We start from the raw sequence: 228,405 nt of genomic DNA, 5'->3' as shown, positions 1-228,405 counted from the left end.
ATCACATCCTGGTGGACGAAGCGCAAGACACCAGCCCGGCCCAATGGCGCGTGATCGACAATCTGTCACGAGAGTTTACCAGTGGGCTGGGGGCGCGGGACGACGTGAACCGTACCCTCTTTGTCGTCGGCGATCCGAAACAGTCGATCTATTCCTTCCAGGGCGCCAAACCGGACGAGTTTGAGCGGATGCGTGACGCGTTCCGGGATAAATTGGAACAGGTCGGCAAGCCATTTCAAAACCTGCCAATGGAATTTTCCTTCCGCTCATCCCCCGCCATTTTGGGTTTTGTGGATCACGCTTTGCAGGCCAAATCCGGACTGGGCGACTCTTTTGTGCACCGCGCGTTTTTCGACAAACCCGGGCGCGTTGATCTCTGGCCGGTGATTGACCCGGTGAAGTTCGAAGAAGACCGCGACTGGTTTGACCCGATCGACAAGCTAAGCGAAGAGGACCACCGCGTACAACTGGCCCGCAAAGTGGCGCAAGAGATCAAGCGGATCATTGAAACAGAGACTGTTCCAGCAGAAAATGGTGAAACCCGTCGCCCACATGCCGGAGATTTTCTGGTGCTTTTGCGCAAGCGCAGCGAGCTGTTTCACGAGATTATCCGGGCCTGCAAACAGGAAGGCCTACCCATTGCTGGCGCTGACCGTCTGCGCATCGGGGGTGAGCTGGCGGTCAAGGATTTGACCGCACTTCTAGCCTTTCTTGCCACCCCTGAAGATGACCTGTCATTGGCTGCGGTCCTGCGATCACCGCTTGTCGGCTTGACCGAAGACGCCCTGTTTCGACTGGCGCATCCCCGCGGCAAGAACACCTATCTCTGGCGCGCCTTGCGTGACCAGGCCGAGTTGCACGGCCCAATCATTGATATGCTGTCAGAGTTGCGAGACAGCGCCGATTTCCTGCGCCCCTTTGAGCTGATCGAGCAGGTGCTTACCCGGTTCGACGGACGGCGCAAACTGCTGGCGCGCCTTGGGCAGGAAGCCGAAGACGGGATTGACGCGTTTTTGGCCCAGGCCCTGGCATATGAGCGTTTGGAAACCCCCAGTTTGACCGGCTTTGTCACTTGGCTGGCCACGGAAGAGGTGACCATAAAGCGACAAATGGACAGCGTCGGACAACAGATCCGGGTAATGACCATTCACGGCTCAAAGGGGTTGGAAGCCCCTATTGTGATCCTGCCCGATATGGCCCGAAGCCAACCACGCAACCGCGACGAGCTTGTTGAAATCGAAAACGGGCATGTCGTGTGGAAACCCGCCAGCAAGGATCGGACCGACGTTGTGGCACAGGCGCAAGAGCGGGACAAAAAAGCCCAGGAGGAAGAAGCCACTCGGCTATTTTATGTGGCGATGACGCGTGCAGAGCAATGGTTGATCATGGCCGCTGCGGGGACCATCGGGAAAAGTGAACAGGAATGGTACAATATCGCAATCGACGCAATGGAGCGTGCAGGCGGTGTTCAGGTGGAACGGGATGGTTTTTCCTTCCGCAGGTACGAAACCGGAAATTGGGAAAACCCATCCTTTTCCGCTGAAATAGGGACTGAAAGTGGACCAGTCACCGCGGCGCTTCCAGATTGGATCACAACACCTGCTGAACACCCGTTGGAGGAACCGGGTGCGGTCTCGCCATCTGATCTTGGGGGGGCGAAAGCTCTTTTCAATGCTGAATTTGGTGACCAGGACGAAGAGGCGGCGAAACGACGGGGGCGACAAATTCACCTTCTGTTGGAGCATCTTCCGAACTACCCGGTGAGCGATTGGTCAAAACACGCTGAAACGCTGTTGTCCTCCGGCAATGACGCGGCTGACATTGCGGAAATCCCGGCTTTGTTTGAAGAGGCGAAAAAGGTTCTGAGCGCACCGGATCTTGAACACCTCTTCGCAGCCGAACACCTGGCCGAGGTTGAGCTGACCGCCCCTCTGCCGACACATGATCGTATTATGGTTGGGATTGTCGACCGTCTGATTGTGACCAACGACGCCGTGACGGTTGTGGACTTCAAAACCAACCGCGCCGTGCCCGAGCGACCAGAAAGCACACCGGACGGGATTTTGCGCCAAATGGCAGCCTATCGGGTTGCGCTTGCGCAAATCTATCCGGATCGCGCGATACATGCCGCAATCCTTTGGACCCATCACGCAAAACTGATGCCACTTGACCCCACCTTGCTTGACGAAGCTTATCGCCGCCTTGACGTTCGCGGGGCGGGTTCATAGGTTCATCCCAACTCGAGAAATCAGGAGAATATGACATGGCAACTGTCGCCGTAACCGACGCCACATTTGACGCCGAAGTGCGCAATTCCGACATCCCGGTGATCGTGGATTTCTGGGCGGAATGGTGTGGCCCGTGCAAACAGATCGGTCCGGCGCTGGAAGAGCTGTCGGCCGAATATGAAGGCAAGATCAAGATTGCGAAGGTGAACGTGGACGAAAACCCGAATTCGCCGGCCCAAATGGGCGTGCGCGGCATTCCGGCGCTGTTCCTGTTCAAGGACGGTCAGGTTGTGTCCAATAAGGTGGGTGCGGCCCCGAAAGCGGCGCTGCAGTCCTGGATCGACGAGAGCATCTGAACCACCTTCAATCCAAGAAAAAGCCCCGCCAGAAGCGGGGCTTTTTTATTTCACAGTCTACTTTCCGCCTTGATCCACCGACCGTAACTGTCAGAGGTCCGCAGGATCGGCACCGCATAAATCGCCGGTTCATCATAGGAATGATGGCTGCGGATCAAGGTGGCAATCTTGTCGAAATTTCCCTCGAGCGACTTGAAGCTGACCTTCCATTCCGAGGCGTCACAAACCTCGCCCTGCCAACGATAGATGCTGCGGATTTCTTCCACATGCGCGCAGGCCGCAAGACCCTGTTCCACCCCGAAACGGGCGATATCGTCAGCCTCGGATCGGCTGTCACAACAGGTGCTGATGATCATAAGGGGCATTACCCGAGTCCTTAAGCTGTTTGTGCGGCGGCCTCTCGGTTACCCAAATAGATCTGCACCAGCGCCGAGAGGTTCATCATCATCGCATAGAGCAGACCCGGCACCACAAGCGCCGGTTCCCCCAGCAGGCTGCCCGCCACAAACATCGCCACCGCAACATTTTGCAGCGACGCTTCGACCATGATGGCGCGGGTTTGTGCCCAGGGCAAGTTGGCGAATTTGGACGCCATAAGGGCAAAGCAAAGCGCCCCCAGATTCAAGCCAATGACGGCAAGGCCAACCTCGGCCACATTGGCCTGCATCGGCTGCCAGTTTTGCACAAAGGTCGCCAACACCATCGCGGCGAAAATGGCTTTGGCGACAGGCTCCAACACCACCAGCAGTCGATGCTGCCAACGGTGCGAAACCGCCCCGAGCGCCATGCCCAGCAACATGGGCACAATCGACACCGCAAACATAGCGCCGCTCAGCTTGGCAATGCCGGCCGCGCCGCCAAGGTCAGCCACACCAAACAAGGCCAAAACCGCTGGAATAGTGACGGATGCGAGGAGCGTGGTCATCAATGTCATGCCGGTGGACAGGGCCAGGTCGGCGCGGGCCAGATGTGCAATATAGTTGGATGTGACCCCCCCGGGCGCCGCCGCAACCAGAACCAGACCGGCCTGCATCATGGGCGTCAAACCAAGCACGCGGCCCAACAAAAAGGCCAGCACTGGCAAGGTGATCAACTGCACAACCAGACCAACCGCCAACGCCTTGGGGTGGCGAAACACCACCGCGAAATCGCGTGGCTTCAGACGCAATCCCACGACCAACATCAACAGCGCCAGCCCCAGCGGCAGGAGTTTCGCCAAAATATCCGTCATTGCGCCATCCCATCGTGAACATGTTTCGGATCAAGATAAGCTCCTCAAGGGGGCAGACCATGACAAATATCAAGGTGTGCATGCGTTCTTGCGGGTAACCAGAGCAAGAATATGGAGACCCAACATGCATGATCGCCGTTCCTTTCTGATCACCACCGCCCTCGCCAGTATCGGGGCTGCTATGCCCAGCTGGGCCACCGACACCAATCTGGCCGCTGACACCAGCCAGGATGACCAACCCGTTCGCCGTCGATATCTGATGGAAGATACCTACGGAAACATCGTCAAGGACGAGGATCTGCAGGGCAAATTTGTCCTGATTTATTTTGGGTATATGAGCTGCCCGGATGTTTGCCCCACCTCGCTTTCGACCATCGCCAATGTGATGGACAAGCTGAGTGAGGAAGACAATGAAGGGCTGGCCGTTCTGTTTGTCACCGTGGATCCCGAACGGGACACGGCCCAAGCCCTACGCGAATATCTGGGGTTCTTTGATGAACGCATCATCGGCCTGCGTGGGCCAAAGGCCTATACCGATCACATGGTGAAAGCCTTCAACGCCCGATACGAGTTCTATGTGCCCGACCCGGAACACCCCGAGGAGTATGGTGTCGATCACACCGCCTCAATCGCCTTTGTTGCCCCTGACGGAACGCTGATCAAACGCTTCCCGCACGGGATGCACGAAGACAAGATCACCGCCTACATTCAAGCGGCGATGCGGTCGGCCCGGGAAATGCAATGAGGCTGACCCGTCGTCATACGCTGTTCGGGTTGGCGGCATCTGTGGCCACGCCTGCTTGGGCCACTGGGGATGCGGATGATCCGCCCCTGCCCTCGGCCGTGGATCTGGTGCAGGCGGTCGAAAACGGCCCTTCGGCGCTGGGTTTGAAGATCAAGGATGAAGAAAAAGCACCGGTCTCCCTTGAGGGCTGGCTCGGGACCTGGACCCTGCTCAGCCTCTGGGGGCCGTGGTGCATTCAGTGCCGCAATGAAATGCCTTCCGTCGCCCGGATGTCCCGCCAGCTCGACACCAAACGTGTGCGTCTTCTGCCGTTGGCCTTTGACTGGCGCGGACCATATTTCGTGCGCAAGTTCCTGAATGAAATCGAGGTTGCGGATTTCCCGGTTTACATGGGCGATGGTGAAAACCTGGATGCCACGCTGGGCCTGTCGCGTTTGCCCACAACAGCCGTGTTGGGCCCCGAAGGGAAGCATCGGTTCACCATCGCGGGAGAGGCGATTTGGGACGATGAAAAGACCCTATCCTGGCTGAATTCACTGGAGATCTAATAAAGGGGCGCCGAGGCGCCCCTTTTCATCAGACCAGATCTGACCGGCTGAACCGCCAGAACCCAAGGGCCGCAAACCCCAGCCCCAGCAGGGTTGGATAGCTCAGCGCCCAGAGCACATAGCCGTTCACGCCAAAATTGTCCAAGATCACATAGCTCGCCGGTCCAAGCAGGATCAGCTGCGGATCGAACAGGATCATCGACGCCGTGCGGAAGCTTTGCAGCGGGTTGGCGAGCGCGATGCCGATCACAAATTCCGGGATGAACTGCGCCTTGATCAGGATCGACAGGAACAGAAGGTCCAGAAGGGCGACCAGCATCAACCAGATCAGAAGGCTCGCCCCCAGCGCGATTTCCGTCGACCGGGAGACTGCGGACAGCAGAAAGCCAAGCCCAAGGAAACAGGTCGCCAAGGCCGCCGTCAGGCCGGAATAGAGACTGATATGACGCCAGGGGATCTCATGGCCTTTCAAGGCACCAAACACGGCGGCAATCGCCAGCGCCGCAAAAACCGGCACCAGGATCAACGCCAAACGCGCCAGAAACCGGCCCCAGAACCAGGTGCCCAACCCGATGGGAAAAGCGAGCATATACTCGAGGTTCCCCGCCTCGCGATCACCAACCATTGACCGGGCCGTCACGACAATGATGAACAATGGCAGAACCGCCATGGTGATCTGGATATACGTCACCAGCAGGCGTGAAAGACCCGTAAAGCCCAACACGCGGCTTTCCGACACGCCGGTGAAAATCAACAGCAGCATCAGGCCGACGGTCACCGCCGCGTAAAAGTGAAACCAGCGCGAGCGCAGGCTTTCCTGGAGCTCGAGCCGCAGCATCTGCCCCAGTGTCGTACGAATGGCTGTGTTCATTTCAGGGCGACCTCTTCCACCGGCAAACAGCGGCTGGATAGGCCACGACGCATCACCGTGTCCACCATTTCGTCAAACCGCACGGTGCCGGGTTCGGCGGACGGCACGGCGGCAAACCCGTAATCCATCGGGCTGACCGTATCGGGATGATAATAGGCGGTGCGGGCGTCCAGCCAATCCTCGCCATTATTGCTGTCCATCACCCAAAACTCGATATCCGGATCGTTTTTCCAATCCTGCATGTCCAGCCAATGCACCGCATCACCAATGTCGTCAAACTTGACCAGCTTGCGATCCACGCCGCCACGGATTTCCGCACCATAGCGCGGGTCGGAAATGATCATGCCGCAGATCTCACAGGTCTCGCGACCCCAGCGAATCGGCTCTGGCCCTTCTTTCTTCGGCTTGCAGGCGGCGACAACGGGCGTGGCCACGAGCATCGCCAAAACGGCGCGGCGCGAATGGTTATGGGAGCAACGACACATGGTTCAGTCCTCTTAATCGGGCTTCTTAATCGGGCTTCTTATTCGGTTAGATCCGCGTCGGTTTCCAATGACAGGCGATCCACCAGACTTGCGTAGCGACTGAGCAATCCCAGAAAACGCAGCGTGTCACCTGCGGGAACCTGCCCTGTAAACAGGGTGCCATCTTGCGTGACAAACCCCCATTCCTCAAGCGCCGAGGAAAATGTGGGGTGTGGTTCCGACAGGCCGATGCGACAGGAACGGAATTGCCCGGCCTTAAGCCTGTCTACCACGCTGTCGTCCAACACCACTTGACCGCGGTCAAGCTCGATCACCCGATTGACCAGGGGGGCCACTTCTTCCAGCCGGTGCGAGGCAATCAACATCGAGGCATCTTTGCGATCTGCCAGAAGGTCGATGAACACGGCCCGCGCGGCGGGGTCGAGGTTGGCGGCGGGTTCGTCAAAGATCAAAAGGTCAGCAGGGCGGGCCAGCGCGATGGTCACCAAAACTTTCTGCTTTTGCCCGCCGGACAGACGGTAAAACGGGCGCGAAGCGATCTCTTTCAGATCAATGCCCATTTCGCCCGCGATCTTGTCCATCTTTGCGGGATCCGCGCCCGATCCTTTGGCGGAAAAGGCCAACAGCTCGCCCACCGGCATCCGAAGCGGCGGGGGCATCTGCGGCACAAAGGCCACGCGCGACAGCATGTCGAGGTCACGCCGCGCTTTGCCAGCGCCATCAAACCCGACCTCACCGCCAAAGCGGTAATGACCCAGGATGCAGCGAAACAGGGTCGTTTTCCCGGCGCCGTTGGAGCCGATCAGGGCAATCCGGTCACCCGCATTGATCGACAGGGTCAGCTCATCCAGCACGGCACGCTTTTCGAACCGTTTGGTCAGTTTGTTGATGCGGATCATGCCCATGGGGCCACCTCACTAAAGAATGTTATCCAAACCGCGCAGCTTGAAGCTCAGCGCGCCTTGCGGGCAGGCATCGACACAGAGGCCGCACCGGGTGCAATCCGGCGCAATATATTCCTCGGTGTCCTGCGCATAGCCCATTTTCGTGATGTCGAGCACATGGGGCACAAGGCACACCGCCCGGCATTCCCCTTCATGCACACATTTATCCAGATCGTATTTGATCTGGATCGGGGCGGCGGTGCCAATCACGCCATAGGTCAACCCCATCGGGCAGGCATAGCGGCACCAGAAGCGGCGCGAGAAGAAGATCTCGATCGACAACAGAAACGCGACCCAGAGCAACGCGAGCGTCGGGCCGTAAATCAGCGCGCGCGACACGATGCCGACGGGATTTATATATTCAAACACGGTATAGCCTGTGAACAGCGCCAACCCCATGAAAACGAACCATAAAACCACGCGCATTCCGCGGTGGAACGGGTGGTCCTTGACCCATCCGCGCTTGGCCAGAAACAGGTGGATCGCTTCGGCCCATTCGGCCAGAAGGTGATAGGGGCAGGCCCAGGAACAAAAGGCACGGCCGCCAAAGAACCACCAGATGATCACCACGGTTACCGTGCCGATCAGAAGGTTCAGCATCACCTCTTTGAAGGCCAGCATCACCTGCATCGCGGCAGTGGGATCCGCCATGTGGAAGCCCAGGAATCGCGATGCGGTCAGCGCGCCCTCGACCAGTTGCACATCCCACGCAAAGGACACGATGAACATCACGTTGATCACGATGATCGAGGTCCAGCGCGCGTATTTCCATTTGTTGCTTACGACCGGAAAGTCCAGCTCGTGTTGGATGATTTTGCGGCGTTCAATCGTTTGCTCGGGCGTCTTTTGAAACTTTTTCATCTCGCGCGCAGCGTCGGTTTCCTCGTCCTTGGTGGGGCGGCGCGGTTCGGCCCCGAACATCATGGCGAGCTTGTGCAGATACCATTTCACGCTCATGAGACCGCTCCTTTTTGGCGTTCCAAGGCAAGTTCCGTGTCGATCACGATGGCGGGCGGTTCGGTGGGGCACATCATTTCGCACGCGCCGCAGCCCACACATTTGTCGGTGACAATGGGTTGGTGACGCTTTTCATCCGGATCACTCGACAGAGGTTTCAGATAAATTGCCCCTTCGATGGGGCATTCGCGCACGCAAAGGTCGCAAAGCTCCAGATCATAGGGGTGGTCCGCCACCTTGATCGGGGTCCAGCGGTCGATGTCTTCGTAGCGCAGCAAGCCTTCGAAATCCTGGCCGCGTGCGTGGCCCTCAAACCCCAGCCCCTGCATCGCCAGACAGGCCGAGGGGCGGGCGAGGCGGGCAAAGCCGATCGACACCTCTTCCTTGACCGAAATGTCATGCGACAGCGCGCCCGTGGGGCAGGCCAGCACACATTGCACCGCGTCGCAGCTGAAATCACAAGCCTGACCGCGCGCGTCGATATAGGGCACACCCAGCCCATAGCCTTCGTCCCCATCCGCCAGCTTGATCGCCTCCACCGGGCAGACCTGCACGCATTGACCGCATTTGATGCAGGCCGCCAGAAAATCATCCTCCGGGATCGCGCCGGGTGGACGCAGCCGATCAAACACCTGCGCGCGCACCGGATACCAGCCGACAAGCCCCGCTGCGACGGCGGCCACACTCGCGGCACCTGATCGGATCAACATGCGGCGGCGTTCCAATTCGCGGCGGGTTAGTCTCTTTTTCTGCGGGGTCGGCTTTGCCTGGGAGCTTTCCTGGGTCATTGCATCAACATCTCCAAAGCGGATTTTGGTTGTGTCTCTTCTTCAGCCTGCGCCAGCGCCCGGTCAGAGGATTTTTCCATCAACGGCACCTGTTCACGCACCAGCAGTCGGGGTTCGGAAAACGGGGCAAGCCGTTCAACGAAATCGAGCGCGGCCAGCGCAAGACCCCCCCGGAAGAAAGACGCATCGGGCACCTCCATCCAGATCCGGTCGGCGTAATTGTAGATCTCATAGGGGACATCGCCCTTGGCGTCGCTATCCTTGTCAAACCCTGCGTAATCGTCCCAGTAATTGCCTTCCCACCCTTCGCGCAGCGCGGTGCCGCGCCCGCGCACGGACACCTGGGTGAAGTTCGACATCATCGCGTTGCCGCGAAAATGGTTGCCGGTCCAATCGGTGTGGAACTCGATCCCGATGCCGTTATAGGCGATCACGTTGTTGTCGAAATGGTTGTGCAGATCCGGATCCCAGGGCGACGGGTCCAGATAGATGCCGGTGGCGTTGCCAATGATGTTGTTGCCTTCGATGGTCACGCCAGAGCTTTCCTTGAAGCCCACCCCGACACCGGATGCCCCCCAGGCGCGCAGGATCTGGTTACCCCGCACGATGGTGTTGTTGGCGTACATCAGGAAGACACCAACCACACAATCGGAAATCTCGTTATCCTCGACCGTGTTCTTGTGGGCATACATGAAATGGATGCCATAGCGGCTGTCGCTGATCTTGTTGCGACGGAAGGTGTTGCCTTCGCTATACCAGATCACCACGTCGCGGGCATCGCTGATCTGGCTGTCTTCGACCTTGTTATTGTTCGAATAATAAATCCGCATACTGTCGCCACGCAGCCCCATCGACACGTCCTTGGAGCTGATCTTGACGCGGCGGATCACATTGTTGTTGGCTTGGTTCATGTCGATGCCGAACAGGGCATTTTCAATCTCGACATCGCGGATCACGTTGAAGCTGCCATTGATGCGCAGGCCCGCATCGATCTTGTTGTGCAGCCGGCCGGAGTTTTGCAGTTTCAGGTTCTTCAGGGTCACGCCATCGGTGTCGATTGTCACCACGGTGCCCGTCGCATCCGCATCAATCACCACGCCCTCGCGCCCATCAATGGTGATGGGGCGCGTCAGCACGATCTGCTCTTTGTAGACACCCGCAGGGGGCACGATCTCGGCGCCATCATCGGCGGCGTCGATCATGTCCTGCAATGTTTCGGCCACGGCGGGGCCCACCCAGAATGTGTGGGCCACCACCAGAAGCATTGCCATTATGGAACGGATACGTGGCATTGCTTTTGTCCTTGTTGCGGTTACATTTTGGCGGCGTCCGGTCCAGCCAGACGCACCTGTTTCAGGCGAATGAGAGCAGCAAGAAGCAGTAGCGCAGACGATCCCAGCATCAGGAAGAACCCGGTTGCGGGATAGGAGTGGGTGGTGAACTGCGCCACCTTGCCGTCACCAAACACCGTCGGCATGAAGGGCTTCAGGGTGAACGCCCCCATTTCATTCAGGCTGTGACCATACCACCAAAGCCACCCGGCATATTCCGCCAGGAACCCAACCGGCAGGGCCATCGGGGCGATCACCAGCAACCAGTGGAAGATCGAGCGCACTGACCACGCCGCGAAGATCATCAACAGCATGAAGGCCATGACCCCAGCATACAGGATCTGGGCAACCCCATCCATGGTGCGGACCAGGGGATCATTACGTTCAGGTTCGTTGAACCAGCGCCCCAATGATTTGGCATAGTGCCATTTGAACACCTGCATGATCGACCCATTCCATTCTTCGCGTTTGTAGGAAGGGATCTTTTTCTGCTCGGTTTCATAAGCATATTTCAGCGTGGCCACCAGAAGGTCGCGGTCGTTGCCCTCGGCCAATGCGGCGGCCTCGTCCCGTTCGCTTTCTTCCAGCGATTCTTTCAACATCTGCACGATGGGTGGCAGATGAGAGGAGGACGTGCTGTCGCTGGCGTCCTGCCCAAGCGACACGACCATGCCTTCTAGGTAATTGGTTGTCGTCAACCTGATCCCGTTTTCGCCATACATCGCCAGCGTCATCCAGGTCGCAACCGCCCCAAATCCGCCCACGGCCACCACCATACGCGGAATGCGACCGGGGGCGGCAAAGGTCAGGGCCATCACGCCCAACATCGCGAACAGAAAGGGTGAGAACGCCTTTTCCACCGGACCACCCGAGGCGATCGGATACATGCCCACATAGTGGTTGATCGTGTCCATCTCGTGCACACAATCCAGGGCTTCGGTTTCGCGCACCTCCTGGCTGTCGCGAATTTCACAGCCGTTTTGCACCGAGTCCATATGGAACAGAATGCGGATGCCTTGCGGGAAGGTGGCTTCGGGATAGTTCGGGGCGGTCAGCGAGACCCACCAACCGGGCGAGAAAAAAGACGCGCCAATCAATGCGACGGCGAGAACGGTAAGCACGCGGTAGACAATACCACGGCGGTCTTTTTGTTGGGTGTTGGTCATCGGGTTTGTGCCTTTTGGCGTGTCTTCAGGAAGGTTCGGGCGACCCTTGGGCCGCCCGTCCGTTTCACTTACCAGTCAAAGTCCGGGTTGACCCAGTCAGGATCGCCAACCATTTCCGCAGGCGGTTTCAGGCGGCTGACATAGTCCAGAACGGCCTTGGTATCGCGTTCGGTCATCCATTCGATCTGCTTCACCATGTCCGGGTTCGCGTTGCGGCGTTTCCCGTCGCGGATCCATTCATACTGGCGCACAAGATAGTTGTAGTGCTGGCCGTAAATGGCGGGATAGAACTTCTCGTTCGATCCTTCACCGTTTTCGCCGTGACACTTCACGCAGTTTTCTTTGTAAAGCTTTTCGCCGTGCTCCAGATCATCGCCTGCGCCCACACCCGGGTTCGGGTTCATCGGCAGTTTCGAGATATAGGCCGCCACGTCCGCAATCGATTGCGATCCGCCGATTTCCTGCGGCAGGGCGAACGGGTACATGGTCGGGTTGTCACGGTTCAGCGCGCGGATATCCGCAAGCTGTTTGATGATCACGTTCGGGTGCTGGCCCGAGATTTGAGGGAAGGTCCCGTCGGTCAGACCCCAACCATTGAGCTGGTGACAGGCCGAGCAGACCTCGTACACATAAAGACCGTTTTCCAGATCGGGCTCCAGGCCCAGGGCTTCGTCTTGCTCGCCGCCCCCCTGGTTCCAACCATCTGCGGGAGTGTGGCTTTCATCCGCCATTGCGGCCGAGGCGCCCAGCGCCAGGGCGGCGGCGAAAATTGCTGTTACTGCCTTTTTCATGTCGCGCTTCCTTTCAGGGTTATTTTTCCGGGCGGGCGTTCTGGCTCAGCCAGGTCGCGATCGCCTCGATATCTTCGTCACTGGCGCGTTTGATCACGCCGAACATCAGTTTGGATTTGCCGCTGGTGCGGACCTTGTCACGCATTTCGGTCATCTGGCGGATCAGGTAGTCGCGATCCAAAGCGGCAATGATCGGGTAGGCCTTGTTCGAAGCTTTGGTGCCATCCTTGCCGTGGCAGGATTTGCAGCCCAGCTTTTTGAACGCCTTGGCGCCCGCTTCCAAAGTGGCCTCATCCGGGGCTGGATCCAGCACTTCGGGGGCGGCAGGGGGTTGGGCAGCCAGGTACTTGGCGACATTCTTGATGTCATCCTCGCTCAGGAGGTGCATGATGTCGGCCATGCCTTTGATATAGGGGTGTCCGGTGGCCTCATCGATGGTGCCAACACGGCCGCCTTCCTTGATGATCTCGAGCTGCGAGACCAGGTATTTCTCGTTTTGACCGGCCAATGCGGGGTAAGACATGATCGGCTTGGCGCCGTTGCGGCCATGGCAGGCCAGGCATGTCTTGGTCATATAGACCCGTTTACCGGCTTTAAGGGCATCGTCCTGCGCAAGCGCTGGGGCGGCCACGGTCCCGGCAAGGCCAAGAATGAATGCTGAAAGTAGAGCGCGCATAACGGTCTATCCTGATGTTTGTTTGGGGAATTGGGGGCGGCGATACACGCCGCCCCCGTTGCCTAATTTAGGGGTAAAGATCACTCGACCTTCACGGCCCCGTTTTCGTCCAGGAAGTTCTTCGCACGCAGACCGATATCCGCGGCTTTCACCTGGTACTGCCACCACTGGCCGGCCCAGAGGGTCGCGTTCTGCCAGTCTTCGGCTTTGGCCAGTTCTTCGGCCTTGGCTTGTGCTTCAGCAGCGAAGTTCAGCTGGTCGGTGGCGTCTTCTACAAGCGAGACAACTTCCGGGAAGTCCTTGAAGTTGCGGCCGGTGATATAGGCAACCACGCTGTCGATGACGGCTTGGGTTTCCATGTTCACGGCGAACTGCTTGTCATAGTCGGCCTGACCATAGGTCGCGCCTTCCGTCAGCTCTGCGTTCTCTTCAACATAGCCTTCCGGTTTCACAACCAGATAGCCTTGCATTTCAAGGTGCAGGGCCGAACAGAACTCGGTGCAGTAGAAGGAGAACACGCCGGGTTTGTCGGCGGTGATCTTGGCCGTTGCGGTTTTACCCGGCTCCAGCGACAGGTTCACGTCATAGGTCGACACCGAAAACCCGTGGGTTTCGTCTTCGGCGCGTTCCGAGTTGGTGATGATGAACTCAACCGTGTCGCCTTCGTTCACCTCGATGATTTCGGGTGTGAAGTGCGAGCGGATCGCGGTCATGTACACTTTGACGTTGGTGCCGTCACGCTCGATGCGTTCCTGACCCGGACGAACAGCACCTTCGTGCTTGCCGCCGGTGCGGGAGTTGGTGCCGTAGCGGTAGCGGACCAGCGGTTTCAGCTTCTCGGCCGAAATGGCGGTGGCGTAGTGGGGTTCACCCAGCGGCACCGGCATATCATAGAGAAGTTCCATCTTGTCGCCGGAAATGTCGATCAGCTGGTGGTTCTGCGGGTGCAGAGGACCAACCGGGTTGAACCGGTCAATCGCCAGTTTGTTCAGCGAGATCAGGTATTTACCCTTCGGGTTCACCGTTTCACCTTCCATGGCGGTCAGGTGGCCGATGTTGTAGTGGATCGAGATCTTGTCGAGAACTTTACCTTCACAGTAGTCCCACTTGGCAACCTGGCTGTCCACGTAAAGCGAGGTGTAAACCACGCATTCCTTGCTGTCATACTGGGTGTGAAGCGGACCCAGACCCAGCGGAACCTGCACGTGGATCGCGTCTTCCATGGCGATCACAGGGATGCCATAGGGATCAACACCCGAAAACTTCTTGGCGTCGATCGCGGCTTTGATTTTCTCGAACGAGTAAACCGACCCTTGGGTGTCGAGCTTACCGCCAACGATGATGTATTTCCCATCGGGCGACACGTCCACACCGTGCGGCGATTTCGGTTCAGCAACCAGATACACCAGACCTTCGTCGATGGCGGTCTGCATCGAAATGACCGGGTGATCGTTGATCATGGTCACTTTGCCAGCTTCATAAACCTCGGCGGCTTTTTTCCAGTTGATGATGTGCAGGTAATCGGTGTCGGCTTGCGAACAGCCTGCCTCGAACGGCGGGCGACCCGATTCGATCCCACCGACATAACGTTCTGCACAGAACGAGTTGGTGAAGGACCAACCATCAGACACGCCTTTACCGGCATCCGACAAGTCTTGCGAATAGGGCGGCAGCTCAATCGAGAAGGACTTCGATTCGTCGATCCGGCCTGCTTCGCGTCAAACTTCCAATAGGTGACTGCACCGCGGAACTTTTCGTTGAACTCGGAGAGCGGCGCAAAGCCACGGCCCAGCACACCCGGATATTGGGCGGCTTCGATCACATATTCCGAGTTCGGGGTCACGAAGGTGCCGCCATGTTCGGATTGCAGGATCGGGTTCACAACGATCTGTTGGGTTTCAAAGTCATGCAGCGAAATCACACCCACACGCGGGGCGGATTTGTCGTTGATGAACAGGTATTCCCCGTCCACATCACCATTGGTTTCGGTGATCGCGGGGTGGTGGGTGTCGCCCCAGTGAATTTCCCGGCCGTCAATTTTACCGGATTCCAGAATGGCTTTTGATTCTTCGTCAAACCCATAGCCCTGCCAGGGTTCAGGGGTGAACACGGATACGTATTTCAAAATACGCATCGACGGCACTCCATACACCATCACCTGGCCCGACTGACCGCCCGAGGAGAACACGATGAACTCGTCACGCCCCCCGGTCGGCGTATATGTTTTTGCGGCGGCAAGCAGGTCTTTTTGCGAAAGACCCCGGCGTTCCATCACTTCATCAAGACTTTCAGCCGCGGCCGTGTTGGCGCCCATGGCAAGTCCCAAGGTGATGACGCTCGCTGTTGCACCAAAGTGCTTGCGAATATTGCTGATCATTTTGCGTCCTCATGTCCGGGCGGTTGAACGCGTGTAGTCGGCACGCATGGACCCGGCGCCCGGTGGTCCGGTCCGCCTTTGTTTGATCACGAACGCGCGAGCGGTTTCTTGATTAATGTTAAGGGAGAAAAATGAAATACGAATATGATCGTATATATATAACCCGTGAAACAAAGGACCATTTCTGATGGATTTCCGTTCGTTTATCGCCGCCTCTGTTGCGGCGTGTTTTGTGTTTGCAACCCCTGGGATGTCCGAAGAGGTATCAACAGATAATCTTGTGATTTCAGATGGGTTCAGCCGCGCCTCCCCGAAAATGGCCAAGGCCGGGGTCGGCTTCATGACCATCACATCAAAAGGCGACGCGGATCGGTTGGTCGGCTTCACATCCCCTGCCTGCAACCGCCCGGAACTGCACACCCATATTCATGACAATGGCGTCATGCGGATGCGCCAGGTCGACGCGATCGAGGTGCCCGCCGGTGGTGCGGTCAAGCTGGAACCGGGCAGCTTTCACCTGATGTGCATTGACCTGACCGGACAGCTGGTGGAAGGCGAGATGATGGAGGCCACCCTGAGTTTTGAACAGGCGGGCGAGGTCTCTGTGAAACTTCCAATCATGGGCCCCGGCGCCATGAAGGTCATGAACTGATCCGGATCTGACCAATCAGATGGGGGCGGTCAGCCGCAAAGGCTCCGCCCCGCCACAATCGCAACCAAGACCACAATCTGAAACAAGGCGGTGCCGGGGATCAACCGGTTCAGCGCCGCGGATACCGGTGTGGTCAGCATCATGAACGACAGGACCCCGGCTGCGATGGCCACCGGCAAAAGCGCCGCGAGACAAGGCGCAAACGCGTAGACGCCAATCACCGACAAAAACAGCAACCCTGCGTAAAGCATACGTGACGGCATGCGCCCGATCAGGATTGCAAGGGTCTGCCGCCCCGCCCGCGCATCTGTGGTCCGGTCACGGTGATTGTTGATCAACAGGATCGCCGCCGCCGGCAATCCAACCAAAAGCCCCAGCGAGATCACATCCGGGCTGATCCTCTGCCCGTGCAGGTACACCGTGCCCGCCACGGCCACGACACCAAAAAACGCGATCACCAACAGTTCGCCCAACGGAGTGCCAGACAGGGGGCGTGGCCCCATCGAATAGAAAAAGCCCAGTGCCAGGGACACTAAGCCAATTGCAATAATCGGCCATCCCCCAATGGCAACAAGATACAGGCCCAAAAGTGCAGCCAGCCCAAATGCCGCCGCTGCCGCGCGCCGCACTTTGACCGCATCGAGCAATCCAAGCGAGGTTAGCCGTGGGGGGCCAAGCCGTTCTGGCCCGTCCACGCCACTGGCCGCATCCGCGGCGTCATTCCAAAGATTGGTCCCCACCTGAATGGCCGCTGATGCCCCGCCCGCTGCCAGCGCCACATCTGCACGCCATCCGCCGGACAGGGCCGCGATCCAGCTGCCTGCGATCACCGGCACCAAGGACAGGCTGAGCGTTTTCACCCGCGCGGCGATCACCCACAACACGGGGCGCGGCAGGGCCTGAAGCCGCGCCAATGCCGCCTCGCCAGAGGGGGAGTGGGAGGTCATTTCGCCTCCGCGACATGCAGCATGGCAACACCGAACATGAAGGGACGTGTTTCGGTCACGGTGAACCCGGCGGCGTCCAATTCGCGCGAAATGGCACCCGCTTCGGGGAAACGGCGAATCGATTCGACCAGATAGGAATAGGCCCCCTTGTCGCGCGCCACCAACGCCCCCAGCGCGGGGATGATATAGCGCGAATGGATGCCATAAAACGGCGCAAACCAGGCGGCGGGTTTGGAAAACTCCAACAGAGCCAGGCTGCTGCCGGGTTTCAATACCCGCGCACATTCTTCCAGCGCCTGTCGTGGATGGGTCATGTTGCGCAGGCCAAAGGCAAGGGTGATACCGGCCACGGATTGATCCGAAAGGGGCAGCCCCTCGGCGGGGGCATGAAGATAATCCAGCTGCGATCCAGCCCGCTGCCGCGCCTCATTCAACATTCCAGAACTGGCATCCGCAATGATCACATCGCGGGTCGGATCAGCGGTTTTGATCGCGATTGCGATGTCGCCCGTTCCCCCGGCCAGATCAACCAGCGGACCGGCCTTGCCGGCCAGTTTCCGTAAGGCGGTTTTGACCATCACGGCCTTCCACATCCGATGTGTACCAAAGCTCATCAGATCGTTCATCAGGTCATAGCGCGGCGCGATCCGATCGAACAGAGAGGTCACCGCATCGCGGCGCCCTTCTTCTGCAACCTGTTGATCGCCAAAGGTTTCACGAAGATCATCCAGCTTTTCCGCGCGTGCGGGTTTTGCAGTGTTCATCGGTTCACACCTCGTTGTCCGACTGGCTTTCCGCCTCGTCGATCTTGGCGCGGAACCACCGCCCGGTGACCCAGGCAGCGGGCACCCCAAGAATAAGTGAGATCAGGATCGACGGAACGGGCGCAATGACCGTTTCCCACCCTGCGGCCTGACCAATCAGGCTGGCAAAGAAGACATTTGTGGCCACCGCGCCCGCCATGAACGGATAGCTGACAACGGCCAGCAACCACACGGGCCAGCGCCCGTCTTTTTCCGGATTGTCCGCCATGCCTACCCCTTGGGTTTGCGGAAAATCGCATGATGCACAGCATAAAGGGACAAGCCCATGGCAATCACTGCGATCGCCAGCCAAACAGTGGCCCCACCCACGGCGTGGGAATGGCCATCTATGACCGCCTCGCGCAGTGGCGTGTTGTCATGGTGGGCCATGGAAGGCCCGGCCATAGCCAAGAAAATCAGGGGTGTTCGCGCAAATTTCATGACATTCCTCCGTCACATCCTGCGCTGAACCTAGCGCCCACCCCCAACTTTCGGCTTGATCTTCGTCAATGCAGAGAAAATAACCTAATGTGTATTGAGTGCATGGTGAGACGTTTTGACCCAACCGCCAGGAGGCAAGTTTTTGCTTACCCAAGCCGAACTCAAGATGACCAAGCGATCCGTGCTGTTCGCGAACGTGCCGGATGACATGCTGCAGGGCCTTCTGAAGAAGTGCCACAAAACGTCCTGTCCGCGCGGCAACACCTTGTTTGTGCAAGGGGACCCGGCAAACTTCATGTATGTGGTCCTGAAGGGCTGTGTGAAGCTGACCCGGATCACCCCCGGCGGGGACGAGGTGGTTGTGGCGGTCTATCCCGAAGGCAACAGCTTTGGCGAGGCGATCGCGCTGAAGGGCGGAAAATACCCGGTCACGGTCGAAGCGGTGCAGGACAGCATCCTTCTGCAGGTGGAAACGCGGATCGTGTTTGAAACCCTGCGCACCGAACCCGAACTGGCCGTGGCGATGCTCAGCTCGACCTTCAGCCACCTGCACGAACTGGTGATGGAGATCGAGAACCTGAAGGCCCTGACCGGCGCACAGCGTCTGGCGACCTTCCTGATTTCGCTCGCCCCGGTGGAAGAGGGACCGTGTTCCTTCGTGCTGCCCTACGACAAGATCCTGATTGCCAAGCGTCTGGGCATGAAGCCCGAAAGCCTGTCACGCTCCTTTGCCAACCTGCGCGCCCATGGGGTTGAGGTGCAACGCGAGGCCGTTCGCGTGAATGAGATCAGCGAATTGAAGACCTTTGTCTCGGATGACGAAGGGATGCCGGTCCGGGGGCGCCGGTCCTGATCCCTCACGATCCGGCGAGATAGAGACCAAATCCTGTCAGCAGAAACACCACCAGAAACGCATTGAACCCGCGTTGCCATTTGGGTGCGCTGCGCAGGTCGAGGTAATCCATCAGGATCACCCGCGCCTTGAGGCCTGCCAGGATCAAGACCAAAGCGACAAATCCCATCCCCGCTTGCGGGCGCAATTCGGTCAACACGGTCGTGGTCACCGACAGGGCGATAAGGGTCAAAAAAGCGCGTGTCAGGGCGGCTTGGGTCATGTCACCTCACCAAATAGATAATTGGGAAAAGAAGCACCCAGACCAGATCAACCATGTGCCAGAACATCGCCGCCGCCTCGAGATTGCGCGGGTTTCGCCAGCGCATGACCAGGCCGAAGATCACCAGCCCCGCCACCACATGCATCGCGTGAAACCCGGTCAGCAGATAGTAGAAGGTGAAGAACTGGCTGGTTTCAATATCGATCCCCTGCGCGGCCTTGGCGGAATATTCCATCCACTTCACCACAAGAAACACGGCCCCCAACAGCATCGACCCCGATAGCCACAAGCGCATCTTTCCCGGGCTGTGCACCGCGCGCGCCGCACAATACCCGCTGGTGATCAGCACAATGGTATTCACCGCGCCCGCCACACGATTGAGGTGGTCCTGATCGGCGGCAAAGCCCACAGGGTCGGCGATTCGTACACCGAGAAAGGCCATAAGCCCGGCGCCGAACACCAAAAGCTCGCTGACGATCAGCACCCACATCATCAGGTCGCCGGGCAGATCGTCCAGCGGGTGGGGCTGTTCTGAGACTGCAGGGGCGGGGGCTTCGCTCACGCAACACCCCCGGTGATATGGCGATAGATCTCGGGCAGGGCAGCGGTCAGGCGGTTGGCGTCGGGCACAATGGAAAACCCATCCGACCCGAAAATCCGATTGACCCAGGCCTGTCCTTTTTGATCGACCACAACCCCATGCACGGCCTGTCCCAAACGCCGCGCTTCGCGCACCGCCATGCGGCTGTCTTCGATGCCGTGGCGTCCTTCGTAATGGTCCAGATCATTGGGCTTGCCATCAGTGATCACCAACAGGAGTTTGCGCGCGTTCGGCCGCGCGTTTAGCTCTTTCGTGGCATGGCGCATCGCCGCGCCAAGTCGGGTGTAGAAGGCGGGGTTCACACCGGCGATCCGCTGCTCCACCACCGTGCCCATCTTGTCGTCGAACCCCTTGCAGCTTTGCACATACACACGGTCGCGTTTCAGCGAAGAGAATGTGTTGATTGCAAAGTCATCGCCGCAGGCGTCCAACCCCCAGGCAAAAGCCACCAGCGCCTCGCGCTCCACCTCGATCACGGAGCGTTCGCCAATGGCGCTTTCCGTGGACCGCGACACGTCGATCAGCACCGAAATCGCAAGATCGCGATCTTGTGTGCGCGCCGCGCGATAGACGCGATCCGAGGCATGGCCCGTTGCGCGCAATTCGACCTGCGCGGCAATCGCCGCTTCCAGATCCAGCTCGTCGCCTTCCAACTGCCGGGGCAAAATCACCCGTTTCGGACGCAGCGCCTCAAACTGGCGCTTCACGGCGCGAATACGTCGCTGCGCACCGGGGTCGGTGGCAAACTCGGCAGGTTCTTCGCTGATATCCGCCTGGCTGGACAGCACGCGGCAATGATCGGGAAGATAGCTCGATTTGCGATGATCCCATTCCGGGTAAAGATGCGTGCCCGAGATTTTCTCGCGATCCGCGTCTTCCGGTGACAGGTCGAGGTGGAACTTCAACCGGGTCGCGGTCTTTTTCGACAATTGGCCCAGCGCCAGTTCATCCTGATCGTCGGCTGCCCGGCGGGCATTGTCCTCGTCATCGTCTTCGACGCGACGGTTCATATTCAGGCTTTCGACCCAAGAGAAAATCGCTTCGAACTTGTGCAGGATCAGGCTGTCACGGCGTTCGGCTTGGTCGCTTTCCGACCGGCGCGCTTTTTTCATGCCTTCGGGCGCATCCGGCCCGCCGCCTTGTTCTTCCGATTCCGGCATCCGGTCGGCCATGTTGCGCCCGGCCAACGCGCGCAGATCTGGCCACAAAGGCACCGGGCGATAGGGGCGATAGCCATGCGGGGCGGACAGGTCAGACAGATCCGCATCCGGTTGGCGCACATAGGTCAGCAGTTTGAGGCCGGTTTTGCTTTTCGGCTCCGGCCCACCCAACAGGTGCAACACCACCTGCTCCAACGCCTCTTCATAGCGCGGCAGGGAGATCGAGGGGCGCAACGCACGGCAGGCATCAATCAGGGTTTCATAAAACCCCTTGAGGCCGGGACAGTCGCGCAATGTGTCACGTGTCATTGCCACCGAGGCGCGCAACATCTGAATATCCGCGCGCAACGCATCCTCTTCGGCAATCGGATCAGCCGCATGGGCCACCGATGCGGCCAGCCAGAAGTAAAGCGCCGCATTGGCTTCGCGCGCGGGAAAGTCGCTGATCTTTTCCGGAAGGCGCAGCGCCTCGCCATCGAAACTGGGCCGCGCCACGCGTTCCCGCCAGGTGCCCAACATCCGCGAGGTCGACAGGCGGTGTTCGGACACCATGGGGGTCGCGGTTTTGATCTCGACGGCATGACCGCCGCCAAGACCACGAAAGAAGACACCAAGCCGGTTTTCAATCTCTTGCAGGGTGACCGCGGCCTCGTCATGGGCATCCGGTTCCTGCAGGCGGCTCGCATAAGCGTGCCAGATTTTACCGACGGTTTCTTCCGGTTCGAACAGGTCGATTTCTGGGTGAGACATCGACCATTATCCGAATATTGCCGTGACCAGATCAAGCAAGCCTTGCTTCACGTCCTGATCATCGGACAGGGGTTCAATCATCGCGGCATTGATCGCCTGTTCCATCGGCGTGCCGGCCATGATCAGCGTGGCACAATAGATGATCAGACGGGTCGAAACACCTTCTTCCAGATCCTGACCTTTCAGGCCACGCAGCTTGCCGGCAAGGCGCACCAGGTTCTTGGTGCGGTCCTGATCCAGCCCGCTTTCGCGCATCACGATGTCCACTTCGCGATCCGGGGTCGGGAAATCGAAATCAAGCGACAGGAAACGTTGCCGGGTTGATGGCTTCAGGGTCTTCAGGATGTTCTGATAGCCGGGGTTATAAGAGGCCACCAGCATGAAGCCCGGGGCGGCTTCGATCTCTTCGCCGGTTTTGTCGAGGGGCAGAATGCGGCGGTCATCGGTCAGCGGGTGCAAAACGACGGTCACGTCCTTGCGGGCTTCGACCACTTCATCAAGGTAACAGATCGCGCCTTCGCGCACCGCGCGGGTCAGCGGGCCATCCACCCAGACGGTTTCCCCGCCCTTGAGCAGATAACGGCCAACGAGGTCTGCCGCCGACAAGTCATCATGGCAGGCCACGGTGTAAAGCGGGCGGCCCAGGCGGGCGGCCATATGGGCGACAAAACGGGTTTTGCCGCATCCGGTCGGGCCTTTCAGCAGGACCGGCAATTCATTGTTGAACGCCGTTTCGAACAGGTCACATTCCTGTCCGACTGGGGCGTAGAAGGGGGGGGTGGAGGGGGCGTGAGCCCCCTCCGATTTGGTTTGTGGAACGGTAGACATTTATTTTAGTCCTTTGATTTTAGGCTTCTTCGCCAGTACCTTGCGTGATCACTTCACGACGCGGTGCCAGTTGAGCGTAGATGAACAGGATCGCACCAATCACCACAGCCGCACCAGAACCCCAGCGCATGATGTAGAAGAGGTTCAGACCTTCCTGAACATCCATGAAGTTCTCGCCCAGCACACGTTGCATGTGGGTCTGAACCGTACCGGCAAATGTCAGTACGAAGGTCATGAAGGCCATACCGCCGGTCATCAGCCAGAAGCTCACCATATTCAGCACCTGGTTATACGGATCACGACCTTTCAGGATCGGGAACGCATAGCTGAAGATCGCCAGGTTCACGGAGACATAGGCACCGAAGAAGGCCAGGTGACCGTGGGCTGCGGTGATCTGCGTACCATGGGTGTAGTAGTTCACACCGTGCAGCGTATGCAGGAAGCCCCACACACCGGCACCAAAGAAGGCCACGGTGGCTGCACCCAGCGCCCACAGAAGGGCCGCTTTGTTCGGGTGATCACGCTTGCCTTTCCAGACCATCACGAAGCTGAAGGACATCATCGCAAAGAACGGGATGACTTCGAGCGACGAGAAGATCGAACCAATCCACTGCCAGTACCCGGGGGTGCCGATCCAATAGTAGTGGTGACCCGTGCCGAGGATGCCCGAGAAGAGCGCCGTGGCCACGATGATGTAGAGCCATTTTTCAATGATCTCACGGTCAACACCGGTCAGTTTCAGCATCAGGTAGGCCAGGATCGAGGCCATCACCAGTTCCCAGGTCCCTTCCACCCACAGGTGAACGATGTACCACCAGAACATTTTGTCCAGCGCAAGGTTGTGGGGGTTGTAGAAGGCAAACAGGAACAGCAGTGCCAGGCCCCAGAGGCCCAGAAGCAGCACGTTCGTGATCGCGGTCTTACGACCCTTCAGAACCGTCATGGTCACGTTGTAAAGGAACATCAGCGCCGCAACGACAATGCCCAGCTTGACCCAGACCGGCTGTTCGATGAACTCGCGGCCTTCCTTGCCCAGGAACCAGTTGCCGTGGAACAGGTCGAACACATAGGTCACAACCACGCCCAGGGTGCCCACCAGCAGCAAGATCAGCTGCAGATATGCAATCATCGGCGAATGGATTTCGCGTTCAGCTTCTTCCGGAACCAGGAAGTAGGCGGCCCCAAAGAACCCCAACAGCAACCACACAATCAACGAGTTGGTGTGCAGCATCCGGATGGTGCTAAAGGGCAAAAGCTCTGAAAGGAAATTCGGCTGGACATAGATCCAACCAGCGATAAGCCCGCCAGACACCTGTACTGCAAAAAGAATCATCGCAGCCAGGAAATACCAGTAGGCAATTTTCTGTGTTTGATATTTCATGTTCTTTCCTCCGTGCCTCAGCCTGCCTCATTGGGCGGCCAGCCCTGGGCATCAATCCCGTTCACCCAGAGGAAGAAGTCCGCAAGGTTGCGAATTTGTTCTTCGGTCAGGTTGAACTGGGGCATTTGGCGACGGCCTTCGATGCCGCTGGGCTGGGCTTCCATCCAACCTTGCAGCACCTCAAACGCACCTTCAGGGTCGTCCTCGACGCCCCAGCGTGCCATCACGTTTTGCAGTTCAGGCGCAAAATACGCCCCTTCGCCCATCAACGTATGGCAGTTGATGCACGCATTCTCTTCCCAGACACGCTTGCCTTTGGCCACACTCTCTGTCAGCTCCGCATGGGCGGTCGACTTGTTCTTGATATGGCTGACGGACTGGGCCGACAGGATCAGGAACACGACGATAAAGAACAGAGAGCCGCCATAGAACACATTGCGCGCCATGGTCTTTGTCATGACTTCCCGCATTTTAGTCTCCAAACTCAGCTTCTCCCGTCCAAAGTACGGGGCGCGGTCCGAGACAATCTTGACAATTGTTAAGCAAATTGCGGTTTGTTTTACCCTTCAAAAACAAGGGAGTTTATTGGTTTGTAATAAAAAAGCCCCGCCAAAAACGGGCGGGGCTCTCTAGATTTGGTAGCGGCATCAGTCAGATGATCAACACCTGCGTACCCACCTTGGCGCGGCTGAACAATTCCGCGATATGCTCGTTATAAAGCCCGATACAGCCGTTGGATGACCGGCGCCCGATCTTGCGCGTGTCATGCGTGCCGTGGATCCGGTAATAGGTCCAGCTGAGGTAAAGCGCATGGGTTCCCAGCGGGTTGTCCGGGCCAGGGCCGACATATTCCGGCCATTCCGGGTTGCGCTTTTTCATCGACGGCGTCGGGCGCCAGCTGGGCCCTTCCACCTTGCGCACGACCTTGGTGCGCCCTTTGCGCGTCAAATCCTCGGTCAGCGGCACCGATGACGGGTACAGCTTGTAGACCGACTGATCCTCGGACCAGTAATGCAGCGCACGCGAGGTGATATCCACCAGGATCACACCGTTTTTCGTGTTCGAGAAGTAGGGGCGCCAGTCCAGCGACCGAAAACTTGAAATGTTGCGCCGCACCCGTTCGGTGATTTCAGCTTCGATTTCAGTCGTATCATCCCCGGTTTGCGCCAGGGCAGGGGTACCCAACACCGTCGCAGCAGCGGCGGTGCTGCCCAGAAACGAGCGCCTGCTGAGCAGTTTAGAATGCCGGTTGGCCATCATGTCTCTCCAATAAATCTTGGCAATTTGCGCATTATATATGGCGCGAAGGCCGCAGTCGCAAATCAAACAAGCGTTAAGTCGCACAAATTCGCTTGCAGCGTTTGATCCACGCAACAAAGCTCTGTAGATGGATACGACTTCACGATTTCGGATGACTTGAATGAAACGGAAATTTTTACTTGGCGTCGCTGCTGCGCTGGCCTTGGCTGCTTGCACCGGTGAAGGCACCTATCGACGCCCTGATGGCACGGTGGCGAAAATTTATCGCATTGGGCCGGGCCAACAGTCCAAGATCCAGTACAACATGCTGGATTCGGTCAACAGCCTGCGTCAGGCCGCCGGAGCCCCGCCTGTGACACTGAACGCCCAACTGAATGCCGCAGCCGCCACCCATGCGCGCGACATGTCCGTGCAGAACCGCCCCTGGCATTTCGGATCGGATGGGTCTTCCCCCATCGAACGCGTGGCCCGGGTTGGGTATCCCGGCCTGATGCTTGGCGAAGCGATTTCCGAAACATATGAGACCGAGCTGGAAACCCTGTCAGCATGGATGGCGGAACCCGGCACCCGCAATGTCCTGCTCGAACCACGCGCGCGCAATCTGGGCTTCGCCTGGCTGCAGGAACCGGGGGGCAAAATCTGGTGGACCCTGCTGATGGGCAGTTAACCCAGACCCTGCCACTCACTGACAGGAAACAAAAAACCGCGCCCCTTTCGGACGCGGTTTTTTTTGCCTGCAGGCGTCTTTGAGAAGGGGTCAGGGTAGAATGTCAATCGGAGTGCCGGTGTAAACCATCGTCCAAATCTCTTCCATATCCGCGTTCTTCACCGAAATGCACCCCGCCGTCCAATCCGGCCCTTTCGGATCCTTGCGGCGGCGTTCGCCGTGAATAAAGATATCCCCACCCGCTTTTCGGCCAAGCGCGGCCGCATAGGCGCGATCATGTGAATTCGGATAGGATATGCCCAAAGACAGGTGGAACTTGCTGCGCGCATTGCGTTTGTCGACATAGTAGCGCCCTTCAGGTGTCTTTCCGTCACCATAGAATTGCTTCGGCCCATTGGGCGCAAACCCCAGATCAATGTCATAGGTCTTCAGCACCTCTTGGTGATGCAAAAGAAACAGTTTTCGATATTTTTTGGACACCACAATCTGGGTCACTTCCGGACCGGTATACCGTTCCAGTTGTCGGGTTTTCTTACCGCATGACGCGGTTGCCAAAAGGCCGATCATGGCCAAAATCGCGATGAAGATACGCATCTGTCTTGCCTGCTGCCTTTGTTATCTTTTCACTATAGATAGCTGAGAAATTCCAAACGAAGCAAGCCCGCCGCACGCATCACCTTACTTTTGGTCAGTTTCTGCTAAACGACGCTGCCAGTTCCACATGAGGTGACCAGCGGAACTGATCCACCGGCAAAACCCAGTCAAGATGATACCCGCGGGTTGCCAAAACCTGCGCATCGCGCGCGAAGGTCACCGGGTTGCACGACACCATTGCCACCCGCGCCACATCACATTGTGCAATCTCGGCCACTTGCGCCTGGGCACCCGCGCGTGGCGGGTCGATCACAACGGCGTCAAACCGGTTCAACTCGTCCGGCAGCAAGGGTTGGCGGAACAGGTCGCGCGTTTCGGTGGTCACGGTCTTTAGCCCTTGCGCACGACGCCAACCGGCATCCAGCGCCTGCATCATCGCGGAAATCCCTTCCACCGCATGCACATCCGCCTGTTCCGCCAGCGGCAGGCTGAACGTGCCCGCACCGGCAAACAGGTCGACAACGGATTTCGCTGGCCCAATCGCTTCGCGCACCGCCGACACCAACGCCGCTTCCCCTTCGCGCGTGGCCTGAAGGAATGCCCCGGGTGGTGGCGTGACCTGCGCCTTACCAAACGGCTGTGCCGGTGCGGTTTCCGTGGCGATCACCTCGCCGTCCCAGGCCAGACGGGCCAATCCGTATTCCTGCAACACCTGCGCCAAACTGGTCTCTAACTCACGATCAAGCGGCTTGCCGCCCCGCACGGAAACATCCAATCCCGCGGGCGATAGGGTCAGGTTCACCGCCAGCTCCCCTTTGCGCGATCCCCCGGCCACCGTCAGCGCCTCAACCGCGGGAATGGCCGCCAATAACTCGGGCGCAAGCAGCCGACAGCGATCAATGGCGGAAATCACACCGGACCTGCGCCCGTGAAACCCAACCATCACGCCCTTTTTGCCGCGACGCGCCGACAGGGTTGCCCGACGGCGTGAGAAAGCCGGAGAGGTTGCGATGGGGCGAAATTCTGCGTCCAGCCCATGCGCGTCCAGCGCGTGGCGAATAACGTTGGTTTTCCAACCCGCCGTAAACTCATCTGACGCATGCAAAAGCGCGCAGCCACCGCAGCTGTTGTAATGCGGGCAGGGGGCTTTCACACGATCTGGCGATGGCGTCAGAATGCGTGGCGAGTCAATTCGACCATCCACCACGTCACCAGCCACTTCTTCCCCAGGCAGGGCGCGTGGCACAAAGATCGGACCGGCGGCAATCCCGTCCCCCAGATGCCCCAAACGATCGATGAAGTGGGTTTGGCTGCTCAAGACAAAAGCTCCTCGCGGGTCAGGGTAAAGCCAGACGCAACCCAGCGCGCCTCAAGCTCATTCAACTTGGCACCCAATGCGGGGCCGGAAATTTCGGGCATAAGATCGGCGGGCACAATCGGGAACTGCGCGCGGGCGCCTTTGGCAATGTCGTCCATGACCCCCGCCGCCACCTCTTGCCCCATTTGGGCCGCACGCAAAAGCACGATATCACGCGCCATATCAGCGCCGTGCCGATAAGCCAGTTCAGCCGAAGGCGTCATACTGCCCATCCCATTGCGCATTTCCGCCAAACGCTTGGCATCCTTACGCGACATGCGCAAAGCCTCGGCCACACCCTCACCGCCCAGCGCGGCCAGACGGCGAATCGGGTCAGGTGACAGCTCGGCCTCCAGATGAACCAAAACAGGCATAGCCGTGGGATCCGCCCCCGGCAGAAAACGCGCCAAAACCCCACATTGCTCCATAGTGGCCACAGCGGGGGCCGGGTCGGGGGCCGCGAGCAATTTCAAAAGCTCCGAGCCTACGCGCTCTTTCGAAAGCGTCTCTAACCCGTCCAGATTTGCTGATATCGCGGCCAGCGCATCCGGATCAGGGCCCTGCTGTTCATCCCCATACCAGGCGTAAAAACGGAAAAACCGCAGCGTGCGCAGATAATCTTCACGGATGCGTGCGGTGGCATCATCAATGAAACGCACCCGGCGCACATACAGGTCAGGCAGGCCACCAAGTGGGTCGATCACATGGCCTTCCACATCCGCATAAAGCGCGTTCATGGTGAAGTCGCGCCGATGCGCGTCTTCTTCCATCGTGTCGGCAAAGGCCACAACGGCGCGGCGGCCATCGGTTTCCACATCTTTGCGATAGGTGGTGATTTCAAACCCTTCACCATCCACCACTACGGTGATGGTCCCGTGATCAATCCCTGTCGGGACCGGTTTAAACCCCGCCGCAGCGGCCAGCTCCATAACCTGATCGGGGCGGGCATCTGTGGACAGGTCGAGATCGGCGATCGGTTCATCCATCAACGCGTTCCGCACGCAGCCGCCAACAAAGTGAAGCTGATACCCCGACGCGGCAAAGGCATTGGACAAGGCCAAAACCCGGTCTTGTCGGAACCAATCTCCGGTCAGGCGGGTCATTGGGAAAGCCTCGTGGCAAGCGCCCGCAGAATACGCGCCGTGGCGCCCCAAATGTAATAGGGCCCGTAAGGCACCGTTTCATAGTGGCGCATCCGCCCCTGCCAAATTCGACCCTGATGGCTGAATTGCGCTGGGTTAGAGACATGTTCGAACGGGACGGTGAACACTTCCTCGACCTCGCCCAATTCTGGTTGCACATCGAAATCCCGGTCAATCAAGGACACGACCGGTGTGACAGAGTAGGAGGTGACGGTTTCATGCGGCGGCATCATGCCCAAGATTTGTGCCGCATCTCGGGGCAATCCGATCTCTTCCCAAGCTTCGCGCAGGGCAGCGTCTTCCGGACCGGCATCGCCCTGGTCAATCTTACCGCCCGGAAAGGCGATCTGACCTGGATGGTGTTTCAAATGAGACGCCCGCTTGGTGAGGATCAGATGCAGCGCATCTTCACGATAGATCAGCGGCACAAGCACGGCAGCCGGTCGCAACACCCGGCCTTCCGGCAATTTGATATCGGGATTGAGATCAAAATCCGAACTGGCCCCGCCCGGTTGGGTCAGGGCCTGACGAATATTGTCTATCTCAGACACCACCGCCCGCGCCCCCGGCTTCTTTTGTCGCGTCTTTGCCAACCGTGGCTGGATCAAGGTCATAATGCGCCCCGCAGAACTGGCAGTCAGCGGTGACGCGACCGTCATCGGTTGTCATATGACCAATGTCGCGCGCGGAATAAATCGACAGGCTTTCGCGCACGCGATCTTCGGAACAGGTACAGCCAAACCGGATCGCCTGCGGGTCAAACACACGCGGGCTTTCTTCGTGGAACAGACGGGTCAGAAGCTCGGTGGGTGACACGGAGGGGCCAATCAGCTCTAGCTCTTCGACGGAAGACAGCAGAACATTGGCGCGACCCCAGTTTTCCTTATCGTCATCGCTGATCAAGTCCCCAGCCATCAACAAGCCATCGTCGCCCGAACCGCCATCCTTCGCGACATGTTCACCCGCTTTCGGCATGTGCTGCAGCATCACGCCCCCCGCGCGCCAGCTTTCCTCACCACCGGCCCAGGTGGACCGGCCGAAGGTCAGGTGGAAGCGGGTCGGCAGCTGTTCCGACTGGGCAAAATAGGCCTGCGCACAGTCCGACAGCGACTGCCCAGCAAGCGGGGTCATCCCGGTATAGGGCTTGTTCCCATCGCCCTGATCGATCAGAACCGCAAAGAACCCTTTGCCAATCTGCTCAAACGATGGCCCATCTGCCTGTAAACGCTCTTCATCAAAGCTTGCATAGGCGCGGATCTGTGCCGGTTCACCATCGGCGGTGGGCGCATAGTAGTCCGTGGCAATCAAACGGGCGGGGCCATCCCCGCGGATCTGCAGCGACAGTTTCCAACGCAGCTTGATTGTCTGGCCGATCATCGCGGTCAGCATAGCGGCCTCGGCCACCAGGGCCTCGATCGCAGGCGGATAATTATGCTGCGACAGGATATTGTCGAGCACACCATCAAGGCGCAGCACGCGCCCGCGCACATCACTTTTGTCGAGTTGAAATGGGAGGATCGTATCATCCCACGCGATCAGGTTTCCTAAGGTCATCGGCTTTCCACGGCTGTGCTTGCGGCAATTCTTTTGCCATACCGCGTCTATATGGGCGCGGCAACACGTGGGAAAAGGGGCATACGCAGTTTTATTCGCCCTGATCTTCGGCGTGATGGGCCTGTCGACCCTTGTATTCAATCAATGACATCGACAAGTCGTCACCAAATTCCTTATTGCCGCAGAACTTGTCCACCTCCCAGACCAGACCGTCCAGAAACTCCTGCCGCACTAATGACGCGTTATTGGCAATCACATCCTGAAACCCATCTTCGTCCAGCATATTGCCATTTTCATTTTCCGCTTCGGTGAACCCGTCAGAATAAAACATGAGCCGATCACCTGGGTTGAGCGAAACTTCAAATCGCTCATACTTGCTGCCCCGGATCAGGCCAATCGGCAGACCGCCGTCACCCAAATATTCAACCGTACCATCCGCCTTCAACAAGGCCGGATTGGGGTGGCCGCACTGGGTCATCTGAACCTGGCCTGTATTCAGATCTAGATAGGCCAGGATCATGGTAAAGTAATGTTCGGTCGGCATATCTTCGAGCATCATGGTATTGAGAAGATAGGCCACTTCTTCAGGGTCACGTAGCCTGGTTTTGCCGCCAAGCCCGGTGGCAATTGTAATGTTTTGCTCGGGGGATCCGTCCGAAAGATAAGATGCAAGACGGGCGGTCAGCAGGGCTGAGGCAATACCATGACCAGACACATCGATGGAATAGATCGCCACGGTATCGGCATTGGGTTGGAACATCCCCACAAGATCCCCCCCAACATGGCCACAGGGCTGCAACAACAGGTTCACTTCGGCCGTTTGAAAATCGCGGAAACGTTCGCGTACCAACGATTGTTGCATATTGCGCGCTTCGATCAGGTCCCGGTCAATCGAATCATAAATCGCCTGAATCTCGCTCAGCGTGGCGGACACAAGACGGTTCTTTTCATGAAGCTCCCGCTCCATCGACATGATCCGCCCGCCGGCATTAATACGCGCGCGCAGTTCATCTGCATTTACCGGCTTATTTAGAAAATCATCTGCGCCGACATCCAGCCCCTGAGCCACAGCGCCTTTTTCGCTCTTCGATGTCAGAAGGATGAAGTACCCATATTTTTCACGCGGCATCGCACGAAAGGCCCGGCAAAGTTCCAGCCCATCCATGCCGGGCATCATCCAGTCGGACAAAATAAGGTCAATATCTTCACAACCGACCTTTTCAAGCGCCTCTTCGCCGGACCCGGCTTCGACCACAGTAAAGCCTTGTCGTTTCAGCGTCGAAGACACGATCATTCTTTGAGCGCGGCTGTCATCTACCACCAGAATCGTGTTGACAGCCCCATTACCCAACCCTGGTCCTTCCGCACTGGCAGAGACCTCAGGCACCGGATATGCAGCGTGTTGCGTCACGAATTCCCCTTATGGACATGAATGAGTCGCTCAATTTCTCCAAGGGATACGACTCAGGCATTTAACGAGCGATTAAATCTAAAATTTTCAGGGAAATTTGTTTCGCAATAATCAGCTGTTAAGGCTCTGACCTTACAAAACGTATAATGTGTGTAAGTTTGGATCTGAAAGGATCAATATGATCAGTTGGGACCGCGTGAACGAGTTGAAAGACGAAATCGGTGAAGAAGACTTCGCCGAAGTCGCCGAGATGTTCCTGGAAGAAGTGGATGAAGTTATCGAACGACTGCGTACCACACCCGAACCGGCGCAATATGAGCAGGATTTGCATTTTCTGAAAAGCTCATCCCTCAATTTGGGTTTCGAAGCCCTGTCGAAACTATGTGGGGAAGGCGAATTGTTGGCGGCTCAGGGCAAGGCTGAAACCGTAGAGCTGGGACCGGTCTTCGACACCTATGACGCATCAAAACAGGCCTTTTCTGCGCGGTAGACGTTGAAGGGTTTTGGCCCGTATGGATGGATGGTCAGATCACAAATTCGGCCAGCATCTCATCGTCGGTGATGTCGGAATAGGCAAACCCACCCTCTGCAAGCGCATCGAACAAGCGGTCGAAATTGCTCGGCGCACTGGTTTCGATGCCGATCAGCACAGACCCGAAATTGCGCGCGCTCTTCTTCATGTATTCGAACCGCGCGATATTGTCATCGGGTCCGAGGATCTGCAGGAAATCCTTTAGCGCACCGGGGCGTTGGGGCAGGCGCAGGATCAGGTATTTCTTCAGACCGGAAAACCGTTGCGCACGCTCTTTCACTTCGGGCAGGCGTTCGAAATCGAAATTGCCCCCCGAGGTGACGCAGACCACGGTTTTGCCCGCGATCTGATCCCGCAGGTCTTTCAGCGCGTCCACGGAAAGCGCGCCAGCCGGCTCTAACACCACGCCCTCCACATTCAGCATCTCCAGCATGGTGGTGCAGATCCGATCTTCGGGGATCGCATGGACCTGGCTGCGCGGCACCGATTTCAGCACTTCGAACGGCTGCGCGCCAATGCGGGCTACGGCGGCCCCATCTACGAAATTGTCAACCCGATCCAGCGTGGTCGGAGCGCCCGCCGCAATCGCGGCGGCAAGCGACGCGCCACCGGCGGGCTCGATATACTGCAGGGTGGTGTCCGGGGCGACCTCTGCCAGATATTTGGTGACACCAGCCGACAGGCCGCCGCCACCCACGGGCAGCACCACGATATCCGGGTTGCGACCAAGTTGCGCGGTGATTTCCGCCGCGACGCTGGCCTGCCCTTCGATCACATCCTTGTCGTCAAACGGCGACAGAAAATGCCCGCCCACATCGGCACAATAGGTCTGCGCGGCCGCAAGTGTGTCGTCAAAATAGTCACCGACCAAGCGGATCTCGATTGCATCACCGCCAAAAATACGAGTTTTCTGGATTTTCTGTTGCGGTGTGGTGACCGGCATGAAGATCACGCCCTTCACCCCGAAATGCCGCGACACATAGGCCACGCCCTGCGCATGGTTGCCTGCAGAGGCACAGACGAACACGTCCTGATCCGGGTCCGCCGCCAGCGCCTTGCCCATCGCATTCAGCGCCCCGCGGATCTTGTAACTGCGCACCGGCGAGAGATCTTCACGCTTCAACCAGATGTCCGCCCCATACATCGCTGACAGATGATCATTGCGTTGAAGTGGCGTCGCGGGGAAGAGCGCCCGCATCTGCTGTTCTGCCACGCGGGCCTTTTTCAGAAAATCACTCATTCCAAATCTCTGACCCAAGGGCCGGGGCTTGGCAAGGTGGTTTACGCCAGTTTGCCCCCGGAATACGGCAGTTCTCGCCCTTCGATAAAAACGCCGTAGATTGTGGTCATGATGCTGATTTGCAGCAATGTCATCAGCCATATTCCAACGAAATACGCAGGGATCCCCAACCCGGCCAGCAACACCCACAGGTTGGCGGCTGACAAAATTGCGACAAAACTTCCGACCACAATCACGATTCCGATCAAGATCAGAAACAACCAGAAGAACACACCGAAGATCAGTTTGCTGGATCCGCGCGTCGCGCGCCAAGCCTGTTTCAGACTTAGGTTTTGCCCAAGGGAGCGCGAGACCAGAACCGGCGACAGGCGCATCATTGCGATCATCAGGAATGTCACAAAAACGGCTGCAATGACGGAAACAATAAAGGCCATTCCCATATTGGGGGCAGCTTCGGTTTCAATTTGCATGATGACCGGAACAATGGCCGCAAACACCGGGATAAGCGCAACCAGCATCCCAATCGCCATCAAAAAAATCCAAAGCGTGTAAAGCATAACCTCGGACCCATGCCATGACGGCACCCAACCCGTTGGGGTTTCATTCAAAAGCACAAATCGATGCCATGCCACCGCGATCCATGCCCCTATGATCAGACTGATAATGCCAATGAAGAGATCACCAATGGGTCCCAGCGGGGTATAGTTGGCAAATGGATCGGAGCTGAAAGCAGACAGTAATCCCATGACCACTTCGATAAGAATCGTCATGACAAACAACACCACGGAAATCCGCGCAGCCTTTGCCTTGTTGCGCCACACCATTCCCCAGGAATGTTTCAATACATCCAATCCGGACATAACCAACCTCTTCAATCCAAACGTGCAATGTCGCCCACAGATCACGGATGGGTAGGAAAGACAAGGACTGAAACGCCCCGCAATGCTTGCCCCTCAGTCAAAAACCGGATAAGCGCGCGGGGACACGCTCGCGAAAGGGAATATGATGATTTCGTCCAACACTGCACCGCAAAAGGCACCCAAGAAAGTTGTGCTGGCCTATTCCGGTGGTCTCGATACCTCGATCATCCTGAAATGGCTGCAAACCGAGTATGGGTGCGAAGTGATCACCTTCACCGCTGACCTGGGCCAGGGCGAAGAGTTGGAACCGGCCCGCAAAAAGGCAGAGATGCTGGGCATCAAGCCGGAAAACATCCATATCGAGGATCTGCGCGAAGAATTTGTGCGCGATTTCGTCTTCCCGATGTTCCGCGCCAACGCGCAATATGAAGGGCTTTACCTGCTGGGCACTTCGATTGCCCGCCCGCTGATTTCCAAGCGACTGGTTGAAATCGCCGCCGAGCACGGGGCCGACGCGGTGTCGCACGGCGCGACCGGCAAGGGCAACGATCAGGTGCGGTTCGAACTGGCCGCCTATGCCCTGAACCCCGAGATTGTGGTGATCGCCCCCTGGCGTGAATGGGACCTGGGGTCGCGCACCAAATTGCTGGAGTTTGCCGAGCAGCACCAAATCCCGATTGCCAAGGACAAGCGCGGCGAAGCGCCGTTTTCGGTGGATGCGAACCTGCTGCACACTTCGTCGGAAGGCAAGGTTCTGGAAGACCCGGCCGAGGATGCACCGGATTACGTCTATCAGCGCAGCGTGCATCCCGAGGACGCACCGGACACGCCGGAATATATCGAGATCGAGTTTGAAAAAGGTGATCCCGTTGGCATCAACGGCGAGAAAATGTCGCCCGCAACCATCCTGACCGAGCTCAATGAATATGGTCGCAAGCACGGCATTGGCCGTCTTGATCTGGTCGAAGGGCGTTACGTGGGCATGAAGTCGCGCGGGATTTACGAAACCCCCGGCGGCACCATCCTGCTGGACGCGCATCGTGGCATTGAATCGATCACCATGGACCGCGGCGCGATGCATCTGAAAGACGAGCTGATGCCGAAATATGCCGAGCTGATCTATAACGGCTACTGGTATTCGCCCGAGCGTGAAATGCTGCAGGCCGCCATCGACCACAGCCAGGAACATGTCACCGGCACCGTTCGCATGAAACTTTACAAGGGCCTGGCCCGCGTGGTGGGCCGCTGGTCGGATCATTCGCTTTATTCCGAAGAGCACGTGACGTTCGAGGAAGACATGGGCGCTTATGACCAGACCGACGCTGCAGGCTTTATCCAGCTGAACGCGCTGCGCCTGAAACTGATCGCAGATCGCAACCGCCGCGTCGCCAAGTGACCTACGAAGACGACGATTTCGACGATGATGAACTGGACATGTTCATCGAAGCTCAGGACACCGTGTGGAGCGATGTCCTGAGCGAGTTGCAGGCGGGCAAAAAGACCAGCCACTGGATGTGGTTCGTCTTCCCGCAGCTGGCCGAACTGGGCCAGTCGGACATGTCGCAGCTTTACGGTTTGGAGGATCTGGACGAGGCCGCCGCCTATCTGGATCATGACGAGCTGAAGCGCCGTTTGCTGGTGGTGACATCGCTGGTTCTGGAACATGCGGGCACCGATCCGGTCGACATTCTTGGCCATATCGACGCGAAAAAACTGCGCTCCAGCATGACGCTGTTTGCCGCCGTGCCAAATGCACCCCATGCGTTCCGACAAGTGCTGGAGACGTTCTACGCGGGCCAACCTTGCGCGCGCACCATCGAAGCGCTTGCCAAACACTGACCCACAGGCGTGATTGACTGCACGGCGCAATCCGCCGCGAGGTCAATCTTGCCTGCGCTGCTCGTCCCGGCTAACGATCCTGAAACGGGAGGATCACATGCCACTTCAAACCATCGCTGACGGTATTCAATCGGGCCTTGAGGGGCGGAGTTTCAACGGGTCGTTGAAGTTTGATTGCGGTGAAGATGGCGTGATCGTTCTGGCGGACAATGCGGCCAGCACCATGGACCGTGACACCGATTGCACCCTGCGCCTGTCCACCGAGAACCTGCAAAAACTGCTGGCAGGCAAGCTGAACCCGATGACCGCGGTGATGATGGGCAAGATCAAACTGTCCGGCGACATGACCACCGCGATGCAGCTGGCGAAACTGCTGGGTTAACGTGCGGCCAGATACGCGGTCACTTCCTCTGCGGTGGGCATCACACTTGCGGTGCCTTCGCGGGTGACCTGAATGGCAGATGCGGCCGAAGCCCGGCGCAGGGCGTCCGTGAGATCCAGACCCTGATCCAGACCCGCCGCGAAATTGCCAAGGAAACAATCCCCTGCCCCTGTGGTGTCGACGGGTGTAACCTGATGGGCTGCAACAAAGATCTCGTCTCCGGTCTTTTGGTCCCGCCAAACCGCGCCTTGCGACCCCTTGGTGATCAGCACTTCTGGCACATCAATCTGCTCCGCCGTCACACCCAAGGCGTCCGCAAGCTGCGCGGCTTCAACCTCGTTCATCACCAGCAGGTCACAAAACGGCATCACCTCACGCACCGCGTCCGCGTCAAACGGCGCGGCGGAGTAGATCACTTTGGCGCCGCGCGTTTGTGCAAACTCTGCCGCCGCGCGCACCAGGTTAACCTCGTTTTGCAGGATCAGGATGTCCCCGGGGCCGAGCCCATCCAGCGCGCCTTCAACCTTTGCCCAGTCAAAGTAACGGTTTGCACCGGGCATCAGCACAATCATGTTTTCGCCGTGAGCGTCGATGCAGACATTTGCGTGACCCGTCGCCACGTCACGGGTCATCACGTGGGTGATATCAACCCCGGCTTGGGCCATCTCGTCGCGACACCAGGCCCCGTCGGGCCCGACCGCCCCGATGTGCCGCACATCACTGCCCGCACGGCGCACCGCGATCGACTGGTTCGCCCCTTTGCCCCCCAGCGCGGTGGTGTGCCGGTCTGTGCTGATGGTTTCACCGGGGCCGGGCAGCCGCGGCAGATAGTAAAAATTGTCGATATTGATCGACCCGAAATTGAAGATGGTCATGGGGGCTCCTGACCCGGGGTTACGTCACGCGAAAACCCTAGCTTTTGCGGTCATCATCGCAACCAAAAAACGTGCTAACATGCGGGGACCACCCGAATTCATTCACGTTTCCGAATGTCACTTCGCTATTGTATTCCATTGTATACCGTTTATACGGGACAGCAGATTCACAGGCAAAACGGTAAGTCACAAGCAGGGAGTATCCGCCATGACGACCCAAATCGACGCCACCCTGATCCCCGGCGACGGGATCGGCCCCGAAATCACCGAAGCGGTCACCGCGATCCTCGATCACATGGGCGCGCCCTTCAAATGGGACGTGCAACAGGCCGGCATGGCCGGGATCGACGCTGCGGGTGAACCGCTGCCGCAAGCCACAATTGACAGCATCCGCCGCACCAAACTGGCGCTGAAAGGCCCGCTGACCACCCCGGTCGGGGGCGGTTTCAAATCGATCAACCTGCAACTGCGCCAGGCATTCAACCTTTACGCCAACGTCCGCCCCACCAAGACGATCAAGCTGGATGGCCGGTTTGACAATGTCGACATGGTGATCTTCCGCGAGAACCTGGAAGGGTATTACATTTCGGACGAAGGCTATATGGAGCATAATGGCGACCCGGAAGGCAAAGTCTTTTCAACCGGTTACAACACCAAGGAAGGGGCCCAGCGCATCACCCGCGCGGCCTTTGACTATGCCGTGGCCAACGGGCGCAAGAAGGTGTCGATCGTGCACAAGGCCAATATCCTGAAACTGTTGTCCGGCATGTTTTTGGAAGAGGCCCGCAAGGTTGCCCAGGAATATGAAGGCAAGGTGGAATGGGACGAACGTATCGTCGATGCCTGCGCGATGCAGATGGTGATGTACCCCGACGCGTTTGACGTGATCGTCACCACCAACCTGTTTGGCGACATCCTGTCCGACCTTGCCGCCGGTCTGGTCGGCGGTCTAGGCCTGGCGCCCGGTGCCAATATCGGCAAGGACGCTGCGATTTTCGAGGCCGTGCATGGCTCGGCCCCCGACATCGCTGGGCAGCAAAAAGCCAACCCCTGCGCCTTCCTGATGGCGGCGGGTCTGATGCTGGAACATGTGGGCAAAACCGACGACGCCCAGCGCCTGAAACAGGCGGTGATCGGCACCGTTCAGGCCAAAGACCGCGTGACCCCGGATCTGGGCGGCACGGGCAACACCATGTCGATCGCCGAAGCGATCATCGACCGGTTGTAACCCACTCAAAGGCTGCGGCACATGCTGCGGCCTTTTTTCACGGCGCTGATAGCGCCAAACCCCTTTTTTTCTTCACGCAATTTGTGTATGGGAGGGGGGAAATCTCACATCTCACCAGCCTAGGGCAGGCGCCCGGCGGTGATCCTTTCAGCGAAAAAAAGGGGTGTTCTGACATGACCGACACATCGCAGCCTGATATTCTGTATACCATTGTAGACGAAGCGCCCGAGCTGGCCTCCGCTTCCTTCCTGCCGATCATTCGCAAATTCGTTTCCGCCGCCGACATCACCGTGGGCACCCCGGATATTTCGCTGGCCGGTCGGATCATCGCCACCTTCCCGGAAAACCTGACCGACGAACAGCGCCAGTCCGATGACCTGGCCGCCCTGGGAGAACTGGTGAAAACCCCGGATGCGAACGTGATCAAACTGCCGAACATCTCGGCATCGGTGCCGCAGCTGGTGGCCGCCATCGAAGAACTGCAGGCGCAGGGGTACAATCTGCCGGATTACCCGGAAGACCCGAAAACCGACGACGAAAAAGCCATCCGCGCGCGCTATGACGCGATCAAAGGCTCGGCTGTGAACCCGGTTCTGCGCGAAGGCAACTCTGACCGTCGCGCCGCGAAAGCCGTGAAAAACTACGCTCAGAACAACCCGCATTCGATGGGCGAATGGGCGTCGGACAGCAAAACCAAAGTGTCCTCGATGCCCGGCAACGACTTTTATGCCAACGAAGTGTCCGCCACCATCACCGCCGCGCAAGCCGGTGACGCGAAGATCGAATTCGTCGGCAAAGACGGCGACGTGACGGTCCTGAAAGACGGCTGGCCGCTGGAAGAAGGCACCATCGCGGATGCGACCTTCATGTCCGCCAAAGCCCTTGGGGATTTCCTGACCGACGCCATCGAAGACACCAAGAAAGACGGCACCATGTTCTCGCTTCACATGAAAGCGACGATGATGAAAGTGTCGGATCCGATCATCTTTGGCCACGCGGTCAAGGCCTGGCTTGGCCCGGTGTGGGACAAGCACGGCGAGGCCATCATGGCCGCCGGTGGGTCGCCAAACTCGGGCCTTGGCGATGTCCTGACCGCCATCGACAGCATGGACAACGGCGTTGACATCAAGGCCGAGATCGCCGCGCTGGACCGCCCGGCAATGTATATGGTCGACAGTGACAAGGGTGTGACCAACCTGCACGTGCCCTCCGACGTGATCATCGACGCCTCGATGCCCGCCGTGATCCGCGCGGGCGGCAAAGGCTGGGACGCTGAGGGCAAGAAGGGCGACACCAACTGCGTGATCCCCGACCGCTGCTATGCCACCGTCTATGACGAATCGATCAACTTCTTCAAAGCCAATGGTGCCCTGAACCCGGCCACTGCAGGCGCGGTTGCCAACGTGGGTCTGATGGCGCAGAAGGCCGAGGAATATGGCTCGCACCCCACCACGTTCGAAGCCCCCGCTGACGGTACCATTCGCGTGGTGACCGCCAACGGCGACACCCTGCATTCGCATGAGGTCGAGGCCGGTGACATCTGGCGCGCCTGCACCGTGAAAAAAGCCCCGATCGAGAACTGGATCGAGCTGGCCCTGGACCGTCAGCGCCTGACCGGATCGGAAGCGATTTTCTGGCTGGATGCAAATCGCGCCCACGACGCCGAACTGATCAAGTATGTCAAACCGGCTCTGGAAGCTGCTGGAAAATCAGATCTTTTCCAGATCATGGCCCCGCGCGAAGCCACAGCCCAGTCGCTGAAAACCATCACGGCGGGTGACGACAGCATCGCCATCACCGGCAACGTGCTGCGGGATTATCTGACCGACCTGTTCCCGATCCTGGAACTGGGCACCTCGGCCAAGATGCTGTCGATTGTGAAGCTGATGAAAGGCGGCGGTTTGTTTGAAACCGGTGCGGGTGGATCGGCGCCGAAACACGTGCAGCAGCTGGTGGAAGAGAACCACCTGCGCTGGGACAGCATGGGCGAATTCTGCGCCCTGGGCGAAAGCCTGAACTTCCTGGCGGATGTCAAAGGCAACGCCAAGGCAGGTGTGCTGGGCCGCGCTGCCGAAGAGGCCACCCAAGGCATCCTCGACAACAACAAATCGCCCTCGCGCAAAGTGGGTCAGCCCGACAACCGCGACAGCCATTACTGGTTCGCCCGCTACTGGGCCGAAGCCCTTGCGGCACAGGGTGATGACGCCGATCTGGCGGCCGAGTTCGCCCCGATTGCCAAGGCGCTGGCCGACGGTGAAGAGGCGATCCTGGCAGAGCTGGCTGCGGTGCAGGGTCCCGCTGCGGATATCGGTGGCTACTTCCGCCCGTCGGTTGAGCTGAAAGCGAAAGTGATGCGCCCCTCGGCCACGCTGAATGCGATCATCGACTAAGCGCGATCCCATCACATCAACGCAAAACCCCGCCCGATCCGGCGGGGTTTTTCATTTTTGAAAGTTGTAAGTTTTAACAGGTGGCAAACGCAAAACTTGTAACTTTTCCGGCTGCAAATCCGAAAACTTTAAAGTTTTAAGGGCGCAAGATCACGGCGTTTGCGTAAGAATCCCCGCCGCGAAAAGCTCCTCTCGCGTCGGAAACCAAACTTCGGATGGCGGGGTGTCATAGATCTGGGTGACGAAACCCTCCGATACATTCTGCGCGCGAAAGAACGCCCGGTCCCGGGCCTGTTCGGCGCTGATATCAAACCCCGGATGCCATTTGGCGTCGATCAGGGCATAGCTGTGAAACCCAAGCCGGGCACCGTCGTTCAGCGCGCGGGATGTGCCAGCAACAAACACCAGCGTACAGGCGGAACTGCAATCGCGGGTGACCTGTGTCGCAAGCCCATGATCCTTAACCAATCGCGCCAGACCCCGCGCCTCAAAAATATGGCCACCGGGGCTGTCCAGATCTATCCGTCGGATTTCCGGATGGGTTTCGATCAGATCACGCAACCTTTCCGTGGAGCCAATGGAAATCTCGCCCTCAAACCGAAATTGCCCCGCCTCTGCCCGCGCATCATACTGGGCCGCATACAGGCGGGTGCGCATTTCAGCATAGGGTTCGCCCGGCGCGTAAGGATCACTTATCAGCGCCAGGGCCCACCATTGTGAGATCACCACAAACACCCCTACAATCAGCGCGCACATCCCACCCCAAAGCGGCAAAACAGTGCCTAACCCGTGCTGATTTCGCTCTGCCGTGCGAAAATAGCCCACCCCCTGCCAGACCAGCACCGCAAGATCGGCAACCACAATGGCACCAACCAGAACCACCGATAAGGGCGCGGCATGGGCGAGCGACAGAAGCGCCAGATGGATCACCACGCGCAGCGCCACACCGTTGATCCAGAAGGCGCGCCATAGCGGCTGGCGCCCCTGCCAATGGGTGATGAGGTAGGACATGCCCCAGCCTAGGGTGGCCTGCACTCTCAGGTCAATTCAGCGAGTGAACCGATCACGATCATGTGGTCGGGAGACGTCCAGAACCGGGCCTTTTGGGACAATCCTTGTGGGATTGATGGTGTCATGGCTGGCATAATAATGGCGCTTGATGTGATGAAAATCCACGGTCCCGGCCACGCCCGGCACCTGGTAGAGGTCGCGCAGATAGTTGGAAAGGTTGGGATAATCTTCGATCCGGCGCAGGTTGGTTTTGAAATGGCCGTGGTAGACGGCGTCAAACCGAATGAGTGTGGTAAAGAGCCGCCAATCCGCTTCGGTCAAGGTGTTGCCAACCAGATACCGGTGTTGTCCAAGGCGGGTTTCCAGCTGGTCAAGCGCGGAAAACAGCGCATCAAACGCTTCTTCATAAGCGTCTTGCGTGGTGGCAAAGCCGCATTTGTAAACGCCATTGTTGATATTGGAATAGACCAGCGCATTCACCTCGTCGATCTGGTCGCGCAGCGGTTCGGGATAGAAATCCTGCGTGTCGCCGGTGAGGTCGTTGAAGGCCGTGTTGAACATGCGGATGATCTCGGCGCTTTCATTGCTGACAATGCTGTTCTGCGTCTTGTCCCACAGAACCGGAACCGTAACCCGCCCGGAATATTGCGGGTCCGCTGTGGTGTAGATTTGATGCAGGAAGCTGTGGCCAAACAGCGGGTCCGGGTCGATCTCGTCGTGGAATTCCCACCCGTTTGAGAGCATATCGGGCGACACCACGGTCACGTCGATCAGCCCCTCCAGCCCTTTCAGTTTGCGAACGATCAGGGTGCGATGCGCCCAGGGGCAGGCGAGCGAAACATACAGGTGATATCGACCCTGCTCCGCCTTGAAGCCGTCGGTTCCGGTTGGGCCCGCCGTGCCGTCAGCGGTGACCCAATTGCGAAATTGCGACTCCTTGCGTTTGAATTTCCCCCCGGTCGATTTGGTGTCGTACCAGGTGTCTTCCCATTTGCCTTCGACAAGTCGGCCCATCATGCGCTCCTTCACTTTGTTTGCTGAGATATGGGGATCCGGCGTTGGTGGCTCAACGCGTGTGGGTGCAGAGAGGGATTGCAAAAATGCACAGAAAAACCGGCCCCCGATGAGAGGGCCGGTTTGAGCTGAAACAGGGTCTGCGCGGCAGGTCCGTTTTACTTTTCACCCAGACGCGCAGCGGCAAGGACTGCCATGTTCAGGATATCGTTCGAGGTGGAGTTGGTCGAACAGATCTGGATCGGCTTGTCGACGCCCGACAGGATCGGGCCAATCACCGTGGCGCCAGCCAGTTCCTGCATCATCTTGACCGAGATCGACGCGGAATGGCGCGCGGGCACAACCAGGACGTTGGCCGGGCCCGACAGGCGGCAGAACGGGTATTGCGCCATCACTTCTGGGTTCAGGGCCACATCGGCGGTCATCTCGCCATCATATTCGAAATCGACGCCACGCGCGTCCAGAATGGCGGGGGCTTCATGCAGTTTCTGGGCGCGCTCCGAAACTGGGTAACCGAAGGTCGAGAAGCTGACAAAGGCCACGCGGGGGTCCAGACCCAACCCACGCGCCACGGCGGCGGCGCGTTCGGCAATGTCGGCCATATCCTCGGTTTCGGGCCATTCATGCACCAAGGTGTCCGCCATCAGCACAATGCGCCCCTTGTGCAAAAGCGCGGTCACGCCGACCGCCCCATCGCTGGCACGGGCGTCAAACACGTGGTTGATCCGGTCGAGCACATAGGCGGATTTTCGGGTGGCACCGGTGATCAGACCGTCGCCATGACCATGCTGCAACATGAGCGAGGCAAAGACGTGGCGATCACGGGCGGCCAGGCGGTGCACATCGTGGCGATCAAAGCCTTGGCGTTGCAGCCGACCGTAGAGGAAATCTTTGTATTGCTCGAGATGTCCGGTATTGGCGGCATTCACCACGCGCAATTCACGCACGGCATCGCCAAGGCCGGCAGCTTCCAGCTGTTCGCGCACATTTTCCTGGCGGCCGACCACCAGGGCCTGACCATATCCATTGCGCTGATACTGAACGGCCGCGCGCAGCACCTGCGGATCGTCGCCTTCGGCAAAGATCATCGTGGCCTGATGCTGACGCGCGCGGGCGGTGATGCCACGCAGGATCGAGGCGGTCGGATCCATGCGCGATTTCAGGTTCAGCTCGTAGCTTTCCATATCGATGATCGGGCGGCGCGCCACGCCGGTGTCCATGCCCGCCCGCGCAACGGCGGTGGGAATGCGATAGATCAAGCGCGGGTCAAACGGGGTTGGGATGATATAGTCCCGCCCGAAGGAGAGTTTCTTGCCATAGGCCATCGCCACCTCGTCCGGCACGTCTTCGCGGGCCAGTTCGGCAAGTGCCTGGGCGCAGGCGATCTTCATCTCGTCATTGATGGCGCGGGCGTGGATGTCCAGCGCGCCGCGGAAGAGGTAGGGAAAGCCCAGCACGTTGTTCACCTGGTTCGGGTAATCCGACCGGCCGGTGGCGACAATCGCGTCATTGCGCACCTCATGCGCCTCTTCGGGGGTGATTTCAGGATCGGGGTTGGCCATGGCAAAGATGACCGGATTGTCGGCCATGGATTTCACCATGTCCTGCGTCACGGCACCCTTGACCGACACGCCCAGGAACACGTCCGCACCCTCCATCGCGTCTTCCAGCGTGCGCAGATCGGTGGACACGGCGTGGGCCGATTTCCACTGGTTCATGCCCTCGGTCCGGCCCTGATAGATCACGCCTTTGGTGTCACAGACGATGCAGTTTTCATGCCGCGCGCCCATGGATTTCAGAAGTTCGATACAGGCAATGCCCGCCGCCCCTGCCCCGTTCAGCACGATCTTCACATCTTCGATTTTTTTGCCGGAAAGATGCAGCGCGTTCAAAAGCCCTGCCGCGCAGATCACCGCGGTGCCGTGCTGGTCGTCATGGAACACCGGAATGTCCATCACTTCCTTCAGCTTCTGTTCGATGATGAAGCATTCCGGCGCCTTGATATCCTCAAGATTGATGCCGCCAAAGGTTGGCCCCATCAGCTTGACCGCATTGATGAATTCGTCCGCGTCTTCGGTGTCCAGCTCGATATCGATCGAGTTCACATCGGCGAAGCGTTTGAACAACACCGCCTTGCCTTCCATCACTGGTTTCGACCCTAACGCACCCAAATTGCCCAATCCCAGAACCGCCGTCCCGTTGGAAATCACCGCCACCAGGTTGCCCTTATTGGTGTAATCATAGGCGGTCGACGGGTCTGCCGCGATCGCCTCGCATGGCACCGCCACCCCCGGGGAATAGGCCAGCGACAGGTCGCGCTGGGTAGTCATCGGCACGGTGGCCGAGATTTCAAACTTGCCGGGGGTTGGGTCCAGGTGAAAGGCCAGGGCCTCTTCATCGGTAATGCGTTGTTTGGGCATCGGGGTCGGGCCTTCTTATGCAACAGTGTGACCATCCTCCCATACAGGGGGTCACAGATAGGCTCAACCACATTCTGAGTATTTTTCTAACCACCAACACCATAAAATCCGCAATGGATGAAAATATTCCCACGTGTTAGCGCAACAATAGAAAATTCAGAGGCGAAGGTTGGATCGCCATGAAATCCGGGATGCACCGCGCGCCCAATCCTACTATACCTTGTCCAAACTTAAGTGACGAGGAGTGTTCAGGTGGCACAAAAAGTTCTTTTAACGGGCGGCGCAGGTTTCATCGGGTCGCACACCTATGTCGAGCTGATGAAGGCGGGCTTTGACGTGGTGATCCTGGACAATTTCTCTAACGCGCGCCCGGATGTGATTGACCGGCTGGAGGTGATCACCGGCGCGCCGGTCACCTGTTATACCGGCGACGTTCTGGATGATGCCCTGCTGGACCAGATCTTTGCCGACCACAAGATCGACGCGACCATCCATTTTGCCGCACTGAAAGCGGTGGGCGAAAGCGCCGAAATTCCGCTGGACTATATGAACACCAATATCGCCGGGCTTTATTCCCTGCTGCGCGCGATGGAACGGGCGGGTTCAACCCGGCTGGTGTTTTCATCCTCCGCAACCGTCTATGGCCAGCCCGATCAGCTGCCCGTGCCGGAAACTGCCCCGCGCGGGTACACCAACCCCTATGGGTTCACCAAACTTGCCTGCGAGCAATCCCTTGAACAGATCGCCGCATCGGACCAGAAATGGGCGTTTGGCATCCTGCGCTACTTCAACCCGGCCGGCGCCCATGACACGGCGCTGATTGGGGAAGACCCCAATGACATTCCCAACAACCTGATGCCCTATATTGCAAAGGTCGCCACCGGCGAGCTGGCGGAATTGTCTGTGTTTGGCAATGATTACGACACGCCCGACGGCACAGGTGTGCGCGATTATATCCATGTGACAGATCTGGCACGGGGGCATGTACTTTCGGTAAAAGCGTTGCTTGATAGCGGTGAAAGCCACACTGTGAATTTGGGCACCGGCACCGGGTACTCCGTTCTGGATATGCTGCATGCTTATGAAAAAGCTGCGGAAAAATCCCTGCCCCACAAGATTGCACCGCGCCGCGCCGGGGACGTGGCCAGCGTTTACGCCGACCCGTCCAAAGCCCGTGATCTGTTGGGCTTCACCGCAGAACTGGGTCTGGAAGAGATGTGCGCCTCCAGCTGGCAATGGGTGTCTCGGCGGAAAAACACCTGATCCGACCCACAAAACCAGAAAACTAGTTTTCTAGTATTCTGGTTTTCTGGTCTTATCGCCAGCGCAGACACTACACCGCCACCGCAGATCAGAAAGCAGAAGGCATGAGCGACAAAACCGCCAAAGTGACACCGATGATGGCGCAGTTCCTAGAGATCAAGGAAGGCTATCCGGATGCGCTTCTGTTCTATCGGATGGGGGATTTCTACGAGCTGTTTTTTGATGATGCCGTCGCCGCCGCCGAGGCCTTGGACATTGCGCTGACCAAACGCGGCAAACATCTGGGCAAGGATATTCCCATGTGCGGTGTGCCGGTGCATTCCGCCGAAGGATATCTGCTGACCCTGATCCGCAAAGGGTTTCGCGTGGCCGTCTGCGAGCAGATGGAAGACCCGGCCGAGGCCAAGAAGCGCGGGTCGAAATCCGTCGTGCGGCGTGACGTGGTCCGCCTTGTCACTCCTGGCACGCTGACCGAAGAAAGCCTGCTGGATGCGCGCCGTCACAACTTTCTGGCCGCCTTTACCGAGGTGCGTGACGAAGGGGCTTTGGCTTGGGTCGACATTTCCACCGGCGTCTTTCGGGTCATGCCCTGCACGCGGATGCGTCTGTCGCCGGAACTGGCCCGGCTGGCCCCACGCGAAGTGGTTTTACCAGATCAGATCATGATGGATTTAGATGGAATAGTCACTGAATCCGGCGCCTCTCCGACCCCTCTCGGTCAGGCTTCCTTTGACAGTTCCGGGGCCGAGAAGCGCCTGAAAGAACTGTATCAAATCGGGTCTCTTGATGCCTTTGGCACCTTCACCCGCGCCGAGGTGGGCGCGATGGGCGCGATCGTCGGCTATCTTGAGATCACCCAAAAAGGCAAGCTCCCGCTGTTGCGTCCCCCTGTGCGCGAGCTTTCCCACGGCACCATGCAGATCGACGCCGCAACACGGCGCAATCTGGAACTGACTCACGCCATGTCCGGTGGCCGCGAGGGCTCTTTGCTCTCGGTTGTTGATCGCACCGTCACAGCAGGGGGTGGGCGGCTGCTGGAACGGCGCTTGTCCTCCCCGTCCCGCAATCTTGATGAGATCCAGTCCCGCCTTGAAACCGTGTCTTTTCTGGTGGAACAGGGTCGCATGGCAGAGGATTTGCGCGCTGCGCTGCGCAAGACACCCGACATGGATCGGGCCCTGTCCCGGCTTGGGCTGGACCGGGGCGGGCCGCGCGATCTGGCCGCCATTCGCGGCGGGCTGGGTGCAGCGATTGCCTTGTCCGAACAGCTTGCCGATGCCGAAGCCCTGCCCGAACGATTGATGCGCGCGGGTGATCAACTGATTGGCCACGAAGAGCTTCTGACCCTGCTTGATGAGGCGCTGGTCGCCGAGCCACCCCTTCTGGCGCGCGATGGTGGGTTCATTGCGCCAGGATATGACGCCGAACTAGACGAGGCACGACAGTTGCGCGACGAAGGGCGTGGTGTGATTGCCGGGATGCAGGCGGAATATGCGCGGGAAACCGGGATCGGTTCGCTGAAGGTAAAGCACAACAACGTGCTGGGCTACTTCATCGAAACCACTGCGACGCACGCCGACAAGATGCTGAACCCGCCCCTGTCGGAAACCTTTATCCACCGGCAGACCACCGCAAACGCGGTACGCTTTACCACGGTCCCGCTGAGCGAGATGGAAACAAAGATCCACAACGCGGGCAGCCGCGCCCTAGAGATCGAAAAACGTCTCTATTCCTCCCTGACAGGTGCTATCCTAGACCGAGCCGCCCATATTGCCGACACCGCGCGCGCCTTGTCTGAGATTGATCTTTCCGCGGGGTTCGCAGATCTCGCCCGCGCCGAAGGTTGGTGTCTGCCAGACGTGGACAACAGCCGCAAGTTCGAGATTTCCGGCGGGCGTCATCCGGTGGTCGAGGCCGCCCTGCGTAAAACTGGCGAACCCTTCATCGCGAATGACTGCACCTTGTCCAACGGCAATGACCACGCTCATATCTGGCTGCTGACCGGCCCGAACATGGCGGGTAAGTCGACCTTTCTGCGCCAAAACGCGCTGATTGCCCTTCTGGCCCAAACCGGGAGCTTTGTGCCCGCGAAATCCGCCCATATCGGACTGGTGTCACAGCTCTTTAGCCGGGTGGGGGCGTCAGATGACCTGGCCCGAGGTCGGTCAACCTTCATGGTTGAAATGGTTGAAACCGCTGCGATCCTCAATCAGGCCGACGACCGGGCGCTGGTGATCCTGGATGAAATTGGTCGCGGCACCGCCACCTATGACGGCTTGTCAATTGCGTGGGCGACGCTGGAGCATCTGCACGACACCAACCAGAGCCGCGCGCTTTTTGCCACCCATTACCACGAAATGACCCAGCTGGCGGACAAGCTGACCGGCGTGGAAAACGCCACCATCGCGGTGAAGGAATGGGAAGGTGAGGTGATCTTCCTGCATGAGGTGAAGAAAGGCGCGGCAGACCGGTCTTACGGGGTGCAGGTGGCGAAACTGGCCGGCCTGCCAGAGGCCGTGATTGCCCGCGCCAATGTTGTGTTAGAGGCGCTGGAGAAGGGCGAACGTGAGGGCAATGGCGCCAAGGCGATGATCGATGACCTGCCGCTCTTTGCCGCCACACCCCCCGCGCCGCCGCCCGCCAAAACAGAGCCCTCAAAGGTCGAAGACGCATTACGCGACGTGTTGCCGGATAGCCTGACCCCGCGCGACGCACTGAACCTTGTCTACGAGCTGCGGGACCTGCTCAAGAACTGATCTTATTTTCTAATCGGAAATATACGGGGGGTTGCCATGGAAGCGCAATTGGTCCGAGCGACAATGGCGACGGGCAAAGCCCCCAGCTACCAGCTGCCCGACGCCCCACCGCCACTGGAACTGCCCCCACCAAACCCGCCCGACGAGGACGACGACGCGCTTTTGGAGATCTTCGACAGAATGCGCGTGGCGCTCCAGCTTTCGTCACATTGAAAGCAGGTGTAATCGTCCCGCGCCTCGCCGGTGGAGGAGGTGGTGGGTGAGACAAGCGTGGTCGTTTCGGTCTTGAGCGTGTGATATTCGCAGCGCGGGCAGCGCCCGAAGGACGTGAACCAATTGCGGCGACGGATCACATGCGCATGATCGCAGGCCGGGCACAGCCAGACGTCATAATCCACACTTTTCAACCGCTCTTCTTCCAACTGCCCCCGGATCAGATAGGCGTCATCATCCTTTTCGCTGAGCCAGATCATCCATGTTCCGTCATTGGGGCAACGACGCGGGCGGCGACGCAGGATGGCCCGAATACCGCGCAGCAGAAAGAACCCAATGGGCGCGAGGATCGCCAGGGTGACCGGCCAGAACCGTTTGGCCTTTTCCACCCCCTGTTTGGCCAGCACCTCGTAGCGCGAGGCGTCATAATCGCCGGGATAGACGCCGGTCACCTCAAAGATCACCTGATCCACACCGGACAGAATTCCGTTCACATAATCCCCATCGCGAAATTCCGGCAGAATGGTCTGGTCGATCACGCGTTGCATCGGGCCATCAAGGCTGGTCCCATACCCCGATCCGACCTCAATCCGCATCACGCGATCTTCGCGCACGACGAGCATCATCAGCCCGTCATTGCGCGCGGCATCCCCCACGCCCCAGCGGTTGAACAGGCCAGTGGCAAAAGGTTCGATTGGGCCATCATGCCCATGATCCGAGAGGGTCTTCAGCGTGACGACAGTGAACTCGATCCCGCGTTTTTCACGCAACTCCTGCAAAGTGCCACGCAGCCGATCCGCTTCTTGATCATTAAAGATCCCAGCAAGATCATTCACGTAAAGCTCTGAATAGTCTGGGTATTCCTGTGCTGTAGCCAGAGATCCCCATAGGATTAATATGAGCGAAAACAGAATGCGCAAAAGAAAACTCCCGCCTAAAGCGTTCGACCTTCACCTTATATAACATGTGATACGAATGTCCCGAGAATGCGTAGCATGGCAGGGTATTCGTGTCACAAACTATAGGTCGAACGCCAAGTAAGACGGGAGTGTTCTAACGTATTTCGGATCCCCTGTAGAGGGGAAAGCGCTTAGGCCGGGGTCGATGACACGCCCACTTGCGCCGGGCGCAACAGGCGGTCGTGGATCATGAACCCTTCGGCCGTCACCTGAATGATGTCGCCTGCTTTGGTGCCGGGCAGCGGGGCCTCGAACATGGCTTCGTGCACTTCCGGGTCAAACTTGTCGCCCACTTCGGGGGACACCAGGCGGATGCCATGTTTTTCAAAGATCCCCAGAAGCGAGCGCATGGTCAGCTCGATCCCTTCGATCAGCGGTTTCGACGCTTCGTTATCGACCTTTGCCGCCGCCTCGACAGCGCGCTTCATATTGTCAAAGACCGGCAGCATATCACGGGCCAGTTTCGACCCGCCATATTGTTCCGCCTCGCGGCGGTCACGGTCAAACCGCTTGCGCATGTTTTCCGCATCGGCCAGCGCGCGCATGAAGCGGTCTTTGTATTCGTCCCGCTCGGCGGTCAGCGCCAGGATTTCCTCGCTGGGGGGGGCTTCATTGGCCAGATCATCCAGCGACATCGGTTCATCCCCGGCCTGCTCAGTCATCAATTCCTGAATGGCGGCTTCTACATCAGCTGCCGGTGTCTTTTTCTCGTCCGTCATCTTTCATCCTCGATCCGAGATCATCTTGCCGACCAATTGCGCCGTGTAATCCACAACCGGCACGATCCGTCCATAATTCAAACGGGTCGGACCAATCACCCCCACGGCGCCAATGATCTTTCGATCAGCGTTCATATATGGGGAAACCACCAAAGAGCTACCCGAAAGTGAAAAAAGTTTGTTCTCTGAGCCAATAAAAATGCGCACACCGTCGCCCTGGTCCGCCAATTCAAGGAAATCGGCGATATCGCGCTTGCGTTCCAGGTCGTCAAACAGGTCACGGATACGGTCGAGGTCGTCGGTGTTTTCCAGAAGATTCGACCGTCCGCGCACGATCAGGCGTTCATAGGGCGCGCCTTCGTTTTCCCAAAGCGCAGCCCCACTGTCGATCAACTCCTGCGCCAGCGTGTTCAGTTCCTGCCGGTGGCGGCTGATTTCGGCGCCCATCGCGTCGCGCAATTCGGAAATGGTGCGCCCTTCGGCGATGGCGTTGAGGAAATTGGCGGCCTCGCGCAACGACGACGGGGTCTGGCCTGCAGGCGGTGTGAACACGCGATTTTCCACGTGACCATCGGCAAAGACCAGCACCACAAGGGCGCGATCAGGTGCGAGGGACACAAATTCGATATGTTTGATCGGTGCTTCATGTTTGGGCGTCAAAACCAGGCTCGCGCCCGCTGTGATGCCCGACAGCGCCTGGCCCACCCGGTCCATCATCGTGCTGACATCACCGGTGCCGATGGTGGCGTCGATCTTCTGCCGGTCGGATTGATCCAGGTTCGACACTTCCAAAAGCCCATCAACAAACAAGCGCAGACCCAGATCGGTGGGCACCCGTCCGGCGGAAACGTGCGGACTGTCCAACAGCCCCATGAACTCCAGATCCTGCATCACATTGCGGATGGTTGCGGCCGACACTTTTTCCGTCATGGCACGGGTCAGGGTGCGCGATCCAACGGGGTCTCCGGTTTCCAGATAGCTTTCTACCAGATGCCGGAACACCTCGCGCGAGCGGGTATTCATGTCTTTGATCAGGTCAGAACCGTCTTCCATGCGCTAATGCCTTGCCTTTCTGCCGGACCCATGGGTATCACGCCTGTAGACATGAAATAAAGGGGATTGCCATGCGCCCGTCTGGTAGAAATTTAGATCAAATGCGCTCGATTTCAATCGAGACCGGTGTCACGAAACATGCCGAAGGGTCGTGCATGATCCGCGTGGGCGATACCCATGTGCTGTGCACCGCGTCGCTGGAAGAGCGTGTGCCTCCGTTCCTGCGCAATTCGGGCAAGGGTTGGGTGACTGCCGAATACGGCATGCTGCCGCGGTCCACCGGATCGCGGATGCGGCGCGAGGCCGCCAGCGGCAAACAGCAGGGACGCACCGTGGAAATTCAACGCCTTATCGGTCGCTCGCTGCGCGCGGGCATTGATCTGGTGGGTCTGGGCGAACGTCAGATCACCGTGGATTGTGACGTGATCCAGGCCGATGGCGGCACCCGCTGTGCAGCCATCACCGGCGGTTGGGTGGCGCTGCGTTTGGCGGTCAACAAGCTCTTGAAAGCGGGCGACATCACCACCGACCCGTTGATGGATCCGGTCACCGCCGTGTCCTGCGGCATCTACGCGGGCCAACCGGTGCTGGATCTGGATTACCCGGAAGATTCAGAGGCCGGCGTGGATGGCAACTTTGTTATGTCTGGGTCCAAGCTGATCGAAGTGCAAATGTCCGCCGAAGGGTCAACCTTCAACCGCGACCAGATGAACCAACTGATGGATCTGGCGGAAAAAGGCGGTGCAGAACTGGCCGCAGCGGCAATCGAGGCCACCAAGTGACCCGCAAGTTCAACGGACAAGAGCTGGTCATCGCCAGCCACAACAAAGGCAAGCTGCGCGAAATCGCAGCCTTGCTCGACCCCTTTGGTGTCACCGTCACCTCAGCCGGTGATCACGGGTTGGAAGAGCCGGAAGAGACCGAAGACAGTTTCGCCGGGAACGCACGGATCAAGGCGCATTTTGCTGCAAAATCAACGGGTTTGCCTGCCCTGTCCGATGACAGCGGCATTATGGTTGATGCCCTTGATGGCGCCCCCGGCGTCTACACCGCCGACTGGGCCGAGACCGAAAACGGCCGCGATTTTCCCATGGCGATGGAAAAAACCTGGCGCCTTCTGGAAGAGAAAAACGCCCCCCTGCCCCGCACCGCGCGGTTTTGCTGCACGCTGTGCCTCGCTTGGCCCGACGGCCATGACGAGATCTTTGAAGGCACCGTCGAAGGGTCACTGACCTGGCCGATGCGCGGCGATCAGGGATTTGGCTATGACCCGATTTTTGTTCCCGAAGGGTTCGACGTCACCTTTGGCGAAATGGATCCTGCCAAAAAACATGAAATGAGCCATCGCGCGGATGCCTTCGCGAAACTCGTGGCAGGCAGCTTTGCCTGAGAATTGGCAAACGGCCGGGTTCGGGCTTTACGTCCACTGGCCGTTCTGCGCCGCCAAATGCCCCTATTGCGATTTCAACAGCCATGTCTCGGCATCGATTGACCAATCGCAGTGGGCGGCGGGATATCTAAAAGAGCTGGATCGCTACGGGGAAGAGACTCCCGGGCGCATCCTGACTTCGATCTATTTCGGCGGCGGCACACCAAGTTTGATGGCCCCCTCCACCGTCGCTGCGATCATCAACAAAGCGGCGGAGCATTGGAGTTTTGCCAATGACATTGAAATCACGCTGGAGGCCAACCCGACCTCGATTGAGGCGCGGAACTTTGCGGGTTATCGCGATGCAGGCGTTAATCGTGTATCGATGGGATTCCAAGCGCTGAACGATCACGACCTGCGCAAGCTTGGTCGGATGCATTCGGTCGACGAAGGTCTGCGCGCGCTGGAGATCGCACGGCAGCATTTCAACCGTGTGAATTTTGATCTGATTTATGCGCGGCAGGATCAGACCCTTGCGGATTGGCAGGCCGAGCTTGATCGCGCCCTGTCCTTCACCCCCGATCACCTGTCGCTGTACCAGCTGACCATTGAACCCGGCACTGCCTTTGGTGCACGATTTGATGCGGGCAAGCTCGCCGGCCTGCCGGAAGAGGATCTGGCGGTCGACATGTTCTTTCACACGCAAGAGGCCACCGCCGCGGCGGGACTTCCAGCCTATGAGGTTTCCAATCACGCCCGCCCCGGAGAGGAAAGCCGGCACAATCTGATCTATTGGCGGTCGGGTGATTGGGTCGGAATTGGCCCCGGCGCCCACGGTCGTCTGTCATTTGGGGACCAAAGATGGTCTACAGAAACCCCTCTCTCGCCGAGCAAATGGTTGGAGAACGCCCTGGGGGACACTGACAAGCGCGAGAGAGCGCCTTTACCTTTGTCCGAACAGGTAACAGAATACCTTTTAATGGGGTTGCGCACCACCGAAGGCGTGGATCTGGACCGCCTGACTCAGCAGTTTCAAACCACGATTAATCCTAATAAAATCAAAGACTTGTCTGATATGGATTTGATTTCCATCACGCAGAAAACGCTAAGGGCGACCGAGGATGGCCGCCCTGTGTTGAATGCGATTCTTCGAGAGATTTTGCCGGACTGATTTTCGGGTTACGCGCCCAAAATTCCGCAAATATCGTCCAGTTCGTCCAGATTTTGATAGCGGATCGTCACGACGCCGCCTTCGCTGCCCGCTTTGTGGTCAATCGAAACTTTCAGACCCACTGTTGCAGACAGATCCCCTTCCAGGGCTTTGGTATCAGCGTCCTTCTCTGACTTCGGCTTTGGCGCGGACTTGACCGTATCGGTCGGCTTCTTCGCCAGCCGTTCAGCTTCGCGCACGGACAGACCTTTTGCGACAATCTGCTTGGCCAGCGATAGCGGATCTTCTGCGGTCACCAATGTGCGCGCGTGGCCAGCGGTCAGGTCACCATTGCGCACAAATTCCTGAACGTCATCGGGCAGGTTCAGAAGGCGTAGAAGATTTGCGATGTGCGACCGGCTTTTGCCAAGCGCTTCGGACACTTTTTCCTGCGTATGGCCAAAGCGTTTCATCAGATCACGATACCCGGCGGCCTCTTCAATCGCGTTCAGATCGGCCCGCTGGATGTTCTCGATAATGGCAACTTCGAGCGCTTCAGTGTCTGAATAGCTGCGAATGATCACCGGGATTTCATGCAGCTGCGCCATTTGCGAGGCACGCCAGCGGCGTTCCCCGGCGACAATTTCATAGGTGCCATCGCCCTTTGGGTCCGGACGCACGATCAGCGGTTGGATCACACCCTTTTCTTTGACGGATGCGGCCAGATCATCCAGCTGTTCCTGGGTAAAAGTGCGGCGCGGCTGATCCGGGTTTGGATGCACCTTTTCAATCGGCATCATCTGATCAGCCTTGCGCGGCGCAGGCGCGTCGCCCTGCGTGACCGGTTCGGGGGCCACGTCAGCCATCAACGCTGACAAGCCGCGCCCAAGCCCGCGGGGTTTTGTTTTGCTCGCCATGGATGCCTCCTATTTTTTTCCGTCAAGCTCGATCGCTAGGTCCCGGTAGGCCTGACTTCCCTTTGATGTGGGGTCATAGGCCAAAACCGGCAACGCAAAGGACGGTGCTTCGCTGACCCGCACATTGCGCGGGATGATCGTATCAAAGACCAATTCCCCCAGATTGTCACGCGCATCTGCCTCGACCTGACGGGATAGGTTGTTTCTTGCGTCATACATGGTCAAAACCACCCCCTCGATGCGCAGGTCAGGATTTGCGGCCTGCCGCACCTCGCGAATGGTCAACATCAGCTGGGACAGGCCTTCCAGTGCAAAAAATTCGCTTTGCAACGGGACAAGCACACTGTTCGCGGCAACCATCGCATTGACCGTCAGAAGGTTAAGCGAAGGCGGGCAATCGATCAGGACATAGTCAAAATCAGCCGCATCCCCACTTCGGACCGCATCATGCAACAGATGGCTGCGCTTTTCATTGGCCACCAGCTCAATATCCGCGGAGGACAGATCCGTGGTAGCCGGCGCAATCCAAAGCCCATCTATTTGGGTTTCTTTGATAATATTTGCCAGCGGAGCTTCATCCAGGAGAAGGTCATAGGTGGTCAATTGCCGGTCGCCTGGTTCGATCCCCAGACCCGTGGACGCGTTTCCTTGCGGATCCAGGTCGATCAGCAGAACATTCCGACCAACTTCCGCCAGCGCCGCCCCCAGATTGATCGTTGTTGTGGTTTTGCCAACACCACCCTTCTGGTTGGTGACAGCAATGATCTTGGGGCCGCGCGGGCGAATTTCATCATGCACGTTTGATGGCTCCGACAGAAAGGATGACTGCGTCCGGATTGGTGACGCTGGGGATTTTATCCACCTCAAAGCACCAATTTTCAAGTGCTTCGTCAATCTCTTCCTGATGTTTTACCCCTTTCGGAAGCAAACAGATACCATTCGGCGACAGGTGGCGCTCAGCAAAGCCAAGAAGTTTGTTCAGTGAGGCCAGCGCACGGGCAGAAATCACATCCGCGTTTTGTGGCGGTGCTTTTTCAATCCGATCTGAGATGACCGTCGCCTCAACCCCGGTTTCCCGCAGCACAGTGCGCAGAAAGGTGGCTTTGCGGATATCGCTTTCGATGCAAGTGACATGTAGATCCGGGGCAAGCTCTTTTGCCATCAAAGCCACGACAACACCCGGAAAGCCGCCCCCAGTGCCCACATCACACCAATTCCGCGCATTTTCCGGAAGCAGCCCGAAAACCTGCGTGGAATCCAGAAAGTGACGCGTCCACAGGTCGTTAATCGTGGATGGCGCTACCAAATTGATCGCCGGGTTCCACTTTTCAAGAAGGGCTGCGTAGATTTTCAAGCGCTCCAATGTTTCACGTGAAACATTGGCTTCGGAGGTAAACGTCTCGGCTCCTGGAACTTTCATGCGCGCAGCTTCCGTTCGGCTTGGCGAAGTTTGGCAAGAAGCAAGGTGAGTGCGGCAGGGGTCATCCCTTCTACCCGCGCCGCTTGCGCCAGATTTCGCGGGCGCGCCGCGGTCAACTTTGCGGCCAATTCGTTGGAAAGGCCATCTAACCCGGAAAACTCAAAAGAAGCGGGGATCTCCTGCGCCTCATCTCGCCTCAAGGCCTCAACATCTTTTGCCTGACGTTCGATGTAATTGGCGTAGAGCGCATCTTTTTCAATCTGCTCCCGAACCGAAACATCAACATTTTGAAAGTCAGAATGCAGTTTCAGCACGGTATCAAAGTCGATATTGGGAAAAGAGAGAAGTTCAAAGCCCGAGCGCTTCGTCCCATCTTTTCGAACCTCAATCCCAACTTTATCTAGATCTTGTGGAGAAAATCTTTCCCCTGTCAAAATATCGGTTGCCGCCGATAGCGCGTCCATCTTTTTTTCAAACTGATGCCTGCGATCGATACCGACGCAACCAGCCTGAATTCCAACCGGCGTTAGGCGTTGATCTGCGTTGTCAGCACGCAGTGACAGCCGGAACTCAGCCCGCGACGTAAACATCCGATAGGGTTCGGTCACGCCTCGCGTGATCAGGTCATCAACCATAACGCCGATATAAGATGTGGATCTCGAAAAGAGGATCGGGTCTTTCTTCAGCACCTTTGCAGCGGCGTTTAACCCTGCGACCAGCCCCTGTGCGGCCGCTTCTTCATATCCGGTGGTGCCATTGATTTGACCCGCCAGATAGAGACCCGGTACATCTCGTAGCTCCAGCGTTTCTGTCAACGCGCGCGGATCGACATAGTCATATTCAATGGCATAGCCTGGTTGAAGGATCTCTGCCGTCTCAAGCCCGTAAATCGATCGAACGTAATCATGTTGCACCTCAACCGGCAAAGAGGTGCTGATTCCATTAGGGTAAACCGTGTGGTCATCGACACCCTCGGGCTCCAGGAATACCTGATGCTGCTCCTTATCGGCAAAACGAACAATCTTATCTTCGATTGAGGGGCAATATCGCGGGCCGACCCCGTCGATGTGACCACCATACATGGCTGAACGGTCCAAATTTTGCCGAATAATTTCATGCGTCCGAGCATTGGTATGGGTGATGCCACAGGATATTTGCTTGGCAAATGGGGTCTTGTTCAGAAAAGAAAACATGACCGGATCTTCATCCCCGGGTTGGCGATCCAGAAGATCCCACCTAATGGTTCGCCCATCCAGGCGGGGTGGCGTGCCTGTCTTGAGACGCCCCAGAGGCAATCCAAATTGCTCAATCCGCTCCGCCAGCTTGACGGATGGTCGGTCCCCCATCCGCCCGCCTTCTTTCCGGACATCGCCAATGTGGATGATGCCACGAAGAAAGGTCCCGGTTGTCAAAATCACCGAACCCGCGCGGATTTCGGAACCGTCAGCAAGACGCACACCAACAACCGTTTGCCCATCCATGATCAGGTCAGCCACTTCGCTTTCGATGACCGTCAGGTTCGGGGTTGCGGCAATTTCTGCCTGCATCTCGCGCGCATAGATTTTGCGATCCGCCTGCGCACGCGGGCCTTGCACAGCAGGCCCCTTGCGGCGGTTAAGCAGGCGAAATTGGATCCCGGCCTTATCTGCCACGCGCCCCATGAGCCCATCGAGCGCATCAATCTCGCGCACCAAGTGGCCTTTCCCCAACCCGCCGATCGCTGGATTGCAGGACATCACACCAAGATCCGCACGTTTCAGCGTGATCAAAGCAGTGGTCGCGCCCATCCGCGCCGCCGCGTGGGCCGCGTCCGCTCCGGCATGGCCACCGCCCACCACAACAACATTGAACTGTGAATGTTTCACGTGAAACACTCCCTCTTTCAGTACGGCCGTTTGGCCCATCATTTCCCCAGACAAAAGCTCGAGAATATCTCGTCCAGGATCATTTCCACATCAACGCGCCCGACCAAACTGTCCAGGGCGCGCACGGCGCTGCGCAATTCTTCGGCGGCCAGTTCTGCCCGGTCCTGGCCGAACTCTACTTCGATTCGAGCCCGCTCCAAAGCGTCATAGGCGCGTTGCATTTCTTGGCGATGACGTTCGCGTGTGGCGATTCCGACGGATTGCACCCGATCTTCCAGCACCGAGGTAATGCGCCGGATCAATTCATCAACCCCCTGCCCGGTTTTTCCCGAGATCCGAAAGCCCTGCCCTGCGCTGATATCCGCCTTTCCGACCGCGACAATATCATCAGGTTCAGGGTTTAAACGTAGGCCAGCCTTTTCGTCCTCCAACAGGAAAATCCGCAGATCCGCCGTGGTTGCGCGTGCGACCGCGCGGTAGATCCCAATTGCCTCGACCTTATCGTCGCTATCACGAATACCAGCCGTGTCCAACAGCGTCACCGGAAGTCCCGCCAGATCCATCCGCACTTCGATCACGTCGCGGGTGGTTCCTGCCACTTCAGACGTGATCGCGGCATCGCGCCCGGCCAACGCATTCAAAAGGGTAGATTTCCCCGCATTGGGCGGGCCGATGATTGCGATTTCAAACCCGTCGCGGATGCGTTCCGCGATGCGTGTGCCGGCAACTTCGCGCCCCAGGCTGTCCATCACCCGAGACATCAGCGCGTCGACCTCGGGCGAGACATCCTCGGGTACGTCTTCGTCGGCGAAATCAATGGTGGCTTCCAGCAGGGCCGCGGCGCGGATCAGGTCACGGCGCCATGTTTCGGCGACCCGCCCCAAGGCGCCGGACAACACGTTCAACGCCTGTTTGCGCTGCGCTTCGGTTTCGGCATCCAACAGATCGGCCAACCCTTCGACCTGGGCAAGATCCAGACGTTCGTTTTCCAACGCGCGGCGGGTGAACTCGCCGGGGTCGGCCATGCGCAGATCTTCGATCTTTCCAAGTTCTGCCAAAACCGCACGTACCACGGCGGTGGAACCGTGCAATTGCAACTCGACCACCTGTTCGCCCGTGAAACTGGCATCCGCTTCAAAGATCAGAACAAGCGCTTCGTCCAGAAAGGTGCCGTCCAACGCGGTCAGACGGCGCAACCCGGCGCGGCGCGGTGCGGGGAGATTTCCCGCCAGAGAGCGGGCCGCCAAAAATGCCTGTGGCCCGGAAATCCGGACCACAGCCACGCCCGCTTTGCCGCGGGCAGATGCCAATGCAAAGATCGTATCCATATCTAAGCCATTGTTAAGACGTATTTTTTACGCGTTCATCGAGTCGAAGAACTCGCCGTTTGACTTGGTCTGTTTCAGTTTCGAAATCAGGAATTCGATCGCATCTGTGGTGCCCATCGGGTTCAAGATCCGGCGCAGAACATAGGTTTTCTGCAGATCCTTGGCATCGACCAGCAGATCCTCTTTCCGGGTGCCGGATTTCAGGATGTCGATGGCCGGGAACACGCGTTTGTCGGCCACCTTGCGGTCGAGCACGATTTCCGAGTTGCCGGTGCCTTTGAATTCCTCAAAGATCACCTCGTCCATCCGCGATCCGGTGTCGATCAGCGCGGTCGAGATGATGGTCAGTGACCCGCCTTCTTCGATATTACGGGCGGCGCCGAAGAAACGTTTCGGGCGTTGCAGTGCGTTGGCATCCACACCGCCGGTCAGAACCTTGCCCGAAGACGGCACGGTGGTGTTGAACGCGCGGCCCAGGCGCGTGATCGAGTCGAGCAGGATCACCACGTCACGCTTATGTTCAACCAGACGTTTCGCCTTTTCGATCACCATTTCGGCCACGGCCACGTGACGCGACGCGGGTTCGTCGAAGGTCGAGGACACGACTTCGCCCTTTACGGAGCGCTGCATGTCGGTCACCTCTTCCGGGCGTTCATCGATCAACAACACGATCAGGTAGCATTCCGGGTGGTTGGCTTCGATCGAATGAGCGATGTTTTGCAAAAGCACGGTTTTACCGGTGCGCGGCGGCGCCACGATCAGCGACCGCTGGCCTTTGCCGATCGGTGACACCAGGTCGATGATCCGGGCGGAGCGATCTTTGATGGTCGGATCTTCGATCTCCATCTTCAGGCGTTCATCGGGGTAAAGCGGGGTAAGGTTGTCAAACGCCACCTTGTGCTTCGCCTCTTCCGGGTCACCGAAGTTGATCTTCTCAACGGTTGTGATCGCGAAATAGTTCTCGTTTTCACCGGGGGCCTGAATGATCCCTTCAATCGTATCCCCGGTGCGCAGCGAAAACTGACGAATCACATTGGGTGAGACATAGATATCGTCAGGACCGGGCAGATAATTGGCCTCGGGCGAGCGCAGGAAACCAAACCCATCCTGCACCACTTCCAGCACGCCATCACCGCCGATGATCCATTCGTCATCAGCCAGTTCACGCAGGATGGAGAACATCATCTCGCCCTTGCGCATGGTCGAGGCGTTTTCAATCTCCAGCTCTTCGGCCATCGCCACAAGTTCTTTGGGGCTTTTGGCTTTCAGTTCAGCCAGGTTCAAACGGTTTTCGGACATGGGAATACCCTTGGGAAGCGCCACAGAGGCGAGTGTAACGGATTGTGCAGTCGTGAAGATGCAATCGGCCGGATGGCCTGCTTAACCGCCAGTTAAGCGGCCCTGACGGATGAGTCAAGTTTTCCGGGCGTTTCTCAGAATTTAAAGATCACCGAAAACACGATCACCAGCATCAAAAGCGTCGGCAATTCATTCATCATCCGATAGCGCCGCCCGGTCAGCGTGTTCGTACCGGTCATGAATTCCTTGCGCCGCGCCGCAAGCCACATGTGAAACCAGGTCATTGCAATCACCGACGCACCCTTGGTCCACGGCCAGACCATGTCCCAGGCGACCACACCGGGGGTCAGAACCAGGCAAAGGCCAAAAATCCAGGTCGAAATCATTGCCGGGTTCATGATGGCCTTCAAAAGCCGCCGTTCCATGGTTTGAAACAGATCGTCTGTGTCATTGCCTGACCCGACGACCTCCACGTGATAGACGTAAAGGCGTGGCAGATAAAAAAGACCTGCCATCCAGGCGATGACGGATACCACGTGAAGCGATTTCGTCCAGAAATACCAATCGGACAGAATGTCACCCATTCTTAGCCTTCCTTTCTCATGCGCCCCGGTTTTGCTATTCTTAAAATAATAAATATTTAAAAGAAAAGATGATGATTATGTAGGGCCTGTGGATAATGGGGATTAATGATTTGTTCATCCCTTTTTGCACAGGTGGACAACCCTTCACTTTGATCGGGGACAAGTATCGGCTTGCCAAGTTTTCTTAGCCGATTCGAAGGTGCCTGTCTGGGGATAAGTCAGAGGAGAAAAGAAAGCCGGATCGGCCAGATCTCTGCCACGTGGAAAACTTCTTCACAGTGGAAGACGACGGGATTTTCGCGTAGGAAGTGGCGAACTATCCGCAGGTTTGGAGAAGGGCGTGATTTGCCCCCGATCCAACCCCTGAAACACACAGAGTTTTTCCACAGGGTTGTCCCATGGCCACAAAATTCATCCTGGCGTCAGGCTCCGAAATACGCGCAGAGCTCTTGCGCAATGCGGGGCTGACATTTGACGTCATTCCCGCACGTATTGATGAAGATATGATTAAAATGTCTTTGAAAGCCGAAGGGGCGCATTCACGGGATCTGGCTGATGCCTTGGCAGAGTTCAAAGCGCGCAAGATCAGTGAAAAGCACCCGGATGCGCTGGTTTTGGGCTGTGATCAGGTGGCTGATCTGGCGGGGGAAATCCTGTCGAAACCGGCGTCTCCGGACGCGGCAATATCCCAACTATCTGATATGTCTGGGAAAACCCATCGACTTTTGTCGGCGGCTGTGCTGTATCAAGACGGCAAACCGTTGTGGCGCCACGTGGGTGTCGTGCGTATGAAAATGCGCGATCTTAGCGCGGAATATATCGCGGAATATGTCGACCGGAATTGGGACAGCATCCGTCATTCGGTTGGCGCCTATAAACTGGAGGAAGAAGGGGTGCGGCTGTTTTCCAAGGTGGACGGGGATTATTTCAACGTGTTGGGTTTGCCGCTGAGCGAACTCCTGTCATATCTGATTGAACGAGGAGAATTGAAGATATGAGCGAGACCCGCATTCCCCTGGCTGGCGTGATTGGCGACCCGATTGAACATTCCCTATCGCCGCGTTTGCACGGGCATTGGTTGAGGACAATGGGCCTGCCCGGGCATTATGTGCCGTTGCGCGTGGCTGTCGGGGACCTGGAAGAGGTCATTCGCACCCTGCCCAAAGCCGGGTTTGTTGGCTGCAATGTGACCATTCCGCACAAAGAAGACGTGCTGAAACTGGCCGATCTGGTTACGGATCGCGCGGCGCTGATGGGGGCGGCAAATACGCTTATCTTCCGTGAAGATGGAAAGATTCACGCCGATAATACAGATGGTTACGGGTTTATTGAAAACCTGCGTCAAGGTGCCCCTGACTGGGATCCAAAGTCAGGTCCGGCCGCCATTTTGGGGGCTGGGGGGGCGTCGCGTGCGGTGATTGCCTCTCTTCTCGAGGTGGGCGTGCCGGAGATTTTCCTGGCCAATCGCACCCGCACCCGGGCTGACGCGCTGCGCACAGAATTTGGCACCCGGATCAATGTGGTGGAATGGGTGCAGGCCGGAAATATGATTGACGAGGCCAAGACTGTGGTGAACACAACCTCACTTGGCATGGTGGGTAAACCGGAATTGCGCGTGCCGTTGGATGGGTTGAAGCCGGGTCAGGTGGTGACGGACATTGTGTACACCCCCCTGAAAACACCCCTTTTGGAAGCCGCCGAAGCGGCAGGTTGTCAAGTTGTGGATGGGCTCGGCATGTTGTTGCATCAGGCGGTGCCGGGGTTTGAGCGTTGGTTTGGAACGCGGCCCGAGGTGACAGAAGAGTTGCGCAAAGCGGTGCTGGGCCAATGAGCGGCCCATTCATCATCGGCCTGACCGGATCCATTGGCATGGGGAAATCCACCACGGCAAAGATGTTTCACGCCCGTGGCGTGCCGATCTGGGATGCGGATGCCGCGGTGCATCGGATTTATGCCCCCGGTGGTCTGGCGGTGGACCCGATCAAGGCGGTTTGCCCGGACGCCATTATCGATGGCGGCGTGGATCGTGAGGCCTTGAAGGCGTGGATGGGGCGTGATCCGAGCGCCTTAAAACAGCTCGAACAGATTGTGCACCCCTTGGTGGCCGAAGATCGTGCGCGGTTTTTGGCTGAAACAGGGTCTGATATTGTGCTGCTCGACATGCCGTTGTTGTTTGAAATTGGCGCACATGAACATGTGGATTTGGTGGTTGTCGTCTCGGCCCCCGCCGATCTGCAGCGCGCCCGGGTGATGGAGCGGGGCACCATGTCAGAGGCTCAATTCGACACTATTCTGGCCAAACAAGTGCCTGATGCGGAAAAACGCGCGCGCGCCGATGTGATCATTCCGACCGAAACACTTGAAGGGGCCGAGGCCGCGGTGGACGAGGTTATGGCCCATGTGCGGGAGAAGCTGAATGCGTGAGATCGTGCTGGATACGGAAACCACCGGGTTTGATCCGCAATCGGGGGATCGGATTGTGGAAATCGGCTGTCTTGAGCTGATCAACCACATGCCGACCGGGCGGACCTATCACCAGTATATCAACCCGGAACGCGGAATGCCGGACGAGGCGTTCGGCGTGCACGGCATCGGCCCCGACCTGCTGGCCAGCCCTCGCCCCGCCGAACCGGGTGAGGTCCTGTTGAAAGACAAACCGGTGTTTAAAGAGGTCGGGCAGGCGTTCATCGACTTTATCGGTGACGCGAAACTGGTCATTCACAACGCCGCGTTTGATATGAAGTTTCTGAATGCCGAGTTGAAATGGATGGGGTTGGCGGAACTGCCGTGGGAACGCGCGCTGGACACGCTGGCAATCGCGCGCAAGAAATTTCCAGGCGCCCCCGCCTCGCTGGACGCGTTGTGTCGTCGATTTGGCATCGACAACTCAAATCGCACGCTGCACGGCGCGCTTTTGGACAGTGAAATTCTGGCGGAAGTTTATCTGGAGCTGATTGGCGGGCGTCAGCCTGATCTTGTTCTGGCGGGAGGTCCCAGCGCCACAAGCGACACGGATGTGGCCGAAAACTGGCGCCCCACGGCGCGGCCCACCCCCCTACCTTCGCGAATTTCCGACGCGGAGGCGACTGCCCATGCCGAATTTGTCGAAACGCTCGGCGAGGACGCGCTTTGGAAAAAAATGGCGGGGAACTGATCCCCGCCACCGTATCACTCAACTTTTGAACGTGCCTCAGTTCTGCGGCGCGCTTGCGGCTTCTGCGGCGGCGCGACGTTCGATTTCGGCGCGGTAGAGCGCAAGGAAATCAACGGTATCCAGGTTCAACGGCGGGAATCCACCGTCGCGGGTGATGTCCGATACGATGCGGCGCACAAACGGGAAGAGCATCCGCGGGCATTCGATCATCAAAAACGGGTGCAGTTGTTCTTCCGGTACGTTTTCGACCTGGAAGATCCCGCCATATTCCAGCTCCAGCAAAAACAGTTGCTGACCGCCGTTTTTGTTGCGCGACCCAACGGTGTATTTGGTGATGATTTCATACTGATTGTCAGCGGGGCGCTTTTTCGCGTCCAGCGCAACCTCGACGCTGATTTCAGGCTGAACTTCGCCGTCCACGCCTTTTTGGGCGAGGATATTTTCAAAAGACATGTCGCGGATGAATTGGCCCAGGACCTGCATCTTGGGCGGGACGGGGGCTTGTTGTTCCTCGGCCATGAGGTTTCTCCTTGCAAAATATGGTCGGGAAGATGCCTAGCACCTTGACCGGGTGGGCACAACCGATGCGATCACTTGCGCTGTGTGGGCTTTTCCAAACGCGGAAAAATCGGTAAAGGGCGGGCATGAACACGATGATCCCCACCTGGGTGGATGGCACCCTGACCCCGGTCGACAAACTTGAAGCGCACCTGAAGGGGCTGCGCCACGCGGCGATTTCGGTGTTTGTTATTTGCGACGGGAAGGTGCTGCTGCAACAACGCGCTGCGGGGAAATATCACACGCCCGGTCTGTGGGCGAACACCTGTTGCACCCATCCGCATTGGGGCGAGGATCCCAAGGTCTGCGCCACGCGGCGGTTGGATGAAGAGCTTGGCATCACCGGACTGGATCCTGTCTGGGTGGAACAGTTGGAATATCGCGCCGATGTGGGTGGTGGCATGGTGGAACATGAGGTGGTGGATCTTTACGTGATCCACTGTGATCAGCCCCCGAAACTGGGCCTGAACCCCGAAGAGGTTCAGGCCGTGCGCTGGGCAAATTTGGCTGAATTAGAGACTGATATTGCCGAAAACCCCGATCAGTTCACCCCTTGGCTGCGCATTTATCTGCGTGATCACAAGGCTTCTGTGTTCGGAGCTTAATGCTTGGTCCAGCCGGACGGGCCTTTTTCCACCTGATGGGTGGGTTTCTTGTCGGGCGACACATCAGTGAACTCGCCATCAATCACGTCCTCCTCCGTCGGAGGCCGCGTGCGATGGTCCTTATGATGGTCCGTATATGCGGTGCGGCCGTCGCCCATCTGGCCGCCAATGGTGAAGCTTTGCACCTTCACGCGGGACTTGGCCCAGTTGAAAGCGGCGCGGCGCACGGCGGGCACAAGCAGGGCAAACCCCACGAAATCGGTAAAAAACCCCGGGGTCAGCAACAATGCGCCGGAAAACAGGATCATCGCCCCATGGGCCAATGGCTCGGTTGGATCTTGCAGTTGGCCAAAGCTTTTCTGCAGATCGCGCATCGCCAAAGCGCCCTGCGCGCGCATCAATTGCGTGCCGATCACGGCGGTCAGGACCACAACCAACAGGGTTGGCCACAGGCCGATCGCCCCACCGATTTGGATGAACAGGGCGATTTCAATCAGCGGAACCGCGATGAAAAGGGCAAAGAGCCACATAGGATACCTCGTTTTATCGACCAAGCGCAGTAGACTTGTTCCCAAGCAGTACTTACATATGTTTCCGGCAAACGCGTTTCCAGTGCGTCCAGAAAAATGAGGTTCCAATGAGTTCACCCCTGATCCAGCTGTTGGTGCTGGCCGGCATCGCCCTGTTCCTGATCCTGCGTCTGCGTGACGTGTTGGGAACACGGGAAGGGTTTGAAAAACCGCAGGTCACCCGACAAGACCCCAATCGCGCCAAGCGCAGCGATTTCGAAGTGATCGAAGGTGGGCCGGACAGCGACATCACCGACCATGTGGCGGAAGGCAGCGATGCGGCCAAAGCCCTGGTGGCGATGAAAGCGCAGGAACCAAGCTTTTCGGTCAGTGAATTTCTGGGTGGCGCACGCGGTGCTTATGAAATGATCCTGATGGGGTTCGAGGCCGGTGATCTGGCCGAGATCAAACCGTTCCTCTCTGACGAAGTTTATGAAAGCTTTGCCATGGTGGTCGAAAGCCGCCGGGAACAGGGGCTGACCATCGAAGCCAATTTTGTGGGTGTGCGCGAGCTGAAGCTGGTGGATGCAGCGTTTGATCCGGCCACCAATGAAGGCGAAGTGACGGTGCGTTTCGTGGGCGAGCTGACCTCGGTTGTGCGCGACAAGGGTGGCGAGATCATCGAAGGCAACCCGAATGAAGTGAAGCGCCAGAAAGATGTCTGGACCTTCGCCCGCACCATGGGCAGCAACAATCCCAACTGGCAACTGGTGGCCACGGGCGGATGATTTTGCGCGGGCTGGCAATTGCGCTGGCCCTTTTGGGCAGCCCTGCTTTTGCGGGGCTTGGGGATGAGCTGCCCTTTGATGCCCGCGCCAAAGTGCTGGAGTTTTCCGAGCTGAAAGGATGGGCCGAGGACAATCACGACGCAGCCCTTTCCGTTTTTATCGATACCTGTATCGACCTTGATGAACCGCTTTGGGCGCCGCTCTGTGCATTGGCACAGCGGCAAAGATCTGGTCGGGCGTTTTTTGAGCTTTTCTTCCGTCCGGTCCTGATTGAAAACGACGTGGCCCCGTTGTTCACGGCCTATTACGAGCCAGAGATCCTGGGGTCTCGGGTGCAGACGGATACGTTCCGCTATCCCCTGTATCGTAAACCGCCGGAAATCCCTGCGGGGCAAGCGTGGCGGACGCGGCGCGAGATCGAGGAAGGCGGGGCGTTGATCGGGCGCGGGTTGGAAATTGCCTGGCTGTCCGATCCGGTGGACCTACAGTTCCTGCAAATCCAGGGGTCCGGGCGTATTCGTCTGGTCGACGGTGGGGCGATCCGCGTGGGCTATGGCGGCAATAACGGGTATCCGTTCAAATCCCTGGGCAAAGAGCTGGTGCGGCGGGGCGTTTACAACAAACATCAGGTGTCGCAGGCGGTGATCCGCAACTGGGTGCAGCGCAACCCGATGGAAGGGCATGATCTTTTGATGTCGAACCCGTCCTATGTGTTCTTTCGCGAATTGGGGCGGATGCCGAAACACAAGGGGCCTCTTGGGGCGATGAACCGGTCGATCACGGCCCATCGGTCTTTGGCCGTTGACCCGAAATACACACCGCTTGGCGCGCCGGTCTGGATGGAAAAGGCCGGGACAGAACCGTTTAACCGCCTGATGGTCGCGCAGGATACCGGGTCGCGCGTCAAGGGCGCGCAGCGGGCGGATATTTTCTGGGGCACCGGGCAGGACGCCGGCATTGATGCGGGCAAGATCAAGGATGGCGGGCGGATGCTGGTGCTGTTTCCGATCCAGCGCGCCTATGCGCTTGAGGCGGAGGAGTGATCCATGGCGCGACGCCCCCGCGGTTTGAGTGACGAAGAAAAATCCCTTTGGAAGAAAGTGGCGGACAGCACCGAGCGCCTGCATCCTCCAAGACCCAAAACAGACCCCAACACACCCGAAATGCCGCGTCCTTCGCCCAGAATTCCAGAGGTCAAGGCGCCACGGTTTCGTATCGGAGAGGCCGCCAAGCCGCGCACCAGCGGTCATGACCTTGCCCCCTCCATGGCGGATCAAGTGGCCGCACAACGCCTTGCCATGGACAAAAAGACCTTCGGACGCATGAAGAAAGGGCGGCTGTCACCCGAAGCCCGGATCGACCTTCATGGCATGACCATTGCCCAGGCCCATCCGATCCTGACGCGGTTCATTCTGGAGGCGGTGGCCGATCAGCGGCGGCTGGTGCTTGTGATCACCGGGAAGGGCAAGAGCCGCGACGACGGCGGGCCAATCCCGGTGCGTCACGGGGTGCTGCGTCATCAGGTGCCCCATTGGCTGCATATGCCGCCGTTGAAACAGCATGTGTTACAGATTTCCGAAGCCCACCTCAAACATGGTGGTCAGGGCGCCTATTACGTCTACCTGCGCCGGTTTCGATAGCCGATTTTGACAAGGGTCAGGGCCTGCTGGGATTGCCAATCACCAGCTTTGTCGCATTCTGCACCACCAGGACCGTACCGGGCAGAAGACTTGGGCCGCGGGTGTTTCCAACTGTCGTGCTGAGCTCTGGCACTGATTGCACCAGTTTCACGAAACTGGGAGAGGAAAGAGCAACAGTGTGATCCAGCCCGCCATCCGAGAAGGCGGAGATATCAACAAGGGTCACGTCAAGATCCGCCAGCGGGGCGATGTCTTCGGCGTTGCCAAGCCGTGCGGACTGGCCGCTCAGCCCGGCAGACAATTGCAATGCGCGGTCTTTGGTTGAGCTGAAAATATAGAAAGGTTGCGGCAGTTTCCCAATCCGGTTCGATTGCTGGCGGAACAGATCAATATCGATATCCGGCGACAACAGCATCACGCCGCCGATCCGTTTGATCACCGATGTCTTATTGCCGATCGCCAGCTGTCGCAGGCTTTCCATCGTCAGCAGCGCGCCCATGGAATGACCGACCAGGATCACCTCAGTGGCACCGGCGTTTGTGGTGGCTTCGATCAGATTTTCCAATCCGTCGCGGGCAAACAGCATGGAATCACGATCATAGCCATATCCCAGCGGGTGCCCGGCGCTGGGCCAGGTGTAATGCACCGCCACGAAGGGCAGGTCGAAATCCTCGACCATTTGGGCAAAGCGATACAGGCCCTCGGCAAAAGTATTGTTGAACCCATGCACAAAGATCACGGCGGTGCGTGCATCGCCGCGACGGCCGCGCAACTCCTGACGCAATGCGCTTGTAAAGATATCCGCCCCGGCAAAGGAGGCAAAATTGTCGACCAGAAAATGCACCTGAGGATCGGGGTCTTTGCGACCCACATAGGTCACACTGCCCGCTTCCCGTTCTGGCGGGACCGAAACATCCACGCGGCCAAACAGCATGTTTTCACTGCGCGCGCCCGAGGGTTGACCGGTGGCCGGGTTGAGATCGCGGGTCGAGCCCACAAAAATGCGCTGCACTTCGCCCACGTCACCCGCGCCCGCATACAGGGTGATCTCGCCACGCGGGGCGCAGGCGACAAGGGTCAAGGTGGCAATGACAAGGGCAATCAGGCGCACGGGTACAGTCTCACATAATGTTCGCTGCCCCTTCCATAACAGGAACGCAGAAAAAACGCCGCCTCTTTCAGGGCGACGCTTCATTTTCAACCTTTCTGTGTCCGGACTGGCGCAGAAAAGGTCAGAGCACGTAGCGACTGACGTCGGCAGATTTCATCAGGCTGCCCAGGTTGTCATCGACAAAGGCGCGGTCCACGGTGACAATCTCTCCGCCGCGGTCCGGGGCGGAAAAGCTGAGCTCTTCGAACACCCGTTCCAACACGGTGTATAGGCGTCGCGCGCCGATGTTTTCCACGTCTCGGTTCACGTCTGCGGCAATTTTGGCCAGCGCCGCGATGCCGTCATTGGTGAATTCCACTGTCACCTCTTCCGTGCCCATCAGCGCGGAATATTGGCGGGTCAGCGCATTGTCGGTTTCGGTCAGGATGCGCACGAAATCGCCTTCGGTCAGCGCGCGCAGTTCGACCCGGATCGGCAGGCGACCCTGAAGTTCCGGCAACAGGTCGGACGGTTTGGCGATGTGGAACGCGCCCGAGGCGATGAACAGAATATGGTCGGTTTTTACCGCGCCATGTTTGGTGGACACGGTGGTGCCTTCGATCAGAGGCAGCAGGTCGCGCTGCACCCCTTCGCGCGACACATCCCCGCCGCGGGCCTCTTGCCGGGCGCAAACCTTGTCGATTTCATCAAGGAAGACGATGCCGTTTTGCTCCACCGATTCCAGCGCGGCTTTGGTCACGGTTTCATCATCCAGAAGCTTGTCCGCCTCTTCGCCCATCAACACCTGATAACTTTCGCGCACGGTCAGTTTGCGCCGCACGGTGCGCCCGCCAAAGGCTTTGCCGAACATGTCGCCAATGTTCAGCATCCCCATATTCTGACCGGGCTGGCCGGGCATATCGAACATCTGCATCGGGTTGGAGGTATCGGCCACATCCAGTTCAATCTCGGTGTCATCCAGAAGCCCATCACGCAGTTTCTTGCGGAACATTTCGCGGGTGGCGTCGCGGGCATCGCTTCCAGCGATGGCCTCGATCACGCGGTCCTCGGCGTTTTGCTCGGCGCGCGCGCGCACATCCTCGCGCATATGCTCGCGCGTCTGGATAATCGCTGCATCCACCAGATCGCGGATGATCTGCTCCACATCGCGGCCCACATAGCCCACTTCGGTGAATTTGGTCGCCTCGACCTTGATGAACGGCGCGCGAGCCAGTTTGGCCAGGCGGCGCGAGATCTCGGTCTTGCCGACACCGGTCGGGCCGATCATCAGGATGTTCTTCGGATACACCTCGTCGCGCAGATCGGCGTCCAGCTGTTTGCGCCGCCACCGGTTGCGCAGCGCCACGGCCACGGCGCGCTTGGCGTCGTTTTGGCCAATGATGAAACGGTCGAGTTCAGATACGATTTCACGCGGGGTCAGATCGGTCACGTTGGGCCTCTTTTGAAAACTTGTCACAGTAGGTAAGCGCAAATGCGGCAAGCGCAAGCGCTATTGGCTTGAAACTGCCAGTGAGCCGCGCAAAATACCGCCTGAACGTAGATTTGGAAGGATGCGCATATGCCCGCGCCGATATACCCTGTGACCCGATTTGGTGATGTGAGCGTGTTATTTGTGATGGCAGCGGATGCCGAATACGGCCCGCATCTGCAAAAACGCTTTACCCCACTGATCACAGGGGTTGGTCCGGTGGAGGGCGCGGTTGTGACCACAGCGGCGCTGGCTGATATGCGGGCGGCGGGCACCCTGCCCGATCTGGTGATCTCGCTTGGGTCGGCCGGGTCCGCGAAGCTGCGCAAAACCGATGTGTTTCAGATCACCGACGTCGGCTATCGTGACATGGATGCCTCGCCCCTAGGGTTCGAAAAAGGCGTGACGCCGTTTTCCGACATGCCCGCCAAGCTGCCCCTGCCCCTCCGCGTGCCGGGGGTAGCCAAAGCGAGCCTGTCGACCGGGGCCAATATCGTGCATGGCGCGGCTTATGACGTGATTGATGCGGATATGGTGGATATGGAGAGCTTTGCCGTTCTGCGCGCCTGTCATCGCTTTGACCTGCCGCTGATCGCCCTGCGCGGAGTGTCGGATGGCGATGCGGACCTGTCCGACGTGTCGGATTGGACCGAATATCTGCACATCATCGACGAAAAGCTGGCCGAGGTTGTGGACAGGATCGGTGACGCGCTGTCTGGTGGGATCAACTGGCCGGGATATGGGGCGCTGACCGCCCCGATCCAGTTGTAACAGGCTCTAATCCACCTGAAATCAGGCCGATATCTCTTCGACCGTCAGATTGCCGTTGGTGTAGACACAGATCTCAGCGGCAATCGCCATGGCCTTGCGGGCGATGGTTTCGGCATCCTGTTCGCTTTCCATCAGCCCACGGGCAGCGGCGAGCGCAAAATTGCCACCGGACCCAATCGCGGCCACATCATGTTCGGGTTCCAGCACATCCCCGGCCCCGGTGATCACGAACAGATCCGCGCCGTCGGTCACGATCAGCATCGCCTCCAGCTTTTGCAGGTATTTGTCGGTGCGCCAGTCTTTGGCCAGTTCAACCGAGGCGCGGGCCAGTTGGCCCGGCGTGGCCTCAAGCTTTGCTTCCAGCCGTTCCAGCAGCGTGAACGCATCGGCGGTAGATCCGGCAAACCCGGCGACCACATCGAACCCACCGGGCGACAGGCGCCGCACCTTGCGCGCCGTGCCTTTGATCACGGTCTGGCCCAGGCTCACCTGCCCATCACCCGCAATCACAACCTTGCCACCTTTGCGCACGCCGATGATTGTCGTGCCGTGCCAGCCGGGAAATTCACTCTCCGCCATAATGCCTCCAATTTGTTTCATCTCATATGGAGATGGGGGATGGGTCCGACAAGTATCGACCCATCCGCGGGATTAGTCGAGCCAGCCTTGCAGATTGCGTTCCGCCACCCCGACCAGCGCCTTGATATGCGCGTCATCGTCGTTGAGGCAGGGGATATAGGTGAAGCTCTCGCCGCCCGCCTCGACAAAGGCTTCCTGGATCTCTTCCTGAATTTCCTCAAGTGTTTCAATGCAGTCGGCGGAAAATGCGGGGGCAATCACCGCGATGTTTTTCTTGCCGGCTTTGGCCAGACGCGCCACCTCTTCTACCGTATAAGGTTTCAGCCATTCTTCTGGCCCAAACACCGATTGGAAGGTGGTGGTGATGTCATCCTCGCCCCAACCCAGACGCTCTTTCAGCAGGCGGGTGCTTTTCTGGCATTGGCAATGATAGGGGTCGCCTTCGGTCAGATAGCGGATCGGCATGCCGTGGTACGAGACCACCAGCAGATCCGGCCGCTTGTCCAACGCGGCATAGCCCCGTTCAACTGACTGCGCCAGGGCATCCACATAGGCGGGATCGTCGAAATAGGGTTCAATCGTGCGCGCGGCGGGTTGCCATTTCTCTTCCATCAGGGCGCGGAAAAACTGGTCATTGGCCGTGCCCATCGTGGCGCCCGCATATTGCGGGTACAGCGGGAAGAATAAGACCCTATCACAGCCCGCCTTGACCATTTCCGCCACTTTCGACTTGGTGGATGGATTGCCGTACCGCATGCAGAAATCCACCATCACACGGTCACCGTACCGCGCGGACAGCTCAGCGTTCAGCTTGGCGACCTGCTGTTTGGTGATGGTCATGAGCGGGCTTTCTCCCTGCTCTTCATTCCAGATCGACTTATACGCCTCGCCCGAGGATTTCGGACGTTTGGTCAGGATGATCGCCTGCAGGATTGGTTGCCATTTCCAGGCCGGGTAATCGATCACCCGCTTGTCCGAGAGAAATTCATTCAGATAGCGCCGCATCGACCAGTAATCATACCCATCGGGCGTGCCGAGATTGGCAAAAAGAATGCCCACTTTGCGGGGTTTGATCTGCGGGTGATCTGCGGGTTTTTCCATGATCATGGCTGTGGCTCCTGCGCGCTGCTCTGCCCATCAGATAGCGGCTTTTCTTTTTGGGTCAATTGATCCGTGACAATCTGTTCCGTCAATCGGTCAGTTTTGTCTCGCTCGTGTTCAAAACATCCGCCAGTCGCGCCGCGGCGGATCCGGGGCGCAGCGGTTTGGGTTGGCTGTCATCCGGGGCCCATCCGGTCAGGGTGATCAGTTCAAAACTGGCAGATATGCGACCCTGTTCCGCCGGAAAATGCTGTTTGTAGCGGGCATTCGCCTGATCGAAAAAGGATCGGGGCATGGGAGTTGGATTGCGGCTGGCGAGCGCATTACGTTCCCCCATCAAGCGCAGATCGCGCATCAGGGCGTAGATATCCCCATAGGTGACGTCGCGCGCCATACTGTCCGCCACAGGAAGTGCAAACCCGGCGCGTTGAAGCAGCGCCCCCAGGTCGCGGATTTCCCCCATGGGGGCCACGCGGGGGGACAGGCCACCCCTCATTTCCGTCTCTGTTTCTGCCAAAACCGCTCGTAATTCAGCAAGCGTTTGCCCTCCGAAGCAAATCCCAAGCAACAGCCCGTCCGGTTTCAGTGCCAGGCGGCATTGCACAAGTTGCCCCACGGGATCGTTGGCCCAGTGCAACCCCATCGCGTGGATCACGAGGTCATGGGCTTCGCGTCCCAGCGAAAGCGCATCGGAATCCGGGACAATTTTGGCGTTTGGAAACGCTGCGCCCCAGACCTCGGGGAAGCCGGTCACAATCGCGGGTGATGTAAACCTTCTGTTAACCATATTCAGGCGATCATGGATCTCGTCCACCGCCAGGTCTTGAAGGAACATGCCATCAGGTCGCGCGCGGGCGCGGGCTTGGGCCAACTGGTCGGTGTCGGTCAATTTGGGCGGGGTCGGGTTGCGATCGGTCATGATCGCGGACCATAGAAGGAGGGACAGGAAATGCAAACAGCCCTTGGCCTGCTTTATCCGCCGCAATGTGTCAGCTGTGGCGACCCGGTCGAAAGTGATTTCGGCCTGTGTGGATCGTGTTGGCGAGAGACGCCCTTCATCGAGGGGTTGGTTTGTGATCTGTGCGGCAGCCCCCTGCCCGGCGATGAGGGTGAAGATCAGGTGCATTGCGATGATTGCCTGACCACGCCGCGCCCCTGGGATCATGGCCGCTCGGCGCTGTTGTATCGTGACAATGCGCGGCGCATGGTTCTGGCGTTGAAACATGGCGATCGCACGGATCTGGCGCGTCCCGCGGCGGGGTGGATGGCCCGTGCGATCAGGCCGGTGATGCCGCAGGACGCCGCCGTGGTTCCAATCCCCTCCCATTGGACGCGTCTTTTTCAGCGGCGCTACAATCAGGCGGCAGAGCTGGCCAAGGCACTGGCGGGGCGTGAGGGGCTTGATTTCATGCCGGATGTTCTGATCCGCCCCCGTCGAACGCGCACCCATGATGGGCTGACGATGGAAGAGCGTTTTGCCAATATGAAAGACGCGGTGCGCCCGCACCCGAAACGGGGGGTGCAGCTGACCGGGCGCGACGTGATCTTGGTCGATGATGTGATGACATCGGGGGCAACCTTTGCCGCCGCGACCGAGGCCTGCCGTCGCGCGGGGGCCAACAAGGTTGTGATCCTGTCCCTTGCGCGCGTTGCGAAAGACGTTTGATGTCCTATATATCCTTGGCAACAAACCGAGGATCACCATGCAGCCTGTCACCATCTACACCAGCGCCCTTTGCGGCTTTTGCCACGCGGCGAAACGTCTTTTGAAACAGAAAAACGTGGAGTTTGACGAGATTGATGTGGGGTTCGACCCGGATCGTCGTCAGGAAATGATGTCTCGTGCCAACGGCCGCCACACCGTGCCGCAGATCTTTGTTGGCGACATTCATGTGGGTGGCTGTGATGACCTGTATGATATGGAGCGCGCTGGCAAACTGGATACGCTTCTGCAAGGGGCTGCATGATGCGGATCGGGTTGGTGCAAATGACCTCGGGCGAGGATGTGGGTGCCAACCTGATCGCAGCCTTGGCGGGCCTGCGCGAGGCCGCCGAAGGTGGGGCGCAATTCGTGCTGACGCCGGAAGTCACCAATGTTTTGTCCTCATCGCGCCGGGTGCAAGAGGCGCAGATTTCGCATGAGGAAGACTGCGCTTTTCTGACCGCCATACAGGATGAGGCCAAGGCGCTGGGGATCTGGGTGCTCATTGGGTCGCTTGCGGTGAAGACCCATGATCCGGACGGGCGCTTTGCCAACCGGTCCTTTCTGATCTCGCCCTTGGGCGATATCACCGCGCGTTATGACAAGATCCACATGTTTGATGTGGAGATCGACAACCAGGAGAGTTATCGCGAAAGCGCCCATTATCGCCCCGGCGATCGGGCCGTTCTGGCAAAGACGGATTTTGCGCGTATTGGCATGACCATCTGCTATGACCTGCGGTTTCCGCATTTGCACCGGGACCTGGCCCAAAAGGGCGCTGAGATCCTGACCGTGCCGGCCGCCTTTTCCCCCGTGACCGGGGCTGCACATTGGGAAACGCTGCTGCGCGCGCGGGCGATTGAAACCGGCTGTTTTGTGCTGGCCCCGGCGCAATGCGGGCAAAATACACAAAAACGTGCGACACATGGTCATTCACTGGTTGTTGCGCCATGGGGGGAAATTCTGGCAGATGGGGGCAAACTACCCGGCGTTACTCTGGTCGATCTGGACCTGAATGAGGTAAAGCGGGCCCGGGCCCGCGTGCCCGCATTGACCCATGATCGCAAATACGAAGGCCCCTGAATGTCCGAGCAAAACTCAAATCAGAACACGGACAACCTTTCCGTCGCGCTGTTCAGCGAGATGTTCATGGCCGATCAATTGGCCCGGAACCGCCTGTCCAAAGCGCTGCCCAAGGGGATGGAGCTGAGCCATTTTTCCGTGCTCAACCATTTGGCGCGGTCGGGTGAGGAAAAAAGCCCGGCGCAGCTGGCCAAGGCGTTTCACGTGACGCGCGGTGCGATGACCAACACGTTGAACAAGCTGGAATGGGCCGGCCATGTGCATATTCGCCCCGATTGGGACGACGCGCGGCGCAAATTCGTGACCATTTCGCCCGCAGGTCGGTCGGCGCGGGACGCGGCGCTGCAGTCGATTACGCCGATCATCGGCAATATGGTTAAGAAAATCGGCACCGATAAAATCAAACAGGCCTTGCCGGTCTTGCGTGAGATGCGGCAAATCCTCAGCGAACTGGAATGAGGGGCCCGCGCCTTTCCTGTCTGGAATTCGCCAGTGACATGATGGTGCAGCGTGGTCAGACCCACCTGCAAGACCTGCCGGACCGCGTGGTGCAGATCACGCAGGACGAGCCGAATTTCTGGTTTGGCAACAGGGTGATATTTCGTGATCCCCCAAAGGATGCCGCCGCCCTGATCGCGCAATTCCATCATGACGTGCCGGATGCGCGCCATATCTGCCTTGGCTGGGATATCCCGCAGCTGTCGCTGGCAGAGGTGCAAGCGGTTTGTGCTGGCACCGGGTTGATCGTGCAGGAAGGGGACACGTTAACCCTTCCCGGGACGCTGACCCGTGCGCACATGCCCGAGGGGGTCGCGTTTCGTCCTTTTACCTCTGATCAAGACTGGTCCCAAAGCGAGGCGATTGCCGCAGTGGATCTTCGTCTGGACGGCGCACCAGAGGCCGGGATGGACGCGTTCTTGCAATCAAAAACGCAGGCGCGAAAAGCGCAGATCGCCAGGGGATATGGTCAGTGGTTTGGCGCGTTTGAAGGCGATCAATTGCTTGGGGATATGGGCATATTCTTCGATGAAAGCTTGATCCGGTATCAATCTGTTCAGACCCATACAGCACATCGTCGCCGGGGCATCTGTTCCGCCCTGTTGTGCCACGCGCTTGACTGGGCCAGGCCACGTGCGCCCGAGGCGCTGCCAATGATCGTGGCGGATGCGGGCAGTGAAGCCGGGCGGCTGTATCGTCGTTGCGGGTTTGTGCCAACCGAAACAACCATCAGCGCCTATCGGCCACCCCCGGATTGAGGTGTGTTAGGGTCTGTTTCCCTAATCCTTCCCAGCTGCGCGGCGCATCCGACGAATGGAACGGTTCATGATCTTCTGCCGTTCCGAAATCGTCTCATCCAGGCTGCGGCGTTTGCGTTCGATCCGCTCTTCCAGAACCTTAAGTCGCGCCACTTCGTCGTCACTCGCGAAATCGCGCCACGAGCGGTGTTCCTTGATCAGTTTTTCGGACGGGCTGGTCATAGGGCAATCCTGCGGGCAATCCTGCATGGTCTTTGTACAGTGATACCCACTGTACGGCCCAGACGTCAATCATGCCCTATGCCGGCTCAGCCGCCGGGTTTCACACTCGCCGTAACATAGTTCACCGACAGATCCCGGTCCGAGATCGACCATTGCCAGGTGAGCGGATTGAACACAAACCCCTTGCGATCCACCACGCGCAGCAGGCTTTCGGCCAGCATATCCTCCAGCTCGTCCGGGGTGATGAATTTCGACCATTCATGGGTGCCCTTCGGCAACCAGCGCATCACGTGTTCCGCGCCGACAATCGCCACCATGAAGGATTTCGGGTTGCGGTTGATCGTTGAACAAATCAGCAGCCCACCGGGTTTCAAGAGCTTCTGGCACGAGGTCAGAAAGGCCAGCGGATCGGCCACATGTTCGACCACTTCCATGTTCAGCACCACATCGAACCGTTCGCCCGACGCTTCGATGGCTTCGGCGGTGGTGTGCCGATAATCAATCTCCAACCCCATCTCTTCGGCATGGGTTTTGGCGACCGGGATGTTGCGTTCGGTGGCGTCAGCGCCAACCACATCGGCCCCCAGCCGCGCCATCGGTTCCGACAGCAGCCCACCGCCGCAACCGATATCCAGAATGCGCAGCCCCGCAAAGGGTTTGTCATCGGCCAGGTCGCGCCCGAACTCTGCCGCGATCTGGCTGGTGATGTAATCCAGCCGCACCGGGTTCATCATGTGCAGAGGTTTGAACTTGCCGGTCGGGTCCCACCATTCGGCAGCCATCGCCGCGAATTTCTCAACTTCGGATGGGTCGACGGAACTGGTGGCGGAACTCTGGGTCATCTCGCGTCTTTCTGATAGCAGGGGCCTGAGAGGCACTATATAATGTTTCCATGGACAAGGCCGCAGGAAAAAACAGCGCAGCCGGAGGGCTCTATCCCCCGATCGAACCATATGACCGGCATATGCTGGATGTGGGCGACGGTCACAAGATCTATGTTGAACAAAGCGGCAATCCCATGGGCATTCCCGTGGTGGTGTTTCATGGCGGTCCCGGCGGCGGATGTTCGCCGCAGATGCGCCGGTTCTTTGACCCGAATTCCTACCGGATCATCCTGTTTGATCAGCGTGGATGCGGGCGGTCGCGCCCCCATGCAGAGGTAGAAGGGAACACCACCTGGCATCTGATCGCTGATATCGAACATATTCGTCTTACGCTGGGTGTGGATCGTTGGATCATTTTTGGCGGCAGCTGGGGGGCGACCCTTGCGCTGATCTATGCGCAGGCCCATCCGGCGCGGGTGGCCTGGCTGGTGCTGCGCGGCGTGTTTTTGGCGCAGCGGGCTGAACTGGATTGGTTTTATGGCGGGGGCGCTGGGCGGTTCTGGCCGGAACTGTGGGAAGAGTTCACCTCTCTCGTGCCTGAAGATGAGCACGATGATCTGATCGGGGCCTATAACCGGCGGCTCTTTTCCGGCGATTATGGCGAAGAGGTGCGCTTTGCCAAAGCCTGGGCCGGGTGGGAAAACGCGCTTGCGTCGATCCAGAACCGGGGGCATCTGATGGATGCGCCTGCGGATTACGCGCGCGCCTTTGCGCGATTGGAAAACCACTATTTCCACAACAGTGCCTGGCTGGAAGAGGGTCAGATTCTGCGCAATATGCCCAAGATTGCCCATATCCCGGGGACAATTGTGCAAGGTCGGCATGATATGATCTGCCCGCCCGTTGCCGCGCATAGCCTGCACAAACGCTGGCCCAGTTCGACCCTGCGCATGGTGCATTTCGCGGGGCACGCCCTGTCGGAACGTGGTGTGACGGAAGAGCTGACCTATACCATGGACAAGCTGGCCCGCCAGCGCGACACGCTGGGCGCCTGACCGCCAACTGTGCGCCATTGCACGGAAATATGTGCGCCCTGCCCTATTGTGCGAAATCCCTCGGTCGATCAGACTGAACTGACAGCCAATCTGGACGGGAGGAAAGACCATGGCAGATCAGCCAAAAATCGAAGCGCGCGACAATGGCCCGTTGGTGGCCAAGGATGTGACCAGTCTGGAAACCGAAACCGGTCAGGCGGAAGACTGCAAACCCGTCATGGGTCTGTGCCGATGTGGCCAGTCGAAAAACAAACCCTTTTGTGATGGCAGCCATGTGGAGGCCGGGTTTGACAGCAGCCCCGGCACACCCGCGGGGCGCGACCGGTTGATTGCCTATGAAGGGCAAGAGGCCACCGTGTATTACAACCCGATGATCTGCTCGCACGCTGCGGAATGTGGGCGGATCGCAAGCCATGTCTTCAACCCCGCCCAAAAACCATGGGTGCAGCCCGACAAGGGCACGATGGAAGATCTGCGCGCAGTGGTCACCGCCTGCCCGTCTGGCGCGCTGTCCTTCAAAGGGGCGGATGGGGCAGCGGAACATCTGGTTCCCGACGGTCCGCAAATTCGGGTGGAAAAGAACGGGCCCTTGTGGGTGCACGGGGTCGAACCGCCCGTTCTGCCCAAGGGCGAAGGGCAATCGGCACAGAAATATGTGCTCTGCCGATGTGGTCTTTCGGGCAACAAACCCTTCTGCGATGGGACGCACCGCGATGAAGGGTGGAAAAGCGACGACTGACACCCCATCTTCTTGGCAGATTGTGTTGAGGAGACAGAGATGGTTGAGCCCAAAACATTCTGGGATAAGATTGCCGAGAAGTATTCTCGTGATCAGATCAAAGATATGGCGAGCTATGAATACAAGCTGGCCAAGACGCAGGAGTATATGCGGCCAGACATGAAGGTGCTGGAATTTGCTTGCGGCACCGGGTCGACCGCTCTGATCCACGCGCGCCATGTGGCAGAGTATCACGCGGTGGACCTGTCGTCCGAGATGATCCGCATCGCGCGGGCCAAGGACGGGGCGAACAAGATCAGGTTTGAGGTGGGCGATTTCACCACCATGGCGCTGGACCCCGCCAGTGTGGACATGGTGCAGGGCCATTCAATCCTGCATCTGCTGGATGATCCCGCCGCCGCGATCCGCAAAGCCTATGACACGTTGAAACCCGGCGGGGTGTTTGTCACCTCCACCGCCTGCCTGGGCAAACTGTGGTGGCTGAAACTGGCCCTGCCGATTGCGCAGATGCTGGGCAAAGCGCCCTCGGTGACATGGTTCACCGAGGATGACCTGCGCCAGATGATGCGCGATGCGGGATTTGAGATCGTCGAAGACTGGAAACCCGAAGGTGGTATTACTGCTCTGTTTCTGATCGCGAAGAAGCCGGGATAAGCGCTGAAATGGGGGCAGTGTCCCTGCCCCCTTGCATTTCCCGCCAATCCCGCCTATATCCCAATTCAACAGCGGCGCGTCGGGGTCCAAACTCGAAGCTCCACCGGTAAGACGAACGGGCCCGCTGGCCCGTTTTTTTGTTTTTGGGGGATTGGTATCCCGATGACCCCCGATAGGAGAATACAGTGACCGAATTGGTTGCCAAAACCGCAATGGATCAACGCCTCGCCGGCATCGTCGGCCCGGTGATCGAAGGCATGGGGTTTGAGCTTGTGCGCCTGCGTCTGCAGGGTGGCAATACGCCGATGCTGCAGATCATGGCCCAGCGTCCCGATGGCGGGATTGAGGTGGATGAATGTGCCGAGATCTCAACCGCGATCAGCGCCGTGCTCGACGTGGAAGACCCGATTGAGGACAATTATACGCTTGAGGTTGGTTCGCCCGGCATTGACCGCCCGCTGACGCGGCTGAAGGATTTCGACGCCTGGCAGGATTACACCGCCAAGATCGAAACCACCGAACTGATCGACGGGCGCAAGCGCTTTCGGGGCACCCTGATGGGCACCGAAGGCAACGAGGTGCTGATCGAGATTGAGAACAAGGGCGAGATGGTCACCATCGGCCTTGACTTTGACTGGCTGGCAGATGCCAAGCTGGTCATGACAGATGATCTCATCCGGGACGTGCTGCGCGCGCGCAAGGATGCTGGGCAAATTGACGAAGCCCAATTTGACGAAATTCAGGAAATTACCGGTTCCGAGGAGGACTGACCATGGCAATCACGTCTGCCAACCAGCTTGAGCTGCTGCAAACCGCCGAGGCCGTGGCCCGCGAAAAAATGATCGACCCCGGTCTGGTGATCGAGGCGATGGAAGAAAGCCTCGCCCGGGCCGCCAAATCGCGTTACGGCGCGGAAATGGACATCCGCGTGTCGATTGACCGCAAGACCGGCCGCGCCACCTTTACCCGTGTGCGCACCGTGGTCGAGGATGAAGAGCTGGAAAACTACCAGGCTGAGCTCACCGTCGAGCAGGCCAAACAGTACATGGAAAACCCACAGGTCGGGGATGTGTTCAGCGAAGAAGTGCCGCCGGTGGAAATGGGGCGCATCGCGGCCCAATCCGCCAAGCAGGTGATCTTGCAGAAGGTGCGCGAAGCGGAACGTGATCGCCAGTTCGACGAGTTCAAGGACCGCGTGGGCACGATCATCAACGGTCAGGTCAAGCGCGAAGAATATGGCAATGTGATTGTCGACGTGGGCACCGGCGAAGCCATCCTGCGCCGCAACGAAAAAATCGGCCGCGAAAGCTATCGCCCGAACGACCGGATCCGCTGCTACATCAAGGATGTGCGCCGCGAAACCCGTGGCCCGCAGATCTTCCTGTCGCGCACCGCGCCGGAATTCATGGCGGAACTGTTCAAGATGGAAGTGCCGGAAATCTATGACGGCGTGATCGAGATAAAGGCCGTAGCCCGTGATCCGGGCTCGCGCGCCAAAATCGCCGTGATCTCCTATGACAGCGGCATTGACCCGGTGGGGGCCTGTGTTGGTATGCGCGGCTCGCGCGTGCAGGCCGTGGTGAACGAGCTGCAGGGTGAAAAGATCGACATCATCCCGTGGAACGAAGATCAGCCCACCTTCCTTGTGAACGCGCTGCAGCCGGCCGAAGTGTCGAAAGTGGTGCTGGATGAAGAAGCCGGCAAAATCGAAGTTGTGGTTCCCGACGAACAGCTGTCGCTGGCGATTGGCCGCCGCGGTCAGAACGTCCGTCTGGCCAGCCAACTGACCAACCTCGACATCGACATCATGACCGAGGCCGAGGAATCGGAGCGTCGCCAGAAGGAATTCGCCGCGCGCACCGCGCTCTTCATGGAAACGCTGGATCTGGACGAGTTCTTTGCCCAGCTGCTGGTGGCCGAAGGCTTCACCAACCTCGAAGAGGTCGGCTATGTCGAACTGGACGAGCTGTTGGTGATTGACGGTGTGGACGAAGGCACCGCGCAAGAGCTGCAGACCCGGGCGCGCGAGTATCTGGAAGCCCAGGCGGCCAAGGCGCTGGAAAATGCCCGCGCGCTGGGGGCCGAAGACAGCCTGATCGCCTTCGAAGGGCTGACCGCACAGATGGTCGAGGCCCTGGCCGAAGACGGTGTGAAGTCACTGGAAGATTTCGCCACCTGTGCGGACTGGGAACTGGCCGGCGGCTGGACCACCGTGGACGGGCAGCGCATCAAGGATGATGGCTCACTGGAGAAATTCGGTCTGTCGCTGGAGGAAGCGCAAGACATGGTGATGACCGCCCGGATCATGCTGGGCTGGGTTGATCCCGAAGAACTGGTGTCGGACGCCGAAGAGGGTGAAGACGCTGAAACCGCTGCCGAAGCCACAGAGGCAACTGAAGCCTGATTTCGGGCTTCTCGGGGGTCGGCGTATGACGCGCGGTGGATCAAAATCGCGGCCTGAAGAGCCGGAACGCAAGTGCATCGCGACGGGCGAGAGCCAGCCGAAAGCTGGCCTCATCCGCTTTGTCGTGGGGCCGGACGCAATGGTTGTGCCGGATCTTCTGGGCAAGCTGCCCGGGCGTGGCATCTATGTGGCGGCCAACCGCGCGGCCATTGCCACGGCGATCAAGAAAGGCCTGTTTTCGCGCGCGGCGCGCCAACAGGTCACGGTGCCGGATGGGCTCTTGGATCTGCTTGAAAAAGCCTATGCCGATCGGGTGGTTCATCTGATCGCCATGGCGCGCAAAGCGGGTCAGGCGGTGGCCGGATATGAAAAGGTCAAGGACTGGCTGGCGAAGGAAGAAGCCAAGGTTCTGATCCAGGCAATTGACGGGTCCGACCGTCAGAAATCGAAACTGCGCCCCCCACGGGAGCGTGACCGTTACATCAACTGCCTGACCGGGGATGAGCTCGGAATGGCGTTTGGACGGGAAAATGTGATACATGGTGCTCTTGCGGCTGGTGGTTTGGCCTCTCGTGTTGTAGAGGAAGCCAAGAAATTGACAGCCATGCGGGCGCTAGACAGCGGCGGTGACAAGGGTCACCGGAAAGGTACGAAGACCAGATGAGCGAGAATGACGGCAAAAAGACCCTGGGGCTGCGCGGCGGAAGCCGCCCTGGCCAGGTGAAGCAAAGCTTCAGCCACGGGCGCACCAAGAACGTCGTGGTCGAAACGAAACGCAAACGCGTTGTTGTGCCCAAGCCGGGTGCAGCTGCCGGTGGTGCTGCGTCGCCCGCAAAAGGGGATCCCAAGAAGCGCCCGGGCGGCATTTCTGATGCGGAAATGGATCGTCGCCTGAAGGCATTGCAGGCCGCAAAAGCCCGCGAAGCTGACGAAAAAGCCAAGCGCGAAGCCGAAGAAAAGGCCCGCGAGGAAGAACGTCAGCGTCGTCGCGAAGAGGCAGAGGCCAAAGAACGTGCCGAACGTGAACGCGAAGAAGCGCTGAAAGCCAAGGCAGACGAAGAAGCCCGCAAGAAACGGGAAGTCGAAGAAGCGGCCAAACGTCCGAAAGCAGCGGCACCAAAACCGGATCCCGCAGCGGCCCAGGCGGCGGAAGCGCGCACTGCCAAAACACCCTCTGCGACCACGCGGTCGAAAAAGGATGATCGCGGCAACGCCGATGCCAACCGCCAGAACCGTGGCAAAGGCCGTGACGACAACCGTCGGTCCGGCAAGCTGACCGTGAACCAGGCGCTGTCTGGCCGCGAAGGGGGGCGTCAACGCTCGGTCGCGTCGATGCGTCGTCAACAGGAACGCGCCCGTCAGAAAGCCATGGGCAATGTCGAGCGTGAAAAGGTTGTACGCGACGTGCAGGTGCCCGAGGCCATCGTGGTGTCGGAGCTTGCCAACCGTATGGCTGAACGTGTGGCTGACGTGGTCAAGTCGCTCATGAAAATGGGCATGATGGTCACGCAGAACCAATCGATTGACGCGGATACCGCGGAACTGATCATCGAAGAGTTCGGCCACAAGATCGTTCGTGTGTCTGACGCCGACGTGGAAGATGTGATCGATCAGGTTGAGGACAAGGAAGAGGATCTGGAGCCGCGCGCCCCGGTCATCACCATCATGGGTCACGTTGACCACGGTAAAACCTCGCTGCTTGACGCCATTCGCGACGCGAAAGTGACCGCAGGCGAGGCCGGCGGCATCACCCAGCATATCGGCGCCTATCAGGTGCAGACCGATGATGGCGTGACGCTGAGCTTCCTCGACACACCGGGCCACGCGGCCTTTACCTCAATGCGGGCCCGTGGTGCGCAAGTGACTGATATCGTTGTGCTTGTGGTTGCTGCTGATGACAGCGTCATGCCGCAGACGATCGAAGCGATCAACCACGCCAAGGCGGCCGAAGTGCCGATGATCGTGGCGATCAACAAATGCGACAAACCTGCCGCTGACCCGGACAAAGTGCGTGCCGAGCTTCTGCAACATGAAGTGATCGTCGAGAAGATGTCGGGTGAAGTGCAGGATGTGGAAGTGTCCGCCATCACCGGTCAGGGCCTGGACGAGCTTTTGGAAGCGATTGCGCTGCAATCCGAGATCCTGGAGCTGAAGGCCAACCCGACCCGCTCTGCCGCTGGTGCGGTGATCGAGGCGCAGCTGGATGTGGGCCGTGGCCCCGTTGCCACCGTTCTGGTGCAGAACGGTACGCTGAAACAGGGCGACATCTTTGTTGTGGGCGAGCAGTGGGGTAAGGTCCGCGCGCTGGTCAACGACAAGGGCGACCGTGTGAAAGAAGCAGGCCCGTCCGTTCCGGTCGAGGTGCTTGGTCTGAACGGCACGCCCGAAGCGGGTGATGTTCTGAACGTGGTCGACACCGAAGCCCAGGCGCGTGAGATTGCGGAATACCGCGAACAAGCCGCCAAGGACAAACGTGCCGCCGCGGGTGCCGCCACCACGCTGGAACAGATGATGGCCAAGGCGAAGGCGGATCAGAATGTGGCAGAACTGCCCATCCTGGTGAAGGCCGACGTGCAGGGCTCTGCCGAAGCGATTGTTCAGGCGATGGAAAAGATCGGCAATGACGAGGTGCGCGTGCGCGTCCTGCACTATGGTGTGGGCGCGATCACCGAAACCGATATCGGCCTGGCCGAAGCCTCGGGTGCCCCGGTCATCGGGTTCAACGTCCGCGCCAACGCATCTGCCCGCAACAGCGCCAACCAGAAGGGTGTCGAGATCCGCTATTACTCGGTGATCTATGACCTGGTGGATGACGTGAAAGCGGCGGCCTCAGGCCTTTTGTCGGCAGAGGTGCGCGAGAACTTCATCGGCTATGCCGAGATCCGCGAAGTGTTCAAAGTGTCGGGCGTTGGCAAGGTTGCCGGCTGTCTGGTCACCGAAGGCGTCGCCCGCCGGTCCGCCGGTGTGCGCCTGTTGCGCGACAACGTGGTGATCCACGAAGGCACGTTGAAAACGCTGAAGCGCTTCAAGGACGAAGTGAAGGAAGTTCTGTCTGGTCAGGAATGCGGTATGGCGTTCGAAAACTATGACGACATTCGTCCGAATGACGTGATCGAGATCTTTGAACGCGAAGAGATCGCCCGGACGCTCGACTGATCATAGATGCAAGACACAAGAAAGGCGCCCCATTGAGGGCGCCTTTTCTTTATTCCGTGTGGGTTTCTGGATCACGCAGCCTTGGATTGACTTGCTGGCCATCCCGCCATCAAGCGCCCATCGACGCGGATCACAATTCGCCCGTCTTTCAGCGTTTTCACGTAGTGGCCTTGCACCATTACGCAGCTTCCCAGAACAATTGTTCTCATCATGATCAACCCCCAGGTGTTAAAAGATCATGGGGCAGTATCGCATAAATTGGTTAACGATGCGTAGAGTTTTCTTAAAATGAGCGGAAAACTACAACCAATCGCGCAAAATGGGGATCAAAGGGATGTCCGCAGGCGGCATGGGATAGTCGCGCAAAGCTTGTGGACGCACCCATTTCAGCACCTGACCCTCACGTGGATGGGGTTGGCCCTCCCACTTGCGGCAGGCAAAGACGGGCATCAGCAGGTGAAAATCATCGTAGGAATGACTGGCAAAGGTTAATGGCGCAAGGCAGGACGCCCAAGTATCGATGCCCAACTCCTCATGCAGCTCGCGGATCAGGGCGGCCTCCGGTGTTTCCCCGGTTTCGACCTTGCCACCCGGAAATTCCCACAGCCCTGCCATGGATTTGCCCTCAGGTCGCTGCGCGAGCAGCACCCGCCCATCAGCGTCGATCAGGGCCACGGCGGATACAAGAACGGTCTTGATGCTCATCTGAATTCCCAAGCAAGGGTTAACAAAACCAGAATACTAGAAAACTAGTTTTCTGGTTTTGTTGATCAAAGTTTAAGATCGGTAATCGGCGTTGATCTGGATATAGGCGTGGGTCAGGTCGCAGGTCCAGACGGTGCTGGCGCCTTCGCCAAGGTCGAAATCAACGGTGATTGTGATCTCGTCCCCTTTAAAGCAACGTGCCCCATCTTCTTCGCGGTAGGTGGGTGACACCCAGCCCTTCTCCGCGACCAGCACATCGCCAAAGGATATCGACAGTTTGTCCCGTTCCGCATAAGCGCCGGATTTCCCGATCGCGGCGATGATGCGGCCCCAGTTCGGATCTTCTCCGGCCACGGCGGTTTTCACCAGCGGTGAATTGGCAATCGACAACGCGTGGATCTTGGCATCCGCATCGGACTGCGCGCCGGTCACGCGGATTTCCACAAATTTAGTGGCCCCTTCGCCGTCCTTCACCACCTGGTGTGCCAGATCAAGCATCACAGTGTTCAGGGCATCGCGGAAGGCTGCGTTATCCTTGGTGACCGCAACGCCGGATGCGCCGGTTGCGGCCAGCAGCAAACTGTCCGAGGTCGACGTGTCGCTGTCCACGGTGATCGCGTTGAACGTGGTGTCGGTCAGGTCGGACAGCAGTGCCTGCAAATCCTCCTGCGCCACTTTTGCGTCGGTGAAGATGAACACCAGCATCGTGGCCATGTCCGGGGCGATCATGCCGGACCCTTTGGCAAATCCGGCAATCTTGACCGTTTCACCATCAACCATCACTTCGGCCGTGGCACCTTTGGCGAAGGTGTCGGTGGTGCGGATGGCCTCGGCCGCGTCTTTCATCGCGTGGGCGGTCAGCTTGCCCTTCAGCTCGTCGATCTTGGCGACAATCCGATCATGGGGCAAAGGTTCACCGATGACACCAGTTGAGGCGGTATAGACCCTGTTTTGCGGCACGGACAGCGCGTCGGAGACGGCAGAGGTGATGGCCTCGACCGACCCGGTGCCGGCGGCGCCCGTGAAGGCGTTCGAATTGCCCGCATTCACCAAAAACGCCGCACCTGCGCTGGGATCTGTGCCCAGCTTGGCCTGGCAATCCAGAACCGGGGCGGACCGGGTTGAGGATTTGGTGAAGGTGCCGGCGATGGTTGTGCCGGGTTGCAGTTCTGCCAGCATCACGTCCAGACGGTCGGCGTATTTCACGCCAGCCTTCGCCGCAGCAAACCGGGCACCCGCGATCACCGGCAGGTCCGGGAAATGATCCGGGGCCAGGGGCGACACGTCATGCACATGGTTTTTGGCGGCGCGCAGTTCGTCCTCCAGCTGTGCTATTTTCCGTTTCAGATCTTCAACAGTGTCTGTTCCGCTCATCTTTGCCCCTCACTCGTCCAGAAGGGACAGATTGCCGAGCGTGTCGGCATCGATGGTTTCAAGGTTGATCCGGGTAATGGTGGCGTCTTCGAGCAGTTTCTGCACCGCCACGTCGACCGCATCGGTTTCGATCTGCGCCGCTAGCTCTTCACGCACCTCGTCCAGCGGCGGGGCGCCTTTCATGCGCTTTTCGTTCAGCTTCACCACATGCCAGCCGAACTGCGTTTCAACCGGGGCCGACACCGCGCCCGGTTCCAGCGCCAGAACCGCGTCTTCAAACGGTTTCACCATCATGCCGGGGCCGAACCAGCCCAGGTCGCCACCATTGGGGCCGGACGGTCCGGTGGAGAATTCCTTGGCCAGATCGGCAAAATCAGCGCCTTCGTCCAGTTTGCTGATCAGGTCTTTCGCCTCGTCTTCGGTTTTCACCAGAATATGTGCGGCGTGAAACTCTTCGGTGGGTTTGGCGTCGGCATATGTTTTGTCATACGCCGCCTGCAGCGCCTCTTCGGTCACGGCGGATGAAATCACCTCTTCCACCTTCTCGGTGGCAATCATTGACCGACGCTGGTTTTCCAGTTGCAACTCTGCCCGGCGGCTCAACTCTCCCATCGCCTGACCCAACACCGTCTGTTGGATCACCTGCTCCAGCAGACCTTGCAGCAGGACATCGTTTGGCAGGCCCTGATATTGCTGCGGCAACGCCTGGCGGGCGACAATGATGTGCCCAAGCGTGATGTCGTCACCATTGACCGTGGCCAGAACCGTGGCGCCATCGGCATCGATCTTGGCAACTTCCTGCGCGCCTTCCACCGCCGGTTCCGCTGCTGGTGCGGTATCTTCGGCCAGCACGGGAAGCGACATCATTGTGGCCAGGGCAGTTCCCAGCAGGATGGCGTTGCGTTTCAACATGAATTTCTCCCTCAGAGCAGGCCGGATGGCCCGGCGACATTGACTATCTTGCACCTGACGCTTACATCGCTTTGAGGCTTGAGAGCGCTGGTTCTTGAGGTCCTAGATAGGGGGCCTGACGGGGACGGGCAAGAACCCTCTGGTCAGACCAGCGACAAACCGTATTGAGGCACAAGAATATGCTTGGAAAAATCGCCCGCGCCGTCTTTGGCACCCCCAATGACCGCAAGATCAAGTCCACCCGCCCGATCGTTGCAAAGATCAACGCGCTGGAAGAGGAATTTGCCGCCCTGTCCGACGAAGGGATCAAGGCCAAGACGGAAGAGTTCAGGAAACGGGTTGAAGGTGGTGAAAAGCTGGACGCCATTCTGCCAGAAGCGTTTGCCAACTGTCGCGAGGCCGCCAAGCGGGCCCTTGGCCTGCGCGCATTTGACACACAGCTGATGGGCGGGATTTTCCTGCATCAGGGCAATATCTCGGAAATGAAGACCGGCGAGGGGAAAACCCTTGTGGCGACCTTCCCAGCCTATCTGAATGCGCTGGGTGGCAAGGGTGTGCATGTGGTAACGGTGAACGACTACCTGGCCCGCCGCGACGCTGAATGGATGGGCAATGTGTTCGACGCGTTGGGCATGACCACCGGTGTGGTCTACCCGCAGCAGCCCGATGATGAAAAGCGCGCTGCCTATGCTTGTGACGTGACCTATGCCACGAACAATGAGCTGGGCTTTGATTACCTGCGCGACAATATGAAATCCGACCTGAAAGAGATGTCGCAGCGTGGTCACAATTTTGCGATTGTTGACGAGGTGGACTCGATCCTGATTGACGAAGCCCGCACGCCGCTGATCATTTCCGGCCCCTCCGAAGATCGGTCGGAGCTGTATGTCACCATCGACAAGCTGATCCCCGAGCTGACCGAGGAACATTACACGCTTGATGAAAAGGCGCGGTCCGCGACCTTTACCGAAGAGGGCAACGAATTTCTGGAGGAGCTGGTTCACGTCAAAGGCCTGCTGCCGGAAGAACAGTCGCTTTATGACGCGGAAAGCACCACGTTGGTGCATCACCTGAACCAGGGCCTGCGCGCGCATAAACTGTTTGCCCGCGACAAGGATTACATCGTGCGCGATGGCGAGGTGATGCTGATCGACGAGTTTACTGGCCGGATGATGGCCGGGCGGCGCCTGTCGGACGGTTTGCATCAGGCGATCGAGGCCAAGGAAGGCTGTAAAACCCAGCCTGAAAACGTGACCCTCGCCTCGGTCACCTTCCAGAACTACTTCCGCCTCTACAACACCCTGTCCGGCATGACCGGCACGGCGCTGACCGAGGCTGAGGAATTTGACGAAATCTATGGTCTGGGTGTGGTCGAAGTGCCCACCAACCGCCCGATTGCCCGGATTGACGAACATGACGCGGTCTATCGCACCGGGGTCGAGAAATTCAACGCCATCGTCGAAGAGATCAAGAAGGCCAATGAAAAGGGTCAGCCGATCCTGGTCGGCACCACCTCGATCGAAAAGTCGGAATACCTGTCTGATCTGTTGACCAAGGCCGGTGTGAAACATGACGTTCTGAACGCGCGCCAGCACGAACGCGAGGCGCAGATTGTCGCCGATGCCGGGAAACTGGGCGCGGTCACCATCGCCACCAATATGGCGGGCCGCGGCACCGACATCAAACTGGGCGGCAATGTCGAGTTCAAGATCATGGAGGCCATCGAAGCCAACCCAGATGCTGACCCCGCCGACATTCGCGCTCAGGTCGAAGAGGCGCATAAAGCCGATGAGCAGGCGGTGAAAGACGCGGGCGGCCTGTTTGTGCTCGCCACCGAGCGTCACGAAAGCCGCCGGATCGACAACCAGTTGCGCGGCCGGTCGGGCCGTCAGGGGGACCCGGGGCGGTCTGCCTTCTTCCTGTCGCTGGAAGATGACCTGATGCGGATCTTTGGATCAGAGCGTCTGGAAAAAGTGCTTTCGACGCTGGGCATGAAAGAAGGCGAAGCGATCATTCACCCCTGGGTGAACAAATCGCTGGAACGTGCCCAGGCCAAGGTCGAGGGGCGCAACTTCGACATCCGCAAGCAGCTGTTGAAATTTGACGACGTGATGAATGACCAGCGGAAGGCCATCTTTGGTCAGCGCATGGAAATCATGGAAGCCGAAGATCTGTCCGAGATTGTCGGCGATATGCGTCACCAGATGATCGACGATATGGTTGATGGCTATATGCCGCCGAAAACCTATGCCGATCAATGGGATATCGAAGGGCTTTATGCGGCTGTCATCGAAAACCTGAATATGGATCTGCCGGTCATTGATTGGGCGAAAGAAGAAGGTGTGGATGATGATGTGATCCGCGACCGGCTTTGTGATGCGTCAGACGAGATGATGGCGAAGAAGGCGGTCGATTTCGGACCCGAGAATATGCGTTCGATCGAAAAGCAGATCCTGCTGCAGACCATCGACACCAAATGGCGTGAACACCTGCTGACGCTGGATCACCTGCGCGCGGTTGTGGGGTTCCGGGGTTACGCCCAACGTGACCCGCTGAACGAGTATAAAAACGAAGCCTTCCAACTTTTCGAAAGTCTGCTTGACGGGCTGCGGCTGGATGTGACCAAACGCCTGTCGCAAATCCGCCCGATGACCGAGGAAGAGCAGGCCGCGATGATGCAGCAGATGATGCAGCAACAAAAACAGGCGCAGGCCGACGCCATGGCCGCGGCGGACGCGTCAGAGCAGGCGCAGAGCGCAGCAGTCGGGTTCGATGAAAACGACCCATCCACCTGGGGCAACCCTGCGCGCAACGATGCCTGCCCCTGTGGGTCGGGCAAGAAGTTCAAACATTGCCACGGCAAGATCTGAGGGAATCCAGACATGAGTGACACCAAACGTATTGTCCTTTCCAGCGACCACGCCGATATCGCGCTGCGTCAGACCATTGCCAAACATGTTGCGGCAAAGGGGTATGAGGTCGAAGATATCGGGCCGATGACCTCAGACAGCACCCACTATCCGAAGCATGGCGAAGAGGCCGCGCAACGCGTGGCATCCGGTGATTGCCAGTTGGGCATCATCCTTTGCGGCACCGGTCAGGGCATCATGATGGCGGCGAACAAGGTCAAGGGCATCCGCTGCGGCGTGTGTTCCGACACGTTTTCGGCCCGGATGATCCGCGAACATAATGACGCGAACATGCTGTCGATTGGGGCGCGGGTGATCGGGCAGGGTCTGGCGCTCGACATTGTCGACGCTTTCCTGGATGCCGAGTTTGAAGGCGGGCGCCACGCCACGCGGGTCGACATGATCAAAGCCATCGAAGGCTGATCCCAACGACACAAAATCCTTACGCGCCCTCGCCACCCGGTCGGGGCGCGATTTTGTTTCGCCTTGGGCAAAAATGAGGCGGGATTGTTTACATCTCTGAAAATAAATGGAAAACTTAGTGATCCTTTGTCGTTAATTTCCATTCCGGCTCCCAAAATATGGCATATTCCCCCGGCATTGTGAGGCTAAGTTAATCTCACAGGAGGCCGTCATGCGTGACATTCTGGGCCAATTGAAATCCATTGATCTGAAGTCGATCGATCTGAAAGCCATCGATCTGAAATCCGTTGATATCGCGGGTGTTGATAAAAAACGTGTCGGGACCGCCGTGGCCACGCTGGCAATTGCGCTGGGCGCTGGGTTTTACATGCAACAGGAACCGGGCAACACCTCTGGTCCGCAAACCTTGACACCGGTACCGGTTCAGACCGCATCTGTGTTGCCAACCGCTGCGCCGGAAACGCCCACTGATGTCACACCCGGGCAGCCGACCAATGTGGGCGCAGCGGTCGATCTTTCGGTGGACGGCGACATGGCCCCGGATGCCACCCCCACGCCTGCAATCGCAACGGCACCTCAAATCACTGAGGACGTGACGATGGATCAGCCCGCAGCAGCACAAATGGCTGATGTCACTCCGTCTGAACCCCCGGTGGATCTGAGCGCGGATGAAAGCTTTGATCTGGCGGCGCTGGATCTGGTTCCCGTGGCACCAACCCCATCATCGACCGAGGCTCCGATGGCCAGCACCCAATGTGCGCCGACCCTGACTGGGTCAGCGGGCAAAATGGCGATGATTTCCTTAACGGTATCCGCCCCGTGTCACGCCAACCAAGAGATTGAGTTCTCGCATGAAGGGCTGCGATTTACCGAACGTCTGGACGGACAGGGGGGGCTTTCCCTGGATCTTCCCGCCCTGGCCAGCGAGGCGAAAATTGTCGCCCATCTGCAAGACGATACCAGCTCCGTCATTGAGGTCGCGGTGCCGGACGCCGTTCAGTATCGCCGCGTGGCGCTGATCTGGCATGGGGCCACGGGTCTGCAATTGCACGCCTTCGAAGAAGGGGCAGATTACGGTGACACAGGGCATGTCTGGGCCGAACAACCGGGCGACCTGTCCCGGGTCGAAGCCGGGATTGGCGGCTATACCACCATGCTGGGCAGTGTTTCATCCGGATATGCGGCGGATATCTACTCGTTCCCGGCCTATCTGATGCGCTCTTTGTCGGGGCCAGAGATCACCATCGAAGCTCAGGTCATGGAAACCACCTGTGGTAAGGCGCTTGAAGCCACCTATCTGCGGACCAATGGGAAGAAGGTCATAACCCAAACACCCATCGAGATCGCCTCTCCTGGATGTGATGCCGTAGGAGAGTATCTGGTATTGCAAGACCTGCCGGAAACGATGCGCCTGGCGCTGAACTGATCCCTGCCAACCCGTGCAGCCCGGCAACAGACAGCCGATCTGCGCATGCCAAGGCTGTTGCCCCGTTCAGATCTGCTGCATACTTGCGCGGAATTGAACGGTGGCGCAGGGACCAATCATGATCAATCTGCGTGCGGCCATTTGTGCCGCACTTTTTCTTGTCCTGGGGGGTGCTGCGGCACAGGCAAATGATATCTCGCTGACCGCGCGGGACGGATCAATTTCGCTGTCCGGAAATCTTGTGGGATATGACGGCGCTTTCTATCGGATTGACACAGAGTTTGGCATCCTGACCGTGGACGGGTCCGGGGTGGTTTGCGAAGGTCCCGGCTGCCCGAGCCTTGGCCCCTATGTGGCGGATCTGGTCATCTCCGGTGCGCGCGAACTAAGTGCCGTCCTGATGCCTGCCCTTGTCGAAGGGTTTGCGCTGCGTCAGGGATATGCCTTGAAGCGGGAAGAGCAACCGGACGCGAAAGTGCTTTATACGCTTTATGAAGGGGAAAGCGGCCAGGAAGCTGCGCGGATCAGCATTCACTCTACATCCTCCAACGAAGGGATTGCAGATCTGTTGGGTCATCAGGCGGATATCGTGTTGTCGCAGCGCGAAGTTACGTCCGGTGAACGGGTCAAGGCCTACGAAGCCGGGCTCGGCGACCTCAATGCGCGGCGGCAGGAACGGGTGCTGGCGTTGAATGCGTTGGTGCCGATCGTGTCCCCCGGCAACCCGGTGCGGCGAATCTCTATGGCGCAATTGGCGGCGATCTATGCCGGAAAGATCACCAATTGGTCCGCATTGGGCGGCGAAGATGCTCCGATCACAGCCTATCTGCGTGAAGCAGGGACCGGGTTTGCGCCCGTGTTCGAGACAAAGGTCATATCAGCCCAGGGCACGCGCCTGTCCGATGCGGTGGTCCGATTGGCCAGTGACAGGGATTTGTTGGATGCCGTGGCGGGTGACCCGTTTGGCATCGGAATTGCGCCGTTCACGGCAACCGGCAGCAATGAGATTGTGCAACTTTCCGGGCGATGCGGGTTTGGGGTGGATGCAAGCGATCTTGCGATCAAGGCCGAGGATTACCCGCTGACCACGCCGAATTATATGTACCTGCCGGAACGGCGCCTGCCACAGCTGGGGCGCGAATTGCTGACCTATCTGCGCAGCGAGGCCGCCCAGTTGGTCATCCGCCGCGCGGGGTTTGTGGATCAGGCCATGTCCGTGGTGCCCCTGTCGCATCAAGGGGATCGTTTGGCCAACGCCATTGCCATGGCGGGCGATGAGGTTAGCTTGAAAGACCTGCAAGCGCTCTCGGCCTTTGTGACACGCCAAAGCCGCCTGTCACTGACCTTCCGGTTCGAGGGCGGGTCTACTTATCTGGATGCACCATCACGGTCGAACATCGCGCTTTTGGCCCGCGCTCTGGAGGCAGGGCGATTTGACGGCCGGACGATCAGTTTCGTGGGGTTTTCAGACGGGCAGGGGGCGGCGTCCCAAAACCTTACCTTGTCTCGCAAACGGGCCAAGGCCGTGCGGGATGCGGTGTTGGGTGAGGCAGAGAGCCTGGATCCGTCGCGTTTGACCCTGAAAGTCAAAGCCTTTGGCGAGGCTTTGCCCATGGCCTGCGATGAAAGCGCATGGGGGCGGGGTGTGAACCGGCGGGTGGAAATCTGGGTGGATTGATCCGGATTTCGCAGCGGGTCACAGATACCCTTCGGCCCGGAAACTCAGCTCTGCCGATTTCCCGATGACAAGATGATCATGCAGGGTGATCCCCAGCGCTGTTGCGGCCTGTTCCACTTGCCGCGTCATCTGCATGTCACTGTCTGACGGGGTTGGATCCCCGGACGGGTGATTGTGCACGAGGATCAGGGCGGAGGCGTTCAGCTCCAGCGCCCGTTTCACCACCTCGCGCGGGTAAACCGGCACGTGATCCACCGTGCCGCGCGCCTGTTCTTCGTCGGCAACCAGCACATTTTTTGTGTCCAGATACAGCACCCGGAACTGCTCGGTTTCCCGATGTGCCATTGTGGTGTGGCAATAATCCACCAGACTGTCCCAGGAGGAAATCACATGGCGTTGCATCACACGGGAGCGCGCCAGACGATGTGCTGCTGCCTCAATGATCTTCAATTCCTGAATGACCGATGGCCCGACGCCATGGAGTTCCTGCAGGCGGGTGACCGGGGCTGATATCACGCCGTTGAAATCGCCGAACCGGTCGAGCAGACGTCGGGCCAGGGGTTTGACATCCTGGCGTGGAATGGCGCGAAACAGCACCAGTTCCAGCATTTCGTAATCGGGCAGGGCGGCGGCCCCGCCTTTCATGAACCGGTCCCGCAGCCGTTTCCGGTGGTCTTTGATATAGGATGGTAGACGCCCCTTTTCCGTTTTGACCGGAACGGGAAGGGCTTCATCCGTATCAAAGAGGGTTTGTGGCATTTCGCCAAAAGATAAGGGTTGGTGCGTCATACACCAACCCTCGCATGGATTTGGTAAAGCAAAGGTTAATACAGACCTTATGCTTTAGAAGGCCAATGACTTATGACGTCATCCCGTCCCAGAAACTCCGCACCTTAGAGAAGAAGTTGGAACTTTCCGGGTTGTTGTCCTCTGACAGCTTGTCGAATTCCCGCAGAAGTTCTTTCTGTTTCGAGGTCAGGTTCACCGGAGTTTCTACTGAGAGTTCGATATACATGTCACCGGCTGGCCCACCGCGCAGACCGGGCATGCCTTTGCCCCGCAGGCGCATCTGGCGACCCGATTGGCTGCCGGACGGGATTTTCACCCGTGACCGCCCACCGTCGATTGTCGGCACTTCGATGTCACCGCCCAGGGCAGCAGACGCCATTGGTACCGGTATCCGGCAATGCAGGTGGTTGCCTTCGCGATCAAAGATCGCATGCGGGGTCACTTCGATGAAGATGTAAAGATCCCCAGAAGGGCCGCCGCGCAGGCCGGCTTCGCCTTCGCCTGCCAGACGAATGCGCGTGCCGGTTTCGACACCCGCCGGAATATTGACTGACAGCGAGCGTTCCTTTTCCTTGCGACCAGCGCCGCCGCAGGATTTGCACGGGTTCTTGATCATCTGACCCATGCCCTGACAGGTCGGACAGGTGCGTTCGACGGTAAAGAAACCCTGCTGTGCGCGGACCTTGCCCATGCCGGAACAGGTCGGACACATGGTCGGTTCGGCGCCGCTTTCGGCACCGGTCCCGTCACATTCATCGCAGCCGACCGAGGTGGGCACGTTGATGGTCTGTTGTAGGCCGGTATAGGCCTCTTCCAACGAGACGCGCAGGTTGTAGCGCAGGTCGGACCCGCGTTGCGCGCGCGACCGGCCACCGCCGCCGCGCTGGCCACCCATGAAATCGCCAAAAAGATCGTCAAACACATCTGAAAACGCGCTGGCGAAGTCACCTTGCTGGCCACCATAGCCACCACCGGGCCGACCACCGCCCATGCCGCCTTCGAACGCCGCATGACCATAGCGGTCATAGGCCGCCTTCTTGTCGGCATCCTTCAACACGTCATAGGCTTCGTTCACTTCCTTGAACTGGGCCTCTGCGTTCGGATTGTCGGAATTGCGATCCGGGTGCAGCTCTTTCGCCTTTTTGCGATAGGCTTTCTTGAGCTCATCTGCGGACGCACCTTTGGTGGCCCCCAGAACTTCGTAGTAATCACGTTTTGACATAGACTTCTCCCTTGGGGAGGAAGACCGGCCCGCGTGATGCAGGCCGATCTGTTACCTAGAGAGACTTACGAACGTTTGTCGCCGTCGAGATCTTCGAAATCGGCGTCGACGATGTCGTCGTCAGCTGCGCGCGGGCCGTCGGCCTCTTCCGCTTCCTCACCACCTTCAGCTTCGGCTTGCTGCGATTTGTAGATCGCTTCGCCCAGCTTCATGGCGGCTTCGGTCACGTTCTGAACGCCCGATTTCAGTTTCTCGGCTGACACGTCCTCTTTCTCGAGGTCGTCTTTCAGCGCGGCAATCGCCAGTTCGATCGCTTCGATCGTGGTGGGATCCACCTTGTCGGAATGCTCTTCCATCGACTTTTCGGTCGAGTGGATCAGGCTTTCGGCCTGGTTGCGGGCTTCGACAAGCTCTTTACGCTCTTTATCGGCCTCGGCGTTGGCTTCGGCGTCTTTCACCATGGCTTCGATGTCCTCATCCGACAGACCGCCCGAGGCCTGGATGGTGATTTTCTGCTCTTTGCCGGTGCCTTTGTCCTTGGCGCCCACTTCCACGATGCCGTTGGCGTCGATGTCGAAGGTCACCTCGATCTGCGGCAGGCCGCGCGGGGCCGGCGGGATGTCTTCAAGGTTGAACTGGCCGAGGATCTTGTTGTCGGCAGCCATTTCACGTTCACCCTGGAACACGCGCAGGGTCACGGCGTTCTGGTTGTCTTCCGCGGTCGAGAAGATCTGCGACTTCTTGGTCGGGATCGTGGTGTTGCGGTCGATCAGGCGGGTGAACACGCCACCCAGCGTTTCGATGCCCAGCGACAGCGGGGTCACGTCCAGAAGAACAACATCTTTCACGTCGCCCTGCAGAACACCGGCCTGAATGGCGGCACCCATGGCAACCACTTCGTCCGGGTTCACACCTTTGTGGGGCTCCTTGCCGAAGAACTTGGTGACCTCTTCGATCACTTTCGGCATGCGGGTCATACCGCCGACCAGAACCACCTCGTCGATGTCGCCGGTCGACAGGCCAGCGTCTTTCAGGGCGGCCTGACAGGGCTTGATCGAACGTTTGATCAGGTCCGACACCAGGCTTTCCAGCTTGGCGCGGGTCAGCTTCATGACCATGTGCAGCGGCGCACCATCCGAGCCCATCGAGATAAAGGGCTGGTTGATCTCGGTCTGCGAGGCCGACGACAGTTCGATCTTGGCTTTTTCAGCGGCTTCTTTCAGGCGCTGCAGGGCCATCTTGTCTTTCGACAGGTCGACCTGGTTTTCCTTTTTGAACTCATCGACCAGATACTGAACGATGCGCATGTCGAAGTCTTCACCACCCAGGAACGTGTCGCCGTTGGTGGATTTCACTTCGAACAGACCGTCGTCAATTTCCAGGATGGTCACGTCGAAAGTACCACCACCAAGGTCATAGACCGCGATGGTTTGGGTCTCGGCCTTGTCCAGACCGTATGCCAGAGCGGCCGCGGTCGGTTCGTTGATGATGCGCAGCACCTCAAGACCGGCGATCTTGCCGGCGTCTTTGGTGGCCTGACGCTGGGCGTCGTTAAAGTATGCGGGCACGGTGATGACCGCCTGGGTCACCTCTTCGCCAAGATACGATTCAGCGGTTTCTTTCATCTTGCCAAGGATGAAGGCCGAGATTTGCGAGGGCGAATATTTCTGCCCGGCGGCTTCTACCCAGGCATCCCCATTGCCGCCATCCACGATGGCGTAGGGCACCAGCTTTTTGTCTTTTTCGACAGCCGGGTCCGACATGTTGCGGCCGATCAGGCGCTTCACGGCAAAGACCGTGTTGTCCGGGTTGGTGACGGCCTGGCGTTTCGCCGGTTGGCCGACAAGGCGTTCGTCGTCTTTGAAGGCGACAATCGAAGGCGTCGTGCGCGCGCCTTCTGCGTTTTCAATAACTCGCGGTTGCGAGCCGTCCATGATGGCGACACAGGAGTTGGTTGTCCCGAGGTCGATACCGATGACTTTGGCCATGCTCAAAATCCTCTTCTAGGCGATGTTGAAGGAACCGGCCTTGCAAAGCACCGGCCCCTGATCCCAATGTACATGCCGAAAACGGATCACCCGTTTCCAACGTCGAAGCGTATATAAGTAGGCTGAATGGGTGCTGCAAGCGTTCAAACGTGGTGTTTTGCGTAAAAAAGTGACTCATTTTCGGGGATTTGGTAGGGATTACGCAGGAAATGGAAGCAATGGATCTGGGTGGGGCGAAGCTTTTCAAACAGATGCTGGATCGTGATCAGCAAGAAGCAATGATAGGCCGGGTGCGTGAGGTTGTGGCGCGGGCACCACTTTTTCACCCGGAAACCGCCTCTGGCAAAAAAATGTCGGTTCGCATGACATCCTGTGGTCGGGTGGGCTGGGTGACGGATCGCCGCGGGTATCGCTATGAACCGCGCCACCCATCCGGTGTCGAATGGCCCGAAATTCCCAACGAAGTGCTGGCGATCTGGGATCAGGTCGCAGGCTGTGGCGTGCGCCCGGACAGTTGTCTGGTCAACTTCTATGGCGAGGGGGCGAAGATGGGGATGCATCAGGATCGTGACGAAGGGGATTTTGGTTTTCCAGTGGTGTCGATCAGCCTGGGCGATGAGGCGCTGTTTCGGATCGGTTCCACCACCCGGGGTGGCAAGACCCAATCGGCCTGGCTGTCCTCGGGTGATGTGCTGGTTCTGGGTGGCGCGGCGCGGCTGGCCTATCACGGCATTGACCGGCTGCGCTTTGGGTCCAGCGATCTGTTGCGCGACCATGGCCGGATCAACCTGACCATGCGGGTGGTGCGTTAGGCCCTAACGCGGCGTTATCGTACAACAGCCGGACAGGGCATAAGGTCCGTCCTCGTGGTCAATCAGAACATCCAAATCAAGACCATAAGCGCGGTCCGACATGCCGTCATGGCATTCTTCGCGCCGGATGGTCAGCAAGGCCTCTCCGTGCCCGTCTTCGCCGCGGATCCAAAACCGGTCTGAACGTCCAATTACACTGGTGGTCATGGTGATGTGAAAGCGCGACGTGTCTTCATCCATATGCTGCAAAACCAGTTCATTCTCGCCGTCAGTGAACAGATCCCAAAACGGTTCTGTGCCGGAACAGTTCAGCGGCCAGGGCATATGCCCCCAGTCCTGACCCGGGTCGCGGGTCAGATAGCGCATGGAGACCCATCCCGCGCCTTCATCGATATTCACTTGCCCCCATTTGAAGTCATCAGAAAGGGCAACTACTTCGATACCCGCTTGATCAGGGGCAAGGCTGCCAATGATCCCGGCGCTGGCCTGGGGTGCTTCCCGAATGTTCAAAACGTCGTCGGAGGCCACATCAGTGACCGCATAAAGAGCGGGCAGAGGGTGGTGTTGTGCGGCGACTGTCGCGGGCAACAGGCACAGGAGTATTGCAATAAGAAACTTCATCCCCGTGCCCCCCAGCTGATGGAGGCGTGTTTGCGGGTATAGTTTTCGCCCAGCAGACCAATCACCAGCAAGACCAGCGACACGACAAGCGGATAGGTGGTGTTGGAATGATGCGGAAAATAATTCACGAACGTAAAGCCGCGTGCCTGATCAATGATATGGAACAGCGGGTTCCAGGTGAACATCACCAACATGTAGGCAGGCAGGCTGTTGGCCACAAACATCTTGCCCGACGCAAGCATGTTTGCACGGGTGTAAAGCGATGTCGCGATGCTCGAGAATTGCGGGAACCAGGGCTTGAGGGCCAGGAAGATCATTCCGACACAGACCCCGGAGAACCAGGCCAGGAACAGCATGCCCAAGGCGCCGGGCCAGTAGTAAAATTCGACATTGCCGGTCCAGAGTTCATAGACGCTCAGAACCACGGCCACGGACAGGAACTGGAGATACAGTGCCCCAAGCGCGGCGGATGAAATCGAAACAAATGTATTCATCGGCGCGTGTTGCATCATCGAAGAGGTCGGCCCCGCCGCCCCGGCAACCGCCCCCATGGATTTCACATGGGTCATGTAAAGGAAGATCCCCGACATGACATATAAAAGGAAATCCCCCTGGATGCGCGCCCCTTTTCCGAGGATCGTGAACATCAGGTAAAATATGGCAACCAGCATCATTGTCTGCATCATGTTGATAATCAGCCCGATCAGCGCGTTGGAATGCGACTGACGCACCGATCTCACGGTGGCCACGTAAATGACCTCTCCCATATTGATCGCGGCCTGAAGAGAAGACCGGTTCTGTTTGGTGGTCTGAAACATGAAATGACCTTTTTGCCTCGGTTGCTCGTGAATTTAACTGGGAATTCTTGCTGTTCCTTTACCTTGAAACCATAAGAGAGGGCGGAAATTATGGCAACAACGCCGATTTGGTGTGGCAATAAGGAGAAGCCCTTTGGATTTTGACCGTTTGGAACAGGTCATGCGTCGCCTGGCGCTGGAGGCCGGTGACGTGATCATGGAGATTTACAACTCCGATGATTTCGAGGTGAAGTCGAAATCCGATGACAGCCCGGTGACCGCTGCTGACGAAGCCGCCGATGCGCTGATCTCTGCCGGGCTGCGGGCAGCCTTTCCCGATGTGCTTCTTGTGACGGAAGAGCAGGCGGACAGCCACGGGCAACAGGCGGACGCGTTCCTGATTGTTGACCCGCTGGATGGCACCAAGGAGTTCATCCACCGCCGCGGTGATTTCACCGTGAACATCGCCTATGTGAAAGACGGCGCCCCGATCCGCGGTGTGGTCTATGCCCCCGCGCGCGACCGCATGTTCTTTACCCGTGCCGACGGGCAAAGCGTCGAAGAGATGGGGCCGTTCAACAAAGAAGCGCTGGGCGAGGTGAAAGAGATCAATGTCTCGACCCCGGACAACTCGGCCCTGATGGTGGTGGCGTCGAAATCGCATCGCGATCAGGCCACCGATGATTACATCAACAAATACGAGGTCAAAGACAGCAAATCGGCGGGGTCGTCACTGAAATTCTGTCTGGTGGCCACGGGCGAGGCCGATATCTATCCGCGTGTGGGCCGCACGATGGAATGGGACACGGCGGCGGGCCATGCGGTGCTGAACGGGGCCGGCGGCGCGGTGGTGCGCTTTGATGACCACTCCCCGCTCACTTATGGCAAGCCGATCTATGAAAACCCGTTTTTCATCGCCTACGCCAAAGGTGTGGAGCTGAAACCCGCATGAAAACCGTGATCGTCATCCCCGCCCGCTATGCGTCATCCCGCTTTCCGGGCAAGGCGCTGGCCCCACTTACCGGGGCCACGGGGGTGACGAAACCGCTGATCCAACGATCCTGGGAGGCGGCGCAGAAGGTGCAGGATGTGGATCGGGTGGTGGTGGCCACGGATGATCTGCGCATCAAAGAGGTGGCCGAAGGGTTTGGTGCCGAAGTGGTTGTTACGTCGCCGGATTGCCAGAACGGCACCGAACGCTGCGCCGAGGCGCTGGACAAGCTGGGCGAGGATTACGACATCGTGGTGAACTTGCAAGGCGACGCCCCGCTGACACCACCCTGGTTCATCGAGCATCTGATTGCGGGCCTTTCCGCACATCCAACAGCCGAGGTGGCCACACCGGTGTTGCGCTGTGATGGGCGCGCCTTGTCGGGATTTCTGGAAGATCGCCGCGCGGGCCGGGTCGGGGGGACAACAGCCGTGTTTGGGGCCGAAGGCAAAGCGCTTTATTTCTCAAAAGAGGTGATCCCCCATACGGACGGGGTGATCATTGCGCCAGATGCCCCATCCGATGTGTTTCATCATGTGGGGGTATATGCCTATCGCCCCTCGGCGTTGGCGGCCTATCCTCACTGGTCGATGGGTCCGCTGGAGCGTCTGGAAGGGTTGGAGCAGCTGCGATTTCTGGAGCGGGAACGCCCGGTGCTCTGCGTCGAGGTTGACGCCCGGGGGCGTCAGTTCTGGGAGCTCAACAACCCGGAAGATGTGCCGCGGATTGAAGCCATGATGGCGGAAATGGGGGAACCGTGAACTGTTCGGTTGCGGGGATCCACCCGTTTTCAATCCGGGTTCTGCCGAACTGCCACCAAATTGCCGCAGTATCGGCGTTTCCATTTGTGAAACAGCCGAATATAGAGAAAATGAGTGACATTTATGTGCAAAACGATAGCCTTAAACAAAAAACAATCTTGTGCGGTTACCGACAGATCCGGGCCTTAGGGCTGGCTGACTTGCATGGTTTTATATGGTAACAAGCACAGTGAAGGTGGGACAGAAATGAAACGTAAAGTAACCAAAGCCATTTTTCCGGTCGCAGGGCTGGGTACGCGGTTTTTGCCCGCAACCAAATCGATCCCGAAGGAAATCATGACCCTCGTGGACCGTCCGTTGATCCAATATGCAATTGACGAGGCGCGTGCCGCCGGGATCAAGGAGTTTATCTTTGTGACCTCGCGCGGCAAAGGCGCGCTTGAGGACTACTTTGACAACTCTCCTGTGCTGGAACAGGAGCTGCGGAAGAAGAACAAAGATGAGCTGCTTGAGGTGCTGAAAGACACCAATATGGACAGCGGCGCCATTGCTTATATCCGTCAGCACAAGGCGCTGGGCCTGGGTCACGCTGTGTGGTGTGCCCGTCGCCTGATTGCAAACGAACCCTTTGCGGTGATCCTGCCGGACGATGTGATCGCGGCAGAAAAGCCCTGCCTGCAACAGATGGTCGAAGCCTACGAAGAAACCGGCGGCTGCATGGTGGCCGCGATGGAAGTGCCTCCGGAAAAGGCCTCTGCCTACGGGGTGCTCGACGTAAAAGAAGACATGGGATCCATGGTGTCGACCCGCGGCATGGTGGAAAAACCCTCGATCGAGGATGCCCCGTCGAATCTCGCCGTCATTGGCCGCTATATCCTGACCCCGGATGTGCTGCGCAGCCTGAACAAGATCAAATCCGGTGCGGGTGGGGAAATCCAGTTGACCGACGCAATTGCAGAAGAGATCAATCAGGATCGCGAGGTTTATGGCTATCGGTTCCGTGGGCAGCGGTTTGATTGCGGATCCAAGGCGGGTTTCCTGCAGGCCACCGTTTCTTTTGGTCTTGCACGCGAAGAGCTGCGGGATGAGTTCTCGGACTATCTTTCTGATCTGATTGCCCAGCAAAAGGCGGCCGAGTGATCGCTTATGACAGGCGGCGCGTCAGGTCTTTGGGCATCTTATCGGATGCGCCTGAAACGCCGCCGCCTGATCTTTCGCGCGATTCGGTCGCGCCGCCAATTGACTTCGGTTGTGGATCGTACCGCAGAAATCCGTCCGGGACAGATCCTCGCCTTCACCACCCTTCGCAATGAATTGCCGCGACTGCCCCATTTCCTGGCCCATTATCGGGCATTGGGGGTTGGGCATTTCCTGATGGTCGTCAATGACAGCCGGGATGGCAGCGCCGCGTTTCTGGCGGACCAACCTGACGTATCGTTGTGGACCACGGATGCAAGCTATAAGGCTGCGCGTTTTGGTGTGGATTGGCTGACATGGTTGCAATTTCGGTACGGCCATGGCGCCTGGTGCCTGAGCGTGGATGCCGATGAGATCCTGATCTATCCGCATTGGGACCGCCGTGACCTAAAGGCCCTGACGCAGCGGTTGGAACAAACAGGTGCGACGGCGCTGGGCGCCTTGATGCTTGATCTCTACCCGAAAGGGCCGTTGGGGCAGGGGGTGTACCAGCCCGGACAAGACCCAACCGAGCTGCTGGGGTGGTTTGACGCGGCCCCTTACCAGGCCCGACGACAACTCCCGCTGCAGAACCTTTGGCTGCAAGGCGGCGCGCGCGAGCGGGTGTTTTTCCCTGACCACCCGCGCCGGGGGCCGACCCTGAACAAGCTGCCCCTGGTGAACTGGTCACGCCGTTTCGTCTATGCCAATTCCACCCACTCCGCCTTGCCGCCGCGTCTGAACCGGGAATGGGACGGTCCCGCATCCGTTTCGGGTGACACGCGGCTGTCGGGCGCGCTGCTGCACACCAAGTTCCTGCCGGGGGTGATAGAACGGTCTGGGGAAGAAAAACTGCGGCGCGAGCATTTTGGCCAGCCGGACCAGTTTGATGCCTATTATGACGGGGTGGCCGGGGCACCGGATTTGTGGACCACACACTCCACTCGATATGAAAACTGGCAACAGCTTGTGGCGCTGGGCCTGATTTCCGCAGGTGGTTGGGATTAAAGCGATTTAAAACAGTTTACCGTCAGAATTGTCACATGTATGGATGATTCTAAGGTATTGTTCATGAAATGAGACCAATACGAGGCAGGGTTTGCCCTTATCGGAGCGCAACTTGGCAAATGAGCAAGAGCCACCCGGTTAGGTTTGGTTGATCGGTTACGGGATAGACGGGAAACACTTTGGGCGTCTGGACATCATATCGCCTGAGATTACGGCGAAAACATCGCCAGGTCCGCGCGTTTCGCAAACGCCGCGAATTGAGCGAAGTGTCAAATCGGACCCGTGCCATTCGCCCCGATGATATTCTGGTCTTTTCCACCCTGCGCAATGAACGCATCCGCCTGCCCTATTTCCTGAAATATTATCGCGACCTTGGGGTCAGCCATTTTCTGATTGTCGACAACGGATCGGATGATGGCGGGCGCGAATATCTGGCGGGGCAGGATGACGTGTCGCTCTGGAGCACAAACGCAAGTTACAAGCGGTGGCATTTCGGGGTGGATTGGCTGAACTGGCTGCAGCGCAAATATGCCCACGGGCATTGGGCGCTGGTGGTCGACCCGGATGAGTTCCTGGTCTACCCGTTTTGCGACACGCGCCCGCTGCGCGCGCTGACGGATTGGCTCGATGCATCTGGCGTGCGGTCCTTTGGGGCAATGCTGCTGGACATGTATCCGAAAGGCCCGATTGATGCGCAGCCCTATCGCGAAGGGCAGAACCCGTTTGACATTGCCTGCTGGTTCGACAGCGGCAACTACATGATTAAGAAGAACAATTACTACGGCAACCTGTGGATTCAGGGCGGCCCTCGGACCCGGGCCTTTTTCCAGGATGATCCGAAGCGGGCGCCCGCGTTGAACAAGATACCTCTGGTCAAATGGGATAAGGGGTTCACCTATCTCAGCTCCACCCACACGATCCTGCCGCGGGGTCTGAACCTGGTTTATGATGAATGGGGGGGCGAAAAGGCGTCAGGTTGCCTGCTCCATGCCAAGTTCCTCGATACGTTCACCGCCAAGGCGGAGGAGGAGCTGAAACGCAACCAGCATTATGCCGGTGGCCATGAATACCGCGCCTATCATCAGCACCTGAAAGACAACCCGGACCTGTGGTGCAAATGGAGCGAGAAATACATCAACTGGCGCCAGCTTGAGATCCTCGGGATCATGTCAAAGGGGAATTGGGCATGAGCCTGGGTGTGGTCATGTTGGTGCATGATGCACTGGATCGGGCCGAGCAGCTGGTGCGCCACTGGTCTCAGCATGGCTGTCCGGTGGTTCTTCATGTGGACAAACGGGTCAAGCGTCGCCCCTATGCGGCCTTTGTGAATGCATTAAGCGATCTGGACAATGTGCGCTTTTGCGGTCGGCATAAATGCGAATGGGGCACCTGGTCACTGGTCGCCGCCAGCCAGACCGCATCCGAGCTGATGTTGAAAAGCTTCCCCGAGGTGCGCCATGTCTTTTTGGCATCTGGATCCTGCCTACCCCTGCGCCCGGTAAACGAGATGGTCCGCTATCTCGAGGCGCGCCCGCGCACCAATTTCATCGAAAGCGTCACCACCGAAGATGTGCCCTGGACTGTGGGCGGATTGGATCGGGAACGCTTTACGCTGCGCTTTCCGTTTTCATGGAAACGGCATCGGTGGATTTTCGATAAATATGTCCAGCTGCAACGCCGGATGAAATTCAAGCGCAAGATCCCGGATGGATTGGTGCCACATCTGGGCAGTCAATGGTGGTGTTTGACGCGACAAACCTTGTCGACGATCCTGACAGATCCTGACCGCGAGACCTATGATGCGTATTTCAAGAAGGTCTGGATCCCGGATGAAAGCTATTACCAGACCCTCGTGCGCCTGCATTCGACCGAGATCGAAAGCCGGTCCCTGACCCTGTCCAAGTTTGACTATCAGGGCAAACCGCATGTGTTCTATGACGATCACCTGCAGCTTTTGCGCCGGTCTGATTGCTTTGTCGCGCGCAAGATCTGGCCCTCGGCCGACAAGCTTTACGACAGTTTCCTGTCCGACGCCGCAGCCATCATGAGCGGGGCAGAGCCCAACCCCGGCAAGATCGACCGGATCTTTTCCAAGGCGGTCGAGCGGCGCACCAAGGGGCGGTCAGGCCTTTACATGCAAAGCCGCTTTCCCCGCATGGGGTTTGAAAACGGGTTGACCGGCAGTCCCTATGCGATTTTCGAAGGCTTCACCGAGGTGTTTGAAGATTTTGAACCCTGGTTGGAGCGCACCATCGGCGGGCGGGTGCACGGACATCTTTATGCCAAGGATCGGGTTGAATTCGCTGGCGGGCAACGGGATTTCAGCGGCGCGCTGACTGACAGCCCGACACTGCGTGACTATGATCCACGCGGCTTCCTGACCAACCTGATTTGGTCCACCCGTGGTGAACGTCAATCTTTCCAGTTTGGTCCAGCAGACAATCAGGCGATCAGCTGGGATGTGACCAAGGATCCGAACGCCTATATCAGCGTGATTTCTGGTGCTTGGGCGGTCCCTCTTTATCGCTCCACCCGCAATTTCACCGATATTCGGCGCGAAGCGGCGCGGTTGCAAAAGATCGAAAGCGACCATTTGGATATTCTGCGCTCCAGCTATTCGCGGGCAAGGGTGCGGATCTGGACCATGGCGGAAATTGTGCAAAACCCGATGGAGCCACTGCAGCTGATCCTGGATGAAATTGGCGGGCGCATGAATACGCGGCTGACCGAGGCACCAAAGCTTGTTCCCCTGGATGGATTTGGGCAGTTTTTGCAAAACCTCAAGAACCAGGGCATGCAGCCATACCTGATGGGGGATTACCCGTCGGGTGTCGATCCGGTGACCCCACCGCGCGATGCGCTCAAACCTTACTTGATAAAATGACCAGCCGGTCTGAACGGGCAGCCCTATGACACGACAGTTTGATTGCTTCATTATCTTCGCGGAAATGCGGACCGGGTCGAATTTTCTGGAAAGCAATCTGGATCAGTTTCCCGGGCTGAAATGCTATGGCGAGGCGTTTAACCCCTATTTCATGGTCTCTCCGAAGACCAAGGAATTGTTTGGCGTGACCACGCGCGCACGGGACAAGGATCCGATGCATCTGGTTGCGGCGATCAAGGAGGGGACAGAGGAACTCCCGGGGTTCCGGTTTTTCCATGACCACGATCCGCGGGTCTTCGAGGCGCTGATCGACGACCCGTGCTGTGCCAAGGTGGTGCTGACCCGTAACCATCTTGAAAGCTATGTGTCGCGCAAGATTGCCTGGGAAACCGACCAGTGGCAGCTGAATGACGTGCATGACGTGATCAAGAAACAGGCCACGTTTCACGGGTGGGAATTTGAACGCCTGTTTTATCGGATGAAGGCGTTCCAGCTTGAGATTAAGGCACGTCTGCAGCGCAGCGGGCAGACCGCCTTTTACATCGATTACGAAGACGCCCAGGATCTGGATGTGATCAACGGCTTGGCACGATTTTTGGGCGAAAGTCACGAAATTACTGAATTTGCAGGAAAATTCAAAAAGCAGAACCCGGAAACACTGGAAGAGAAAGTGGTTAACTTTGCGGATCTCAAAGACACGGTTGCGCGGATTGACAGCTTTGACCTGCACCGCATTCCCAGTTTTGAAACCTCGCGCCCGGCGGCGGTGACCACCTACGTGATGTCGGATGCCGGTCTGGTATTCATGCCAGTCAAGGGCGGGCCATCACATGGGGTCGAGGCGTGGCTTGCACAATACGGCGAGGTCACGCGGGACTTCACCCAAAAGGAGCTGCGCAAGTGGAAGCGTCAGCACAAGGGTCATCGTAGCTTCACGGTGTTGCGCCACCCGGTTGCCAGGTTGCACGCGGTGTTTTGCAACTATCTGGTCAATCACGGGCCGGACACCTATTGGGACATCAAACATGCGCTGCGCGAGAGCTATGACGTGGCCCTGCCCGAAGGCGAACCCGGCGCGGATTGGACGCTCGCGGCCCATAAGGCGGCGTTCAATCAGTTCATTGATTTTGTCGACAGCAACCTGAAAGGTCAGACCGGGATCCGGGTGGATGCGGGTTGGGCGTCGCAAAGTGCCGTTTTGCAGGGATTTGCCAGCTTTGCCCTGCCCGATCATGTGCTGCGCGAAGATCAGCTGTGGGAAGGGCTTTTGGGGATCACTGGGGAACTGGGGCTTGAGATTGGGGGTGGCCCCGAAGACGCGCCGGAGGACACGCCCTATCCGTTGGCAAAAGTCTATGACACCGGGATCGAGCAGAAGATCCGCAAGCTTTATCAGCGTGATTACATGATGTTTGGTTTCCGCCCCTGGAACCGCTGAGTCGGCGCCGCTTGACCAAAGAAAACCCGCGGCGTGGCGGGCTTGCTCTGATGGGTTGTAAGGCCCTGCTTGCTTGACGTCGCGTCTTGACGCGATTTGCCTGTACCCTGACGGAGGGTAAACCGTATCGCTTTAGGCGGCTTTGTTCGACAGGTTGTCGGTCAAAAGCGCGTGCAGCGTCGCCGAATCACCATTGGCGCGCAGTTTGGAGCAGATGGTTTGATCCCGCAGTGTTCGCGACACCAAAGCCAGGGCCTTGAGGTGTTCAACTCCGCTGTCTTCCGGTGCAAACAGGGCAAAGATCAGGTCCACCGGCTGTTTGTCCACAGCGTCAAAATCAAACGGTTTTTCGACACGAATGAAGCAGCCAACCACGCTGTCCAGACCGTGCAGCCGTGCATGCGGCAAGGCCACGCCGCGGCCAACGCCGGTCGGGCCCAGGGCTTCGCGTTCCTGTAGGGCGGAAAAGGCGGCGGACCCATCGATGTGATAGTTCACCGCTGCAATATCGCCAAGCTCTTGAAACAAGCGCTTTTTAGACGACAAGTTTGCCAGGACCTTGACGGCCGAGGGTTGAAGAATGCTCGAAAGCTCCATCAATAATACTCCCCGCCCGTCAAGTTTGCGGGCGGTTTAGGCGTCGTTTTTCGGGTCGACCCAGCCGATATTGCCGTCATCACGGCGATAGACCACGTTTACCCCTTCGGTTTTCTCGTTGCGGAACACCAGAACCGGCGCGTGGGCCAACTCCATCTGCATGACAGCTTCGCCAACCGAGAGCGACGGGATGCGCGTCTCCATTTCGGCGATGATCATGGGCTCGAGTTGAGCGTTGTCGGCTTCTTCCGGACCTTCCTCTGCCGCTAGGATATAAGAGGCCCCACCGAAAACTTCAACCGGGTCTACACGATCCCGATGGTGGTCTTTCAACCGGCGCTTGTAGCGGCGCAGTTGCTTCTCCATCTTCTCGGTGCATTGATCGAAGGCTGAATAGATTTCGGTGGCATGCGCCTTGGCCTGAGCGGTCAGGCCGGTCGACAGGTGGACCACGGTTTCACACACATATTCATGGGCGCTTTTGGAAAAAACCACCTGGGCGTCGGTCGGACGTTCAGCGTATTTCTGAACCACACTGCCAAGTTCATCTTTCACATGAACCTGAAGGGCGTCACCGATATCGATCTGTTTGCCACTGATTTGGTATTGCATCCTACCTCCTATGGTATTTGCAGGTTACAACGAACCCGGACCCCAAACGGGGCGGGCAGATATTCGTAAATTTTGCAGAAAAAGGGGCGCCGTTTTGCGGTGCCAATCTGGGTGCTTGCCTCGTTTTCAAGGCGGCACGACGAAGAGTCGCGTGGTCTTTCATCCCCTCCATTCGATGACACATCGCCGGGGGTGTCAAGCAGATCGCATGGATTTTGTCGGGAATATCGTCAGGGTGCTGATCAATAGTCCGATCAATTGATCGAAAAATTCTGTCCCAGGTAAACGCGTTTTACGTTTTCGTCCTGAACCACCTCATCGGTGGTGCCGCTCATCAACATGTGGCCATCATGCAGGATATAGGCGCGGTCGACGATCTCCAGCGTTTCACGCACATTGTGGTCGGTGATCAGCACGCCAATGCCACGATCCTTGAGGTCATGCACCAGGGTTCGGATTTCGCCCACGGCGATCGGATCAACACCGGCAAAGGGTTCGTCGAGCAGCAGGTATTTCGGATCTGCCGCTAGAAGACGGGCAATTTCCACCCGCCGCCGTTCCCCGCCTGACAGGGCCAGGGCGGGGGCCTGACGCAGATGCGAAATGGAAAACTCATTGAGCAGTTCTTCCAAACGTTCGCGCCGCTTGTGCCGCCCCTCGGTCGAGATTTCGAGGATCGACATGATGTTGTCTTCGACATTCATGCCACGAAAGATCGACATCTCTTGCGGCAGATAGCCGATGCCATATTTCGCGCGGCGATACATTGGCAACAGGGTCACATCACGCCCGTCAATCAGAACCTGACCGGCTTCGGGTGTGACCAGCCCGGCAATGGAATAAAATGTGGTGGTCTTGCCGCAGCCGTTAGGACCCAAAAGCGCCACAACCTCGCCGCGGTCCAGTTCCAGCGTCACGTCGCGGATCACGGTTTTCTTGCGATAGCTTTTGCGCAGCCCGATGACACGCAGCCCGGTGGCGCTGCCCGCGCCGTCATTATTCACCGCAAGTTCGGGCATCAGTTGCCCCCGGTCTGAATGATGGATTTCACGCGGCCTTCCATCGTGCCGGTGCCCGCGATCAGGTTTACAATCAACTTGTCCGAGGACAGAGCGTTTTGGCCCTGGGTCAAAATCACATCACCGGTCATGACCACCAGCCCACTGTCGATCGTATAGGTTGCTTCGCGCGCTTCGGCCGCTTCCGCGCCGTTCACCAGCGTGACACCCCCCGTGGCATGCAGTTTGGAAATCTCGCCGGTGGTGTTTGTGCCCGTCGCGTATTCCACGCGGACCTTCGCGGCTGACAGGCGCATGGCCCCCTGGCCGATCTTAACATTGCCGTCAAAGATTGCGGTTCCGTCGGCCTGATCAACTGTCAGCGCATCGGCCGAGATTTCCACAGGAAGCGTATTGTCGTGTTTTAATCCTCCAAACGCGACTTGCGCCTGGGCATGGGCCATATTGGCCGTGGCAAATGACGCCACAACCAAGGCAAGTTTGAGCAACTTCAACACTATTCCCCTCCCTTTTGCGGGGGATCATATACCAGTTTCACCCCGTCTTTAAACACCAGAAGATAGGTGCCGGTGTTTGCGGGTTGCTGCGTGATCGTGGCCTGGCCTGCCGACAGGTTGCCCAATGGGCCTTCCGCCGTGACCGCGCCGCTGGATCGAATATGGGTGGCATCCATCGCGGTGGCAAGCCCGGGGGTGCGAATGGTGTAGTTGGTCGACGTGATCAGGGTCACATCACCCGTAAGGTCAATCATGTTTGCCGCCCCGTCGATCATCGCGTCCGAGGCTTGGATATCGACGGTTGCCCCATCCGGGGTTTCGATCCGGGCCTCCATGCCCCTCGCAGAGTAGCGGTTCTTGCCCTCTTCCGGTCGGGCGCTGTCTGCCGAAAAGGTGATTGCGGCGCCGTCTTTGGTGACCGAAGAAAAGGTGGGCCCGGTGATTTTCTGCTCTCGCATCACCGCATCCAGATCGACCCGCGCATAAGTCAGCGATTTTGTCGGGTCGATGGATTTTGAAATCAGAAACATGGTGGACAACAGGCCAAGCGCAATCAGCGGCAGAAGAACTTTCAGCCAGGCGACCATGCGGGAATAGCTGTTGTTGTAGGAGGGCATCACGGGTCCTTTCCCCTCCTATCTAGCGATTTCGGGCCTGATGCCAAGGGCATAGCGCGCAATCGGCACAGCTTTGCCGGGTGCGGTCTGTCTGCATTTGAAGGGTCAGTTTGAAACGTGGATCAAAACAGCCAGGCAATCAGTTTGAAAATACCGATCCAGACAGGCACCGCCAAAAGAACGGCCGGAAGCAGCCACCAACCGGGTTTAAACCTGGCTTGCCCGTCGCGACGGAAGATTTCTTTATCTCGAAACGAATGTGACAAATATTGAGCTTGTGTATGTGCCATAGGGTGACCTGATCGGCTGTGTTAACCATATTCTCCCAAGGCTAGACCTCAAGAGTTAACAAACCCCCAACAGGGTTGCCGGCTGCCCTGAAAATGCGGCACCAACAGGGCGCCGCATTCAAGCTTCGTTGTCAATGGGCAAAAATATCCTGTTCCGGCCAACCAGCCAGATCCAGTTGTGCGCGCATTGGCAGGAAGTCGAAACAGGCCTGCGCCATTTCAGTGCGCCCCTCTCGCGCCAGGCGGGCATCCAGCTCTTCTTTCAGGCGATGCAGATAAAGCACATCCGAGGCCGCATAGTCCAACTGCGCCGTGGTCAGCTCTTCTGCGCCCCAGTCGCTCATCTGTTGTTGTTTGGAAATATCCACTTTCAACAGCTGATCCAGCAGGTTCTTCAACCCATGGCGATCCGTATAGGTGCGGATCAGTTTCGAGGCGATTTTGGTGCAATAAACAGGGGCGGTGACCACGCCAAAGGCGTTCAGCATCGCCGCGATGTCAAAGCGCCCGAAGTGAAAGATCTTCAGCACATTCGGGTCGGTCAACATGCGTTCCAGATTGGGGGCAGAGGTTTGCCCTTTTTCAACCTGCACAAGGTGGGCGTTGCCATCCCCGCCCGACATCTGCACCACACACAGGCGGTCACGGTGCGGGTTCAGGCCCATGGTTTCACAGTCGATGGCCACAACCGGGCCAAGGTCCAGCCCGTCGGGCAGATCACGTTTGTAAAGATGGTTGGTCATTGTTGCCTCACGAAGTTCTGCCCTTTACTAGCGGGTTTTCACCCGTATCCGAAAGGGGAAAGCTGGCAGAGCTGTTGGACGCCATGGAACGGAAACAGAGTTTCCCTGGAACAGAGACAATTCGGCGGGAAACCAACTTTTCTTTCCGTTCTCGGCCATGCTAGTAAAGGTTGAATTTTAAAGACTCAATTTGAGCAGGAATTGGAGGACGGGTCCATGATGTTTGGTGCTTTCTTGGCAATCGGCCTTGCGGGGTGGGGGCTGGTTGAATTGTTTGACGGGTCTGATGAAGCTGATGAAAAGGAAGGTCAGGTCCTGACAGGCACCGACCAAGCCGACCGGCTTGAAGGCGATTCTGGCGACGACACCATCTCGGGTAAAGGCGGCAGTGATACGCTGATCGGGGGAGAAGGTGATGACAGCATCGAAGGTGGTGATCGTCAGGACATCCTTTTTGGTGGAGAGGGTGATGACACACTCTCTGGAGGGCGCGGTGCCGATATTCTTGCTGGGAATGAGGGGAACGACACGCTTGAAGGTGGCAACTGGGACGACATGCTGTTCGGTGGTGCCGGAGAAGACCTTTTGGAAGGTGGGAGTGGCGATGACGTTCTGGTTGGCGGTTTTCTTGATCAAGAGCCAGACGGTGATGCAACGGATATGACGCCGGAACTTTGGGATGCCCTGAAATCGGATTTGACCAGCGGGACGCTGGATTTGTCATCTGCTTTGGGCGGCAGTGCCGACACCGTGGCCGAGTCCATCAACGTGAAAGGTGCCGAAGTGCCCTCCGGGACAGATGGGGCAGATACGCTGATTGGTGGTGAAGGAAACGACACGATTGCATTGAAAAGCGGAGATATCGCCTGGGGTGACGGAGACGGCGTTAAAAGTGGTCAAGATACATTTGTATTGGACGCCCGGTTTGCCGGGGATCAGGCAGTCATCCAGGATTTCGTTAAAGGTGAAGATCAGATTATTGTTGAATATGATAAAAATGGATCCGCTCCAACTTTAACGGTGGAAAAAGAGGGGGCGGGTTACAAGGTTCTGGTGGATGGGCAGGCTGTCGCAATGCTGAACAATCCGCAAGGTGGCGAAGTGAAAGCGGAAGATGTCACTCTGGTTGGGGCAAAATTTGTCTGACCCTGTTGCCCATCAATTCTTGTGCCAATAAGATCTGGATGGGCAGAAAGAGAACACTCACCGCAATCGGCGCGCGTTTCATTGTCCGGAGTTATGGAGTTGTCGCGCTGTTAGGTCACTTCCCATAATAAAGCCCCACAACGTGCCGCGCCTCTGCAAAGAACAGCCAGCGACCGATCACAATGCCAACGAGATGCAGCACCAGCGACGCAGCGCTGACCAGATGCCCAGCCGGCAGGGCAATCAACATCACTGCGGGCAGCGCGCCGATCAGCACCAAAGCCATCATGCGCAGCTTCTCGGCATGTTTGCGACCCACACGGTGGACCATTTCATCCATCACGTAATTGCGGGCGGTGTGCGCGCTTTCATACATGCGCACGGTGCCAATCTCGCCCAGCCCGGTGGCCGTTTCCATCGTGTCTGCATTTTCGGCTTCACACGCATCTCCACGTGTCCACATCATGTACATGACCCCGGTCAGGACCAGCAAAAGCAGCCCCGCCAACATGGACGACCCCGACAGCAACGCGCCCCCGGCAATCGCGTGCAGCAAGAACATCGCAGGCACCCACGGCTGATGCCAGCGCGGAATGGTGCGCAGCTGCGCGTAGATCATCGAGGTGGTGAACACGGTGATCATGGCCAAAACAGAGCCTACTCCACCCATAACCGGCATCTGAGCCCCCAACAAAATCTTGCCCAATGCAACCGGTGCGAAGATCAAAAGCGTAGCAACCGCGGCAATCCCTTCGCGCGACAACCAGGATGTGCGCCACTGGCTGAAGGCGTAAATCGCGTTCTTCCTGTTGCCCAGATGGAAGGTCGAGGCGATCAGCCCGCCCACCGCCATCGCATAAGCCAACACAAAAAAGGCCAGCGCCGTGGTGCCGCGCACAGACGGGATATCCAGCCCGAGAAATGCCAACAGACCGAAGCCAAGACCCGACAGGGTGGTGAAGATTATGACACTTGGTGCGGGATGCATCAGATACGCTCCAAAGCTTTGTCGAGCCAGCCAAGAAACCCCTTGGGTTCTTCTTCGGTCACCGGGGTAAGGGCAGGGGTGTCCAGCCGGTCTTTCAGACGGGGCGGCAGGTATTTATTCACCGGTTTGGTGCCCTGATCCGGCATCAGATCGAACCCACCGCGATCCGCCACCAATTTCGAGACATCGGAATTCGGATCGCCAAGGTCACCGAAATGCCGGGCACCGGCCGGGCAGGTGCGCACGCAGGCCGGTACGCGGTCTTCTTCCGGCAGGTTCTCGTTGTAAATCCGGTCGACACACAGCGTGCATTTCTTCATGATCCCGGCGTCCTGGTCCAGTTCGCGCGCGCCATAGGCGCAGGCCCAGGCACACAGCCCGCAACCGATACACCGATCCTCGTTGACCAGCACAATCCCGTCCTCGGCGCGTTTGTAACTCGCGCCCGTGGGGCAGACGGTGACACAGGGTGCATCTTCACAGTGCAGGCAGCTTTTGGGGAAATGAACGGTTTGTGCCGCGCCTTCTTCTGGCTGCACCTCATAGCTGAACACCCGGTTCAGGAAGGTACCCGACGGATCCGCGCCGTAAGGATCGATGTCGGACAATGGCGCGCCGTAGTTCTGCGTGTTCCACCCCTTGCAGGCGGTCACGCACCCATGGCAGCCAACACATGTATCAAGGTCGATGACCAGACCCAGCTTCTTCTGTGTGGTTTCCGGCAAGCAGGTCATATTTTCCTCGCTACTTTCGCGGGGCCTTTGCCCACAGGGGAGGTGATCGGAGCGTGCGCGGGCTGCGATTGCGCAGGTTCAGGGTCTGCTTTGCGAATTTTCACCCGCAGATCAAACCACGCCGCCTGCCCGGTGATCGGGTCTGAGTTGGCCCACCTCATCCCGTCGCCTTTGGGCGGTTGAAGCTCGTGAATGAGGTGATTGAGCAGGAACCCTTCGGTCGCTTCCGGGGCATCCTCATCCAGCGCCCAGGCCCCTTTGCGCTTGCCGATCGCGTTCCAGGTCCAGACGGTGTTTTCGTTCAGCGCTGCGTGATGGGCCACAGGCACGGTGATTGAGCCGTGAACCGATGAGACCTCGGCATAGTCCCCGTCGGCGAACCCGTTTGCCTCCCAGATTTTAGTGGGCAAATAGAGAAAGTTTTTGCCGGTGATCTGCCGCAGCCACGCATTTTGCGTGCCCCAGGAATGATACATATGCATCGGGCGTTGGGTCAGGGCGTGGATTGGGTATTCGTCCACGTCCACATTGCTGTCTTCAAACGGTTCATACCAGATCGGCAGCGGATCCATGGTCTGGCGCACCCTCTCTCGCAGATGATCCGGCGGCTGGATCTCCCCATGCCCTTCGGCCGCCAGCTGAAACTTGCGCATCGGCTCCACGTAAAGGTTAAAGACATAAGGCGCTTCCGCGTCGAAAATCCCGCGTGCCACAGCCCATTCCTGATAGGCTTTGTTCCAGGGTTTGTAGAAGCTGGCCTCCTCCGGCACATGTGACACCCAGAACCCGCCATTTTCGATATATTTGTCGATTTGGGCGGGATTAGGCTCTCCTCGTCCCTCTCCTTCACCATCTTTCCCGCGGAACCCGGCCAGCGGGCCGATGCCGGGCCGGCGTTCATGGTTCACGATGTAATCGGCGTAATCGTCGAATTTCGCGCTACCGTCCTCGTTCACAAATCCGGGCAGACCAAGCTTTGCGCCTAGCTGGATCAACGCGGTCTGAAACCCGCGCACATCACGATCCGGTTCCACCACCGGCCAACGGATCGCATCGGCGGCCCCATCGGCCTCGCAGATCGGACGATCCAAGAGCGAAATACAGTCATGCCGTTCCAGATAGGTCGTGTCGGGCAGGATCAGATCCGCATAGGCAACCATTTCGGACGAATATGCATCGGAATAAATGATGCGTGGGATCACATAGTCGCCATTTTCGTCCTTATCGGTGAGCATCCGCATCACCTCGGTCGTGTTCATGGTCGAGTTCCACGCCATGTTCGCCATATACATGAACAGCGTATCGATCTTGTAGGGATCCCCCGCATGGGCGTTTGAAATCACCATATGCATCAGCCCATGGGCGGACAGCGGGTTTTCCCAGGTAAACGCCTTGTCGATGCGCTTGGCGGTGCCGTCATCATCCAGCAGCAGATGCTCTGGCCCCAGCGGATAGCCCAGATGCGGCCCATCAAGCGGCTGACCGGGGGTCACGCCGGCATGGGGTTTCGGATGGGCCTCGGGTGGCTTTGGATAGGGCGGCTTGAAGCGGAACCCACCAGGCACCTCAACCGATCCCAACAGGATCTGCAGCATATGCAGTGCGCGACAGGTCTGGAACCCGTTGGAATGGGCCGAGATCCCGCGCATCGCGTGGAAGGCCACCGGGCGACCGATCATCTTGTCATGTTTCTGCCCTTTCCAATCGGTCCAGGGCTGGTCCAGCACAATCTCTTCTTCAAAGGCCACGCGGGCAAGTTCTGCTGCAATAGACTTGATTTTCTGGGTAGGTATGCCCGTGCGACCCGCCACGTTTTCGGGTGCGTAGTCCTCACTCAGATAACGCTCGGCCAAAAGCTGGAACACGGTGCGATGGGTGACGTCGCCCTCCATCATCTGCCCGGCCAGGTTCGGCGTGACACCTGGGCAATCATAATCCATCAGCTTGCCACTGTCGCGATCAATCACCTGCGGCTTGCCGCTGGCCCCACGGATAAACAGACCCTTTTCCGCTGAATTAGGGTCTTCATCCACCACAAACCCCGCATTGGTGTAACGTGCCAAATAGGCCAGATCGACCTTGCCTGCACGCAGCAGCTCGTGCATCAGGGCCATGATGAACAGCCCATCGGTGCCGGGGGTGATGCCGACCCATTCGTCCGCAATCGCGTTATACCCCGACCGGATCGGGTTCACGCCAATCACCTTCGCGCCCCGCTCTTTCAGCTTGCCCAAGCCAATTTTGATCGGGTTGCTGTCGTGATCTTCCGCCACGCCAAACAACATGAACAGCTTGGTGCGGTCCCAATCGGGTTGGCCGAACTCCCAAAACGCACCGCCCATGGTGTAAATCCCGGCGGCGGCCATGTTGACCGAACAGAACCCGCCATGAGCGGCATAGTTCGGCGTCCCGAACCCCTGCGCAAACCAGCTGGTGAAACTCTGCGATTGATCCCGCCCGGTGAAAAACGCCAGTTTTGACGGGTCTTTTTCGCGGATTGGGGCCAACCAGCCCGCCGCGATGTCCAACGCCTCATCCCAGCTAATCTCTTCAAACTCACCTGATCCACGTTCCCCAACCCGCTTCAATGGGGCGCGCAGCCGCGAGGGCGCGTAATGCTGCATAATGCCAGACGAGCCCTTGCCGCACAGGACCCCTTTGTTCACCGGATGATCGCGGTTGCCTTCGATATAGGCGACCTGACCGTCTTTCATATGAACATTGATGCCACAGCGGCAAGCGCACATGTAACAGGTGGTTTTGCGTACCTCGTCGGACACGGGCGGCGAGGTATCAATCTGTATCTCTTCAGGTTTTGGCATCTTGTCCTGTCACTGGCTTTCGGCTTGAGGGTCAGGCGTGGCGGCGAAGCTATTGCACCTGTGAAATTATTCGATCTGTCGGTCTTGAACCCAACCAGCCTGTGCGCGGGGGGTGTAGGGCCAGATAAGATCGGCAATAAGTCCAGTTTTCTGGTGCACCTTGCCCACATTCTGTTCTTCGCGAATTTCCATCAAAACAAACCACGTTCCTTTTTACCCATCATGGGGAAGATGATCCTGTTTGAAAGGGATTAATTGGAAGTTTGTCTTATCACGGGGGCATTTCCTCGCTTTTACTGGAACAGTTTCCATATTTCGGGTCAAACAACCACACCGATCCCGGAGACGCGCCATGGACCACCTGCCTTTGTTTCTTGATGTGAAAGAACGGACCATCCTTGTGGATGGGGGTGGGACTGGCGCGGCGCGACGGGCGGAACGGGCCTTGTCGGCTGGCGCCTGGGTGCGCCTGTTTGATCCCGCGCCGGGGGCAGAGGTTCTGTCCTTGCTGGGACGCGAAAGGTTTACCCATGTGCCGCGTGTCCCACAGCAAGCTGATTTTCAGGATGTGATTGTCGCCTATGGTGCATCAGATGATCCCGATCGAGATGCATTTTTGCATCGTGAAGGCAAGGCCGCGGGGGCTTTGGTCAATGTGGCTGACGTCAAGCCGCTGTGCGACTTTATCACCCCCTCTGTGGTGGAGCGGGATGCTGTGACCGTCGCAATCTCCACCGGGGGCACGGCCCCCGTTATCGGCCGTATTCTCCGCGCGCGGATCGAGGCCATGTTGCCCAGCAACTACGGTCAACTGGCCCGCTTCCTGTCCGGGTTTCGCAAAAAGATCGAAGCCGCCATTCCTGGTGGCCGCGCGCGTCGCCGATTTTGGGAGCAAATGATTGATGGTCCGGTCGCTGATCGTTTTCTTGAAGGGAATGCGGACCATGCCGAAGCGCTGATTCACGAGGATCTGAACCAGGCGGCAACCGACAATCGCGGAGATGTGACGGTCATCGGCTTGGGGTCAGGAGACGCTGATCTTGTCACCTTTCGCGCTTTGCGGGCGATGCAACGCGCGGACCTTGTGATGCATGATCATAGCGTCACATCAGAGGTGTTGGCATTGCTGCGGCGGGATGCCGAGCGGATGAATGTGATCAACGGCGCCCTTCCGGTCGCGGAAAAGGCCGCAAAAGAGGGTCGACGCGTGGTGTGGCTGGTGTCTGGTTCTGCACAGGGTGATCTCCAGACAGAGACTAAACTTGCGCAATTTCGCGTCGCGGGGGTGCGCGCTCGTATCATTCCAGGGGTGGGTCGCGCGCATGGGGAAAATGTGGTGGAATTGCCGCACAGAGATGACCTGGCAGATCACGCACTTGGGCTGGCGCCGCAACGCATGCGGTGACTTGTCAAGGCGGCGCATCAAACATAGCGTCTGGTCATGGACTATGAAACGCTGATCGACGACGAAACCTGGGCCTTCATTCGAAAGACTGAAGACTATTATCCCCCGGATACCACGCACCTGTCCGTTGCAGAGCAACGACAGATCTATGATCGCATGTGCCGCGCGTTTTTCTCCGGTTATCCGGCTGGCATTTCGGTGCGTGATGATCGTGCAGAGGGCATTCCCCTGCGTATCTACGAACCCGCCGATCCGGCCGGCACCGTGGCCTTCTTTCATGGGGGCGGGTTTGTGGTTGGCGGGCTCGACAGTCACGACGATGTCTGTGCGGAAATCTGTCAGCGCACAGGGCTGCGGCTCGTGTCAACGGATTATCGGCTGTGCCCGGAACATCCTCATCCTGCCGCCTTTGAGGATGCGTGGAGCGTGACGCAGTATGTGTCTCTAACCTGGCCCGGAGTGACAGTTTTGGCGGGAGATAGCGCCGGTGGGAACCTGGCCGCAGCGGTGGCCCACAAAGCGCGTGGTCACATCGAGATCGCCGGGCAGGTTCTGATCTATCCCGGCCTGGGTGGTGACATGGGGCAAGGCTCTTACATCCGACATGCCAAAGCGCCGATGCTGACATTAGACGAGGTGAAATTTTACATGTCTATGCGGTATGGCGGGGTGGATGGCCCGGTGGATCCGACCTCTGCACCCCTGTTGGACAGTGATTTTGCGGGCCTGCCGCCCACCGTTGTGATCACCGCGCAATGTGATCCGCTTTCGGATGATGGCGGGGCGTATCGAGATCGGATACGGGCGGCAGGTGGCAAGGCCCATTGGGTCGAAGAACAGGGGCTGGTTCACGGGTATCTGCGGGGGCGAAGCTCTGTCACCCGCGCGCGTCAGAGTTTCGATCGGATCATCCACGCAATCCGTTCTCTTGCCAACGAAAACTGGCCGTTCTGATCTTTCCCCCAATCCTCAGCTGGCCTAGATTGAGGGAAATGAAAGCCTGAGAAGATCGGGCATTGCGGCGGGCTGAGGGCAGGGCATGTTGCCACCGGGAATATATCTGCATCGCTTGATGCATCGCCTGAAAAGGCAAGAGGCCGACGAGGCCGAGATTGTGGATCGTCCGGTCCGGCCTGAGGGTGGCCCGTTGATATGGTGTCATGTGGGATGCGCCGATGATATGAAAGCCCTGATCGGGTTTTTGCGGCAATTGACGCAGACCCGGGATGACTTGTGTTTTCTGATCACTCATCGCAATGGGTGCAAAGATGCGGATATCCCGCAAAACCTCAGCGACCTGATCATATGCCAACGGTTGCCGGAAGACGTGCCGGATCAGGTGCGCCCGTTCCTTGATCACTGGTCACCGGACCTTCTGTTGTGGATGGATCAGCGGTTGGAGATCACCACATTGGCCGAGAGCCATTTGCGGGGGGTTGCGTCGATCTGGATCAATGCGCGTTCACCGATTTCCGATCAACCGGCCTTGCGGTGGACGCCGGGCACGGCGCGCATGATCACCAGTGGATTCGACACTATTCTTGCGGAAAACGAGGGCGCATCGGCGGTGTTGTCCCGTATGGGCGTGCCCGCGCACAAATTGCGCGTTGCCGGGGCCTTGCAAGAACAAACCCAGCCGCCAACGTGCAATCAGGCGGAACGGGATGACATGGCGGGCGTGTTGGGGGCGCGTCCCCTCTGGCTTGCGTTAAATATATCCGAAGCAGAGGATCTGACGGTGCTGGCGGCGCAACGCCAGCTGATGCGCAAATCGCACCGATTGCTGTTGGTCCTGGTGCCTGACGATGTTGATCGCGCCCCCGGTCTGGCTGCGAAATTGGAAGGTGAGGGTTGGGTTGCGGCTTTGCGATCTGATGGGGATGATCCGACCCCGGAAGTGCAGATTTACATTGCCGACCTGCCCGGGGAAGAGGCGTTGTGGATGCATCTGTCGCCAATCACCTTTATGGGGCAAACCCTGCTGGGCGGTGATTGTCTTGCGCCAAATGATCCGGCCTCTTTGGGGTCTGCGGTGTTGTTTGGTCCGCGACAGGACCGATTTGCCGATATGTTCAAGCGACTTGAATCAGCTGGCGCAGCACGCAAGGTGCGTGATGAGGCCAGTCTGGCGCTGGAAGTAGATCACCTGTTGCAGCCCGAGAATGCGGCGGAGATGGCCATAGCCGCCTGGGATATTACCACCAGCGGGGCGGAGTTATCGGGCCTTGTCGAAGGGCTGGTGCTTGAGATGCTGGACAAGCGGGGGATATAGATGAAAACGCCCAGTTTCTGGTTTACCCCACCTGATCAACCTCATTGGCGTGCGCGCCTTCTGGCGCCTCTGGGGTGGCTCTATGGTTTGGGCACGGCCCGTCGGGTGCGCGGATCAGGCTATAAGGCGCGCGTGCCGGTGATCTGTATCGGCAATATCAACGCTGGGGGCACCGGCAAAACCCCCACCACCATCGCATTGGCGCAGATTTTGATGGGGCGTGGCAAGTCGGTCCACATCGTTTCGCGCGGGCATCGCGGGTCGGTCGAAGGGCCGCTTCGGGTGCAAGAGCGTGAACACAGCGCTGCCCAGGTCGGCGACGAGCCGATGTTGATGGCGGCCTTTACGACGGTCTGGGTCGGCAAGGATCGGGTCAAATCAGTGCAAGCCGCCGAGGCGTCGGGGGCGGATGTGATCCTGATGGATGACGGGTTTCAAAACCCGAGCATCGAAAAAGATCTGTCCATCGTTGTGGTGGATGCGGTGAAAGGGTTTGGCAATGCGCGCTGCATTCCGGCCGGCCCTTTGCGAGAGCCGGTAGAGGCGGGGTTGGCGCGTGCCAATCTGCTTTTGTCGATTGGTCCGGGGGGCGCACAGAAGCGTTTTCGGCAGGAATGGTCTCACATCCTGCGCCTGCCACATCTAACCGCGCATCTTGAACCCTTGCAGATGGGGATGGATTTCGAAGGCATGGATGTGCTGGCTTTTGCCGGGATTGGCCACCCGGACAAATTCTTTGCCACGGTGCGTGGTTTGGGGGCAAATCTGCTGCGGGCCGAAGCGCTGGCGGATCATCAGCCCCTGACCGAGGCCTTGATGAAACGTCTGGAACTGGAAGCCGCAGCGCTGGGCGCGCAATTGATCACAACGGAAAAAGACGCGGTGCGATTGCCGCAATCCTTCCGGCGCAAGGTGTTGACAGTTCCGGTGCGGTTAGAGCTGCATGATCAGACGGCACTTGATCAGGCTCTGGTCAAAATCGGGCTGGGATAAAGCCTATTTGGTCATCAGAGAGCAAAAAAGGCGCGCCGAATGTGGCGCGCCTTTGGTGTGATGTCAGAGGTATTATTGCTCCAGCTGCGCGTCGATCGCGGCTGCGAAATCAGCATAGCTCATATTCGACAGCTTTTCGCCATTGATCACAAAGGTCGGCGTGGCGCGGATCTCGTCGGCGGTGGCATTCTGCTGATAGGCGGCGACAAGGCTCTGGGCAAAGCTTTCGTCCGTCAGACAAACTTCCATTTCTTCATTGGTCATACCCGCGGTGCGGCCAATTTTGCGCAGGTTTTCCAGAATGGTCGCCGGGTCGCCCTCGCCAATCCACTCTTTTTGGCCAGAGTAGATCATATCGTTCAGGCCGAAATACCGTTCATCCCCGCCGCAACGGGCAATCATCCCGGCCCACAGACCAAAGCGATCAAAATAGACCTCGCGGTGAATGAACTTCACCTTGCCCGTGTCGATGTAGTCTTTTTTCAACTGTTTAAAGCTGTCCTCATGCCAGTTGGCGCAATGTGGGCAGGTGTAGGATGCGTATTCGATCACGGTGACCGGGGCATTTTCATCCCCCAGCACCATGTCCTTGGCGGGAACCACATCTGCGTCTTGGGCCACGGCCAGCGAAACACCTGGCACGGAGCCCTGATTTTGGCTCATGTAAAAGGCACCGCCAAGGGCGGCGACAGCCGCAACGGCGATCATGGGAAGAATTCGGTTCATTAACTCTCAGCCTCTTTTTGCTGCTTTGTATATACATTCTGCGCCAGCGCTTCGAGCGCCTTACGCAGGGTGTCATCCCCCACATCCGATGTGTCCGCCTTGGCGCGGGTCTGGATCTTGGGGTCGGGTTTCTTTTTGGCCTTCGGGGCCGGTGTGAACTGCGCCTGACCTTCGGCAAAACCGGTGGCGGCGGTCTGGGTGATGCGAATGCGCGAAATGGCGTTATAGCCATAGCAGGCGTTCACCCGATCTTTCAGGGCGTTTTTCTGCATCTCCAGCATCGGTGCCTGGGCCCCTGTGGTCAGCACGGTCAGGGTCGCCCCCATGCCGCCGCGCCCGTAAGACACGTCCACCGGGCGGGCGATCGAGGACATCTCGTGCCCGACAATCTCGGCCCAATGGGTCAACACCCGCGTCACCGCGAAACCGCGTGCCTCGCCCGCCTTGCGGATGCGCGCGGTCAGCAGGCTCGACGTGCGTTCGAACCCGCGCTTGCGGCGCTTCGGAGGGGTGGTTTTGCTCACGGCTGGTAACTTCCTTGTTTGACCGTATTCTAAAGCCTCATACAAGCAATGCCAGAGGAAAGCAGCGAGGGGGAGTCACAGATGTGTGACGGGCAAGAAAAAGCGCAGATTATCCAGCCGGATCCCGACGATTTGTTGGCGTGGTATGATGCCCATGCGCGCGTGCTGCCCTGGCGGGTGGGGCCCGCGGACCGCGCGGCGGGTGTGGTGCCGGATCCTTATGCGGTTTGGCTGTCCGAGATCATGTTGCAACAGACCACTGTTGCCGCGGTGAAATCCTATTTCGAACGTTTCCTGATGCTTTGGCCCCGGGTCGACGATCTGGCCGCAGCGCCGGATGAACAGGTGATGGGGGAATGGGCCGGGCTTGGATATTACGCCCGCGCCCGCAACCTTCTGAAATGCGCCCGTGTGGTGGCCGAACGGGGCGGTTTTCCGCAGGATCGGGCAGGATTAGAGACACTTCCGGGCATTGGCCCCTACACGTCCGCCGCCATATCCGCCATCGCTTTTGATCAGCCGGAAACAGTTGTGGATGGGAATGTCGAACGGGTCATGGCGCGGGTGTTTGAGATCACAACGCCGCTTCCCGATGCCAAGCCACAGATGAAAGCCGCCGCTGCAACGCTGACCCCGATCACCCGACCGGGGGATTATGCACAAGCGGTGATGGATCTGGGGGCCACGATTTGTACGCCGAAATCGCCCGCCTGCGGGATTTGCCCCTGGCGCACCCCTTGCCAGGCGCGCGCATCAGGGGTTGCAGCCGAATTGCCCCGCAAAAGGCCCAAAGCACAAAAGCCCACGCGTCACGGCATCGCCTATCTGGCGCGGCGCGAAGACGGGGCCTGGTTGGTTGAACGACGCCCCGAAAAGGGGCTTCTGGGCGGCATGTTGGGCTGGCCCGGGGCCGCATGGGGCGAGGTGGCGCTCGAAGACCCTCCTCTGTCCGCAAATTGGCAAAATCCCGGGGTCGAAGTGCGACATACCTTCACCCATTTTCACCTGCGCATGTCACTGCGTTTGGCCGAAGTGCCCGTGGGGACCAGTCCGGATCATGGTGAATTCCAAAGGCTCCGCCCGTCCGATCTGCCAACGGTCATGCGCAAGGCCTATGATCTGGCGAAGGATCAGCTGGGGGTATGAGCCTGGTCAACGACCGGTTTGGCGCACCACCACGCCGGCGGTTCTAAGCATAAGCATCAGATCTTTTGGCAGGCTTTGCTGTTCCAGATACATCTGGTCAAAGCGGATCCGATCCAGAAATCCGGTTTCGTTTCGCCCTGACACTTGCCACGGTCCGGTGATGCCCGGCCGCATGTGGAAATACGCTTGCCCGCCGGCATTTTTGTACAGGAATTCCTGCGACGTCATAAAGGGGCGGGGGCCGACAAAGCTCATGTCTCCGATCAGGACGTTGAAGATCTGGGGCAGCTCATCAAGGCTGGTGGCCCGCAGGAACCGACCGATCGGGGTGATGCGCGGGTCATCGGCAAGCTTTTGATTTTTTGCCCATTCCCGGGCGATCAGGGGATCGGTTGCGCAGAGGTCTTCCAGGATCAATTCGGCGTCTTGAACCATGGTGCGCAGCTTCCAGCACTGAAACCGTTTGCCATTCAGCCCCACCCGTTCTTGTGCGTAAAGCCCGGGACCGCCATCGCGTTTGATCATGAGAATGAACAGGCCAATGACCGGGACCAAAAGAGGCAGAAGGAAAATCGCAACGGCAAAGTCGAGCACGCGTTTGCTGAAATCTCGATAAAACCTGAAGGCCGGGCGTGGTTTCGCTGAATCAATCTCTGCGTAAGGTTGGAATTGATATCCAAAATCCTTCATGATTGAGACCCCACCAGATGAATTTGACTGCGAAAACCCCTTAATCAACTGGGTTATACATAAATTGTTTAGTTTAAGTTTACTATAAAAAAATCGTTAAAACTGAAAATTAGACGCAAAATACACGTGAAAGGGTATCTTCCATAAGAAGAGTTGACCGCCAATTCCTCAATCTAAAGATAGGCGATTTCGGTCCGGGAAATGAGGCCACTCTGTCGGCCCCCAATGCCAATCCGGCAGGGCGCGTGACCCGGCCGTGAAAGGACGAAATGCGTTGACCATTGTCCGTCAAGGCTTTCAAACCCATGCCCTGATACCCTCCTGGGGAATGGAATGCATTGAGCCGCTTGCAAATCCAGCGTAAGCCAATTGTAACGGAAAGGAACGTGTCATGGTCCCCGCTCGTCAGATTGCCAGTTTCAGGCAGGCCGCCCCGTTTGGGATATCCATCATCTTGCCGCTGCTGGTCGTGCTGGCCGCCACCAAAGGCGGATGGTATCTTCTATTGCCGCCGCTGGGCACCTGGTGGCTTTACACCGGGCTGGACGCAGTTTTGGGGCGCAACACCGACAATCCAGACCTGGAAACCACAGAAGAACAACTGTTCTGGTATCGCCTGATCACCATGATCTGGGTCCCGATCCAGTTCGGCATGATCTATGGCATGCTGATCTATGTGAGTGACGCAAATCACCTGTCGCTGGGCGAAAAATTCGGCGTGTTCTTTGGGGTGGGCGTGCTGTCGGGCACCATTGGCATTGTCTATAGCCACGAACTGATGCACCAGACCAACCGGTTTGAACGATGGTTGGCGGATCTGTTGCTGGCGACAGTGCTTTACAGCCATTTCCGAACCGAACATCTGTTGGTGCACCACCCGCATGTCGGCACAACACGTGACGCCGTGACCGCCCGTTACAACGAGGGCTTTCACCGGTTCTTTTTCCGCGTTTTGGTCGAAAGCCCGGTCTCGGCCTGGAAAGCGGAAAAGGCGATGCTGGCGCGGCGTGGGTTGTCGGCCTGGGATGGGAAAAACCCGTTCTGGCGCTATTGGGTGCTGCAACTTATGGCCGTCATGCTGGCTGTGCTGATCGGCGGTTGGCTGGGTCTGGCGCTGTTTGCGTTCCAGGCCCTTGTGGCCGTCTGGCAATTGGAGCTGACCAATTATGTCGAACATTACGGGTTGACCCGCCGCCATCTGGGCGAGGGCAAATATGAACCCGTGCGCCCGCATCACTCGTGGAATGCTGACCACAAGGCGACCAATTGGCTCTTTATCAACCTGCAGCGCCATTCGGACCACCATTACAAACCTGCCCGACGTTTCCCGCTGTTGCAGACCTATCCCGATGACGTGGCCCCGCAACTGCCCTTTGGCTATGTGGTGATGACCATGATGGCGATGATCCCACCCCTATGGCGCCGCCGCATGAACCCGCGCGTACGGGCCTGGCGCAAACGCTATTACCCCGATATCGAGGATTGGGGGCCGTATAAGCGTGGCGAACTGCCGCCGCCAACCATCCGCTAACCCCTTATTTTCCTTGTCACAAATATCCTGGGGTGAGCGCGACTGCGCGAGGGGCAAAGCCCCTGATTTTGGTCAAAAAAAAGCCCCGCTCGTGAAAGAGCGGGGCAAGTTGTGTGTGCCGTGGATTTTGCCACAGGCACGGCGGTACACCGTTATCCGGGCGCGCTTGTGACGCGCCCGAGTTGTTCTTGTTGTTCAGAAAGCTTGGTGGCGTGGCTCAGACCATCTCGGCGCGCACTTGCTGGCGCAGCACGTCGATCGGGGTCTTCTTGCCATCCTGCTTGAAGTGCCAATAGGTCCAGCCATTGCAGCTGGGCGCGCTTTCAAGGGCGGCCCCAACCTGGTGGATCGAACCGCGCGCGTCCCCGGAAATCAACGTTCCATCGGCGCGCACTTTGGCGGTTTTGCCGCGCGGGCTGACCAGAACTTCGCCCGGGCGCAACATGCCACGTTCGACCAGTTGGCCAAAGGGCACACGCGGTTCGGCGCGTTTGGATTGGGTGGTTTGCAGGGCTTCTTTGTCGAATTTGCGCACTTTGGAGATGCGTTTTGCGGCCACTTTGCGATAGGCCTCTTCGCGCTCGATCCCAATGAAATCACGACCCAGCATCTTGGCGACCGCACCGGTGGTGCCGGTGCCGAAGAACGGGTCAAGGATCACGTCGCCGGGGTTGGTGGAGCCAACCAGCACGCGATGCAGAAGGCTTTCCGGTTTCTGGGTCGGATGGGCCTTGTCGCCATTTTCATCCTTCAGGCGCTCATGCCCGGTGCAGATCGGCAGCACCCAGTCAGAGCGCATCTGAATGCCTTCGTTCAGGGCTTTCAGCGCTTCGTAATTGAAGGTGTATTTCGCGCCTTCGGATTTTGACGCCCAGATCATCGTTTCATGGGCGTTGGTGAACCGCTTGCCGCGGAAGTTTGGCATCGGGTTTGATTTGCGCCAGACCACATCGTTCAGGATCCAATAGCCCTGGTTTTGCAGCTCGGCCCCCATGCGAAAGACGTTGTGGTAAGATCCGATCACCCAGATCGCCCCGTCGGGCTTCAGGATGCGGCGCGCGGCCTTCAGCCAGGCGCGGGTAAATTGGTCATAGGCTTTGAAACTGTCGAACTGGTCCCAGTGATCATCAACCGCATCCACCTTGGAATTGTCCGGGCGATGCAGCTCGCCTTTCAACTGCAGATTATAGGGGGGATCAGCGAAAATCAGGTCAACGGAATTCTCGGGCAGGCCATTCATCACTTCGATGCAATCACCAGCCAATATCTCATTGAGTGGCAGCTCGAGAGCCGCCTTTCTTTTGGTTTTAGTCGTCATTTCTGCCTCATGTACCGGCGCTATCGCGCTCTTTAGACGGCGCATTTTTGCGCTCATTCATTGTGGATAAAGATGACGGCTTGTGGATAACGGGTCAAATTCTTTTTTGAATCAGCCTGTTACATTTTTCTGTTGATACAAGATATTGTGGATCGGTTTGAACGAGCGTCTATGGTGTGGGGTCACACCCAATTTCACCAGCGCGTCCTTGTGGCTTTTTGACGGATAGCCTGCATTCTTCTCCCATCCATAACCGGGAAACTGTTGCGCCAAATCCACCATGATCCGGTCGCGGGTGATTTTGGCCACAATGGACGCTGCCGCAATTGAGACCGATCGACCATCGCCTTTGACAAGCGTTTCGTTTGAGGTTGTCAGCCCCTTTGGCACCATATTGCCGTCGATCAGAAGGTGATCGGCCGGAACAGAGAGCCCCGCCACCGCGCGTTCCATCGCCAGGTGGCTGGCATACAAGATATTGAGGTTGTCAATCTCGTCGACCGTGGCATGGGCAATCGATACGTCAGCCAGTTCCATGATCTGGTCAAACAAAACCTCGCGCCGTTTCGCGGTCAGTTTCTTGCTGTCATTTAACCCCTCGGGGATGCGCGCCGGGTCAAGCACCACGGCGGCGGCGGTCACGGGGCCGGCCAGTGGGCCACGGCCCACCTCATCCACCCCGGCGATACGGGCAAAGCCGCGCGCGCGGGCGGCCTGTTCGAAACTGTCATCAGGAGCTGTCTGGGTCATGGTTTCGGACTGGCTCAATTGGCGTGGTATCGCAAGTAAAAAAGGCAGAGGCCGAAACCTCTGCCAGTTGAACATGACCGGAAAGGGTGGTCATGCCGGTGCGGCTGAACGGATGGGGTTGCCGCACCGTCTCACGGAACGAGTTCAAAGATCAGTGACGCTTGCGGTAGCCAGCCTCCTTCAGGCAACGCGGGTGAAACACCTTGCGCGGCACCCAGACGCCGTCATTGTTTTTGATGACAACCGTGTCGCGGCAGGCCTTGGGCAGCGACTTCACATGGTCATAGCGCTTGTTCAGGCATCCGCGACCCCAATAGCGTTTCTTGCCAAATTGGGTCTGGAACTTGCGCAGGCATTTGTTCGGAAGCCGATACTTTGAATGACGCTTGGGGGCAGGTTTTACATGACGGCGCGGCTTGGGTTTTGCGCGGTCATCGTCGCGGTCATTGCTTTTCGCGATGATCGTGCCCACAACTGCCAGCCCCAACAGGGCGGCGATCAGGGCCCCCACATCTTCGTTGTCCTTTGATCCCGCCAGGGCAGGCCCCGAGGTCATCGGGTTCAGGCTGAGGGCTGCCACAAGGAACGGCATCATCATACCGCGGGTAAAACTGCGTAAGGAAAGGCGGGTCATGATCAACTCCTGTTTTTTATCTTTCAGGCTGTCACCGGTCGGGCGACGTGATTGGCATGAACCCAGTTTGCGGCGGGTGGGAACAGACAAGCCATATCTGCCCCTTGTTATGGGATATCAGCCCCGCAAACCCCCGAATGTTATTGAATATCCCATCTGCCCCGCGCATGGTTTCGATATGAAACAGATCCTCTATTCCCTCGCCCTCATGGCAATTGCGCTTCCGGCACAGGCGGCGTGCTATGCCGATTACAAAGCCAAGCGGGACGACCCGTTGAAACTGCATTATGGTGTCATGGAGCTGCCAGACACGGCCTGTGGCGACAAGGCCGCAGCCACGCGTCAGGTCACATCGCGCCTCTCCCCGGAAGGGTGGGTGCTTTTGAACATCCTGTCGATTTTCGATGAAAACGGGCTTGAGGAAAGGAAAGAGAGTGCCGGACAATATTTCCTTCGCTTCTGATGCGCGCAAAGGGGCGTCACGGGTGATCGTCATTGGGATGGCGGCGATTGTTGCCATTCTTCTGGTGGCGGCTGTGTTCTTGTTCATCAGCCTGCCGGATGCCAATGCGTTCAACGCGCGGGTCGAGCGGATCTTTGTTGAAAATGACAATCTGACTTCTGGCGCGGAAATCAAGCTGCTTGAGATCCTGGCGCAGTCCGGCACGTCTTTTGCCGACACTCTGACCAGTTATCGAATGGTGATCTTCGTGCTTTTGGTCTTTGCCTCGGCGCTGCTGGTGGCCGCGCTGGTGTTTTTGATCACCATCATTGGTCTAAACCGTCGCATGGGCGAAATTGAACGGGCTGGCATCCAGGTGAACTCGCTTCTGATCAGCCGCGAAGAACGCACCGTCTATCTGAACAATATGGAGCTGAGCCTGACCGAAGCGGCCATTGAAACCCTGTCGGCCCTGGCCGAGGCGCGAATGGATGACGAGGTGCTGACCGGATCTGAACTGGAAGGGTTGATTTCAGGTCGGGATGCATCTGATTGCGAAGAGGCCGCCGGGGCCACGCGGATCAAGCGGTTGCGCGATGCGATGGGCAACCAGTTGATGAGCGAATTGTTGGTGAAAACCATTGCCCGCCGCGGCTATATGCTGTCGATCGACAAGGATGTGATCCGGATGATCTGAGGGCGGGGCGGGCGTTTTGCCCGGCCTCTTCTGACGGTCACAATGTCAGGAAATAGCTGTCCACACGGCGCCAGAAATGCAGAAGGTCTTTTGCCAGAACCGGCGAATGCCCGATGGCTTCTGCTGCGTAAACATCTGCAGCCAAAAGCGCGACCATCTTATAGGTGGCCAATCGCAGATCATCATTGGCGCGGGTCTTGGCCAGGTTGTCTTCCACCATGGATGCGGCATTGGTCAGGGCAAACACCACGGACAGGGCAGGTTCAGACGGCCATTTCTGGCAGATATTGCGAACCATTCCCCGCCTCCGGTCCACATCACCGGAGAGCAGCTCTTCAAGAGCGTATTCTATGATCTGATCAATTGTTGCGCCTGGCATGGCAATGAAACCGATTTACTCATCAACGAAACTCACCACACGAAATTGAAAATCGACGGACCGGCGCGCGGGGATTTAAGCAGCATATCTGTTCTCCTGATTGGATGACATGGGGATGAGATGAGCGCGACCGGAAAAAAACGGTGCAGTCAAATGGCCTGCCACCTTAGCACAAACTGGTGGGCTTGAGGAGAAATCCTTCGATTGGTTGCTTGTTGAAACCGGCATATGGGCGAAGGTTACCCCCGCTATAACCCTATGGGTGAAGTGGGTGCCGGAAAAAATCAATTACAAGGTGATTTGTGATGCTATAAGGGTGTATGGCATACGGTTTGCTCACGTCATGATTGTTTCTGTCCCCTCAATCCTCGGCTGATCGATCTATCTAGGTTCGGTCTGTTGCAGCGCATAGAAGGAGCCCCTCATGCAGATTGTTCCGGTACTGTTATGCGGCGGGTCGGGCACGCGGCTTTGGCCCTTGTCCCGAAAATCCTATCCCAAGCAGTTTTCGCGCCTGATCGGCGAAACCTCTCTGTTGCAGGCCTCGGTCCAGCGCCTGTCGGATGACAGATTTGCCTCCCCTGTGGTCCTGACCAATTCGGATTTTCGTTTCATTGTGACCGAACAATTGGCAGAGGTCGGGGTGGATCCCGGCGCAATCCTGATCGAACCGGAGGGGCGCAACACCGCACCCGCCATTCTGGCCGCGGCCTTCTGGCTGTCGCGCAAGGATCCGGATGCGCTGATGCTGGTGGCCCCGTCCGATCACGTCATCCCCGATGATGATGCGTTCCGTGCTGCGGTGATGCAGGGGGTCGGGGCCGCGAGGGCCGGCAAGCTGGTCACTTTTGGGATCACGCCAACCCACGCGGAAACCGGCTATGGCTATCTGGAACTGGACAACGCCCCGGACGGGACGGCAGAGGTGCTCGACCTGCGCGGCTTTGTGGAAAAGCCGGACGCGAGAAGCGCCGCCGAAATGGTCGATGCAGGGCGGTTCTTGTGGAATGCCGGGATTTTCATGTTCACCGCCTCCGCGATCATCGAGGCCTTTCTGCATTACGCCCCCAACCTGATTGATCCGGTACAGGCGGCGGTGGAAAAGGGCACGCCCGATCTGGGTTTTTTGCGCCTCGCCCCGGCGGCCTGGGCCAAGGCCGAGGATATTTCGATCGATTATGCCGTGATGGAGCGGGCCGAAAATCTTGTCGTCGTACCGTTCTCTGCCGGGTGGAGCGATCTTGGCGGCTGGGATGCGGTGCTGCGCGAAGGCACGCCGGATGACAACGGCGTGGTCACAAATGGCGCGGCCCATGCGATTGATTGCAAAGACAGCCTGCTGCGGTCCGAAGATCGCGGTGTGGAACTGGTTGGTGTCGGGTTGGAAAACATCATTGCCATTGCCATGCCCGATGCGGTTCTGGTGGCGGACACGCGCGCCGGGCAGGATGTGAAAAAGGCGGTATGCCTGTTGAAACAAAAAGGCGCGGTACAGGCCGAACAGTTCCCCAAGGATCACCGCCCGTGGGGCTATTTCGAAAGCCTCGCCACGGGTGACCGGTTCCAGGTGAAGCGGATCGTTGTGCATCCGGGCGCCGCCCTCAGCCTGCAATCGCATCACCACCGGTCGGAACATTGGATTGTGGTGCAGGGCACCGCACGCGTCACGATTGAGGATCAAGAACAACTGGTGACCGAAAACCAGTCGATCTATATCCCGCTGGGCGCCAAGCACCGGATGGAAAACCCCGGCAAGGTTCCGATGACCTTGATCGAGGTGCAGACCGGTGCGTATCTGGGCGAAGACGACATCATCCGCTATGACGATGTCTATGCCCGTGGTCAGGGGGCCAAAGGCTGACCCCCCACAAAACGGACCACGAAGGGACCATGATGACGACCACAGACCTGCTGCCGGCCGCACGCCCCATGACCTGCTTTAAAGCCTACGACATTCGCGGCCGACTTGGGGTCGATCTGGATGAAGGGGTGGCCTTTCGCGTGGCCCGCGCCTTTGCACAGGTGTTGGGCGCGCGTCGCGTGGTGCTGGGGCGTGATCCGCGCGCGTCCTCTGAGGCGTTGTCCAATGCCGTGGCCCGCGGGCTGGTGGCCTCGGGCGTCGAGGTGATCGACCTTGACCTGTGTGGCACCGAAGAGGTGTATTTCGGCACCGAACACTTTGCGGCGGATGGCGGCATCTGCGTGACCGCGTCGCATAATCCGATGGATTATAACGGCATGAAACTGGTGAAAACCGGGGCCGCACCCTTAGACCCGGACACGGAATTTGCGCAGGTCAAAACCCTTGCCGAAGCGGGCAGGTTTGACCCGCAGCAACCGGGTGGGTCGCATGATGTGGGTCGGGCTGCGGAATGTCGTACGGCCTATGTGGACAGGGTTCTTTCCTTCATCGACGTGACGGCGCTCAACCCGATGCGCATCGTGGTCAATGCGGGCAATGGCGCTGCGGGGCCAAGTTTCGATAAGATCGCCGAGGCACTGGGCCGGGCCGGTGCGCCGCTTCATTTCATCCGCCACAACCACCAACCGGACGGGCGTTTTCCAAACGGCATCCCCAACCCGCTTTTGCCGGAGAACCAGCCGCAAACCGCCGAGGTGGTGCGCGCGCATCATGCGGATCTGGGTATCGCCTGGGATGGGGATTTTGACCGTTGTTTCCTGTTTGACCACGACGGGCGCTTTGTGCCAGGCGAATTTGTCGTGGGGCTTCTGGCCGAAAGTTTCCTGACCAAAGATCCAACCGACCCGATTGTGCATGACCCGCGTGTGGTCTGGAACACCCGCGACCTGATTGGTGCGGCGGGCGGGCAGGCCGTGATGGCGCGCACCGGGCATGCTTTCATGAAGCAGGTGATGCGCCAAAGCGGCGCGGTCTATGGCGGCGAAATGTCCGCGCATCACTATTTTCGCGATTTCATGGCCTGCGACAGCGGCATGATCCCGTGGCTTCTGGTGGTCGAACTTCTGTCGCGCAAAAAAGTCTCGCTCGCCGATCTGATCCGGGATCGGCGCGCTAGGTTCCCGTCCTCTGGCGAGATCAATTTCCGCGTGGCGGATGCTGGGGCCTCGGTGGCTAAGGTCGAAGCGGGTTATGCAGATCAGGCGGTGGCGCGCGATGATACGGATGGGATGAGTTTGGATTTCGGCGCCTGGCGGCTCAACCTGCGCCGGTCAAACACCGAACCCCTGTTGCGGCTGAATATCGAAACGCGCGGGGATGCGGATCTCTTGGATCAGAAAGTTGCCGAACTGACAAAAATCCTGTCTGATTGATCCTGTTGGGGCAGAGGTCTTGCTGCCCAAAGATCATTCAGGAGAGCATATTATGAAAATTGCCGTGGCCGGAATTGGATATGTGGGCCTGTCAAACGCGGTGTTGTTGGCACAGCATAATGATGTGACGGCGGTGGATATTTCTGAGGCGCGCGTGGCGCAGTTGTCCGCGCGGCAAAGCCCGATTGTTGATGCCGAACTGGAACGCTTTCTTGCCGAAGAACCCCTGTCGCTGTCGGCCACCACCGATGGGGCGGCGGCGTATCAGGAAGCCGATTTTGTCATTGTCGCCACGCCAACCAATTACGATCCGCAAAGCAATTTCTTCGACACAAGCTCGGTCGAGGCGGTGATCCGCGCGGTGATCGCGGTGAATGACCGGGCGACGATTGTGGTGAAATCCACCATTCCCGTGGGCTTTGTCGAAGATGTGCGCGCCCGGCTGGGCACCGATCAGGTGATCTTTTCGCCCGAGTTCCTGCGCGAAGGCCGCGCGCTTTATGACAACCTGCACCCGTCGCGGATCATTGTCGGGGAACGGTCGGACCGCGCGGAACAATTCGCGGGGCTTTTGCTTCAGGGCGCGATCAAAAAGGACGTGCCGATCCTGTTCACCGACAGTCGCGAGGCCGAGGCGATCAAGCTTTTTTCCAACACCTATCTTGCGATGCGGGTCGCCTATTTCAACGAGCTCGATAGCTATGCCATCGCCGGGGGCATGGACACGCGGCAGATCATCGAAGGGGTGTCGCTGGATCCGCGCATTGGCGGGCATTACAACAACCCGTCGTTTGGCTATGGCGGCTATTGTCTGCCCAAAGATACCAAGCAGCTGTTGGCGAATTACTCGGACGTGCCACAGAACCTGATCCGCGCGATTGTGGATGCAAACCGCACCCGCAAGGATTTTCTGGCCGATCAGATCATCGCACAGGCGCCCAAGGTGGTGGGGATCTATCGCCTGGTGATGAAGGCGGGCAGCGACAATTACCGCAAGTCTTCGGTGCAGGGGATTATGAAGCGGATCAAGGCCAAGGGGATCGAGGTGATCGTTTATGAACCGGTGCTGGACGACGACGCGTTTTTCGGGTCACGGGTTTGCCGTGATCTGGACGCGTTCAAGGCGCAGGCCGACCTTATTCTGGCCAACCGGATCACCGATGATCTAAGGGATGTGGAAGACAAGATTTACACCCGCGACCTGTTCGGAGCTGACTAAGACATGACCACCCAAACCGCGCTTGTGACCGGGGCTGCCGGCTTTATCGGCTCGTTCGTGTGCCGCGCCCTGCTGGATGAAGGGTGGCGCGTGATCGGTGTGGACTGCATGAGCGATTATTACGACGTGTCGCTGAAGGAACGGCGCGAGGCGGGGTTGCTGCAATCGCCCAACTATCGGTCCGTGCATGACAAGGTGGAAACACCGGGTCTGTTGGTGCGGCTTTTTGAAGAGGAGCGCCCGGATGTTGTGATCCACCTCGCCGCCCAGGCGGGGGTGCGCTATTCCATCGACAACCCGCGCGCCTATCTGGAAAGCAACATCATCGGCACGTTTGAGCTGCTCGAAGCCGCGCGTGCGCACCCGCCGCGCCATATGCTGTTGGCCTCGACCTCGTCTGCCTATGGCGCCAACGAAGAGATGCCCTACTCAGAAACGGATCGCGCCGATCATCAGATGTCGTTTTACGCGGCGACCAAAAAATCGACCGAAAGCATGGCGCACAGCTATGCCCATTTGTTTGACCTGCCGGTCACCATGTTCCGGTTTTTCACGGTCTATGGCCCTTGGGGGCGGCCCGACATGGCGCTGTTCAAATTCACCAAGGCGATCCTCCAGGATCGGCCAATTGATGTTTACAACCACGGCAACATGATGCGGGATTTCACCTATATCGACGATCTGGTGCGCGGTATCCGCCTGTTGATCGACGCGGTGCCGGAACGCCCCGAAGGCGGCGCGGTGCCGGCGGGCGACAGCCTGTCGCCGGTGGCGCCTTTCCGGGTGGTGAATATTGGCAACTCCAACGCGGTGCAACTGACCGATTTCATTGACGCGATCGAAACCGCAACGGGCCGCAAGGCCACCCGCAACCTGATGGAGATGCAACCCGGTGACGTGCCCGCCACCTGGGCCAATGCGGATTTGCTGAAATCTCTCACCGGGTACGCGCCGCAAACGGCGGTCTCCGACGGGGTGGCGAAATTTGTGAGTTGGTATCGCGACTATTATCAGGTCTGATCAGCGGCCCGGCGGGATCACCCGGATCGACACCATGCCGATATGCGGGCTGATCCATTGCTTGGATTGCACCACCTGCCCGCTGCTGTCCTCCACCCAATAGAGGTTCTTGAACGCGGTGTCGCCATTGCGGCATTGGCTGATCATCAGGCTGGTTTTGGCCACGTAAGGCCCAAGATCCACATCCCGCGCACCGCGCCTTGTAACTTCACACCGAAAGGCGCTGATTTCCACTTCATCATTGCCGTTGAGATGTGACAGGAAGTGTTCCGAAATGCCCCCCTGCCTGCCGGTGATCAGCGGGGCAATCCGGGTCACATCCGCCGACATCATGTCACCGCCAAAGCCACGGGTGGCGATGATCACCCCGTCTTGCAGTCCAAGCGACAGGTTGTCGCCGGAAATCCAGCTTTCCTCGCCACGTGCATTGGTGCTTTGCCGGGCAAATTGCGCATAGGCCTGATCGCGCGCTTCAATCGACAGGATCAACATTGGTGCGCCGGAATTTGCAAGCGCGACAAACACAGGGTCGGGGCTGCGCGCCTCTTGTGGGCGCAAGGCCTGTTTCACAAGCGCCTGCTGTGCCGGATCCGACGAACAGCCGGTCAGGGCCAGGGCGGCCAGAACTGCTGCAAAAATCAGCTTGTTTACCCTCATCGCCAGAACCGCCCCCACCGGTCTTTCAGCCCGTTCACATGCATGTCCCGTGTCACCTCGTACAGCCGGTTGCGCACGTCCAGCCGCGCCCCACCATCGCGCAGCACCGGGCGGATTGTGGTGCTGAACCCGTCTTTTGACGGCGTTCCCACCAGCCAGTCGATTGGGATGGTAAAGCGGATACCCTTGTCAAAGGACCCCTCGCCAAACTCTTCAAACGGCACATCTGTCAGGGTGAAAAACGCGCCCACCTTGAACCCGTTGTTAAACTCGCGATCCAACGATAGCGTGGCCCCCCAATCCCCGGCCAAATATCGCCCCGCGTCCAGTTGCGCGTGATAGCCATTGCCGAAATCGTAATAGGCCGAGGCATGACCGGTCAGAACCTCGTAATCTCGAAACCCGAATAGTTGGTCAAAATCGCGCTGTTTGACATAGTTCAGCTCTGCCCCAAGGGCCAGTTTGCCAAGGGTGGGTTTCCACAGGATTTCACCGGACACACCGCCATACATGGTTTCCAGATACCCCGCCGTGATTCGCCCATACAGGTTTTTGCCGGGGCGGAAGAAATACTCCGCCGTCAGATGTTTGACCTCAAGATCGGACTGGATGGCGTATTGGGTCACATCGGTGCGCACATGGGGCAAAACGGAATTTGAAGGCCGCGTTGATCCTTCCAGATTGCCCACAAGTGGCTGGCGAATGGCGCCCGACAGCACAAAGCCTCGGGCTGGTTCAATGGACGCCGCCGCTTGTAGGCCAAAATCGGCGCGGATCGGGTTGTCGGGGTCAAACAGTTCGGGTTGCAGATAGGGGGCAAAAGACCAGCTGATCCGCGGGTAAAGATCGGGAACCGGGGGCAGATCACTGCCGGCCGCATCGTCGAACCTGGTGCGCGAAAAACTGCGCCAACTGTTGTCCAGATCGTATTCCAATTCCTCCAGATCAGCACGGCGAAGGGTGCTGCGCGTGATGGGCATGCCGTGGCTGGACAGTTCGATCTCTAGCTGCTCGACGCTGCCGGGCAATGTATTGGCCATCACGCGTGCGGCCCGACCGATGGCTTGCGCGGCGGCGGGGTAGCGGGTGTTTTGAATACGGATGCTGGCTTTGGGACCGCTTCGGTCAAACGCCTCCAACACCAATCCCTGCGCCTTCAGGGCCGTCGCCAGTCGGCTTCGTTGCGTTGCAACCGGGGCCTCGTCCCAGCCAAGGGCGGTCACATGTTGGCGTGGCAAAATGGCGGGCGGCGCGCCTTCGCGTCCACCCGGGATCCGTGCCCTGCGCGGGTCGGTCACAAGGTTCAGCGTGATCCCAAACTCAGACCCGTGCAGGGAATAAGTGGTGAGGTCATTGCCATTACCGAACCGATAGGACAGCCCGAAGTTGAACGGAGAATTATGTTGAAATCCGGTCCGCGCCACCTCATCCACATATGCGTCCGAGGAATATTCCGCCAGGAAGGTCAGCCGCGGTGTAATCTGATAAGACACCCCGCCAAAAAGCGCCGCATCGCCCCGGAACCACTGGTCCGTTTCCAGCCGCCCGACCTCAGAAATATCCTCCGGTCCAGCCCCCCGGGTTTCGAACTTGTCCGACAGGGCGGAAAGCGGGTTCTTAAAGCCATTATGTGACCCTAACCTGCCCCAACCAATGCCGCCGGTCACGGCCAGCCGACCGTCCATCAAGCGTTTGCTTGCGGCCAGATATTCCGAACCATAAAGCCCGGTGCCGCCGAAATCGCGCAAGCCGATCACAACGGACGGGCGCAGGCGCGTTTCCTTGATCAGAAGATAGCCGATGTCGAAACTGCGGTCGAAGCGGGTTTTGCCCACGCCGTCGTAATCCGTGATTGTCGCATAGCGGAAACTGCCAAACAGGCGCGGCGTGATCTGAAAGGTCAAGGTGTGGCGAAATGCGCCGCCATGAAAGCTGGTGGTGTTGTTCAACTGCCCATCCGGCAACATCATGCCCGTGGGCATGTCGATCAATCCGGGTGTGCCGAAACTGGAAACTGTTGGACGAAACGAGGTTGGCGAAGACGGGGTGTTCTGCGCCATAGCACCCGAGGCCACAAATGTGGCGCACAGCATGGCGGACAGGTGCCATTTGCGTCTGATCACGATGATTGCCCCCCGGCGTTTTCACATCGAAAATAGGGGCAAACCCGGCCAAGCTGAACCAAATTGATCATGCGCTGCAATTAAAGCCAATGATTGTGTCATCCGTGCAATCTTCAGCTTTTGGTGGTGGTCTGCAAAAAGACAACCGACCCGTTTTCCACCAGGGCCGCGGTCAGTTTGCCGGTGGCATAAGCCCCCGTGTCGATCGAAATGACACCGTTTTTTGTCACCGGGTCCGCGACCGGGGTATGGCCATGGATCACCCAGATCCCATCGTGTCTAGGCAGATGTCTGAACGCCTTGTGCCCCCATGTCAGGGCCGCCCCGGACTGCCTGTCAATCGGCTGTGTCGGATCAGCCCCCGCATGGACCACCGCCACATTGCCGCTTTGCCAATATCGGGGAAGGGACCGCAACCAACTCAGCTGGGCGTCGGGCAGTGCAGATCGCAAAAGATCGCGAACCTCGGTCAGGCTGCGGGGATCTGCAGGCAATGGAACGCCAAAACTTGCCAGCGTTTGCAGACCACCATAGCGCAACCAGGCTGGTCCATGTCTTGCGGGATCGTCAAGAAACCAGAGCAGCATTTCCTCGTGATTGCCCAGCAGGCAGATCACCTCGGGGCGCTGTTGCGTCAGGGTGAACAGCCGGTCCAGCACCTCTGCACTGTGATCGCCACGGTCAATGAAATCGCCTGCAAAGATCCAGGTTGCATCTGCGGCGTGGCTGTTCAGTTTGCCAAGCAGTGCGTCCAGACAATCCAATCGCCCGTGGATATCCCCGACAACCGCAATCGGGCGCTGCGGATCCATGGGGGCGCCTGCAAATTCTTGCGGGTGTGCCGAACGAGAGATCCTGAGGTATTTCAACAGCCGCTTGATCACGAAAAGGTCCGGGCATTGGGGTGTGGTTCTGCCCGCAACATGAGAGTGTCGGGCAATTTGCTTGAGGGACTGTCTAGCGGCTTACCCTATGCCTTGCAATGGAATGTGCTGACCCCGTCTGCCAATGAAAAAGTGGCCCCGCGCAAAGTGCCGGGGCCACCCGTCGATTACAGCGAACCGGCGTTATAAAGCTTGATCGAACGGATGTGAGAGGCCGCTATGGAGGGCCACCAGCCGGGCGCAATCGATTCTGATGTCAGCGTTGTGATGGCATTTGTGTCATCAGTGACCCTGACATCAAACACACCGGTGTGATTGTCGAGGCCAGCCACATCCGCCGCACGGCTTCCGGCTGAACCGGTTGTGGCAATCTCGCTTGACGCATGTGTCCCCTGTTCGATCTGTGGCATCCAGATAAACAGGACCAGACCGCTGGTGCCAAAGCCGCCCGCCGAGCGTGCATCCAAAAGGAACCGCGTTGTGGAATAAACCGATTTCGTAATGGTGAACCGCTGCCACTCTGTACCCACCGAAATTGGCACATTTGCATAAGAGCTGCTGCCCGGATCACGCAGACCCAAGGTGCAGCTGGTGTTGGCCTTTAACCAGACCGAGACCGTGTGGGTGACGCTCGCCGTTGTGGAAACATCCTGAAAGATATAGCCATCCCCAAGATCCCAACCGGACAGCGATGTTCCATCCGGTGCCGTGGTGGTTTGTGTGCTGGCGGTGAAGGCTGATGTGGTCCAGACGGGCTGGGTGAAATCAGCGTTCCACAACAAGATATTGCTCCGCGCGCTTTCCATCAGCACCCCACGAGGCGCCAATGTGTCAGGGGCGTGATCAAATCGGGCGGCATTCACAGCGGCAAGGGTCTTGTTGCCATTTCCGGCCACGTAATACCCCTCGCTGCTACGCGTGAAGGTGATCCCACCCGGCAAGGTGCCCTGGGTGAAATCATAGCTCGCCACGGGGACGGCCAATGGGGTGGCCCGCCGTGTGAAATAGGATCGGGACAATCCAAGCATCAGGACACCGTAAAGGCATGAATACCCGTGGCGGTGGTCCCGGTGGCCAAAACGCGTACGGCACCTGCAGGCAGGATCGAGAAATCGGCGACGGCGACGGTGCGCTGATGGCCGGCCGGGGTCACGAAGGTCAGGTTGCCGCCGGTTTCAACATAAAGTGCCACAGCCACCTTTGCCAGGTCGGTGGCGTCATCAGGGGTGACCGGAACGATGTCGCGGCTGGGGTCGGACAGGGCGTGCGAACGGCGTTCGAAGGGGTTGGACATGGGGTTCTCCTCTCATTGCAGAAGACGCAAGTGGGGGCACCTGCGCTGGATCACCCAGAGGTCTATGAAAACTTTGTTAAACGCAGAAAACCGGGGCGCACGCTAAGATTTTTGCCATGCAACAGGAAAGGTTTTGCCGGGCAGGCCTGTGTGAAACGGTCCTTAGTCCAGAATCGGCGCCAGGTTCCTTCTGGACAGGGCCTTAACCTCTGGCAGCTTGCTTTGGATGCGATTTTCGAAATTGGTCGACAGCTCAAGCGCTGACAACATCAGGTCCGCCAATCTGTCACCTTCGCAGATCTCATTCAGATCCAGGGCCAGTTCAGGCGTGTCAAACAGGTCATAGAGGCCACGCACCTTGCCCTGATAATCCGTGATCATCGTGGTTTTCCCCGCGCCAAGTCCGGCGATGCCCAGATGCATGCGACCGGTTACAACCAGATCGGACAGGCTGCACAGGCGTTTGATGTCCGAGGGTTGCACCGTTTGCGGGACAAAATGACGTGGAAAATCCCGGTGCAGGATCGCAAGGATTTCCTGCATGAATGTTGCATCTGAAAAGGCGGGGCGATTGTCATGCGTCAAAAACAACAGGGCCGCGCCCGTGCGATGAGCGAAATCGTCCAGCGCCCGTCCAAGCCCCCTCACCACACTCGCACGCGGGAGGTTTGGCAACGCGTTGTGAAAACTGATTGGGTTGGCATTGAAAATGACCACCTTGCGCCCGTCGCGCTTCCAGCGTTGCACATGATCCTCGGCGGCCCCAGCGGCAGGGTGTATGCATCGTGATCCAATTGGCAAAAGGAACGCCAGATCAGATCCATGCGGCACCGGGCGCTGCATCACATTTGACAGCCGCGCCGCAGATTGTGGGTCGCGACAGGCGATCTGAAACCCCTGGCACCGGTCGTGAAACACTTGTCGGATCATCTGCGGAGACCGGTCCGAAAAGCTAAAGCCGATGGCGTGAACCCGTGCCCCCAACCGTTCTGCAGCGATACCTGACAACAGCCGGCGCAGGGTGCCACCGGGCGAATAGACCCCGTCCAGAACATCCGCGCCCGGAAGGATGAAATCGGTGCAGGACAAGGCCAGATCCGCAATCCGCCGCGCGGCTTTTCGACTGGGCAATACGTCAAAAAAACCTTCGATTGACACCGTGTCGACACCAAACTCCCTGAAATAGTCACGATCTGCATCCCGGTGGATCAGGAATGTGATCCGGGCGTCCGGCTGGACATCGCGGATCTGCGACACAATGGAATACCCCATTGCCGCGTCCCCCAGGCTTCCTTCGGACGAGATGTAAAAAACGCCGTAATGCCGGGGTTTGCGCGCGATGGTGCTGTCGTTGGGTTTGAAATACCAGTGCTCAAACCGTCTCAGAAAACGGCTGCCAACGCGTATGAGCGCGATTTTGGTGGCGCGTTTCAGGCCTGCAAATCCGTGTCGCATGGGTGATTTCCTTTTAACCTGTCATTTCGGCTGAACCGTGGCACTTGCAGGCCGCAGAAGGCCGAGAATGGTGGGATCAATGCCCAGATGTCGATAACAGGCGAGGCCGCTCAGAAACGCCAGAACGCCAATCGCTGTAAAACTCGCCATGCCGCAACCCAGCGCGCCAAACCGGGGGATGAGGAAGAGGTTCAAAAGGACTTGGATGAGGATGGCGATCATCAGGTTGCGGCTGGCCAGATGCTCGTGCCCGGAAAGGGACAGTAGGGTGCTGCTTGGTCCCATCAACAAGGATATGAAGACGCCCGCCACAAACAGGCGCAACGCCGGGGCGCCCGCAACAAACTCTGATCCGAAGATGGCCATTGCCGGTTCGGCAAAGACCACAAGCGCCAGTGCAATTGGCGTGCCTGTCGCCAGAAACAGCAGGGTCATGGACCGAATGTGGCGCATTTGCCCGGCCTTATCGCGCGCCCCATGCGCCTCGGCCAGCAGCGGTTTGTATTGCAAAACCACGATCATCCGCATCAATCCGGCCATTTCCGCCACGCGAGATGCGATTCGCACCAGCGCTGCGTCTTCGGGGCTGGACAGGATACCGGTCATCAGCACGTCAACATGCTGTCCCAACACAAACCCAAGCGAGATCAGGGCAAAATGCCCGCCGCTTGTCATCATTGCACGTGGTGTTGGTGCGGGGGGGGCGACGTGGGGCATGTCCGGGCCGGGGCGCAGCAGCACCAGTGTTGGACGCGCAAGGATCAAGGCCACCAGGAAACTGCCAATTCCGGCCGCCGCATAGGTTGCCGTGATGTTGGATGCGGAACTTCCCATTCCCATCCGCCAGACCCAAACGGCCCCAAGGATCATCAGCAACGGATAGGCGATCTGGCTGCCAATGATGGATCGCGCGACCTGTTTGGCCCCAAGGCTGAAACTTTCCAGATATTTTCGCGCAAGCATTACCGGCAACAGAAGTAAGGCGCCGATCAGGGTGACTTGATAGGGTCCACCCAGCGTGGTCAGGACCAAAAGCCCCGTTCCCACAGCGACCACCATCATGGTGACAGGCATCACGACCCTGCGGATCAATTGCCACAGGATTGCCCAACGCCGTGTTGCCGCAACATGCGACACCCCCTCCATAGCGATGTCGCGCATGGCCACCTGATCCAACCCGAATGACAAGATCAGAACCAGCAGTGCCGAAACCGACAAGCCAACCGACAAAAGCCCGAAGACCTCGCCGCCAAAGACACGGGTCAGGGCAATGGTTTGCAGGAAGGTCAACCCGATGGCAAACATGCGCAGGCTCATCAATCTGCCGAGTTGGGCAAGCAGCGCCGTCATGATGGCCCCCCTGACGCGGGATCGGCAACATCGCGGTAGAACTGCACCGTCAGGGCGGCAATGCGTGACCAGTCAAACGGGGTCAGATCCGGGGTTTCCCCACTTTTGCGAAGCGTTTCTGCTGCCGCCAACCCTTGCGCCAGTTGCGAGCCATCCAACGCGCCGTCAATCAGCCTCACCCAACCTTCGCCAATCTGCGCCTGCAGCTCGCGAAAAAGGGCGGTGTCGCTTGCCAAAACCGGGCAACCGACCGACAGGGCAAAAATGGCTGCGCCGGAGTTCAGCACATCCGTGTAGGGAAAAACCACCAGCGTGGCTTCGTCGATTGCGCAGACCAGCTCGTCTTCCTCAAGGAACCGATCCTCAAAACTGATCTCCCCACGCCGCGCGGCAGGCAGCCTGTCGAGTTGCATGAGCAATTCCAGATCCGGCTCCGCCCCGCTCATCTTGCCGCGAATGGCCAGGCCCGCCCTGCCCACGGGCAGATCAAGAAAGGCGCGCAGCACTTTATGCGCCTGTTTGTACCGGGTGATTGCCCCGAAAAACAGGATCCGGGGCGGCGTGGCGGGGGCGGGCCGTTGCCTTTCGGGATCGATCAACGGGCCGTAATGCCCGTGCGGGATAACCACATGCGGTTTTTGCTCAAGGTCGGGGGCCACATCAAACGCGGCCTGCTTCGAGGCCTCTGTCATGAACAATACCGCATCAACGCGGCGCAGGAACCAGGGCCAGAACAGACGCCCCATCCATGAGGAATTGCGTTGCCCCTCGCGCAGCAGGTTATGGGCGGTCCAGACAATGGGGATGCGCCGCAGGGCAGCCAAGGCAAACAGCCCCCGCAAAAGGATGTAGCGCGGCCAGAAACGCCAACCCTTGCCCGCTGCCAAAAAAACATCCGGCCAGTGGATGTGCAGGATGTCTGGCCTGCGGATGCCAAGCAACTGGCGTGGATGAAACTCCTCCACCCGGGCCACGCCCCCGGCCTCTACCGCGTCGTACAGCAGGGCTTGAAACGGATTGAAGGCCGCGTTTTTGCGTTTGGGCCATGCGCTGATGCGCAGCTGTGTTTGGGGCGAGGGGCGGGTGTCACGTGGCATGGCCAGCCCTTTTTGTGGCGTTGAATTGCAAAGGCTGGATTTCCTGCATCTGCTGCGCGGATCTGATCTGTCGATGATGCCGCCGCGCCAGATAGGCCGTGGCCACTGCAAACAGCTCGGCATTGCTGGGCAGGCCAAACCCACCGGCCAACCCGCTGCGGGTGATGAAAATCAGCGGCAACATTGCCATGAGCAGGCAAAGATCCGGGCGCGGTGACCGGCGCAAAAGGCCACGCATTCCCTCTGCACAAATGCCGATGGCGATGACAAACAATGTGGCCGCCAGAACCCCACCAACAATCCCCGTCATCATAAAGCTGGCCAGAAACAGATTGTGCACCGTGTGATCCTGGAAGGTACGCAGGCCGACACCAAAAAGAGGGTTCTCGAAAATCCCCTCTAACGCGCCCGTATACTGATCCAGACGCGTGCTGGCCGACCCGATATCGCTCTCCAGGTTCAAAAGGAAATACTGAAACAAAGGTGGGGCCAGCAAGGCCAGTGCCAACAGCAAGGCGGCAAGGATCCCCCAAAATGACAGGCGCGACATCGGGCTGATCAGCCCACGCACTATTGGCGCAACAAGGGCAAGGATCAGCGCCAGAACGGTTGAAGATGAAAACAGAACAATCAGGAAAAACAGCGAGATAAAGGCAGAGCAGCCCAATCCTGCCCGTTGCAGAAATGTTGTGGGCCGGGCGGCGACGGCCAGGCAGAAGGTGATGAAAAACGTGGCCGACAGGTGATTGAGCAGCCAGCTGTCATATTCCGGCAGCCCCGCCTGTGGTCCGGTGGAAAACGCATTCAGGATGGGCCGCACCGTGCCCAGCAGGAATCCCAACCGATTTTGCGACAGGAAATAGGTCTGGATCCCACCCCACAGGTCAATCCCCCCCACATAGGCACTGCCGATGAAACCGATCACGATGATCGTCTGTGCCAGCAGGGCAATCAACACAAGCCGATCCAGAACGGCCGGGGTGAAGTTGCACAGAACCAAAGACGCCAGCGCCACGGGCAAGGTCAGAATGATCGGGCTGAGGTTGATGGTGCCATGAATGGCCAGACCCGCGCTCAACCAGATCGTCAGGGCGGCGACACACCAGAAGAAAGTGGGAATGACATAGCGGCGCCGGGTGGCCAATTGATAGCCAAGATAGGCGATCAGCGCCAAGGCCAGCGCGTTGTGAATTTCAACGCGAATGGGGCCGATGCTAAGAAGTGGGATCCATTTCAGTCCAGAGCTGCCCAGAAACAGCGCCAGCATGACGGCGGTGATCGTGTCTTTTTGCAGGGTCAGCTTGCGCACCTTCATTCCGAAGCCTCCTGATCAGACTCCGCAGATACCGGATCAATCATATCCATCCAGGCCGCCATCACGGTTTCGATCCGATAGGCCTGTGCCACCTGCGCCTGTTTTTGCACGAGATCCGCAACCGTGTGAGGATGATCCACAAAGCGCTGAAGCTGGGCCAGCACCCCATCCAGATCATCTTCCGCAAACAGCCCGGCACCGCCGCAGGGTTCCAGGATCTGACGCGGCCCAACATGGTCAGTCGCCAGCACCGCCAGCCCGCTGGCAAGGGCTTCGATGATCACAATGCCAAAAAGCTCCTCCCAGGCCTCTGTGCGTTGCGACAACAGCATCAGCACATCTTGTTCCGTCATGAGTTGGGCGAGCGTAGTGCGGTCGCGGATCGGACCAAGGAAAGTGACGTTGTCACCTGCCTGCTGCACCTGCGCCGCCAAGGGCCCCGTCCCAACCACGCTAAGCGTCACCCCCTGACCCTTCAGCATATTCGCGATGTGCAAAAGCTGGCGCAGCCCCTTTTTTTCAGACAGTTCACCCACATAGATCAATCGCAACCTGTCATCTTTCCGATGGTGCAACTCTTTGGATACGTTGAAAAAAAAATCTGGAAGAGAATGCGGGATCACCACGGGCTGAACCCCCGTTTCGGCCGTGACGCTCTGCGCCACTTTGGGCGTGACCGCAATTGCGGCCACATTTGGCTGGTGCAGAAAGCGCAACCATTGCCGCTGCATGTAACGTCGAAACAGGGGCGGTTTGGGCTGGCGCGGGGTCTTGTCGAACCGCCAGTCATGCCAGGATGTTTGATACAGGATGCGATTGTGTCGGGCGAGATGGCGATAGATCAGCAACCGCCAGTCCCAAGGTGCAAACCCGATCACGATCACCTCGCCCCGCACAAATGGCGCGCGCAGGCGAAACAGAAAATCACCCCATGCGTTGCGGCTGCGTTGCCCCAATGGCGTGCGATCTCGCAGCCCGGCGCGCACCCACTCCTTGCCCACGCTGTACCGATGCGCCCCCACCAGATCGACCCGGCCCCGGCGGGCGAGCTCGTAAAGCGCGGGGAAATACTTCTCCGGGTTGGTTTCATGCAAAAGGCGCAGCCTGGGTCGGGTCATGCAAGGCCCTCGCAGATTTGCAGCACCGCTTCGGCCTGACGGCGCCAGGTAAATTTCCTTGCGCGTTCCCGGCCCGCAGCGGATTTCTGCGCCCAAAGCTGTGTGTCTGCCATCACCCTGTCTATGGCATCGTAAATCGTATCGGGTGCGTGCGGATCGCAATACAGCGCGCCCTCGCCACAGCGTTCCCGCAGGCTGGGAATATCTGATGCAATCACCGGGCAGCCAAAGCTCATCGCCTCAATAGGCGGCAGGCCGCTGGATTCGTAGAAGGACGGAAATAGCAAAAACCGGGCCGACGCGAGCGCCTTGTGGATTTCACCTGGGTCGTCCACCTGCCCGCGCAGCTCCAGCCTGTTTTTCACGGTTTCGGGAATGCGGATGTCAAACCCCTCAAACACCGAAGATCCCGCCCCGATGATCACAAACCGCATTTCGGGATGGGTTTCCAGGAACCGGATCGCGGCTTGCAACACCCCGTGGGCATTCTTGCGCTTGCTCAACGACCCCAGATAGAGCCCATACCCCCGCGCGTCTGGCCCGGGCTGCTCGGCATCTGCAATCTTCAGGGCAATGTCATCGGGCAATCCGCCATTGGCCGCCGCATGAAAATGCGCAGCCCCTTTCAAATGTGGATAGTGGCGGGCAATGGCCTTTTTCTCTGTTTCAGAGACCGTCACGATCCCGTCGCTTTTGCGCAGCACCAGTGGCATCAGCGCTGAATAAAAGGTGCGAAATTGCCAACTGTAGGCGCTTGGAAAATACCGGTAGGACAGATCATGCACCATGGTCACAACACGGGTGTTGCGCACCAGCAACGACGCAACCGGGGCGGTATTGCCCAGGCAAAGAACCGTCTGCCCCCTGACGATGCGTGGCAGGTCAAACTGTTCCCACAGATGACCGGTAAAGCGCCCTGTTCTGTGCAAGCTGCAGGCCCTCAGATGAGGGGGGGACACCATCTGACCCTGCGCGGGCATCACCACTTTCGGGGCCTCGATCCTGCCCTGAGACGCCAGTATATCCAACTGCATCAACAGCTCGCGGGCCACGCGCTGTACCCCCGTGATGTTTTGCAACAGAAAGCGTCCGTTGATCAGGATCATCGCTCCACCTTTAATTGACCGATTGTCTCTGGCTGACGTTCACATGTCAGCAGAAACCGGACCGTATCACGCGATAGAATTCACACTTGTCAAATAGATCAACCGGTCGATTGCCCCTGATGAAATAGCTACATCCTTGACGGGTTCGGGTCCAATGAAATCGAGGAAAGTTCCATAATCCAAAGCGAAAACACTCATCGTGTGGTTGTTTGATCTGGGGAACGAGCTACACTGCCTTCAAGCGGAAAGGCGGGATGCATGAGCGGATCGGAACGGATGGCCCAGCAAAAGATCACCACCGGCAATGTGGCGGTGGTGCATGACTGGTTGCCACTGGTCGGCGGGGCCGAACGGGTGGTGCAGCAAATGGTACGCGCCTTTCCCAATTCGACCCTCTACACCCTGTTTGATTTCCTGTCGGATGCGGAACGATCCGAGATCACCAGCGGCGTTCCCATACACACCAGCCGGTTGAACAGCTGGCCGGGCGTGCGACGCTATTACCGCTATCTGATCTTGCAATGTACCCGCGCGATTGAGGAGTTTGACGTCACCGGTCATGACCTGGTCCTCAGCTCCTCTGCAGCACTTGCCAAAGGGGTGCTGACCAGTCCGGATCAGGTACATGTGTCCTATATCCACAGCCCGGTGCGCTATGCCTGGGATCTGACCCATGACTATATCAATTCGATCGACGGGGTCGGGCGGGCGTTGAAGCGGAAAGTCGCGCGCGAGATGATGCATCGGTTGCGCCTTTGGGACATGCGATCGGTGGCGCAGGTGGACCACATGATCGCCAATTCACACTTCATCCGCAAACGGATCTGGAAAACCTATCGACGCGAGGCTGAGGTGATCTATCCCCCGGTCGACACCGACAGGTTTCATATGGCGAACACCCCCCGCGATGACTTCTTTTTCACAGCCTCGCGCATGGTGCCCTACAAGCGGATTGACCTGATTGTCGAAACCTTCACCGCACGGCCGGATTTGAAACTGGTGGTCTGTGGGGACGGGCCGGAAATGGCGCGGATCCGCGCGCTTGCCGGTCAGAATATCGCATTCCTGGGTCACGCGCCCTTTGACGTGATGCGCGACCACATGCAGCGCGCGCGCGGCTTTGTCTTTGCGGCGAAAGAAGATTTCGGCATTGTCCCGGTAGAGGCCCAGGCCTGCGGAACGCCGGTGATCGCCCTTGATCAGGGGGGCACCGCGGAAACCGTGCGGGGGCCAGATGACGGGGCAGCAACCGGGGTGCATTTCTCGGATCAAACGCCGGACGCTCTGGGCCGGGCGCTGCGCGAATTTGAAGAGATCGAGGGGGAGTTTGATGCGGAGATGATCAGCACCCATGCCCGCCGCTTTTCATCAGACCGCTTTGTCGAAGAGCTGCGCAGCTTTGTGGCATCCGTGACCTAAAGCGTTTCGACTTATTGTTGAGACACAATAATGAGGCGAAACGCTTTGGTTGCGCCAATGGGCCTAGCGACAGCGGCGCACCCCCAGACGGATCAGCTCGCTCCCCTTCACGCGGGACACGGAATAGGTCTGGTGCCGGGCCTTCTGCAGATACCAGGTTTTCACCGCTTTTGGGTAATGCACTGCGATCACATTGGACCATTCATTGAACTCTGCCGATGTCAGCCGCGCCCCAAATCGATGTGGGCCGTGAAATCCGAAGGTGGTGTTGGGCGACACGCAAACATTGCGCACGCCCAGATACATCGTGCAGCTCGACATGCAGACCGACCCGCGAATTTCCACCTTCTGCCGCAGCTGATTGATGTTGCGGATTTCATTGAACCGTTTGCGCACACTGCCGCCGTAATCATTTCGAATGACGATGGTGCTGCCCGGTTTCGGGCTGCGTGGTGTCAGGGCGCTTGCGGGTTGGCCAAGCGCCAACACCAGCGAAAGACCCGCGATCACAAGCCGCACCATCACCCTTTGCGCACGGCTATCCCATCCACGTGCGCGCGGCACGTGCGTATATAAATTTGCAGTCATGATATCACCCCATGTGACAAAGCGGCTGGTTTACCGCGCAAAGCCGACCCCCTCGGCTTGGAACATAAGAGCAACAAAGTGTTGAGATTTGGTTTAGCGCCCGCCCGATCTCTTTCGCCTGAATGTCCAGATCAGGGGGCTGAGTGTGAAAAAAATGAAAAAACGCGCCCCGAGAGGCGCGTTTTTGGTATCGATTTTAGCAATCTGAAAATCAGTCTATCGCACCTGCCCCGGCGCTGATCAGGGTGGGCGAGATCTGATCCACGGTCCGGCTCCACCGCGTCACGGGTTGTTCGGCAATAAAGACCACATCATTGGGGCGCAGCTGAAACCGTGTGGCCAGCGTCATATTCACCGCGTTGCGCAGGTCCAACTGCCAGGCGGTCAGCGCGTCAAACGCCATCGGGTCGCTGGATCCGCGCAGCACATAAACATGGCGGGGATCGGCGGTTTTCGTGGAGATCCCCTTGCCGCTGTTGAACAGGGCATCCGCGAGGCTGGCCTGACGCCCAAGGGGCAATTCCATCCGGCCCTGCTGTTTCACTTCCCCTGCCAGATAGACATAGTCCCGCGCGACCGCGTCCAGATCGACCTTCGCGCGGTAATTGTCGCGCGCTTCATTCAGCTCGGCGCGGCGCAGCGCCACTTCGGTCGACAGATCGCGCAGCGCGGCAGAGCGGCTGCCCTGCCGGAAACTGGCAATGTCCATTTGTTGGCGGAAATAGGCCTCGGCCCGGTCCAATGAATAGGTGTCATCCACAAACAGGCTGTCACCCGCCACAAGCGGGATCTGGCCCGCGCGCCCATCTTTGTGAACCTGTTCCAGCGGGATCTGATAAAGCGTGCCGGCGCGGTAAAGCCGCACCAGCGTATGTTCCATATTGCGTGACGCACTGCCGCCGACCTGCGCCAGCGCCTGTTTCAGATCCAGGGGCGCAAGGGTGATTGGCAGCACGCCGGGCTTGGCCACGGCCCCGCCCACGGCGACTTTCTTTGAATTGAACTCGGCGATTTCCAGGCTGAACGTGGGCTCGATCTGCGCTTTGACAAGCCGCTGGAACAAGGTCGCCTCGGCCTCTTCTACCGATTGCCCGGCAATCTCGACCCGGCCCACATCGGGAATGGCGATGCTGCCATCGCTTTGCACCGTATATCCCTGGCGGCTGTTTTGCGCGGCCAGCAGGCCCGACAATTGCTCGACCGAACTGCCCGAAGGCGTGGCCAGAAGCACAACATCCCCCACCCCGATGCGATAAGGCGCAGGCGTGACCGCCGGGGGCAGGCGGGTTTCCAGATGCTGAGGGCGCGACTGCGGATCAAGAGCCGGGGCCGGGATTGCCCCACCGCCACGAAGACCGCCGCCGGTGCCTGCCGTCACATTGAACGCGGCGGGCAGGTCGCGTGGCGTGTACGCATTGCGATTTGCGATCATCACATTTTCAGCAGTGATGGGAAGCACCCGCACTTTGGCGGTGTCGCTGGCCCCCTGAATAACCCGGCTGCTGTGATAGGCCGCCCCGCAGGACGTTAAAAGGCCGACCGCCGTCAGCATTATGGCAAGGCGCAATTTGATTTCCCCCATGACCCCGATTTATGTCCCTGATTGGACCACTGGCGCAGTCTGCGCAATGGATCCTGCGATCCGCCGTATATGCCCCTTGATCACCCCGCGATCCCCTCGCGCGCGTGCCCCCTCTGGCACCGAGTTTCCAACCCGGCATATGGCGGCAGGTCGCAACCGCGTTTTGCCGCGCCCGACCCGTCATATCAATCCGTTGTGGATGTGGTTGTGTTGGGGTTTCCTCCGCCTCCGGCTGCCAGGGCCGCCAGACCCGCCGCACCAACCGCGGGCAGAATGGCGAACAAGATGTTTTGCACATCGCCGGTCGGGGGCAGCGTGACCTGTTCATCGGGCAAACGACCCGGGTCACAGTTTTCCGTTTGCGGATCACAGGGTTGCGGGGTCGTGGTGTTCTGCGCAAACCCGATTTGGGTCGACGCGACAAGAATTGCCAATGGGAGGGCCTTGAAGACTTGCATCGTGATTGCCTCATTTGATCGATCAATTTCCCCATGAAACGGGGACGCGCTGAAGGCGGAAACTTATAACATTTGGCACGCGCCGGGCGTCGTCGATTTTACCGCTTTGAACCAGCCTGCTGGCCCGAAACACCCAGGATTGGTGGCACAATGGCACAATTTTGACGGTACAGCAAGATCGCCCTAAGGGCGAGTTGAGTGGCAATTGTCCAGCGGCGCAAATGGGGATCAGTTGGCGTAATATGTGCCCCCATAGCTGCCATAGGTATCGCCATAACCGTAGTGTTTCATCTGGGTGCCGTCGATCTGGTTCAACACCAACCCGTCCACCTTTTGTCCGGCCACGGAAAACAGGCGCAATGCGTCCGCCACCTGGCGGGTTTTGGTCTTGTCCCATTGCACGGTGAACAGCACCATATCCGTCTTGGGCGCCAGAATGCGGGCATCTGGCACCACCAGGACTGGTGGCGTGTCGATGATGACCACGTCATAGGCGGATTTGGCGGTCTCAAGGAACGCATCAAAACTGTTGGAGGACAGGATATCAGCCGCGTTCACATTGCTGGGGTCACCTGGCAGGACATCACACCCCAGCACCGACGAATGCAGCACCGCGTCGGCCAGGCTCACCTCGTTGGACAAGACAGACAAAAGCCCCTTGCCCGTTTCGGTGTCGAGATATTGGCTGAACACCAACCGCCGAATGTCGCCTTCGACCAACAGCACCTTCTTGCCCATACCCACCAGGTTTTGCGCCAGCGCAAAAGAGATCAACGTCTTGCCTTCATTTGGCACCGATGACGTGGTCATGATCACCCGGGGGGGCGCATCGAGGCGCGACAGAAGGACCGATGTGCGCAGATTACGTATGGCTTCGGCGGCGGCGGACATCGGTTTGTCGGCCAGATAGGTCAGGCTGCCCTGTCGATCCATCGCGGGCAAAAGCGGGATTTGCCCCATCACCGCAATGCCGGTGGCCTCTTCCAGTTCCGCCGCCGTGCGATAGGTGTTCTGCATCGCCTCGCGGGCCAATGCCGTGCCGCTGCCCGCAATCAGGCCCAGAAAGGCGGACAGCACCAGAATCAGCGACTTCCGTGGTTCGGATGGCGCGGTTGGGATGACCGCATGGGACAGGATCCGGCTGTCGGCCTGTTGCAGGCCCTCTTGGGCCGCGTTTTCCTTCAACCGGCTGAGGAAGTATTCATAAAGCAGACGGCTGGCCTCGGCGTCCCGTGACAGGTGCTGCAGCTCGATCAACTCATCGCTTTGTGCGGCGATCTGGGTTTCAAGCGTGGATATGCTGTCGCGCAAAGCCTCCGCCTGGCTTTGGGCCCGGCGTGCCTCCAACTGTGCGCGGTTCAAAAGCATGGTGAACCTTGTGTCAAATTCTGGGGACGCGCCGCTGGTTTTATAGATCTCGGCCAGCCGGCTATCATTTATGCTTTTTGCTTTCACCGCATCGGGGGCGGTGGTCAAACTGGTCAGCCCATTGGCCTTGTCCTGCGCCGCTGTTTTTACCCGTTCGGCCGTGTCCAACCGGCTGCGCAGCTCTTTCAACTGCCGCTCCAGCGCCTGAACGTTTTCCTTGCTGACCACATCCGATTGGGTGGAATAGCTGGCCAGCCGGGCTTCCGCCTGTTCCAGATCCAGTTTCAGATCCGCCACCCGACCACTGAGCCATTGCGATGCGCTTCGGGTGGCTTCGAATTTCACATCCATCTGATAAAGAATGTATTCCTGGGCGACCAAGTCGGCGAGGGCGGCGGATTTGACCGGGTCTTCAGTTTCCAGCGTGATCTGCAACACTTCGGTTTTCGGCAGGTTGCGGGCCGTCAGCGCCTTAATCAGCGCATTGACCACCCGTTCCATTTCTCGCTCGGCTGTGTCGACTGCACCCCCTTCGCCACGCAGCATTCCCATCAGGCGGGCCTTCAGCCCCGGCACGCGCAGAGCGCTGTTGAATTCCGGGTCTTCGGCAAGATTTGCAGCGATGGCCACCCGTTGCAGCAATTCCCGGCTGTGCAGCACCTCCACCTCGGTATTGATGGCGCGCGAATCCGAGCCAAGATTGGGCAGGGAAATGCCCAGATCAACAATTTTCTGCCCGCTCGTGTCCAGCAGCAGCACCGTTGTCGCGCGATATTTGGGTGTGGCGATGACCTGTGCGTAATAGCCGCCCAGCAGAACAAAAACCGCGGTGATCAGGCCGATCAACAGCTTTTGGCGCCACAGCGCGCGCATCAATTCGGTCAGGTCAACCACATCCTCTTGCATCGGGTCCACAGGAGGGGGCGAAGGGCGCGCTGGCATGATTGATCCTGGTCCTGATGTCTTGTGTCGGAAAGGGCACACGAATACCGAAAGTACACACGGGCTTTATCATGCAAGAGTTGTCAGGAATGGCAAGGGGGTCTTCCCCTGTTTCCGGTTCAGGTCCGGGGGCGGGTGTGTTTGGCGGTGAACCGGGCAATCTCGCTTTGGCTGGGGCGTTGACCGGCATAAAACTCGATGTAATGGGGGATGCGGTTGATCCGCTCATCAAGCGGTTCATTGACCAGCATCGAGATATAGCCGATCTGGGTGTAAAGCACCGTCATGCTGCGCACTTCGGCCTGTTCAAAGGAATAGCCAAACCGTTGATACATGGCGCAGATGGCGTCAAACCGTCGCTTGTCTGATCGGGTGACCTTGGCTTGCAGGTCCGGGTTGGTGCGGGCCCAGTTGCGGATGGCCAGGTCCAGTTTGGAATCAAACAGATCGGCATCCAGCCAGCAGTCAAACAGGTTCAGCATCGCTTCGGATATGGTTTCCGCATAGGCCTCGGTGCGACCGATCAGGTTGCCGGTGTTCTTCGCGTCCCAGCGCGCAATCATCGCCTCCAGCAGCGCATCGCGATCTTTGAAATACCAGTAAAACCCAGACCGTGTGACCCCCAGCCGTTTCGCCAGCACCCCCACTTTCACCGCTTCGACCCCGCTTTCGGTCAGGACGTCATAGGCCGCACTCAGCCAGGCGGCCTCTGATCCATGGGGTTTGGGATCGGGTTGGGGGATGACGTCTTTGTTCATGGTGTCTTTCTAAATTTTCTTGACACAAGTGTCAATTTTAATGACACATGTGTTAATTGCGTGCGCAAGGGTGGGGCGACGGGTCCGCATCCGCTCTCACAGCGGGTCCGCGTCTGCCTTTGCGGCGCGATTGGCACACGGCAACCGGCGGGGCCGCCTCGCCAGAAGGGACCCACATGTCCAAAGATCCATTGCTGCAACCCTTTCAGCTGAAACACCTGACGCTGAAAAACCGGATCATGACCACCAGCCATGAACCGGCCTATCCCGAAGACGGGATGCCCAAGGAACGCTATGCCGCCTATCACGCGGAACGGGCCAGGGCCGGGGTTGCGCTCGCGATGACCGCCGGATCGGCCGCCGTGTCAAAGGACAGCCCGCCGGTCTTTAACAATATCCTCGCCTACAAGGACGAGGTGGTGCCGTGGATCCAGAACCTCACCGATGCCTGCCACGACCATGGCTGCGCGGTGATGATTCAGCTGACCCATCTGGGGCGGCGCACCCATTGGGCCAAGGGCGATTGGCTGCCCGCCGTATCGTCGACCAAACACCGCGAACCCGCCCACCGTGCCTTCCCAAAACTGGCCGAAGATTGGGATATCGACCGGATCATCACCGATTTCGCAGATGCTGCTGAGCGGATGAAAGCGGGCGGCATGGATGGGGTTGAGGTCATGACCCACGGCCACCTGCTCGATCAGTTCATCTCGCCCCTCTCAAACGATCTGGACGGCCCATATGGGCGCAAATCCCTCGAAAACCGCCTGCGCCTGACCAATGACATCATCGCCGCCGTGCGCCAGCGGGTTGGCGAAGATTTCATCGTCGGCGTGCGCTTTGCACCGGATGAGGCACAAGCCGGTGGCATTGACGAAGACATGGGGTTGGAGATCGCCCGCCTTTTCGAAGCCAACGGCCATGTGGACTACCTCAATGTCAACCGTGGTCGCATCCATACCGACCCGGCGATGACCGATATGATCCCGGTGCAGGGGATGAAAAACGCCCCGCATCTGGACTTCGCAGGCCGGGTCAAGGCGGCGGTTACCTTGCCGGTGTTCCATGCGTCAAAAATCCCCGATGTGGCCACCGCCCGCCATGCCATCGCCTCGGGCCAACTGGATATGGTGGGCATGACCCGCGCCCATATGGCCGACCCCCACGTGGTGCGCAAAATCATCGAAGGCCGCGAAGAGGACATTCGCCCCTGTGTTGGCGCCACCTATTGCCTCGACCGGATTTATGGCGCGGGCGAAGCGCTGTGCATTCACAACCCCGCCACCGGGCGCGAGCTGACCATGCCGCATGATATCCCCCCGGCGGACGAGAAAAAGCGCGTGGTGATCATCGGCGCCGGTCCCGGTGGTCTGGAAGCGGCACGGGTCGCGGCCGAGCGCGGTCATGAGGTGATTGTGTTCGAAGCCCAACCCGACCCCGGCGGGCAGCTCCGCCTGGCGGCCCTGTCACCCCGTCGACGCGAGATGATTTCGATCATCGACTGGCGCATGGCGCAATGTGCGGCGCGGGATGTGGAGTTTCGCTTCAACACCTGGGCCGAGGCCGAAGATGTGCGGGCGCTGGATCCCGACGTGGTGATCGTCGCCACCGGCGGCCTGCCAAACACCGAGCTGTTCGAAGCAGGCGAGGCACAGCATGTGGTCACCGCATGGGATGTGATCGCGGGCGATGTGAAACCCGCAGACCACGTTCTGATCTATGATGAAAGCGGCGATCACCCGGCGCTGCAGGCCGCTGAAATCGCCGCAGAATCTGGTGCGAAGGTCGAGGTGATGACCCCCGATCGCACCTTTGCCCCGGACGTGATGGCAATGAACCTCGTGCCCTATATGCGCGCGCTGCAGGACAAGGATGTGACCTTCACGGTCGCCCGCCGCCTGTTGGACGTGGCCAAGTCCGGCAACCGGCTGATCGCGACCATTGGCACCGATTACTCCGATCACACCCGCACGGCGGACTATGATCAGGTGGTGGTGAACTATGGCACATTGCCGATGGATGACCTCTATTTCGCCCTGCGCGAGGACAGCACCAACCTTGGTGCGGTGGATCATGATGCGCTGATCGAGGGGCGCCCCCAGACGATCACCCGCAACCCGGATGGGCAGTTTCAGCTCTTCCGCATCGGTGACGCCGTGTCCGCCCGCAACACCCATGCGGCGATCTATGACGCGCTGCGCCTGGTAAAGGACATCTGACCCCATGCGGCGAACCCAAGTGGGAAAAGGCGGCGCACCGCAACTCCCTCTGGTTTCAGCGCAGGAAGGGTGCTAATCCCTGTGCCGATGAATTGACTGCTGAATAGACTGCAAGAGGCGAGAAAACATGCCAGCTTACCGTTCCAGAACGTCGACCCATGGGCGCAACATGGCCGGGGCCCGCGGATTGTGGCGCGCCACCGGGATGAAGGATGACGATTTCGGCAAGCCGATCATCGCCATCGTGAACAGCTTTACCCAATTTGTGCCGGGCCACGTGCACCTGAAGGATCTGGGCCAGATGGTCGCGCGCGAGGTCGAGGCCGCTGGCGGTGTCGCCAAGGAATTCAATACCATCGCCGTGGATGATGGCATCGCAATGGGCCATGACGGGATGCTCTATTCCCTGCCGTCGCGCGAGGTGATCGCGGACAGCGTGGAATATATGGTCAACGCCCATTGTGCCGACGCCATGGTCTGTATCTCGAACTGCGACAAGATCACCCCCGGTATGCTGATGGCCGCGATGCGCCTGAACATCCCGGTGATCTTTGTGTCCGGCGGTCCGATGGAAGCGGGCAAGATCGACATTGCAGACCTCGACATGAACAAGATCGACCTTGTCGACGCGATGGTGGCTGCGGCCGATGACAAATTCACCGACGAGCAGGTCCAGCATATCGAAGAAAACGCCTGCCCGACCTGTGGGTCGTGTTCGGGTATGTTCACCGCCAACTCGATGAACTGTCTGGCCGAGGCGCTGGGCCTCGCGCTGCCGGGCAATGGATCAACCCTTGCCACCCACGCGGACCGCAAAGGCCTGTTCCTTGAGGCCGGTCGCAAGATCGTCGAGATCACCAAGCGTCACTATCAGGACGAAGAAAAAGGCCTGCTGCCGCGCGAAATTGCCACCTTTGAAGCGTTCGAAAACGCCATGTCGCTCGACATTGCCATGGGCGGGTCCACCAATACGGTTCTGCACCTTCTGGCCATCGCGCACGAAGGCGAGGTCAACTTCGACATGACCGACATGGACCGCCTGTCGCGCAAAGTGCCCTGCCTGTGCAAGGTCGCGCCGAACATCCACAATGTCCACATGGAAGACGTGCACCGCGCCGGGGGCATCTTCTCGATCCTTGGCGAACTCAGCCGTGCGGGTCTTTTGCACAATGACGTGCCGACCGTGCATTCCTCCACCATGGGCGAAGCCATTGCCAAATGGGACATCAAGGTCGCCAACAACCCCGAGGCCGAGAGCCTGTTCAAAGCCGCCCCCGGCGGTGTGCGCACCACGCAGGCGTTTTCACAGGCGAACCGGTTCAAGGAGCTCGACACCGACCGCGAAGGTGGCGTGATCCGCTCGGCGGACCATGCGTTCTCGAAAGACGGCGGTCTGGCGGTTCTGTTCGGCAATATCGCGCTGGATGGATGCATCGTGAAAACCGCGGGCGTGGATGAAAGCATCCTGACCTTTACCGGCACTGCGCATGTCTGCGAAAGCCAGGACGCCGCCGTGAACGACATTCTGACCGGCAAGGTCAAGGAAGGCGACGTGGTGGTGATCCGCTACGAAGGGCCGCGCGGTGGGCCGGGGATGCAGGAAATGCTCTACCCAACCAGCTACCTGAAATCGAAGGGCCTGGGCAAAGCCTGCGCGCTTCTGACGGATGGCCGCTTTTCGGGTGGCACCTCGGGTCTGTCGATCGGCCACGCCTCGCCGGAAGCCGCTGAAGGTGGCGCCATCGGGCTTGTGCGGGACGGGGATAAGATTGAGATCGACATCCCGAACCGTTCGATCAACCTCGCCATCTCGGACGCGGAACTGGCCGAGCGTCGCAAGGAACAGGACGCGAAAGGCTGGAAACCCGCTGAACCGCGCAAGCGCAAAGTATCGAAGGCGCTCAAGGCCTACGCGATGCTCGCGTCCTCTGCCGCCAAAGGTGCGGTGCGCGTGATCGACTGATCAAACTTACGACCAAAAACACGCAAGGGTGGGGAAAATTCTCCGCCCTTTTTCTTGTTATAAATATCCCACGGGGGTCTGGGGGTGTGAAACCCCCAGCCTTTTTTTTTTTTTTTTTAATTCGGGGGGGGGGGGGGGGGGGCCCCCCCCCCCCCCCCCCTGACGTCAACCACTATGCCGGTCCGTTACGCGCTCCGCCGCCGGTACAAAGTGTTGGACATCCGGCCCCCCCGATCATCCCCCCTGCTCGCAAATCCGGTAGCCAGTCGACCTTTTTATCACGTCAAGATGCAGGTGGTTTTCATGGGCCGCATTTGACCCCGGCCCAAGCACCGTTGTGAAATCAAGGCAGGCCGAGGCGCGCACGGCATCCTGAAACGCCTCGGCCATCGTGCCGTCGGCTTCGCGCGGTTCAATCGGGATGGCGGCACCGGTTTCAAACGTAAAGCCCATGACGTCAAACCCGCTGCCAAGGGCGTGTTGCGACAGTTTTCGATCCGAGGTGCCGTTGCGGGCGCGGCAGACATAGCCAGATCCGTTTTGAATGGCGACCAATGCGCCGCGGTCCTCAAGGCGGCGCGCCGCAGGCAACACAAAATCCCGTGTCCAACGCGCCAGAGACCGGACCGCATCGCAACGCAGCGTGGCCGCTGGCGTGATCGCAACACCAGTTGTGATTTTGTCTACCACAAGGGGCCGCAGAATACCGCAATCGGGATTGTCATCTGAGGTGATCGGGTCGCCCTCGCGATAGCTCACGCCGAGGGCGTCGAGGTCGGCCAGACATGCCGTGTAATCGGCTTCTGCAAGGGCCGTTACCTTCCATTGGGGCGGCGTGTCTGAGGTATCTGAGTCGGGTTGCGCGTCCGATCCCGGCTCAATCTCGGTCTTTGCCTCATCGCCTGTTGCGGCATCAGCGACAGGGCTGCGTTCAGACGGAGAACGCTCCGCCCCGCTTCCTTTCCCTTCAGCATCCGTTTGGCTCGCTGGGGCAGGTTCCGGAACAGTCGCCGGTCTGGGAACGGGGATCGGCGAGCGGTCCAGATCATCCGCGTTGGCCAGACCCGGCGTAAGGATCAGCAAAAGGACACGCGCGCACCTCATTCGACAAAGGCCACCACTGTGCCTTCGGACACCATATCCGCCAGTTCCATCGCATCCCAGTTCGAGAACCGTACGCAGCCGTGGCTGGCGTTGACGAAAAGCTTCGCGGGCTCCGGTGTGCCGTGCAGCCCATATGTGGGTTCCGACAGGTCGATCCAGACTGACCCCACCGGTCCGTTCGGCCCCGGTGGCAAGGTCAGCTTTTCCTTCACGCCATCGGCTTCGAAATTGAGCTCCGGGTTGTAGCTGTAGGTCGGGTCATATGCCACGGCCGTCACTTCCACATTGCCCTGCGGCGAGGGGGTCTCCTCCGATCCGATCGCCACGGGATAGTCGGAAATCACGCGGCCCTCTGCATCGAATGCCAGCGCGCGCTGGTCGGCTTTGCGGATCTCGATCCGTGCCACCTCTCCGCTGGAAGCGGCGCCCGGATCCGTGACCTTGATCGTGGTCCCCCGTTCGAACGTGCTGTCAGGGTTCAGGGCCTTCAGGAAATCTTCATCCATGTGGAATTTCTCGGCAATGGCCTCGGTCACGCGGGTATAGCCCAGATGATCCATCTCGGCTTTTTCGGCCACATTGTTCGGGATCGCATCGACGAGGCCCTCAAAATCTGCTTCGGCGATGGTATAGTCTTTCACCGCCCCGCAGTGTCGAACTGTTCCAGCGCGGCCCAGACCTCTGCGTCCAGCACACCATCCACCGATAGGCCTGCCCGGCTTTCAAAGCCGCGAATGGCGCTTTCGCTCATCCCGCCTTTGTAGCCGTCGATCACACCCGGGGAAATTCCCGCCCGGTTGAGAAGGACCTGAAGCTTGACCGTCAACGCGGATTGCCCGTCGGGCAGGGGGGCGCCGTCAAACTGCGCGGCGTTGATTGTTTCCGCAGACAGCGGGGGCTGGGGGCTTGGCGGGTTTTCCTCGGCAGGGCTGTTGGCGGCGTCGGTCTCCTCGATCATCGTCTCGGTCGCCTCTGCTCTCTCCTGCAGCTCGGAAGACGGCTCATTTGATGCGGATGATTGCGCCTGATTGGATTGGGCCAAAGCGGGTAGGGCCGGCAGGGCCGTGGCCATGGCGAGACAGGTGATCAGCTTACGCATAGTGGAAACCTCGAAGATTATTTCGAAGTCAACGCTTGAAAGGCCCAATCGGTTGCAACATGGTGTGTTTTTTTAATTTCCCAATGCCCCACCATGGCGCGGAACAGGACCAGCGCCCGTCGATCAGACCTCGCGCGAACGAGCGGATCAAGGTTTGCAACGCCGGGGCCTGGACGTCTGGCGCACTCGCCATCAGCAACAAAAATGGGCGGCGCTGACCGCCGCCCTGTATTCTTAGACCTGTGTTCTTAAATATCGCCCTCGCTCACTCGTCAGGCCGGAAATTCGGCGCGCGTTTCTCGACAAAGGCGGCCATGCCTTCTTTCTGCGCATGGGTCGCGAAAAGCGAGTGGAACACACGGCGTTCCCACAACAGACCTTCATTGAGCGAGAGTTCCTCGGCGCGGTGCACCGCCTCGCGTGCGATCTGCGCGACGGGTTTGGCGTAACCGGCAATGGTCGCCGCCTCTGCCATCACATGCTCCATAATCTCCGCATCGGGAAGAACCTGCGCCACCAGCCCGCACTCCAGCGCCTCGGCCGCATCCATCATCCGGCCGGTCAGGTGCAGTTGCATCGACTTGGCGCGACCGATCAGTTTGGTCATGCGCTGGGTGCCACCGATCCCGGCAATCACGCCCAGTTTGATTTCGGGCTGGCCAAACTTCGCGGTGTCGCTGGCGATGATATAGTCACACATCATGGCCAGTTCGCACCCGCCGCCCAGGGCAAAGCCGCGCACGGCGGCAATTTTGGGCGTGCGGAACTTGGCAAAGATTTCCCACTCGGCAAAGAAATCCATCTCGGCCATCTCGTCATAGCTCTTGTCCGACATTTCCTTGATGTCCGCCCCCGCCGCAAAGGCCTTTTCGCTGCCGGTCAGCACAAAACACCCGACGCTGGGATCGCGATCCAGCGGGGCCAGCTCTTCGATGATTTCGCGCGCCAGGGCCGAGTTCAGAGCGTTCAGTTGTTTGGGACGGTTCAGGGTGACCAGAACCACACGGCCTTCGCGGGTGATGGTGATGTTTTCAGGCATATTCGTCTCTGTCTTCAGGGGTCAGTCGTCAAGAAAGGTCGAGATCAGCGGGCCGACCTCGTTGCGTTTGGTGAACATCAACAGATGCCCCGCCGAATAGATCTGCAGCGTGGCATCCGGGATCATATTGGCCAGTAGCAACTGGTTGGTGATCGGGATCAGCCCGTCATATTTCCCGGCAATGATCAGGGTGGGCTTATCAATGGATCGCAGCCACGGCAGGCTGGTCCAGTTGCACATGGCGCGGACCTGCGTGAAATACCCTTCCGGGCTGGGCGCAATGGCGTGGCGTGAATATTCACGGAAGATTTCCGGATGCAAGATCGCCTCGCCGCCATACATCCAGGGACCGATGAAATTGCCATAGGTCTTGTTCAGGAAGCGCAGCGGGAACATGATTTCCGACAGGGCAATCGGCGTGCCCCACCAACTGCCGATCCCACCTGCGGATGTGATTGCCAGCACCAGATGGCCAATGCGATCGGGGGCCACATGGGTCATCTGCTGCGCCAACGCACCACCCCATGAAATGCCCAGAAGATCGACCTTGTCGATCTCCAGCGCGTTGAGCACCTCAAAGGTGAAGCGGGCATAATCCTGGATTACGGCAATATCCTCGCGCATTTCCGACCGACCCACGCCGGGCATGTCGATGGCGATCAGGGTGCGGGGGCCAAGCTGTTCCATGATCGGCAGCAGCACCTCAATCGACTGCCCCAACCCGTTGCAGATCAAGAGCGGCGGCAGGGATGGATCACCGTCGCGCCGGAAATAGCGCACCCGTGCGCCATCCAGACGCAAGAAATGGAAACACGCGGTATCGGGCGCCGCCATGTGCGCGCCCTCTGGCATATCTTTCATCCCTTACACCTTTTCCAACACATAGGTGCCCGGTGCCGGGGCAAGGGGTTTGTGGGTTCTGTTGCCCCGTTTGGCGGGGGCTTTCACCTTGGTCGAGGGGTTCTGATCCTCGATCCAGGCCAGCCAATGTGGCCACCAGCTGCCGTCGGTCAGCGTGGCCGACCCTTGCCAGTTTTCGGCCGTTTCCGCCGTATCCCCATCCGCCCAGAACTTGCGTCGCGTCTTGGCCGGGTGGTTGATCACGGTGCCGGACACGTGCCCACCGGTGGTCAGCACAAACTCGGTCTCGCCCGACACCAGATCGGTCGCGGTGTAGGACGATGTCCATGGCACGATGTGATCGCCATCAGCGGCCAGGAAATAACACGGCACATCAATGTTGCGCGTGTCCACCGGTCGGCCACACAGCGTCAGCGCACCGGGTTCGCGCAGCTTGTTCTTCATGTACATCTCTTCGATGAAGAATTTGTACCAATTGGCCGGCAGGTTCGACGTGTCGGCGTTCCAGTAAAGCACGTCAAACGGCGCGGGGGATTTGCCCAGCAGATAGTTCGACACGACGAAATTCCAGATCGACTCGTTCACATGCAGCATCGCCATCGCGTTCGCAATGTCCCGCCCGGGGGCCACATTTTCCGTCCCCAGGCGCTGTTTATAAACTTCGTTCTGGGCTTCGTCGATAAAGACCCCAATCTGGCCCGGATCGGAAAAATCAATCAAGGACGACAGGAAGGTCGCGGTGCCCAGCTTGGCTTTCAGATCCTCTGGCAACACGGCCAAAGCGGCGATCAGCATCGTGCCGCCATTGCACCAGCCCATCATGTCCACATTGTCGGATTTGCTGATCTCGGCGGTCACGCGCAGGGCCTCAAAAATCCCGTCACCGACGTAATCATCCCAGCTTCGATCACCCATCTCGCGGCTGGGGTTGCGCCAGGACATCATGAAGACGCTTTGCCCCTGTTCCAGCAAATAGCGCATCATCGATTTCTTTTCATTCAGGTCGAAGATGTAAAACTTGTTCACGCAGGGTGGCACCACCAAAATGGGATTCTTGCGGATCTGCGGCGTCATCGGATCGTATTGAATAAGCTCGATGATATCATTGCGGAACACCACCTGACCGGGCGTGGTGGCCAGGTTCTTGCCCACTTCGAACGCCTCTTCATCCGTGGTCGAGATATAGCCCTTTTGCAGATCCTCCATCAGGTTCTGCATCCCGTCTTTCAGGCTTTCCCCCCCGGTGTCCTGCGCCAGTTTCAGCGCCTCGGGGTTGGTCAGCAGAAAGTTCGAGGGCGCCATGTTGTCGGCGGCCACACGGGTGTAAAAGCTCAGCTTCTCTTGCTGGTCCTCGGGCAGCCCTGCCTCATCGGCCATATCCGCCATCGCTTTGGCGGTGATCTCATAGGACTGACGCAGCAGCGGGAAAATGCCTTCGTTCCAGGCCTCGCCCTTGAACCGGTGGTCGCGCGACGGTTCCGCCTCGCCCCCCTTCTGTGCGGCCTGCATCCAGGCCTGCGCCATATCGTTTTGATATTTCAGCCAGGTGTTGGTCCATTTCGCAAAGGGCGAATTTTCCGTCTGATACATCGCCTCCAGGGTCTTGAAAAAATCCTTGGTCATGGTGGCACCTTTCCTGTTCGCACGGCAGTTGCTTGGTGGTTACATGGATTTTGCAGCGAATTGCTTCAAGAGTTTTGCAAGAATGTGTTTTTGCGACGAAAGGGCGCGGAAATCGCCAGAAAACATGCGATTTCCGCTGAAATGACCTTTGTCAGGGGCGCGTCAGGCCGCGATGCGGGGCCGGCCCGAGGCCTCTGCCGTGACCTCCGCATCCAAAAACACTTCGCGCCCGTCGATGGTGGCGGTCTGGATGTTGCGCTGGGCCGTGACCTGAATACCTTCGGCCCCGGCCTGTTGTGCCTCACGCGCCACCAGATCGCGCAGCACAGCTTCCAGACGCTTCAACGCGTCCTCCGCCGTGGTGAAATCCTCAGGCCCCGCCTCCAGATGCACCCGGAACTTGCCTTCGGATGGGCAAGTGATGGTGCCGCTGTGGCGGATGGTGATCCGTCCCACAACCGCACCTATGGCATTGGCCACATGGGCGTGGGGCGGCAGCTCCATGTCACAGTGCAGCCGCGCACCCACCGCCGGGTAATAGGTGGGCGCCGAGGCCCCCAGCCCGATCACCGGCAGGTTCAGCCCCGCATCCAGCTTGATCAACCCGCGATGTCCATCAAGGCCGCGCTGCATCAGCAAGTGCCGCGCCAGCTCCTCGACCGGCAGATCAAACCCCTCCGCCTCATGGGCAAACCCGGCCTCAAGCAGCGCCAATGCAGTCTGGTGGGTCAGTTGGTCGACAATCATCTGCGCCATCTCGGTCGCATTCTGTGCAAGCACCTTGCCCGCGCCGGTGCGTTGCCGCGCGGCCAGCTCCAACACCATCCGCGCCGCGTCCCGATCCCAGGCATCGGCGTGCCCCAACACATGGCTGGCATCCGAGGGCGTCACGCCCGAGATCTGCACCAACCCCCGTTCGATCAGCCGTTTCAACGCGCTCAGTTCCAGACGCGAGGACAGGATGTCACCCAGCGGGTGGATCTGATCGCCGATCCGATCCAGAAGCGTTTCTTCGCGTGGCTTCAACCCGCCGCGATGCACGCCCGTGACCGCGCGCACAAAGCGGGCGAAATGTTCGTCATTATAGGTGCTGCGCAGTTTCGCCTCGAGGGTTTCATGCACAATATCAGGGGCTTCCGTGGCGATCAGCGACACCGGCAGCACCCGGCGCGGGCCAAGGGTGACGCCGCCTGTCAGGCCCTGCGACCGAAAATGCACCTCGCTGTCACCACCCAACCCGGTGGTGCGCATCGCCACCGCTTCGACCATGGTACGATAGGGACCGACCCGCGCCCCTTCCGGGTCAATTGCCGGGCGCCCGTCGCGCAACACCGCGACATCGGTGGTGGTGCCGCCAATGTCACTGACCAACGCGTCCGTGGCCCCCGTCATCCAGCGCGCGCCCACGATGCTGGCGGCCGGACCGCTGAGGATGGTTTCAATCGGGCGTTCCAGCGCAAATTCTGACGAGATCAGCGCCCCATCGCCGCGCACCACCATCAGGGGCGCATCCACGCCCAACTCCTGCAACCGGGCGTGGGCGCGGGTGATCAACCGGGTGATCATGCCAATCAGCCGCGCGTTCAGAACCGCGGTCAGCGCGCGTTTTGGCCCGTTCAGCTTGGCACTCAGATGGTGCGAACAACTGACCGGTTTGCCGCAAACCTCGTGAATGATCTCAGACACCCGCCGTTCATGGGCGGTGTTGCGGGTGGCAAATTGCGCGCCCACGGCAAAACCCGACAGATCATTCGCATGGGTCGACAGCCAGGTGCGCAGCGCATCTTCATCCAAGGGCGCGGCCTCATTGCCCGCATGGTCATGACCACCAGTCAGGATCACATAAGGATCATCGCCCAGCGCATCGGCCAAGCCGTGACGCTGCATGTCCTTTTCGACAAAGCCGATCAGGATCAACCCAACCCGTTCACCTTGCCCTTCGATCAGGGCGTTGGTGGCCAATGTGGTCGAGAGCGACGCCAAAGTGACCTCGCCCGGATCCACCTGGGCCTCGTGCAACACGGCCTCAACCGCGCGTCCCACACCGACCGCCAGATCATGGCGTGTGGTCAGGGATTTCGCGGCGGCAATCACCGTCGTTTCATCCCGGATCAGCACCGCATCCGTATAGGTGCCGCCCGTGTCCACTCCCAGTGATAGCGCCATGATACCCTCCTGTTTCGCCAAACCGCCATATCAGGCGTGGCCGGGAATTGTCAGACCATTTTCGACGTGATGACGTCGCTTTTTGCCCCCTCTGTTTCAATGCCACAGTCGATCCCTTCTATTTCAAGAACCACAACGTCGCCGCCGTGAAACCGCGAACCTGACTTGGGTGGTTCCGATACGTCCCGTGATTGACTAGTCTGTCGTGCAGGACCGCGCGAAACTTAGCCAGGAGACCACAATGACCAAAGACGTGCCCATCATTGCCGCCAAAACCCCTGAAAAAGTGACTTTGGAGAAGGGGAAAGACTACTTCTGGTGCCGATGCGGGCGCTCACAGTCACAGCCGTTTTGCGATGGGTCTCACGCCGGGACGGGTCTAAAACCCTTGAAGTTTACAGCCGAGAAAGACGGCGACGCGGCGTTGTGTCGGTGTAAATCCACCGCAAACGGTCCATTCTGTGATGGCTCACACACGCGCCTGGGTGATCTTGCGGTGGGGGATGCCGCGCCGGCGCCCAAATCCGACCCCCAGCAGGCAACGCCGACCGCGGAGGAACCCACTGTCGCCCGCATCCACGCCCTGGCCAAAGATGGGCTGAGCAAGCTTGGCCACCACGGAGAAATGGGGGCAATGGGTGTGCCCCGCAAAGACCTGCCGCATTGGGACGATATCCAAATTCTGCCCGCACAGATGGCCCGGAAACCGCTGCTTGACGAGGCACCTGTTGCCACCGGCGTCACCATTGGCCCGCGCGCGGCGAAGCCCCTGCATCTCGACATTCCACTTTTCGTTTCTGACATGAGCTTTGGGGCGTTGTCTGAAGAAGCCAAAACGGCCTTGTCGCGCGGGGCGCAGATGGCCGGGACGGGGATCTGCTCTGGCGAAGGCGGTATGCTGCCCGAGGAGCAAGCCGAAAATGACCGCTATTTCTATGAACTTGCCTCGGCGCGGTTCGGTTGGGATCTGGAGCATGTCACAAAGGTGCAGGCTTTCCATTTCAAAGGTGGCCAGGGGGCCAAGACCGGCACCGGCGGACATCTGCCCGGCGACAAGGTCCAGGGCAAGATCGCCGAGGTGCGCGGGTTGCAGCCGGGGCAACCTGCGATCTCGCCTGCCACCTTCCCGGAGCTGCACACGCCTGCCGATTTCAAGCGCATCGCGGACCAGGTGCGCGACCGCTCTGGCGGTATCCCCATTGGTTTCAAGCTTTCCGCGAACCATATCGAAGACGACATCGACTTCGCGCTTGAGGCCAGCGCCGATTACATCATCCTTGATGGACGAGGGGGCGGTACGGGGGCGGCTCCGCTGATCTTCCGCGACCATATCTCGGTTCCAACAATTCCCGCACTGGCCCGCGCCCGCGCGCATCTTGATGCCAAGACGGGCCGTGAGGTGACGCTGGTGATCACCGGTGGCCTGCGTGTGGCCGAAGATTTCGCCAAGGCGATGGCGCTTGGCGCGGATGCGGTGGCGGTGAGCAATTCGGCGATGCAGGCGGTGGGCTGTATCGCGGCGCGCATGTGTCATTCCAACAACTGCCCTGTTGGCGTGGCGACGCAAAAGCCGGAACTGCGCAAACGTCTGGATGTCCAGGTCGGCGCTGAAAAGCTCGCGCGCTTTTTCGGAGCGAGTGTTGAACTGATGCAGGTTCTTGCCCGCGCCTGTGGTCATGACAGCCTGTCTGGATTTACGCCACGAGACATCACCACATGGAAGCGAGAGATCGCGGATCTGAGCGGCATCCGCTTTGCTGGCGTTCGCTAACGCACACCCACTGTGCGTCGGCAGCTCTGGTCGAGCGGCGCGCGCCTCCCCACCTCTTCCCGGAAAGGAGACGATCGATGCTCGACATTCACACCATTCGTCAGGACGAAATGCCACTTGAGATGCGGTTCCTTCTGGAGAAATATCCCCGGGACAGCTGGGAGGCGCACCCCGGCTTTCAGGAAAAGACCAAACATTGGCTGGGCGCCCACCAAATGTTTCGTCGCGTGGCCGAACGTGTCCGGCTGGATGCCGAAACGCTGCTGGATCGAAACATCGCGCTCGAGGATTACGCTGCGCGTTTGTCCTTTTACGGTGGCAATCTGGTTGGAAATCTGCATGGCCATCACGGCTGGGAAGACCACAGTTACTTTCCGGAACTCTCGGCCGCTGACCCACGTTTTGATGCGGGTCTTGAGGTGCTGGAACAAGACCATGCCGATCTGGACAAGGTGCTGGATGACTTCACAAGAACGGCCAACCGGCTGATCAAACTGTCTGTGCTGGATGCGGCACAAGCCCATGACGAGGCCGGACAGGTTCATCAGACCGCCGCAACAATAGAGGCATTCCTGAAACGTCATCTAAGCGATGAGGAGGACCTGGCGGTGCCGATCATTTTGCATCACCGGCTGAGAGGATAACAGCATGACAGACCGATCAACCGAAGAAGACCAAACCGCCATCAAAGAACGCCGCGCACGAGGTGAATTCGTGCGCGGCAAAAGCGGGTTTCGCCACGCCATCGGGGATCCTGATTTCCCTGCCGAGTCAGGTCGTTATCACCTGTTCGTGGCCCTCAATTGCCCGTGGTGCCACCGCGTGACCCTGGCGCGCAACGTGCTGGGTCTGCAAGATAGCATCACGATGGATGTGGCCTTTCCCAACCGCACCGAAGATGGCGATCCGGAAGGGCCGAACCTATGGGAATTTGCACCGGATCGCATTGCAAGCCTGACCGGTGAGCCATTGCCGGAATGCACCCTTGAAACCGGCACAGGCAAGGGGGTGCGGCTTGCTCAGGACATCTACCGTGCCGAGGGGTCTGAAGAGAAATCTGTGCCCATCCTGTATGACAAGATCGCGGGCCGCATTGTGAACAATGAAAGCGCCGAGATCATCCGAATGCTGGACGCACAGGCGGACGCGCTTGGCAGCCGTATCGCCAAGGCTGAACGAGTCCGGCTTTGCCCCAGTGACACCGCGCTTCGCAAGGAGATCCAGGATCTGAACGAACTGATTTATACCTCGATCAATAACGGTGCCTATAAGGCAGGGTTCTCTGCGGACCAGAATATTTACGGCGCTGCTTTCGACTCTTATTTCAAAGCGCTGGAGACGCTGGAGAACAGGCTGTCGGACGGCAGATCATATCTTACGGGCGCGCAGTTTACCGAGGCCGACCTTCGCCTGTTTCCAACGCTCTACCGCCATGATCCGGTCTATTATGTCAGGATGAAACTCAACGGCGCACGTATTCTGGACTATCCACACCTATGGCGCTGGCTGTGCCGTGTGTATGCCCTGCCCGGTGTCGCCGAGGCAGGATCACTGGTGCATTGTCGCCAAGGGTATTTCGGGCGCAGTTGGAACGGTGTCGTGCCGCACGGACCTCTCAAGCCAATGAGTTATCCCGAAGCCTATCACCATCCTGACCTTGCGGTGACGTAACGGGGTGTCGCCGTTGACCCGAAAACCAAGCCTTCGCGCAGAGAAAGCCAATCCCCGTTCAGGCCTGGTTATGATGCGCGATAAAGGATTTATTCTAATGGTGTTACTGGCGATCCCGGCAGGATTCGAACCTGCAACCTGCCCCTTAGGAGGGGGCTGCTCTATCCAGTTGAGCCACGGGACCGACGGTGTTCGTCTAATTGGCGTCAGCCCGCTTGTCTAGCGGCGTTTCAGCGTCTGACCCGGTTCGATTTTGGGCGCAAGTTCCACCCGCTCCCCCCCCGCCAGACCGTTGTCATTGGCGCGATCCGCGATGATTTTGGCGGCGGCGCGGCCAATTTCCAGCCGACAGGCATCCATTGTGGCCAGTTTGCGCGGCAACCCGTCCAGAAGCTCCACCCCGTTGAACCCCGCCAGCCCCACCTGACCGGGCACGTCGATGCCCTTGTCGAGACAGTAAAGCAGGCCACCCGCCCCGATCATATCGTTGGAGTAATAGAGGAAGTCGATCTCGGGCGAGCGTTCCAGCATCGCCTCGGTCATTTCACGCCCTTTGGCCAGCGCCGATCCGCCCTCGTAAAATTCGCGGTCCATGATCTCGACGCCTTCTTTGGCCAGCGCCTCGGTAAACCCTTCAAACCGTTTGCGGGCGCGGTGATCCAGCGGCATCTTGGTGCCGAGAAAGCCGATATTGCGATAGCCCGCCTTCAGGATCGCCGTGGCCATTTTTCGCCCGGCGCGGCGGTGCGAAATGCCCACGCAGGCGTCAATCGCGGGCCCGTCCGTGTCCATGATCTCCACCACCGGAATGCCCGCGGCGCGCAGCATCGCCTTGGCGTTTTCGCTGTGTTCCAGCCCGGCGATGATCACGCCTGATGGCCGCCATGACAGCATTTCATAAAGGACTTTTTCCTCGCGCTCCGGGTCATATTGGGTCACGCCAAACACCGGTTGCAGCGGCGTTTCATCCAGCACCTGATTGATACCGGTCAGCACCTCGGGGAAGACCATGTTGGACAGCGACGGGATGATCACCGCCACCAGGTTCACCCGTTGCGAGGCCAAGGCGCCCGCGATCTTGTTCGGCACGTATCCCAGCTCTTTCGCCGCGGCCAGAACCTTTTCCCGTGTCGCCTGGCTGACATCCCCGCGGTTGCGCAGCACGCGGCTGACGGTCATCTCGCTGACGCCCGAAGCTTCGGACACGTCGCGCAGGGTCAAAGGGCGGCGATTTTGGGTGGATGCGGCGGGGGTGGACGGCTGATCAGACAATACGGGCACCTCTTTCGAATTCAGTGCCTATAGTGTTAGCGCCTGATATCCGATCCGCAAAGCCTTATTTCCCTGAATGTTAGTTCTAACAAAACCTTACAGGATCTGATCTGTGGTCACAGAAGCCGCGCAACAAGTGCATGATGCACATCCGGGTTGCCCGCAACCAGCCCGTTCACCATCGGGGTTGGGTTGTTGTAGCGCACCAGCCCGGCGCGGCGGTCGCTCACATCACCGCCCGCCTCTTCGACAATCAGGCTGCCCGCCGCGATGTCCCATTCCCAGGTGCCGCGCAGGCTCAGCATCGCGTCAAATCGCCCCTCACCCACCAGGGACAGGCGATAGGCCAATGATGATCGGAAGGTGCGGGTCACCGGTGGTGCCTTGGCCCCTTTCCAGAACCATGGGTCCAGGTTGGGTTTGGCGGCCAGCACCGTGGCCCCGTCGATCTCCCCCCGTGTCGAAACCCTCAGCGGTGCGCCATTCAGCGTCGCCCCCTTGCCACGTTCTGCGGCATAAAGCTTGTTTGCGGCCGGCAGGTACACCACCGCCGCCTGCACAATGCCCCCGGTGGCAATCGCCAGCGAGTGGGACCAGTGATAGGCCCCTTCGATAAAGGCGCGGGTGCCATCTATGGGATCAACGATAAACACGCTGTCCGCATCCAGCCGTGCCAGGGTGTCTTCGGTTTCCTCGGACAGCCAGGCATAGTTGCGCGCGCCCAGAAGCTCGGCGTGCAACATCCTGTCCACGGCCAGATCGGCCTCGGTCACCGGGCCTTGATCGCCCTCTTTGTGCCAGGTCTCCGGGTCGTCCTGAAAGAACCCCATCGAGATCTCGCCCGCCGCGCGTGCGGCATCAATCAGAAGGTCAAGATCGCTCACTTACGCCCCCGCAAGAGTCATGCCATCGACCAGCAGGCTGGGCACCAGACGGCTCAGATGCGCCTCGGCGTCATTGGCCGGGACCAGCGTTTTCAGCATGTCGATCAGGTTGCCCGCAATGGTGCATTCATTGACCGGGTGAACAATCTCGCCATTTTCCACCCAGAAGCCAGACGCCCCGCGCGAATAGTCGCCGGTATTGGGGTTGATGGTCGATCCGATCATCGAGGTGACAATCAGCCCGGTCCCCATCTCGCGGATCAGATCCTCGCGCGATTTGTCACTTTGCGTGAGGCTGACATTGGAAATCGACGGGCCGGGGGGTGAAGACGTGCCGCGCGACGCGCTGGCGGTGCTGTCCATGCCCAGTTTCGCGGCGGTCGCCAGATCCAGCGTCCAACCGGTCAGCACCCCATTTTCGATGATCTTGCGGCGGCGCGTCGCCAACCCTTCGCCATCAAACGGGCGCGATCCGGTGACGCGGGCGCGGTGCGGGTCTTCGATCAGATCCAACCCTTTGGGCAGCACCTCCTGCCCCAACAATTCCCGCGCCCAGCTGGACCCGCGCGCAATCATCGCCCCGTTGGCGGCCGCCAGCAGGTGACCGATCAACGAGGCTGAGACCCGTTCGTCATACAAAACCGGAAAGGCCCCCGTGGGCGGCTTCTTTGCCCCGGCCATGGCAACCGTGCGCTCCCCCGCCTTGGTGCCAATTTCAACCGGGCTGGGCAGATCCGCCTGAAACACCCGCATTTCGCCCGCATAATCGCGCTCCATATGGGCGCCTTCGCCAGTGATCGCCACCACCGAGGTGCCGCGATTGGTGCGCCCGTAGCCGCCTGAAAACCCGTTTGAGGTCGCCAGATGGAACTGATGCCGCCCATAGCCGCCCGACGCGGATGAAACCTGCGTGATGCCCTTGACCGCCAGCGCCGCCGCTTCCGCCTCGGCCGCATCGCGCTCCAGATCCGCCGGGTCGGGTTCGGCAGACGGATCGGCCAGCTCCAACGGGGCAAGATCCCACGATGTGGCAATCTCATCGGCGCGCGCCAGCCGGATATGCGGATCTTCGGGCGCTTCTTTTGCCATCGCCACCGCGCGCTGGGCCATCTCGTCGATGGTCGCCTGTGACGTATCCGACGCCGACACAATCGCCTGCTGCTGGCCAATCAAAACCCGCAGCCCAATATCCACACCCTCCGAGCGCTCCGCATGTTCCAGCTTGCCGCCCAGCACGTCGATTGACACAGATGTCCCATCCACCGCCAGCGCATCCGCCTGATCGGCCCCTGCGCGTTTGGCGGCGTCCAGCAATTGTTCGGTCAGGGTCTGAAGTCGGGATGTCTCGGGCGAGGTCATGGCGGTTCCTTCACTGTGTCCTCTCTCAGGTAAACTGCCCAAACCCGTCCCGCAAGTCTGGCCTAAGCGAAAACCATTCGTTAGGCTAAAGGGAAGGAGGCGCGTAACATGCTGGATATGACGGGAAAAACAGTGCTGATCACCGGGGCAAGCCGCGGAATTGGCGAAGCCGCGGCGCATATTTTTGCAAGCGCTGGCGCAAATGTGGTGCTGACCGCGCGCGGGGCGGCGCAAATCAATGCCATCGCCAAGGCCATCGGCGAGGATCGCGCGCTGGCCGTGCCGTGTGACGTGTCGAAATGGTCGGATGTAAAGGCCGCTGTGGATGCCGGGATGCGCAAGTTTGGTCGTATTGATGTGCTGATCAACAACGCGGGCGTGATCGAACCGATTGGCCCGCTGATCACCAGCGACCCGGAGGAATGGGGCCACGTGATCGATGTGAACCTGAAAGGCGTCTATTACGGGATGCGTGCGGTGATGCCGATCATGGCGGCACAGGGCGGCGGATCTGTCCTGACGATCAGCTCGGGGGCCGCCCATAACGCGCTGGAAGGATGGGCGCATTACTGTGCCTCGAAGGCCGGTGTGCATATGATGACCAAGGCCCTGCACAAGGAAGGCGCGGGCAAGGGCATTCGCGCCATCGGCCTGTCGCCCGGAACCGTGGCGACGCAAATGCAGCGCGAGATCAAGACCTCTGGCATCAACGCCGTGGCGCAGCTCAACTGGGACGATCACATCCCGCCCGAATGGGTGGCGCGCGCGCTGTTGTGGATGTGCGGCCCGGATGCGGACGAGTTCAAAGGCGAAGAAATTTCATTGCGGGATGTCGAGATCCGCAAACGTGCAAAGGTATTTGGATGATCAATCTGACCAAGGAAAATGGCGTCTGGACGGTGTCCATCAACCGCCCGGACAAGGCGAACTCGCTCACCAAAGCGATGCTGGAGGAGCTGGCCCAGATCGCTCAGGATGCCGCAGGCGATGCCCGCGTGCTGATCCTGACCGGCGAGGGCAAGGTGTTTTCCGCAGGCGCCGACCTTGATGAGGCGCGCGCAGGCCTGGCCACCGATGATGTGTGGGAACGGCTGTCGGGCGCCATCGCAAAGGCCCCCTGTCTGACCATTGCGGCGCTCAATGGTACGCTGGCCGGGGGGGCGATGGGCATGGCGCTGGCCTGTGACATCCGCATCGCGGTGCCAACGGCCAAGTTCTTTTATCCCGTGATGAAACTGGGCTTCCTGCCGCAACCTTCAGACCCCGCCCGCATGGCCGCCCTGATCGGCCCCGCACGCGCCAAGATGATCCTGATGGCAGGGCAAAAGATACTCGCCGACGAAGCGCTCTCCTGGGGGCTGATCGACCGCATTGAGGATGGCGACACGCTGATGACCGCCGCCCTCGACCTCGCCGATCACGCCCGTGGCCAAAGCCCGGATCATGTGGCGAGAATGAAGGCGATGGTGCCGGCTTGATTTGCACCCAGCGCGCGTGCGGTCCGCCTGGCGCGCCTCCGGCGGGGAGTTTGAACCTTCTTGGAAATGATCCGGGGGATCATTTCAGGTAGCAAACGGGCGGAGCCCAATGTCTGGAAATAGAAAGAAGAGGAGCACGCCCCTCCCATCTTTGGTCCGGAAGTATCCCGGGGTGAGGCCGACAGGCCGAGGGGCAGCGCCCCTGACCGCGACGCGCAGCGGCGCATATCAACCCTGCCCGAGCGACGCGAGGCCACCAACAGCGCGCCTGAGCGTAAGCAAAGGCGCCCTTGGCATCCGGCGACTCACCGACGCCGTGGTCCTTTCGTCACCGCATAATAGTCCGGCGGGCGCGTCGCGACCCAGCGGATGAACTTCGCCAGGTCGGGATGCGCGCGCAGGGCATCGATGGTGTTATATACCCGCGCCAGCTCTGTCTCTCTTGCCACCAGATGGATCTGGTTGTGGCAGATCTGATGCAACAACACCGTCTCACCGCCCTTTCCCCCACGTAGCCGGGGCACCAGATGGTGCCGACTTTGCCTGACGTCAGGCGGGATCCCCCGCCCACAGAGCGGACAAATCGGATCTCCCCCCTTGTTCTCCACCTCCAACCCCCTATCAACCTGAGCAAATTCATTGCAGATTACGACGAGTATCGTCGCAAGGGGTGTCAGATGGAAGACCAACCGGAAATCGTACAGAAAGCTTGGGAATATATCGAACCGGTCTGGGAACTGGCGCAAAGCTGGCTGCTCTCCCCCGCCGCCTGGTCGCAATTTGCGCTGCTGGTTGTGGCCTATCTGGCCGCGCGCTACGCCAATGGAAAACTGACCCCGCTGATCCTGAAATACCTGACGCCGAAAAAAGGCCGGGGCGACATTTTTGCGAAGATCATGAACTTTGCGCTTCTGTTCCTGCCTCTCATGCTACCGCTGCTGGCCTTTGCCTTCACCGGGATCGGCGAAGCGGTCACGCGCTCTGTTTTCGGATCTGGTGCCGTGATTGCATTCGGGAAACGCATTTTCCTGTTCCTGGCTGTGCGCGCCTTCGCGCGTGAAATCCTGGCGGATCCGTTCCTGAAGCTGCTCGGCAAATACGTGCTGATTCCGGTGGCGGCCCTTTATACAATCGGTCTGTTGGATCCGGCGATGGAATGGCTGGACAATGCGGTTGTGCCGCTCGGCAATATGAGCTTCTCGCTGCTCTTCGCCATCCGCTTTGCCGTGGTGGGTGGGATCATCTTCTGGTTTGGCCGCTGGTCCAACGACCAGTCCGCCCAGCTGATCAAGCAACAACAGGACATGCGCCCGGCCACCCGCGAACTGGCCGCCAAAGCGGCCGAGATCGGTATCTTTGGCGCGGCCTTCCTGGTCTTGATGAATATCATGGGCGTGAACCTCACCTCGCTGGCCGTCCTGGGTGGTGCGATTGGTGTTGGGCTGGGCTTTGGCCTGCAGCAGATCGCGTCAAACTTCATCTCCGGCGTGATCTTGCTGCTCGAAGGGCAGGCCACCGTGGGCGATTACGTGGAACTCGATGGCGGCGAGGCCGGGACCATCGTGAAAATGACCGCGCGCGCCGCCATCCTCGAAACCTTTGATGGGCGCTGGATTGTGGTGCCGAACGAACATTTCATCACCACCCGCGTGGTGAACTACTCGGACGCGGGCAGCGCCAACCGCTACGAGGCACCATTTTCCGTCAGCTATGACAGCGACGTGGAAGAGGTCGCAAGGCTGGTGGAAGAGGCGGTGGGCGCGCTCGACTTCGTGCTGACCGACACACCCGAACACATGCCCGATTGTGAATTGCGCGCCTTTGGCGACAGCGGCATCGATTTTGCGCTCGAATTCTGGGTGGAAGGCATTGATGACGGGCGCAACAAGTTCACCCCGCGCGTGATGGTGCAGATCTGGAAAACGCTGAAGGAAAACAACATCGAAATCCCCTTCCCGCATCGTGTTGTGGAAGTGAAAAACAGGTCGAACAACGAGGCGCTGCCCGCGTGAAAACCGCACTGGTGATAGGGGCGGGGCCGGCGGGCCTGATGGCGGCAAGCGAACTGGCGCGCGCCGGGGTCCGCGTGACCGTGGCCGAGGCCAAACCCTCGCCCGCGCGCAAGTTTCTGATGGCGGGCAAATCCGGGTTGAACCTGACCAAGGATGAACCGCTTGACCCCTTCCTCAGCGCCTATTCCGGCGCCCCCCGGATCCGGGATATCACGGCACAGTTTGGCCCGGACGCGGTCATGGACTGGGCGCGCGCGCTGGGGCAAGAGGTCTTCACCGGCTCATCAGGCCGTGTGTTTCCGACCGCGATGAAGGCCTCGCCGCTCTTGCGGGCCTGGCTGTCAGAGCTGGACGGCCTTGGCGTGACCCTGAAACCCCGCTGGCGCTGGACTGGGTGGCAAGGCGATGCGTTGGTGTTTGACACCCCCGAAGGCCGCATGGTGACGTCCCCAGACGCAACCGTGCTCGCGCTCGGCGGGGCCAGCTGGGCGCGGCTGGGGTCAGATGCGGCCTGGGTGCCGTGGCTTGCGGAGAGGGGTGTGGAGATCGCCCCCTTTCAGCCCAGCAACGCCGGGCTGGTGGTGCAATGGTCTGACCATATGGCCAAGCATTTCGGTTGCCCGATCAAGCCCGCGCGCCTGACCGCAGGCGAGGTGTCCGTGCAAGGAGAATTCGTGATCTCGGCCCGCGGCCTTGAAGGCAGCGCCATTTACGCCATGTCCCGCCCGGTGCGCGAAGGGGCGAAGCTCATGGTGGATCTGGTGCCCGGACGGGATCAAGTCGATGTGGCCGCGCGGCTTGCAAAACCGCGCGGCAAAACCACGCTCACCAACCACCTGCGCAAACAACTGAAACTCGGCCCCGCGCAAATCGCCCTCCTGCAGGAATTTGCCCGCCCCTTGCCGCAGGAAGCGGATGCGTTGGCCGCCCTGATCAAGGCTCTGCCGATCCGCCATGACGGGCTGCGCCCGATCGATGAGGCGATTTCCGTGGCGGGGGGGCTGCGGTTTGACGATCTCAGCGATGGGTTGATGATCCGATCTTTGCCTGGTGTCTTTGCCTGTGGCGAGATGCTCGATTGGGATGCGCCAACCGGAGGCTACCTGCTCACCGCGTGCCTGGCCACCGGACGTCATGCAGGGCGGGCCGCTGTGCATTATCTGAAAGATTAGGGGCGCCTTCGCTTACGCTCAGGCGCGCTTTTGGTGGCTCACTTTGTGAGCCTGAGAAGGGGCGCTGCCCCCGACCTTCGGTCTCCCCCGGGATATTTCTGATTAGAAAATAAGGAATTGTTAACCACGTTTGTGTAGTTTGGACGGGCGGAACAGGCGGGGACGCCGATGGCCGTATTAGGAAATGAGGTCACTCGTTTCGGGGAGGTCTGCGGGCCTCCCTTCATTTTCTAATCAAATATATCCCGGGGTGAGCAAGCTTGTCTTGCGAGGGGCAGCGCCCCTATCTGCGACCGCCCAGCATGGCGAGGCGGATCAGGGTGCGTTCCATCAGGGCCAACTGCGGCGCTTTTTGCGACGACCGCAGCGCAAGATCGGTCTCAATCAGCGTTTCCAGTGCTTTTTCAAGGCGGTGCGTGCCCCAGTTCTGGGCCTGACGCACCATGCGGTCGCGGTTCTTGAAATGCACCGGCGGGCGCAGGCGGTTGATGCCCTGTCCCGGTCCGCCGGGGTCGGAACTGGCGGCGTGCAACGCGCGAAAGTGCCGGGTGGCGCCGATGCACAGCGCCACGGCGGCCGTGCCTTGGGCCTGCAGTTTCGACAGCACCGGGCCGATTTCGCCGGTTTTGCCTTCGGCCACGATATGCAGGAGCGTGTCCAGCTCGGCCTCGGTGGATGCAGGGGCCATGGCCAACACGTCGTCGGGGGTGACCGGGGTTGGGTCAGAGAGTTTGTAAAGCGCGAGCTTTTCAATGGTCTGGCGGAAATCCCCCGGATCAAGGTCGCGCGACAGGCCCATCAGGTCATTCATCGCCTCGCGGTCCACCTCGCCCAAACCTGCGCGTTTGAAATCAGCCTCGATCTCTTCGCGCGTCGGCGGGTCATCATAGATCCCGGCGGCATAGGCGTTTGGGTGGCCCTCAAACAGCTTGCGCAGCTTGCCCTTGGGTTTCAGCGACCCTGCGGTGATCACCACCTGCGCGTCGCCCTCTTGCCAGTCCTCCAGCGCCTTGGTGACAATATCGCCGATCAGATCCGTGGCGTCTTCGACAAAAGCCACACGCGGACCGGGGAAAAAGCTCTGCGCCTTGATGGCATCCGACAGCATCGCCGGATCCTTGCGCAAGTCCCCCGCCGGGATGCGGGTCAGGCGCATTTCTTCTTCGCCCTCGGGGCCAATCAGTGCCGCGATCAGTTCCTGCCGTTTCAGGGCCACGCGCATCGGATCGGTGCCGAAGATCAGCACCCCGGTGCGATGGGCCTCGGGCTTGGTGAAATAGCGCCCGGCGTCACGTGGGCTGAGCTTCATGCCCCCCAGCCCGAGAAGGTTGCCATCAAACGTGTGGTGATCTGATCGGCCAGCGACACCATCAGGCGACGATAGGCATCGCGTTCCACGGTGGCGGTCGATACGGTTGACCCTTCGGAAGAATAGGACGTGAAGTTCGACACCGCGCCTTCATGCACGACCGCGCTCGTGCCAACGGCGATCACCTGGTATTCCACCGCGCCCTGGATCTGGGTGCGGGTGATTTCCTGCGCGGGTGTCACGCCAAGGCCCTGGGTCTTGGTGGTGATCTTGTAGCTCAGCCGATAGGGGGCTGAAAGGTTACGGTCGAGCCGTTCCTCCAGCGCCTTCACAAATTCATAGCTTTCGCTTGTGTCGGGCGCATCCACGGCAACTGAACCACGCAGGCCGTCGCCCGTGCCGCCCGGTGCATAGACCGGGCTAAACCCGCAGGCAGCGAGGGTGATCACACCGCCTGCGAGGAGACTTGTCAGAAATTTACGGCGATCAGACAACCACATTCACAATACGTCCCGGTACAACAATGACCTTTTTGGGCGTCTTACCATCCAGCGCCCGGATCACAGCATCTTCGGCCAGCGCGATTTTTTCAACCTCGGCCTTGTCCATATCTTTGGGCACGCTGATTTCCGCGCGGCGTTTGCCGTTGATCTGAATGGGCAGCGTCACGGTATCTTCGATCAGCATTGCCTCATCGGCCTTGGGCCAGGGGGCCTGGGCCACCAGCCCCACTCCGCCCTGATGGGCCCAGATATCTTCGGCCAGATGCGGGGTCATCGGTGACATCAGCTGTGCCAGCGTCATGATTGCCTGCCGTTTCGCGGCCTTCCCGGCCTTGGATTTCGCCAGCGTATTGGTGAACCCATAGAGCTTGGCAATCGCGGCGTTAAAGCCAAAGCTTTCGATGCCCATGGTCACGTCATGGATGGCCTTGTGCATTTCGCGCAACAGATCCTCATCCCCTTCGCCGGGCGTGTCATCCATGTCGTGGATGCGATCACACAGCGTCCAGACGCGCGACAGGTGCTTGTGCGCGGCTTCTGCCCCCGATGCGGTCCATTCCACGTCGCGCTCGGGCGGGCTGTCGGACAGGACAAACCAGCGCGCGGTGTCGGCGCCGAAGGCCGAAATGATGTTCACCGGGTCGACCACGTTGTTTTTCGATTTCGACATTTTGGCGGAGGGAATCACGTCGACCTTCTCGCCGGTCTCTTTCACCACCATCGCTCCGTCGCGGTCCTCGACCTCTTCGGGGTAGTGGTAAATCGCGCGGCCGTTTTCATCGGTGCGCTCGGCGTTTTTGTAGATCGCGTGGGTCACCATGCCCTGCGTGAACAGCGCGTTGAACGGTTCCTTCGCGCTGTCCGGCAGGTGTCCGCAGATGTTCATCGCGCGGGCAAAAAAGCGCGAATAGAGCAGGTGCAGGATCGCGTGTTCGATGCCGCCGATATACTGGTCGACATTCATCCAATACGCGGCCTCTTCGGCATCCGTGGGCGTCGCCGCACCGGGCGAAGTGAAGCGCGCGTAATACCAGGACGAATCGACAAACGTGTCCATCGTGTCGGTTTCACGCTTGGCGGGCTTGCCGCAGTTCGGGCAGGCGCAATCGCGCCAGGTCGGGTGACGGTCCAGCGGGTTGCCCGGCACGTCAAACGACACATCCTCGGGCAGTTTGACCGGCAGGTTTTCTTTCTTCTCGGCCACCACGCCGCAGTCGTCGCAATGCACCACCGGGATCGGGCAACCCCAGTAACGCTGACGCGACAGGCCCCAGTCGCGCAGGCGGAACTGTTCCACGCCCTTGCCCCAACCGGCCTCTTCGGCAAATTTCACCGTGGCCTCAATCGCTTCTTCGCCGGTGGCTTCATCAAGGCCGGCAAAGTGATCCAGCCATTTCACCTTTTCGGTTTTGCCGGGCACGAAGGCTTCGTTTTCCACCGGTTGCGGATTGTCCAGTGACAGGAACGTGTCTTTCACCGGCAGGTCGTATTTGCGGCAGAAATCCAAATCGCGCTGGTCATGGGCCGGGCAGGCAAAAATCGCGCCGGTGCCGTAATCCATCAGGATGAAATTGGCGATCCAGACCGGCAGTTCCCAATTGGGATCCAACGGGTGTTTCACGCGAATGCCGGTGTCGAGGCCCAGCTTTTCGGCGGTCTCAATCGCCTCTTCGGTGGTGCCACCCTTGCGCATTTCGGCAATCTTCGCGGCCACTTCAGGGTCACGCGCTTCCAATTCCTTGGCAATCGGGTGATCGGGTGAAATGCCGACAAATGACGCGCCCATCAGCGTGTCGGGGCGGGTGGTGTAAACCTCGATCCCGTCGCCGCCATCCACGCGCTCGAACGAGAATTGCAGACCCTGGCTGCGGCCAATCCAGTTGGCCTGCATGGTGCGCACCTTCTCGGGCCAGTTCTCCAGCCCGTCCAGCGCGTCCAGCAACTCGCCCGAATAATCCGAGATCTTGAAGAACCATTGCGTCAGGTCGCGGCGTTCCACCGGCGCACCCGAACGCCAGCCGCAACCATCAATCACCTGTTCGTTCGCCAGCACGGTCATATCCACCGGGTCCCAGTTCACGGTCGCGTTCTTGCGGTACACCAGACCACGTTCCATGAAATCGATGAACATCGCCTGCTGCTGGCCGTAATACTCCGGATCACAGGTGGCAAATTCGCGCGACCAGTCGATCGACAGGCCCAGCGGTTTCATCTGGCCTTTCATCGTCTTGATATTGTCATAGGTCCAGGTGCCGGGGTGGCCACCCTGCGCCATCGCCGCGTTTTCGGCGGGCATCCCAAACGCGTCCCAGCCCATCGGGTGCAGCACCGAATAGCCACAGCTTGATTTATACCGCGCGATCACATCGCCCATCGTATAGTTGCGCACATGGCCCATATGGATGCGGCCGCTTGGGTAGGGGAACATCTCCAGCACGTAATATTTCGGCTTGGTCTCGTCCCGCTTGGCGGTGAAAATCCCGGCCTCGTCCCAGGCCTTTTGCCATTTCTCTTCGATGTCGGCGGCGGTATAGCGGCTCATCCAGATGACCTTTCGCATGTCTTTCGCGCAAATTCTTTCCGGTGATAAGCGGCAGGCGCGGCGGCGTCCAGCCTTCTTGCCCTATCCAAAGGGGAACACCCGCGATAATCTGCCGTAAACACGTCAGAATTATAAATATCGAGTGATCTTCGTCAGGCAGGCCCCATGAAACTCCTTTTCATCCACCAGAATTTTCCGGGACAGTTTGTGCATCTGGCCCCGGCGCTGGCCGCGCAGGGCCATGAATGTGTGGCGTTGACCCTGCGGGTAAAGGAACCGCAACTGTGGAACGGGGTGAAGGTGCTGCCCTATACGCTGGATGTGCCCAAGGATGCCACGAACCCGCATCCCTGGCTGATCAACACCAACACGCATCTCATCCGCGCGCATAGTTTCTTCAAGGCCGCCACCCGCCTGCGCGAGGGGGGCTTTACCCCTGATGTGATCATCGCCCATCCCGGCTGGGGGGAATCGCTTTTTGTGAAAGATGTCTGGCCCGATGCCCGGCTGGGTCTTTTCTGCGAGTTTTACAATGGCCCCGAGCAGGCGGAATTTGAGGGCGACGTCACCCCGGATGACATCCTGCGCCTGCGCATGAAGAACATCACCAACCACCTGCATTTCGCCATCGGCGATGCGGGCCTGTCGCCCACCCGTTTTCAGGCCGACAGTTTCCCGCAGGCGTTTCGGGACAAGATCAGCGTGATCCATGACGGGATCCGCACCGACACACTGACCCGCGACGACAATGTGGTGTTTCAGGCCGAGGGCACCCCCGCGCTGACGCGCCCCCTGACGCGCAATGACGAGGTGATCACCTTCGTCAATCGCAACCTCGAACCCTATCGCGGCTATCACATCTTCATGCGCGCCCTGCCGCGCCTGCTGCGCGAACGCCCCAATGCTCAGGTGCTGATCACCGGAGGCGACGAAACCTCCTACGGGGCGCGGCCCCCCGAAGGGCAAAGCTGGAAACAGATCTATATCGACGAGGTGCGCGGCCAGATCTCAGACGAAGACTGGGCGCGGGTGCATTTCCTGGGCCGCATTCCCTATGATCAGTTCACCAAAATGCTGCAGGTCAGCCGCGTGCATGTCTATCTGACCTACCCCTTTGTGCTCAGCTGGTCGCTTTTGGAAGCCATGTCCGTTGAGGCCGCCATTGTCGCCAGCCGCACCGAACCGGTGGAAGAGGTGCTAAGCGACGGCGAAACCGCGCGCCTGTTTGACTTTCACGACCATGAGGCACTGACCGACACCATCACCGCCCTGCTGGAGGACCCAGAAGAGCGTACCCGCCTTGGCCAGGCCGCGCGCGCCGTGGTGCAGCAAAACTACGACCTCACCACCTCTTGTCTGCCGCGCCTGCTCGACTGGGTGCAGATGCTTTACGACAGGCCACCCGCCCCGCCCGAACACGTGGCGCGCTGACATTAACGCGCTGACAGGAAAGCGTTTCGGTTTTAACCTGACACAGGGAAACCCCCAAACGCCGTAAGAGATATCAATGTCATGGGCGTCTTAGGGGCGTCCTTCCCCCCTTCCTCTTGCCGAAAATACCTCGGGGTGAGCCCGAAGGGCGAGGGGCAGCGCCCCTTACACTCCCGACAAGTTCCACGCCTGACAGGTCGAACAAACAAAAAGCGCGCCCCAACCGGGACGCGCCTTCACATTCCATAGTATTGAATGGCTTACAGCTTGCCGTCACGAATGCGCAATTGCCGTGCGCGGGTCAGGATCGCATCTTCAACCCTGCGCACTGCCGCCGTGCTGGCCGGGCCAGACCGCGAGTAAAGCGCCACCGTCAATGATCGCGCGTCCAGCGCCGGGTCTTTCACGTAAACCGTGGCCTTATAGGCCGAGCCACCACCGGGCGGACGACCATAATCAAAGACGATAATGCCGGTGAACGGGTCCGCCGCCTTGACGGGCATGAAGTTCAACGTCTCCAGCGCCGCGTTCCAGATATACTTGTTCACCTCAACCGTGGTGTTCGGGTCATCCACGTTCTTGAACAGATCCCAGATGGTTTCGCGCTTTTCCTCGGGCTGACGGGTGTGTTGCACACCGGCCTGCTGGGTCTTGCCGCCAGAGGTGCGGAACAGATTGCCGGATCCAACCGACCCGCTGCCACCGCCACATGCCGAAAGGGCCAAGCCCACAACCAGCAGAAGACCTGCCGTAGATTTCCGAAAACTGCTCATCAGAAAAGCCCCGTTATCCCAAAGTCTCTTTGTTAGTATATAAGCCCCCTAAGGCGGGCAAGCGTTTTCCCGACCTCGAAGCGTGTTTCAGCCAAGCGAGTCGCGGCAGGCAAAGGGGATGCGCCATTGGGGGCTGATGCCGGGCAATCCCTTTTGTTTCGGTATGTTTCAGTGAGTTCGCGAGTCCTGTGAACAAACTGTGGCAAAGAAGCACCAATATCAGCCCCAATCGATTTCCCACCCGCTGCTGCGCTTGCATTGCGACGCCGGACAAGGAAAAACACCCCCATACTCAATTCGGATTCCCCGATTTGAGGTGCACTCTTAAACACACAAGGGAAAACGAAATGAAAAAGATTCTCTTCGCTTCCACCGCACTGGTAGCAACCGCTGGCGTAGCTTCGGCTGACATCGCCTTCTCGGGCGGCGCAAACATGGGTCTGAAGTACAACGATGGCGCAGCTGAAGAGCTGATCCTGCACCGTGAAATCACGCTGACCGTTGCCATGACCGGCGAAACCGACGGTGGCCTGACCTTCGGCGCAGACATGACCATCACCGCTGGTGGCGTGGGCGACGTTGTTGTTTACATCGAAGGCGGCTTCGGCAAGCTGGCTGCTGGCGACGTTGGTTCGGCTGTTGACGCACACATCGGCGTTGGCGACCTGGGCTTCGACGGCATCGGCACCGACAACATCGCTGAAGCACAAATCGACGCCAACGACAAAGGCTCGCTGATGTACACCGGCACCTTCGGTGACTTCACCGTTGCTGCTTCGTGGAACGGTTCGACCAACCACGCTGTTGCACACGGCACCTCGGGCACCGGCGCTGCCGCTGTTCCGGCAACCTTCACCGCCGCTGATCCGGTTGTTCAAGAAAACGAATTCTCGATCGCTGCCAAGTACGCCATGGGCAACTACACGGTTGCAGTTGGTTACGACGAAGGCAACGGCACCGACGTATTCTCGGTTGGCCTGGGTGCTTCCATCGACGCCTTCTCGATCAACGGTGTTCTGTCGACTTCGACCGCTGGTGAATCGTACGGTCTGACCGCTGGTTACACCATGGGTGCCACCACCATCACCGCAGCTTACTCGAAAGACGACGTAGCTAACGCTGAAGGTTACGGCATCGGCTTCGGCTACGACCTGGGCGGCGGCGCCACCCTGGCCGGCGCTGTTGGCGAAGTTAACAACGTGACCGTTGCTGACCTCGGCATCACCATGTCGTTCTAATCCTCACGGATTATTACGAGGGAAGAGCGGGCCTTGTGCCCGCTCTTTTCTTTTGGGACATGTGGATAAACGATTCTCTGACGAGGTTTCCCATGCCCCTTGCCGATATTCAGGCCCGCATCACCAAAGAAGAAGCCCGCGTTGGGCATCCGGAAGGTTCTGCCAAGCTGATCGCCGTGTCCAAGGTGCAGCCGCTGGACCGCGTCGTGGCGGTGCTGGAGGAAGGCCACCGCGTCTTTGGCGAAAACAAGGTGCAGGAAGCGGCTGGAAAATGGCCGGATCTGAAATCCCGCTTTGACGGCGTTGAACTCCACCTCATCGGCCCGCTGCAAACCAACAAGACCCGCCAGGCCATGGGTCTGTTTGACGTGATCCACTCCGTCGACCGCCCAAAACTTGCCCGCACCATTGCCCGTATTGCCAAAGAAGAGGGCCACTGTCCGCGCCTGATGATCCAGGTGAACACCGGCGAGGAAGAGCAGAAGGCCGGGGTACTGCCGACGGATGCCGATGCTTTCATCGCCGAATGCCGCGAACTGGACCTGCCCATCGAGGGGCTGATGTGCATTCCCCCCGCCGACGAAGAGCCCAGCCTGCATTTTGCCCTGCTCGCCAAAATTGCCAAGCGCAATGGCCTGTCAGAGCTGTCCATGGGCATGAGCAGCGATTTTGAGCGTGCCATCGCGCAGGGGGCAACCTACGTCCGCGTCGGATCCGCCATCTTCGGCGAACGCGACTATAGCTGATCCGGTCCATTTCTCATTTTCTGGATGAAAATATCCCGGGGTTCAAGGGCTACTCGGAAACAGGCTGGGGGCCTGTTTCGCCCGAAGAACGGGCGGAGCCCTGGCCTCAATGCGGCGAGGGGCAACGCCCCTTCAGGCTCACGAAGTGAGCCACCGACAGCGCGACGGAGCATGAGCGAAGGCGCCCCTTGAGAAGAGGATGCTCCCGCGCCTGTTCTCCCTGTCGGTCGACAGGCTTGGGGGTGGCTCACTTCGTGAGCCTGTGCCTCCGGCGGGGATATTTATACCCAGAAAATGAGGATCAACGCACGAGGATGCGGCTGTCGGGTTGCCAGCGGGCGAGGATCCAGTTGAGGTCATTGAGCGCAAAGGCGATGCACCCTGCGGTGGGATATCGGGGTCTGCGCCAATTGTGCACAAAAAGCGCGGAGCCTTCGCCCGGTATGGCATTTGGCCAGTTCTGATCCGAGATCAGGAACACATCGTATAGCGGCGGACCCATGCGCAGCTTTTCATGGCTGTGCGGATAACGATGTGCGCGGATCAGATGGTTGTAGTTTGGATCTTCGGGCGCGTCAGACCACAGATCCTGTGGGCCGATGGGGCGCAGGGGCAGGGTGGTTGCCGGTGCGGCGCGCCGATCCGCGCGGTACATACCGGCGGGCAGCGTCCAGATGCCGCTGGGCGTGGCCCCGTCGCCTTCGCGCTTGTTATCCGTCATGCCGCCACGGCCAATGGCGCAAGGGATCTGTCGCCCCATGAACCGCGCACCCCAACGGGTGACGATCATATCTTGGCGGCGCGGCAATGGGCGCGTCACAGGATATGCCCGGATTTGCGCGCCTTGGTGGCGAGATAAGCGGCGTTATGCGCGCCTTCGCCCACTTTCAACGGCACCCGTTCTGTGACCTCGATGCCGGTGGCCTGCATCATCTCGACCTTGCGCGGGTTGTTGGTCATCAGGCGCACGGATGAGAACCCCATGGTTTTCAGGATCTCGGACCCGATGCCAAAATTGCGTTCATCATCTTCGAAACCCAACCGGTGGTTGGCCTCGACCGTATCAAAGCCCTGATCCTGCAGTGAATAGGCGCGCATTTTGTTGGCCAGCCCAATGCCGCGTCCCTCCTGGTTGAGGTAAAGCAACACGCCCGCACCGGCCTCGCCCATCCGGCGCAGCGCGGTGTTCAGCTGCGGGCCGCAGTCACATTTCAGACTGCCCAGCACGTCGCCCGTGAAACAGGCGGAATGTAGCCTTGCCAGCACCGGTTTGTCGCGCGGCGGGCGGCCGATTTCGATGGCGTAATGTTCCTCGCGCCCATCTTCGGGGCGGAAGATGTGCAGCCGCCCCGCCTCTGACGCGGCCATTGGCAGGCGGGCGTGCACAATCGGCACCAGGTTGAGCGCCGCCACGTGGTCATCGGTCAGATGCAATACGGTCAGAAGGTGATCCCGGGCCAGCTCTTCGGCCTCGGCGATTTCCACCACCACCGCCGCGGGCAGAAGCTGCGCCGATTTGGTCAGGGACACGGCCTGTGCCTCAAGCCCATCATCGCCTTCGCGACGGGTGGTCAGCGGCCCTTTCATCGGGTGGGTCAGGTCATCCGCCGGATCGGCAATGGCGGCAATCCAGCGGGTGTCGGCCTCATCCGGCAGGACAACCCGGGCCACCGTGTCGGAATAGGCGCGCGCCTTGAGCGTTTCGGCCCGCCTTGTGGTGATCGCCAGAACCGGGTCACCCAACCCACGCAGCTCGCGCAGCCGGGCGGCAGCCAAGGTTTCGGCGGCGGCGGCGATCACCGCGCGCCCGTTTTGCATCAGCACCACCGGCACCCCCATGCGCAGATCGGCACGGGCGCGGGCAATCAACTCGTTCAGATCCGGGATCAGGTCCGCAAATCGGGTCATGGCGCTCTCCTTGTTCCCATATCTAGTGCGCCGCGCGCGCGAGGGGAATGGGAAAGGGCGACGGTGGGGGCGTTACCGACGATTTCGGTAAAACTCTGAAACATTTCCCACGATTTGCTGAGGTTGGGGACACGAGGGCGTGAGCGTTCTGTTGCAAAGCTTGTCAAACCCGTGTGCCCGTCACATCTCTTGGAAAACGCGAAACTGAACGCACCGGGGGCTGACCGGCGCGGGGCGCCCAACGAAAGGGAGAGTTTGAATGTCGAATCTGAAGAAAATTCTGCTGGTGGATGATGACGAAGACCTGCGCGAGGCCCTGGCCGAACAGCTGTTGATGACCGAAGAGTTTGACGTCTTCGAAGCGGGGAACGGCGCCGAGGCGATTGTGAAGGCGAAAGAGGCGATTTACGATCTGGTCATTCTGGACGTGGGCCTGCCAGACACCGATGGGCGCGAGCTGTGCCGGGTGATGCGCAAACAGGGGGTGAAATGCCCCGTGGTGATGCTGACCGGCCATGACACCGATGCCGACACCATTTTGGGTCTGGATGCGGGGGCCAATGATTACGTCACCAAACCGTTCAAATTCCCGGTGCTTCTGGCCCGGATCCGCGCCCAGCTGCGCCAGCATGAACAATCGGAAGACGCCGTGTTCCAGCTTGGGCCGTATACGTTCAAACCGGCGATGAAAATGCTGATCACCGAGGATGATCGTAAGATCCGCCTGACGGAAAAAGAGACCAACATCTTGAAATTTCTTTACCGCGCCACAGATGGTGTGGTGGCCCGGGATGTGCTGCTGCACGAGGTCTGGGGCTATAACGCGGGTGTCACCACCCACACGCTGGAAACACATATCTACCGTCTGCGCCAAAAGATCGAACCCGATCCCTCGAATGCGCGCATTCTGGTCACCGAAAGCGGCGGTTATCGCCTGAACGGCTGACCGCGAAAAGATCCCTCTGCGCCGGGGTTATGGCGCAATCCTCCCTGTCTGACTGCCCGGGCTTCGCGCCCGGGCTTTTTTTCCATTTTTTGTCCAGGGGGAAAGCACTTCGGGATAGGCGTAGGACACATGCTCTTCCAAATTCATTCCGCAACGCCCGCGACATGGCTATCTTTTGCCGCGATTCGGTTTTGCGCGGACACAGGTTAAATCCAACCGCGTTAATGTGTTGGGCGGTACAGGCGGCAGGTCAGATCAAACGCCCGGTCGGCGCGTTGCTTTATGTCGTCTTCGGATAGGGCCGGCAATGCCCCCAGCGCCTGTCGCATCTGCACTTCGCCAAACAGCAGGTTGACGTAATTTCCTGCCGCGTCCTCTGCGTCACGATCCAGCTTGAAATGCCCGGTCTCGGCCAATTCGGTCATCAGGTCGCAAATCAGTTGAAACACCTTGTATCGGCCCAGATGATCAACCGCTTCGGCAAGTGTCCCGGTTTCAGTTGCATCGATGATCGCGGCACGGTTCATGGTGATGGCCTTGTCGTCGGTGGTGAAACGCAGCAGATGAACCCCCAACGCCCTGAGCGCCAAAAGAGGGTCAGTGTGGTCGTTCAGCGCCTGATCCAGAAACTGACAGACCGCCTGACCGTTCTCTTCGATGATTCCTTTGAACAGGGCCTGTTTGTTGCCATACCACGCATAAAGCGTCTGGTTTGACGCCGAGGCGCGTTTGGCAATCTGCAACATACTTGTGCTGCGATATCCCTTTTCGGCCAGCAGCTCCATCGCCGCGCGTTCGATTTGCCTGCGTCTTTGATCTTGTTTTTCGTCGCTCATATCCGGCTTTCAGTTTACCCTGGCATATTTTCTTGACGCAAATCGTACATCAGTGTACCGATAAGTCAATGATGTACACGCATGTACGATGATCACCCTATCCCAAGGGCAGATCTGCCGGGATATTTTAAAAGAACAGGAGTTTCACGATGAGAGTTTTACGCAATATCGCCGTCGGGGTCGCGCTTTGTGCCGCCGCGCTGTCCGGGATTGTCTGGTATCAGTCAGGCCAGACCGAACGTGATATTCAGGCCTTTCGCGATCGGGTGGTCGCCATTGCCGCCAATGCCCCTGCGCCAGAATTTGATGCCATCGCAATTGCCCGGTTGCCAGCCCCGGTGCAGCGCTATTTCAACTTTACCTTTCTAGGGCCGGTTGCCCCCCACACGGCCGTCCGCCTTGAGGCCGCAGGAGATTTCCGCCGCCCGCAGCAGGAGCATTTCGAACCCACCACGTCGGAACAGGTCATTGCCGTCGGCACTCCGGCCCTGATGTTTTCCGCGACCACGCCGATCTATCCCGGCATCTGGGCGCGCGCCTATGACTTTTTTGCAGAAGGTGAAATGGAAATGAAGGCCAAGATCCTGTCGACGGTCACAGTGGTGGATGAACGGGAATCGGAGGACCTAAACCGGATTTCCCTGCGGCGCTGGCTGTTGGAAAGCCCGCTCTATCCGCAGGCCTTGCTGCCCGGTGGACCGGTCACATGGGAAGCGGTGGATGATCGCAGCGCACGCGCGGTTATCCGTGCCGATGGGCTTCAGGCCGCGATGCTGTTTCACTTTGCGGCGGACGGCAGTATCACCCATTTGTCGGCGGAAGAAGATGGCGATTTGAACACGCCCTATCATGGCTCGGGTGAACATGTGACGCGGTCTGATTATCGCCGGATCGACAATATGATGATCCCGCATCAGTTCACCATTTCGCGGGCGGCTGCGGGCAAAACTTATCCGTTTTTCAAGGCTGAGCTGACCAGTATTTCTTTTGAATAAGGTTTGAATGATGGGGCGGCATGAAGGGGAGCGTGCCCCCCATTGACCGGCTTCAGAACAGTCTGCTGTCTGTAAAAAGGATACCCCCGCTCAATCCTCCGGCCGGACCGCCGCATCCCCCATCAAATAGCGCGGCCCGGCGCCCTTGTTGGCGGCCACGTCGTCGGGGTTGTAAAGCGCGCAGCGGTCGAGCGAGAGGCAGCCGCAGCCGATGCAGCCATCGAGCTTGTTTCTGAGACGCGTGAGGGCGGCGATTTGTTCGTCCAATTCGGCGCGGAAGTCTTGCGAGATTACGGTCCAGTCTTTTGCCGTGGGGGTGCGGTTTTGCGGCAGGCGGCCCAGCACCTCACGGATACGGTCGAGGGTGAAGCCAAATTTCTGCGCGATCATCACAAAGCTCAGCCGTCGAATATCTGATCGCAAAAACCGCCGCTGCCCGCCCGCGTTGCGTTCGGGCGAGACCAGCCCCTGGGTTTCGTAATAGCGGATCGCCGACACGGCCAAGCCGGTGCGATCTGCCAATGTTCCGATTGAGATTTCGTTGCGGCGGTCCATGGGGCGATCCTTGTGCAAGTTTCGAAAAAATAGCTTGAGCTAAAGTTAGCTTTAGGAATTATCAAAGGTCCAGAATCAAATCAAGGAGGCCAAAATGGCAGTTCTGGAACATGTAAACGTCACCGTCAGCGACCCGAAAGCCACCGCCGCCTGGTTGGGGGCGGTGTTTGGGTGGAAAATCCGTTGGGAAGGGGACGCGATGTCGGGTGGGTACACCGCCCATGTGGGTGACGACAGCAGCTATGTCGCGCTGTACACCCCCAATCAGGACATGAATAACCCGCAGCATTCCTACACCACCCGTGCCGGGTTGAACCATGTGGGGGTGTTGGTCGACGACATTGAAGCGACGGAAAAACGGGTCGCTGCAGCAGGGTTCACCCCGCATAACCACGCGGATTACGAACCGGGACGACGGTTTTACTTTGACGATCATGATGGGGTGGAATGGGAAGTGATTTCCTATCAGCCCGCCGCGTGACGGCCGGTTGTGGGCGGGGTCATGCCTGCCCACAGCTTCCCCTTGCACCTGAGAACAAAATAGGATCATCTGCGGGGACACCCAATAGACCCGGACGGAGACCCCCATGCCTTTCACGCTTGCCACCTGGAACATCAACTCGGTCCGGCTGCGTGAACCGATTGTGCTGAAGCTGTTGCAGGAAGAGGCGCCGGATGTGCTGTGTCTGCAGGAATGCAAAAGCCCGGTGGAGAAGATCCCGCTCGAGGGGTTTCGCGCGCTGGGGTACGAGCACATGGTGGCGCGCGGGCAGAAGGGATATAACGGCGTGGCGATCCTGTCGCGCCTGCCGATGGTCGAGGTCGTCAGTCACGATTTCGCCGCGCTCGGTCACGCCCGCCACATCGCAGGCCAGCTGGAGAACGGGGTCACGATCCACAATTTCTACGTGCCTGCGGGGGGCGATGTGCCAGATCGCGAGGTGAATGTGAAATTTGGCCAGAAGCTCGATTATCTATCCGAGATGCGCGATCATTTTGCCGCCGAGACGCCGGGGAAATCCATTCTGGTAGGGGATCTGAACATCGCTCCGCGCGAGGATGATGTGTGGTCGCATAAGAAGCTGTTGAAGGTGGTCAGCCACACGCCGGTTGAGGTGGAGGCGCTTGCTGAGGTGCAGGATGCCGCCGGTTGGGTGGATGTGACCCGGCAGGATATTCCCGAAGGACAGCTTTACAGCTGGTGGAGCTACCGGGCGCGGGATTGGGATGCGGCCGACAAGGGGCGTCGGTTGGATCACGTCTGGGCCACGCCGGACATTTCCAACGCGGCGCACGGGTCACGCGTGTTGCGCGATGCGCGGGGATGGGAAAAGCCTTCGGATCACGCGCCGGTTTTTGCCAGTTTTGATCTCTGATCAGGGGCTGCCGCGCCCTTTGCGACCTGACGGTCGGCAGGCTTGGCGGTGGCTCACTTCGTGAGCCTGTGCCTCCGGCGGGGATATTTTTGATTAGAAAATAAGGGTCAGGGGTGGGAATGTTCCCGGGCAGGGCCTTGCATGGGACGTGGGGTTGCTCCATCTAAAGGGCAACGCACGTTTACGAAGGACGCACCCTATGGAACTCGACCTCGGCCAAGCCGCCACCCCCGCCGCTGATCTGATCAAGGACAGTTCGGAAGCCACGTTCATGCAGGACGTTGTCGAGGCGTCGAATGAGGTGCCGGTGATTGTTGACTTCTGGGCGCCCTGGTGTGGCCCGTGCAAACAATTGGGCCCGGCGCTGGAGGCGGCTGTGACCGCCGCCAAGGGCCGTGTGCGCATGGTCAAGGTCAATGTGGATGAAAACCAGATGATCGCGGGCCAATTGCGGGTGCAGTCGATCCCGACGGTGTATGCGTTCTGGAAAGGCCAGCCCGCCGACGGGTTCCAGGGCGCGCTGCCGCCCAGCGAAATTGAGGCTTTCGTCAACCGAGTGGCCGACCTGGGCGGGGATGGTGGCCTGACCGAGGCAATTGAAGCCGCGGAAGAGATGTTGGGCACGGGCGCGGCCGAAGATGCGGCCCAGACCTTTGCCGCGATCCTTGAGGAAGACCCGAAATCGGCCGCCGCGTTTGGCGGTCTGGCGCGGGCGACAATTGCCATGGGCGATCTGGATCAGGCCGAAGCGGTTCTGAACGGCGCGCCTGCTGAGATTGCCGATGCGCCGGAACTGGAAGCCGCGCGCGCGCAGATCGAACTGGCCCGTCAGGCTGAAGATGCCGGCCCGGTGGCCGAGCTGCGCGCCGCGGTTGAGGCCAACGAAAATGACCATCAGGCCCGGTTTGACCTGGCGGTGGCCCTCAATGCCTCTGGCGACAATGAAGCGGCGGTTGCCGAGTTGCTGGAGCTGTTCCGGCGCGATCGCGAGTGGAATGATGGGGCCGCCAAGGCGCAGCTTCTGACCATTTTCGAAGCGCTGGCCGCCAATGATCCGGTGGCGTTGAACGGTCGTCGCAAATTGGCCTCAATGATCTTGGTGTAATCGCGAACGCAGGGTAGGGTGGGATATGATCACCGCTGCTGACCTGCCGGATACCCTGCCGATCTTCCCGCTTGCGGGGGCGCTTATGCTGCCGCGCGCGCGCCTGCCCTTGCATGTGTTTGAACCGCGCTACCTGGCGATGTTTGACGATGCGTTGAAAACCACCGGGCGGATGATTGGCATGATCCAAACCATGGGGGACGGTGACCGGATGCACGCCATTGGCTGTGCCGGGCGGATCACCTCCTTCACCGAAACCGAAGACGGGCGCTACATGGTCACCCTGACCGGCGTATCACGCTTTCGGCTGGGCGAGCTGCAGGAGGGCTTCACCCCTTATCTGCGCGCCACCATCAACTGGCGTGAATTTCACCGCGATCTGGGCCAGGCCGAACGCGACCCGGACATGGATCGGGGGCAGTTTCTGGACCTTCTGTCACGCTATTTTGCGGTGGAAGAGTTGCAATCGGACTGGGATAGTTTGAAAGAGGCAGAGGACGAGCTGCTGGTCAACGCGCTGTCGACCCTGTGCCCCTTTGCGCCCGAAGACAAACAGGCGCTGTTGGAGGCCCCGACGCTGGCCCAGCGGCGCGAAACACTGATGGCCCTGATGGAATTTGCCCTGCGCTGCGGGGATAAGGATGAGAAACTGCAATGACTGATGCCCCGAAATCCGATGCCCCGAAAATCGACCGCCGCATGATCGAGGCGCTGGTCTGCCCGGTCACCCAGACCACGCTGAGCTATGATGCGGAGGCGCAGGAACTGATCTCCAAAGCCGCCAAAATCGCCTTCCCAATCCGCGGCGGCATCCCGATCATGCTGGTGGATGAGGCGCGGAAATTGGAGGAGTGAGGGGTGGAAGTTGTTAAAAGGCTGGATGTGAGTATTCAGCCGAAAAGCCTCTTTTTCTTGCCAAAATTACAACCTAAAACTGTTCCCAGTCTTAGAGCAAGTAAGTATTCCGAGAAATGCCCGAAGAAGCACCCACCGTCACTCTGCCCACTTTGTATATCTTCTTGGATGAAGGAGGAAATTTTGACTTTTCTGCAAAGGGCTCCAAGTACTTCACCCTCACTTGCGTGAGTATGTTCCGTCCGTTCAAACTTCATACTGAACTGGACACCTACAAATATGACCTCATTGAGCATCGAATAAAGCCGCGTATTGAAATGGAGTATTTCCATTGCGCTGATGACAACAGGTATGTTCGAGGCAAAGTGTTTTCCATGCTTTCAATGGCGGTGTTGCCGCAATCTGTTGATGCAGTTGTAGTTGAAAAACGAAAAACAGGGCCAGCTTTACAGGTGCCGGAAAAATTCTATCCTAAGATGCTGGGTTACCTTCTGCGATATGCCGTCGAGCAGGCGCTGCATGCAGTAGGTGAGGTTGTTGTTATAACCGATAGCCTGCCAATGGCGAAAAAGCGAAAGAGCATTGAAAAAGCGGTCAAAACAGTATTGGCAGGAATGCTCCCGGCAGGGGTTCCCTATCGAGTGGTGCACCATTCGTCGCGTGCACACTATGGTCTGCAAGTCGCCGACTATTTCAATTGGGCAATTTATCGAAAATGGGAACAAGGTGACGACAAGTCCCATAAAGTTATTTCATCGCAGATACGAAGTGAATTCGATATCTTCAGAACCGGAGTTCGCTACTACTATTAGGAAGTTGACCCCTCCGACTACCTCGCGGAGAACCCCTTGGGTTCTTATCATCGGAGGGGGACCTTTAGGGAAAATATAGCGATTTGATTATGAATATCAAGTTACATAGCTGTGCGATCTATGTGAACTAGCTTCATTCACGCGCAAAACTGAATAAATTGCCGGTGGCAATTCAATCTACAGGCGTTGATCCTTCAGAAGTCGTGGGACGGATATCCCCTTAAATCTGCCGCCCCTGCAACAACCTCGGCAGATCCCCGGTCAACCCTGCCGCCTCGCGGATGAAGCCGCGGCGCAATCCGGGGAAGGCGTTGACGACGCCAAGGCCGATGTCGCGGGTGGCGCGCAGGATGGGGTTGTCGTTGGAAAAGAGCCGGTTGGTCAGCTCGGTCGCGCCGACCATCTGCATCACGTCCCAGCGGCGCCACGCCTGATAGCGTTCCAGCACGTCAATCCGACCAATATCTTCGCCGCGCCGTTTGGCCAGCGCCAGCACCTCGGCCAATGTCGCCACATCCTTCAGCCCCGCGTTCAACCCCTGCCCGGCAATCGGGTGCATCCCATGCGCGGCGTCGCCCACCAGAGCCAGCCGGACAGAGACGAACGCCTCGGCCACGGTCAGGTTCAAGGGATAGGTAAAGCGTTTTCCGGCAAGGCCAATCTCGCCCAGAAATGACCCAAAGCGCGGGCGCAGCTCGTCCAGATATCCCGCGTCATCCAGCCCCTGAATGCGCGCGGCTTCCTCGTGACTTTCGGTCCAGACGATTGAACTTTGGTTGCCCGGCAGCGGCAGGATCGCCAAGGGGCCGGGGGGCATAAAGAATTGATGCGCCGCGCCATTGTGCGGCAGCGCGTGATCCACCGCGCAGACCAATGAGGTCTGCCCGTAATCATGGCCCCAGCGCGTGATCCCGGCGCGCTCCCCTGTCCCGGACTTGCGCCCGTCACAGCCCACCACAATCTGCCCGGTCAGCGTCTTGCCCGACCCAAGCGTCAGGGTCACGGATGCAGGCCCCACCTCTTGCGCCACCACGGTCTCCTGATCAATCAGGGTCACCTTGGGATGGGCCTCTACCGCCTCCAGAAAAGCGCGCGACAGAAAGCGATCCTCGACCATATACCCCATCGGGCCTTCGTCGATTTCAGCGTGGTCAAATTCCAGCACAAACGGGCCGGGGCCTTCGCCCGCGCGGCCGTCGGAAATGCGGATATCCAAAAGCGGCTGGGCATGGGGCGCCACTTTGGGCCAGACACCAATCGCGGTCAAAAGGCGTTGCGAGGCCAGCGCCAATGCATAGCCCCGCCCGTCAAAATCATCGGCACCTCGCGCGCCTTTCGGCATCGCGTCGACGATGGTCACGTCAAACCCGCAATCCGCCAGCGCCAGCCCCAGCGCCGGGCCGTTCAGCCCGCCACCCACGATCAGAATATCAGCATCCAGTTTCATGCGCCCTTTGTCGCCCGAACAGCAGGGATTGTCCATGTGCGATCCTGCCGCTACCGTCCTTCACGACGGTCAAGGAGGTGACGATGAGCAAGGCGTGGTTGAAGATGAGTGTGGGCGATCTGGGGCGTGCCATCGGGGCGGGGCAGATCGACCCGGTGGAATTGGCCGTGACCTATTTCGACGCCATTCGCACCCACCCCTTTGCTGACCGGATCTATGCCCGCCTGACCGAAAACCGCGCCATGGCCGAGGCCGAAGACGCCCGCGCCCGCGCCAAGGCGGGCCACCGCCGGGGGCTGGTTGATGGGGTGCCCGTGTCGTGGAAAGACCTGTTTGACACGGCGGGCGTGGCCACGGAAAGCGGGTCCGCGTTTTTAAAGGGCCGCGTCCCGACCGAAGACGCGCAAGTCCTGAAAAACGCCACCGCGCAGGGGCTGGTCTGCCTTGGCAAAACCCATATGAGCGAGCTTGCCTTCTCGGGCCTTGGCCTCAACCCGATCACCGAAACCTCGCCATGTGTGAACGATCATGACGCGGTGTCGGGTGGGTCATCTTCTGGCGCGGCGACCTCGGTGGCGTTTGATCTGGCCCCTTGCGGCATCGGGTCAGACACCGGCGGATCGGTGCGCATCCCGTCGGCCTGGAACGATCTGGTCGGGTTGAAAACCACCTCTGGCCGCCTATCATTGAAAGGGGTTGTGCCGCTGGTGAAGAGCTTTGACACGGTTGGTCCGCTCTGCCGCACGGTCGAAGACGCCGCCCTGATGCTGGCCGCTTTGGAAGGCGGCACGCCCGCAGACTTGCGCGGGGCCACCCTGCGCGGCACGAAGCTATTGGTTTTGGAAAACGGACTGGACAATGCCCGCAATGAGCCGCGCGCGGGCTTTGAAAGCGCCATTGGCCGGTTGATGGACAATGGCGCCGAAGTGACCCGCGCCCATCTGCCCGTGGTGGAAGAGGCGCTGGCGTTGTCCGGCGTTCTGTTCACGACTGAGGCCTATGCGACGTGGAAGGACGAAATCGACGCGAAACCCGACCTGATGTTCCCCGAGATCCGCGACCGTTTTCTGGCCGGGGCCAGGTTTTCAGGCGTCGATTTCATCCGGGCATGGCAGGCGCTGGAAAAGATGCGGGCGGAGTTTCGCGCCCAGACCGCAGGGTTTGACGCCGTGGTCCTGCCCACCTCCACCATCATGCCGCCCAATATGCAGCGCCTGCTGACGGAGAGTGACTATTACGTCGAAGAAAACCTCTGGGCGCTCAGAAACACCCGCATCGGCAACCTGATGGGATCCAGCGGTCTGACCCTGCCCACCGGCCTGCCCTCGACCGGCATCATGTTCCTGGGGGAACCGATGGCGGAGGAGCGTCTGTTGCGGCTGGGGGCAGCGGCGGAGGCGGCGTTGGGGTAGGGCTTTATGGCTTGATAAGCCCATGCGAACCAACACGTCTTGTAACGCAATGCCGTTCATTGCATCGCGCAGATGCGGTATTGTTAATACTTATAGCTCAGTCAAACGCACATTTTGCTTTCGGACCGCCACAAGAACTTCCTTTTCGCCAGCGTCGAACTTGAAAAGAAAAGTTGGCGGGGAGTGCAGTCCGCTTCCGAACTGTTTTTCGCGCGGGTCAATCTCGTCAAGCTTTGCGATTGTTTCAAATGCCGCCTTTGCCTTATCAGGCTCATCAAAAAACATGACCTCTTCATCAACCCAAGTATAGGCTAACAGTTTGACATTTGAACTATTAGTATATTCAAAGACTTTCTCCAAAGCGAGCAAAGCAGCTCCATTGGCATCGGTAAATCCATTTCTTGGAATTAGAGATATAAGGCTGGTGGCCACACGCTTCCAAGCTAACGCAGACTTCTCAATACGTTCGCCCATGAAGAAAACCGCTACGATTGCAGAAAATGGTACAACGCTGCTCAAGACCTCATAAGCAACCGCTGGCCAATCAGCACCTGCTCCAAAGTCGATCTCATAGGCTGAGGCGTATTGATTGCGGTCGAAGTTGAGTAATTTGAGACCCACCGTGTCCTCGAACAGCTCTGAGTCGTAGTCCAAAGAAGTATCGAAAACGATAATTGAGTTTTCCGAGAAAATTTCTTGACCGTATCTGTCTTTTATCATGACCGCAGATTACAGAATGTCGCCCTTGGATCAAGAAAATTGAATGGTTAAAAATCCCGCTGCGCCACCTCTCCCAACCACACCCCACTGACCAAAAAACCACACCCCGCCTTTGCAACGCACGAAAATACCGGGGTTTTTCTGGACCACGGCAATTTTGCGGCCTATTGTGGATAAAAACGGGGCGCAATGATCCCGATTTCTGAGGCAGCAAAAAGACGTTCATGATGACGTTTCCCGAGCGGTATTCCGGCTTACCGGCCTATGCTTTTCCGCGTTTGCGCGCGCTTCTGGATCATCTTGATCCGGGGGATGATGCCGTGCATATGACCATCGGCGAGCCAAAACATGCCTTCCCCGACTGGGTGATGGACATCATCCAGACACATGCACAGGAATTTGGCCGCTACCCGGTGAACGAGGGCACGCCAGAGCTTCTGTCGGCAATCTCCGGCTTTCTGAAACGCCGCTATAATGTGGATATGCCCGCGGCGCAGATCATGGCGTTGAACGGCACCCGCGAAGGGCTGCACAACGCGCTTTTGGCGCTCTGCCCCGAGGAAACCAGCCGTGGCCAGCAGCCCATCGTGCTGACGCCAAATCCGTTTTATCAGGTCTATGCCGTGGCCGCCCGCACCATTGGGGCAGAGCCGATGTTTGTGCATGCCACCGAGGCCACCGGGCATTTGCCCGATTACACCAGCCTGTCGGCCGATGTGCTGAACCGGGTCGAAGTGGCCTATATCTGTTCGCCTGCCAACCCGCAGGGCGCGGTGGCGGACCGTGATTACTGGGCCAATCTGATCCAGTTGGCGGAAAAGTTCGATTTCAAGATTTTTGCCGATGAATGCTACTCCGAGATCTACCGCGACACGCCACCTGTCGGTGCGCTTGAGGTCGCGCAAGAAGGCGGCGCGGACCCCGAACGGGTGACGATTTTCCATTCGCTGTCAAAGCGCTCCAATCTTCCGGGGTTGCGGTCAGGCTTTGTGGCAACCGGCCCCGAAAGCATCAGCCGCATTCGTCGCTTGCGCAATTACGCGGGGTCCCCGATCCCAATGCCGCTACAGCGCGTGTCAGAGCGCGCCTGGGCGGATGACGCGCATGTGGCCGAGAACCGCGCGCTCTATCAGGAAAAATACAAGATCGCGGATGAGGTGTTTGCCGACGTCCGGGGTTACATGTCGCCCGAGGCAGGGTTCTTCCTGTGGTTGCCGGTTGAGGATGGCGAAACGGCGGCAGTGAAACTGTGGCAGGAGACCGGCGTGCGGGTGCTGCCCGGCGCGTATCTGTCGCGCGACGTAGATGGTTTTAACCCCGGCAAGGGGTATATCCGGGCCGCCATGGTGGCCCCAAAACAAGAAATGCAGCGCGGGCTGATCAAGCTTCGCGACTGTCTCTATACATGAGGTAGGCGGAATGGCGTTTCAGACGAAACAACGGGATCCGATTTTTGACAGTGGCACCCAGGCGGTGATCGAAAAACGCGGCAAGGAACTGATCGGCATTGCGCTGATGGTGGCTGGCGTGATCGTGGCATTGATCCTGGGCAGCTACTCGCCCGAAGATCCCGGCTGGATGTCCGCCACCGATGCGCCTGCGAAAAATGCACTGGGCTGGTTTGGGGCCTTCGTCGCCTCGCCGCTGTCGGTGATTTCCGGTTATGGCGCCTGGGCGCTGCCGCTTATCCTGGTGACATGGGGCGTGCGCTTTGCCTTCCATATGGGGGGCGAACGGGCCGTGTCGCGCGTGATCTTTGCCCCGATTGCCGTGGCGATGGCCGCGATTTACGCGTCCACGTTGGTGCCCGGCGCGGCCTGGACCCACAGTTTTGGTCTTGGCGGCCTCTTTGGCGACACCGTGCTGGGGGCCTTCCTGGCCGCTTTGCCGTTTGGCACCGGATTTGGCCTGAAACTGATGTCCCTGCTGTCCGCTGGCGCAACTTTGATTGTGCTGGGATACGCGCTGGGCCTGAACGTGACGGAATTGATGCGGATCGGAAAGTTCCTGCTGTTTGGCATGGTCATGACCTATGCCGCGGTCATGTCGCTTCTGGGGCGTGGCGCCAAAGGCGCGGCCAAAGGAGCCGCCATCGGGGCCAGCGCAACGGCCAAAGGGATCTATGCCCACCACCTGTCGCGCCGGCAAGCCAGGAAAGAGGCACGCCGCCGTGCCGCGGATGAGGTCGAGGCAGATGAGGCCCTGATCGACGACGAAGATTTCGCCGCCCCGCCGCCGCTGCGCGCCGCCAAGATCATGCGCCCCGACCACCTGCCCAACCACATGGCAGAACCCCCGATGACCGCGGCCGATGCCGTGCATGCGCCACATGATCCCGACGTGCTGATGGCCGCTGCCGCCCCCGCGCCTGCGCCCAAACCGGGCCTGTTGGCCTCGCTGATGCGCCGCGCCCAACCTCAGCCCGAACCGGAACTGGTCGAACAGCCCGCTTTCGAGGGCGAGATCCCCGAAGGGCTGGGCGGTGAAGATCGCATCAAGGCCAAGGTCGCCAACGCGCTGAAAAATCGCGCCCGCACCGCGCCCGTGCCCCATGCCCCCGGCGTTTTGCGTGACGAACCGCCCCTGGAACGCGCCGTGGCCCGCCACCGCCGCTCGCCCGATCCGATGATCCTTGATACCGCGCCGCGCGCACCCATGGCCGAAATGGTCGACGCGCCGTTGGAAGGGGAAATGATGGACGCGCCGCAGGCCGAGGCCCCCGTGCCTGCCGACACCCCCGTGGCCGACTGGCGTACCGACCGTGTGGCGGACACTGTTCAAGACGCAGCCCCGCAAGACGATGATCTTGTTGTGGAAAACCTGATGGAGGCCCCCGCCGAAACCCCCCGCGTCTATACCCCGGCGCAGGCGGGCTTCTCCACGCCCACCAAAAAAGTGGTGCAGCACAAGGAACGCAAACCGGTCCAGCCGTCCACTCGGGCCAAGGCCGAAGCGCAACCCAGCCTGAAATTCGACGACAACCGCCCCGCGTTCGAACTGCCCCCGCTGGGCCTTTTGACCGACCCGGTGACCATCGACCGCCACCACCTGTCGGACGAGGCGCTGGAAGAAAACGCGCGGATGCTGGAAACCGTGCTGGATGACTATGGCATCAAGGGTGAAATCGTATCCGTCCGCCCCGGTCCCGTGGTCACCATGTATGAACTCGAACCCGCGCCGGGCCTGAAGGCCAGCCGCGTGATCGGCCTTGCTGACGACATCGCGCGCTCCATGTCTGCGCTCTCTGCTCGCGTCTCAACCGTGCCGGGCCGTAGCGTGATTGGCATCGAACTTCCCAATGACAACCGTGAAAAAGTGGTGCTGCGCGAAATCCTCTCGACCCGTGATTTTGGCGACGCAAACATGCGCCTGCCGCTGGCGCTGGGCAAGGATATCGGCGGTGATCCCATTGTCGCAAACCTTGCCAAAATGCCCCACCTGCTGATCGCAGGCACCACCGGGTCCGGTAAATCCGTGGCGATCAACACGATGATCCTGTCGCTCTTGTATCGCCTGCCGCCCGAGGAATGCCGGATGATCATGATCGACCCGAAGATGCTGGAACTGTCCGTTTATGACGGCATCCCGCACCTTCTGTCCCCCGTTGTGACCGACCCTAAAAAGGCGGTTGTTGCGCTGAAATGGGTGGTGGGCGAGATGGAAGACCGCTATCGCAAAATGTCCAAAATGGGCGTGCGCAATATCGAAGGGTATAATGGCCGGGTGGCCGACACGCTCGCGAAAGGCGAGATGTTTGAACGCACTGTTCAGACCGGCTTTGACGACGACACCGGCGAACCGATCTTTGAAACCGAAGAATTCGCGCCCGAAAAGATCCCCTATATCGTGGTGATCGTCGACGAGATGGCCGACCTGATGATGGTCGCTGGCAAGGAAATTGAGGCCTGCATCCAACGCCTTGCCCAAATGGCGCGGGCGTCGGGCATCCACCTGATCATGGCCACGCAGCGCCCGTCGGTGGATGTGATCACCGGCACGATCAAGGCCAACTTCCCCACCCGGATTTCCTTCCAGGTGACGTCGAAAATCGACAGCCGCACCATCCTTGGCGAACAGGGCGCGGAACAGCTTTTGGGTATGGGCGACATGCTTTACATGGCGGGCGGTGCGCGTATCACCCGTGTGCATGGGCCGTTCTGTTCGGATGAAGAGGTCGAGGAAATCGTCAATTACCTGAAATCCTATGGCCCGCCCGAATATATCGGCGGCGTTGTGGATGGCCCGGCGGATGACAAGGCCGACAATATCGATGCGGTGCTTGGCCTGAACACCGGTGGTAATACGGGTGGCGAAGACGCGCTGTACGATCAGGCGGTGGCGATTGTGATCAAGGATCGCAAATGCTCGACCTCCTACATCCAGCGCAAACTGGGCATCGGTTACAACAAGGCCGCGCGCCTGGTCGAGCAGATGGAGGACGAAGGTCTGGTCTCTGCCTCGAACCATGTGGGCAAACGCGAGATTTTGATCCCGGAGCAGCAGTAACGGATCGTTCAAAAACAACTAAAAATTAATCTAAAGCACCGAGCGTAGGGGGCGACAAAGACCCCCGCGACTCGCGTCGCGCATCCCTGAGGCAATAGAATGATACAAAGACGTTACACCAACGATCGCATGAGCAAGATCGTCAAACACAAAGGGGTGGTTTACCTCTGCGGCCAGGTCGGAAATCGCGGCGACAGCGTGGCCGATCAGACCCGCGAATGCCTGTCCCGCATTGAGGCGCTGTTGGAAGAGGCCGGGTCCTCGACCAAACAGATGTTGCAAGCGATCATCTGGCTGGATGATATGAAAGATTTCGACGAGATGAACGCCGTCTGGGACAATTGGGTGCCCAAGGGCCATGCGCCCGCCCGCGCCTGTGGTTCAGCCCATCTTGCCAGTCCCGAGCTGAAGGTCGAGATCATCATCACCGCCGCCTACGACGAGTGAGTATTGCGCCGCGGTGTCCCAAAGCTGCGGCGCAAAACGTTAAACTTTTGGAATTTCGCCCTTAAAAAGTTTAAACTTTCCCCATTGAGACCCCAAAAACTTTAAAGTTTCACGGTGCTGGTGCCAAATTCTGGCCGGATCAAGAATTCCCCGTGCTGACACATCATGACACGCGCATGATATCGCCTATCACGCAGGGTCCGGGGTTAAATCTCCCTGTGAAACGGGGCAGACTGGTTTCCGTGAAAAAAGGTAGGAAGTATGAACGCTTTTCGTATGATGATTGCCGCCGCCGGGCTGATGCTCAGCGCTGCACCGGCCCTGGCCGAGAAACTTTCGCTGAATGAAATATCTCGCTATCTCAATGGGTTGAAGACTGCGACGGCGCAGTTCACCCAGTTAAACGATGATGGGTCCATTTCCACGGGCACCATCTATATCAAACGTCCGGGGCGTGCGCGGTTCGAATACAACCCGCCGCAGGATGCATTGGTGGTGGTAGGGGGATCACAGGTGGCGATCTTTGACGGCAAGTCCAATTCCGGTCCCACCCAATACCCGCTGAAGCGCACCCCGCTTTCGGTGATCCTTGCGAAAAATGTCAATCTTTCCAAGGCCAAAATGGTCACCGGCCATGGCTATGATGGCACCGCCACGACCGTCACCGCACAAGATCCGGCCAACCCGGAATATGGGAACATCAAGATGATGTTCACCGCCAATCCGACCGAGCTGCGCCAATGGGTGATTACAGACAATGCCGGGTCGCAGACCACGGTGATTCTGGGGGAGCTCAAGAAAGGGGGGTCGCTTGGGTCTTCGCTGTTCTCGATCCATTTGGAATCGAAAAAACGCATTAGAAACTGATGCTTAGAAGGTTCTGGCCTGCCACCTGACAGGCCAGACATCCTCTGTTATCTGCGGCAACTTGCAAGTTGTACGCGGTATCGCTGTGACCGTTCTTCCACATTCCCAGCCACGCGCATCAACCAGGTTTTGCTGCGATAGCTCCCGCGCAAATACCCGGTCCGCCCTTCGTGGTAAGCAAGATACTGCCCGCGCGCATCAGACAGCGGAAGCCCTGTCACCTCGCGCGTTTCATTCATATACCAGCCCATGAAATCAGTCGCATCCCGGATGTCCGTGCGCTTCGCCCCGCGCCCACCTTCGGCGCGCTGATACTCTTTCCAGGTTGCATCCAACGCCTGCGCATACCCATAAGCCGAGCTTTGCCGGCCCATCGGCAACACGCCCAGAACATATTTCACAGGGGTGCGCGCATCTTGCACGAACTTGCTTTCCTGGTGAATGATCGCCATCTGAACATGCACCGGAACCCCCCATTTTCGTTGGGTTTTTTTCATTGCCCGGTGATATTTGGGCTTTTGTTTAATAATACTGCACGCGTTGTCCAGGTTGCGCGGCGCCTTGGATCCGCCGCCGCACGCGGCGACAAACCCGACAATCAGGCCACCCAGAACTACGGTGCGAAGAAACCTGCTCATGTGCCTCTCTCGCAATTATTTGTTGTTGTTTGCCCCATGATACACGGATTGGAGCCCCTTGAAAATGGGGAAGGGATCACATTTCAACAGCGCCTTCACCAGGGCTGAAGACCGAGATGCCGCAAAGACTGGCGACAATTTGTTTCCCATAAAAACTGCCCGGTTCCATGGACGCCCCGCGCTGAACACGGTAGTAACTAGGTTAAGGGGCTACGACATGTTGAAGACACACGCGAAATATCACCTGGGGCAAATTGTGCGACATCGAAAGCATCCGTTTCGCGGGGTGGTTTTTGATGTGGATGCGATGTTTTCCAACACCGAGGAATGGTATGACGCCATTCCCGAAGACAGCCGCCCGCACAAGGATCAGCCGTTTTACCATCTGCTCGCCGAAAACGATCAGAGCTATTACGTGGCCTATGTGTCCGAACAAAACCTGATCGCCGATTATTCCGGTGAACCGGTCAGCCACCCGGATTTGCCCGACCTGTTTGGCGATTTTGAAGACGGACAATACCCCCTGCATTTCCAAATGAACTGAGGCCCAGTCCGGATTGGCAGGGTGGGTAAAATCGTAATAGTTCGATTCTCGCGTTGCGAGACAAAGCTGAGTCACGAATTGATTTCGAAACGCCTGCAACATCAATAGGTTTCGGGCGTTTCGCCGCATTATTCTGTCTCTACAGTAAGTCGAAACGCATTAGTAACCCAAGGCACATCCGTCTTTTCGGTGATCGGATGCACCCATCAGGATGCCGCGATCATGGTCGATGCGAATGGCTTGCGCGCCGCCCAGCGGGCTTTCTGGTGTCTCAATCACATGGCCCATTTCGCGCAACCGCTCCGCGACCGGATCGCCGTATCCGCGCTCCAGCCGTAACACCCCAGCTTCTGCAAAGGCGCGGGGCGCGTCGATCGCGGCCTGAATATCCATGCCGTAGTCCACAAGGTTGGTCAGAAACCGCGCGTGGCCCGTGGGTTGATAGCTCCCTCCCATGACACCGAAGGGCAAAATCACCTTGCCGCGCTCGCGAATCATTCCCGGAATGATCGTATGCATCGGGCGTTTCCCGCCGCCAGCTTCGTTCGGATGGCCTTGTGTCAGGTTAAAGCCCGCGCCACGGTTCTGAAAAAGTATGCCAAATTTATTCGACGCCAACCCGGCCCCGAAGGCGTGAAAGATCGAATAAATGAGCGAGACCGACATCCGGTCGCGATCAACAACGGTCAGATAAACCGTATCCTTATGAACCGCTTCACTGACCTGGTTCGGGTGCTTCATCGCGCGTGTCGGGTGGATCAGAGAGGCGAGCTCTTCGGCCGTGGCGGGGGACAGCATGTGTTCCAATCGGGTTGCATGATCCGGGTCGGCAAGAAACCGATTGCGCGCGTCATATGCCAATTTGGCCACTTCTGCTTCAATATGCACCCGCGCGGCGCCTAATGGGCAAAGGTCCGGAAGGTTGAAACATTCCAGCATCTTAGCCATCAGGATGGCCGTGGCACCCTGGCCATTCGGCGGGTGCTCGACCAGCTCAATACCCTTATAATGCCCTGAAATCGGGGTGGTGTAGAAGCTTTCCGTGAGGGCGAAGTCCTTCATCTGATGGGATCCGCCCAAGGCTTGCAGACTATCGACCATATCCTGCGCCACCTCACCCAGGTAAAATGCATCCCGTCCGTGCTTTGCAATCCGGCGCAAGACCTCGGCCTGTTTCGGCGCACGAAACAGATCCCCTGGCTTAGGGGCGCGTCCGGATTGCAAGTAATAGCCTCGTGCGACCCCGGTCAGGATATTTTCCTTGGCGGCATTTTCCCAATCGGCGACAACACGCGGCGCAACGGGCACTCCGTCTTCGGCATATCGAATGGCGGGAGCCAAACATTCGGAGAGTGGCAGGCGGCCCCAGTCTTCTGACAAACGGCAAAAGGCGTCAACTGCTCCGGGGATCGTCACGGAATTTGCGTCGTGAAGGGGCATGGTGACATGTCCGCTGGCACGAAGCTGGTTCGGATCCAGGGCTCCCGCGGACTTGCCGGAACCGTTCAGGGCGATGATATCATCACTGCCAGACGGGGACAGAAGCACAAAACAATCACCACCGAGTCCGGTCATATGCGGTTCGCAAATTCCCAGCAGGACGGCCGCAGCAATGGCTGCGTCAACAGCGTTTCCCCCGGATTTCAGGATTTCAATGGCTGTTTGAGAGGCCAGAGGGTGCGAGCATGCACAGATTGCGTTTGTCGCAAGAACCGGTGACCGCCCAGGGAGGTGAAAGTCGCGCAATTATCTGATCCAACATCTATTTCTGATGGGCTGGACCCAGATTAGGTCAACTTGCGTGGCAGGACAATGATGCAAGAAAAGCTGGAAACCCCGGTGCCACGAACTGGGTGGGGGCTGTGATTTGCAGCACCGGGGCAAGCTTTACGCTATGGTTTCAGCATGGCGGTTCAATTTGACGGGATAAGGGAGGAAATGCGGCAATTCAGAGGCGTTTGCCGCAGTGCTTTACTCCGAAAGTTGTGGATGTGATGAGATATCCTGAAGGACCGATGAGCTTAGGGGGACCGCTTGCGCAACCCGCGGCGCGCGCCACGGGGCGGGGATCGACGGATTACTGGGTGGTTTTGATCGGCAATGAAAATGTCAGGCGGTTTTGATTGTCCTGTCGCTTGTATTGCAAATCGTCTGTCAGCTCCCGGATCATGTTCCACCCAAATCCACCTTCAGGCAAATCCTCTTGGCAGGTGTCCAGATCATGCGCTGCCCCTGGTGGCAATTGATCGCCGGGCATGGCGCGACCGTCGTCTATGATTTGCACCCAAAGCTGATCGTCTTGTTTGCGCATCTTTACCTCGATCACGCCAAGGGCGTTTTCGCCATAGGCATGTTCAACGACGTTGTTCAGCGCTTCGGCTATGACGATTTCAGCAATTGAGAGAGTTTCGTCAGATAGCTGCAGATGGTGCAACCCGCCCATCAGCGATTTTAAAGCCTTGCGGACGGCAAAACTTTCGCTGGGAAAGACAAGGTTTATTCCAGAATGCTGTTGCAACATCGACATATTATGTAGATCACGAGCATGCCCCATGAACGGCATTCGCTCAAGAAGCACTTGCAAGGCCGCCACCCAAGGCGGAGTTCATGTCTTTGTGAATCATGAACACGGAATCCATACGTGTCAGACGAAACACTTTTGCGACGGTGGGTGACAGGCAGGCAAGTTCAAGACTGGTTCCATCCGCGACCTGTTTCAGAGCGGCCACCACTGCGCCAAGGCCGCTGGAATCGATGAAATCGACGCGAGTCATATCCACGACAACACGTTTGGGCCCTGAATCGGTCAGCTCGCGCATATTATCTTTGAAATCGATTGCGATGGCCGCATCGATGCGCGTTTCCTCCACCGTAATGACGCGGATATTGTTCGTGTCTTCATAGTTCAGTTGCACGGGTACTCTCCTTGCGAAAGGGCTTCAACTCTTGGAATCCCCGCTGTTTGGTGCATGGAATGCGTTGTTACGGCGGGTCACTTTCGAATGAGACTAGACGTGGATCGTTACCATTCGGTAAGCGAATGGGAGGAAATTCAGGGAATTGGAGATGGTCATGAAGAACGTGGTGATTGCCGGGGCGTCGCGCACGCCGATGGGGGGATTTCAGGGGGCGTTCACAGGGGTGACCGCGTCTGAACTGGGCGGGGCTGCGATCAAGGCCGCGCTTGAAGATGCGGGCGCCAAGCCGGACCAGATCGAAGAACTGCTGATGGGATGTGTGCTGCCTGCGGGTCAGGGTCAGGCCCCCGCGCGACAGGCCGGGTTTGCCGCCGGTCTGGGTCAGGCTGTGCCCGCGACCACGCTGAACAAGATGTGTGGCTCTGGCATGAAAACCACCATGTCCGCCTATGATCAGGTGGCGCTGGGCGGCACCGACATCATGGTCGCCGGCGGGATGGAAAGCATGACCGAGGCGCCTTACATTCTGCCCAAAATGCGTGGCGGTGCCCGGATCGGCCATGGCGCCGTGGTGGACCACATGTTCCTGGATGGCCTGGAAGACGCCTATGACAAGGGCCGCCTGATGGGCACCTTCGCCGAGGACTGCGCCGAAAAGTTCCAATTCACCCGCGAGGCGCAGGATGAATATGCGCTGAAATCCCTGTCGAACGCGCTTGAGGCGCAAAAATCCGGTGCGTTTGAGGGCGAGATTGCCCCGGTCACGATCAAGACCCGCAAGGGTGACGTGGTGGTGGGCGAGGATGAACAGCCCGGAAACGCGCGCCCCGACAAGATCCCGGCGCTGAAACCGGCGTTCAAAAAGGACGGCACGGTGACGGCGGCCAACGCATCCTCGATCTCCGATGGGGCGGCGGCGCTGGTTGTGGCCTCGGAAGAGGCGGCGAAAGCGGCTGGCCTGAACATCCGCGCCCGCATCATGGGCCACGCAAGCCACGCACAGGAACCCGGCTGGTTCACCACCGCACCGGTGCCGGCGGCACAGAAACTGCTGGATCGCCTTGGGTGGGCAGTTGACGATGTCGACCTGTGGGAGGTGAACGAAGCCTTTGCCGTGGTGCCGATGGCTTTCATGCACGAAATGGGCATCACGCGCGACAAGGTGAACGTGAACGGCGGGGCCTGCGCGCTGGGCCACCCGATCGGTGCCTCTGGCGCGCGCATCATCGTGACCTTGCTGAACGCGATGGAAAAGCGCGGCTTGAAACGCGGTGTGGCCGCGATCTGCATCGGCGGCGGCGAAGGCACGGCAATTGCGATTGAACGCGACTGATCCCTGACCTTATAAAGACAAGGGCGCGGCACGGTTCCGCGCCCTTTTTTTGTCGGAGGACACATGCCCCAGGTCAACTATACCGAACTGGCCCAGACCATCGCCGCTCTCACCGATGGCGAAACCGATGAGGTTGCGCTGATGGCCACCGTGACCTGCGAGGTGCACCATTCTGACGACCGGTTTGACTGGACCGGATTTTACCGTGTGACCGAACCGGAGCTCCTGAAAATCGGTCCCTACCAGGGCGGCCATGGCTGCCTGCAAATCCCGTTTTCGCGCGGCGTCTGTGGCGCGGCGGCCCGCATGGGCAAGGTGCAATTGGTCCCCAACGTCGACGCCTTCCCCGGCCACATCGCCTGCGCCAGCTCCACCCAATCAGAACTCGTCCTACCGGTGAAAAATTCGGGCGGAGACATCATCGCAGTGTTCGATCTCGACAGCAATCAGCCTGATGCGTTCACCGAAGAAGACGCAGAGGAACTCACCAAGATCCTCGCCGCCACCTTCACGCGCTGAGCGCCCGCAGTGCTCTCCCTATTTTCTGGTTAAAAATATCCTGGGGTGAGCCGCGAATGCGGCGAGGGGCTAGCCCCTCCAGGCTCACGAAGTGAGCCATGCCCAAGCGTGTCGACCAAAGGTCGTGAAAGCGCGGGAACACCTCTGCGCATGTTCTGAAACCGACCATATCCATGTCGCGATTCTGTTTGCGATCAGCGGTTTTTCTTCCCAATATGAAAAAACTAGTGAAAATTTCACGTCTGATTTCATACCGGCCATAGATAAAGACGTGAATCACCTGACCAGACACAGGTCAGGACCAACAAGGAGAGCGCAGCGTGCTGCAGACCGATCCAACAAAGCCGCAAAGCCTGGGCGCTGATCTGCGCGCATTGCGTAAACAGCGCGGGATGACGTTGACGGATCTTGCCGACCGTCTGGGCCGTTCGGTCGGTTGGCTGAGCCAAGTGGAACGAGACAAGTCGGACCCGTCGATTTCCGATCTGCGCTCAATCGCCGACGCGCTGGGCGTTCCGATGTCACTGCTTTTTGCCCATGGGTCTGCCCCGGCTGAAGAGAAGGGCTATGTGGTGCGTGAGGGCAGCCGCCGCCCGATGGGATCTGGCGAGGAAGGCCTGCGTGAAGAGCTGCTTTCGCCAGATCTGACCGATGATTTTGAAATGGTGCACTCTACCTTTGCGCCCAAATCCGCGATGCAAACCCCGGCCAACCGCCCCACGCAAGAGGTGGGGTATATGGTCTCGGGCAGGCTGGACCTGATCATCGGCGGGCGGTCCTTTACCGTCGGACCGGGCGATAGTTTCCGCATCAAACACGAACCCTATGAATGGGCCAACCCTTATGACGAACCGGCTGTGGCGATCTGGGTGATCGCCCCGCCGGTCTATTGATCGCCATGGGGGTCCTTGGGCCGATCCGTTGTCCTGCCTCTACCACACAGCGTGCGGCGGGGCATCCTCCCGGTGGTTTGAAACATCACCATCAAGTGACCGCGTCCGGGGTCTTTCCCCTTCCCGGACGAGGTTTTTTCCGAGGTCAAACCGCGACCCACCAGACAGGAGACCGAAGATGATCACAGGAAGCTGCCTCTGCGGTGCAATCACATTTACCACCAACGCCAAACCGGTGGGCGCATCCATGTGCCATTGCGGACAATGCCGCAAGCAATCGGGCGGCATCTGGTCGTCAGCGCAAGTGCCGGTGGATGATCTGACCATCACAGGCCCGGTCAGCTGGTATGCCGCCAGCCCCAGCGCCAGACGCGGATCCTGCCCCACCTGCGGGTCGTTCCTCTTTTGGCATGGAACCGGCGAGGACATGATCAGTTTTGCGCTTGGGGCGGTTGACGGCCCCACCGGTGTCACGCTGGAAAAACACATCTTTGTGGCCGACAAAGGCGACTATTATCAGATCGCGGATGGCCTGCCGCAACAGGAACAGTGACATGCTGAACACGCTTGCCGCCATGGACCCTTGGGTGATTGCCACCTTCATCGGCGCCTCGATCATCCTCTACGTGACACCCGGCCCCGACATGATGTTCATCATCGCCAGCAGCATCAAGGGCGGGGCGCGCGCCGGGGTGATGGCCACCGCCGGGATTATTCTGGGCGTGTTTTGCCACGTCATTCTGGCCGCAGCTGGGCTGGCGGTGCTGATCGCGGCCTCGCCCATCGCGCTGGACGTGATCCGATACGCGGGGGCGGCGTATCTGGCGTGGCTCGCCTGGAGCAGCTGGCGCTCGGTTGACCCTGCATCCAAGCGTGAAGGACGTGCGGACCTGTGGCGCGCGTTTCGCCGGGGGTTTGTCACCAATATCCTGAACGTCAAAGTGATCCTGTTTATCCTTGCTTTCCTGCCACAGTTCATCCGCCCCGAGGTCGGCCCCGAATGGCACCAGATCATAATCCTGGGCGTGATCCTGGCCATTGGCGGTTTCATTGCCGACGCGCTGATCGGGGTCTTTGCCGGGCTGGCGGCCGACCGCATCCGCCGCTCCACCCGCCTGATGAACCGTATTTCGGCCGTGATCTTCGGCGCGCTTGCCGCCCGATTGGCCCTCACCTGAACACAAAAACAACGAACACTCGCTCAACACGGAGACCGCAATGTCTGACTTTCCAACCAAAGCCCGCGTCGTCATCATTGGTGGTGGTGTGGTCGGGGCCTCGACCCTATATCACCTTAGCCTGAAGGGCTGGACCGATTGCGTGCTATTGGAAAAGAACGAGCTGACCGCAGGATCCACCTGGCACGCAGCGGGCAATGTGCCGACCTTCTCGACCAGCTGGGCGATCATGAACATGCAGCGCTATTCGACCGAGCTTTATGCCCGTCTGGGCGAAGAGGTCGATTACCCGATGAACTATCACCAGACCGGATCAATCCGCCTGGCGCACACTAAGGAACGGATGCAGGAATTTGAACGCGCCTGTGCGATGGGGCGCTACCAGGGCATCGGGATGGAGATCTGGACGCCGGAGCAGGCGAAAGAGAAATACCCCTTCCTTGAGATCCATGACCTGGCGGGTGTTCTTTGGGACCCGTCGGATGGTGATATTGACCCGGCGCAGGTGACCCAAGCGCTGGCCAAAGGCGCGCGCGACATGGGGCAGAAAATCCTGCGCTTCACCCCCGCCACCGGCGTGACCCAGAAGGAAGACAAGACCTGGATTGTGCACACCGAAAAGGGTGACATCGAATGCGATTACGTGGTCAACGCGGCGGGGTATTATGCCCAACGCGTCGGCGAGATGTTCAAACCCTATGGCGGCCGCACCGTGCCGATGATGGTGATGGAGCACCAATATCTGCTGACCGAACAGATTCCCGAAATTGAAGCGCACACCAAAAAGACCGGTAAGAAGCTGCCGCTCATTCGCGACGTGGATGTGTCCTATTACCTGCGTCAGGAAAAGGCGGGCTACAACCTTGGCCCGTACGAGCCAAACTGCAAAGCGCATTGGTTGGGCGACGACAAGATGCCCGAGGATTTCAGCTTCCAACTGTGGCAGGAAGATCTGGACCGGATCGAGGATATCGTCGTCGACGCCATGGCGCGTGTGCCGCTGATGGAAAGCTCGGGCGTGTCCAGTGTGATCAACGGCCCGATCCCCTACGCGCCCGATGGCCTGCCTTTGATGGGGCCGATGCCGGGCGTGGAAAACGCGTTTGAGGCTTGCGTGTTCACCTTCGGGATCGCCCAGGGCGGCGGCGCGGGCAAGGTCATGGCCGAATGGATCGTCGATGGCGCAACCGAGTGGGACATGTGGGCGGTCGATCCGCGCCGCTACACCGATTACACCGATCAGGACTATTGCGACCAGAAAGGCATGGAAGTTTACGGCAACGAATACGCCATGCACTTCCCCCGCCACGAATGGCCCGCCGCGCGCGACAAGAAACTCTCGCCGGTCCACGCGAAGGTCAAAGACCTGGGCGGCGTGATGGGGGCCTATAACGGTTGGGAGCGTGCCAACTGGTTTGCGCAGCCTGGCGACGACACCTCGCTTGCGGCGACGCATACCTGGGGGCGTTCCGGCCCGTGGGAGCAACGCATCAAGGAAGAATGCGAAGCGGTGCGCGATGCTGTTGGCGTGCTCGACCTGCCCGGCTTCTCGCGCTTCAACCTCGAAGGCGATGGGGCTGCCGAGTTTCTGCGGGGCCGCATCACCGGGGCGCTGCCGAAACCGGGTCGCATGAACCTCGTCTATCTCGCCGATGATCGTGGCCGGATCCTGACCGAGATGTCCTGTATGCGCCACGACGAGGATCATTTCACCATGATCACCGCGGCCTCGGCCCAATGGCATGACTTTGAGGTGCTGAAAAAGGGCCTGCCTGCGGGTGTCTCTCTGACAGATCATTCCACCGAATTTGGCACGATGATCGTCACCGGCCCCAAAACCCGCGAGCTGCTCAAAGCGATTGGCACGGAAGCAGACCTGTCGCTCGGATGGCTCACGCATCAGGACGCCACCGTGGCCGGCACCCCCTGCCGTCTGGTGCGCGTGTCCTTTGCCGGTGAATTGGGCTGGGAAGTGCATTGTGCCAATGCTGACCAGCCCGCGATCTATGACGCGCTTATCGGCGCTGGGGCCAAACCTTTCGGCATGTATGCGCTCGACAGCCTGCGACTGGAAAAAGGCTACCGCACCTGGAAGGGCGATCTCTCGACCGATTATTCGATGTTCGAAGGCGGGCTGGATCGGTTTGTGCGCCTTGACAAGCCACAGGACTTCCCGGGCAAGGCCGCGCTTCTGGCAGAGAAACAGCAAGGGTCGAAAAAGCGTTTTGTCACCATGATCGTCGACGCAGGCGATTGTGATGCGCCCTACATGTCCTGCGTCTGGTCCGGGGATGAGATTGTCGGGGAAACCACCTCGGGCGGCTGGGGCTACCGGGTGAACAAGTCGATTGCCTACGGCATGGTGCGCCCCAACCTCGCCACCCCCGGTACCGAGCTGGAGGTGGAAATCTACGGCGAGAAATGCCGCGCCGTGGTCCAACCGGACCAACCGCTCTGGGATCCCGACAATACCCGGATCCGCGCCTGACCGGCAAAGCCGCGTCCTTCCCCCTTTTTTTTCTGGCCAGAAATATCCCGGGGGAGGGCGCAGCCCGGGGGCAGCGCCCCCGTCCAGACAGGAGGACACTCATGACCGATCCGGCAAAGAGCGTGCCCGTACATGTCGAACTCCTTGTGGCCGAAGATTTCGTTCTGACCGAGTTGACCGCCGTCGTCGAGGTGATCCGACTGGCCAACCGCGTCACCGCACGCCCAGCTTTTGACTGGACGTTCCGGTCGCGCGTACCCGGGCAGGTGGGGTGCCGGGCCGGGGCCAGCATCACGGCGGGTCCGATCCCGGATCGTCCAACGGCGGATTATCTGTTTGTGCTGGGCAATTCCAACGCCGATCACCCGGACCTGTCGGTGCAACCAGTGATCAAATCCTATCTGTGGCATGGCGCGCGGGTTGTGCTGTTGGCCGAAGCCGCCAGCCGCTATATCGCGGAAACCGGCGAACAGGGCAAAGGCCACACCACCCATTGGGAAAACCGCGCGGTGCTGAATGAACGGGGCACGCCGGGGCAGGGGTCTTATGCGCTGGCGGCGGATGATGGCAAGCTGATCACCAGCGCGGGCATGGCGGCCACCTACGACCTGACCCTCTCGCTGATTGGTCGTCACGTCTCCGCCGCCGCCGTGACCACCGTGTCGGATATCCTGCTGCACGAAAACATCCGCGCCATGTCGAGCCTTCAGCCCTTTGGCGGCAAAGCGCTGTCACTCACCGGCAATAAGGCGCTCGATCAGTGTATCGAGCTGATGCAGACCAATCTGGAGGAACCGCTGCGGATCTCGGAACTGGTAGCGCTTCTGGGCATTTCCGAGCGTTCTCTGGAACGACATTTCCGGGCCTATTTCAACATTACCCCCAACGCCTATTACCGCGAACTGCGGCTCAACCACGCGAACACGCTTTTGCTTAATACCCGTATGTGCGTGCGGGATGTGGGGCTGGCCTGCGGCTTTCCCAACGGGTTCTCATCGCTCTTTCACCGCCACTTTGGCGTGACCCCAACCGCCTGGCGCAAGCAGGGGGAGGGAATGCGAACATATGTCTGAAAGCCGACAAAATTGGCGGATATGAGGCATAATTCGCGCGAATCTCATGCCAATCTTGGCGCATATCGCGAAACGCGACCCTGATATTCATCTTCGAATTGGAGGACAGACATGAGCAATCTACCGCAAAAGGCCCGTGTCGTTATCATCGGTGGTGGTGTGATCGGCTGCTCGGTGGCCTATCACCTGACCAAAAAGGGCTGGACGGATGTTGTGCTGTTGGAACGCAAACAGCTGACGTCGGGCACCACCTGGCACGCGGCCGGCCTGATTGCCCAGCTGCGCGCGACGGCCAATATGACCAAGCTCGCGAAATACTCGCAGGAGCTTTACGGATCCCTGGAAGAGGAAACCGGAGTGGCCACCGGGTTCAAACGCTGCGGGTCGATCACGGTGGCGCTGACCGAAGAACGCCGCGAAGAGATTTACCGTCAGGCGGCCATGGCGCGCGCCTTTGGGGTTGAGGTCGAAGAGATCTTAGCCGAGCGGGTGAAAGAGATGTATCCGCATCTGAATGTCGAGGATGTGAAAGGCGCGGTCTATCTGCCCAAAGACGGGCAGGGCGACCCGGCCAATATCGCGCTGGCCTTGGCCAAAGGGGCACGGCAACGCGGCGGCATTGTGAAGGAACGCATTAAGGTCACGGATGTCACCAAGGTTGGCCGCCGTGTCACCGGTGTCGATTGGGTGTCGGATGATGGCACGGACAGCGGCCATATCGCATGTGACATGGTGGTGAACTGTGCGGGTATGTGGGGCCATCAGGTGGGCCGCATGACCGGCACCAATGTGCCGCTGCACGCCTGTGAGCATTTCTATATCGTGACCGAAGCCATCGACGGGCTGACCCAGCTGCCGGTGCTGCGGGTGCCGGATGAATGCGCCTATTACAAGGAAGACGCGGGCAAGATGCTGCTTGGTGCCTTTGAGCCCAACGCCAAGCCCTGGGCCATGGATGGCATTCCGGACACGTTTGAATTTGATCAGCTGCCGGAAGACTTCGATCATTTCGAGCCGATCCTGGAAGATGCCTGCAACCGGATGCCGATGTTGGCCGAGGCGGGCATTCACACTTTCTTCAACGGGCCGGAAAGCTTCACCCCCGATGATGCCTATCACCTTGGGCTTGCACCGGAGATGGACAATGTCTGGGTCGCAGCCGGCTTCAACTCGATCGGGATCCAGTCGGCAGGTGGGGCGGGTCACGCGCTGGCCGAGTGGATGGATACGGGCGAGAAACCGTTTGATCTGGGTGACGTGGATATCAGCCGGATGCAGCCGTTTCAGGGTAACAAGCAGTATCTGTTTGAACGCTCCAAGGAAACGCTGGGCCTGCTTTACGCCGACCACTTCCCTTATCGCCAGAAGGCCACCGCACGCGGGGTGCGCCGCACCCCGTTCCATCACCACCTGAAAGAACAGGGCGCCGTGTTTGGTGAACTGGCTGGGTGGGAGCGCGCCAACTGGTTTGCAAATGAAGGCCAAGAGCGCGAATATCAGTATTCCTGGAAACGCCAGAACTGGTTTGAAAACTCCGCCGCCGAACACCGGGCCGTGCGCGAAAATGTCGGCATGTATGACATGTCGTCCTTTGGCAAGATCCGCGTGGAAGGCCCGGATGCGGAACGTTTCCTGAATTATGTGGGCGGCGGCGATTACGCGGTGCCCAACGGCAAGATTGTCTATACCCAGTTCCTGAACCGCAAAGGTGGGATCGAGGCCGACGTGACTGTGACCCGCCTGACGGAAACCGCCTATCTGGTGGTGACCCCTGCGGCGACCCGTCTGGCCGACCAGACCTGGATGATGCGTCATAAGGGGGATTTCAACGTGGTGATCACCGATGTGACCGCAGGCGAAGGCGTGCTGGCGATCATGGGGCCAAATGCGCGAACACTGCTTCAGAAAGTTTCGCCCAACGATTTCACCAATGCGACCAACCCGTTTGGCACCGCGCAGGAAATCGAGATCGGCATGGGCCTCGCCCGTGCGCATCGCGTGACCTATGTGGGCGAGTTGGGGTGGGAGATCTATGCATCAAGCGATCAGGCCGGGCATGTGTTCGAAACCCTGTGGGACGCGGGGCAGGACATGGGGCTGAAGCTCTGTGGTATGCACATGATGGACAGCTGTCGGATCGAAAAGGGGTATCGTCACTTCGGACATGACATCACCTGCGAAGACCATGTGGTCGATGCGGGGCTTGGTTTTGCGGTCAAGACCGATAAGGGCTGTGATTTCATTGGCCGCGAGGCGGTGATCGCCCGCAAGGAAACCGGCCCTAAGACCCGTCTGGTTCAGTTCAAACTGAGGGATGCCGAACCGCTGTTGTTCCACAACGAACCGATCATCCGGGATGGGGAATATGTGGGCTATCTCAGCTCAGGCAACTACGGCCATACGCTGGGCGGCGCAATTGGTCTGGGATACGTGCCGTGCGCGGGGGAAAAAGCTGCCGATGTGCTGGCCTCAACCTATGAAATCGACGTCTGCGGTGTAAAGGTAAAGGCCGAAGCATCGTTGAAGCCGATGTATGATCCCAAATCAGAACGTGTGAAGGTCTGATCGCCGATCATTCAGAACCGGGCGTTCAAGGCAGTGCGGTACACATTATGGCAATGACGCACCAACGGACAAAACTAGAATACTAGAAAACTAGTTTTCTGGTTTTATCGAAAACAGAAGGGCGGGTTGCGAACGAGCTGCTCGCCTTTTAATTGCTACGGGGGAAATTGCGACCGCGACAGCCGCGCTCAGCCGCGTTTCAGGCGGCCCGCAATCACATTGCTCAAAAGCCAGGTGGATTTCACCACACCGAACCCTTCGACCTGATGAAACAGCCGCCAGGTGGCGCTGATCGCTTTCACCTTATTGGCCGACAGGCTGTCGCTGCGCACCGTGTAATCGGTCAGGGGTTCACACAGACCATGGGCCAGCGGCACGCGTTCCAGAATGCGCAGCCACAGGCCGAAATCCTGCCGCATCCGCACGTCGGGCATCTCCACCAGCCCCAGCGCCTCGCGATCATACATCGCGGTACTGCAGGCAATCAGGTTCCCGCGCAAAAGCGTCTTGCGATCCACCTTTTCGGGCAGACGCACCTGGCGCGCGCTGCCATCATCAAAGTGCCGGACAAACTCGGTATAGGACAGCGGCGCATTGGTGGATTGCATGAAGGCCACCTGCCGGGTCAGTTTCTCGGGTCGCCAGCAATCATCCGCATCCAGAAAGGCCATATATCGCCCGCGCGCCGCCTTCAGCGCCCGATTGCGCGCCCGGGCCGCCCCGCCATTTGTCTTTGTATCAAGCACGCGAATGCGATCATCTTTGGCGGCCAGTTGTCGCGCCAGATCCATTGTCCCGTCGGAAGATGCATCATCCGCCAGGATCAACTCCCAATCCTCAAAGCACTGCGATTGGACAGAGCTAACCGTGCGTTCCAGATACCTGGCCGCATTATAGGTCGGGATAATTACGCTGACGGCTGGGGACTGCGCCATAGGATCTCTCAAGTATTTTGCGCGCTACATACAGTATTTTCCGCTTTAAAGCGAGTCTCGTGAAGATTTGCCCACACATCACGTTTCATGATGTTACATCGCACAGAATTGCCATCGCCCCACAGCAATCGATTTGCCATAGATATCCGGGTGAGGAGCGCGCCATGACCAAAGCAACAGACAACACCGATACGCCACGTGGGTTGGGATTTGTGATTTCGGCCTATCTGCTGTGGGGGTTCCTGCCGCTTTATATGAAGGCGCTGTCCCATGTGGGGCCGGCAGAGGTGGTGGTGCATCGGGTGATCTGGTCGGTCCCCGTGGCCGGGGCGGTGCTTTTCGCCATGGGGCGCACACGCGAGTTGCGCGAGGCGCTGGGCAATCCGCGTATGCTGATGCAGGGGGCGGTGACCGCCGCGCTGATTTCGGTCAATTGGGGCATCTACATCTGGGCGATTGCCAATGGGCAGGCGATTGAGGCGGCGCTGGGCTATTATATCAATCCCCTCTTCTCGATCTTCCTGGGTGCCGTGCTGCTGGGAGAGCGCCTGAACCGCATCCAGATGATCGCCATCGGGTTTGCAGCCATGGCCGTGTTGCTTCTGACGCTGGAGGCAGGCCGGTTGCCACTGGTTGCTGTTGGGTTAATGATCACCTGGGGCTTCTACGCCTATTTCAAGAAATCCCTCCCCATCGGCCCCAATCAGGGGTTCTTGTTGGAGGTGCTGATCCTTTCGCCCTTCGCTCTGGCCTATATGATCTACCTCGCTGCGACAGGTGAAGCGGTGTTTCTGACCGATACCTCCACCACACTCCTTCTCTTGGCGGCGGGCGTGGTCACCTCGGTGCCTCTGCTTCTGTATGCCAATGGCGCAAAAGATGTGCGGATGAGCACGGTGGGCATTTTGCAGTATATCGCGCCTTCGATGATCTTCCTGATTGCCGTCTTTGTCTTTGATGAACCGTTCGGGGGGATGCGCGTCTATGCATTCCCGCTGATCTGGTTGGCTTTGGTCATCTATACACTGTCGATGCTGCGGGCCTGGAAACGGGCCTGAAAGCCCAGCCTATACATTATATATAGGGGCCTGTTTGGAAGGGCCCGGATTGGTGAGCTTCGTTTCAGGAATCGCATGGCTGAGTCACGACGAATCCGAGCGATTCCGCTGCTGGAAAAATATTTTCGATCTTTTTTGACCTGAATCGCCCCGACTCTTGTGGTGGATTCTACCAAAACCAAGAGAGTCGCCCCGGTGGAGTCGCGAGTCTCATGCATGAAACCCCGGAAATCGGCCTGAATTGCGCATCTGAGCATGTCGGATCTGGCCGATAGTGGTTTGGAAAGGAATGATTTACCATCGTAACTCGCTGTATTCATTGGATATTCAAAAAACCTTCAAAAAACTCGTCGAATTTCGAAAAAAGGTGTTGCGGCTGGTGATGGATAACCTTAGAACCCACTTCACCGGCGGCGCTGAGGCGCACAACGGGACGCCAGACGGCGCGGACGACGGGGTCGAGAGACGCAAGAGGAAGCAAAGTTT

Annotated in this window: 225 protein-coding genes and 1 tRNA gene (1 of these 226 only partly in view); 102 read left to right on the top strand and 124 right to left on the bottom strand. The window is 58.9% G+C overall.

Annotated features, from left to right (window positions below):
- On the top strand, positions 1–2,228 hold the 3' portion of the coding sequence (gene addA, locus ACP15V_RS10375) for a double-strand break repair helicase AddA (RefSeq protein ID WP_424943610.1). Its footprint begins 1,147 nt before the window's first position; only the last 2,228 of its 3,375 coding nucleotides appear in the window; its start codon lies beyond the left edge, outside the window; the stop codon is at positions 2,226–2,228.
- A 35-nt stretch (positions 2,229–2,263) separates the two neighbouring features.
- Positions 2,264–2,584, top strand: a complete 321-nt coding sequence (gene trxA, locus ACP15V_RS10370; protein ID WP_424943609.1) for a thioredoxin — start codon at positions 2,264–2,266, stop codon at positions 2,582–2,584.
- 50 nt (positions 2,585–2,634) lie between these two features.
- Here the strand turns inward: trxA and cutA are convergent, their stop codons facing one another.
- Entirely contained in the window at positions 2,635–2,949 is a 315-nt protein-coding gene (gene cutA / locus ACP15V_RS10365) for a divalent-cation tolerance protein CutA (protein ID WP_424943608.1), read from the bottom strand.
- 11 nt (positions 2,950–2,960) lie between these two features.
- On the bottom strand, positions 2,961–3,815 hold the full coding sequence (locus ACP15V_RS10360) for a bile acid:sodium symporter family protein (protein WP_424943607.1): 855 nt from the start codon (positions 3,813–3,815) through the stop codon (positions 2,961–2,963).
- A gap of 124 nt (positions 3,816–3,939) precedes the next feature.
- Here ACP15V_RS10360 and ACP15V_RS10355 point away from each other — a divergent pair, with 124 nt between their 5' ends.
- Together ACP15V_RS10355 and ACP15V_RS10350 are read left to right on the top strand one after the other, a co-directional pair.
- Entirely contained in the window at positions 3,940–4,560 is a 621-nt protein-coding gene (locus tag ACP15V_RS10355) for an SCO family protein (RefSeq protein WP_424943606.1), read from the top strand.
- Entirely contained in the window at positions 4,557–5,108 is a 552-nt protein-coding gene (locus ACP15V_RS10350; RefSeq protein ID WP_424943605.1) for a TlpA disulfide reductase family protein, read from the top strand. The genes ACP15V_RS10355 and ACP15V_RS10350 overlap by 4 nt, the downstream gene beginning before the upstream one ends.
- Before the next feature lie 28 nt (positions 5,109–5,136).
- Here ACP15V_RS10350 and ACP15V_RS10345 read toward each other — a convergent pair whose 3' ends face one another.
- From ACP15V_RS10345 to ACP15V_RS10295, 11 genes are all read right to left on the bottom strand, one after another.
- Positions 5,137–5,979, bottom strand: coding sequence for an ABC transporter permease (locus ACP15V_RS10345; RefSeq protein ID WP_424943604.1), 843 nt, complete (start codon positions 5,977–5,979; stop codon positions 5,137–5,139).
- A complete protein-coding gene (locus ACP15V_RS10340; RefSeq protein ID WP_424943603.1) occupies positions 5,976–6,464 on the bottom strand; it encodes a hypothetical protein in 489 nt (162 codons plus the stop codon). Before ACP15V_RS10340 ends, ACP15V_RS10345 begins: the two co-directional genes overlap by 4 nt.
- A gap of 38 nt (positions 6,465–6,502) precedes the next feature.
- Positions 6,503–7,363, bottom strand: coding sequence for an ATP-binding cassette domain-containing protein (locus ACP15V_RS10335; RefSeq protein ID WP_424943602.1), 861 nt, complete (start codon positions 7,361–7,363; stop codon positions 6,503–6,505).
- A gap of 18 nt (positions 7,364–7,381) precedes the next feature.
- Positions 7,382–8,365: a NapH/MauN family ferredoxin-type protein gene (locus ACP15V_RS10330; RefSeq protein ID WP_424943601.1), complete on the bottom strand. Its 984-nt coding sequence runs from the start codon at positions 8,363–8,365 to the stop codon at positions 7,382–7,384.
- On the bottom strand, positions 8,362–9,153 hold the full coding sequence (locus tag ACP15V_RS10325) for a 4Fe-4S dicluster domain-containing protein (RefSeq protein WP_424943600.1): 792 nt from the start codon (positions 9,151–9,153) through the stop codon (positions 8,362–8,364). The genes ACP15V_RS10330 and ACP15V_RS10325 overlap by 4 nt, the downstream gene beginning before the upstream one ends.
- Complete coding sequence (gene nosD, locus ACP15V_RS10320; protein WP_424943599.1) at positions 9,150–10,445, bottom strand: nitrous oxide reductase family maturation protein NosD; 1,296 nt, start codon at positions 10,443–10,445, stop codon at positions 9,150–9,152. The genes ACP15V_RS10325 and nosD overlap by 4 nt, the downstream gene beginning before the upstream one ends.
- A 20-nt stretch (positions 10,446–10,465) precedes the next feature.
- The gene (locus ACP15V_RS10315; protein WP_424943598.1) at positions 10,466–11,650 is read right to left on the bottom strand and encodes a hypothetical protein; all 1,185 of its coding nucleotides are present in this window, start codon (positions 11,648–11,650) and stop codon (positions 10,466–10,468) included.
- Positions 11,651–11,718: 68 nt separating this feature from the next.
- A complete protein-coding gene (locus ACP15V_RS10310) occupies positions 11,719–12,441 on the bottom strand; it encodes a c-type cytochrome (RefSeq protein WP_424943597.1) in 723 nt (240 codons plus the stop codon).
- Positions 12,442–12,460: 19 nt separating this feature from the next.
- On the bottom strand, positions 12,461–13,117 hold the full coding sequence (locus ACP15V_RS10305; protein WP_424943596.1) for a c-type cytochrome: 657 nt from the start codon (positions 13,115–13,117) through the stop codon (positions 12,461–12,463).
- An 80-nt stretch (positions 13,118–13,197) separates the two neighbouring features.
- Complete coding sequence (locus ACP15V_RS10300) at positions 13,198–14,340, bottom strand: cupredoxin domain-containing protein (protein WP_424943855.1); 1,143 nt, start codon at positions 14,338–14,340, stop codon at positions 13,198–13,200.
- 239 nt (positions 14,341–14,579) lie between these two features.
- Positions 14,580–15,494, bottom strand: a complete 915-nt coding sequence (locus ACP15V_RS10295; protein WP_424943595.1) for a hypothetical protein — start codon at positions 15,492–15,494, stop codon at positions 14,580–14,582.
- A 187-nt stretch (positions 15,495–15,681) separates the two neighbouring features.
- Here ACP15V_RS10295 and ACP15V_RS10290 point away from each other — a divergent pair, with 187 nt between their 5' ends.
- Complete coding sequence (locus ACP15V_RS10290; RefSeq protein WP_424943594.1) at positions 15,682–16,146, top strand: copper chaperone PCu(A)C; 465 nt, start codon at positions 15,682–15,684, stop codon at positions 16,144–16,146.
- A 29-nt stretch (positions 16,147–16,175) separates the two neighbouring features.
- Here ACP15V_RS10290 and menA read toward each other — a convergent pair whose 3' ends face one another.
- From menA to ACP15V_RS10270, 4 genes are read right to left on the bottom strand one after another with little or no spacing between them, the layout of a single operon-like run.
- Positions 16,176–17,093 carry a 1,4-dihydroxy-2-naphthoate octaprenyltransferase gene (gene menA, locus ACP15V_RS10285; RefSeq protein ID WP_424943593.1) on the bottom strand — a complete coding sequence of 306 codons (918 nt, stop codon included), beginning with the start codon at positions 17,091–17,093 and terminating at the stop codon, positions 16,176–16,178.
- Entirely contained in the window at positions 17,090–17,857 is a 768-nt protein-coding gene (locus ACP15V_RS10280; protein ID WP_424943592.1) for a ubiquinone/menaquinone biosynthesis methyltransferase, read from the bottom strand. The genes menA and ACP15V_RS10280 overlap by 4 nt, the downstream gene beginning before the upstream one ends.
- A 4-nt stretch (positions 17,858–17,861) precedes the next feature.
- Complete coding sequence (locus ACP15V_RS10275) at positions 17,862–18,125, bottom strand: hypothetical protein (RefSeq protein WP_424943591.1); 264 nt, start codon at positions 18,123–18,125, stop codon at positions 17,862–17,864.
- Between the two features lie 2 nt (positions 18,126–18,127).
- The gene (locus tag ACP15V_RS10270) at positions 18,128–18,301 is read right to left on the bottom strand and encodes a hypothetical protein (RefSeq protein ID WP_424943590.1); all 174 of its coding nucleotides are present in this window, start codon (positions 18,299–18,301) and stop codon (positions 18,128–18,130) included.
- Between the two features lie 202 nt (positions 18,302–18,503).
- On the opposite strand from ACP15V_RS10270, the gene ACP15V_RS10265 reads away from it, so the two are divergent.
- Entirely contained in the window at positions 18,504–19,190 is a 687-nt protein-coding gene (locus ACP15V_RS10265; RefSeq protein ID WP_424943589.1) for a Crp/Fnr family transcriptional regulator, read from the top strand.
- A 4-nt stretch (positions 19,191–19,194) separates the two neighbouring features.
- Here ACP15V_RS10265 and ACP15V_RS10260 read toward each other — a convergent pair whose 3' ends face one another.
- The 7 genes from ACP15V_RS10260 to ACP15V_RS10230 form a co-directional block, all read right to left on the bottom strand.
- The gene (locus tag ACP15V_RS10260) at positions 19,195–19,452 is read right to left on the bottom strand and encodes a cytochrome C oxidase subunit IV family protein (RefSeq protein WP_424943588.1); all 258 of its coding nucleotides are present in this window, start codon (positions 19,450–19,452) and stop codon (positions 19,195–19,197) included.
- 1 nt (position 19,453) lies between these two features.
- Entirely contained in the window at positions 19,454–19,942 is a 489-nt protein-coding gene (locus ACP15V_RS10255) for a cytochrome c oxidase subunit 3 (RefSeq protein WP_424943854.1), read from the bottom strand.
- 68 nt (positions 19,943–20,010) lie between these two features.
- Positions 20,011–21,963 (bottom strand): nitric oxide reductase activation protein NorD, encoded by a 1,953-nt coding sequence (locus ACP15V_RS10250; protein WP_424943587.1) that lies wholly within the window; start codon positions 21,961–21,963, stop codon positions 20,011–20,013.
- Between the two features lie 6 nt (positions 21,964–21,969).
- Positions 21,970–22,791, bottom strand: coding sequence for a CbbQ/NirQ/NorQ/GpvN family protein (locus ACP15V_RS10245; protein ID WP_424943586.1), 822 nt, complete (start codon positions 22,789–22,791; stop codon positions 21,970–21,972).
- 19 nt (positions 22,792–22,810) lie between these two features.
- The gene (locus ACP15V_RS10240) at positions 22,811–24,172 is read right to left on the bottom strand and encodes a cbb3-type cytochrome c oxidase subunit I (RefSeq protein WP_424943585.1); all 1,362 of its coding nucleotides are present in this window, start codon (positions 24,170–24,172) and stop codon (positions 22,811–22,813) included.
- A 17-nt stretch (positions 24,173–24,189) separates the two neighbouring features.
- Positions 24,190–24,642 (bottom strand): c-type cytochrome, encoded by a 453-nt coding sequence (locus tag ACP15V_RS10235; protein WP_424943584.1) that lies wholly within the window; start codon positions 24,640–24,642, stop codon positions 24,190–24,192.
- A gap of 181 nt (positions 24,643–24,823) precedes the next feature.
- Complete coding sequence (locus tag ACP15V_RS10230) at positions 24,824–25,429, bottom strand: L,D-transpeptidase family protein (RefSeq protein WP_424943853.1); 606 nt, start codon at positions 25,427–25,429, stop codon at positions 24,824–24,826.
- 163 nt (positions 25,430–25,592) lie between these two features.
- Here ACP15V_RS10230 and ACP15V_RS10225 point away from each other — a divergent pair, with 163 nt between their 5' ends.
- Entirely contained in the window at positions 25,593–26,099 is a 507-nt protein-coding gene (locus ACP15V_RS10225) for a CAP domain-containing protein (RefSeq protein WP_424943583.1), read from the top strand.
- Between the two features lie 90 nt (positions 26,100–26,189).
- Here the strand turns inward: ACP15V_RS10225 and ACP15V_RS10220 are convergent, their stop codons facing one another.
- The 6 genes from ACP15V_RS10220 to ACP15V_RS10195 form a co-directional block, all read right to left on the bottom strand.
- Positions 26,190–26,693, bottom strand: coding sequence for a L,D-transpeptidase family protein (locus ACP15V_RS10220; protein WP_424943582.1), 504 nt, complete (start codon positions 26,691–26,693; stop codon positions 26,190–26,192).
- A 94-nt stretch (positions 26,694–26,787) separates the two neighbouring features.
- The gene (locus ACP15V_RS10215; RefSeq protein WP_424943581.1) at positions 26,788–28,011 is read right to left on the bottom strand and encodes a class I SAM-dependent RNA methyltransferase; all 1,224 of its coding nucleotides are present in this window, start codon (positions 28,009–28,011) and stop codon (positions 26,788–26,790) included.
- The gene (locus tag ACP15V_RS10210) at positions 28,008–29,153 is read right to left on the bottom strand and encodes a CCA tRNA nucleotidyltransferase (RefSeq protein WP_424943580.1); all 1,146 of its coding nucleotides are present in this window, start codon (positions 29,151–29,153) and stop codon (positions 28,008–28,010) included. The genes ACP15V_RS10215 and ACP15V_RS10210 overlap by 4 nt, the downstream gene beginning before the upstream one ends.
- On the bottom strand, positions 29,150–29,746 hold the full coding sequence (locus ACP15V_RS10205; RefSeq protein WP_424943579.1) for a CoA pyrophosphatase: 597 nt from the start codon (positions 29,744–29,746) through the stop codon (positions 29,150–29,152). Before ACP15V_RS10205 ends, ACP15V_RS10210 begins: the two co-directional genes overlap by 4 nt.
- Complete coding sequence (locus ACP15V_RS10200) at positions 29,736–30,746, bottom strand: Hsp33 family molecular chaperone HslO (protein WP_424943578.1); 1,011 nt, start codon at positions 30,744–30,746, stop codon at positions 29,736–29,738. Before ACP15V_RS10200 ends, ACP15V_RS10205 begins: the two co-directional genes overlap by 11 nt.
- Before the next feature lie 91 nt (positions 30,747–30,837).
- Complete coding sequence (locus ACP15V_RS10195) at positions 30,838–32,133, bottom strand: PP2C family protein-serine/threonine phosphatase (protein WP_424943852.1); 1,296 nt, start codon at positions 32,131–32,133, stop codon at positions 30,838–30,840.
- 220 nt (positions 32,134–32,353) lie between these two features.
- Between ACP15V_RS10195 and ACP15V_RS10190 the strand changes: the two genes are divergently transcribed.
- Positions 32,354–32,647, top strand: coding sequence for an Hpt domain-containing protein (locus ACP15V_RS10190; protein WP_424943577.1), 294 nt, complete (start codon positions 32,354–32,356; stop codon positions 32,645–32,647).
- 34 nt (positions 32,648–32,681) lie between these two features.
- Here the strand turns inward: ACP15V_RS10190 and ilvA are convergent, their stop codons facing one another.
- Both ilvA and ACP15V_RS10180 read right to left on the bottom strand, forming a co-directional pair.
- Positions 32,682–33,929 (bottom strand): threonine ammonia-lyase IlvA, encoded by a 1,248-nt coding sequence (ilvA, locus tag ACP15V_RS10185; RefSeq protein ID WP_424943576.1) that lies wholly within the window; start codon positions 33,927–33,929, stop codon positions 32,682–32,684.
- Between the two features lie 41 nt (positions 33,930–33,970).
- Positions 33,971–34,789 carry a hypothetical protein gene (locus tag ACP15V_RS10180; RefSeq protein ID WP_424943575.1) on the bottom strand — a complete coding sequence of 273 codons (819 nt, stop codon included), beginning with the start codon at positions 34,787–34,789 and terminating at the stop codon, positions 33,971–33,973.
- 145 nt (positions 34,790–34,934) lie between these two features.
- Here ACP15V_RS10180 and ACP15V_RS10175 point away from each other — a divergent pair, with 145 nt between their 5' ends.
- The 3 genes from ACP15V_RS10175 (at position 34,935) to ACP15V_RS10165 (ending at position 37,010) form a co-directional block, all read left to right on the top strand.
- Positions 34,935–36,185: an argininosuccinate synthase gene (locus ACP15V_RS10175; protein WP_424943574.1), complete on the top strand. Its 1,251-nt coding sequence runs from the start codon at positions 34,935–34,937 to the stop codon at positions 36,183–36,185.
- 38 nt (positions 36,186–36,223) lie between these two features.
- The gene (locus ACP15V_RS10170; protein WP_424943851.1) at positions 36,224–36,628 is read left to right on the top strand and encodes a DUF1810 domain-containing protein; all 405 of its coding nucleotides are present in this window, start codon (positions 36,224–36,226) and stop codon (positions 36,626–36,628) included.
- A gap of 97 nt (positions 36,629–36,725) precedes the next feature.
- Complete coding sequence (locus tag ACP15V_RS10165) at positions 36,726–37,010, top strand: SCP2 sterol-binding domain-containing protein (protein ID WP_424943573.1); 285 nt, start codon at positions 36,726–36,728, stop codon at positions 37,008–37,010.
- Here ACP15V_RS10165 and ACP15V_RS10160 read toward each other — a convergent pair.
- A complete protein-coding gene (locus ACP15V_RS10160; protein ID WP_424943572.1) occupies positions 37,007–37,885 on the bottom strand; it encodes a ribokinase in 879 nt (292 codons plus the stop codon). The genes ACP15V_RS10165 and ACP15V_RS10160 overlap by 4 nt on opposite strands.
- 208 nt (positions 37,886–38,093) lie before the next feature.
- On the opposite strand from ACP15V_RS10160, the gene ACP15V_RS10155 reads away from it, so the two are divergent.
- Positions 38,094–39,113: an isocitrate/isopropylmalate dehydrogenase family protein gene (locus ACP15V_RS10155; protein ID WP_424943571.1), complete on the top strand. Its 1,020-nt coding sequence runs from the start codon at positions 38,094–38,096 to the stop codon at positions 39,111–39,113.
- Positions 39,114–39,286: 173 nt separating this feature from the next.
- A complete protein-coding gene (locus ACP15V_RS10150; protein WP_424943570.1) occupies positions 39,287–41,503 on the top strand; it encodes an NADP-dependent isocitrate dehydrogenase in 2,217 nt (738 codons plus the stop codon).
- A 150-nt stretch (positions 41,504–41,653) separates the two neighbouring features.
- On the opposite strand, the gene ACP15V_RS10145 is transcribed toward ACP15V_RS10150, so the two are convergent.
- The 3 genes from ACP15V_RS10145 to ACP15V_RS10135 form a co-directional block, all read right to left on the bottom strand.
- The gene (locus ACP15V_RS10145; protein ID WP_424943569.1) at positions 41,654–42,514 is read right to left on the bottom strand and encodes a hypothetical protein; all 861 of its coding nucleotides are present in this window, start codon (positions 42,512–42,514) and stop codon (positions 41,654–41,656) included.
- 36 nt (positions 42,515–42,550) lie between these two features.
- A complete protein-coding gene (locus ACP15V_RS10140; protein ID WP_424943568.1) occupies positions 42,551–43,528 on the bottom strand; it encodes a glutathione S-transferase family protein in 978 nt (325 codons plus the stop codon).
- 158 nt (positions 43,529–43,686) lie between these two features.
- Complete coding sequence (locus ACP15V_RS10135) at positions 43,687–45,948, bottom strand: NADP-dependent malic enzyme (protein WP_424943567.1); 2,262 nt, start codon at positions 45,946–45,948, stop codon at positions 43,687–43,689.
- Between the two features lie 252 nt (positions 45,949–46,200).
- Between ACP15V_RS10135 and galE the strand changes: the two genes are divergently transcribed.
- Together galE and mutS are read left to right on the top strand one after the other, a co-directional pair.
- Entirely contained in the window at positions 46,201–47,211 is a 1,011-nt protein-coding gene (gene galE, locus ACP15V_RS10130) for a UDP-glucose 4-epimerase GalE (protein WP_424943566.1), read from the top strand.
- A 104-nt stretch (positions 47,212–47,315) separates the two neighbouring features.
- Entirely contained in the window at positions 47,316–49,967 is a 2,652-nt protein-coding gene (gene mutS, locus ACP15V_RS10125) for a DNA mismatch repair protein MutS (protein WP_424943565.1), read from the top strand.
- Between the two features lie 86 nt (positions 49,968–50,053).
- Here the strand turns inward: mutS and ACP15V_RS10120 are convergent, their stop codons facing one another.
- The 3 genes from ACP15V_RS10120 to hrcA form a co-directional block, all read right to left on the bottom strand.
- Positions 50,054–51,016, bottom strand: a complete 963-nt coding sequence (locus ACP15V_RS10120; protein ID WP_424943564.1) for a TPM domain-containing protein — start codon at positions 51,014–51,016, stop codon at positions 50,054–50,056.
- A 254-nt stretch (positions 51,017–51,270) separates the two neighbouring features.
- The gene (locus ACP15V_RS10115; RefSeq protein ID WP_424943563.1) at positions 51,271–51,858 is read right to left on the bottom strand and encodes a nucleotide exchange factor GrpE; all 588 of its coding nucleotides are present in this window, start codon (positions 51,856–51,858) and stop codon (positions 51,271–51,273) included.
- Between the two features lie 3 nt (positions 51,859–51,861).
- Positions 51,862–52,911, bottom strand: coding sequence for a heat-inducible transcriptional repressor HrcA (gene hrcA, locus ACP15V_RS10110; protein WP_424943562.1), 1,050 nt, complete (start codon positions 52,909–52,911; stop codon positions 51,862–51,864).
- Between the two features lie 71 nt (positions 52,912–52,982).
- On the opposite strand from hrcA, the gene rph reads away from it, so the two are divergent.
- Genes rph through hemW form a run of 3 tightly spaced genes read left to right on the top strand, consistent with a single transcriptional unit; the run spans position 52,983 to position 55,451 of the window.
- The gene (gene rph, locus ACP15V_RS10105) at positions 52,983–53,693 is read left to right on the top strand and encodes a ribonuclease PH (protein ID WP_424943561.1); all 711 of its coding nucleotides are present in this window, start codon (positions 52,983–52,985) and stop codon (positions 53,691–53,693) included.
- Positions 53,690–54,301, top strand: coding sequence for an RdgB/HAM1 family non-canonical purine NTP pyrophosphatase (gene rdgB, locus ACP15V_RS10100; protein ID WP_424943560.1), 612 nt, complete (start codon positions 53,690–53,692; stop codon positions 54,299–54,301). The genes rph and rdgB overlap by 4 nt, the downstream gene beginning before the upstream one ends.
- Positions 54,264–55,451, top strand: a complete 1,188-nt coding sequence (gene hemW / locus ACP15V_RS10095; RefSeq protein ID WP_424943559.1) for a radical SAM family heme chaperone HemW — start codon at positions 54,264–54,266, stop codon at positions 55,449–55,451. Before rdgB ends, hemW begins: the two co-directional genes overlap by 38 nt.
- An 8-nt stretch (positions 55,452–55,459) precedes the next feature.
- Here the strand turns inward: hemW and ACP15V_RS10090 are convergent, their stop codons facing one another.
- The 7 genes from ACP15V_RS10090 to ACP15V_RS10060 form a co-directional block, all read right to left on the bottom strand.
- Positions 55,460–56,347, bottom strand: coding sequence for a ParB/RepB/Spo0J family partition protein (locus tag ACP15V_RS10090; RefSeq protein WP_424943558.1), 888 nt, complete (start codon positions 56,345–56,347; stop codon positions 55,460–55,462).
- Between the two features lie 9 nt (positions 56,348–56,356).
- Complete coding sequence (locus tag ACP15V_RS10085) at positions 56,357–57,145, bottom strand: ParA family protein (protein WP_424943557.1); 789 nt, start codon at positions 57,143–57,145, stop codon at positions 56,357–56,359.
- On the bottom strand, positions 57,138–57,767 hold the full coding sequence (rsmG, locus tag ACP15V_RS10080; RefSeq protein WP_424943556.1) for a 16S rRNA (guanine(527)-N(7))-methyltransferase RsmG: 630 nt from the start codon (positions 57,765–57,767) through the stop codon (positions 57,138–57,140). Before rsmG ends, ACP15V_RS10085 begins: the two co-directional genes overlap by 8 nt.
- Positions 57,764–59,641 (bottom strand): tRNA uridine-5-carboxymethylaminomethyl(34) synthesis enzyme MnmG, encoded by a 1,878-nt coding sequence (mnmG, locus tag ACP15V_RS10075; protein ID WP_424943850.1) that lies wholly within the window; start codon positions 59,639–59,641, stop codon positions 57,764–57,766. The genes rsmG and mnmG overlap by 4 nt, the downstream gene beginning before the upstream one ends.
- A gap of 29 nt (positions 59,642–59,670) precedes the next feature.
- Positions 59,671–60,960, bottom strand: coding sequence for a tRNA uridine-5-carboxymethylaminomethyl(34) synthesis GTPase MnmE (gene mnmE, locus ACP15V_RS10070; RefSeq protein ID WP_424943555.1), 1,290 nt, complete (start codon positions 60,958–60,960; stop codon positions 59,671–59,673).
- A 27-nt stretch (positions 60,961–60,987) separates the two neighbouring features.
- Positions 60,988–62,259, bottom strand: coding sequence for a transcription termination factor Rho (gene rho, locus ACP15V_RS10065; RefSeq protein ID WP_424943554.1), 1,272 nt, complete (start codon positions 62,257–62,259; stop codon positions 60,988–60,990).
- Positions 62,260–62,393: 134 nt separating this feature from the next.
- Positions 62,394–62,843 (bottom strand): CopD family protein, encoded by a 450-nt coding sequence (locus ACP15V_RS10060; protein WP_424943553.1) that lies wholly within the window; start codon positions 62,841–62,843, stop codon positions 62,394–62,396.
- 398 nt (positions 62,844–63,241) lie between these two features.
- On the opposite strand from ACP15V_RS10060, the gene ACP15V_RS10055 reads away from it, so the two are divergent.
- From ACP15V_RS10055 to dnaQ, 4 genes are read left to right on the top strand one after another with little or no spacing between them, the layout of a single operon-like run.
- Positions 63,242–63,841, top strand: coding sequence for a Maf family protein (locus tag ACP15V_RS10055; RefSeq protein WP_424943552.1), 600 nt, complete (start codon positions 63,242–63,244; stop codon positions 63,839–63,841).
- Entirely contained in the window at positions 63,838–64,674 is an 837-nt protein-coding gene (locus tag ACP15V_RS10050; RefSeq protein ID WP_424943551.1) for a shikimate dehydrogenase, read from the top strand. The genes ACP15V_RS10055 and ACP15V_RS10050 overlap by 4 nt, the downstream gene beginning before the upstream one ends.
- On the top strand, positions 64,671–65,267 hold the full coding sequence (gene coaE / locus ACP15V_RS10045) for a dephospho-CoA kinase (protein ID WP_424943550.1): 597 nt from the start codon (positions 64,671–64,673) through the stop codon (positions 65,265–65,267). The genes ACP15V_RS10050 and coaE overlap by 4 nt, the downstream gene beginning before the upstream one ends.
- Entirely contained in the window at positions 65,260–65,997 is a 738-nt protein-coding gene (gene dnaQ, locus ACP15V_RS10040; protein WP_424943549.1) for a DNA polymerase III subunit epsilon, read from the top strand. Before coaE ends, dnaQ begins: the two co-directional genes overlap by 8 nt.
- Before the next feature lie 36 nt (positions 65,998–66,033).
- Here the strand turns inward: dnaQ and secB are convergent, their stop codons facing one another.
- Complete coding sequence (secB, locus tag ACP15V_RS10035) at positions 66,034–66,516, bottom strand: protein-export chaperone SecB (RefSeq protein ID WP_424943548.1); 483 nt, start codon at positions 66,514–66,516, stop codon at positions 66,034–66,036.
- 125 nt (positions 66,517–66,641) lie between these two features.
- On the opposite strand from secB, the gene idi reads away from it, so the two are divergent.
- Positions 66,642–67,160, top strand: a complete 519-nt coding sequence (gene idi, locus ACP15V_RS10030; RefSeq protein WP_424943547.1) for an isopentenyl-diphosphate delta-isomerase — start codon at positions 66,642–66,644, stop codon at positions 67,158–67,160.
- On the opposite strand, the gene ACP15V_RS10025 is transcribed toward idi, so the two are convergent.
- On the bottom strand, positions 67,157–67,690 hold the full coding sequence (locus ACP15V_RS10025) for an FxsA family protein (RefSeq protein ID WP_424943546.1): 534 nt from the start codon (positions 67,688–67,690) through the stop codon (positions 67,157–67,159). The genes idi and ACP15V_RS10025 overlap by 4 nt on opposite strands.
- 107 nt (positions 67,691–67,797) lie before the next feature.
- On the opposite strand from ACP15V_RS10025, the gene ACP15V_RS10020 reads away from it, so the two are divergent.
- The 3 genes from ACP15V_RS10020 to ACP15V_RS10010 are packed head-to-tail and all read left to right on the top strand — an operon-like array spanning position 67,798 to position 70,097.
- Positions 67,798–68,457, top strand: coding sequence for a Tim44/TimA family putative adaptor protein (locus ACP15V_RS10020; RefSeq protein ID WP_424943545.1), 660 nt, complete (start codon positions 67,798–67,800; stop codon positions 68,455–68,457).
- On the top strand, positions 68,454–69,500 hold the full coding sequence (locus tag ACP15V_RS10015) for a murein transglycosylase A (RefSeq protein WP_424943544.1): 1,047 nt from the start codon (positions 68,454–68,456) through the stop codon (positions 69,498–69,500). The genes ACP15V_RS10020 and ACP15V_RS10015 overlap by 4 nt, the downstream gene beginning before the upstream one ends.
- A 3-nt stretch (positions 69,501–69,503) precedes the next feature.
- On the top strand, positions 69,504–70,097 hold the full coding sequence (locus ACP15V_RS10010; protein WP_424943543.1) for a Smr/MutS family protein: 594 nt from the start codon (positions 69,504–69,506) through the stop codon (positions 70,095–70,097).
- Between the two features lie 16 nt (positions 70,098–70,113).
- Here the strand turns inward: ACP15V_RS10010 and ACP15V_RS10005 are convergent, their stop codons facing one another.
- Positions 70,114–71,208 (bottom strand): alpha/beta hydrolase, encoded by a 1,095-nt coding sequence (locus tag ACP15V_RS10005; protein ID WP_424943542.1) that lies wholly within the window; start codon positions 71,206–71,208, stop codon positions 70,114–70,116.
- Between the two features lie 121 nt (positions 71,209–71,329).
- The gene (gene hslU / locus ACP15V_RS10000; RefSeq protein ID WP_424943541.1) at positions 71,330–72,637 is read right to left on the bottom strand and encodes an ATP-dependent protease ATPase subunit HslU; all 1,308 of its coding nucleotides are present in this window, start codon (positions 72,635–72,637) and stop codon (positions 71,330–71,332) included.
- A gap of 129 nt (positions 72,638–72,766) precedes the next feature.
- Between hslU and ACP15V_RS09995 the strand changes: the two genes are divergently transcribed.
- Positions 72,767–73,447 (top strand): 5'-methylthioadenosine/S-adenosylhomocysteine nucleosidase, encoded by a 681-nt coding sequence (locus ACP15V_RS09995; RefSeq protein WP_424943540.1) that lies wholly within the window; start codon positions 72,767–72,769, stop codon positions 73,445–73,447.
- Positions 73,448–73,468: 21 nt separating this feature from the next.
- On the opposite strand, the gene hslV is transcribed toward ACP15V_RS09995, so the two are convergent.
- From hslV to ACP15V_RS09980, 3 genes are all read right to left on the bottom strand, one after another.
- Positions 73,469–74,026 carry an ATP-dependent protease subunit HslV gene (gene hslV, locus ACP15V_RS09990; protein WP_424943849.1) on the bottom strand — a complete coding sequence of 186 codons (558 nt, stop codon included), beginning with the start codon at positions 74,024–74,026 and terminating at the stop codon, positions 73,469–73,471.
- A 72-nt stretch (positions 74,027–74,098) separates the two neighbouring features.
- Entirely contained in the window at positions 74,099–75,133 is a 1,035-nt protein-coding gene (gene hemH, locus ACP15V_RS09985) for a ferrochelatase (RefSeq protein ID WP_424943539.1), read from the bottom strand.
- An 82-nt stretch (positions 75,134–75,215) separates the two neighbouring features.
- Positions 75,216–76,046, bottom strand: a complete 831-nt coding sequence (locus ACP15V_RS09980; protein ID WP_424943538.1) for an SAM-dependent methyltransferase — start codon at positions 76,044–76,046, stop codon at positions 75,216–75,218.
- A gap of 30 nt (positions 76,047–76,076) precedes the next feature.
- On the opposite strand from ACP15V_RS09980, the gene ACP15V_RS09975 reads away from it, so the two are divergent.
- The 5 genes from ACP15V_RS09975 to ACP15V_RS09955 are packed head-to-tail and all read left to right on the top strand — an operon-like array spanning position 76,077 to position 79,168.
- Positions 76,077–76,793 carry a ComF family protein gene (locus ACP15V_RS09975; protein WP_424943537.1) on the top strand — a complete coding sequence of 239 codons (717 nt, stop codon included), beginning with the start codon at positions 76,077–76,079 and terminating at the stop codon, positions 76,791–76,793.
- A 37-nt stretch (positions 76,794–76,830) separates the two neighbouring features.
- Positions 76,831–77,094, top strand: a complete 264-nt coding sequence (gene grxC / locus ACP15V_RS09970) for a glutaredoxin 3 (protein WP_424943536.1) — start codon at positions 76,831–76,833, stop codon at positions 77,092–77,094.
- Positions 77,094–77,912, top strand: a complete 819-nt coding sequence (locus tag ACP15V_RS09965) for a carbon-nitrogen hydrolase family protein (RefSeq protein WP_424943535.1) — start codon at positions 77,094–77,096, stop codon at positions 77,910–77,912. The genes grxC and ACP15V_RS09965 overlap by 1 nt, the downstream gene beginning before the upstream one ends.
- Positions 77,913–78,371 (top strand): MarR family winged helix-turn-helix transcriptional regulator, encoded by a 459-nt coding sequence (locus ACP15V_RS09960; RefSeq protein WP_424943534.1) that lies wholly within the window; start codon positions 77,913–77,915, stop codon positions 78,369–78,371.
- Complete coding sequence (locus ACP15V_RS09955) at positions 78,368–79,168, top strand: GNAT family N-acetyltransferase (protein ID WP_424943533.1); 801 nt, start codon at positions 78,368–78,370, stop codon at positions 79,166–79,168. Before ACP15V_RS09960 ends, ACP15V_RS09955 begins: the two co-directional genes overlap by 4 nt.
- Before the next feature lie 21 nt (positions 79,169–79,189).
- Here ACP15V_RS09955 and ACP15V_RS09950 read toward each other — a convergent pair whose 3' ends face one another.
- Both ACP15V_RS09950 and ubiG read right to left on the bottom strand, forming a co-directional pair.
- Positions 79,190–79,390 carry a hypothetical protein gene (locus tag ACP15V_RS09950; protein WP_424943532.1) on the bottom strand — a complete coding sequence of 67 codons (201 nt, stop codon included), beginning with the start codon at positions 79,388–79,390 and terminating at the stop codon, positions 79,190–79,192.
- Positions 79,391–79,476: 86 nt separating this feature from the next.
- Positions 79,477–80,232, bottom strand: coding sequence for a bifunctional 2-polyprenyl-6-hydroxyphenol methylase/3-demethylubiquinol 3-O-methyltransferase UbiG (gene ubiG, locus ACP15V_RS09945; protein ID WP_424943531.1), 756 nt, complete (start codon positions 80,230–80,232; stop codon positions 79,477–79,479).
- A gap of 50 nt (positions 80,233–80,282) precedes the next feature.
- Between ubiG and pip the strand changes: the two genes are divergently transcribed.
- The 7 genes from pip (at position 80,283) to infB (ending at position 88,222) form a co-directional block, all read left to right on the top strand.
- Positions 80,283–81,269: a prolyl aminopeptidase gene (gene pip, locus ACP15V_RS09940; protein ID WP_424943530.1), complete on the top strand. Its 987-nt coding sequence runs from the start codon at positions 80,283–80,285 to the stop codon at positions 81,267–81,269.
- A gap of 109 nt (positions 81,270–81,378) precedes the next feature.
- The gene (locus tag ACP15V_RS09935; protein WP_424943529.1) at positions 81,379–82,008 is read left to right on the top strand and encodes a CDGSH iron-sulfur domain-containing protein; all 630 of its coding nucleotides are present in this window, start codon (positions 81,379–81,381) and stop codon (positions 82,006–82,008) included.
- Between the two features lie 39 nt (positions 82,009–82,047).
- On the top strand, positions 82,048–82,662 hold the full coding sequence (locus ACP15V_RS09930) for a class I SAM-dependent methyltransferase (RefSeq protein WP_424943528.1): 615 nt from the start codon (positions 82,048–82,050) through the stop codon (positions 82,660–82,662).
- A 185-nt stretch (positions 82,663–82,847) separates the two neighbouring features.
- Positions 82,848–83,432: a ribosome maturation factor RimP gene (gene rimP, locus ACP15V_RS09925; protein ID WP_424943527.1), complete on the top strand. Its 585-nt coding sequence runs from the start codon at positions 82,848–82,850 to the stop codon at positions 83,430–83,432.
- A 2-nt stretch (positions 83,433–83,434) separates the two neighbouring features.
- Entirely contained in the window at positions 83,435–85,066 is a 1,632-nt protein-coding gene (nusA, locus tag ACP15V_RS09920; protein ID WP_424943526.1) for a transcription termination factor NusA, read from the top strand.
- 25 nt (positions 85,067–85,091) lie between these two features.
- Positions 85,092–85,730 carry an RNA-binding protein gene (locus ACP15V_RS09915; protein ID WP_424943525.1) on the top strand — a complete coding sequence of 213 codons (639 nt, stop codon included), beginning with the start codon at positions 85,092–85,094 and terminating at the stop codon, positions 85,728–85,730.
- Positions 85,727–88,222 (top strand): translation initiation factor IF-2, encoded by a 2,496-nt coding sequence (infB, locus tag ACP15V_RS09910; RefSeq protein ID WP_424943524.1) that lies wholly within the window; start codon positions 85,727–85,729, stop codon positions 88,220–88,222. The genes ACP15V_RS09915 and infB overlap by 4 nt, the downstream gene beginning before the upstream one ends.
- 71 nt (positions 88,223–88,293) lie before the next feature.
- Here infB and ACP15V_RS09905 read toward each other — a convergent pair whose 3' ends face one another.
- The 4 genes from ACP15V_RS09905 to ACP15V_RS09890 form a co-directional block, all read right to left on the bottom strand.
- Complete coding sequence (locus ACP15V_RS09905; protein WP_424943523.1) at positions 88,294–88,434, bottom strand: hypothetical protein; 141 nt, start codon at positions 88,432–88,434, stop codon at positions 88,294–88,296.
- A gap of 88 nt (positions 88,435–88,522) precedes the next feature.
- The gene (gene mutT / locus ACP15V_RS09900) at positions 88,523–88,921 is read right to left on the bottom strand and encodes an 8-oxo-dGTP diphosphatase MutT (RefSeq protein WP_424943848.1); all 399 of its coding nucleotides are present in this window, start codon (positions 88,919–88,921) and stop codon (positions 88,523–88,525) included.
- A 78-nt stretch (positions 88,922–88,999) separates the two neighbouring features.
- Complete coding sequence (gene argJ, locus ACP15V_RS09895; protein WP_424943522.1) at positions 89,000–90,301, bottom strand: bifunctional glutamate N-acetyltransferase/amino-acid acetyltransferase ArgJ; 1,302 nt, start codon at positions 90,299–90,301, stop codon at positions 89,000–89,002.
- 9 nt (positions 90,302–90,310) lie between these two features.
- Positions 90,311–91,213 carry a peptidylprolyl isomerase gene (locus ACP15V_RS09890; RefSeq protein ID WP_424943521.1) on the bottom strand — a complete coding sequence of 301 codons (903 nt, stop codon included), beginning with the start codon at positions 91,211–91,213 and terminating at the stop codon, positions 90,311–90,313.
- 179 nt (positions 91,214–91,392) lie between these two features.
- On the opposite strand from ACP15V_RS09890, the gene secA reads away from it, so the two are divergent.
- From secA to ACP15V_RS09870, 4 genes are all read left to right on the top strand, one after another.
- The gene (gene secA / locus ACP15V_RS09885; RefSeq protein ID WP_424943520.1) at positions 91,393–94,083 is read left to right on the top strand and encodes a preprotein translocase subunit SecA; all 2,691 of its coding nucleotides are present in this window, start codon (positions 91,393–91,395) and stop codon (positions 94,081–94,083) included.
- A gap of 12 nt (positions 94,084–94,095) precedes the next feature.
- The gene (gene rpiB, locus ACP15V_RS09880) at positions 94,096–94,545 is read left to right on the top strand and encodes a ribose 5-phosphate isomerase B (protein WP_424943519.1); all 450 of its coding nucleotides are present in this window, start codon (positions 94,096–94,098) and stop codon (positions 94,543–94,545) included.
- 211 nt (positions 94,546–94,756) lie between these two features.
- On the top strand, positions 94,757–95,971 hold the full coding sequence (locus tag ACP15V_RS09875) for a hypothetical protein (RefSeq protein ID WP_424943518.1): 1,215 nt from the start codon (positions 94,757–94,759) through the stop codon (positions 95,969–95,971).
- Between the two features lie 118 nt (positions 95,972–96,089).
- On the top strand, positions 96,090–97,649 hold the full coding sequence (locus tag ACP15V_RS09870; RefSeq protein ID WP_424943517.1) for a phosphate ABC transporter substrate-binding/OmpA family protein: 1,560 nt from the start codon (positions 96,090–96,092) through the stop codon (positions 97,647–97,649).
- An 18-nt stretch (positions 97,650–97,667) separates the two neighbouring features.
- Here the strand turns inward: ACP15V_RS09870 and radC are convergent, their stop codons facing one another.
- The 3 genes from radC to dnaK form a co-directional block, all read right to left on the bottom strand.
- Positions 97,668–98,408, bottom strand: a complete 741-nt coding sequence (gene radC / locus ACP15V_RS09865) for a RadC family protein (RefSeq protein ID WP_424943516.1) — start codon at positions 98,406–98,408, stop codon at positions 97,668–97,670.
- Between the two features lie 100 nt (positions 98,409–98,508).
- Positions 98,509–99,660, bottom strand: a complete 1,152-nt coding sequence (dnaJ, locus tag ACP15V_RS09860) for a molecular chaperone DnaJ (RefSeq protein ID WP_424943515.1) — start codon at positions 99,658–99,660, stop codon at positions 98,509–98,511.
- Positions 99,661–99,725: 65 nt separating this feature from the next.
- The gene (dnaK, locus tag ACP15V_RS09855; RefSeq protein WP_424943514.1) at positions 99,726–101,648 is read right to left on the bottom strand and encodes a molecular chaperone DnaK; all 1,923 of its coding nucleotides are present in this window, start codon (positions 101,646–101,648) and stop codon (positions 99,726–99,728) included.
- A 209-nt stretch (positions 101,649–101,857) separates the two neighbouring features.
- Here dnaK and ACP15V_RS09850 point away from each other — a divergent pair, with 209 nt between their 5' ends.
- Positions 101,858–102,460, top strand: a complete 603-nt coding sequence (locus ACP15V_RS09850; protein ID WP_424943513.1) for an alpha-ketoglutarate-dependent dioxygenase AlkB family protein — start codon at positions 101,858–101,860, stop codon at positions 102,458–102,460.
- A gap of 3 nt (positions 102,461–102,463) precedes the next feature.
- Here ACP15V_RS09850 and ACP15V_RS09845 read toward each other — a convergent pair whose 3' ends face one another.
- Both ACP15V_RS09845 and ACP15V_RS09840 read right to left on the bottom strand, forming a co-directional pair.
- Positions 102,464–103,081, bottom strand: coding sequence for a peptide-binding protein (locus ACP15V_RS09845; RefSeq protein WP_424943512.1), 618 nt, complete (start codon positions 103,079–103,081; stop codon positions 102,464–102,466).
- Positions 103,078–103,899 (bottom strand): ABC transporter permease, encoded by an 822-nt coding sequence (locus ACP15V_RS09840; protein ID WP_424943511.1) that lies wholly within the window; start codon positions 103,897–103,899, stop codon positions 103,078–103,080. The genes ACP15V_RS09845 and ACP15V_RS09840 overlap by 4 nt, the downstream gene beginning before the upstream one ends.
- 133 nt (positions 103,900–104,032) lie before the next feature.
- On the opposite strand from ACP15V_RS09840, the gene cysQ reads away from it, so the two are divergent.
- From cysQ to ACP15V_RS09805, 7 genes are all read left to right on the top strand, one after another.
- Complete coding sequence (gene cysQ / locus ACP15V_RS09835; protein WP_424943510.1) at positions 104,033–104,830, top strand: 3'(2'),5'-bisphosphate nucleotidase CysQ; 798 nt, start codon at positions 104,033–104,035, stop codon at positions 104,828–104,830.
- Positions 104,827–105,630, top strand: a complete 804-nt coding sequence (locus ACP15V_RS09830; protein WP_424943509.1) for a 3-deoxy-manno-octulosonate cytidylyltransferase — start codon at positions 104,827–104,829, stop codon at positions 105,628–105,630. The genes cysQ and ACP15V_RS09830 overlap by 4 nt, the downstream gene beginning before the upstream one ends.
- Positions 105,631–105,876: 246 nt before the next feature.
- On the top strand, positions 105,877–106,770 hold the full coding sequence (galU, locus tag ACP15V_RS09825; protein WP_424943508.1) for a UTP--glucose-1-phosphate uridylyltransferase GalU: 894 nt from the start codon (positions 105,877–105,879) through the stop codon (positions 106,768–106,770).
- 45 nt (positions 106,771–106,815) lie between these two features.
- Positions 106,816–107,814, top strand: a complete 999-nt coding sequence (locus ACP15V_RS09820; RefSeq protein WP_424943507.1) for a glycosyltransferase family 2 protein — start codon at positions 106,816–106,818, stop codon at positions 107,812–107,814.
- A gap of 203 nt (positions 107,815–108,017) precedes the next feature.
- Positions 108,018–109,004: a glycosyltransferase family 2 protein gene (locus tag ACP15V_RS09815; RefSeq protein WP_424943847.1), complete on the top strand. Its 987-nt coding sequence runs from the start codon at positions 108,018–108,020 to the stop codon at positions 109,002–109,004.
- Positions 109,001–110,698: a beta-1,6-N-acetylglucosaminyltransferase gene (locus tag ACP15V_RS09810; RefSeq protein ID WP_424943506.1), complete on the top strand. Its 1,698-nt coding sequence runs from the start codon at positions 109,001–109,003 to the stop codon at positions 110,696–110,698. Before ACP15V_RS09815 ends, ACP15V_RS09810 begins: the two co-directional genes overlap by 4 nt.
- Before the next feature lie 25 nt (positions 110,699–110,723).
- Positions 110,724–112,136: a nodulation protein NodH gene (locus ACP15V_RS09805; protein ID WP_424943505.1), complete on the top strand. Its 1,413-nt coding sequence runs from the start codon at positions 110,724–110,726 to the stop codon at positions 112,134–112,136.
- A gap of 132 nt (positions 112,137–112,268) precedes the next feature.
- On the opposite strand, the gene ACP15V_RS09800 is transcribed toward ACP15V_RS09805, so the two are convergent.
- The 7 genes from ACP15V_RS09800 to ACP15V_RS09770 form a co-directional block, all read right to left on the bottom strand.
- Positions 112,269–112,733 carry a PTS sugar transporter subunit IIA gene (locus ACP15V_RS09800; RefSeq protein WP_424943504.1) on the bottom strand — a complete coding sequence of 155 codons (465 nt, stop codon included), beginning with the start codon at positions 112,731–112,733 and terminating at the stop codon, positions 112,269–112,271.
- A 36-nt stretch (positions 112,734–112,769) separates the two neighbouring features.
- Positions 112,770–113,345 carry a ribosome hibernation-promoting factor, HPF/YfiA family gene (gene hpf / locus ACP15V_RS09795; protein WP_424943503.1) on the bottom strand — a complete coding sequence of 192 codons (576 nt, stop codon included), beginning with the start codon at positions 113,343–113,345 and terminating at the stop codon, positions 112,770–112,772.
- 254 nt (positions 113,346–113,599) lie between these two features.
- Positions 113,600–114,364 (bottom strand): LPS export ABC transporter ATP-binding protein, encoded by a 765-nt coding sequence (lptB, locus tag ACP15V_RS09790; protein WP_424943502.1) that lies wholly within the window; start codon positions 114,362–114,364, stop codon positions 113,600–113,602.
- A complete protein-coding gene (locus ACP15V_RS09785; protein ID WP_424943846.1) occupies positions 114,364–114,807 on the bottom strand; it encodes an LptA/OstA family protein in 444 nt (147 codons plus the stop codon). The genes lptB and ACP15V_RS09785 overlap by 1 nt, the downstream gene beginning before the upstream one ends.
- Before the next feature lie 53 nt (positions 114,808–114,860).
- Positions 114,861–115,478, bottom strand: a complete 618-nt coding sequence (locus ACP15V_RS09780; protein ID WP_424943501.1) for a hypothetical protein — start codon at positions 115,476–115,478, stop codon at positions 114,861–114,863.
- Positions 115,479–115,600: 122 nt separating this feature from the next.
- Complete coding sequence (locus ACP15V_RS09775) at positions 115,601–115,768, bottom strand: hypothetical protein (RefSeq protein ID WP_424943500.1); 168 nt, start codon at positions 115,766–115,768, stop codon at positions 115,601–115,603.
- Between the two features lie 131 nt (positions 115,769–115,899).
- Positions 115,900–116,511: a ribonuclease D gene (locus ACP15V_RS09770; RefSeq protein ID WP_424943499.1), complete on the bottom strand. Its 612-nt coding sequence runs from the start codon at positions 116,509–116,511 to the stop codon at positions 115,900–115,902.
- A gap of 216 nt (positions 116,512–116,727) precedes the next feature.
- On the opposite strand from ACP15V_RS09770, the gene ACP15V_RS09765 reads away from it, so the two are divergent.
- Positions 116,728–117,657 (top strand): calcium-binding protein, encoded by a 930-nt coding sequence (locus tag ACP15V_RS09765; RefSeq protein WP_424943498.1) that lies wholly within the window; start codon positions 116,728–116,730, stop codon positions 117,655–117,657.
- 115 nt (positions 117,658–117,772) lie between these two features.
- Here ACP15V_RS09765 and ACP15V_RS09760 read toward each other — a convergent pair whose 3' ends face one another.
- The 3 genes from ACP15V_RS09760 to ACP15V_RS09750 are packed head-to-tail and all read right to left on the bottom strand — an operon-like array spanning position 117,773 to position 122,126.
- Positions 117,773–118,645 (bottom strand): dimethyl sulfoxide reductase anchor subunit family protein, encoded by an 873-nt coding sequence (locus ACP15V_RS09760; RefSeq protein ID WP_424943497.1) that lies wholly within the window; start codon positions 118,643–118,645, stop codon positions 117,773–117,775.
- Entirely contained in the window at positions 118,645–119,379 is a 735-nt protein-coding gene (locus ACP15V_RS09755) for a 4Fe-4S dicluster domain-containing protein (RefSeq protein WP_424943496.1), read from the bottom strand. The genes ACP15V_RS09760 and ACP15V_RS09755 overlap by 1 nt, the downstream gene beginning before the upstream one ends.
- Positions 119,376–122,126 (bottom strand): molybdopterin oxidoreductase family protein, encoded by a 2,751-nt coding sequence (locus tag ACP15V_RS09750; protein ID WP_424943845.1) that lies wholly within the window; start codon positions 122,124–122,126, stop codon positions 119,376–119,378. The genes ACP15V_RS09755 and ACP15V_RS09750 overlap by 4 nt, the downstream gene beginning before the upstream one ends.
- Here ACP15V_RS09750 and ACP15V_RS09745 point away from each other — a divergent pair.
- From ACP15V_RS09745 to lpxK, 5 genes are all read left to right on the top strand, one after another.
- Positions 122,049–122,456 (top strand): hypothetical protein, encoded by a 408-nt coding sequence (locus ACP15V_RS09745; RefSeq protein ID WP_424943868.1) that lies wholly within the window; start codon positions 122,049–122,051, stop codon positions 122,454–122,456. The two genes, ACP15V_RS09750 and ACP15V_RS09745, sit on opposite strands and share 78 nt — an antisense overlap.
- A gap of 97 nt (positions 122,457–122,553) precedes the next feature.
- Positions 122,554–123,606 (top strand): NAD(P)-dependent oxidoreductase, encoded by a 1,053-nt coding sequence (locus ACP15V_RS09740; protein ID WP_424943495.1) that lies wholly within the window; start codon positions 122,554–122,556, stop codon positions 123,604–123,606.
- 36 nt (positions 123,607–123,642) lie between these two features.
- Positions 123,643–124,560, top strand: coding sequence for an alpha/beta hydrolase (locus ACP15V_RS09735; protein ID WP_424943494.1), 918 nt, complete (start codon positions 123,643–123,645; stop codon positions 124,558–124,560).
- Positions 124,561–124,678: 118 nt separating this feature from the next.
- Positions 124,679–125,878: a 3-deoxy-D-manno-octulosonic acid transferase gene (locus ACP15V_RS09730; protein WP_424943493.1), complete on the top strand. Its 1,200-nt coding sequence runs from the start codon at positions 124,679–124,681 to the stop codon at positions 125,876–125,878.
- Positions 125,879–126,871 (top strand): tetraacyldisaccharide 4'-kinase, encoded by a 993-nt coding sequence (lpxK, locus tag ACP15V_RS09725; protein ID WP_424943492.1) that lies wholly within the window; start codon positions 125,879–125,881, stop codon positions 126,869–126,871.
- A gap of 72 nt (positions 126,872–126,943) precedes the next feature.
- Here lpxK and ACP15V_RS09720 read toward each other — a convergent pair whose 3' ends face one another.
- Positions 126,944–127,597: a DsbA family protein gene (locus ACP15V_RS09720; protein WP_424943491.1), complete on the bottom strand. Its 654-nt coding sequence runs from the start codon at positions 127,595–127,597 to the stop codon at positions 126,944–126,946.
- Entirely contained in the window at positions 127,597–128,121 is a 525-nt protein-coding gene (locus ACP15V_RS09715) for a DUF721 domain-containing protein (protein ID WP_424943490.1), read from the bottom strand. Before ACP15V_RS09715 ends, ACP15V_RS09720 begins: the two co-directional genes overlap by 1 nt.
- 81 nt (positions 128,122–128,202) lie before the next feature.
- On the opposite strand from ACP15V_RS09715, the gene mutY reads away from it, so the two are divergent.
- Positions 128,203–129,267, top strand: a complete 1,065-nt coding sequence (gene mutY, locus ACP15V_RS09710; protein WP_424943489.1) for an A/G-specific adenine glycosylase — start codon at positions 128,203–128,205, stop codon at positions 129,265–129,267.
- A gap of 6 nt (positions 129,268–129,273) precedes the next feature.
- On the opposite strand, the gene ACP15V_RS09705 is transcribed toward mutY, so the two are convergent.
- On the bottom strand, positions 129,274–129,957 hold the full coding sequence (locus ACP15V_RS09705; RefSeq protein ID WP_424943488.1) for a sugar transferase: 684 nt from the start codon (positions 129,955–129,957) through the stop codon (positions 129,274–129,276).
- A 391-nt stretch (positions 129,958–130,348) separates the two neighbouring features.
- Between ACP15V_RS09705 and ACP15V_RS09700 the strand changes: the two genes are divergently transcribed.
- Positions 130,349–131,488: an alkane 1-monooxygenase gene (locus tag ACP15V_RS09700; protein ID WP_424943487.1), complete on the top strand. Its 1,140-nt coding sequence runs from the start codon at positions 130,349–130,351 to the stop codon at positions 131,486–131,488.
- Between the two features lie 217 nt (positions 131,489–131,705).
- Here ACP15V_RS09700 and ACP15V_RS09695 read toward each other — a convergent pair whose 3' ends face one another.
- The 3 genes from ACP15V_RS09695 to ACP15V_RS09685 form a co-directional block, all read right to left on the bottom strand.
- Positions 131,706–132,806: a site-specific DNA-methyltransferase gene (locus ACP15V_RS09695; RefSeq protein WP_424943486.1), complete on the bottom strand. Its 1,101-nt coding sequence runs from the start codon at positions 132,804–132,806 to the stop codon at positions 131,706–131,708.
- 111 nt (positions 132,807–132,917) lie between these two features.
- Complete coding sequence (locus tag ACP15V_RS09690) at positions 132,918–133,556, bottom strand: ribonuclease HII (RefSeq protein WP_424943485.1); 639 nt, start codon at positions 133,554–133,556, stop codon at positions 132,918–132,920.
- Between the two features lie 151 nt (positions 133,557–133,707).
- Positions 133,708–134,190, bottom strand: a complete 483-nt coding sequence (locus ACP15V_RS09685; RefSeq protein ID WP_424943484.1) for a hypothetical protein — start codon at positions 134,188–134,190, stop codon at positions 133,708–133,710.
- Between the two features lie 178 nt (positions 134,191–134,368).
- Here ACP15V_RS09685 and ACP15V_RS09680 point away from each other — a divergent pair, with 178 nt between their 5' ends.
- On the top strand, positions 134,369–134,653 hold the full coding sequence (locus tag ACP15V_RS09680; RefSeq protein WP_424943483.1) for a hypothetical protein: 285 nt from the start codon (positions 134,369–134,371) through the stop codon (positions 134,651–134,653).
- A 37-nt stretch (positions 134,654–134,690) separates the two neighbouring features.
- Positions 134,691–135,329, top strand: a complete 639-nt coding sequence (locus tag ACP15V_RS09675) for a winged helix-turn-helix domain-containing protein (protein ID WP_424943844.1) — start codon at positions 134,691–134,693, stop codon at positions 135,327–135,329.
- A gap of 37 nt (positions 135,330–135,366) precedes the next feature.
- Here the strand turns inward: ACP15V_RS09675 and ACP15V_RS09670 are convergent, their stop codons facing one another.
- On the bottom strand, positions 135,367–135,627 hold the full coding sequence (locus ACP15V_RS09670) for a hypothetical protein (protein WP_424943482.1): 261 nt from the start codon (positions 135,625–135,627) through the stop codon (positions 135,367–135,369).
- A gap of 505 nt (positions 135,628–136,132) precedes the next feature.
- Here ACP15V_RS09670 and ACP15V_RS09665 point away from each other — a divergent pair.
- The 4 genes from ACP15V_RS09665 to ACP15V_RS09650 are packed head-to-tail and all read left to right on the top strand — an operon-like array spanning position 136,133 to position 141,241.
- Positions 136,133–137,569 carry a mannose-1-phosphate guanylyltransferase/mannose-6-phosphate isomerase gene (locus tag ACP15V_RS09665; protein WP_424943481.1) on the top strand — a complete coding sequence of 479 codons (1,437 nt, stop codon included), beginning with the start codon at positions 136,133–136,135 and terminating at the stop codon, positions 137,567–137,569.
- 32 nt (positions 137,570–137,601) lie between these two features.
- A complete protein-coding gene (locus tag ACP15V_RS09660) occupies positions 137,602–139,002 on the top strand; it encodes a phosphomannomutase (protein ID WP_424943480.1) in 1,401 nt (466 codons plus the stop codon).
- Positions 139,003–139,054: 52 nt separating this feature from the next.
- Positions 139,055–140,221, top strand: coding sequence for a nucleotide sugar dehydrogenase (locus tag ACP15V_RS09655; protein ID WP_424943479.1), 1,167 nt, complete (start codon positions 139,055–139,057; stop codon positions 140,219–140,221).
- A gap of 3 nt (positions 140,222–140,224) precedes the next feature.
- Positions 140,225–141,241, top strand: coding sequence for an NAD-dependent epimerase/dehydratase family protein (locus tag ACP15V_RS09650; RefSeq protein WP_424943478.1), 1,017 nt, complete (start codon positions 140,225–140,227; stop codon positions 141,239–141,241).
- On the opposite strand, the gene ACP15V_RS09645 is transcribed toward ACP15V_RS09650, so the two are convergent.
- The 11 genes from ACP15V_RS09645 to ACP15V_RS09595 all read right to left on the bottom strand — a co-directional run bounded on the left by ACP15V_RS09645 (position 141,242) and on the right by ACP15V_RS09595 (position 153,640).
- Entirely contained in the window at positions 141,242–141,898 is a 657-nt protein-coding gene (locus tag ACP15V_RS09645) for a YjbF family lipoprotein (protein ID WP_424943477.1), read from the bottom strand.
- Positions 141,895–144,021, bottom strand: coding sequence for a YjbH domain-containing protein (locus ACP15V_RS09640; RefSeq protein ID WP_424943476.1), 2,127 nt, complete (start codon positions 144,019–144,021; stop codon positions 141,895–141,897). Before ACP15V_RS09640 ends, ACP15V_RS09645 begins: the two co-directional genes overlap by 4 nt.
- Positions 144,022–144,134: 113 nt before the next feature.
- A complete protein-coding gene (locus ACP15V_RS09635; RefSeq protein ID WP_424943475.1) occupies positions 144,135–144,833 on the bottom strand; it encodes a metallophosphoesterase family protein in 699 nt (232 codons plus the stop codon).
- 239 nt (positions 144,834–145,072) lie between these two features.
- The gene (locus tag ACP15V_RS09630; protein WP_424943474.1) at positions 145,073–145,933 is read right to left on the bottom strand and encodes a phage head spike fiber domain-containing protein; all 861 of its coding nucleotides are present in this window, start codon (positions 145,931–145,933) and stop codon (positions 145,073–145,075) included.
- Positions 145,933–146,199, bottom strand: coding sequence for a spike base protein, RCAP_Rcc01079 family (locus ACP15V_RS09625; protein ID WP_424943473.1), 267 nt, complete (start codon positions 146,197–146,199; stop codon positions 145,933–145,935). Before ACP15V_RS09625 ends, ACP15V_RS09630 begins: the two co-directional genes overlap by 1 nt.
- A gap of 162 nt (positions 146,200–146,361) precedes the next feature.
- Positions 146,362–147,654: a polysaccharide pyruvyl transferase family protein gene (locus ACP15V_RS09620; protein ID WP_424943472.1), complete on the bottom strand. Its 1,293-nt coding sequence runs from the start codon at positions 147,652–147,654 to the stop codon at positions 146,362–146,364.
- Between the two features lie 21 nt (positions 147,655–147,675).
- Entirely contained in the window at positions 147,676–149,004 is a 1,329-nt protein-coding gene (locus ACP15V_RS09615) for a polysaccharide biosynthesis C-terminal domain-containing protein (RefSeq protein WP_424943471.1), read from the bottom strand.
- Positions 149,001–150,101, bottom strand: a complete 1,101-nt coding sequence (locus ACP15V_RS09610; protein WP_424943470.1) for a glycosyltransferase — start codon at positions 150,099–150,101, stop codon at positions 149,001–149,003. Before ACP15V_RS09610 ends, ACP15V_RS09615 begins: the two co-directional genes overlap by 4 nt.
- The gene (locus tag ACP15V_RS09605; RefSeq protein ID WP_424943469.1) at positions 150,091–151,416 is read right to left on the bottom strand and encodes an O-antigen ligase family protein; all 1,326 of its coding nucleotides are present in this window, start codon (positions 151,414–151,416) and stop codon (positions 150,091–150,093) included. The genes ACP15V_RS09610 and ACP15V_RS09605 overlap by 11 nt, the downstream gene beginning before the upstream one ends.
- Complete coding sequence (locus ACP15V_RS09600; protein ID WP_424943468.1) at positions 151,413–152,534, bottom strand: glycosyltransferase family 4 protein; 1,122 nt, start codon at positions 152,532–152,534, stop codon at positions 151,413–151,415. The genes ACP15V_RS09605 and ACP15V_RS09600 overlap by 4 nt, the downstream gene beginning before the upstream one ends.
- Positions 152,531–153,640, bottom strand: coding sequence for a glycosyltransferase family 4 protein (locus ACP15V_RS09595; protein WP_424943467.1), 1,110 nt, complete (start codon positions 153,638–153,640; stop codon positions 152,531–152,533). Before ACP15V_RS09595 ends, ACP15V_RS09600 begins: the two co-directional genes overlap by 4 nt.
- 258 nt (positions 153,641–153,898) lie before the next feature.
- Between ACP15V_RS09595 and ACP15V_RS09590 the strand changes: the two genes are divergently transcribed.
- Positions 153,899–155,059, top strand: coding sequence for a glycosyltransferase (locus ACP15V_RS09590; RefSeq protein ID WP_424943466.1), 1,161 nt, complete (start codon positions 153,899–153,901; stop codon positions 155,057–155,059).
- A 63-nt stretch (positions 155,060–155,122) separates the two neighbouring features.
- On the opposite strand, the gene ACP15V_RS09585 is transcribed toward ACP15V_RS09590, so the two are convergent.
- From ACP15V_RS09585 to ACP15V_RS09565, 5 genes are all read right to left on the bottom strand, one after another.
- Positions 155,123–155,647, bottom strand: coding sequence for a hypothetical protein (locus ACP15V_RS09585; RefSeq protein ID WP_424943465.1), 525 nt, complete (start codon positions 155,645–155,647; stop codon positions 155,123–155,125).
- 211 nt (positions 155,648–155,858) lie between these two features.
- Positions 155,859–157,229, bottom strand: coding sequence for a polysaccharide biosynthesis/export family protein (locus ACP15V_RS09580; RefSeq protein ID WP_424943464.1), 1,371 nt, complete (start codon positions 157,227–157,229; stop codon positions 155,859–155,861).
- A 185-nt stretch (positions 157,230–157,414) separates the two neighbouring features.
- Positions 157,415–157,663: a hypothetical protein gene (locus ACP15V_RS09575; RefSeq protein WP_424943463.1), complete on the bottom strand. Its 249-nt coding sequence runs from the start codon at positions 157,661–157,663 to the stop codon at positions 157,415–157,417.
- 252 nt (positions 157,664–157,915) lie between these two features.
- Positions 157,916–159,997, bottom strand: a complete 2,082-nt coding sequence (locus ACP15V_RS09570) for a polysaccharide biosynthesis tyrosine autokinase (protein ID WP_424943462.1) — start codon at positions 159,995–159,997, stop codon at positions 157,916–157,918.
- A gap of 119 nt (positions 159,998–160,116) precedes the next feature.
- On the bottom strand, positions 160,117–160,755 hold the full coding sequence (locus tag ACP15V_RS09565) for a TetR/AcrR family transcriptional regulator (protein WP_424943461.1): 639 nt from the start codon (positions 160,753–160,755) through the stop codon (positions 160,117–160,119).
- Positions 160,756–160,931: 176 nt separating this feature from the next.
- Between ACP15V_RS09565 and ACP15V_RS09560 the strand changes: the two genes are divergently transcribed.
- Together ACP15V_RS09560 and ilvD are read left to right on the top strand one after the other, a co-directional pair.
- On the top strand, positions 160,932–162,974 hold the full coding sequence (locus ACP15V_RS09560; RefSeq protein WP_424943460.1) for an FAD-dependent oxidoreductase: 2,043 nt from the start codon (positions 160,932–160,934) through the stop codon (positions 162,972–162,974).
- Between the two features lie 127 nt (positions 162,975–163,101).
- Positions 163,102–164,937 (top strand): dihydroxy-acid dehydratase, encoded by a 1,836-nt coding sequence (gene ilvD / locus ACP15V_RS09555; protein WP_424943459.1) that lies wholly within the window; start codon positions 163,102–163,104, stop codon positions 164,935–164,937.
- 234 nt (positions 164,938–165,171) lie between these two features.
- Here ilvD and ACP15V_RS09550 read toward each other — a convergent pair whose 3' ends face one another.
- From ACP15V_RS09550 to ACP15V_RS09520, 7 genes are all read right to left on the bottom strand, one after another.
- Entirely contained in the window at positions 165,172–166,020 is an 849-nt protein-coding gene (locus ACP15V_RS09550; protein WP_424943458.1) for an extensin family protein, read from the bottom strand.
- Between the two features lie 17 nt (positions 166,021–166,037).
- A complete protein-coding gene (locus ACP15V_RS09545; protein WP_424943457.1) occupies positions 166,038–166,682 on the bottom strand; it encodes a L,D-transpeptidase in 645 nt (214 codons plus the stop codon).
- On the bottom strand, positions 166,679–167,140 hold the full coding sequence (locus ACP15V_RS09540; RefSeq protein WP_424943456.1) for a peptidoglycan-binding domain-containing protein: 462 nt from the start codon (positions 167,138–167,140) through the stop codon (positions 166,679–166,681). Before ACP15V_RS09540 ends, ACP15V_RS09545 begins: the two co-directional genes overlap by 4 nt.
- A 265-nt stretch (positions 167,141–167,405) precedes the next feature.
- Positions 167,406–168,179: an enoyl-CoA hydratase-related protein gene (locus ACP15V_RS09535; protein ID WP_424943455.1), complete on the bottom strand. Its 774-nt coding sequence runs from the start codon at positions 168,177–168,179 to the stop codon at positions 167,406–167,408.
- 21 nt (positions 168,180–168,200) lie between these two features.
- On the bottom strand, positions 168,201–169,040 hold the full coding sequence (locus ACP15V_RS09530; RefSeq protein ID WP_424943454.1) for an alpha/beta fold hydrolase: 840 nt from the start codon (positions 169,038–169,040) through the stop codon (positions 168,201–168,203).
- 3 nt (positions 169,041–169,043) lie between these two features.
- Positions 169,044–170,663 carry a PHA/PHB synthase family protein gene (locus tag ACP15V_RS09525; protein ID WP_424943453.1) on the bottom strand — a complete coding sequence of 540 codons (1,620 nt, stop codon included), beginning with the start codon at positions 170,661–170,663 and terminating at the stop codon, positions 169,044–169,046.
- Between the two features lie 162 nt (positions 170,664–170,825).
- Entirely contained in the window at positions 170,826–172,829 is a 2,004-nt protein-coding gene (locus ACP15V_RS09520) for a hydantoinase/oxoprolinase N-terminal domain-containing protein (protein ID WP_424943452.1), read from the bottom strand.
- Positions 172,830–173,070: 241 nt separating this feature from the next.
- On the opposite strand from ACP15V_RS09520, the gene ACP15V_RS09515 reads away from it, so the two are divergent.
- The 3 genes from ACP15V_RS09515 to ACP15V_RS09505 all read left to right on the top strand — a co-directional run bounded on the left by ACP15V_RS09515 (position 173,071) and on the right by ACP15V_RS09505 (position 176,271).
- Positions 173,071–174,600 carry a glutamate synthase-related protein gene (locus ACP15V_RS09515; protein ID WP_424943451.1) on the top strand — a complete coding sequence of 510 codons (1,530 nt, stop codon included), beginning with the start codon at positions 173,071–173,073 and terminating at the stop codon, positions 174,598–174,600.
- 77 nt (positions 174,601–174,677) lie between these two features.
- Complete coding sequence (locus tag ACP15V_RS09510; RefSeq protein ID WP_424943450.1) at positions 174,678–175,244, top strand: hemerythrin domain-containing protein; 567 nt, start codon at positions 174,678–174,680, stop codon at positions 175,242–175,244.
- A gap of 4 nt (positions 175,245–175,248) precedes the next feature.
- Positions 175,249–176,271 carry a glutathione S-transferase C-terminal domain-containing protein gene (locus ACP15V_RS09505; protein WP_424943449.1) on the top strand — a complete coding sequence of 341 codons (1,023 nt, stop codon included), beginning with the start codon at positions 175,249–175,251 and terminating at the stop codon, positions 176,269–176,271.
- A gap of 107 nt (positions 176,272–176,378) precedes the next feature.
- On the opposite strand, the gene ACP15V_RS09500 is transcribed toward ACP15V_RS09505, so the two are convergent.
- From ACP15V_RS09500 to ACP15V_RS09485, 4 genes are all read right to left on the bottom strand, one after another.
- A tRNA-Arg gene (locus ACP15V_RS09500) sits at positions 176,379–176,455 on the bottom strand.
- Between the two features lie 35 nt (positions 176,456–176,490).
- Entirely contained in the window at positions 176,491–177,543 is a 1,053-nt protein-coding gene (locus ACP15V_RS09495; protein WP_424943448.1) for a LacI family DNA-binding transcriptional regulator, read from the bottom strand.
- Between the two features lie 116 nt (positions 177,544–177,659).
- On the bottom strand, positions 177,660–178,427 hold the full coding sequence (locus ACP15V_RS09490; protein WP_424943447.1) for an inositol monophosphatase family protein: 768 nt from the start codon (positions 178,425–178,427) through the stop codon (positions 177,660–177,662).
- The gene (locus ACP15V_RS09485; protein ID WP_424943446.1) at positions 178,428–179,786 is read right to left on the bottom strand and encodes a TldD/PmbA family protein; all 1,359 of its coding nucleotides are present in this window, start codon (positions 179,784–179,786) and stop codon (positions 178,428–178,430) included.
- Between the two features lie 111 nt (positions 179,787–179,897).
- Here ACP15V_RS09485 and ACP15V_RS09480 point away from each other — a divergent pair, with 111 nt between their 5' ends.
- Together ACP15V_RS09480 and ACP15V_RS09475 are read left to right on the top strand one after the other, a co-directional pair.
- Positions 179,898–180,653, top strand: a complete 756-nt coding sequence (locus ACP15V_RS09480) for an SDR family oxidoreductase (protein ID WP_424943843.1) — start codon at positions 179,898–179,900, stop codon at positions 180,651–180,653.
- On the top strand, positions 180,650–181,264 hold the full coding sequence (locus ACP15V_RS09475) for an enoyl-CoA hydratase/isomerase family protein (RefSeq protein ID WP_424943445.1): 615 nt from the start codon (positions 180,650–180,652) through the stop codon (positions 181,262–181,264). Before ACP15V_RS09480 ends, ACP15V_RS09475 begins: the two co-directional genes overlap by 4 nt.
- Positions 181,265–181,569: 305 nt before the next feature.
- On the opposite strand, the gene ACP15V_RS09470 is transcribed toward ACP15V_RS09475, so the two are convergent.
- Positions 181,570–181,788: an HNH endonuclease gene (locus ACP15V_RS09470; RefSeq protein WP_424943444.1), complete on the bottom strand. Its 219-nt coding sequence runs from the start codon at positions 181,786–181,788 to the stop codon at positions 181,570–181,572.
- A 153-nt stretch (positions 181,789–181,941) separates the two neighbouring features.
- Here ACP15V_RS09470 and ACP15V_RS09465 point away from each other — a divergent pair, with 153 nt between their 5' ends.
- Together ACP15V_RS09465 and ACP15V_RS09460 are read left to right on the top strand one after the other, a co-directional pair.
- Positions 181,942–183,276: a mechanosensitive ion channel family protein gene (locus tag ACP15V_RS09465; protein WP_424943443.1), complete on the top strand. Its 1,335-nt coding sequence runs from the start codon at positions 181,942–181,944 to the stop codon at positions 183,274–183,276.
- Positions 183,273–184,448, top strand: coding sequence for a TIGR03862 family flavoprotein (locus ACP15V_RS09460; protein WP_424943442.1), 1,176 nt, complete (start codon positions 183,273–183,275; stop codon positions 184,446–184,448). The genes ACP15V_RS09465 and ACP15V_RS09460 overlap by 4 nt, the downstream gene beginning before the upstream one ends.
- Before the next feature lie 283 nt (positions 184,449–184,731).
- On the opposite strand, the gene holA is transcribed toward ACP15V_RS09460, so the two are convergent.
- Genes holA through leuS form a run of 3 tightly spaced genes read right to left on the bottom strand, consistent with a single transcriptional unit; the run spans position 184,732 to position 188,802 of the window.
- On the bottom strand, positions 184,732–185,757 hold the full coding sequence (gene holA / locus ACP15V_RS09455) for a DNA polymerase III subunit delta (RefSeq protein WP_424943441.1): 1,026 nt from the start codon (positions 185,755–185,757) through the stop codon (positions 184,732–184,734).
- A complete protein-coding gene (gene lptE, locus ACP15V_RS09450; protein ID WP_424943440.1) occupies positions 185,754–186,206 on the bottom strand; it encodes an LPS assembly lipoprotein LptE in 453 nt (150 codons plus the stop codon). The genes holA and lptE overlap by 4 nt, the downstream gene beginning before the upstream one ends.
- A gap of 37 nt (positions 186,207–186,243) precedes the next feature.
- On the bottom strand, positions 186,244–188,802 hold the full coding sequence (leuS, locus tag ACP15V_RS09445) for a leucine--tRNA ligase (RefSeq protein ID WP_424943842.1): 2,559 nt from the start codon (positions 188,800–188,802) through the stop codon (positions 186,244–186,246).
- Positions 188,803–188,967: 165 nt separating this feature from the next.
- Between leuS and ACP15V_RS09440 the strand changes: the two genes are divergently transcribed.
- Positions 188,968–190,233 carry a glycosyltransferase gene (locus ACP15V_RS09440; RefSeq protein WP_424943439.1) on the top strand — a complete coding sequence of 422 codons (1,266 nt, stop codon included), beginning with the start codon at positions 188,968–188,970 and terminating at the stop codon, positions 190,231–190,233.
- Between the two features lie 260 nt (positions 190,234–190,493).
- Here the strand turns inward: ACP15V_RS09440 and ACP15V_RS09435 are convergent, their stop codons facing one another.
- Entirely contained in the window at positions 190,494–191,006 is a 513-nt protein-coding gene (locus ACP15V_RS09435) for a DUF3576 domain-containing protein (RefSeq protein WP_424943438.1), read from the bottom strand.
- A 347-nt stretch (positions 191,007–191,353) separates the two neighbouring features.
- On the opposite strand from ACP15V_RS09435, the gene ACP15V_RS09430 reads away from it, so the two are divergent.
- The gene (locus ACP15V_RS09430; protein WP_424943437.1) at positions 191,354–192,244 is read left to right on the top strand and encodes a porin; all 891 of its coding nucleotides are present in this window, start codon (positions 191,354–191,356) and stop codon (positions 192,242–192,244) included.
- Positions 192,245–192,336: 92 nt separating this feature from the next.
- On the top strand, positions 192,337–192,990 hold the full coding sequence (locus ACP15V_RS09425) for a YggS family pyridoxal phosphate-dependent enzyme (RefSeq protein ID WP_424943436.1): 654 nt from the start codon (positions 192,337–192,339) through the stop codon (positions 192,988–192,990).
- Positions 192,991–193,291: 301 nt separating this feature from the next.
- Here ACP15V_RS09425 and ACP15V_RS09420 read toward each other — a convergent pair whose 3' ends face one another.
- Both ACP15V_RS09420 and ribA read right to left on the bottom strand, forming a co-directional pair.
- Positions 193,292–193,780: a L,D-transpeptidase family protein gene (locus ACP15V_RS09420; protein WP_424943435.1), complete on the bottom strand. Its 489-nt coding sequence runs from the start codon at positions 193,778–193,780 to the stop codon at positions 193,292–193,294.
- A gap of 26 nt (positions 193,781–193,806) precedes the next feature.
- Positions 193,807–194,898 carry a GTP cyclohydrolase II gene (gene ribA / locus ACP15V_RS09415; protein ID WP_424943434.1) on the bottom strand — a complete coding sequence of 364 codons (1,092 nt, stop codon included), beginning with the start codon at positions 194,896–194,898 and terminating at the stop codon, positions 193,807–193,809.
- Positions 194,899–195,157: 259 nt separating this feature from the next.
- Between ribA and ACP15V_RS09410 the strand changes: the two genes are divergently transcribed.
- Positions 195,158–195,844, top strand: a complete 687-nt coding sequence (locus tag ACP15V_RS09410; RefSeq protein WP_424943433.1) for a response regulator transcription factor — start codon at positions 195,158–195,160, stop codon at positions 195,842–195,844.
- Between the two features lie 221 nt (positions 195,845–196,065).
- Here ACP15V_RS09410 and ACP15V_RS09405 read toward each other — a convergent pair whose 3' ends face one another.
- Complete coding sequence (locus tag ACP15V_RS09405) at positions 196,066–196,680, bottom strand: TetR/AcrR family transcriptional regulator (protein WP_424943432.1); 615 nt, start codon at positions 196,678–196,680, stop codon at positions 196,066–196,068.
- 149 nt (positions 196,681–196,829) lie between these two features.
- Between ACP15V_RS09405 and ACP15V_RS09400 the strand changes: the two genes are divergently transcribed.
- Complete coding sequence (locus tag ACP15V_RS09400; protein ID WP_424943431.1) at positions 196,830–197,675, top strand: DUF6920 family protein; 846 nt, start codon at positions 196,830–196,832, stop codon at positions 197,673–197,675.
- Positions 197,676–197,765: 90 nt separating this feature from the next.
- Here ACP15V_RS09400 and soxR read toward each other — a convergent pair whose 3' ends face one another.
- Complete coding sequence (gene soxR, locus ACP15V_RS09395) at positions 197,766–198,230, bottom strand: redox-sensitive transcriptional activator SoxR (protein WP_424943430.1); 465 nt, start codon at positions 198,228–198,230, stop codon at positions 197,766–197,768.
- 94 nt (positions 198,231–198,324) lie between these two features.
- Between soxR and ACP15V_RS09390 the strand changes: the two genes are divergently transcribed.
- From ACP15V_RS09390 to ACP15V_RS09365, 6 genes are all read left to right on the top strand, one after another.
- On the top strand, positions 198,325–198,711 hold the full coding sequence (locus ACP15V_RS09390; RefSeq protein WP_424943429.1) for a VOC family protein: 387 nt from the start codon (positions 198,325–198,327) through the stop codon (positions 198,709–198,711).
- 106 nt (positions 198,712–198,817) lie between these two features.
- Entirely contained in the window at positions 198,818–199,606 is a 789-nt protein-coding gene (locus tag ACP15V_RS09385; RefSeq protein ID WP_424943428.1) for an exodeoxyribonuclease III, read from the top strand.
- Between the two features lie 199 nt (positions 199,607–199,805).
- Positions 199,806–200,711 carry a tetratricopeptide repeat protein gene (locus ACP15V_RS09380; RefSeq protein WP_424943427.1) on the top strand — a complete coding sequence of 302 codons (906 nt, stop codon included), beginning with the start codon at positions 199,806–199,808 and terminating at the stop codon, positions 200,709–200,711.
- A gap of 25 nt (positions 200,712–200,736) precedes the next feature.
- Positions 200,737–201,369 (top strand): LON peptidase substrate-binding domain-containing protein, encoded by a 633-nt coding sequence (locus tag ACP15V_RS09375; RefSeq protein WP_424943426.1) that lies wholly within the window; start codon positions 200,737–200,739, stop codon positions 201,367–201,369.
- Positions 201,366–201,566, top strand: a complete 201-nt coding sequence (locus tag ACP15V_RS09370) for a Trm112 family protein (RefSeq protein ID WP_424943425.1) — start codon at positions 201,366–201,368, stop codon at positions 201,564–201,566. The genes ACP15V_RS09375 and ACP15V_RS09370 overlap by 4 nt, the downstream gene beginning before the upstream one ends.
- Before the next feature lie 116 nt (positions 201,567–201,682).
- Positions 201,683–202,378, top strand: a complete 696-nt coding sequence (locus tag ACP15V_RS09365; protein WP_424943424.1) for a DUF3800 domain-containing protein — start codon at positions 201,683–201,685, stop codon at positions 202,376–202,378.
- Between the two features lie 220 nt (positions 202,379–202,598).
- Here the strand turns inward: ACP15V_RS09365 and ACP15V_RS09360 are convergent, their stop codons facing one another.
- Entirely contained in the window at positions 202,599–203,861 is a 1,263-nt protein-coding gene (locus ACP15V_RS09360; protein WP_424943423.1) for an FAD-dependent monooxygenase, read from the bottom strand.
- A 47-nt stretch (positions 203,862–203,908) separates the two neighbouring features.
- Here ACP15V_RS09360 and ACP15V_RS09355 point away from each other — a divergent pair, with 47 nt between their 5' ends.
- Positions 203,909–205,237: an amidase gene (locus tag ACP15V_RS09355; RefSeq protein ID WP_424943422.1), complete on the top strand. Its 1,329-nt coding sequence runs from the start codon at positions 203,909–203,911 to the stop codon at positions 205,235–205,237.
- 90 nt (positions 205,238–205,327) lie between these two features.
- Here the strand turns inward: ACP15V_RS09355 and ACP15V_RS09350 are convergent, their stop codons facing one another.
- Entirely contained in the window at positions 205,328–205,957 is a 630-nt protein-coding gene (locus ACP15V_RS09350) for a hypothetical protein (RefSeq protein WP_424943421.1), read from the bottom strand.
- A gap of 227 nt (positions 205,958–206,184) precedes the next feature.
- Here ACP15V_RS09350 and ACP15V_RS09345 point away from each other — a divergent pair, with 227 nt between their 5' ends.
- From ACP15V_RS09345 to ACP15V_RS09330, 4 genes are all read left to right on the top strand, one after another.
- Positions 206,185–207,366: an aminotransferase class I/II-fold pyridoxal phosphate-dependent enzyme gene (locus tag ACP15V_RS09345; protein WP_424943841.1), complete on the top strand. Its 1,182-nt coding sequence runs from the start codon at positions 206,185–206,187 to the stop codon at positions 207,364–207,366.
- A gap of 10 nt (positions 207,367–207,376) precedes the next feature.
- Entirely contained in the window at positions 207,377–210,463 is a 3,087-nt protein-coding gene (locus tag ACP15V_RS09340) for a DNA translocase FtsK (protein ID WP_424943420.1), read from the top strand.
- 99 nt (positions 210,464–210,562) lie between these two features.
- Complete coding sequence (locus tag ACP15V_RS09335) at positions 210,563–210,910, top strand: RidA family protein (protein ID WP_424943419.1); 348 nt, start codon at positions 210,563–210,565, stop codon at positions 210,908–210,910.
- A 261-nt stretch (positions 210,911–211,171) separates the two neighbouring features.
- On the top strand, positions 211,172–211,777 hold the full coding sequence (locus ACP15V_RS09330) for a LolA family protein (RefSeq protein WP_424943418.1): 606 nt from the start codon (positions 211,172–211,174) through the stop codon (positions 211,775–211,777).
- Between the two features lie 47 nt (positions 211,778–211,824).
- Here ACP15V_RS09330 and ACP15V_RS09325 read toward each other — a convergent pair whose 3' ends face one another.
- A complete protein-coding gene (locus ACP15V_RS09325; protein WP_424943417.1) occupies positions 211,825–212,415 on the bottom strand; it encodes a transglycosylase SLT domain-containing protein in 591 nt (196 codons plus the stop codon).
- A 217-nt stretch (positions 212,416–212,632) separates the two neighbouring features.
- Between ACP15V_RS09325 and hspQ the strand changes: the two genes are divergently transcribed.
- Complete coding sequence (hspQ, locus tag ACP15V_RS09320; protein ID WP_424943416.1) at positions 212,633–212,959, top strand: heat shock protein HspQ; 327 nt, start codon at positions 212,633–212,635, stop codon at positions 212,957–212,959.
- A 159-nt stretch (positions 212,960–213,118) separates the two neighbouring features.
- Here the strand turns inward: hspQ and ACP15V_RS09315 are convergent, their stop codons facing one another.
- The 3 genes from ACP15V_RS09315 to ACP15V_RS09305 all read right to left on the bottom strand — a co-directional run bounded on the left by ACP15V_RS09315 (position 213,119) and on the right by ACP15V_RS09305 (position 215,874).
- Positions 213,119–214,705 (bottom strand): gamma-glutamyltransferase family protein, encoded by a 1,587-nt coding sequence (locus tag ACP15V_RS09315; RefSeq protein WP_424943415.1) that lies wholly within the window; start codon positions 214,703–214,705, stop codon positions 213,119–213,121.
- A gap of 331 nt (positions 214,706–215,036) precedes the next feature.
- A complete protein-coding gene (locus ACP15V_RS09310; RefSeq protein WP_424943840.1) occupies positions 215,037–215,537 on the bottom strand; it encodes an ATP-binding protein in 501 nt (166 codons plus the stop codon).
- Positions 215,527–215,874 (bottom strand): STAS domain-containing protein, encoded by a 348-nt coding sequence (locus tag ACP15V_RS09305; protein WP_424943414.1) that lies wholly within the window; start codon positions 215,872–215,874, stop codon positions 215,527–215,529. Before ACP15V_RS09305 ends, ACP15V_RS09310 begins: the two co-directional genes overlap by 11 nt.
- 157 nt (positions 215,875–216,031) lie before the next feature.
- Here ACP15V_RS09305 and ACP15V_RS09300 point away from each other — a divergent pair, with 157 nt between their 5' ends.
- From ACP15V_RS09300 to ACP15V_RS09265, 8 genes are all read left to right on the top strand, one after another.
- Entirely contained in the window at positions 216,032–217,210 is a 1,179-nt protein-coding gene (locus tag ACP15V_RS09300) for an acetyl-CoA C-acyltransferase (protein ID WP_424943839.1), read from the top strand.
- Between the two features lie 63 nt (positions 217,211–217,273).
- Positions 217,274–217,729 carry a GAF domain-containing protein gene (locus tag ACP15V_RS09295; RefSeq protein ID WP_424943413.1) on the top strand — a complete coding sequence of 152 codons (456 nt, stop codon included), beginning with the start codon at positions 217,274–217,276 and terminating at the stop codon, positions 217,727–217,729.
- A gap of 323 nt (positions 217,730–218,052) precedes the next feature.
- Positions 218,053–218,622: a helix-turn-helix domain-containing protein gene (locus ACP15V_RS09290; protein ID WP_424943838.1), complete on the top strand. Its 570-nt coding sequence runs from the start codon at positions 218,053–218,055 to the stop codon at positions 218,620–218,622.
- A gap of 178 nt (positions 218,623–218,800) precedes the next feature.
- Positions 218,801–219,175, top strand: a complete 375-nt coding sequence (locus tag ACP15V_RS09285) for a GFA family protein (protein ID WP_424943412.1) — start codon at positions 218,801–218,803, stop codon at positions 219,173–219,175.
- Between the two features lies 1 nt (position 219,176).
- On the top strand, positions 219,177–219,800 hold the full coding sequence (locus tag ACP15V_RS09280; protein WP_424943411.1) for a LysE family translocator: 624 nt from the start codon (positions 219,177–219,179) through the stop codon (positions 219,798–219,800).
- A gap of 40 nt (positions 219,801–219,840) precedes the next feature.
- The gene (locus ACP15V_RS09275) at positions 219,841–222,288 is read left to right on the top strand and encodes a GcvT family protein (RefSeq protein ID WP_424943410.1); all 2,448 of its coding nucleotides are present in this window, start codon (positions 219,841–219,843) and stop codon (positions 222,286–222,288) included.
- A gap of 101 nt (positions 222,289–222,389) precedes the next feature.
- Positions 222,390–223,361: a GlxA family transcriptional regulator gene (locus ACP15V_RS09270; RefSeq protein ID WP_424943409.1), complete on the top strand. Its 972-nt coding sequence runs from the start codon at positions 222,390–222,392 to the stop codon at positions 223,359–223,361.
- A gap of 111 nt (positions 223,362–223,472) precedes the next feature.
- Positions 223,473–225,926 (top strand): GcvT family protein, encoded by a 2,454-nt coding sequence (locus tag ACP15V_RS09265; RefSeq protein ID WP_424943408.1) that lies wholly within the window; start codon positions 223,473–223,475, stop codon positions 225,924–225,926.
- A gap of 188 nt (positions 225,927–226,114) precedes the next feature.
- On the opposite strand, the gene ACP15V_RS09260 is transcribed toward ACP15V_RS09265, so the two are convergent.
- A complete protein-coding gene (locus tag ACP15V_RS09260; protein ID WP_424943407.1) occupies positions 226,115–226,861 on the bottom strand; it encodes a glycosyltransferase family 2 protein in 747 nt (248 codons plus the stop codon).
- A gap of 164 nt (positions 226,862–227,025) precedes the next feature.
- On the opposite strand from ACP15V_RS09260, the gene rarD reads away from it, so the two are divergent.
- Both rarD and ACP15V_RS09250 read left to right on the top strand, forming a co-directional pair.
- Positions 227,026–227,919 carry an EamA family transporter RarD gene (gene rarD, locus ACP15V_RS09255; protein WP_424943406.1) on the top strand — a complete coding sequence of 298 codons (894 nt, stop codon included), beginning with the start codon at positions 227,026–227,028 and terminating at the stop codon, positions 227,917–227,919.
- A 289-nt stretch (positions 227,920–228,208) separates the two neighbouring features.
- Positions 228,209–228,405: hypothetical protein (locus ACP15V_RS09250; protein WP_424943405.1), on the top strand; the 197-nt coding region annotated here is incomplete at its 3' end.

Source organism: Aliiroseovarius crassostreae (assembly GCF_049803815.1).
Classification (GTDB): domain Bacteria; phylum Pseudomonadota; class Alphaproteobacteria; order Rhodobacterales; family Rhodobacteraceae; genus Aliiroseovarius; species Aliiroseovarius crassostreae_A.
Note: the sequence above shows the minus strand (reverse complement) of the source record. Positions and strands in the feature narration are given on the sequence as shown.

Coding starts and splice junctions, on each gene's coding strand:
- trxA (WP_424943609.1), top strand. CDS start 2,264: ATGGCAACTGTCGCCGTAACCGACGCCACATTTGACGCCGAAGTGCGC.
- cutA (WP_424943608.1), bottom strand. CDS start 2,949: ATGCCCCTTATGATCATCAGCACCTGTTGTGACAGCCGATCCGAGGCT.
- ACP15V_RS10360 (WP_424943607.1), bottom strand. CDS start 3,815: ATGACGGATATTTTGGCGAAACTCCTGCCGCTGGGGCTGGCGCTGTTG.
- ACP15V_RS10355 (WP_424943606.1), top strand. CDS start 3,940: ATGCATGATCGCCGTTCCTTTCTGATCACCACCGCCCTCGCCAGTATC.
- ACP15V_RS10350 (WP_424943605.1), top strand. CDS start 4,557: ATGAGGCTGACCCGTCGTCATACGCTGTTCGGGTTGGCGGCATCTGTG.
- ACP15V_RS10345 (WP_424943604.1), bottom strand. CDS start 5,979: ATGAACACAGCCATTCGTACGACACTGGGGCAGATGCTGCGGCTCGAG.
- ACP15V_RS10340 (WP_424943603.1), bottom strand. CDS start 6,464: ATGTGTCGTTGCTCCCATAACCATTCGCGCCGCGCCGTTTTGGCGATG.
- ACP15V_RS10335 (WP_424943602.1), bottom strand. CDS start 7,363: ATGATCCGCATCAACAAACTGACCAAACGGTTCGAAAAGCGTGCCGTG.
- ACP15V_RS10330 (WP_424943601.1), bottom strand. CDS start 8,365: ATGAGCGTGAAATGGTATCTGCACAAGCTCGCCATGATGTTCGGGGCC.
- ACP15V_RS10325 (WP_424943600.1), bottom strand. CDS start 9,153: ATGACCCAGGAAAGCTCCCAGGCAAAGCCGACCCCGCAGAAAAAGAGA.
- nosD (WP_424943599.1), bottom strand. CDS start 10,445: ATGCCACGTATCCGTTCCATAATGGCAATGCTTCTGGTGGTGGCCCAC.
- ACP15V_RS10315 (WP_424943598.1), bottom strand. CDS start 11,650: ATGACCAACACCCAACAAAAAGACCGCCGTGGTATTGTCTACCGCGTG.
- ACP15V_RS10310 (WP_424943597.1), bottom strand. CDS start 12,441: ATGAAAAAGGCAGTAACAGCAATTTTCGCCGCCGCCCTGGCGCTGGGC.
- ACP15V_RS10305 (WP_424943596.1), bottom strand. CDS start 13,117: ATGCGCGCTCTACTTTCAGCATTCATTCTTGGCCTTGCCGGGACCGTG.
- ACP15V_RS10300 (WP_424943855.1), bottom strand. CDS start 14,340: ATGGAAGACGCGATCCACGTGCAGGTTCCGCTGGGTCTGGGTCCGCTT.
- ACP15V_RS10295 (WP_424943595.1), bottom strand. CDS start 15,494: ATGATCAGCAATATTCGCAAGCACTTTGGTGCAACAGCGAGCGTCATC.
- ACP15V_RS10290 (WP_424943594.1), top strand. CDS start 15,682: ATGGATTTCCGTTCGTTTATCGCCGCCTCTGTTGCGGCGTGTTTTGTG.
- menA (WP_424943593.1), bottom strand. CDS start 17,093: ATGACCTCCCACTCCCCCTCTGGCGAGGCGGCATTGGCGCGGCTTCAG.
- ACP15V_RS10280 (WP_424943592.1), bottom strand. CDS start 17,857: ATGAACACTGCAAAACCCGCACGCGCGGAAAAGCTGGATGATCTTCGT.
- ACP15V_RS10275 (WP_424943591.1), bottom strand. CDS start 18,125: ATGGCGGACAATCCGGAAAAAGACGGGCGCTGGCCCGTGTGGTTGCTG.
- ACP15V_RS10270 (WP_424943590.1), bottom strand. CDS start 18,301: ATGGCCGGGCCTTCCATGGCCCACCATGACAACACGCCACTGCGCGAG.
- ACP15V_RS10265 (WP_424943589.1), top strand. CDS start 18,504: ATGACCAAGCGATCCGTGCTGTTCGCGAACGTGCCGGATGACATGCTG.
- ACP15V_RS10260 (WP_424943588.1), bottom strand. CDS start 19,452: ATGACCCAAGCCGCCCTGACACGCGCTTTTTTGACCCTTATCGCCCTG.
- ACP15V_RS10255 (WP_424943854.1), bottom strand. CDS start 19,942: ATGTGGGTGCTGATCGTCAGCGAGCTTTTGGTGTTCGGCGCCGGGCTT.
- ACP15V_RS10250 (WP_424943587.1), bottom strand. CDS start 21,963: ATGTCTCACCCAGAAATCGACCTGTTCGAACCGGAAGAAACCGTCGGT.
- ACP15V_RS10245 (WP_424943586.1), bottom strand. CDS start 22,791: ATGTCTACCGTTCCACAAACCAAATCGGAGGGGGCTCACGCCCCCTCC.
- ACP15V_RS10240 (WP_424943585.1), bottom strand. CDS start 24,172: ATGAAATATCAAACACAGAAAATTGCCTACTGGTATTTCCTGGCTGCG.
- ACP15V_RS10235 (WP_424943584.1), bottom strand. CDS start 24,642: ATGCGGGAAGTCATGACAAAGACCATGGCGCGCAATGTGTTCTATGGC.
- ACP15V_RS10230 (WP_424943853.1), bottom strand. CDS start 25,429: ATGGCCAACCGGCATTCTAAACTGCTCAGCAGGCGCTCGTTTCTGGGC.
- ACP15V_RS10225 (WP_424943583.1), top strand. CDS start 25,593: ATGAAACGGAAATTTTTACTTGGCGTCGCTGCTGCGCTGGCCTTGGCT.
- ACP15V_RS10220 (WP_424943582.1), bottom strand. CDS start 26,693: ATGCGTATCTTCATCGCGATTTTGGCCATGATCGGCCTTTTGGCAACC.
- ACP15V_RS10210 (WP_424943580.1), bottom strand. CDS start 29,153: ATGACCCGCCTGACCGGAGATTGGTTCCGACAAGACCGGGTTTTGGCC.
- ACP15V_RS10200 (WP_424943578.1), bottom strand. CDS start 30,746: ATGACCTTAGGAAACCTGATCGCGTGGGATGATACGATCCTCCCATTT.
- ilvA (WP_424943576.1), bottom strand. CDS start 33,929: ATGAGTGATTTTCTGAAAAAGGCCCGCGTGGCAGAACAGCAGATGCGG.
- ACP15V_RS10180 (WP_424943575.1), bottom strand. CDS start 34,789: ATGTCCGGATTGGATGTATTGAAACATTCCTGGGGAATGGTGTGGCGC.
- ACP15V_RS10175 (WP_424943574.1), top strand. CDS start 34,935: ATGATTTCGTCCAACACTGCACCGCAAAAGGCACCCAAGAAAGTTGTG.
- ACP15V_RS10170 (WP_424943851.1), top strand. CDS start 36,224: ATGTTCATCGAAGCTCAGGACACCGTGTGGAGCGATGTCCTGAGCGAG.
- ACP15V_RS10165 (WP_424943573.1), top strand. CDS start 36,726: ATGCCACTTCAAACCATCGCTGACGGTATTCAATCGGGCCTTGAGGGG.
- ACP15V_RS10160 (WP_424943572.1), bottom strand. CDS start 37,885: ATGACCATCTTCAATTTCGGGTCGATCAATATCGACAATTTTTACTAT.
- ACP15V_RS10155 (WP_424943571.1), top strand. CDS start 38,094: ATGACGACCCAAATCGACGCCACCCTGATCCCCGGCGACGGGATCGGC.
- ACP15V_RS10150 (WP_424943570.1), top strand. CDS start 39,287: ATGACCGACACATCGCAGCCTGATATTCTGTATACCATTGTAGACGAA.
- ACP15V_RS10145 (WP_424943569.1), bottom strand. CDS start 42,514: ATGTCCTACCTCATCACCCATTGGCAGGGGCGCCAGCCGCTATGGCGC.
- ACP15V_RS10140 (WP_424943568.1), bottom strand. CDS start 43,528: ATGGGCCGACTTGTCGAAGGCAAATGGGAAGACACCTGGTACGACACC.
- ACP15V_RS10135 (WP_424943567.1), bottom strand. CDS start 45,948: ATGCCCAAACAACGCATTACCGATGAAGAGGCCCTGGCCTTTCACCTG.
- mutS (WP_424943565.1), top strand. CDS start 47,316: ATGAGCGACAAAACCGCCAAAGTGACACCGATGATGGCGCAGTTCCTA.
- ACP15V_RS10115 (WP_424943563.1), bottom strand. CDS start 51,858: ATGACGGACGAGAAAAAGACACCGGCAGCTGATGTAGAAGCCGCCATT.
- hrcA (WP_424943562.1), bottom strand. CDS start 52,911: ATGGAAGACGGTTCTGACCTGATCAAAGACATGAATACCCGCTCGCGC.
- rph (WP_424943561.1), top strand. CDS start 52,983: ATGCGCCCGTCTGGTAGAAATTTAGATCAAATGCGCTCGATTTCAATC.
- hemW (WP_424943559.1), top strand. CDS start 54,264: ATGCCTTCGCGAAACTCGTGGCAGGCAGCTTTGCCTGAGAATTGGCAA.
- ACP15V_RS10090 (WP_424943558.1), bottom strand. CDS start 56,347: ATGGCGAGCAAAACAAAACCCCGCGGGCTTGGGCGCGGCTTGTCAGCG.
- rsmG (WP_424943556.1), bottom strand. CDS start 57,767: ATGAAAGTTCCAGGAGCCGAGACGTTTACCTCCGAAGCCAATGTTTCA.
- mnmE (WP_424943555.1), bottom strand. CDS start 60,960: ATGGATACGATCTTTGCATTGGCATCTGCCCGCGGCAAAGCGGGCGTG.
- rho (WP_424943554.1), bottom strand. CDS start 62,259: ATGTCCGAAAACCGTTTGAACCTGGCTGAACTGAAAGCCAAAAGCCCC.
- ACP15V_RS10060 (WP_424943553.1), bottom strand. CDS start 62,843: ATGGGTGACATTCTGTCCGATTGGTATTTCTGGACGAAATCGCTTCAC.
- ACP15V_RS10055 (WP_424943552.1), top strand. CDS start 63,242: ATGGCCACAAAATTCATCCTGGCGTCAGGCTCCGAAATACGCGCAGAG.
- ACP15V_RS10050 (WP_424943551.1), top strand. CDS start 63,838: ATGAGCGAGACCCGCATTCCCCTGGCTGGCGTGATTGGCGACCCGATT.
- coaE (WP_424943550.1), top strand. CDS start 64,671: ATGAGCGGCCCATTCATCATCGGCCTGACCGGATCCATTGGCATGGGG.
- dnaQ (WP_424943549.1), top strand. CDS start 65,260: ATGCGTGAGATCGTGCTGGATACGGAAACCACCGGGTTTGATCCGCAA.
- secB (WP_424943548.1), bottom strand. CDS start 66,516: ATGGCCGAGGAACAACAAGCCCCCGTCCCGCCCAAGATGCAGGTCCTG.
- idi (WP_424943547.1), top strand. CDS start 66,642: ATGAACACGATGATCCCCACCTGGGTGGATGGCACCCTGACCCCGGTC.
- ACP15V_RS10025 (WP_424943546.1), bottom strand. CDS start 67,690: ATGTGGCTCTTTGCCCTTTTCATCGCGGTTCCGCTGATTGAAATCGCC.
- ACP15V_RS10020 (WP_424943545.1), top strand. CDS start 67,798: ATGAGTTCACCCCTGATCCAGCTGTTGGTGCTGGCCGGCATCGCCCTG.
- ACP15V_RS10015 (WP_424943544.1), top strand. CDS start 68,454: ATGATTTTGCGCGGGCTGGCAATTGCGCTGGCCCTTTTGGGCAGCCCT.
- ACP15V_RS10010 (WP_424943543.1), top strand. CDS start 69,504: ATGGCGCGACGCCCCCGCGGTTTGAGTGACGAAGAAAAATCCCTTTGG.
- ACP15V_RS09995 (WP_424943540.1), top strand. CDS start 72,767: ATGCCCGCGCCGATATACCCTGTGACCCGATTTGGTGATGTGAGCGTG.
- hslV (WP_424943849.1), bottom strand. CDS start 74,026: ATGGCGGAGAGTGAATTTCCCGGCTGGCACGGCACGACAATCATCGGC.
- hemH (WP_424943539.1), bottom strand. CDS start 75,133: ATGATCATGGAAAAACCCGCAGATCACCCGCAGATCAAACCCCGCAAA.
- ACP15V_RS09980 (WP_424943538.1), bottom strand. CDS start 76,046: ATGACCGATCGCAACCCGACCCCGCCCAAATTGACCGACACCGACCAG.
- ACP15V_RS09975 (WP_424943537.1), top strand. CDS start 76,077: ATGCAAACAGCCCTTGGCCTGCTTTATCCGCCGCAATGTGTCAGCTGT.
- grxC (WP_424943536.1), top strand. CDS start 76,831: ATGCAGCCTGTCACCATCTACACCAGCGCCCTTTGCGGCTTTTGCCAC.
- ACP15V_RS09965 (WP_424943535.1), top strand. CDS start 77,094: ATGCGGATCGGGTTGGTGCAAATGACCTCGGGCGAGGATGTGGGTGCC.
- ACP15V_RS09960 (WP_424943534.1), top strand. CDS start 77,913: ATGTCCGAGCAAAACTCAAATCAGAACACGGACAACCTTTCCGTCGCG.
- ACP15V_RS09955 (WP_424943533.1), top strand. CDS start 78,368: ATGAGGGGCCCGCGCCTTTCCTGTCTGGAATTCGCCAGTGACATGATG.
- ACP15V_RS09950 (WP_424943532.1), bottom strand. CDS start 79,390: ATGACCAGCCCGTCCGAAAAACTGATCAAGGAACACCGCTCGTGGCGC.
- ubiG (WP_424943531.1), bottom strand. CDS start 80,232: ATGACCCAGAGTTCCGCCACCAGTTCCGTCGACCCATCCGAAGTTGAG.
- pip (WP_424943530.1), top strand. CDS start 80,283: ATGGACAAGGCCGCAGGAAAAAACAGCGCAGCCGGAGGGCTCTATCCC.
- ACP15V_RS09935 (WP_424943529.1), top strand. CDS start 81,379: ATGGCAGATCAGCCAAAAATCGAAGCGCGCGACAATGGCCCGTTGGTG.
- ACP15V_RS09930 (WP_424943528.1), top strand. CDS start 82,048: ATGGTTGAGCCCAAAACATTCTGGGATAAGATTGCCGAGAAGTATTCT.
- nusA (WP_424943526.1), top strand. CDS start 83,435: ATGGCAATCACGTCTGCCAACCAGCTTGAGCTGCTGCAAACCGCCGAG.
- ACP15V_RS09915 (WP_424943525.1), top strand. CDS start 85,092: ATGACGCGCGGTGGATCAAAATCGCGGCCTGAAGAGCCGGAACGCAAG.
- infB (WP_424943524.1), top strand. CDS start 85,727: ATGAGCGAGAATGACGGCAAAAAGACCCTGGGGCTGCGCGGCGGAAGC.
- ACP15V_RS09905 (WP_424943523.1), bottom strand. CDS start 88,434: ATGATGAGAACAATTGTTCTGGGAAGCTGCGTAATGGTGCAAGGCCAC.
- argJ (WP_424943522.1), bottom strand. CDS start 90,301: ATGAGCGGAACAGACACTGTTGAAGATCTGAAACGGAAAATAGCACAG.
- ACP15V_RS09890 (WP_424943521.1), bottom strand. CDS start 91,213: ATGTTGAAACGCAACGCCATCCTGCTGGGAACTGCCCTGGCCACAATG.
- secA (WP_424943520.1), top strand. CDS start 91,393: ATGCTTGGAAAAATCGCCCGCGCCGTCTTTGGCACCCCCAATGACCGC.
- rpiB (WP_424943519.1), top strand. CDS start 94,096: ATGAGTGACACCAAACGTATTGTCCTTTCCAGCGACCACGCCGATATC.
- ACP15V_RS09875 (WP_424943518.1), top strand. CDS start 94,757: ATGCGTGACATTCTGGGCCAATTGAAATCCATTGATCTGAAGTCGATC.
- ACP15V_RS09870 (WP_424943517.1), top strand. CDS start 96,090: ATGATCAATCTGCGTGCGGCCATTTGTGCCGCACTTTTTCTTGTCCTG.
- radC (WP_424943516.1), bottom strand. CDS start 98,408: ATGCCACAAACCCTCTTTGATACGGATGAAGCCCTTCCCGTTCCGGTC.
- dnaJ (WP_424943515.1), bottom strand. CDS start 99,660: ATGTCAAAACGTGATTACTACGAAGTTCTGGGGGCCACCAAAGGTGCG.
- dnaK (WP_424943514.1), bottom strand. CDS start 101,648: ATGGCCAAAGTCATCGGTATCGACCTCGGGACAACCAACTCCTGTGTC.
- ACP15V_RS09850 (WP_424943513.1), top strand. CDS start 101,858: ATGGAAGCAATGGATCTGGGTGGGGCGAAGCTTTTCAAACAGATGCTG.
- ACP15V_RS09845 (WP_424943512.1), bottom strand. CDS start 103,081: ATGAAGTTTCTTATTGCAATACTCCTGTGCCTGTTGCCCGCGACAGTC.
- ACP15V_RS09840 (WP_424943511.1), bottom strand. CDS start 103,899: ATGTTTCAGACCACCAAACAGAACCGGTCTTCTCTTCAGGCCGCGATC.
- ACP15V_RS09830 (WP_424943509.1), top strand. CDS start 104,827: ATGAAAACCGTGATCGTCATCCCCGCCCGCTATGCGTCATCCCGCTTT.
- galU (WP_424943508.1), top strand. CDS start 105,877: ATGAAACGTAAAGTAACCAAAGCCATTTTTCCGGTCGCAGGGCTGGGT.
- ACP15V_RS09820 (WP_424943507.1), top strand. CDS start 106,816: ATGCGCCTGAAACGCCGCCGCCTGATCTTTCGCGCGATTCGGTCGCGC.
- ACP15V_RS09810 (WP_424943506.1), top strand. CDS start 109,001: ATGAGCCTGGGTGTGGTCATGTTGGTGCATGATGCACTGGATCGGGCC.
- ACP15V_RS09805 (WP_424943505.1), top strand. CDS start 110,724: ATGACACGACAGTTTGATTGCTTCATTATCTTCGCGGAAATGCGGACC.
- ACP15V_RS09800 (WP_424943504.1), bottom strand. CDS start 112,733: ATGGAGCTTTCGAGCATTCTTCAACCCTCGGCCGTCAAGGTCCTGGCA.
- hpf (WP_424943503.1), bottom strand. CDS start 113,345: ATGCAATACCAAATCAGTGGCAAACAGATCGATATCGGTGACGCCCTT.
- lptB (WP_424943502.1), bottom strand. CDS start 114,364: ATGCCCGAACTTGCGGTGAATAATGACGGCGCGGGCAGCGCCACCGGG.
- ACP15V_RS09785 (WP_424943846.1), bottom strand. CDS start 114,807: ATGGCCCATGCCCAGGCGCAAGTCGCGTTTGGAGGATTAAAACACGAC.
- ACP15V_RS09780 (WP_424943501.1), bottom strand. CDS start 115,478: ATGCCCTCCTACAACAACAGCTATTCCCGCATGGTCGCCTGGCTGAAA.
- ACP15V_RS09775 (WP_424943500.1), bottom strand. CDS start 115,768: ATGGCACATACACAAGCTCAATATTTGTCACATTCGTTTCGAGATAAA.
- ACP15V_RS09770 (WP_424943499.1), bottom strand. CDS start 116,511: ATGACCAACCATCTTTACAAACGTGATCTGCCCGACGGGCTGGACCTT.
- ACP15V_RS09765 (WP_424943498.1), top strand. CDS start 116,728: ATGATGTTTGGTGCTTTCTTGGCAATCGGCCTTGCGGGGTGGGGGCTG.
- ACP15V_RS09760 (WP_424943497.1), bottom strand. CDS start 118,645: ATGCATCCCGCACCAAGTGTCATAATCTTCACCACCCTGTCGGGTCTT.
- ACP15V_RS09755 (WP_424943496.1), bottom strand. CDS start 119,379: ATGACCTGCTTGCCGGAAACCACACAGAAGAAGCTGGGTCTGGTCATC.
- ACP15V_RS09745 (WP_424943868.1), top strand. CDS start 122,049: ATGATCGCGGTTGCCTTCGATATAGGCGACCTGACCGTCTTTCATATG.
- ACP15V_RS09750 (WP_424943845.1), bottom strand. CDS start 122,126: ATGTGCGCTTGCCGCTGTGGCATCAATGTTCATATGAAAGACGGTCAG.
- ACP15V_RS09740 (WP_424943495.1), top strand. CDS start 122,554: ATGGACCACCTGCCTTTGTTTCTTGATGTGAAAGAACGGACCATCCTT.
- ACP15V_RS09735 (WP_424943494.1), top strand. CDS start 123,643: ATGGACTATGAAACGCTGATCGACGACGAAACCTGGGCCTTCATTCGA.
- ACP15V_RS09730 (WP_424943493.1), top strand. CDS start 124,679: ATGCATCGCCTGAAAAGGCAAGAGGCCGACGAGGCCGAGATTGTGGAT.
- lpxK (WP_424943492.1), top strand. CDS start 125,879: ATGAAAACGCCCAGTTTCTGGTTTACCCCACCTGATCAACCTCATTGG.
- ACP15V_RS09720 (WP_424943491.1), bottom strand. CDS start 127,597: ATGAACCGAATTCTTCCCATGATCGCCGTTGCGGCTGTCGCCGCCCTT.
- mutY (WP_424943489.1), top strand. CDS start 128,203: ATGTGTGACGGGCAAGAAAAAGCGCAGATTATCCAGCCGGATCCCGAC.
- ACP15V_RS09705 (WP_424943488.1), bottom strand. CDS start 129,957: ATGAAGGATTTTGGATATCAATTCCAACCTTACGCAGAGATTGATTCA.
- ACP15V_RS09700 (WP_424943487.1), top strand. CDS start 130,349: ATGGTCCCCGCTCGTCAGATTGCCAGTTTCAGGCAGGCCGCCCCGTTT.
- ACP15V_RS09695 (WP_424943486.1), bottom strand. CDS start 132,806: ATGACGACTAAAACCAAAAGAAAGGCGGCTCTCGAGCTGCCACTCAAT.
- ACP15V_RS09690 (WP_424943485.1), bottom strand. CDS start 133,556: ATGACCCAGACAGCTCCTGATGACAGTTTCGAACAGGCCGCCCGCGCG.
- ACP15V_RS09685 (WP_424943484.1), bottom strand. CDS start 134,190: ATGACCCGCCTTTCCTTACGCAGTTTTACCCGCGGTATGATGATGCCG.
- ACP15V_RS09680 (WP_424943483.1), top strand. CDS start 134,369: ATGAAACAGATCCTCTATTCCCTCGCCCTCATGGCAATTGCGCTTCCG.
- ACP15V_RS09675 (WP_424943844.1), top strand. CDS start 134,691: ATGGCGGCGATTGTTGCCATTCTTCTGGTGGCGGCTGTGTTCTTGTTC.
- ACP15V_RS09670 (WP_424943482.1), bottom strand. CDS start 135,627: ATGGTTCGCAATATCTGCCAGAAATGGCCGTCTGAACCTGCCCTGTCC.
- ACP15V_RS09665 (WP_424943481.1), top strand. CDS start 136,133: ATGCAGATTGTTCCGGTACTGTTATGCGGCGGGTCGGGCACGCGGCTT.
- ACP15V_RS09660 (WP_424943480.1), top strand. CDS start 137,602: ATGACGACCACAGACCTGCTGCCGGCCGCACGCCCCATGACCTGCTTT.
- ACP15V_RS09655 (WP_424943479.1), top strand. CDS start 139,055: ATGAAAATTGCCGTGGCCGGAATTGGATATGTGGGCCTGTCAAACGCG.
- ACP15V_RS09650 (WP_424943478.1), top strand. CDS start 140,225: ATGACCACCCAAACCGCGCTTGTGACCGGGGCTGCCGGCTTTATCGGC.
- ACP15V_RS09645 (WP_424943477.1), bottom strand. CDS start 141,898: ATGAGGGTAAACAAGCTGATTTTTGCAGCAGTTCTGGCCGCCCTGGCC.
- ACP15V_RS09635 (WP_424943475.1), bottom strand. CDS start 144,833: ATGGATCCGCAGCGCCCGATTGCGGTTGTCGGGGATATCCACGGGCGA.
- ACP15V_RS09630 (WP_424943474.1), bottom strand. CDS start 145,933: ATGCTTGGATTGTCCCGATCCTATTTCACACGGCGGGCCACCCCATTG.
- ACP15V_RS09625 (WP_424943473.1), bottom strand. CDS start 146,199: ATGTCCAACCCCTTCGAACGCCGTTCGCACGCCCTGTCCGACCCCAGC.
- ACP15V_RS09620 (WP_424943472.1), bottom strand. CDS start 147,654: ATGCGACACGGATTTGCAGGCCTGAAACGCGCCACCAAAATCGCGCTC.
- ACP15V_RS09615 (WP_424943471.1), bottom strand. CDS start 149,004: ATGACGGCGCTGCTTGCCCAACTCGGCAGATTGATGAGCCTGCGCATG.
- ACP15V_RS09610 (WP_424943470.1), bottom strand. CDS start 150,101: ATGCCACGTGACACCCGCCCCTCGCCCCAAACACAGCTGCGCATCAGC.
- ACP15V_RS09605 (WP_424943469.1), bottom strand. CDS start 151,416: ATGAAGGTGCGCAAGCTGACCCTGCAAAAAGACACGATCACCGCCGTC.
- ACP15V_RS09600 (WP_424943468.1), bottom strand. CDS start 152,534: ATGACCCGACCCAGGCTGCGCCTTTTGCATGAAACCAACCCGGAGAAG.
- ACP15V_RS09595 (WP_424943467.1), bottom strand. CDS start 153,640: ATGATCCTGATCAACGGACGCTTTCTGTTGCAAAACATCACGGGGGTA.
- ACP15V_RS09590 (WP_424943466.1), top strand. CDS start 153,899: ATGAGCGGATCGGAACGGATGGCCCAGCAAAAGATCACCACCGGCAAT.
- ACP15V_RS09585 (WP_424943465.1), bottom strand. CDS start 155,647: ATGACTGCAAATTTATATACGCACGTGCCGCGCGCACGTGGATGGGAT.
- ACP15V_RS09580 (WP_424943464.1), bottom strand. CDS start 157,229: ATGGGGGAAATCAAATTGCGCCTTGCCATAATGCTGACGGCGGTCGGC.
- ACP15V_RS09570 (WP_424943462.1), bottom strand. CDS start 159,997: ATGCCAGCGCGCCCTTCGCCCCCTCCTGTGGACCCGATGCAAGAGGAT.
- ACP15V_RS09565 (WP_424943461.1), bottom strand. CDS start 160,755: ATGAACAAAGACGTCATCCCCCAACCCGATCCCAAACCCCATGGATCA.
- ACP15V_RS09560 (WP_424943460.1), top strand. CDS start 160,932: ATGTCCAAAGATCCATTGCTGCAACCCTTTCAGCTGAAACACCTGACG.
- ilvD (WP_424943459.1), top strand. CDS start 163,102: ATGCCAGCTTACCGTTCCAGAACGTCGACCCATGGGCGCAACATGGCC.
- ACP15V_RS09540 (WP_424943456.1), bottom strand. CDS start 167,140: ATGCGTAAGCTGATCACCTGTCTCGCCATGGCCACGGCCCTGCCGGCC.
- ACP15V_RS09535 (WP_424943455.1), bottom strand. CDS start 168,179: ATGCCTGAAAACATCACCATCACCCGCGAAGGCCGTGTGGTTCTGGTC.
- ACP15V_RS09530 (WP_424943454.1), bottom strand. CDS start 169,040: ATGAAAGATATGCCAGAGGGCGCGCACATGGCGGCGCCCGATACCGCG.
- ACP15V_RS09525 (WP_424943453.1), bottom strand. CDS start 170,663: ATGACCAAGGATTTTTTCAAGACCCTGGAGGCGATGTATCAGACGGAA.
- ACP15V_RS09520 (WP_424943452.1), bottom strand. CDS start 172,829: ATGGCGCTATCACTGGGAGTGGACACGGGCGGCACCTATACGGATGCG.
- ACP15V_RS09515 (WP_424943451.1), top strand. CDS start 173,071: ATGACCAAAGACGTGCCCATCATTGCCGCCAAAACCCCTGAAAAAGTG.
- ACP15V_RS09510 (WP_424943450.1), top strand. CDS start 174,678: ATGCTCGACATTCACACCATTCGTCAGGACGAAATGCCACTTGAGATG.
- ACP15V_RS09505 (WP_424943449.1), top strand. CDS start 175,249: ATGACAGACCGATCAACCGAAGAAGACCAAACCGCCATCAAAGAACGC.
- ACP15V_RS09485 (WP_424943446.1), bottom strand. CDS start 179,786: ATGACCTCGCCCGAGACATCCCGACTTCAGACCCTGACCGAACAATTG.
- ACP15V_RS09475 (WP_424943445.1), top strand. CDS start 180,650: ATGATCAATCTGACCAAGGAAAATGGCGTCTGGACGGTGTCCATCAAC.
- ACP15V_RS09465 (WP_424943443.1), top strand. CDS start 181,942: ATGGAAGACCAACCGGAAATCGTACAGAAAGCTTGGGAATATATCGAA.
- holA (WP_424943441.1), bottom strand. CDS start 185,757: ATGAAGCTCAGCCCACGTGACGCCGGGCGCTATTTCACCAAGCCCGAG.
- leuS (WP_424943842.1), bottom strand. CDS start 188,802: ATGAGCCGCTATACCGCCGCCGACATCGAAGAGAAATGGCAAAAGGCC.
- ACP15V_RS09440 (WP_424943439.1), top strand. CDS start 188,968: ATGAAACTCCTTTTCATCCACCAGAATTTTCCGGGACAGTTTGTGCAT.
- ACP15V_RS09435 (WP_424943438.1), bottom strand. CDS start 191,006: ATGAGCAGTTTTCGGAAATCTACGGCAGGTCTTCTGCTGGTTGTGGGC.
- ACP15V_RS09430 (WP_424943437.1), top strand. CDS start 191,354: ATGAAAAAGATTCTCTTCGCTTCCACCGCACTGGTAGCAACCGCTGGC.
- ACP15V_RS09425 (WP_424943436.1), top strand. CDS start 192,337: ATGCCCCTTGCCGATATTCAGGCCCGCATCACCAAAGAAGAAGCCCGC.
- ACP15V_RS09420 (WP_424943435.1), bottom strand. CDS start 193,780: ATGATCGTCACCCGTTGGGGTGCGCGGTTCATGGGGCGACAGATCCCT.
- ribA (WP_424943434.1), bottom strand. CDS start 194,898: ATGACCCGATTTGCGGACCTGATCCCGGATCTGAACGAGTTGATTGCC.
- ACP15V_RS09410 (WP_424943433.1), top strand. CDS start 195,158: ATGTCGAATCTGAAGAAAATTCTGCTGGTGGATGATGACGAAGACCTG.
- ACP15V_RS09405 (WP_424943432.1), bottom strand. CDS start 196,680: ATGAGCGACGAAAAACAAGATCAAAGACGCAGGCAAATCGAACGCGCG.
- ACP15V_RS09400 (WP_424943431.1), top strand. CDS start 196,830: ATGAGAGTTTTACGCAATATCGCCGTCGGGGTCGCGCTTTGTGCCGCC.
- soxR (WP_424943430.1), bottom strand. CDS start 198,230: ATGGACCGCCGCAACGAAATCTCAATCGGAACATTGGCAGATCGCACC.
- ACP15V_RS09390 (WP_424943429.1), top strand. CDS start 198,325: ATGGCAGTTCTGGAACATGTAAACGTCACCGTCAGCGACCCGAAAGCC.
- ACP15V_RS09385 (WP_424943428.1), top strand. CDS start 198,818: ATGCCTTTCACGCTTGCCACCTGGAACATCAACTCGGTCCGGCTGCGT.
- ACP15V_RS09380 (WP_424943427.1), top strand. CDS start 199,806: ATGGAACTCGACCTCGGCCAAGCCGCCACCCCCGCCGCTGATCTGATC.
- ACP15V_RS09375 (WP_424943426.1), top strand. CDS start 200,737: ATGATCACCGCTGCTGACCTGCCGGATACCCTGCCGATCTTCCCGCTT.
- ACP15V_RS09370 (WP_424943425.1), top strand. CDS start 201,366: ATGACTGATGCCCCGAAATCCGATGCCCCGAAAATCGACCGCCGCATG.
- ACP15V_RS09365 (WP_424943424.1), top strand. CDS start 201,683: ATGCCCGAAGAAGCACCCACCGTCACTCTGCCCACTTTGTATATCTTC.
- ACP15V_RS09360 (WP_424943423.1), bottom strand. CDS start 203,861: ATGGACAATCCCTGCTGTTCGGGCGACAAAGGGCGCATGAAACTGGAT.
- ACP15V_RS09355 (WP_424943422.1), top strand. CDS start 203,909: ATGAGCAAGGCGTGGTTGAAGATGAGTGTGGGCGATCTGGGGCGTGCC.
- ACP15V_RS09350 (WP_424943421.1), bottom strand. CDS start 205,957: ATGATAAAAGACAGATACGGTCAAGAAATTTTCTCGGAAAACTCAATT.
- ACP15V_RS09345 (WP_424943841.1), top strand. CDS start 206,185: ATGACGTTTCCCGAGCGGTATTCCGGCTTACCGGCCTATGCTTTTCCG.
- ACP15V_RS09340 (WP_424943420.1), top strand. CDS start 207,377: ATGGCGTTTCAGACGAAACAACGGGATCCGATTTTTGACAGTGGCACC.
- ACP15V_RS09335 (WP_424943419.1), top strand. CDS start 210,563: ATGATACAAAGACGTTACACCAACGATCGCATGAGCAAGATCGTCAAA.
- ACP15V_RS09330 (WP_424943418.1), top strand. CDS start 211,172: ATGAACGCTTTTCGTATGATGATTGCCGCCGCCGGGCTGATGCTCAGC.
- ACP15V_RS09325 (WP_424943417.1), bottom strand. CDS start 212,415: ATGAGCAGGTTTCTTCGCACCGTAGTTCTGGGTGGCCTGATTGTCGGG.
- hspQ (WP_424943416.1), top strand. CDS start 212,633: ATGTTGAAGACACACGCGAAATATCACCTGGGGCAAATTGTGCGACAT.
- ACP15V_RS09300 (WP_424943839.1), top strand. CDS start 216,032: ATGAAGAACGTGGTGATTGCCGGGGCGTCGCGCACGCCGATGGGGGGA.
- ACP15V_RS09295 (WP_424943413.1), top strand. CDS start 217,274: ATGCCCCAGGTCAACTATACCGAACTGGCCCAGACCATCGCCGCTCTC.
- ACP15V_RS09285 (WP_424943412.1), top strand. CDS start 218,801: ATGATCACAGGAAGCTGCCTCTGCGGTGCAATCACATTTACCACCAAC.
- ACP15V_RS09280 (WP_424943411.1), top strand. CDS start 219,177: ATGCTGAACACGCTTGCCGCCATGGACCCTTGGGTGATTGCCACCTTC.
- ACP15V_RS09275 (WP_424943410.1), top strand. CDS start 219,841: ATGTCTGACTTTCCAACCAAAGCCCGCGTCGTCATCATTGGTGGTGGT.
- ACP15V_RS09270 (WP_424943409.1), top strand. CDS start 222,390: ATGACCGATCCGGCAAAGAGCGTGCCCGTACATGTCGAACTCCTTGTG.
- ACP15V_RS09265 (WP_424943408.1), top strand. CDS start 223,473: ATGAGCAATCTACCGCAAAAGGCCCGTGTCGTTATCATCGGTGGTGGT.
- ACP15V_RS09260 (WP_424943407.1), bottom strand. CDS start 226,861: ATGGCGCAGTCCCCAGCCGTCAGCGTAATTATCCCGACCTATAATGCG.
- rarD (WP_424943406.1), top strand. CDS start 227,026: ATGACCAAAGCAACAGACAACACCGATACGCCACGTGGGTTGGGATTT.